The organism is Mycoavidus sp. HKI (assembly GCF_020023735.2).
GTDB lineage: Bacteria > Pseudomonadota > Gammaproteobacteria > Burkholderiales > Burkholderiaceae > Mycoavidus.
In genome coordinates, this window is the sequence record NZ_CP076444.2 from 57,672 (window position 1) to 288,357 (window position 230,686).

Annotated in this window: 187 protein-coding genes, 7 tRNA genes, 3 rRNA genes, 6 pseudogenes and 1 riboswitch (2 of these 204 only partly in view); of the genes and pseudogenes, 120 read left to right on the plus strand and 83 right to left on the minus strand. The window is 50.6% G+C overall.

Annotation, left to right across the window (positions count from 1 at the left end):
* The 3 genes in view from KMZ15_RS00070 to fabD are tightly spaced (each overlapping or abutting the next) and all read right to left on the minus strand, a layout consistent with a single transcriptional unit that may run on beyond the window.
* Positions 1-2,532, minus strand: partial view of a beta-ketoacyl synthase N-terminal-like domain-containing protein gene (locus KMZ15_RS00070; protein ID WP_223692867.1) — the 5' portion only. It extends 645 nt beyond the left edge of the window; only the first 2,532 of its 3,177 coding nucleotides appear in the window; the start codon lies at positions 2,530-2,532; the stop codon falls past the left edge of the window.
* Entirely contained in the window at positions 2,529-8,069 is a 5,541-nt protein-coding gene (locus tag KMZ15_RS00075) for an amino acid adenylation domain-containing protein (protein ID WP_223692870.1), read from the minus strand. The genes KMZ15_RS00070 and KMZ15_RS00075 overlap by 4 nt, the downstream gene beginning before the upstream one ends.
* Positions 8,059-9,942: an ACP S-malonyltransferase gene (fabD, locus tag KMZ15_RS00080; protein WP_223692872.1), complete on the minus strand. Its 1,884-nt coding sequence runs from the start codon at positions 9,940-9,942 to the stop codon at positions 8,059-8,061. Before fabD ends, KMZ15_RS00075 begins: the two co-directional genes overlap by 11 nt.
* A 1,398-nt stretch (positions 9,943-11,340) precedes the next feature.
* Between fabD and KMZ15_RS00085 the strand changes: the two genes are divergently transcribed.
* A complete protein-coding gene (locus KMZ15_RS00085) occupies positions 11,341-12,216 on the plus strand; it encodes an IS982 family transposase (protein ID WP_223692007.1) in 876 nt (291 codons plus the stop codon).
* Between the two features lie 78 nt (positions 12,217-12,294).
* Here KMZ15_RS00085 and KMZ15_RS00090 read toward each other — a convergent pair whose 3' ends face one another.
* The 4 genes from KMZ15_RS00090 to KMZ15_RS00105 form a co-directional block, all read right to left on the minus strand.
* Positions 12,295-12,897, minus strand: a complete 603-nt coding sequence (locus KMZ15_RS00090; protein WP_223692874.1) for an exonuclease — start codon at positions 12,895-12,897, stop codon at positions 12,295-12,297.
* The gene (locus KMZ15_RS00095) at positions 12,894-13,340 is read right to left on the minus strand and encodes an SET domain-containing protein (RefSeq protein WP_223692877.1); all 447 of its coding nucleotides are present in this window, start codon (positions 13,338-13,340) and stop codon (positions 12,894-12,896) included. Before KMZ15_RS00095 ends, KMZ15_RS00090 begins: the two co-directional genes overlap by 4 nt.
* Positions 13,341-13,436: 96 nt before the next feature.
* Positions 13,437-14,552, minus strand: coding sequence for a YbdK family carboxylate-amine ligase (locus KMZ15_RS00100; RefSeq protein WP_223692879.1), 1,116 nt, complete (start codon positions 14,550-14,552; stop codon positions 13,437-13,439).
* Between the two features lie 56 nt (positions 14,553-14,608).
* On the minus strand, positions 14,609-15,799 hold the full coding sequence (locus tag KMZ15_RS00105) for a cation:proton antiporter (protein WP_223692881.1): 1,191 nt from the start codon (positions 15,797-15,799) through the stop codon (positions 14,609-14,611).
* A 658-nt stretch (positions 15,800-16,457) separates the two neighbouring features.
* Here KMZ15_RS00105 and mnmG point away from each other — a divergent pair.
* The 19 genes and pseudogenes from mnmG (at position 16,458) to KMZ15_RS00200 (ending at position 38,792) form a co-directional block, all read left to right on the plus strand.
* Positions 16,458-18,413 (plus strand): tRNA uridine-5-carboxymethylaminomethyl(34) synthesis enzyme MnmG, encoded by a 1,956-nt coding sequence (mnmG, locus tag KMZ15_RS00110; protein WP_223692883.1) that lies wholly within the window; start codon positions 16,458-16,460, stop codon positions 18,411-18,413.
* A gap of 48 nt (positions 18,414-18,461) precedes the next feature.
* Positions 18,462-19,124 (plus strand): 16S rRNA (guanine(527)-N(7))-methyltransferase RsmG, encoded by a 663-nt coding sequence (gene rsmG, locus KMZ15_RS00115; protein ID WP_223692885.1) that lies wholly within the window; start codon positions 18,462-18,464, stop codon positions 19,122-19,124.
* Between the two features lie 16 nt (positions 19,125-19,140).
* On the plus strand, positions 19,141-19,908 hold the full coding sequence (locus KMZ15_RS00120; RefSeq protein WP_223692888.1) for a ParA family protein: 768 nt from the start codon (positions 19,141-19,143) through the stop codon (positions 19,906-19,908).
* A 17-nt stretch (positions 19,909-19,925) separates the two neighbouring features.
* Positions 19,926-20,810, plus strand: coding sequence for a ParB/RepB/Spo0J family partition protein (locus tag KMZ15_RS00125; RefSeq protein ID WP_223692890.1), 885 nt, complete (start codon positions 19,926-19,928; stop codon positions 20,808-20,810).
* 180 nt (positions 20,811-20,990) lie between these two features.
* Entirely contained in the window at positions 20,991-21,341 is a 351-nt protein-coding gene (locus KMZ15_RS00130; protein ID WP_223692892.1) for an ATP synthase subunit I, read from the plus strand.
* Positions 21,342-21,410: 69 nt separating this feature from the next.
* Positions 21,411-22,262 (plus strand): F0F1 ATP synthase subunit A, encoded by an 852-nt coding sequence (gene atpB, locus KMZ15_RS00135; protein ID WP_223692894.1) that lies wholly within the window; start codon positions 21,411-21,413, stop codon positions 22,260-22,262.
* Between the two features lie 33 nt (positions 22,263-22,295).
* Entirely contained in the window at positions 22,296-22,565 is a 270-nt protein-coding gene (atpE, locus tag KMZ15_RS00140) for a F0F1 ATP synthase subunit C (RefSeq protein WP_223692896.1), read from the plus strand.
* A 34-nt stretch (positions 22,566-22,599) separates the two neighbouring features.
* Complete coding sequence (locus KMZ15_RS00145; RefSeq protein WP_223692899.1) at positions 22,600-23,070, plus strand: F0F1 ATP synthase subunit B; 471 nt, start codon at positions 22,600-22,602, stop codon at positions 23,068-23,070.
* Positions 23,071-23,072: 2 nt separating this feature from the next.
* Complete coding sequence (locus KMZ15_RS00150; RefSeq protein ID WP_223692902.1) at positions 23,073-23,615, plus strand: F0F1 ATP synthase subunit delta; 543 nt, start codon at positions 23,073-23,075, stop codon at positions 23,613-23,615.
* 39 nt (positions 23,616-23,654) lie between these two features.
* Positions 23,655-25,193: a F0F1 ATP synthase subunit alpha gene (atpA, locus tag KMZ15_RS00155; RefSeq protein ID WP_223692904.1), complete on the plus strand. Its 1,539-nt coding sequence runs from the start codon at positions 23,655-23,657 to the stop codon at positions 25,191-25,193.
* Positions 25,194-25,275: 82 nt separating this feature from the next.
* Entirely contained in the window at positions 25,276-26,193 is a 918-nt protein-coding gene (gene atpG / locus KMZ15_RS00160) for a F0F1 ATP synthase subunit gamma (RefSeq protein WP_223692907.1), read from the plus strand.
* A gap of 84 nt (positions 26,194-26,277) precedes the next feature.
* Complete coding sequence (gene atpD, locus KMZ15_RS00165) at positions 26,278-27,669, plus strand: F0F1 ATP synthase subunit beta (protein ID WP_223692909.1); 1,392 nt, start codon at positions 26,278-26,280, stop codon at positions 27,667-27,669.
* Positions 27,670-27,693: 24 nt separating this feature from the next.
* Positions 27,694-28,113, plus strand: coding sequence for a F0F1 ATP synthase subunit epsilon (locus tag KMZ15_RS00170; RefSeq protein WP_045363887.1), 420 nt, complete (start codon positions 27,694-27,696; stop codon positions 28,111-28,113).
* Between the two features lie 131 nt (positions 28,114-28,244).
* Positions 28,245-28,496 (plus strand): hypothetical protein, encoded by a 252-nt coding sequence (locus tag KMZ15_RS00175; RefSeq protein ID WP_223692911.1) that lies wholly within the window; start codon positions 28,245-28,247, stop codon positions 28,494-28,496.
* Between the two features lie 71 nt (positions 28,497-28,567).
* Positions 28,568-29,965 (plus strand): class II fumarate hydratase, encoded by a 1,398-nt coding sequence (gene fumC, locus KMZ15_RS00180; RefSeq protein WP_223692914.1) that lies wholly within the window; start codon positions 28,568-28,570, stop codon positions 29,963-29,965.
* A 144-nt stretch (positions 29,966-30,109) separates the two neighbouring features.
* Positions 30,110-31,213 (plus strand): uroporphyrinogen decarboxylase, encoded by a 1,104-nt coding sequence (gene hemE / locus KMZ15_RS00185; RefSeq protein ID WP_223692915.1) that lies wholly within the window; start codon positions 30,110-30,112, stop codon positions 31,211-31,213.
* Positions 31,214-31,610: 397 nt separating this feature from the next.
* Positions 31,611-33,692 (plus strand): primosomal protein N', encoded by a 2,082-nt coding sequence (locus tag KMZ15_RS00190; RefSeq protein WP_223692917.1) that lies wholly within the window; start codon positions 31,611-31,613, stop codon positions 33,690-33,692.
* Between the two features lie 126 nt (positions 33,693-33,818).
* A pseudogene (gene putA, locus KMZ15_RS00195) lies at positions 33,819-37,553 on the plus strand (trifunctional transcriptional regulator/proline dehydrogenase/L-glutamate gamma-semialdehyde dehydrogenase); the annotation flags it as partial.
* Positions 37,554-37,676: 123 nt separating this feature from the next.
* Positions 37,677-38,792: a branched-chain amino acid ABC transporter substrate-binding protein gene (locus KMZ15_RS00200; RefSeq protein WP_223694825.1), complete on the plus strand. Its 1,116-nt coding sequence runs from the start codon at positions 37,677-37,679 to the stop codon at positions 38,790-38,792.
* Between the two features lie 141 nt (positions 38,793-38,933).
* Here KMZ15_RS00200 and KMZ15_RS00205 read toward each other — a convergent pair whose 3' ends face one another.
* The 8 genes from KMZ15_RS00205 to mnmC form a co-directional block, all read right to left on the minus strand.
* On the minus strand, positions 38,934-39,830 hold the full coding sequence (locus tag KMZ15_RS00205) for a DMT family transporter (RefSeq protein ID WP_223692919.1): 897 nt from the start codon (positions 39,828-39,830) through the stop codon (positions 38,934-38,936).
* 28 nt (positions 39,831-39,858) lie between these two features.
* Positions 39,859-40,887, minus strand: a complete 1,029-nt coding sequence (locus KMZ15_RS00210; RefSeq protein WP_223692921.1) for a bile acid:sodium symporter family protein — start codon at positions 40,885-40,887, stop codon at positions 39,859-39,861.
* Entirely contained in the window at positions 40,884-41,843 is a 960-nt protein-coding gene (locus KMZ15_RS00215; RefSeq protein ID WP_223692923.1) for a nitronate monooxygenase family protein, read from the minus strand. The genes KMZ15_RS00210 and KMZ15_RS00215 overlap by 4 nt, the downstream gene beginning before the upstream one ends.
* Positions 41,844-42,039: 196 nt before the next feature.
* Positions 42,040-43,068: a biotin synthase BioB gene (gene bioB / locus KMZ15_RS00220; protein ID WP_223692925.1), complete on the minus strand. Its 1,029-nt coding sequence runs from the start codon at positions 43,066-43,068 to the stop codon at positions 42,040-42,042.
* Positions 43,069-43,079: 11 nt separating this feature from the next.
* Complete coding sequence (gene bioD, locus KMZ15_RS00225; RefSeq protein WP_223692927.1) at positions 43,080-43,796, minus strand: dethiobiotin synthase; 717 nt, start codon at positions 43,794-43,796, stop codon at positions 43,080-43,082.
* Entirely contained in the window at positions 43,796-44,992 is a 1,197-nt protein-coding gene (gene bioF, locus KMZ15_RS00230; RefSeq protein ID WP_223692929.1) for an 8-amino-7-oxononanoate synthase, read from the minus strand. Before bioF ends, bioD begins: the two co-directional genes overlap by 1 nt.
* 2 nt (positions 44,993-44,994) lie before the next feature.
* The gene (bioA, locus tag KMZ15_RS00235; protein ID WP_223694827.1) at positions 44,995-46,392 is read right to left on the minus strand and encodes an adenosylmethionine--8-amino-7-oxononanoate transaminase; all 1,398 of its coding nucleotides are present in this window, start codon (positions 46,390-46,392) and stop codon (positions 44,995-44,997) included.
* A gap of 58 nt (positions 46,393-46,450) precedes the next feature.
* Positions 46,451-48,448: a bifunctional tRNA (5-methylaminomethyl-2-thiouridine)(34)-methyltransferase MnmD/FAD-dependent 5-carboxymethylaminomethyl-2-thiouridine(34) oxidoreductase MnmC gene (gene mnmC / locus KMZ15_RS00240; RefSeq protein ID WP_223692931.1), complete on the minus strand. Its 1,998-nt coding sequence runs from the start codon at positions 48,446-48,448 to the stop codon at positions 46,451-46,453.
* A 377-nt stretch (positions 48,449-48,825) separates the two neighbouring features.
* Here mnmC and KMZ15_RS00245 point away from each other — a divergent pair, with 377 nt between their 5' ends.
* Complete coding sequence (locus KMZ15_RS00245; protein WP_223692934.1) at positions 48,826-49,113, plus strand: HU family DNA-binding protein; 288 nt, start codon at positions 48,826-48,828, stop codon at positions 49,111-49,113.
* An 85-nt stretch (positions 49,114-49,198) separates the two neighbouring features.
* Here the strand turns inward: KMZ15_RS00245 and KMZ15_RS00250 are convergent, their stop codons facing one another.
* Positions 49,199-49,642 carry a lytic transglycosylase domain-containing protein gene (locus KMZ15_RS00250; RefSeq protein WP_223694829.1) on the minus strand — a complete coding sequence of 148 codons (444 nt, stop codon included), beginning with the start codon at positions 49,640-49,642 and terminating at the stop codon, positions 49,199-49,201.
* A 124-nt stretch (positions 49,643-49,766) separates the two neighbouring features.
* On the opposite strand from KMZ15_RS00250, the gene gspD reads away from it, so the two are divergent.
* From gspD to gspF, 3 genes are all read left to right on the plus strand, one after another.
* Positions 49,767-52,049, plus strand: coding sequence for a type II secretion system secretin GspD (gene gspD / locus KMZ15_RS00255; RefSeq protein WP_223692936.1), 2,283 nt, complete (start codon positions 49,767-49,769; stop codon positions 52,047-52,049).
* 115 nt (positions 52,050-52,164) lie between these two features.
* Entirely contained in the window at positions 52,165-53,619 is a 1,455-nt protein-coding gene (gene gspE, locus KMZ15_RS00260; protein ID WP_308710654.1) for a type II secretion system ATPase GspE, read from the plus strand.
* Positions 53,620-53,671: 52 nt separating this feature from the next.
* The gene (gene gspF / locus KMZ15_RS00265) at positions 53,672-54,889 is read left to right on the plus strand and encodes a type II secretion system inner membrane protein GspF (protein ID WP_223692941.1); all 1,218 of its coding nucleotides are present in this window, start codon (positions 53,672-53,674) and stop codon (positions 54,887-54,889) included.
* 3 nt (positions 54,890-54,892) lie between these two features.
* Here the strand turns inward: gspF and KMZ15_RS00270 are convergent, their stop codons facing one another.
* Positions 54,893-55,321, minus strand: a complete 429-nt coding sequence (locus tag KMZ15_RS00270) for a type II secretion system protein N (RefSeq protein ID WP_223692943.1) — start codon at positions 55,319-55,321, stop codon at positions 54,893-54,895.
* A gap of 110 nt (positions 55,322-55,431) precedes the next feature.
* Here KMZ15_RS00270 and gspG point away from each other — a divergent pair, with 110 nt between their 5' ends.
* The 10 genes and pseudogenes from gspG to KMZ15_RS00320 all read left to right on the plus strand — a co-directional run bounded on the left by gspG (position 55,432) and on the right by KMZ15_RS00320 (position 63,920).
* Complete coding sequence (gspG, locus tag KMZ15_RS00275) at positions 55,432-55,887, plus strand: type II secretion system major pseudopilin GspG (RefSeq protein WP_223694831.1); 456 nt, start codon at positions 55,432-55,434, stop codon at positions 55,885-55,887.
* Positions 55,859-56,377, plus strand: a complete 519-nt coding sequence (locus tag KMZ15_RS00280; protein ID WP_223694833.1) for a GspH/FimT family pseudopilin — start codon at positions 55,859-55,861, stop codon at positions 56,375-56,377. The genes gspG and KMZ15_RS00280 overlap by 29 nt, the downstream gene beginning before the upstream one ends.
* Entirely contained in the window at positions 56,352-56,753 is a 402-nt protein-coding gene (gspI, locus tag KMZ15_RS00285) for a type II secretion system minor pseudopilin GspI (protein WP_223694835.1), read from the plus strand. The genes KMZ15_RS00280 and gspI overlap by 26 nt, the downstream gene beginning before the upstream one ends.
* Positions 56,731-57,396: a type II secretion system protein J gene (locus KMZ15_RS00290; protein WP_223692945.1), complete on the plus strand. Its 666-nt coding sequence runs from the start codon at positions 56,731-56,733 to the stop codon at positions 57,394-57,396. Before gspI ends, KMZ15_RS00290 begins: the two co-directional genes overlap by 23 nt.
* A gap of 4 nt (positions 57,397-57,400) precedes the next feature.
* Complete coding sequence (gspK, locus tag KMZ15_RS00295; protein ID WP_223692947.1) at positions 57,401-58,444, plus strand: type II secretion system minor pseudopilin GspK; 1,044 nt, start codon at positions 57,401-57,403, stop codon at positions 58,442-58,444.
* Positions 58,445-58,479: 35 nt separating this feature from the next.
* On the plus strand, positions 58,480-59,772 hold the full coding sequence (gene gspL / locus KMZ15_RS00300) for a type II secretion system protein GspL (RefSeq protein WP_223694837.1): 1,293 nt from the start codon (positions 58,480-58,482) through the stop codon (positions 59,770-59,772).
* A complete protein-coding gene (gene gspM / locus KMZ15_RS00305) occupies positions 59,769-60,272 on the plus strand; it encodes a type II secretion system protein GspM (protein WP_223692950.1) in 504 nt (167 codons plus the stop codon). Before gspL ends, gspM begins: the two co-directional genes overlap by 4 nt.
* A 4-nt stretch (positions 60,273-60,276) precedes the next feature.
* Positions 60,277-61,056 (plus strand): type II secretion system protein N, encoded by a 780-nt coding sequence (locus KMZ15_RS00310; RefSeq protein WP_223692953.1) that lies wholly within the window; start codon positions 60,277-60,279, stop codon positions 61,054-61,056.
* Between the two features lie 58 nt (positions 61,057-61,114).
* Positions 61,115-62,587, plus strand: a pseudogene (locus KMZ15_RS00315) (efflux transporter outer membrane subunit); the annotation flags it as partial.
* 94 nt (positions 62,588-62,681) lie between these two features.
* The gene (locus KMZ15_RS00320; RefSeq protein ID WP_223692956.1) at positions 62,682-63,920 is read left to right on the plus strand and encodes an ATP-binding protein; all 1,239 of its coding nucleotides are present in this window, start codon (positions 62,682-62,684) and stop codon (positions 63,918-63,920) included.
* 106 nt (positions 63,921-64,026) lie between these two features.
* Here KMZ15_RS00320 and ahcY read toward each other — a convergent pair whose 3' ends face one another.
* On the minus strand, positions 64,027-65,439 hold the full coding sequence (ahcY, locus tag KMZ15_RS00325; protein WP_223694839.1) for an adenosylhomocysteinase: 1,413 nt from the start codon (positions 65,437-65,439) through the stop codon (positions 64,027-64,029).
* Positions 65,440-65,491: 52 nt separating this feature from the next.
* A riboswitch (S-adenosyl-L-homocysteine riboswitch) is annotated at positions 65,492-65,585 on the minus strand.
* Positions 65,586-65,805: 220 nt separating this feature from the next.
* On the opposite strand from ahcY, the gene KMZ15_RS00330 reads away from it, so the two are divergent.
* Positions 65,806-67,203, plus strand: a complete 1,398-nt coding sequence (locus tag KMZ15_RS00330; protein ID WP_223692958.1) for an amino acid permease — start codon at positions 65,806-65,808, stop codon at positions 67,201-67,203.
* A 222-nt stretch (positions 67,204-67,425) separates the two neighbouring features.
* On the opposite strand, the gene metK is transcribed toward KMZ15_RS00330, so the two are convergent.
* Entirely contained in the window at positions 67,426-68,610 is a 1,185-nt protein-coding gene (gene metK, locus KMZ15_RS00335; protein ID WP_223692960.1) for a methionine adenosyltransferase, read from the minus strand.
* Between the two features lie 256 nt (positions 68,611-68,866).
* Between metK and KMZ15_RS00340 the strand changes: the two genes are divergently transcribed.
* From KMZ15_RS00340 to xerC, 4 genes are read left to right on the plus strand one after another with little or no spacing between them, the layout of a single operon-like run.
* Entirely contained in the window at positions 68,867-69,760 is an 894-nt protein-coding gene (locus tag KMZ15_RS00340) for a lipid A biosynthesis lauroyl acyltransferase (protein WP_223692962.1), read from the plus strand.
* A gap of 21 nt (positions 69,761-69,781) precedes the next feature.
* Positions 69,782-70,663, plus strand: a complete 882-nt coding sequence (gene dapF, locus KMZ15_RS00345) for a diaminopimelate epimerase (protein ID WP_223692970.1) — start codon at positions 69,782-69,784, stop codon at positions 70,661-70,663.
* 5 nt (positions 70,664-70,668) lie between these two features.
* Positions 70,669-71,349: a DUF484 family protein gene (locus KMZ15_RS00350; RefSeq protein WP_223692972.1), complete on the plus strand. Its 681-nt coding sequence runs from the start codon at positions 70,669-70,671 to the stop codon at positions 71,347-71,349.
* Between the two features lie 11 nt (positions 71,350-71,360).
* Complete coding sequence (xerC, locus tag KMZ15_RS00355) at positions 71,361-72,290, plus strand: tyrosine recombinase XerC (protein WP_223692975.1); 930 nt, start codon at positions 71,361-71,363, stop codon at positions 72,288-72,290.
* Positions 72,291-72,334: 44 nt separating this feature from the next.
* Here the strand turns inward: xerC and KMZ15_RS00360 are convergent, their stop codons facing one another.
* The 6 genes from KMZ15_RS00360 to KMZ15_RS00385 form a co-directional block, all read right to left on the minus strand.
* On the minus strand, positions 72,335-73,294 hold the full coding sequence (locus KMZ15_RS00360; protein WP_223692978.1) for a DUF979 domain-containing protein: 960 nt from the start codon (positions 73,292-73,294) through the stop codon (positions 72,335-72,337).
* Between the two features lie 11 nt (positions 73,295-73,305).
* Positions 73,306-74,022 carry a DUF969 domain-containing protein gene (locus KMZ15_RS00365; RefSeq protein ID WP_223692980.1) on the minus strand — a complete coding sequence of 239 codons (717 nt, stop codon included), beginning with the start codon at positions 74,020-74,022 and terminating at the stop codon, positions 73,306-73,308.
* A 108-nt stretch (positions 74,023-74,130) separates the two neighbouring features.
* Positions 74,131-74,880: a 5-oxoprolinase subunit PxpA gene (gene pxpA, locus KMZ15_RS00370; RefSeq protein WP_223692982.1), complete on the minus strand. Its 750-nt coding sequence runs from the start codon at positions 74,878-74,880 to the stop codon at positions 74,131-74,133.
* 21 nt (positions 74,881-74,901) lie between these two features.
* Positions 74,902-75,939 carry a biotin-dependent carboxyltransferase family protein gene (locus KMZ15_RS00375; protein WP_223692984.1) on the minus strand — a complete coding sequence of 346 codons (1,038 nt, stop codon included), beginning with the start codon at positions 75,937-75,939 and terminating at the stop codon, positions 74,902-74,904.
* Positions 75,940-76,006: 67 nt separating this feature from the next.
* Entirely contained in the window at positions 76,007-76,669 is a 663-nt protein-coding gene (gene pxpB / locus KMZ15_RS00380) for a 5-oxoprolinase subunit PxpB (RefSeq protein WP_223692986.1), read from the minus strand.
* 168 nt (positions 76,670-76,837) lie between these two features.
* The gene (locus KMZ15_RS00385; RefSeq protein WP_223692988.1) at positions 76,838-77,437 is read right to left on the minus strand and encodes a 5-formyltetrahydrofolate cyclo-ligase; all 600 of its coding nucleotides are present in this window, start codon (positions 77,435-77,437) and stop codon (positions 76,838-76,840) included.
* A 23-nt stretch (positions 77,438-77,460) separates the two neighbouring features.
* Here KMZ15_RS00385 and KMZ15_RS00390 point away from each other — a divergent pair, with 23 nt between their 5' ends.
* Positions 77,461-79,470, plus strand: a complete 2,010-nt coding sequence (locus KMZ15_RS00390; protein WP_223692990.1) for a lytic transglycosylase domain-containing protein — start codon at positions 77,461-77,463, stop codon at positions 79,468-79,470.
* A 4-nt stretch (positions 79,471-79,474) separates the two neighbouring features.
* Positions 79,475-80,728, plus strand: a complete 1,254-nt coding sequence (locus tag KMZ15_RS00395; protein WP_223692992.1) for a multifunctional CCA addition/repair protein — start codon at positions 79,475-79,477, stop codon at positions 80,726-80,728.
* 21 nt (positions 80,729-80,749) lie between these two features.
* On the opposite strand, the gene KMZ15_RS00400 is transcribed toward KMZ15_RS00395, so the two are convergent.
* Entirely contained in the window at positions 80,750-81,976 is a 1,227-nt protein-coding gene (locus KMZ15_RS00400; protein ID WP_223692995.1) for a class I SAM-dependent methyltransferase, read from the minus strand.
* Positions 81,977-82,050: 74 nt separating this feature from the next.
* Here KMZ15_RS00400 and KMZ15_RS00405 point away from each other — a divergent pair, with 74 nt between their 5' ends.
* The 4 genes from KMZ15_RS00405 (at position 82,051) to glmS (ending at position 86,758) form a co-directional block, all read left to right on the plus strand.
* The gene (locus tag KMZ15_RS00405) at positions 82,051-82,446 is read left to right on the plus strand and encodes a dihydroneopterin aldolase (RefSeq protein ID WP_223692997.1); all 396 of its coding nucleotides are present in this window, start codon (positions 82,051-82,053) and stop codon (positions 82,444-82,446) included.
* Positions 82,447-82,522: 76 nt separating this feature from the next.
* A complete protein-coding gene (gene ttcA / locus KMZ15_RS00410) occupies positions 82,523-83,452 on the plus strand; it encodes a tRNA 2-thiocytidine(32) synthetase TtcA (protein WP_223694606.1) in 930 nt (309 codons plus the stop codon).
* A 51-nt stretch (positions 83,453-83,503) separates the two neighbouring features.
* A complete protein-coding gene (glmU, locus tag KMZ15_RS00415) occupies positions 83,504-84,877 on the plus strand; it encodes a bifunctional UDP-N-acetylglucosamine diphosphorylase/glucosamine-1-phosphate N-acetyltransferase GlmU (protein ID WP_223692999.1) in 1,374 nt (457 codons plus the stop codon).
* A gap of 63 nt (positions 84,878-84,940) precedes the next feature.
* Positions 84,941-86,758, plus strand: a complete 1,818-nt coding sequence (gene glmS / locus KMZ15_RS00420; protein ID WP_223693018.1) for a glutamine--fructose-6-phosphate transaminase (isomerizing) — start codon at positions 84,941-84,943, stop codon at positions 86,756-86,758.
* A 181-nt stretch (positions 86,759-86,939) separates the two neighbouring features.
* Here glmS and argC read toward each other — a convergent pair whose 3' ends face one another.
* Together argC and KMZ15_RS00430 are read right to left on the minus strand one after the other, a co-directional pair.
* The gene (argC, locus tag KMZ15_RS00425) at positions 86,940-87,890 is read right to left on the minus strand and encodes an N-acetyl-gamma-glutamyl-phosphate reductase (RefSeq protein ID WP_223693020.1); all 951 of its coding nucleotides are present in this window, start codon (positions 87,888-87,890) and stop codon (positions 86,940-86,942) included.
* Positions 87,890-88,573 (minus strand): orotate phosphoribosyltransferase, encoded by a 684-nt coding sequence (locus KMZ15_RS00430; RefSeq protein ID WP_223693022.1) that lies wholly within the window; start codon positions 88,571-88,573, stop codon positions 87,890-87,892. Before KMZ15_RS00430 ends, argC begins: the two co-directional genes overlap by 1 nt.
* A 222-nt stretch (positions 88,574-88,795) precedes the next feature.
* Here KMZ15_RS00430 and KMZ15_RS00435 point away from each other — a divergent pair, with 222 nt between their 5' ends.
* From KMZ15_RS00435 to ubiA, 9 genes are all read left to right on the plus strand, one after another.
* On the plus strand, positions 88,796-91,066 hold the full coding sequence (locus KMZ15_RS00435; protein WP_223693024.1) for an NADP-dependent malic enzyme: 2,271 nt from the start codon (positions 88,796-88,798) through the stop codon (positions 91,064-91,066).
* Positions 91,067-91,359: 293 nt separating this feature from the next.
* Positions 91,360-92,890, plus strand: a 16S ribosomal RNA gene (locus KMZ15_RS00440).
* A 45-nt stretch (positions 92,891-92,935) separates the two neighbouring features.
* A tRNA-Ile gene (locus KMZ15_RS00445) sits at positions 92,936-93,012 on the plus strand.
* A 35-nt stretch (positions 93,013-93,047) separates the two neighbouring features.
* Positions 93,048-93,123 (plus strand) — tRNA-Ala (locus KMZ15_RS00450).
* Between the two features lie 221 nt (positions 93,124-93,344).
* Positions 93,345-96,225, plus strand: a 23S ribosomal RNA gene (locus tag KMZ15_RS00455).
* A gap of 88 nt (positions 96,226-96,313) precedes the next feature.
* Positions 96,314-96,427: ribosomal RNA gene (gene rrf / locus KMZ15_RS00460) — 5S ribosomal RNA — on the plus strand.
* Together the 16S, 23S and 5S rRNA genes with 2 tRNA genes alongside form the textbook arrangement of a ribosomal RNA operon.
* A gap of 171 nt (positions 96,428-96,598) precedes the next feature.
* A complete protein-coding gene (locus tag KMZ15_RS00465) occupies positions 96,599-97,579 on the plus strand; it encodes a LysR substrate-binding domain-containing protein (RefSeq protein ID WP_223693026.1) in 981 nt (326 codons plus the stop codon).
* Between the two features lie 82 nt (positions 97,580-97,661).
* Positions 97,662-98,150, plus strand: a complete 489-nt coding sequence (locus KMZ15_RS00470) for a Dps family protein (protein ID WP_223693029.1) — start codon at positions 97,662-97,664, stop codon at positions 98,148-98,150.
* A gap of 4 nt (positions 98,151-98,154) precedes the next feature.
* The gene (gene ubiA, locus KMZ15_RS00475; RefSeq protein ID WP_223693031.1) at positions 98,155-99,024 is read left to right on the plus strand and encodes a 4-hydroxybenzoate octaprenyltransferase; all 870 of its coding nucleotides are present in this window, start codon (positions 98,155-98,157) and stop codon (positions 99,022-99,024) included.
* Positions 99,025-99,132: 108 nt separating this feature from the next.
* Here the strand turns inward: ubiA and proC are convergent, their stop codons facing one another.
* From proC to KMZ15_RS00500, 5 genes are read right to left on the minus strand one after another with little or no spacing between them, the layout of a single operon-like run.
* Complete coding sequence (gene proC / locus KMZ15_RS00480; RefSeq protein ID WP_223694608.1) at positions 99,133-99,945, minus strand: pyrroline-5-carboxylate reductase; 813 nt, start codon at positions 99,943-99,945, stop codon at positions 99,133-99,135.
* 51 nt (positions 99,946-99,996) lie between these two features.
* Positions 99,997-100,692 carry a YggS family pyridoxal phosphate-dependent enzyme gene (locus tag KMZ15_RS00485; protein WP_223693034.1) on the minus strand — a complete coding sequence of 232 codons (696 nt, stop codon included), beginning with the start codon at positions 100,690-100,692 and terminating at the stop codon, positions 99,997-99,999.
* 31 nt (positions 100,693-100,723) lie between these two features.
* Positions 100,724-101,797, minus strand: coding sequence for a 3-deoxy-7-phosphoheptulonate synthase AroG (aroG, locus tag KMZ15_RS00490; RefSeq protein ID WP_223693036.1), 1,074 nt, complete (start codon positions 101,795-101,797; stop codon positions 100,724-100,726).
* Between the two features lie 32 nt (positions 101,798-101,829).
* Positions 101,830-103,305, minus strand: coding sequence for a metalloprotease TldD (tldD, locus tag KMZ15_RS00495; protein ID WP_308710299.1), 1,476 nt, complete (start codon positions 103,303-103,305; stop codon positions 101,830-101,832).
* Between the two features lie 18 nt (positions 103,306-103,323).
* Positions 103,324-107,202 (minus strand): YhdP family protein, encoded by a 3,879-nt coding sequence (locus KMZ15_RS00500; RefSeq protein WP_223693040.1) that lies wholly within the window; start codon positions 107,200-107,202, stop codon positions 103,324-103,326.
* On the opposite strand from KMZ15_RS00500, the gene KMZ15_RS00505 reads away from it, so the two are divergent.
* Together KMZ15_RS00505 and glnE are read left to right on the plus strand one after the other, a co-directional pair.
* The gene (locus KMZ15_RS00505; RefSeq protein ID WP_223693042.1) at positions 107,201-107,356 is read left to right on the plus strand and encodes a hypothetical protein; all 156 of its coding nucleotides are present in this window, start codon (positions 107,201-107,203) and stop codon (positions 107,354-107,356) included. The two genes, KMZ15_RS00500 and KMZ15_RS00505, sit on opposite strands and share 2 nt — an antisense overlap.
* Before the next feature lie 97 nt (positions 107,357-107,453).
* Positions 107,454-110,336, plus strand: a complete 2,883-nt coding sequence (gene glnE / locus KMZ15_RS00510) for a bifunctional [glutamate--ammonia ligase]-adenylyl-L-tyrosine phosphorylase/[glutamate--ammonia-ligase] adenylyltransferase (RefSeq protein ID WP_223693044.1) — start codon at positions 107,454-107,456, stop codon at positions 110,334-110,336.
* A 24-nt stretch (positions 110,337-110,360) separates the two neighbouring features.
* On the opposite strand, the gene recN is transcribed toward glnE, so the two are convergent.
* Together recN and KMZ15_RS00520 are read right to left on the minus strand one after the other, a co-directional pair.
* The gene (recN, locus tag KMZ15_RS00515; protein ID WP_223694610.1) at positions 110,361-112,043 is read right to left on the minus strand and encodes a DNA repair protein RecN; all 1,683 of its coding nucleotides are present in this window, start codon (positions 112,041-112,043) and stop codon (positions 110,361-110,363) included.
* A 116-nt stretch (positions 112,044-112,159) separates the two neighbouring features.
* Positions 112,160-113,080 (minus strand): NAD kinase, encoded by a 921-nt coding sequence (locus KMZ15_RS00520; protein ID WP_223693046.1) that lies wholly within the window; start codon positions 113,078-113,080, stop codon positions 112,160-112,162.
* Between the two features lie 194 nt (positions 113,081-113,274).
* Between KMZ15_RS00520 and hrcA the strand changes: the two genes are divergently transcribed.
* Positions 113,275-114,294 (plus strand): heat-inducible transcriptional repressor HrcA, encoded by a 1,020-nt coding sequence (gene hrcA / locus KMZ15_RS00525; RefSeq protein WP_223693048.1) that lies wholly within the window; start codon positions 113,275-113,277, stop codon positions 114,292-114,294.
* A 63-nt stretch (positions 114,295-114,357) separates the two neighbouring features.
* On the opposite strand, the gene KMZ15_RS00530 is transcribed toward hrcA, so the two are convergent.
* On the minus strand, positions 114,358-114,780 hold the full coding sequence (locus KMZ15_RS00530) for a CCDC90 family protein (protein WP_223693051.1): 423 nt from the start codon (positions 114,778-114,780) through the stop codon (positions 114,358-114,360).
* Positions 114,781-115,054: 274 nt separating this feature from the next.
* Between KMZ15_RS00530 and hemH the strand changes: the two genes are divergently transcribed.
* The 5 genes from hemH (at position 115,055) to KMZ15_RS00555 (ending at position 122,138) form a co-directional block, all read left to right on the plus strand.
* Complete coding sequence (gene hemH, locus KMZ15_RS00535) at positions 115,055-116,119, plus strand: ferrochelatase (protein WP_223693054.1); 1,065 nt, start codon at positions 115,055-115,057, stop codon at positions 116,117-116,119.
* A 114-nt stretch (positions 116,120-116,233) separates the two neighbouring features.
* A complete protein-coding gene (grpE, locus tag KMZ15_RS00540) occupies positions 116,234-116,809 on the plus strand; it encodes a nucleotide exchange factor GrpE (RefSeq protein WP_223693056.1) in 576 nt (191 codons plus the stop codon).
* Positions 116,810-116,911: 102 nt separating this feature from the next.
* Positions 116,912-118,846: a molecular chaperone DnaK gene (dnaK, locus tag KMZ15_RS00545; RefSeq protein WP_223693058.1), complete on the plus strand. Its 1,935-nt coding sequence runs from the start codon at positions 116,912-116,914 to the stop codon at positions 118,844-118,846.
* A gap of 134 nt (positions 118,847-118,980) precedes the next feature.
* On the plus strand, positions 118,981-120,105 hold the full coding sequence (dnaJ, locus tag KMZ15_RS00550; protein ID WP_223693060.1) for a molecular chaperone DnaJ: 1,125 nt from the start codon (positions 118,981-118,983) through the stop codon (positions 120,103-120,105).
* Positions 120,106-120,179: 74 nt separating this feature from the next.
* Positions 120,180-122,138 (plus strand): chorismate-binding protein, encoded by a 1,959-nt coding sequence (locus KMZ15_RS00555; RefSeq protein ID WP_223693063.1) that lies wholly within the window; start codon positions 120,180-120,182, stop codon positions 122,136-122,138.
* 41 nt (positions 122,139-122,179) lie between these two features.
* Here KMZ15_RS00555 and KMZ15_RS00560 read toward each other — a convergent pair whose 3' ends face one another.
* Positions 122,180-122,578, minus strand: coding sequence for a hypothetical protein (locus KMZ15_RS00560; protein ID WP_223693066.1), 399 nt, complete (start codon positions 122,576-122,578; stop codon positions 122,180-122,182).
* Between the two features lie 116 nt (positions 122,579-122,694).
* Between KMZ15_RS00560 and KMZ15_RS00565 the strand changes: the two genes are divergently transcribed.
* Positions 122,695-123,825 (plus strand): glycosyltransferase, encoded by a 1,131-nt coding sequence (locus KMZ15_RS00565; RefSeq protein WP_223693068.1) that lies wholly within the window; start codon positions 122,695-122,697, stop codon positions 123,823-123,825.
* 29 nt (positions 123,826-123,854) lie between these two features.
* On the opposite strand, the pseudogene KMZ15_RS00570 reads toward KMZ15_RS00565, so the two are convergent.
* The 7 genes and pseudogenes from KMZ15_RS00570 to thiL form a co-directional block, all read right to left on the minus strand.
* Positions 123,855-125,579, minus strand: a pseudogene (locus KMZ15_RS00570) (ABC-three component system protein).
* A 62-nt stretch (positions 125,580-125,641) separates the two neighbouring features.
* The gene (locus KMZ15_RS00575) at positions 125,642-126,178 is read right to left on the minus strand and encodes an ABC-three component system protein (protein WP_223693070.1); all 537 of its coding nucleotides are present in this window, start codon (positions 126,176-126,178) and stop codon (positions 125,642-125,644) included.
* A 25-nt stretch (positions 126,179-126,203) separates the two neighbouring features.
* Positions 126,204-126,596 carry a hypothetical protein gene (locus KMZ15_RS00580; protein ID WP_223693072.1) on the minus strand — a complete coding sequence of 131 codons (393 nt, stop codon included), beginning with the start codon at positions 126,594-126,596 and terminating at the stop codon, positions 126,204-126,206.
* Between the two features lie 260 nt (positions 126,597-126,856).
* A tRNA-Met gene (locus KMZ15_RS00585) sits at positions 126,857-126,933 on the minus strand.
* A gap of 56 nt (positions 126,934-126,989) precedes the next feature.
* Complete coding sequence (locus tag KMZ15_RS00590) at positions 126,990-127,490, minus strand: CinA family protein (protein ID WP_223693075.1); 501 nt, start codon at positions 127,488-127,490, stop codon at positions 126,990-126,992.
* Positions 127,491-127,515: 25 nt separating this feature from the next.
* The gene (locus KMZ15_RS00595) at positions 127,516-128,058 is read right to left on the minus strand and encodes a phosphatidylglycerophosphatase A (protein ID WP_223693077.1); all 543 of its coding nucleotides are present in this window, start codon (positions 128,056-128,058) and stop codon (positions 127,516-127,518) included.
* The gene (gene thiL / locus KMZ15_RS00600) at positions 128,048-129,040 is read right to left on the minus strand and encodes a thiamine-phosphate kinase (RefSeq protein ID WP_223693080.1); all 993 of its coding nucleotides are present in this window, start codon (positions 129,038-129,040) and stop codon (positions 128,048-128,050) included. Before thiL ends, KMZ15_RS00595 begins: the two co-directional genes overlap by 11 nt.
* Positions 129,041-129,117: 77 nt before the next feature.
* On the opposite strand from thiL, the gene KMZ15_RS00605 reads away from it, so the two are divergent.
* Positions 129,118-131,424, plus strand: coding sequence for an NADP-dependent malic enzyme (locus KMZ15_RS00605; RefSeq protein WP_223693083.1), 2,307 nt, complete (start codon positions 129,118-129,120; stop codon positions 131,422-131,424).
* Between the two features lie 278 nt (positions 131,425-131,702).
* Positions 131,703-132,263 carry a barstar family protein gene (locus KMZ15_RS00610; RefSeq protein WP_223693085.1) on the plus strand — a complete coding sequence of 187 codons (561 nt, stop codon included), beginning with the start codon at positions 131,703-131,705 and terminating at the stop codon, positions 132,261-132,263.
* Here the strand turns inward: KMZ15_RS00610 and KMZ15_RS00615 are convergent.
* The 4 genes and pseudogenes from KMZ15_RS00615 to rsxB all read right to left on the minus strand — a co-directional run bounded on the left by KMZ15_RS00615 (position 132,240) and on the right by rsxB (position 134,977).
* Complete coding sequence (locus KMZ15_RS00615) at positions 132,240-132,995, minus strand: 16S rRNA (uracil(1498)-N(3))-methyltransferase (protein ID WP_223693087.1); 756 nt, start codon at positions 132,993-132,995, stop codon at positions 132,240-132,242. The two genes, KMZ15_RS00610 and KMZ15_RS00615, sit on opposite strands and share 24 nt — an antisense overlap.
* Before the next feature lie 44 nt (positions 132,996-133,039).
* Positions 133,040-133,465, minus strand: a complete 426-nt coding sequence (locus KMZ15_RS00620) for a DUF1841 family protein (RefSeq protein WP_223693091.1) — start codon at positions 133,463-133,465, stop codon at positions 133,040-133,042.
* 95 nt (positions 133,466-133,560) lie between these two features.
* Positions 133,561-134,199, minus strand: a pseudogene (nth, locus tag KMZ15_RS00625) (endonuclease III); the annotation flags it as partial.
* Positions 134,200-134,206: 7 nt separating this feature from the next.
* Positions 134,207-134,977 (minus strand): electron transport complex subunit RsxB, encoded by a 771-nt coding sequence (rsxB, locus tag KMZ15_RS00630; protein WP_223693094.1) that lies wholly within the window; start codon positions 134,975-134,977, stop codon positions 134,207-134,209.
* 534 nt (positions 134,978-135,511) lie between these two features.
* On the opposite strand from rsxB, the gene KMZ15_RS00635 reads away from it, so the two are divergent.
* From KMZ15_RS00635 to KMZ15_RS00655, 5 genes are all read left to right on the plus strand, one after another.
* Positions 135,512-135,652 carry a hypothetical protein gene (locus KMZ15_RS00635; RefSeq protein ID WP_258134751.1) on the plus strand — a complete coding sequence of 47 codons (141 nt, stop codon included), beginning with the start codon at positions 135,512-135,514 and terminating at the stop codon, positions 135,650-135,652.
* Positions 135,653-135,846: 194 nt separating this feature from the next.
* Positions 135,847-138,582 (plus strand): class III lanthionine synthetase LanKC, encoded by a 2,736-nt coding sequence (gene lanKC / locus KMZ15_RS00640; RefSeq protein WP_223693099.1) that lies wholly within the window; start codon positions 135,847-135,849, stop codon positions 138,580-138,582.
* Entirely contained in the window at positions 138,569-138,886 is a 318-nt protein-coding gene (locus KMZ15_RS00645) for a hypothetical protein (RefSeq protein WP_223693101.1), read from the plus strand. Before lanKC ends, KMZ15_RS00645 begins: the two co-directional genes overlap by 14 nt.
* Before the next feature lie 21 nt (positions 138,887-138,907).
* Entirely contained in the window at positions 138,908-141,655 is a 2,748-nt protein-coding gene (locus KMZ15_RS00650; protein WP_223693103.1) for a pentapeptide repeat-containing protein, read from the plus strand.
* Positions 141,656-142,150: 495 nt separating this feature from the next.
* Positions 142,151-144,766, plus strand: a complete 2,616-nt coding sequence (locus KMZ15_RS00655) for a pentapeptide repeat-containing protein (protein ID WP_223693106.1) — start codon at positions 142,151-142,153, stop codon at positions 144,764-144,766.
* A 514-nt stretch (positions 144,767-145,280) separates the two neighbouring features.
* Here KMZ15_RS00655 and ubiD read toward each other — a convergent pair.
* Positions 145,281-146,825 (minus strand): 4-hydroxy-3-polyprenylbenzoate decarboxylase, encoded by a 1,545-nt coding sequence (ubiD, locus tag KMZ15_RS00660; RefSeq protein WP_223693108.1) that lies wholly within the window; start codon positions 146,823-146,825, stop codon positions 145,281-145,283.
* 330 nt (positions 146,826-147,155) lie between these two features.
* On the opposite strand from ubiD, the gene KMZ15_RS00665 reads away from it, so the two are divergent.
* A complete protein-coding gene (locus tag KMZ15_RS00665) occupies positions 147,156-148,328 on the plus strand; it encodes a transglycosylase SLT domain-containing protein (RefSeq protein WP_223693110.1) in 1,173 nt (390 codons plus the stop codon).
* Positions 148,329-148,373: 45 nt separating this feature from the next.
* On the opposite strand, the gene nusB is transcribed toward KMZ15_RS00665, so the two are convergent.
* The 11 genes from nusB to KMZ15_RS00720 all read right to left on the minus strand — a co-directional run bounded on the left by nusB (position 148,374) and on the right by KMZ15_RS00720 (position 157,175).
* Positions 148,374-148,805 carry a transcription antitermination factor NusB gene (nusB, locus tag KMZ15_RS00670; protein ID WP_223693112.1) on the minus strand — a complete coding sequence of 144 codons (432 nt, stop codon included), beginning with the start codon at positions 148,803-148,805 and terminating at the stop codon, positions 148,374-148,376.
* The gene (gene ribH / locus KMZ15_RS00675; RefSeq protein WP_223693115.1) at positions 148,805-149,317 is read right to left on the minus strand and encodes a 6,7-dimethyl-8-ribityllumazine synthase; all 513 of its coding nucleotides are present in this window, start codon (positions 149,315-149,317) and stop codon (positions 148,805-148,807) included. Before ribH ends, nusB begins: the two co-directional genes overlap by 1 nt.
* A 62-nt stretch (positions 149,318-149,379) precedes the next feature.
* Positions 149,380-150,501, minus strand: coding sequence for a bifunctional 3,4-dihydroxy-2-butanone-4-phosphate synthase/GTP cyclohydrolase II (gene ribBA / locus KMZ15_RS00680; protein ID WP_223693117.1), 1,122 nt, complete (start codon positions 150,499-150,501; stop codon positions 149,380-149,382).
* An 87-nt stretch (positions 150,502-150,588) separates the two neighbouring features.
* Positions 150,589-151,224 (minus strand): riboflavin synthase, encoded by a 636-nt coding sequence (locus KMZ15_RS00685; protein ID WP_223693118.1) that lies wholly within the window; start codon positions 151,222-151,224, stop codon positions 150,589-150,591.
* A gap of 30 nt (positions 151,225-151,254) precedes the next feature.
* Complete coding sequence (gene ribD, locus KMZ15_RS00690) at positions 151,255-152,406, minus strand: bifunctional diaminohydroxyphosphoribosylaminopyrimidine deaminase/5-amino-6-(5-phosphoribosylamino)uracil reductase RibD (protein ID WP_223693121.1); 1,152 nt, start codon at positions 152,404-152,406, stop codon at positions 151,255-151,257.
* A gap of 20 nt (positions 152,407-152,426) precedes the next feature.
* Positions 152,427-153,710, minus strand: coding sequence for a glutamate-1-semialdehyde 2,1-aminomutase (hemL, locus tag KMZ15_RS00695; RefSeq protein ID WP_223693123.1), 1,284 nt, complete (start codon positions 153,708-153,710; stop codon positions 152,427-152,429).
* Between the two features lie 64 nt (positions 153,711-153,774).
* On the minus strand, positions 153,775-154,554 hold the full coding sequence (locus tag KMZ15_RS00700; protein WP_223693126.1) for an ABC transporter ATP-binding protein: 780 nt from the start codon (positions 154,552-154,554) through the stop codon (positions 153,775-153,777).
* A 31-nt stretch (positions 154,555-154,585) separates the two neighbouring features.
* On the minus strand, positions 154,586-155,284 hold the full coding sequence (locus KMZ15_RS00705) for an ABC transporter permease (RefSeq protein ID WP_223693129.1): 699 nt from the start codon (positions 155,282-155,284) through the stop codon (positions 154,586-154,588).
* Positions 155,281-155,970, minus strand: a complete 690-nt coding sequence (locus tag KMZ15_RS00710) for an ABC transporter permease (RefSeq protein WP_223693131.1) — start codon at positions 155,968-155,970, stop codon at positions 155,281-155,283. Before KMZ15_RS00710 ends, KMZ15_RS00705 begins: the two co-directional genes overlap by 4 nt.
* Before the next feature lie 9 nt (positions 155,971-155,979).
* A complete protein-coding gene (locus tag KMZ15_RS00715; RefSeq protein ID WP_223693133.1) occupies positions 155,980-156,759 on the minus strand; it encodes an ABC transporter substrate-binding protein in 780 nt (259 codons plus the stop codon).
* 149 nt (positions 156,760-156,908) lie between these two features.
* Complete coding sequence (locus KMZ15_RS00720; protein ID WP_223693135.1) at positions 156,909-157,175, minus strand: hypothetical protein; 267 nt, start codon at positions 157,173-157,175, stop codon at positions 156,909-156,911.
* Between the two features lie 192 nt (positions 157,176-157,367).
* Between KMZ15_RS00720 and KMZ15_RS00725 the strand changes: the two genes are divergently transcribed.
* From KMZ15_RS00725 to KMZ15_RS00740, 4 genes are all read left to right on the plus strand, one after another.
* Positions 157,368-159,140: an ABC transporter permease subunit gene (locus KMZ15_RS00725; RefSeq protein WP_223693137.1), complete on the plus strand. Its 1,773-nt coding sequence runs from the start codon at positions 157,368-157,370 to the stop codon at positions 159,138-159,140.
* A 114-nt stretch (positions 159,141-159,254) separates the two neighbouring features.
* The gene (locus tag KMZ15_RS00730; protein ID WP_223693139.1) at positions 159,255-160,553 is read left to right on the plus strand and encodes an AAA-associated domain-containing protein; all 1,299 of its coding nucleotides are present in this window, start codon (positions 159,255-159,257) and stop codon (positions 160,551-160,553) included.
* 217 nt (positions 160,554-160,770) lie between these two features.
* A complete protein-coding gene (gene alaS / locus KMZ15_RS00735) occupies positions 160,771-163,434 on the plus strand; it encodes an alanine--tRNA ligase (RefSeq protein ID WP_223694612.1) in 2,664 nt (887 codons plus the stop codon).
* Positions 163,435-163,521: 87 nt separating this feature from the next.
* Positions 163,522-163,749 (plus strand): sulfurtransferase TusA family protein, encoded by a 228-nt coding sequence (locus KMZ15_RS00740; protein ID WP_223694614.1) that lies wholly within the window; start codon positions 163,522-163,524, stop codon positions 163,747-163,749.
* Between the two features lie 24 nt (positions 163,750-163,773).
* Here the strand turns inward: KMZ15_RS00740 and KMZ15_RS00745 are convergent, their stop codons facing one another.
* Positions 163,774-164,055, minus strand: coding sequence for a hypothetical protein (locus KMZ15_RS00745; RefSeq protein WP_223693141.1), 282 nt, complete (start codon positions 164,053-164,055; stop codon positions 163,774-163,776).
* 35 nt (positions 164,056-164,090) lie between these two features.
* On the opposite strand from KMZ15_RS00745, the gene KMZ15_RS00750 reads away from it, so the two are divergent.
* Entirely contained in the window at positions 164,091-165,434 is a 1,344-nt protein-coding gene (locus tag KMZ15_RS00750) for a KamA family radical SAM protein (protein WP_223693144.1), read from the plus strand.
* 11 nt (positions 165,435-165,445) lie between these two features.
* On the opposite strand, the gene galU is transcribed toward KMZ15_RS00750, so the two are convergent.
* From galU to argA, 4 genes are all read right to left on the minus strand, one after another.
* The gene (gene galU, locus KMZ15_RS00755; RefSeq protein ID WP_223693146.1) at positions 165,446-166,342 is read right to left on the minus strand and encodes a UTP--glucose-1-phosphate uridylyltransferase GalU; all 897 of its coding nucleotides are present in this window, start codon (positions 166,340-166,342) and stop codon (positions 165,446-165,448) included.
* 37 nt (positions 166,343-166,379) lie between these two features.
* Positions 166,380-169,238, minus strand: a complete 2,859-nt coding sequence (locus KMZ15_RS00760) for a valine--tRNA ligase (RefSeq protein ID WP_223693148.1) — start codon at positions 169,236-169,238, stop codon at positions 166,380-166,382.
* Between the two features lie 10 nt (positions 169,239-169,248).
* Entirely contained in the window at positions 169,249-169,524 is a 276-nt protein-coding gene (locus tag KMZ15_RS00765; protein WP_223693151.1) for an oxidative damage protection protein, read from the minus strand.
* A 104-nt stretch (positions 169,525-169,628) separates the two neighbouring features.
* Complete coding sequence (argA, locus tag KMZ15_RS00770) at positions 169,629-170,987, minus strand: amino-acid N-acetyltransferase (RefSeq protein WP_223694616.1); 1,359 nt, start codon at positions 170,985-170,987, stop codon at positions 169,629-169,631.
* 82 nt (positions 170,988-171,069) lie between these two features.
* On the opposite strand from argA, the gene hrpA reads away from it, so the two are divergent.
* On the plus strand, positions 171,070-175,029 hold the full coding sequence (hrpA, locus tag KMZ15_RS00775; protein ID WP_223693153.1) for an ATP-dependent RNA helicase HrpA: 3,960 nt from the start codon (positions 171,070-171,072) through the stop codon (positions 175,027-175,029).
* 79 nt (positions 175,030-175,108) lie between these two features.
* On the opposite strand, the gene KMZ15_RS00780 is transcribed toward hrpA, so the two are convergent.
* A complete protein-coding gene (locus tag KMZ15_RS00780; RefSeq protein WP_223693156.1) occupies positions 175,109-175,900 on the minus strand; it encodes an IclR family transcriptional regulator in 792 nt (263 codons plus the stop codon).
* A 99-nt stretch (positions 175,901-175,999) separates the two neighbouring features.
* Complete coding sequence (locus tag KMZ15_RS00785; protein WP_223693157.1) at positions 176,000-177,052, minus strand: quinone-dependent dihydroorotate dehydrogenase; 1,053 nt, start codon at positions 177,050-177,052, stop codon at positions 176,000-176,002.
* A 62-nt stretch (positions 177,053-177,114) separates the two neighbouring features.
* Between KMZ15_RS00785 and KMZ15_RS00790 the strand changes: the two genes are divergently transcribed.
* Complete coding sequence (locus KMZ15_RS00790) at positions 177,115-177,660, plus strand: NUDIX hydrolase (RefSeq protein WP_223693159.1); 546 nt, start codon at positions 177,115-177,117, stop codon at positions 177,658-177,660.
* A gap of 98 nt (positions 177,661-177,758) precedes the next feature.
* Positions 177,759-178,304 (plus strand): annotated as a pseudogene (gene aat, locus KMZ15_RS00795) (leucyl/phenylalanyl-tRNA--protein transferase); the annotation flags it as partial.
* A gap of 14 nt (positions 178,305-178,318) precedes the next feature.
* On the opposite strand, the gene KMZ15_RS00800 reads toward aat, so the two are convergent.
* On the minus strand, positions 178,319-179,194 hold the full coding sequence (locus KMZ15_RS00800) for an IS982 family transposase (protein WP_223692007.1): 876 nt from the start codon (positions 179,192-179,194) through the stop codon (positions 178,319-178,321).
* 129 nt (positions 179,195-179,323) lie between these two features.
* On the opposite strand from KMZ15_RS00800, the pseudogene KMZ15_RS00805 reads away from it, so the two are divergent.
* Positions 179,324-179,539 (plus strand): annotated as a pseudogene (locus tag KMZ15_RS00805) (leucyl/phenylalanyl-tRNA--protein transferase); the annotation flags it as partial.
* Here the strand turns inward: KMZ15_RS00805 and KMZ15_RS00810 are convergent.
* Together KMZ15_RS00810 and KMZ15_RS00815 are read right to left on the minus strand one after the other, a co-directional pair.
* A complete protein-coding gene (locus tag KMZ15_RS00810; RefSeq protein WP_223693161.1) occupies positions 179,536-180,045 on the minus strand; it encodes a single-stranded DNA-binding protein in 510 nt (169 codons plus the stop codon). The pseudogene KMZ15_RS00805 and the gene KMZ15_RS00810 sit on opposite strands and share 4 nt — an antisense overlap.
* Positions 180,045-181,241 (minus strand): MFS transporter, encoded by a 1,197-nt coding sequence (locus KMZ15_RS00815; RefSeq protein ID WP_223693163.1) that lies wholly within the window; start codon positions 181,239-181,241, stop codon positions 180,045-180,047. The genes KMZ15_RS00810 and KMZ15_RS00815 overlap by 1 nt, the downstream gene beginning before the upstream one ends.
* A 117-nt stretch (positions 181,242-181,358) precedes the next feature.
* On the opposite strand from KMZ15_RS00815, the gene uvrA reads away from it, so the two are divergent.
* The 23 genes from uvrA to KMZ15_RS00930 all read left to right on the plus strand — a co-directional run bounded on the left by uvrA (position 181,359) and on the right by KMZ15_RS00930 (position 202,110).
* Positions 181,359-184,268: an excinuclease ABC subunit UvrA gene (uvrA, locus tag KMZ15_RS00820; protein ID WP_223693166.1), complete on the plus strand. Its 2,910-nt coding sequence runs from the start codon at positions 181,359-181,361 to the stop codon at positions 184,266-184,268.
* A gap of 31 nt (positions 184,269-184,299) precedes the next feature.
* Positions 184,300-185,391 carry an AI-2E family transporter gene (locus KMZ15_RS00825; protein WP_223693168.1) on the plus strand — a complete coding sequence of 364 codons (1,092 nt, stop codon included), beginning with the start codon at positions 184,300-184,302 and terminating at the stop codon, positions 185,389-185,391.
* 107 nt (positions 185,392-185,498) lie between these two features.
* Entirely contained in the window at positions 185,499-185,849 is a 351-nt protein-coding gene (locus KMZ15_RS00830) for a hypothetical protein (protein ID WP_223693170.1), read from the plus strand.
* A gap of 137 nt (positions 185,850-185,986) precedes the next feature.
* The gene (locus tag KMZ15_RS00835) at positions 185,987-186,328 is read left to right on the plus strand and encodes a hypothetical protein (protein WP_223693172.1); all 342 of its coding nucleotides are present in this window, start codon (positions 185,987-185,989) and stop codon (positions 186,326-186,328) included.
* Positions 186,329-186,570: 242 nt separating this feature from the next.
* The gene (gene sctD, locus KMZ15_RS00840) at positions 186,571-187,842 is read left to right on the plus strand and encodes a type III secretion system inner membrane ring subunit SctD (protein WP_223693175.1); all 1,272 of its coding nucleotides are present in this window, start codon (positions 186,571-186,573) and stop codon (positions 187,840-187,842) included.
* Positions 187,843-187,850: 8 nt separating this feature from the next.
* Positions 187,851-188,126: an EscE/YscE/SsaE family type III secretion system needle protein co-chaperone gene (locus tag KMZ15_RS00845; RefSeq protein ID WP_223693176.1), complete on the plus strand. Its 276-nt coding sequence runs from the start codon at positions 187,851-187,853 to the stop codon at positions 188,124-188,126.
* A 7-nt stretch (positions 188,127-188,133) separates the two neighbouring features.
* Positions 188,134-189,741 carry an EscC/YscC/HrcC family type III secretion system outer membrane ring protein gene (locus KMZ15_RS00850; RefSeq protein ID WP_223693179.1) on the plus strand — a complete coding sequence of 536 codons (1,608 nt, stop codon included), beginning with the start codon at positions 188,134-188,136 and terminating at the stop codon, positions 189,739-189,741.
* A gap of 94 nt (positions 189,742-189,835) precedes the next feature.
* Complete coding sequence (locus tag KMZ15_RS00855) at positions 189,836-190,057, plus strand: EscF/YscF/HrpA family type III secretion system needle major subunit (protein WP_223693181.1); 222 nt, start codon at positions 189,836-189,838, stop codon at positions 190,055-190,057.
* Positions 190,057-190,347 (plus strand): EscG/YscG/SsaH family type III secretion system needle protein co-chaperone, encoded by a 291-nt coding sequence (locus KMZ15_RS00860; RefSeq protein WP_223693183.1) that lies wholly within the window; start codon positions 190,057-190,059, stop codon positions 190,345-190,347. Before KMZ15_RS00855 ends, KMZ15_RS00860 begins: the two co-directional genes overlap by 1 nt.
* A gap of 57 nt (positions 190,348-190,404) precedes the next feature.
* Positions 190,405-190,752, plus strand: a complete 348-nt coding sequence (sctI, locus tag KMZ15_RS00865; protein WP_223693185.1) for a type III secretion system inner rod subunit SctI — start codon at positions 190,405-190,407, stop codon at positions 190,750-190,752.
* Positions 190,749-191,477 carry a type III secretion system inner membrane ring lipoprotein SctJ gene (gene sctJ, locus KMZ15_RS00870; protein WP_223693187.1) on the plus strand — a complete coding sequence of 243 codons (729 nt, stop codon included), beginning with the start codon at positions 190,749-190,751 and terminating at the stop codon, positions 191,475-191,477. Before sctI ends, sctJ begins: the two co-directional genes overlap by 4 nt.
* Positions 191,453-192,079: a type III secretion system domain-containing protein gene (locus KMZ15_RS00875; protein ID WP_223693189.1), complete on the plus strand. Its 627-nt coding sequence runs from the start codon at positions 191,453-191,455 to the stop codon at positions 192,077-192,079. Before sctJ ends, KMZ15_RS00875 begins: the two co-directional genes overlap by 25 nt.
* A 5-nt stretch (positions 192,080-192,084) precedes the next feature.
* Positions 192,085-192,855 (plus strand): FliH/SctL family protein, encoded by a 771-nt coding sequence (locus KMZ15_RS00880; RefSeq protein WP_223693191.1) that lies wholly within the window; start codon positions 192,085-192,087, stop codon positions 192,853-192,855.
* 37 nt (positions 192,856-192,892) lie between these two features.
* Positions 192,893-194,959: a type III secretion system export apparatus subunit SctV gene (sctV, locus tag KMZ15_RS00885; RefSeq protein WP_223693194.1), complete on the plus strand. Its 2,067-nt coding sequence runs from the start codon at positions 192,893-192,895 to the stop codon at positions 194,957-194,959.
* Positions 194,946-196,325, plus strand: a complete 1,380-nt coding sequence (locus tag KMZ15_RS00890; RefSeq protein WP_223693196.1) for a FliI/YscN family ATPase — start codon at positions 194,946-194,948, stop codon at positions 196,323-196,325. Before sctV ends, KMZ15_RS00890 begins: the two co-directional genes overlap by 14 nt.
* Before the next feature lie 74 nt (positions 196,326-196,399).
* Complete coding sequence (locus KMZ15_RS00895) at positions 196,400-196,708, plus strand: hypothetical protein (RefSeq protein ID WP_223693198.1); 309 nt, start codon at positions 196,400-196,402, stop codon at positions 196,706-196,708.
* A gap of 5 nt (positions 196,709-196,713) precedes the next feature.
* Positions 196,714-197,208, plus strand: coding sequence for a hypothetical protein (locus KMZ15_RS00900; RefSeq protein WP_223693200.1), 495 nt, complete (start codon positions 196,714-196,716; stop codon positions 197,206-197,208).
* The gene (locus KMZ15_RS00905; RefSeq protein WP_223693203.1) at positions 197,201-198,283 is read left to right on the plus strand and encodes a FliM/FliN family flagellar motor switch protein; all 1,083 of its coding nucleotides are present in this window, start codon (positions 197,201-197,203) and stop codon (positions 198,281-198,283) included. The genes KMZ15_RS00900 and KMZ15_RS00905 overlap by 8 nt, the downstream gene beginning before the upstream one ends.
* Positions 198,280-198,930 (plus strand): type III secretion system export apparatus subunit SctR, encoded by a 651-nt coding sequence (gene sctR / locus KMZ15_RS00910; protein ID WP_223693206.1) that lies wholly within the window; start codon positions 198,280-198,282, stop codon positions 198,928-198,930. Before KMZ15_RS00905 ends, sctR begins: the two co-directional genes overlap by 4 nt.
* Entirely contained in the window at positions 198,927-199,196 is a 270-nt protein-coding gene (sctS, locus tag KMZ15_RS00915) for a type III secretion system export apparatus subunit SctS (RefSeq protein WP_223693208.1), read from the plus strand. The genes sctR and sctS overlap by 4 nt, the downstream gene beginning before the upstream one ends.
* 1 nt (position 199,197) lies before the next feature.
* Positions 199,198-200,001 (plus strand): type III secretion system export apparatus subunit SctT, encoded by an 804-nt coding sequence (sctT, locus tag KMZ15_RS00920; protein WP_223693210.1) that lies wholly within the window; start codon positions 199,198-199,200, stop codon positions 199,999-200,001.
* Between the two features lies 1 nt (position 200,002).
* Positions 200,003-201,061, plus strand: coding sequence for an EscU/YscU/HrcU family type III secretion system export apparatus switch protein (locus KMZ15_RS00925; RefSeq protein ID WP_223693212.1), 1,059 nt, complete (start codon positions 200,003-200,005; stop codon positions 201,059-201,061).
* A gap of 233 nt (positions 201,062-201,294) precedes the next feature.
* Positions 201,295-202,110: a hypothetical protein gene (locus KMZ15_RS00930; protein ID WP_223693214.1), complete on the plus strand. Its 816-nt coding sequence runs from the start codon at positions 201,295-201,297 to the stop codon at positions 202,108-202,110.
* A gap of 70 nt (positions 202,111-202,180) precedes the next feature.
* Here KMZ15_RS00930 and KMZ15_RS00935 read toward each other — a convergent pair whose 3' ends face one another.
* Both KMZ15_RS00935 and KMZ15_RS00940 read right to left on the minus strand, forming a co-directional pair.
* A complete protein-coding gene (locus KMZ15_RS00935; protein ID WP_223693216.1) occupies positions 202,181-203,227 on the minus strand; it encodes a hypothetical protein in 1,047 nt (348 codons plus the stop codon).
* 684 nt (positions 203,228-203,911) lie between these two features.
* On the minus strand, positions 203,912-204,886 hold the full coding sequence (locus KMZ15_RS00940; protein ID WP_223693219.1) for a hypothetical protein: 975 nt from the start codon (positions 204,884-204,886) through the stop codon (positions 203,912-203,914).
* A gap of 474 nt (positions 204,887-205,360) precedes the next feature.
* Between KMZ15_RS00940 and KMZ15_RS00945 the strand changes: the two genes are divergently transcribed.
* Positions 205,361-206,104, plus strand: a complete 744-nt coding sequence (locus KMZ15_RS00945; protein ID WP_223693221.1) for a FadR/GntR family transcriptional regulator — start codon at positions 205,361-205,363, stop codon at positions 206,102-206,104.
* Positions 206,105-206,154: 50 nt separating this feature from the next.
* Here the strand turns inward: KMZ15_RS00945 and KMZ15_RS00950 are convergent, their stop codons facing one another.
* A complete protein-coding gene (locus KMZ15_RS00950) occupies positions 206,155-207,069 on the minus strand; it encodes a LysR family transcriptional regulator (RefSeq protein WP_223693223.1) in 915 nt (304 codons plus the stop codon).
* Positions 207,070-207,238: 169 nt separating this feature from the next.
* Positions 207,239-207,721: a DciA family protein gene (locus tag KMZ15_RS00955; RefSeq protein WP_223693226.1), complete on the minus strand. Its 483-nt coding sequence runs from the start codon at positions 207,719-207,721 to the stop codon at positions 207,239-207,241.
* 189 nt (positions 207,722-207,910) lie between these two features.
* On the opposite strand from KMZ15_RS00955, the gene secA reads away from it, so the two are divergent.
* The 4 genes from secA (at position 207,911) to KMZ15_RS00975 (ending at position 213,372) form a co-directional block, all read left to right on the plus strand.
* Positions 207,911-210,691 carry a preprotein translocase subunit SecA gene (gene secA / locus KMZ15_RS00960; protein ID WP_223693228.1) on the plus strand — a complete coding sequence of 927 codons (2,781 nt, stop codon included), beginning with the start codon at positions 207,911-207,913 and terminating at the stop codon, positions 210,689-210,691.
* Positions 210,692-210,782: 91 nt separating this feature from the next.
* Positions 210,783-212,024 (plus strand): bifunctional glutamate N-acetyltransferase/amino-acid acetyltransferase ArgJ, encoded by a 1,242-nt coding sequence (gene argJ / locus KMZ15_RS00965; protein ID WP_223693231.1) that lies wholly within the window; start codon positions 210,783-210,785, stop codon positions 212,022-212,024.
* 17 nt (positions 212,025-212,041) lie between these two features.
* A complete protein-coding gene (locus KMZ15_RS00970) occupies positions 212,042-212,935 on the plus strand; it encodes an ATP-binding protein (RefSeq protein ID WP_223693232.1) in 894 nt (297 codons plus the stop codon).
* Positions 212,935-213,372, plus strand: a complete 438-nt coding sequence (locus KMZ15_RS00975) for an NUDIX domain-containing protein (RefSeq protein ID WP_223694619.1) — start codon at positions 212,935-212,937, stop codon at positions 213,370-213,372. Before KMZ15_RS00970 ends, KMZ15_RS00975 begins: the two co-directional genes overlap by 1 nt.
* Before the next feature lie 35 nt (positions 213,373-213,407).
* On the opposite strand, the gene KMZ15_RS00980 is transcribed toward KMZ15_RS00975, so the two are convergent.
* From KMZ15_RS00980 to KMZ15_RS01020, 9 genes are all read right to left on the minus strand, one after another.
* Complete coding sequence (locus tag KMZ15_RS00980) at positions 213,408-213,596, minus strand: DNA gyrase inhibitor YacG (RefSeq protein ID WP_223693234.1); 189 nt, start codon at positions 213,594-213,596, stop codon at positions 213,408-213,410.
* Between the two features lie 98 nt (positions 213,597-213,694).
* Entirely contained in the window at positions 213,695-214,453 is a 759-nt protein-coding gene (gene zapD / locus KMZ15_RS00985) for a cell division protein ZapD (RefSeq protein ID WP_223693236.1), read from the minus strand.
* 178 nt (positions 214,454-214,631) lie between these two features.
* Positions 214,632-215,255 (minus strand): dephospho-CoA kinase, encoded by a 624-nt coding sequence (coaE, locus tag KMZ15_RS00990; protein ID WP_223693238.1) that lies wholly within the window; start codon positions 215,253-215,255, stop codon positions 214,632-214,634.
* A gap of 126 nt (positions 215,256-215,381) precedes the next feature.
* On the minus strand, positions 215,382-216,377 hold the full coding sequence (locus KMZ15_RS00995) for an A24 family peptidase (protein WP_223693241.1): 996 nt from the start codon (positions 216,375-216,377) through the stop codon (positions 215,382-215,384).
* A gap of 53 nt (positions 216,378-216,430) precedes the next feature.
* Complete coding sequence (locus KMZ15_RS01000) at positions 216,431-217,657, minus strand: type II secretion system F family protein (RefSeq protein ID WP_223693243.1); 1,227 nt, start codon at positions 217,655-217,657, stop codon at positions 216,431-216,433.
* Between the two features lie 8 nt (positions 217,658-217,665).
* Positions 217,666-218,937, minus strand: a complete 1,272-nt coding sequence (locus tag KMZ15_RS01005) for a GspE/PulE family protein (protein ID WP_223694621.1) — start codon at positions 218,935-218,937, stop codon at positions 217,666-217,668.
* A 227-nt stretch (positions 218,938-219,164) separates the two neighbouring features.
* A complete protein-coding gene (locus tag KMZ15_RS01010; protein WP_223693245.1) occupies positions 219,165-220,460 on the minus strand; it encodes an HlyC/CorC family transporter in 1,296 nt (431 codons plus the stop codon).
* A 53-nt stretch (positions 220,461-220,513) separates the two neighbouring features.
* Positions 220,514-221,443, minus strand: coding sequence for a polyprenyl synthetase family protein (locus KMZ15_RS01015; protein ID WP_223693247.1), 930 nt, complete (start codon positions 221,441-221,443; stop codon positions 220,514-220,516).
* A gap of 151 nt (positions 221,444-221,594) precedes the next feature.
* Positions 221,595-222,404 carry a cytochrome c oxidase assembly protein gene (locus KMZ15_RS01020; protein WP_223693249.1) on the minus strand — a complete coding sequence of 270 codons (810 nt, stop codon included), beginning with the start codon at positions 222,402-222,404 and terminating at the stop codon, positions 221,595-221,597.
* A gap of 109 nt (positions 222,405-222,513) precedes the next feature.
* Between KMZ15_RS01020 and KMZ15_RS01025 the strand changes: the two genes are divergently transcribed.
* The 12 genes from KMZ15_RS01025 to rpoB all read left to right on the plus strand — a co-directional run.
* A tRNA-Tyr gene (locus tag KMZ15_RS01025) sits at positions 222,514-222,599 on the plus strand.
* Between the two features lie 34 nt (positions 222,600-222,633).
* Positions 222,634-222,707 (plus strand) — tRNA-Gly (locus tag KMZ15_RS01030).
* A 19-nt stretch (positions 222,708-222,726) separates the two neighbouring features.
* Positions 222,727-222,801 (plus strand) — tRNA-Thr (locus KMZ15_RS01035).
* Between the two features lie 76 nt (positions 222,802-222,877).
* Positions 222,878-224,068 (plus strand): elongation factor Tu, encoded by a 1,191-nt coding sequence (gene tuf / locus KMZ15_RS01040; RefSeq protein ID WP_223693252.1) that lies wholly within the window; start codon positions 222,878-222,880, stop codon positions 224,066-224,068.
* 91 nt (positions 224,069-224,159) lie between these two features.
* Positions 224,160-224,235: transfer RNA gene (locus KMZ15_RS01045), tRNA-Trp, on the plus strand.
* Between the two features lie 93 nt (positions 224,236-224,328).
* On the plus strand, positions 224,329-224,709 hold the full coding sequence (secE, locus tag KMZ15_RS01050) for a preprotein translocase subunit SecE (protein WP_223693254.1): 381 nt from the start codon (positions 224,329-224,331) through the stop codon (positions 224,707-224,709).
* A 3-nt stretch (positions 224,710-224,712) separates the two neighbouring features.
* Complete coding sequence (nusG, locus tag KMZ15_RS01055; RefSeq protein WP_223693256.1) at positions 224,713-225,273, plus strand: transcription termination/antitermination protein NusG; 561 nt, start codon at positions 224,713-224,715, stop codon at positions 225,271-225,273.
* A 191-nt stretch (positions 225,274-225,464) separates the two neighbouring features.
* Entirely contained in the window at positions 225,465-225,896 is a 432-nt protein-coding gene (rplK, locus tag KMZ15_RS01060) for a 50S ribosomal protein L11 (protein ID WP_223693258.1), read from the plus strand.
* On the plus strand, positions 225,897-226,592 hold the full coding sequence (rplA, locus tag KMZ15_RS01065) for a 50S ribosomal protein L1 (RefSeq protein ID WP_223693261.1): 696 nt from the start codon (positions 225,897-225,899) through the stop codon (positions 226,590-226,592).
* A 302-nt stretch (positions 226,593-226,894) separates the two neighbouring features.
* A complete protein-coding gene (rplJ, locus tag KMZ15_RS01070; protein WP_223693263.1) occupies positions 226,895-227,416 on the plus strand; it encodes a 50S ribosomal protein L10 in 522 nt (173 codons plus the stop codon).
* 57 nt (positions 227,417-227,473) lie between these two features.
* Complete coding sequence (gene rplL / locus KMZ15_RS01075; protein ID WP_223693265.1) at positions 227,474-227,848, plus strand: 50S ribosomal protein L7/L12; 375 nt, start codon at positions 227,474-227,476, stop codon at positions 227,846-227,848.
* 312 nt (positions 227,849-228,160) lie between these two features.
* Positions 228,161-230,686: the 5' portion of a DNA-directed RNA polymerase subunit beta gene (gene rpoB / locus KMZ15_RS01080; protein ID WP_223693267.1), read on the plus strand. The gene runs 1,581 nt beyond the window's last position; the window shows 2,526 of its 4,107 coding nt (coding positions 1-2,526); the start codon lies at positions 228,161-228,163; the stop codon falls past the right edge of the window.

The following is a 230,686-nucleotide window of genomic DNA, read 5'->3' on the forward strand; positions in this document are numbered from 1 at the left end:
CATGTCCATCACTTCGCCGCCCGCTAATGCCGCGTATTCAACGAAGGCCTCCGAGCAGGCAAGGAGTCGTGGGGTCATTGCGCCAGTACCATTGAGCGTCGGAATCATGCCGTTCAGTTGCGCCGGCATCGTCTCCACGCGAGACGGCGCGGCCGCGGCCGCCTCCAGCGCAGCGCCCTGGTCCCGTGCGACGGGTTTATGGCCCGCTGCCCGGGCGGGAATCCAAAGCTGTCTCTGCGCGAATGGATAGGTCGGCAACCCAACCTTCTTGGGCAGCGGCACACCTGCGTACAGACTGGCCCAGTCCACCTTCACACCAACCGCCCAGACCCGGGCGAGGCTGCGCAAATTGCGGGTCTCGAGCCAGTGCCGCATGGCCGACTGCATTTCCGGATTCTCGAATAGTTGACGCACGTCCTTACCGGCTTCTGCCTCGCGCTTGAGGAACGCGCGCGAATCCTCCGGGCCTTCGAGATAGCGCGCGAGATTCGTCGCCAGGCTTGACAGCGAATCGGCAAACACGACCGCACGATGGTCCCAATCATCGCGTCCCGTCTGCAGGGTATAGGCGATGTCGTCGAGCGTGTAGGTCAGCACACCTTGTAACTGCCAATCCTGCCTCGCCAGAAACTCCAACAGTCGTCTTACGAGCTGGTCAAGCTGGTCCGCCGTGCGCGCCGACAGAACGATAACCTGCTCATCGAATACCGTGTCCCGCAGCGCAGCAGGTCTCGCATCAATGTATTCGGCCAGCACCAAATGCCCTGTCACACCCCCGAAGCCGAAGTTGTGGATACCCACATGGCGCGGCAGCCGTTCGCCGTCGCGCATCTTTGGCCGCCACTCGTCCGTTTCCTGCAGGGGTTCGCAAGCGAAGGCTCCCTCGTCCGCCGCCCAGTTGAGTTCCTTCAGGTTAGCGATCTTGATCAGGGTATTCGTCTGCAAAGATAGGATCACCTTGAGCAGCGAGATAACGCCTGAGGCTCCCGAAAAATGACCCAGTTGTCCCTTGAGCGTGCCGAGCTTGGGCTTGCCCGCCCGGCGGTCACGAAAGATGTCGTGAAAGGCGTGTAATTCAATGTCGTCCGCCAGCGGATTGGCCGTGCCCTGGGCTTCGATGTAGTCGATCGCCTCCGCTGTCAGACCCGCCTGCTCGAGCGCCTCCGCGATGGTTTCGCGATGGATCCCGATATTGGGCATTGTAAGATACATACTCCTGCCGCCATGGCGTACCGATAGGCCCTTGATGACACCGTGAATCGTGTCGTTATCCCGCTTGGCGGCTGACAGAGGCTTGAGCATTACAACGCCAATGCCGTCGCTGAAGACGTGGCCGTCGGCCTGCTTGTCGAATGGCCGGATCGTGCCCTCGCCCGTAAACAATCCGAGCTTGCGATTGTAGATGTTGGCATCCGATGTCAACAACAGGTTAACCCCGCCGGCGATCGCCAACTCCGCCCGCCCGGTGCGGAGCGCGGTCACGGCCTCGTCGATGGCCACGAAGGAACTCGCGCAGGCCGCGTCGACAGTAGACACGGGCCCACGCCAGTCAAAGAAATGCGCAATCCGGTTGACCAGCATGCCAGACGCGTTGCCGGTATTGAGGTAGCCGTCGATCTCAATGCCGCCCGCACGGATCAGCTCTGCATAGTCCTGTCGTTCGATGCCAAAGAACACACCGACCCTTTTTTGCTTCAGTTGCGCCGTGGTATAACCGGCGGATTCCAAGGTTTCCCATACGGCTTGCAGGACCAGCCTATGTTGCGGATCGATCAGCGCAGCTTCGTTTGGCGCGATATTGAAATGCATCGCATCGAAACTCTTGACGTCGTCGATGAACGCGCCATGATAGCAGTCCGTCTTGTTGGCGACTGCCGGGTCACCAAAGACGGCCTGCCAGTCCCAGCGGTCGGCTGGCACCTCTGAAATAAACGGTTCGTCGGCCACCAGCTTGCGCCAGAAATCCGACAGACTAGCGGACTTGGGCAGACGCGCGCCGATGCCGACGATCGCGATGTCATCGGCGCGCTTGAGCACGCCCTGCCCCAGGAACGCGGCACCCTCCCGGTTAGCACCCTTGCGCACAGCGGGCGCGTCGAGCGAGACCGCTGCCAGCCGAGTCGTGATATCAGCCTTGATGGCTTGCGCCGGTGCCGGAGCTCCGGCTTCAGGCGGCAGCTTCGCAGCGAGGTAAGCGCTCAAGGCGGCAAGCGAAGGATGCTCAAGGAACGCGGAAGGCGCCAGTTTTAACACGTAGCGATCCGCAATCCGCCGCGAAAATTCAGTGAGCGAAATGGAATTGAAACCATAGTACGCAAGACCACGCTCCGGCTCGACCTCCTGCGCAGTGCAGCCAATCGTGTCACAAAGAAAGCCCGTCAACTCGGCAAGAATCTGCGACTTGGAGGTACCGACCTCGGCCTCGAATGACTGCATCGCACGATGCAAATCACGAATGACCTCGACCGCTTTCGCTTCAGTGATTGCTCCGTCACGCACGCTCTTGACAAAATCGTTCACATCAATTTTCATAGCACCCTCGATAATGCTTTGAGTTCCAACAAGAAGTCATCTCCGTCCATCGTCCTTTCCTTGAGCATCTTAATTAGCCTCAGATATTCGCCATGGTTGTCATCCATCAGACTGTCGCCGGGCGCGGACTGGGTATCCTGAGCCCCTATCTCATCAGAATACGGCGTCAGGAACTGGCTCTGCCAGTCGATGATTAAAGGTTCGGCGAGATGCTTAAGCGCTTCGGCATACTCGAGCTCAGTAATCTGTTGCTGACGCAACAGCTGCCGCAAGGTCTCGACTCCGAGTCCGGCCAACAGCCGGAATTTGAGCCGCCTGATTTCGGGGTCCTGCGCTTCGCCGTGGACAAACGAGCGCTGACGGCAGGTGTCAACAATCATCGGCGCATCCGGGTTGGCGTGGCGGCCTCGCAAGCGGAACTGCGCCGGGAAACTCGGCGTGTTGAGCAGCGCCCAAAACTCTTTGAACTGGACGCATGGATCCGGCACCAGGCCAAGCTTCATACCGATCACGATGCTGGCGAGCGGACCCATGACAATCTGGCGCGTGTCAGCAGCCAGCGCTAGCTCTTCAGCGCTCAGTGTGTAGTTGCCCGACACGATCTGCGCATACCAGCGCGCCGCCATCTCGAGATAGGGAAAAGTACCGACCACACCGATTTCCTGCAGCCCATACTGGTTGACCAACATCGGATTGCTCCGGTAGAACAGCCCCATCGCGAAATCGCGCTGCGCGTCAACCCCTTCCAAGTAATGCCACAGAGCATCGGTGCGATAGCCACTGCACTCCACCACCACGTCGATATCCTCGATCGCGACATCGTCGCCGCGGTGAAAACAGGCATTGCCGTCGAATCTGTCGACCTGGCCAAACACGGTCTTGATCCGGCCAGCCGCAACCAGCTCGACCACCTCGTCGTTGATGTGAATGAACGGATGCCGGAGCAGCTCGTCCAGGCTGGGGCGCAGCCCGCTACGCTCGAATGCCTCGTTAAAGACCGGCACCGACAACTCGAGTCGGTCGAGATAGCGCTGTCCACGCAGGCGCTGATCAAGCAGCAAATTGACGGGCGACACAAAATCGTTAGGCAAAAAGCCCACCATTCTCGGCAGGATGAATTTGCGCGAGCGGATGCTCCAGTACACCGCGTCCGCGACCTTACTCGCCTCGGTGGCAATGTCCATACCACTGACGCCGCTACCGATGACGAGGACACGCTTGCCCACGAACGGCGAATTATCGAAGTACTGTCCGGCATGGAGCAGTTGGCCCTTGAGCGTGTCGAGCCCCTCGATTTCAAGCCGACGCGGAATCTGATAGCGCCCGTGGCAAAGGGCAACGCCGTCGAATTCCTCAATACGGCGCTGATCACCCGTCTCGATCTCGACCTGCCACCGCTGACCGACTTCCCTCACTGAGGTCACCCTGGACCCACAGTGAATATGGCGTTTCAAATCGAAACGATCCGCATACGCTTCGAGATAAGAGCGCACGTCGTGAACGCTCGGGAACATGTCCTCCATATCACCGGGATAGAAATCCGAAAAGAAACTTGTGTCCTTCGAGTTCTGAAAGCGGGTGGTCGAATAGGTGCCAACCACCTTGTCCCGTGAGAGGTTCCAAACGCCGCCGAGCGATTGCTGGCTTTCGTAGACGATCGGCTCGTGGTTCTCCTCCAACAGCGATTTCGCCATGACGAGGCCGCCAGGCCCGGCACCAACGACACAGATCCGCTTCCGCCTCGCCGTGTTCGTCACACTGCGCCCGGCACAGTATTCCTTATGCTGAAACGGATATTTCGGCAAGGGTAAACGCCTATAAATACCGCCAATGCCAGCCCAACGCACCCGGCCCCCAGAGGTCCAGGCTTTGGCGAGCGCTGCCGGGTTTGCATCAAGATCCGCCACGGCGTAGCTGCCGTGCGATCCCGCTTCGCCCAGCGGTACGCCCGAATAAAACACGTCGCCAAGGCTGTGGGCTACGCTAGACGCATTTGGCTCCGCTGCGGCCAACATCCGCGTCGCCTGTTCAAGTTTGCTGGTAAGCTCGAACACCGTTGCGGCAACGATCGCAAGTCGCACCTCCAACGCTTGCCGCCCGACCTGGAGCGTATGGATCAAATCCGCGAAATTACAGTTGGGATTGCGGCCCAAGAAAGCTTGCATGTCCTGCAGGACGAGCGCCAGCTCATGTGGTGTGCGCGCTGAAAATACGGCAACATACGGCGCACCGCCGCTCGCCGCCACGGGCAGGTCGCGGGCCGCTCCATCCGCTTGCTGATATTCCTCGACGATCACATGCGCATTGACGCCGAAACCGTAACTGTTGATACCTGCCCGACGTGGCAACGGCTTGCCATCCGGGTCTCGTGCCGATTGCCAGGTATGATTGGCGGAACTGAGGCGAAAAGGAATCCCGGGCCAGCGGGCGGCCACGTCCTGCTCCCGAATGCCAGGCGTACCTGGGATCACACCATAGCGTATGGCAGACACGACCTTGATGAGCGCCGCCATGCCCGAGGCAACTTCCGAGTGTCCAATCGAGGGCTTCAAGCCGCTTAACATGCAGTCCTGATGCGTCCAGCCATCGCCCACCAACGGCTCGAGCGCGGACCGCAAGGCGTCGACTTCAATATCATCGCCAGCCAGCGATCCCGTACCATGCGCTTCGATATAGCCGATCGTCTCGGCGGCGATTCCGCTGTCGATAATGGCATCTCGGATCGCGGCCGCAATCCCCTGTTTATTAGGCACCGTGAGCGACGCCGCACTCCCGCCATGATTAACGCTGGTGCCTTTAATGACGGCATGAATGGTGTCATTGTCCTCGATCGCCTGCTCAAGCGGCTTGAGAATGACCATGCCCAGGGCCTCGGAACGTACATATCCGCTGGCTTCGGACTGGAAGGTCCGGGTCGCCTGGTCAGAACTCAAGAGCCCCATCGCGTGGTAGCTCTCGAAGTAATCCGGCGAGATCAGTAGATTGATACCACCCACGATCGCCTGTTCACATTCTCGATAGCGGATCGCTCTGACCGCACGATGCAAGGCGACCAGCGACGACGAACAGGTCGTCTCGACGCATTCGCTCGGGCCAAACAAGTCGAGCAAAAACGAGATCCGGTTTGGAATCATCGACGTCGCATGCCCGGTGACGAGATAGCCCTTGTTCCCCGCCCGCTTCGCCGCGTCGACCGCGTAGTTGTTCTGCGAGGCGGCGACGAAGACACCGCTGCGCCGCCGCCGGAATACCTCGGGCGCAATTCCCGCGTCTTCTAGCGCATGCCAGACGCAGGTCAGCATGAGGCGTTGCTGCGGATCCATCAGTTCAGCTTCCCGAGGCGAAATCCGGAAAAACGCCGGATCGAAATCAAACACGCCCAACATAAATCCGCCCCATGCCGCCGCCAAGTCGGTCGCGTCTTGCGCCGCACCGCCGTTGTCACCCAGCAGGGCCGGCCGCGCAAGCGCAGCAGCAGAAATGCAGTTACGTCCGTTCACCACATGATCCCAGAAAGCCTCAACGGTATCCGCGAGCGGAAACTTACCCGCCATGCCGACGATTGCGATGTCATGTCGTTCGACGCCCCGCGCGCCACCTTGGCCAGCGTGTTCCATCATACTTTCTCGATCAGTGCGCGCGGCTTTTGGCGGCGCATGTCGATCTGCGCCGTGCACCGACCCGGTATCCCGCGTGCGTGCCGTTCCCCCGGCAGATTCGGCGACGGCCAGTAGGCTAGGCGTGAGCACCAACTGGGCGATCTTCGATGGCGTTTCGTCGTGCGACAAGCTGGCGACCGTGAGCTCGCAACCGAAAGTCCGGTTGAGGTTGGTGATAAACATATTCGCTGTGATCGAGTCACCGCCGATAGCGACAAAACGACTGTCAGCGCGAATATTATCGACCCCGAGCAACCAGTGCCACTCGCTAATGATGTATTGCACCACCTCACCGCTGTCGGCGCTCTGCACACTGTTCGATGCCGAAACTGGACGCCGAGACAGTTCCTTCCGATCCAGCTTACCACTCGGTGTCAATGGAATCTGCTCAAGCTCAATAAAAAATGCCGGGACCATGTAGCCCGGCAAATGTTCACTGAGATAGATCCGAAGCGCCTCGCCCGACCAGCCGCTGGGCCGGGCGCTATCCGCCGGCACCCAGTAGGCCACTAGCTGACCACCCCCGGCATTCTCCTTAACCACCACCACGGACTGGCGGATGCCCGGATAGGCGTCCAGGCGCGCCTCAATCTCACCCGTTTCCACCCGGTAGCCACGAATCTTCACTTGGTTGTCGATGCGCCCAAGATGGGTGATGACACCCCATGCACGCCAGCAGGCGAGATCGCCCGTGCGATACAAACGGCCGCCGGGTTCAAATGGATTGGCAATGAATTTTTCGGCGGTGAGCGCCGGCTTGTTCAAGTAACCCTCGGCCAGCCCTGCGCCCGCGATGCAGAGCTCGCCTGGCTCGTCGATGCCGCACAAGCTCTGATCTTCCCGCATGATGTAGATGCGGGTATTGGCAATCGGCCGGCCGATGGACACGGGTTGCGCAAAATCCAGCTTATCGACGGTCGACCAAATCGTCGTCTCAGTCGGCCCGTACATGTTCCAAATCTCGCTGCGCGTCTGCGCGAAGAAGTTTTTCAATGTATCCGACAATGGCTCACCACCGCACAGAATCCGGACCTGTTCAGCATTCGACCAGCCCGCTTGAAAAAGCATCATCCAAGTCGCAGGTGTGGCCTGCATCATCGTCGGCTTGACCTGACCGATCAGCGCCATCAGCCGATGCGCGTCCGCCGCTGTCTGCGTCGGACAGAGCCAACAGCGACCTCCGCTGACAAGCGGCAGCAAGAGCTCCAGGCCGGAAATGTCGAAGCAATGCGTGGTCACGGCGAGCAGCACATCATCGTCTGCCATGCCAGGCATCTCCGCCATCGACAGCAGAAAATTGGTCAGCGCAGCGTGGTTGATCATCACGCCCTTGGGCTGCCCTGTGCTGCCCGACGTATAGATCACGTAGGCTAATTGTCCATCTACCAAGGCTTGCGTGGTTGGTTGGGCCGGGCTCATCCTAATCCGCGACCACTGTGCGTCGATCACGATGCACTCGCATCTTCCGCCCGCCAAGGCAGTTGCGGTTTCTTCGAGCACGCCATGCGTGAGGATCAGCAAAGTGCCGCTATCCGCCAGCATGTCGCGCAGCCGCTGTTCCGGATATGCTGGGTCGAGCGGCACATAAGCGCCACCCGCCTTAGCGACGGCCAACATCGCCACCACTAGATCAACCGAACGGTTCATAAAGATCGAAACCCGGGCACCCAGCGCGACGCCCCGCTCAACTAGGTAGCCCGCCAATTGTGAGCTGCGCCAGTCCAGGTCTGCATAATTCAAGTGTCGATCGCCATCGCTGATGGCGATCGCATGCGGTCGAGTGCGCACTATCGACCCAAAAATATGGTGAAATCCCACATCGATGGGGAAGTCCCGCGATGTCTGGTTCGATGCCTGAGAAACAAGGTCAGCCCGCATGATGGTAGTCCTGTCTGAGCTCGTGCAACAAGCTGGAAAGGCTCGCCACGTCCTTTCCAAACCGATTGATCGCATGGTGATATCGCTTGGAATCAAGCTCTGTGTACTTGATGAAATTGGCCAGGGAACCCGTCGCACTCAGGTCTACAAAGACGTTCGGTGAGGTCCCCAATGCGAGTCCCCGAATCAGTGCATGAAAATCCACCTTCTTGCGGACGATGTTCCAGATATACTCACCCGGGTTGAGCAGATCACGCGCTTCGACCGTACGCCCGTAAGTAGACGAGTAATAAGGTATACGAGGAGGACGCATTTCCATGCCATCGGCGAGCGCCATGACCTTAGCCCTGACGAACTCGAGATGGCTCGAATGAAATGGGTACAGGACCGGCAGCTCGAGCGACAGAACATCCATCTCGCTCAAGCTGGTTTTCACGCGATCCAGTGCGGCCCTAGGGCCAGCAACGCAGAAGTTTTCAGCGAAGTTAACAGCAGCCAGTTCAACGCCCTGATAGACGTCCGGATAGCGGTCGAAATGAGCAAGCGGCGCCAGTACACTCAGCATGCCGCCTAGCGCACAATCGTTGGCCAGGACTTGCGCCTGCCGCATGGTCAGACGTAATCCGTCCTCCCAGGATAGGCAGCCGGCCACCGTCAGCCCGATGTACTCGCCGAGGCTATAGCCCAGCACAGCCCCCGGTTCAATGCCTGCGGCGCGCATCACTGCCGTCAGACTGTACCCTATACTGAAGAGAGCTGGGTGGGTGTGAAGAATCGCATTGAACGGATCGTAGATCTGGCGGCGGTCATCGTACATAATCGGCACCAGCGATTGCCCAAGTTCCGGCTGGACGAGCGCGCTGCATGCGTCCAACTGTCGACGGAAGACAGGATTCTCGTCGTATAGCTGCCGCCCCATTTGGAAGTATTGAGTTCCCTGGCCGCCATACATGAAGACCGTGCCGTTCGTGCCGTGTGTCTTGAGCGGTGCTGCCACAGGATCGTTGACGATCGGCATCGGCGTCTTCATGATCGAACTGGTCAGCTTTGTCAGGACGGCACCGGGGCCGATCTGCTCGATGTTGCGGCAGTTCCGGGCCAACAGCCAGGAAATCGTTTCATACCATTTCACCGGACTTGAGATTTGCTGACTGAGCAGACTGGCATAGTCATCGCGCGGATACGGACGAGCTGTAACATTCGCAATCACATCGGTTTTCAGGGGACGCAGTTCGAAGCCAGCGAGATAGTCGGAGAATTGTCGCTCAACCTCCGTCATGTAGCGCGAATGGAATGCGGCGCTCACGTCCAGCGGGATGTACCTGGCCCCGGCCTGTTCGAAGATCAATCTCGTCTCACTCGAATGGATGTCATCGTAAAGACCGGAGAGGATGATCTGATCGCCAGAGTTGATGTTGGCAAGATCGACCGCCTCCAGGTTGGATGTTAGTAAAAGGTCGCGCACCCTCTCAACGCTCAATCCGATAATTGCCACCATCGCCCCCTTCGGAGCCTGGCTCATTAGCTGGCCCCGGCGTTGGACCAGTTTAAGGCCGGTCGAAAAATCGAAGGCCCCGGCAGCGAAGAGCGCGCAATACTCTCCCAAAGAATGACCTGCAAGATATCTCACGCCGTCGGCATGACCTTTGCGGGCTTGAGCCAAGTACATCAGTGCGCCGACTGTGTACAGAGCAGGCTGTGTGTATTCGGTCTTGCTGAGCACCCGATCTCGATCCTCTAGGCAAAGCGCCTTGATCGAATAACCCAGAATTTCATCCGCTTGCCGTACGTAATCAGGAAACTCGTCGAAAACGTCCCGCCCCATCCCCTTGTATTGAGCGCCCTGACCAGGAAACACATAAGCTGCATTCATCTTAGCAAACCCCATTGAGATATCGGCACGTCATCCTCACCTTGCATGGCTCACCCAATGCGTGGCAACAGACAGTCGACCAGCACGGCGCCAAGAGTCAGCATCGTAAGTAACGGCGTCTCCGACTTTGAAGTACTTCGATCTATCGGAACAGGTCCAACATTACGCCCGTAACAGGCGCACAAATAAATACAGAATGCTTTGCTGCAGGGTCACCGAATGCGCGCTTTTGCGATGTCAATATTGTTTGTCTCGCGTGCCGCATTACCCAAGGTCAGCAAATGTTCACTAAACATCAGAATCGCGTTAATCTGCGCGTACCAGTATCAATAAGACAAGCGCCACGAGTAGCGACAGTGGCCCTGCGCCTGATCCACAGCTGGCCCGCTACGACGATTTCTCCAACCATTTGCAATTTCGACGCCACCGCGCGCTGCAAAAACGGAAGCTTCTGTTCAGAGTAATCTGTTTCCATCAACTGTCTCCTGAGGAAAATTATTATAGTTATAAAGCTATAGCGTGATTGCCTAATATAGCCACAATCACTGGGAATTACCTAGGATTGCGCCAAGTCTTAACTTATTTAAAGCTCTTCATTTAGATGCATATCGAACTCAAAACAGTGGCGCGATAGGCACAACTTATACGTAAATTCCCTCTCCTAATCTGCTACGCTGGAAATATATAATTTGTTTTAGATTATCCTACAATGAGGTCTGTCGTCAATAACAAACGCCATAAATAGCAGGGCGATCGCGCTATAAAAGCATTGCATTTGGCCAGAGAAAGAAACCAGTATTAAAGTGATCGGCATTCCATCAAATGAGGGGCCTATTGCAGAAATTAAAACTATAGTCGATACAGGAAAGTACAAGTGGATCTAGCTTGCTTTGGCCATAGAGCTATTCCAGTGCCCGGACAACAGGGCTATTTAGAAACGCATGGACTTGGGAACGACGCTGCCTAAACCATTAGGCCGTGCTATAGCGTTGGTATGAACGTCGATTCTATCGTGCTCGTGTATCGCACGGATGCTTTAAAAGAAAAATCCCCCACATAAGGAAAAGCCCCGCAGCAAAAAATTGCTGAGAGGCTTATAAACACTGGCGCGGCTGGCAGGATTCGAACCCACGACCCCTTGGTTCGTAGTTATGTCGTCAACGCTAAGTTGTTGATTTTTAACGATATTAATTGATTGCTCCTTACCATATTTTGCACTCTTTTGTACCGTTTTTAGCAGTCGAGTCCCCCACATAAAATCTTTTCTAACCTGAATTCGGGATAAGGAAATGCAGAGGTAAGGGAAGAAATTTTTCTAGAAAATGAAGCGGGCACTGAGTATTTCGAAGAGAATATAAGTTTTGCGAACAGAAACCTCTAAGAAAAAACGGAGCGCCCGTGGATAATCTTACAGAACTTTATTGCTTGATGGATGATTTTTGCAAAGAATTTGAGCCGGAGCTCAACAAAAAGTTGTTATCTAGCGGAAAACGCAAACGCTTGCGTGCTACAAGCCTATCTTTAGCAGAACTGATGACGCTAGTCGTGCTTTTTCATCAAATTCGCTATCGGCAATTCAAGTCATTCTACAGCAATCATGTTTGCCAGCATCTGCGTGAAGCCTTTCCGAATCTGCCTTCGTATAATCGCTGTATTGAACTGCTACCACGCTGTAACCTTGCTTTGGCCGCTCTGTTTGAAACCCTCAAAGGGCAATGTTCAGGGATTTCTATTGCAGACTCTACGCCTATTGCAGTGTGCGACAATCTGCGTATTAGTCGCCACCGTGTATTTGACGGCATGGCAGCGCGTGGTAAGAGTTCCACAGGATGGTTCTTTGGCTTCAAGCTGCATGCAATCATTAATCACCAGGGTGAACTGCTGAGTATTCGACTCACGCCGGGTAATGTCGATGATCGTAAGCCTTTGCCTGAACTAGCGCACTCACTGTTCGGCACACTTTATGCGGATAAAGGATATCTTTCAAAAAAACTCTCGCAGACCTTAAAAGAACTCGGCATTGATCTGATTACCAAGGTTCGACGCAATATGAAGCGCGTTACCTTGTCTGCTTTCGATCAAGCTTTATTGTGCCGCCGTTCAATTATCGAAACCGTCTTTGATGAACTGAAAAATCTTTGCCAGATTGAGCATACTCGACATCGCTCTCCTATTAATTTTGCCGTCAACTTACTCAGCGGCATCATCGCTTACTGCCTTATGCCAAATAAGCCTAAACTCCCTTTGGGACCTTGCCAGAATGCGTTGGCTTAACCCGAATTGAGGTTAAAAGTAGAAAAAATGCCACAATTTTGATGTTGATTAGGAAGTCGTGCGGTGAAGAAAAATTTATTAAAGTGATTCGTCCGTGCCAGAACTATTTTCTTTTTGTTGCGCCCGCAACTCAGCCAGCATATTACAAAACAACGCACCTTGTTCGATTGCATCATCAAGTGCAACATGAGTATGCGGATGCGCATCAAACCAATGGGCTGGAAAACGCGGTTTAATGCATTTCCTGTAAGGCAAGCCCGTCATAGCAAAGGCCAGCGTTTTAATATCAAGCGCCGACCAAGAAAAAGGGCAACGGCCAACAAAACGCATCATGTACCAAAACATGAAGGTAAAATCAAAACCCGCAGGAAATGCCACAAACACCGGTTTACCCGGCAATGCTTCAACCCATGCAACATAGTCCGCGAGGGCTTTTTCCGGCGTCTGCAAGCTCTGCCGACTGGCAGCCCATGCCTGGGGCTGTGTTTTCCACCAAGCGGCCTGCACGGGGTGCGCAGTCGCTTCTGGCAGCGTTTCAAGATTGGCACTAAAAGTTGCCACTAGACGTTTATCTGAAGTGTAGGCTGCTGAAGCAAAGCTTAGCATTGAATGTGGTCCAGGAATTGGGCCATCCGCTTCAACATCCGTACTTACGTAAATTTCTTCTATTGCATTATTCATTTTGGCGCGAGCATCGTTTTTCGGCACTTACGCGCGCCACAGTGGCATGCATAAGCCAGTTTTAACGCTTTAGTGTGGCGTGCATCACAGACTAGCCCATAATCATAAAATAATTCTTTGCCTGCTTCGATCGTGCGTGACGCGTAGATGTAAATACGCCCATTAATTTCTTCAGCATAGCAATTTGGCGCGCATGAATGATTTATCCAACGCGCGCTGTTACCTCCAAAATTAGCATCGATGACATTGCCATCGTCCAAAGCGAAATAAAAGGTGTGATTGGGTTCATCTGGATTCCAAGGGTGACGTCTTTCAGCTTCTTCCCATGAAATAAGCTCACCTTTGTATTCAAAAATACGTTCGTCTGCAAGCAATCGCCGCGCAGCAAACACCCCTCGTCCATGCACGCTTGAGCGGCGTACGGCCATTTTGCGCAAGCTCATCCAAGCGTTCCTCTTTTTACTAATGAATTGTTTAGGTTATTCATCCAGCAAGCCTTTTCAACATAATGCCTAGAATTTCTCTTCGTTCAGCAGATGTCAATTACGCCAAAGCTGACATTGTTGGCGCACTGTTTCATGCAAAGAGCCTTGCTCGCGATATACCTCGCGCAGCCAGGTCGCATCATTTGTCTGCTCTTGAGCAAGCTTGCGCACCACTTCAAGCGCGTCTGTACACTCTAATTCTTGTGCGTGTGGCATAAGCACATCAAGGGTCATCATGATATCTTGTGCAATCGTACGCCGCTCGCCGCTTTGTGGATTAACATTCATCCCTGCAAGTCCAAAGCGGCACGCCTCAAATCGGTTAAAGTTGTAAACTAGGTAATCGTCTTCATGCAGTGTTAATGGCCTATCAAGCAATAAGTAGCGTGCCAGCGCCTGAATATAGCAAGCAATGGCGGCTGCTTTTTCTACTGATAATGGCGTATCCATCACGCGAACTTCAACTGTGCCAAAGTTAGGTTTTGGTCTAATATCCCAATAAAAATCCTTCATGCTCTGAATTACGCCGGTACTGATCATCTTTGCGTAATATTCTTCAAAATCAGACCAAGTCAGCGCAAAAGGTGCACGGCCACTCATTGGAAAAGCAAATACTGAATTCAGTCGGGCTGAATGAAAACCCGTATCTGCTCCTTGCACGAAGGGCGATGATGCCGATAGGGCAATAAAATGCGGGATATAGCGTGATAATGAATGAAGCAAAAAAAGCGAGCTGTCTGCGTCTGGGCAACCAATGTGAACATGCTGGCCAAATATAGTAAATTGTTTTGCAAGATAGCCGTACAGTTCCGATATATAGTGAAAACGTGGTTCATCGGAAATCTGCCGGTCATGCCAGCGCTGAAATGCATGGGTGCCACCGCCACATAAGCCAATATTCAGTTTTTCAGCTGCCGTGACCAATACATCACGGAGTACTCCCAAATCAGTCAATGCTTGATGGTAATTGGTGCAAATACCAGTTGCCATTTCGATCATGCTCTCTGTGATCTCAAGTTTGATATCACCTGGCACTTTTTGATCCTTAACCAGCCGCATCAGATCTGAGGCGGCTTTAGTTAGATCATAATCGTGTGTGTTAACGAGTTGAATTTCAAGCTCTATACCAAAAGTAAACGGCTTAGATGGGTTAAAAGGTTCAAGACTCATTGTCAAGCTAACTCCTATTTAGAACAACCCTCTAAAAGGGCCGTCCCGGATAATTTTTATTGCCTTCGTTCACCGATAGACGATAGGCTCGAATAGACCAGAAGCGGCGTGAATAATTGCAAGATGACAATTGCGCACAGCATAATTGCTCGTAATTGCGGATCAAAATCTGGATAAAGATTATAAGTATTTTCAACTAACAGATAAGCAAAGGCAGACATTGGTGCTAGTGCTAAACCAAGTACCACACCCTGTTTTACATTAATTCCACTCGGCTTAGCAAAAGTTAAAACGCCAATCAGTTTTGCCAGCATACGTGCAGCAATCATCGCCAGCGCCGCAAACCCGCCAAGAGCTACGTAGCTCCATTTAAATGAAATCAGCGTAATAACAAAAAGGACTACCGTTAAAAGCCAGCCTGCGGTACCGAAGTGTGCTGGCCATAACTGTGGACGCGGATCGAAATTTTTAAGAATAATGCCAGCCGCGAGCAAAGCGAGAAGAGTCGAGAGCTCTAGCATGTGGGTAATCGCAATGGCTAGTAGTACGAGTCCAATTAAGATAACAAACGAATGCTCGTCTTGTAAATTGACCCGCCGACAGCTACGCGCAAGCACATAGGCTACCGCGAGTGAGCCTACGATAAGATACAAGGGCTCAGTTAGCGTAGCAAATAGATTGCCATAGTATTCTTGGTGCATCCAAGTTGATACAAGTTCTAACAGGACCACCGCATACATACTATTTAGCGCGGTCAATGCGAGTAATCTTTCGGTAACTTGTCCCTCGCTTTTAAGTTCATTTTTTAACTGGATGACCATTGTAGGTGAAGTTGCAATTGCAATAGACGCGATCACTGTTGTTGTCATCAGTGGAACACCTATCAGTTGCAATACGATCATCACCATAGCGAAGGTTAATGTGGCTTCAGCAAGGCTGGTTGCAATCAGCCATGGATTCTTACGAATCCATCGTAAGCTAAGCCGGCTACCTAATTCAAAGAGCAGCATTCCAAGTGCTACGTCCATTAAAAATCGCGCATCATTGGCTAGCGCACTATCAATCACGCCAAAGCCTGCCGAACCTGCAAGCAAGCCGATAATGCTATAGCCTGTAATGCGTGGCAGACGCCATGCTTTCCAGCACAATTCACCACATAAACCTGCTGTTAGTAGAGTCAGCCCTACCCAAAACACTGCATCTGGAACGAGTGGCCAATGAGGCAAATATGAAAACGCCGATTTCATCAGTAACTTTCCTTGGTTAAACAATGTTGCAGAAGTTGGATCTACGTACTTGCATAGTGCTTGATACGGATACCTATCAATGCACATTAGTTGTTCTACGAGCTAAGCGAATGCATTAAAAGGCAATAGCCCTCTTACTATTTTTAGTGAACAGAGTGGCTTGATACATTTGGAGAGCCCTTATTGTGCCACAGCTTTTGGGAAGATTTTCATTTGAAATAAAGATAAGTATTTGGCGTTGGAAGGCGAGTTGTCTAGGTTTACTGGTTTTTATAATAGCTTTATATATACAAATAGTAGTAACAATAAGCCTCCAAGATTTCTGTGGAAAAGTAGATTTTTCGCTTTGAAATCAAGTGGATAGAAGATATATAAGCGCTTGTAAAAATATCGTATGGGGAAGTGGATAAAGAGGATAACTTTTTTCTGAAGTTGAAAAAGAGGGAGTTATCCAGAATGCGTCCACATCATTTCCTCAGGATTAGAGTCTACTTATCCACAGCCTTTTGTGGATAAGTAAGATGAGTTGTTTAGGTCAATGAGTAGAAATTGTTTCACGTGAAACAGTCATCAAAAAACATTATTTATGTGAAGTCTTTAACCGTTATAATAAAAGACCAAAAATTTTGAAGGTTCACGCGACAACGTGTGAAATGCAATGCTTTATCCAACAGAATTCGATGTCATTATTGTCGGCGGTGGCCACGCTGGTACAGAAGCGGCTTTAGCTAGCGCTCGTATGGGTTGTAACACACTGCTGTTAACCCATAATATTGAAACTTTAGGCCAAATGAGCTGTAATCCGTCAATTGGCGGAATTGGCAAGGGACATCTGGTTAAAGAAATTGATGCGTTAGGGGGAGCAATGGCCCTAGCAATAGATGAGGCGGGCATCCAGTTTCGTACACTTAACTCATCAAAAGGCCCAGCAGTGCGAGCGACTCGGGCTCAAGCCGATCGCGTGTTATATAAACAAGCGATCCGTCATCGTTTAGAAACTCAGCCTAATTTGCATTTATTTCAGCAAGCTGTGACTGATTTAATAGTTCAAGGTGATCGAGTAACTGGTGTTCAAACCCAGTTAGGTATCCATTTTAGCGCGCGATCAGTCGTGCTCACTGCGGGTACGTTCTTAGATGGAAAAATTCATGTTGGATTAAATCATCATTCTGGTGGTCGCGCAGGCGATCCAGCCGCAGTTCAACTTTCTGCACGTCTTAAAGAATTGAAGCTCGCGCAAGGACGGTTGAAAACAGGAACCCCACCGCGGATTGATGGCCGTACTATTGATTTTTCAAAGCTGCAAGAGCAACCAGGAGATAACCCGACTCCAATTTTTTCTTTTATCGGACATGCTCACCAACACCCTGCTCAATTATCATGCTGGATAACCCACACTAATCAGCGCACGCATGACATCATTCGTGCAAGCTTAGATAGATCACCGATGTATACAGGAGTGATTGAAGGAACCGGGCCACGCTACTGTCCATCCATTGAAGATAAAATTCACCGTTTTGCAGATAAAACTGCGCATCAAATTTTTCTTGAGCCAGAAGGGTTGTTGACGCATGAAATTTACCCAAATGGAATTTCCACAAGTTTGCCTTTTGATGTTCAATTAGAACTTGTACGTTCGATGTCTGGACTGGAACATGCGCATATTTTGCGGCCAGGCTATGCGATTGAATATGATTATTTTGATCCACGTGGCTTAAAAGCATCATTAGAAACAAAAGCCATTCAAAATCTCTTCTTTGCTGGCCAAATTAATGGCACAACTGGCTATGAAGAAGCGGCTGCACAAGGGCTTTTGGCGGGGATAAATGCAGCGCTTAAAGTTCAAGAAAAATCGGCCTGGGTTCCACGCCGCGATCAAGCTTATTTAGGCGTATTGATTGATGATTTAGTGACACGTGGTGTCTGTGAGCCTTATAGAATGTTTACAAGCCGGGCTGAATATAGGCTCAGTTTGAGGGAAGACAATGCTGATATGCGTTTAACTGAAATAGGCTGGAATTTAGGTGTTGTTGATAAAGTTCGTTGGGAAATTTTTAGCCGCAAGCGCGAAGCTGTTTCACGTGAAACAAAAAGACTAAAATCAATTCGTGTGACTCCAAAGACACTATCAGCAGAAGAGGCAACTTCATTATTAGGTAAGCCTATTGAACACGAATATAGCCTTGCCGATCTGTTACGACGTCCAGGTATTAGTTATACGGCGCTTATGGCGATGCAAAATAGTGTTTATGTCCCTACGGAAGCGCTAGCGGATGATGAGTACCTAAGGCAACAAATCCAAGAGCAGGTAGAAATCAGTCTTAAATACGAAGGGTATATTGAGCGCCAGGCGAACGAGATTGAACGGAATGAGGCACATGAAAATACCAGCCTACCCAATAAGTTTGATTACACTAAGGTTCGTGGTTTGTCGGTTGAAGTGTGCCAAAAATTAAATCAATATCAACCGGAAACCATAGGGCAAGCTTCACGAATTTCCGGCGTGACGCCTGCCGCGATTTCACTTTTGATGGTTCATTTGAAAAAGAAATTTAATCAAAATATCCAGTTAAATTCCGCGGAAACAAATAATAACCAACAATCGAAGGCTTGATAAATTGAGCTATATGGTTCAATTGATTTCGCTTTATTTAAAAACAATATGCAAATAAATTCACGGTTGCTTGCCAATACGCTTAATGAAGGCGCTATGGCAGCAGGTGTTGTACTGAATGACAACCAGCAAACGCGTTTGCTGGCTTATCTTGAATTACTTACGAAGTGGAACCGGGTCTATAATCTAACCGCGATCCGTGATCCGTATCAGATGTTAGTCCAACATTTACTGGATTCATTAGCCATTCTGCCCCACCTTAGCCGGTGTGCCCCATCAAATTTGCTTGATGTTGGCTCTGGTGGTGGTTTGCCAGGGGTTGTCTTGGCGATTGCGCAACCCGCTTGGAAGGTGACGTTGAATGATATTGTTCACAAGAAAACGGCTTTCTTGCAGCAAGCCAAAGTAACGCTCGCCTTGCCAAATGTTGCCGTTGTAACAGGCCGGATTGAGTCATTGCAGCCAGGCGTTGAGGTTGAGCAGCCGTTTGATATCATTCTTTCCCGTGCTTTTGCTAAATTAGCGGATTTTGTCTCACTTGCTCGCCATTTGTTAGCCCCAGGCGGTTCAATCTGGGCAATGAAAGGCACCCAGCCGGCAACAGAAATAGAGGCCTTACCGGCTGATGCGAAGGTCGTCAATATGATTGAGCTTGCGGTTCCGTTCCTTGATGCGAAACGGCATCTTGTTCAAATCAAGCTTGGCGCTTGAAATAAAAGGCTAGATAATGGTTAAAATCTTTTGCGTTGCAAACCAAAAAGGTGGGGTTGGTAAAACCACCACCACGGTCAATCTTGCTGCTAGTCTAGCTGCGCATAAGCAGCGCGTCTTGTTAGTTGATCTTGATCCGCAGGGCAATGCAACGATGGGCAGTGGTATTGACAAGACGCAGTGTGAATCTACGCTTTATGATGTTTTAGTGGATGGCACAGCATTTGCCGAGGTACGCGTAAAATCAGCAGCAGGCTATGATGTGCTACCTGCTAACCGTGAGCTCGCTGGTGCTGAAATTGAGCTTGTTAACCGTCCTCAAAGAGAGCGACAACTTAAAAATGCGATTGCTACCGTTAGTGCGGAATATGATTTCATCTTAATCGATTGTCCACCCGCATTATCATTACTTACGCTCAATGGCTTATGTTGCGCTAATGGCGTAATTATCCCAATGCAATGTGAGTATTTTGCGCTTGAGGGTCTTTCTGATTTAATCGACACGATTAAGCGTGTGCATGCCAATCTCAACCGTGAGCTGCAAATTATTGGTTTATTACGGGTCATGTTCGATTCACGGATTACGTTACAACAACAAGTATCCGATCAACTCGAGCAGCATTTTGGCGATAAAGTGTTTAATACCATTATTCCGCGCAATGTGCGGCTAGCAGAAGCGCCTAGTCATGGCATGCCTGGCGTGGTTTTTGATCGAAACTCCCGAGGCGCACAAGCTTATATGCAATTTGGCGTCGAGATGATTAAGCGTATTCGGGCAAAATAGAAACGAAAGAGAGCGAAATGAATGCAGTAAGCAGAAAAAAGGGTTTGGGACGCGGACTTGAAAGTTTGCTAGGCGCGGGAGTTCATGTGCTTGATAGCGCACCTCAAGAAGGCCGCCCAACTACATTGCGACTCGCGCAATTGCAGCCCGGTAAATATCAGCCGCGTACCAGAATGGACGAAAGTGCATTGCAAGAGCTTGCAGCCAGTATTCGTGCCCAGGGTTTAATCCAGCCGCTTTTAGTACGTCCGCTTAGGAACAGTGACAACTATGAAATCATTGCGGGTGAGCGGCGCTTTCGGGCGGCAGGCTTGGCAGGACTGAGTGAAGTGCCGGTCCTGGTCAGGGATGTTCCTGACCAAGCTGCTGCAGCAATGGCCTTGATTGAAAATATCCAGCGTGAAGATCTAAATCCGCTGGAAGAAGCACAAGGGATTCAACGCCTATTAAATGAATTTGATTTTACCCATGAACAAGCGGCGCAAGCGGTTGGCCGCTCGCGTAGCGCAGTGTCAAATTTATTGCGCTTACTTAATCTAGCGCAGCCAGTGCAAGTTATGCTGGTTGCTGGAGATCTGGATATGGGGCATTCACGAGCGCTGTTGGCCGTGGATGCTGCTGCGCAGATCACACTTGCTAACCAGATTGTTAATCGACGGCTGTCTGTGCGTGAGGCTGAAAAACTGGTAACGGCCTCGCTTAAATCGACCCTAGCGTCACCTAAACGGGCGCATGAAAAAGGGCAAGATCTTATGCGGCTTGAAGAAGAACTCTCTGATGCGTTAGCGGCAACAGTTAAAATCAAATTAAAACGTAAAGGTCAAGGCCAGTTAACGATTGATTTTGGTGGACTTGATGCGCTTGAAGGCATTATTGAGCGTCTACGTGTTCATCAGGACTAGAGAGTTACAAAAACTTCTCTCTTGATTAAAAAATCACTTAATACAAAAACTTGAGCTCTGACACAGAATCGCTTACAATTGCCCGCGCTGTTTGTTTATAGCGTGCGATCTCGCTTATGCCAGCCTTGTAAAAGTGGCAAACAGATGAGGATCCTTTTGTTCTTCCGCTTAGCGGTTTAAATGAAGCGCTCAATGCGGATCACTCCATTCAAAGTTGTGCAGGCGCAAATAGCTTTGTCTGTTACGATGGCCGTGCTATTTGGAGCGTTTGCTAGTAAGCCAGGCAATGCCGTGCTATCTGCTTTAACCGGCGGAGCAATCGGCTGGATACCCGCTGCTTTGTTTGCATTGCGCTTAAGTACACGAGTATCGGCAGCAAGCTGGGTGGTGGGCGAGGTAATGAAGATTGGCCTGACCATTGCGATGTTTGTCGCAGCAGGGGTTTTTCTTCCCGCGATAAATTGGCTGGCTTTACTGGTGACTTACATTGTCGTGCTTAAAGTATATTGGGGCGCGCTGATTTTGCGGTGAAGGTAACGCAAATGCGGATAATCGCACAGAGAATTTTGTTGAATTGAGTTAAAAACGTAAATTTGAGATATGACGGCCGATACAGCAACTCATACCCTAAACCCCTCTGGGTACATTGGGCACCATCTGCAGAATTTTTCGAATAAGCCACAAACTTCAATTGTGGATTTTTCAGTATGGCATATAGATACCCTATTTTGGTCGGTGCTAATGGGTTTGGTTACGATTGGCGTGCTTTATTTTGCAGCGCGGCGTGCAACCAGTGGCGTGCCATCCCGCTTCCAGTGTGCTATTGAAATTCTGGTTGAGATGGTCGAAAGCCAATCGAAATCAATGATTCATGGTAGCCGCCGCTTTATTGCGCCACTTGCCTTAACGGTATTTCTTTGGGTCGCGCTGATGAATGCGCTAGATTTGCTGCCCGTTGATTTACCAGCGAAAATAATTGGCTGGCTTGGCTTAGCCAGCGTGATTCCTAATCACCGTATTGTCCCGACCGCTGATCTAAATGCGACCTTAGGGATCGCCCTAGGGGTATTGCTTTTAATGTTGTATTACAGTGTTAAAGTAAAAGGTGTGGGTGGCTTTACACGTGAACTGCTGTCGGCGCCTTTCGGTAAGCACCCTGCACTATGGCCTTTTAACTTATTGCTCAATGTTATTGAATATCTTGCTAAGACCATTTCACTGGGTATGCGGCTCTTTGGCAATATGTATGCTGGAGAGTTGTTGTTCTTGTTGATTGCCCTGCTTGGTAGTTTGTGGAGTTTCGGTTTAGATGCCTCTATTTTTGGTTTTGTTGGTCATGTGCTGGCCGGAAGTTTGTGGGCAATATTCCATATCTTAGTTGTGTTGTTGCAGGCATTTATTTTTATGATGCTGACGCTGGTGTATCTGGGTCAAGCACACGATAGTCATTAATTTTTGTTTTAAATTTTAAATAAAGGAGTTGTCATGCAAGCTTTTATCTCCAATATCCAAGGACTCACTGCGATAGGGATCGGCATTATTATTGGTCTAGGCGCAATTGGCGCATGTATTGGTATTGCGTTAATGGGCGGTAAATATATCGAGGCTTGCGCACGTCAGCCAGAATTGATGAACCCACTGCAAACTAAAATGTTTTTGCTAGCGGGTTTGATCGATGCGGCCTTTCTGATTGGCGTTGGGGTTGCAATGTTGTTTGCTTTTGCTAATCCATTGCTTGCGCCATTGGCAAGCTAAAGAACCCAGTGTATTTTCAGAATAAGGGCACATCGTGAATATTAACGCAACCCTCGTTGCGCAAGCGGTGGTGTTTTTGATCCTCGCATGGGTTACGATGAAATTCGTGTGGCCTCCGTTGATCAATGCACTGGATGAGCGCACCCAGAAAATCGCCGACGGCTTGGCCGCGGCGGAAAAGGGCAAAGCTGAGTTGGCCGTGGTGAATAAGCAGGTTGAACAGACCCTTGTGCAAGCGCGCGAGCAAGGTCAACAACGTGTTGCTGAAGCCGAAAAGCGGGCCCAGGTAGCCGCTGAGGAAATCAAGCGTAATGCGCAAAGCGAGGCGGCGCGCATTGTGGCGCAAGCCCAGGCGCAAGCTGAGCAGCAATTTGTGGCTGCCCGGCAAGCATTGCGTAATGAGGTTGCTGAACTCGCAGTTAAGGGCGCCGAACAAATTTTACGGCGCGAAATTGACAGTAAAGCGCATGCTGCATTATTGCAGCAACTCAAAACCGAGCTTTAACTATGGCGGAACTCGCTACACTCGCTCGCCCTTATGCTGAAGCGCTTTTTCAGGTGGCGCAAGGCAGTGACCTTGCCGCTTGGTCTGGCTGGTTGCAGCAATTGGCGCATATCGCTAGTTTGCCTGAAGTGCATGCAGTGGTAACTAACCCTAAGATAGAGCGTGCGCAAATTTACGAATTGCTGCTGTCGGGGGTGACTTTGCCTGCTGCTGAACAAGCCGGGCAGCTTAAAAACCTTGTGCAAATACTTACTGATATGCACCGGCTTCATGTTTTAAATGAAATCGCGACACAGTTTGACGCACTGAAAAACGCCAGCGAAGGTGCTGCAGATGCGCTGATTACCAGTGCTTTTGAGCTTGAGGGCGAAGCGTTGTCAACATTGCTGGTCGCGCTAGAGCGCAAATTTGGCTGTAAGCTCAAGCCGCATGTGACAATAGACCCGGCTCTGATTGGCGGGATTTGCGTCACGGTTGGCGATAAAGTGCATGATACGTCAGTGCGCACACGGTTAGCGCAGATGCGTTCAGCGCTCACAGCATAGCAGATGGCTTTCACAGAATTGAATGATTAGGAGCAAAATATGCAGCTTAACCCTGCGGAAGTGAGTGAACTTATTAAGACGCGGATTCAAGGTCTTACAGCTGGCACTGAGCTTCGCAATCAGGGAACCGTCTTATCCGTAATGGACGGGATCTGTCGCATTCATGGACTTTCTGATGTGATGCAAGGCGAAATGCTTGAATTTCCTGGGCAGACTTTTGGCCTTGCGTTAAATCTTGAGCGTGACTCAGTGGGCGCGGTTATCTTGGGCGAGTACACGCATATTTCTGAAGGCGATATCGTAAAGTGCACGGGCCGCGTTCTTGAGGTGCCTGTTGGGCCAGAGTTGATTGGTCGCGTAGTCGATGCGTTGGGTCAACCAATTGACGGCAAGGGCCCGATTAATGCCAAAGAAACCGATGCAATTGAAAAGATTGCGCCAGGCGTGATTTGGCGTAAATCTGTTTCAGAACCTGTGCAAACAGGGCTGAAATCAATTGATGCAATGGTGCCGATTGGCCGTGGCCAGCGCGAATTGATTATTGGTGATCGCCAAACAGGTAAAACTGCAGTCGCAATCGACACCATTATTAATCAAAAAGGTAAAAATCTGACCTGTATTTACGTTGCGATTGGTCAAAAAGCAGCGTCGGTGATGAATGTGGTGCGCAAGCTTGAAGAGCATGGTGCGCTTGAATATACCATCGTTGTCAGTGCTGCCGCCTCAGATTCGGCTGCGATGCAATATATCGCGCCTTATGCAGGTTGCACGATGGGAGAATATTTCCGTGACCGTGGCCAAGATGCATTGATTATTTACGATGATTTAACTAAGCAAGCCTGGGCGTACCGTCAAATTTCGCTGCTATTGCGCCGGCCACCTGGCCGTGAAGCCTACCCCGGTGATGTATTTTATTTACATTCGCGCTTGCTTGAGCGGGCGGCAAGGGTCAGCGAAGCCTACGTTGAGAAATTTACCGAAGGCAAAGTAAAAGGTAAAAGTGGTTCACTGACGGCGCTGCCAGTGATTGAAACCCAGGCGGGTGACGTAACCGCCTTTGTGCCAACCAACGTTATCTCGATTACTGATGGTCAGATCTTTTTGGAGACCGATCTCTTTAATGCGGGCATTCGGCCGGCGATTAATGCGGGGGTTTCGGTCTCACGTGTTGGCGGTGCTGCACAAACTAAGATCATTAAAAAATTGTCAGGCGGGATTCGAACCGACCTCGCGCAATATCGCGAGTTGGCGGCGTTTGCACAATTTGCGTCTGATTTAGATGAAGCTACGCGCAAACAGCTTGAGCGTGGCCGTCGGGTGACGGAGTTGCTTAAACAGCCGCAATATAATCCATTACAAGTATGGGAGCTGGCGGTTGCGCTCTTCGCTGCAAATAATGGCTATCTTGACGAGATTGAAGTCAACGCAGTCGCTAGCTTTGAAAAAAGCTTGCGCGAACACCTCAAAATCAGCCATGCTGATTTGGTGCAGCGTATTGAGCAGAAAAAAGAGCTCTCGGCAAGTGATGAAACTGCGCTACACGCAGTGCTTAAAGATTTTAAACGGTCAATCGCTTGAGGTCTCTGATGCGCAAAATGCGGAGCATAGAAGGCTGGGCGCACGCAAGAGCTGGCTTTCAAAGCAAAATCAGGAGTGATGAATGGCGGGCATGAAAGAAATTCGCGGCCAGATCAAAAGTGTCCAAAACACGAGTAAGATCACCAAAGCGATGGAAATGGTGGCGGCCTCAAAGATGCGCCGGGCGCAAGAGCGTATGCGCGCGGCTCGTCCCTATGCTGAAAAAGTACGAGAGATTGCGGCTCATATGAGTCAGGCGAGTCTCGAATACAAGCACCCGTTCATCACGCAAAATCAAGCTGCCAAGCAAGCCGGCGTCATTCTGGTGACAACCGATAAAGGGTTGTGCGGCGGTATGAATACAAATATTTTGCGTGCCGCGGTGGCAAAGTTTAAAACGCTTGAAGCGCAAGGTTTGCGGATTGAAGCCACTGCAATTGGTGGCAAGGGCTTTGGTTTTTTGAGCCGTATGGGCGTCAAAATAACCTCGCATGTGGTGCAGTTGGGCGACACCCCGCACCTGGAAAAATTAATTGGCGCGGTTAAAGTACAGCTTGACGCTTATGCCCAAGGCAAGCTCAATGCAGTGTACCTAGCCTACACTCGTTTCGTTAATACAATGAAACAAGAACCGGTGATCGAGCAGTTATTGCCGTTGGCCGGTGAGCGATTTAGCCAGCGTAGTGAGCATAATGTGACGCCGCTTACGGCGCAGCATATTGCGCAGGCTAGTCAGCCTCATGCATGGGACTACCTTTACGAGCCAGACGCGCAAGCGGTGGTCGATGAATTGCTGCTACGTTATGTCGAGACGCTAGTTTATCAAGCCGTAGCGGAAAATATGGCGTCTGAACAGTCGGCCCGTATGGTTGCGATGAAAGCAGCCTCGGATAATGCCAAGACGGTGATCAACGATTTGCAGTTGGTCTACAACAAAAGCCGCCAAGCCGCCATTACGAAGGAATTGTCCGAAATTGTAAGTGGTGCGGCAGCGGTTTAACGGTCTTTTGTAATGGCCCAAAACATGATCTGATGGGCATAGCAACCCATTCTAAAATCTTTAAAGATAGCTAAAGGAAAATTGATGAGTACCACGATGGCAGAAGGCAAAATCGTACAGTGCATCGGTGCGGTGATTGATGTCGAATTTCCGCGCGCACAGATGCCTAAAATTTATGATGCACTGATGCTAGAAGGCTCCGAACTCATTCTTGAGGTGCAGCAACAGCTTGGTGACGGCGTCGTGCGCACGATCTGCCTAGGCTCATCTGAAGGTTTGCGTCGCGGTCTGACAGTTAAAAATACCGGTAACTCGATTCAAGTACCGGTCGGTAAACCAACGTTGGGCCGCATTATGGACGTGTTGGGTCGGCCGATCGATGAGGCGGGTCCAATTGATAGCGAGCATCAGCGTTCAATCCATCAAAAAGCCCCTAAGTTTGACGAACTCTCTCCGTCCACTGAATTGCTTGAAACCGGCATTAAAGTGATCGATTTAATCTGCCCATTTGCCAAGGGCGGTAAGGTCGGACTATTTGGTGGTGCTGGGGTCGGCAAGACGGTTAATATGATGGAGTTGATTAACAATATTGCGAAAGAGCATGGTGGTTATTCCGTCTTTGCCGGGGTTGGCGAGCGGACTCGTGAAGGTAATGACTTTTACCACGAGATGAAAGACTCCAACGTGCTTGACAAGGTTGCGTTAGTCTATGGTCAAATGAACGAGCCGCCAGGCAATCGCTTGCGTGTAGCCTTAACGGGTTTGACCATGGCCGAGCACTTCCGTGATGAGGGGCGTGATGTCTTGTTCTTCGTCGACAATATTTACCGCTTCACGTTAGCGGGTACTGAGGTCTCCGCTTTACTTGGCCGGATGCCATCCGCCGTGGGTTATCAGCCAACCCTGGCCGAAGAAATGGGCCGCCTACAGGAGCGTATTACCTCAACGAAGAAAGGCTCGATTACCTCGGTGCAGGCAGTGTATGTGCCCGCCGATGACTTGACCGATCCTTCGCCGGCTACGACCTTTGGTCACCTGGATGCGACGGTTGTGTTATCCCGCGACATCGCTTCATTGGGTATTTACCCGGCAGTGGATCCACTCGATTCAACTTCACGTCAGATTGATCCAAACGTGATTGGTGAAGAGCACTATACGATCACCCGCCGCGTGCAAGCGATTTTGCAGCGCTATAAAGAACTGCGCGACATCATCGCGATTCTTGGCATGGATGAGCTTGCACCAGAAGATAAGTTAGCCGTTTCTCGCGCGCGTAAAATGCAGCGCTTCTTATCGCAACCGTTTCATGTGGCGGAAGTCTTTACCGGTGCGCCAGGTAAATATGTGCCACTCGCCGAAACGATTCGTGGCTTCAAGATGATTGCTGATGGTGAATGTGACCACTTGCCTGAGCAAGCATTTTATATGGTTGGCACGATTGACGAAGCGTTTGAAAAAGCGAAGACAATCCAGTAAAGCGGGTTTCACGCAGGAATTTATATGGCAACCATCAAAGTAGACGTCGTCAGCGCCGAGGAGCAAATCTTCTCGGGGCAGGCGCAATTTGTTGCACTTCCGGGCGAAGAAGGTGAGTTGGGTATTTTGCCTGGCCATGTCCCATTACTGACTCGGATCCGTCCTGGCGCAGTGCGGATTGAGTTGGAGGGTGGCGCTGAAGAGTTTATCTTTGTCGCTGGCGGCATACTTGAGGTTCAACCGGGCGTGGTGACTGTGTTAGCTGATACAGCCATTCGCGGCCAAGACCTTGATCAAGCAAAAGCTGAGCAAGCGCGCCGCGAGGCTGAAGAGGCCCTACAAAATACGGGTTCAAACGTTGAATATGCGACGGCCCAAGCGGAGTTGGCTTATGCGGCAGCTCAGTTAGCCGCTATTCAGCGATTACGTCGGAATCGAAGTTAGCTTGCGCACCTCTTAAATTTGGTTTAATATTAACTCGTTAAGTTAACATTTCTGTCTCTATGAGCGACAGAAAATCTTATATGAGTTGAAAAATGCCACATACGCTAGATTTGAGAGAACTACAGGGGGCAATGGCTCTTGTAGTTTTTGACACGCTGAAATTTGTCAAACATGAGATGTTACGCAAGGACTTGGATGCCAAGCATGAGATATTGCGCAGGGACTTGAATGCCAAGCATGAGATGTTGCGTAAAGATATGCATGCGATGGCAGAGCGTTTTGACGCTAAGCTCGATAAATTTGGACTCACTCTAACCATTAGACTGACATTCATTATGATTGGCGTAATGAGTGCTGCCGTCACGCTCAATAAACTCTTTTGAATAAGTTTGAAGCCTTTTGAGTCGGTATATAATGTTCGGCTTGTTCTTCTTAGCCGTCCAGACTTCCGCACATGAAAGAAAAAACTCGCATTGAACGTGACACATTTGGTGACATCGCTGTACCTGCCGCTCGCTTATGGGGTGCACAGACGCAACGCTCACGGCACAATTTCAAAATCTCAAATGAAAAACAAGCGCCTGAATTGATTCGAGCGCTCGCCCAGGTTAAACGCGCAGCCGCCACCGTGAATCATGCGCTTGATCTATTACCTGCTGATAAAACGAATGCCATTGTTCAGGCTGCTGACGAAATCATCGCCGGCCTGCACCCTGATGAATTTCCGTTGGTGGTCTGGCAAACGGGTTCAGGCACTCAGACGAATATGAATCTGAATGAGGTGATTGCGAACCGTGCGAGTGAATTAACGGGCGGCGAGCGCGGAGAGGCGCGTAAGATCCATCCGAATGATGACGTCAATCGAGGGCAATCGTCCAATGATGTCTTCCCAACCGCGATGCATGTTGCGGCTGCGGATGGGATTGCGAATACATTATTGCCGGCCTTAAAAACGCTGCGTGATACATTGGCGGCGAAGGCGCAGGCTTTTACGGATATCGTTAAAATCGGGCGCACCCACTTACAAGATGCGACGCCGCTTACGCTTGGTCAAGAATTCTCTGGTTATGTGGCACAGCTTGAGCAGGGAATGCGCCATTTGGCGGCGGCTCTGCCTCATTTGTATGAGCTCGCTTTGGGCGGTACCGCCGTTGGCACTGGCCTCAATGCGCACCCAGCTTTTGCCGATAAAGTTGCCGCAGAAATTAGCTCACTCACCGGCCTTCCCTTTGTCAGCGCACCCAATAAATTTGAAGTCATGGCGGCGGCTGATGCACTGGTGCATGCGCATGGCGCGCTGAAGACCGTGGCTGCCGGTTTGATGAAAATCACCAATGATATCCGTTGGCTAGCGAGTGGGCCGCGTTGTGGCTTGGGTGAATTGTTGATTCCAGAAAATGAGCCGGGTAGCTCAATCATGCCGGGCAAAGTTAACCCAACCCAGGCAGAAGCCGTGACCATGTTGTGCTGCCAAGTATTTGGTAATGACGTGGCAGTCAACTTCGGTGGCGCAAGCGGTAATTTTGAATTGAATGTATTCAGGCCCATGATTGCGCATAACGTGTTGCAATCGATTCGGTTACTCGCAGATGGCGCGCAAAGCTTTAACGACCACTGTGCTATTGGCATTGAACCAAACCGTGACCGTATTGATGCGTTGTTAAACGAATCCTTGATGTTGGTTACCGCCCTAAACCCACATATCGGCTATGACAAAGCAGCACAAATCGCGAAAAAAGCCCACCGTGAAGGCACCACTTTAAAAGTCGCGGCGCTGGCTCTTGGCCATGTCAGCGAGGCTGAGTTCGATGCCTGGGTACAGCCACGCAAGATGGTTGGCAACAAGCATTGACTAGAATAAAAAAGCGGGCCTAAGAGGCCCGCTGAAGCCTCACGCTACGGGGTTAGCGTTGAGGACGACCAACCGTTACTGCACATCTGTGCTGAAACCGTTAGTGGCATTCTGGTGGATTTAAGCGGTTTTAGGAGTAATAAAATGTTGCAGTCTGTATCAAACGATACGTTCTTACGTGCGCTTAAACGCGAGCCCACCGACCATACGCCGGTTTGGTTAATGCGCCAGGCGGGTCGCTATCTGCCTGAATACAACCGCATACGCGCCCGCGCTGGCAGTTTTCTGGCACTGGCGAAAAATCCTGACTACGCTACTGAAGTGACATTACAGCCACTAGAGCGTTACCCTCTTGATGCGGCGATTCTTTTTTCGGACATTTTGACTATTCCTGATGCGATGGGGCTTGGTCTAAGCTTTGAAACCGGTGAAGGCCCGCGTTTTGCCCGTCCGCTGCGGACCGAAGCTGATATCGCGCGGCTGGCGGTACCGGCAATTGATTCGACCCTGTCTTATGTGACCGATGCCGTTACCCAGATCCGGCGCGCGCTGACTAATGCCAATGGCCAGCAGCGCGTACCGCTGATAGGTTTTTCTGGTAGTCCGTGGACGCTTGCTTGTTACATGGTCGAAGGCGGCGGCTCTGACAATTTTCGTCTGGTTAAAGCGATGCTCTATCAGCATCCGGCTTGGTTGCACCGCATACTTGAGATTAATGCGCAGGCTGTCGCGGCGTATCTCAATGCGCAAATCGAGGCGGGAGCGCAAGCTGTGATGATCTTCGATACCTGGGGCGGAGCGTTGGCTGATGGTAAATTTCAGCAGTTTTCTCTGGCCTATACTAGAGCTGTTATCCAAAACCTAAAGCGTGAACATAATGGTGAGCAAGTACCGGTGATTGTGTTTACTAAAGGTGGTGGCCAATGGCTAGAGGAAATTGCGGCTATTGGTGCGCAGGCGGTTGGTCTTGACTGGACGGTGAATCTTGCCCACGCCCGTGAGCGTGTTGGCCATCGTGTGGCCTTACAGGGCAACCTCGATCCAACGGTGCTATTTGCCTCGCCGGCTGCCATTCGTGCCGAAGTGCGTTCAATCCTGGATAGTTATGGCGATCAGGCCGGCCATATTTTCAATCTTGGCCATGGTATCTTGCCCTTAACGCCTCCTGAGCATGTGGCTGAAATGGTCGATGAAGTTCATTCTTATAGCCGCTCATTGCGCGAAGTCGGCGCCGAGCCTAAGTCTTGAATGAGTACTCAGTCGGTTCCTAGGTAGATTCTATCAGGGGATAGGCCGATTGGCTAAGTGAGTGACTTATACACAATTAGCCCGCCTATTGCAAGAGGCGGGTCAAATTTTTTATAAATGGCAAAAGAGTACCGTTGTCTTTTTCTAAGTGGTTGATTAATAAGGATTTGTGAAAATTGCTTCGAAACTGGGCAAACTAAGGTAAAGCCTTTGTCTTGGCCTTTTCAGCGGCTAAAGAGCGAGTTTTCAACAAAGTTATCCACAGGATTTGTGGAAAGCTCAAAAAAAGCCAAGAAATCCGGTAGTTAGCTGTTTATTGTATGCATTACTTTAAATTTGATCTGTTGATTTCGTATATCAAACGCGTCGTTTTGGAGATTGCGTGCAAACCTCTGTAATGAGTCGCTTAATTGTTCGTGTCGCCTTAGACCAACCTATCCCAACGCTGTTTGATTACCTTTGCACTATTTTGCCGGCGCCTCAACCCGGTCAGTTGGTGTCTGTACCGTTTGGTAGGCGGTCCTTAGTCGGATTAGTATGTGAGGTGGTCGAACATAGTGACATACCCACTGAACGCTTACGTACGCTCGAGGCTATTTGGGCTGATTGTCCGCCGCTGTCAACTCAATGGTTGGCATTATTGGCCTTTGCCGCTGATTATTACCAACGCTCACTAGGTGAAGTCGCATTACCATCGCTGCCGCCAGCGCTACGCAATGCAAAACGCTGGCAGCGGCTGTTGATCCCGGCTTCTCTCGTACCGTTAAGTGGCGAGCCTAAGGCTGGTGCGCCAGCCGTTCTCCCCATCATGGCGGACGCCCAAGCACCGCTCATTGTGGAGCGTACTCTAACCCCTGAGCAAACGGAGGTGTTGCGCACGCTAAATTCAGCGCGAGGTTTTTCCCCTTTTTTACTATATGGGATAACGGGTAGCGGTAAGACGGAAGTCTACTTGCAAATGGTGGCCGGTTTGTTGGCGCGTGACCCTTTGGCTCAGGTGCTGGTGTTGGTACCTGAAATTAATCTAACGCCCCAATTTGAAAAGGCCTTCCGAGCGCGCTTTTCGGCTTGGCCCGCGCAAGCCATTGTCACTTTGCACAGTGGTTTAGCCGAAGGTGTGCGTGCGCGGCATTGGCTGGCCGCACATACAGGGCAGGCGCGTATCGTGTTGGGGACCCGGCTAGCCGTGTTAGCGTCGTTGCCAAGGCTGTCGTTGATTGTCGTGGATGAAGAGCATGAAGCGGCTTATAAACAGCAAGAAGGGTTGCGTTATTCTGCGCGTGATTTGGCCGTTTGGCGTGCGAAACAACTGAATATTCCAATTGTGCTGGGCTCGGCGACACCGTCGCTTGAAAGCTGGCAGCAAGTTGCACAGGGCCGCTATACCCGGCTAACGCTGACGCAGCGCGCGCATACCGAGGCAGTGCTGCCAACGGTGCGTTTGGTCAATATGGGCGCTAACAGTCACACGGCTCATGCCCCAAACTCAGGGCTGTCATCCTCTCTGGTTAAGGCGCTGCAGGAACGCTTAGTACGGGGCGAGCAAAGTCTGATTTTTTTAAACCGGCGTGGCTATGCGCCCGTACTTGCTTGCGATGCATGCGGCTGGGTCGCCGGTTGTGTGCGCTGCAGTGCTTATACTGTGCTGCATAAGCTTGAACGGAAATTACGCTGTCACCATTGCGGTTGGCAAGCCCCTATCATGCGTGCTTGCCCGGACTGTGGCAATCTTGATTTAGCTCCGCTCGGGCGAGGCACACAAAAAATTGAAGAGACTCTCGCCGCGATTTTGCCGACAGCTCGGATTTTACGCATTGATGCGGATAGTACGCGCCGCAAAGGAAGTGCGCAGGCGTTATTCGCAGAGGTACATGCAGGTGAGGCGGATATTCTAGTTGGCACGCAAATGATCGCAAAAGGACATGATTTCAAGCGGGTGACCCTGGTAGGCGTATTGAATCCGGATACGGCGCTGTTTTCGCATGATTTTCGAGCGAGCGAGCGGCTCTTTGCCCAGTTAATGCAAGTCAGCGGACGGTCAGGTCGCACCGGTCAAGGTGAGGTCCTGCTGCAAACGCGTTATCCGCAGCATCCTCTGTATGAAGCGCTGGCCCGGCATGACTATGCGGGTTTTGCTGCGACGACCCTTGCGGAGCGGCGGCAGGCGCGTTTGCCGCCCTTTGTTTACCAAGCGCTACTCCGTGCTGAGGCCCGTACCTTAGAAGCCGCACAGGCTTTTCTGATGCAAGGGATAGAATTGTTGAATGGTTTGTCTGGCGCTGAACGGGTAACATGTTATGACCCCGTACCCATGGCCGTAGTTAAAGTCATGAATGTACATCGGGCTCAATTGTTGCTTGAGAGTCCATCGCGCATCGCGTTGCAAAGCGCACTACATTTATGGCAGCCTCATTTGCGTACGCTCAAAGTCAAAGGGATTGTGCGCTGGTCGCTCGAAGTAGATCCGCTTGATATCTAAATTAGGTTAGCCAGCTCTTTAGTAAGGACAAGTAAGTTTTTCTTTACTAAGCCAGATGGGTTAATTAAACTGGCCTAACTTTGCTTCTCATTCAAGAAACAAAAAAAGATGCTGACACCTCTCAAGCAACCCCAATCGTCGCTACGTGCAGCCATTACAGCTGCCTACCGGCGCCCAGAAGCTGATTCCATTATCCCTCTTATTGATGCAGCCCATTTAACGGCTGAGCAAAGTGTTGCGGCGCGTACGCTTGCCGGTGAATTGGTTAAAGCGCTGCGTACTAAATCCGTGGGCGGCGGCATTAAAGAATTGCTTCACGAATTCTCCTTGTCGAGTCAAGAGGGGGTGGCTTTGATGTGCTTGGCCGAAGCGTTGCTACGTATTCCTGATAGCGCTGCGCGTGAAGCATTGATTCGAGATAAGATTAGCCACGGTGACTGGAAATCGCATATCGCTCAAAAATCTTCGTTATTTGTGAATGCAGCGGCTTGGAGCTTAATGCTGAGCGGCAAATTAGTCGCGAGTCATAGTGAGATAGGTTTATTTGCTGCGCTTTCTCGACTGATTGGTAAAGGCTGCGAGCCATTGGTTCGCAAAGGGGTGGAGTTCGCCATACAACTGATGGGCGAACAGTTTGTGTGTGGTGAGACAATCGCTCAAGCACTGACCAACAGCCGCAAACTTGAAGCGCACAATTTTCTTTATTCATATGACATGCTGGGCGAGGCGGCGCTCACAGACGAAGATGCCCAAGCTTATTTTACGGCTTATAAACAAGCCATTCACGCCATTGGCAAAGTAGCTGGGGCGCATGATATTTATGCTAAACCCGGTATTTCAATCAAATTGTCTGCGCTGCATCCACGCTATACGCGGGCGCAGAAAGATCGTGTTATGGCTGAACTCTTGCCACGCGTGCATGCTCTCGCCGCGCTTGCTCATCATTACAATATTGGGTTAAATATCGATGCCGAGGAAGCAGATCGATTGGAGCTGTCCCTTGATCTGTTAGAGGCGTTGTGTTTTGATCCGGCATTCGCAGGCTGGAACGGTTTAGGCTTTGTGATCCAGGCGTATCAGAAACGTTGCCCGTTTGTGATTGATTACTTAATTGATTTAGCCGTGCGCAGCCAGCGCCGGTTGATGGTGCGTTTGGTTAAAGGGGCGTATTGGGACAGCGAGATCAAGCGCGCGCAAATTGACGGGCTAGACGGATATCCGGTCTATACGCGTAAAATCTATACGGATGTTTCTTACCTTGCCTGTGCCAGAAAAATGCTCGCCGCGCCAGCCGCGATCTATCCGCAATTTGCTACCCATAATGCTCATACACTGGCGGCCATTTACCATTTGGCCGGCCCGGATTATTACGCGGGCCAATATGAGTTTCAATGTCTATATGGCATGGGGGAGCCACTTTATGAAGCGCTCCATAACCGCTGTGGCATAAAACGCCCATGCCGGATTTATGCGCCGGTGGGCATGTATGAAAGCTTACTGGCCTATTTGGTTAGGCGTTTGCTAGAAAATGGGGCCAATACTTCATTTGTTAATCGCATCGCGGATGAAACAGTGACCCTTGATGAACTTATTGCCGATCCGATTGAAGAGGCTTTAAAGGTTACCCCGCTAGGGGCTGCCCACCCGAAAATTGTGTTGCCGCGTGATCTCTATAAGAATGAGCGCGTTAATTCAAGTGGCCTGGATTTATCGGACGAAAATCAGCTCGCTCGGCTATCTTCTGTTTTGTACGCCAGCATGAATATGAAATGGCAGGCAGCGCCTATCCTGGGGGCGGACATAGAGATGGACGGGAATAGCCCGGTACGCAATAGTTTTAACCCCGCTAATAAAGGTGACATTGTCGGTACCATGATTGACGCTAGCGTAGCTGACGTGAAGGCTGCTCTGGCGCTTGCATGTGCCGCAGCGCCTGGTTGGCAAATGACGCTGCCGGTAGCGCGTGCAGCGTGTCTGACGCGGGCGGCCGATTTACTTGAAGCGCAAAAATATACGCTGATAAGTTTACTGGTGCGAGAAGCTGGTAAATCGCTGGCCAGCGCTGTGTCCGAAATACGTGAAGCGGTTGATTTCTTACGCTATTATGCGGCGCAAATCGACCATGAATTTTCCAACCAAACGCATCGCCCGCTTGGACCAATCGTTTGCATTAGCCCGTGGAATTTTCCGCTGGCAATTTTTATGGGACAAATTTCTGCTGCCTTGGCAGCGGGCAATCCGGTGCTGGCAAAGCCTGCTGAACAGACGCCGCTGATTGCGGCGCAGGCGGTTCGGATCTTGCACGAAGCGGGAGTGCCGATTGGCGTCGTGCAGTTGTTGCCAGGCGCAGGCGAGACAGTGGGGGCAGCGCTGGTTGCTGATGAGCGCATTAGTGGCGTGATGTTTACCGGTTCAACAGAAGTGGCGAGGCTGATTGCGAGAACGCTGGCTACTCGGCTTGATGGTTATGGTAAACCGATTCCATTGATCGCCGAAACGGGTGGGCAAAATGCCATGATTGTGGATTCATCTGCGCTGGCCGAGCAAGTCGTCGCCGATGTTCTGGTGTCGGCGTTTGATTCGGCGGGCCAGCGTTGCTCCGCCCTGCGGGTTTTATGCGTGCAAGAGGAGGTTGCTGAGCGCATCTTGACGATGCTCAAAGGGGCCATGCAAGAGTTGGTGATCGGCAACCCGGGTTATCTGGCGACGGATGTTGGCCCAGTGATCGATGCGGCGGCTAAAGCGGCGCTTGAAAACCATATCGAGACCATGCGTGCCAAAGGGCATAAAGTGTTTCAGCCACGGTTGCTTGACGCCTCGGCCACTGGTGGTTTTTCTAATGGCACCTTCGTCTTGCCAACGTTGATTGAAATTGAATCAATCAATGAATTAAAGCATGAAGTATTTGGCCCCGTGTTGCATATTATCCGCTATCGCCGTCCGGCTCTTGATCTCTTACTTAAGGCGATTAACCGCACGGGCTATGGCCTAACGCTTGGCCTGCATACGCGGATTGATGAAACCATTACCTATGTCAGCGAAGGTGCGCGGGTTGGCAACCTCTACATTAACCGTAATATGATTGGTGCAGTGGTTGGCGTACAGCCATTTGGTGGCGAAGGTTTATCGGGGACCGGGCCAAAGGCGGGGGGGCCGCTTTATTTGCTACGCTTGCTGTCGCAACGGCCCTTGCAAGCACCCGCTAGGTTGACGTGGCGGCAAGCTTCGCGCAACGGGAGCTTAGTCGAGACGGCAACGACTCATGCTGCGGTGGCGAGATTGACTGCATACCGTGATTGGCTGACCGCACAAAATGATGCGCTGACCGCGCTGCGTTGCGAGCGCTACTTAAAACAAATCATCGTTGGCTCGACCTTTATCCTACCTGGCCCAACGGGCGAAGAAAACACCTATTCGCTGAAGTGCCGCGGGACCGTAAGGTGCGAGGCAGCTACGCTAAGCGGAGCGCGCGCACAACTGGCTGCCGCGTTAGCCACGGGGAATCATGCGCTGCTTGCCTCAGGCATCACGCATCATCATGCTGACCCTAGCCACAACCATCCTGATATGGCATGGGTTCAGACTCTTCCCGCAATCCTCAAGCACCATGTCAGCGTAGAACGCTCTCTTGAAGATCCGTTTGATGCAGCATTATTCGAGGGGGAGCGGGCGCTGTTACAAACGCTTGTTAAGCGCATTGCTGCGCGCCCGGGTCCGCTGATTGGCATACAGAGCGTGGCGACTGGAGCACTGGCTTCTAATGAAGACGATTACATCCTGGAGCGGCTTTTAAGCGAAAGCTCGATTAGCCTCAACACAGCGGCCGCGGGGGGTAATGCAAGTTTGATGACGATCACGTAATTGAGTTTAACGAAACTTAACCAGCACCTTTAAAACAGGCTCGGTGATAGACGAGCTAATATCGATTTGACCAATCAAAACACAGAGGGACCAATGGAACGAATGATTAAGCAAGTAATACGCATGATGCTAGCAGGGTTGTGTATGGGCATGGGCATGGTGGCTTTTGCACAGTCCGCCGAGGAGGTAAAAATTGGGTGTGCGGCACCGCTGACGGGGGCGCAAGCACATTACGGCCAAGATTTCCAGAATAGCATCCTACTTGCGGTAGAAGATTTCAATGCAACTAAACCCACAATTGCGGGTAAGCCGATTCGGATCGTGCTGAATACGGCAGATGACCAGGCGGATCCCCGCACGGGTACTACCGTAGCGCAAAAGCTTGTCGATCAGGGCATTAAAGGGATGCTAGGTCATTTCAATTCGGGGACTACGATTCCGGCGTCTCGTATTTATGCCAATGCAGGCATTCCTCAAATCGCGATGGCGACTGCGGCCGAATATACCCAACAAGGTTTTAAAACAACCTTTCGTATGATGACTTCGGATACTCAGCAGGGGGCGGTGATTGGCGCTTTTGCAGTCAAACATCTCGGCTTTAAAAGGATTGCTATCGTTGATGATCGCTCGGCTTATGGTCAAGGTTTAGCGGATCAATTCGAAAAAGCTGCTAAAGCTGCGGGTGCCAAAATCATTGGCCGTGAATATAGCAGCGATAAAGCCGTTGATTTTAAGGGGGTTCTAACCAAGCTCAAGCGCGTCAACCCGCAAGCAATTTTCTATGGCGGCGCTGATGCACAAGCGGCACCGATGGTTAAACAGATGCAAGCGCTTGATATAAAAGCCGTATTGATGGCCGGCGAGATGGTTAAATCAGAGACCTTTTTAAAGCTTGCCGGCAAAGCTGCCGAAGGTACTGTGGCCTCATTGGCAGGACAGTCTCTTGACGAAATGCCAGGTGGTAAGGAATATGCTGATAAATATAAAAAGCGTTTTAACGAAAATGCGCAAACCTATGCGCCTTATGCCTACGATGGTGCGATGGCAATGTTTAATGCAATGAAAAGAGCTGACTCAACCGAGCCGGCAAAATATTTACCTTTGCTGGCTAAAACTGAAATGCCGTCAATCACCATGAAAATGCTCGCTTATGATGCGCGTGGCGATTTGAAGCATGGCGATATTACGATTTATAAAGTGGTGAATGGACAGTGGCAGGCATTGTCTAGCATTAAATAGAGCTTTCACCCTGTAAATGTTCACTGAGCAACTTGCCCGTATAGCATCGCTGGGCAAGTTGCCGAGAATAAAAAATGAAGCGTGGTCGTTAAGCCACTGAGCCCCCTTTCTAAATTGCGCACTACAATTGCCCTATCCAGGCTAGCGCCAACTGACAGGAAGCATGAGTCGCTTGATCTTTCCTGAAGCTAATGCAGTCCCTGCCAAGATAGTGATGCACCCTACCACCATAGAGGTTGTTAGCTGCTCTCCCAGAAAGTACACCCCCCATAATGTCCCGAAAATAGGAACCAAGAAAGCGACCGACATTGCATACGATGCGCCGGCATGAGCGACGAGTCGAAAATAAAGTAAATACGCGACACCGCTACACAAGATGCCAAGCGCGCCAACCGCATGCCATGTGCTGAGGGCAATCGGCTGCTCTGGCCAAGTAAGTAGCGCTAGCGGCAAGAGTGTGATGGCAGCAAAAAACTGACTGCTAAAAGCGACTACGCCTGGTGATACGGCGGCTAGTCGCTGTTTAGAATAATTTGTAGCAAAAGCATAAAGTAAAGTGGCGCTCAGCACCGCCCCAATCGCAAGGGTGAGCGGGACACCGTGTTCGGTTGTCTTTTCCCCTTCATGCACTCTGCTGACGACCAGGATGATGACACCCGTAAGCCCGACCGCTAAGCCTAATATCTGCATTTTGGTTAGTGGCGTGCGTAGCCATAAATAAGCAATCAACGCACCCCAGAGCGGGGTTGTGGTGTTTAGGATCGAATCAAAGCCTGCGTCGAGCGTAAGCGTTGAATAAGCAAATAAACAAAACGGCACAGCAGAATTGGTGATGCCTACAATGAAGAGGGGCCATATAAACTGGCGCAGGTGCGCGCGGGCAAGGGCGGTGCGTAATACCGGCAGCAGCACGAGCGAACCAATCCCAACCCGCAATGCAATCAGCGCAATTGGACCAAACTCAGGCGTGCTAATACGCATGAAGAGAAACGATGAGCCCCAAATAGCGGCCAAAATAATCAATTCGATGAGATTCATGATGGTATTAGACGCGCAATGTGGGTTTTTATTTTGTGGACGTTCCTGGACGGCGTATTATCGGTTTGCCATCGGGGTCAGCGTTATAGCGCATGGCACGTGCACGGTAGCGCTGCGCCAGTAAAGAGCCTACCATTAACTGCATTGGATGAAACAACATTAAGGGCAGGATGGCGACACCTACTGCATAACCGGCAAAAACGATTTGTGCAACGGCAATCCCTGAGGCCAAGCTTCTTTGTGATCCGCAAAATATAACGGCAATCTGGTCAGCTTGGTTAAAACCAGCAAGCTTGCTCAGAGATTTGGTGATGATCAGTGCTAGTGCTATCAGTACTCCATTCACAATGATCAGACCCACGAGTGAGCGTGGTGGAACCTGCAGCCACAAACCTTGTACCACCGCCTCGCTAAAAGCAGTATAAGCAACCAGCGGAATCGCGCATTGTTCAATCAATTTCAGAATACGCGTATTACGTTCAAAACATGCACTGAGCCAGGGGCGGGTAATTTGGCCGATGATAAAAGGCACCAGCAAAAGCAATGTGATTTGCTTCACGGCAGACAGCCATAAAGTATTGCTGAACCCCTGTTGGCTAAGCAGTAAGCTGGCAAGTAACGGTGTGATAAGAATGCCGATCAGATTTGAGGCCGGGGCGGAACATATCGCAGCGGCTACATTACCCTTTGCGATTGAAGTGAAGGTAATCGATGCCTGTACGGTAGAGGGCAGCATACATAGAAACAAAACCCCCGTATATAAAGCTGGCGTAACCAGCGGTGAGAGAATGGGCTTGAGCGTTAAGCTAAGCAATGGAAAAATAATAAAGGTGCAACTGAAAATCAGCAGATGCAAGCGCCAATGGGCGGCGCCTGCTAGTAATGTTGCGCGTGGCAATTTGGCGCCATGCATGAAAAACAGGATACTAATCGCGATATTCGCAGCCCAACCAAAAGCCATGGCCGCTTCACCCTGGCATGGCAGTACATTAGCCAGAACAACTGCGCTGAGGATAGATACGGTGAGAAAATCTGGTAGAAACTTTGGGCGCATCATAGAGGGAAGTTAAATTGTCTTCGAGCTTGATTGTATTCGTCTTTTAAGCGTGTCACGAGCTCTACTACAGAAGGGCTATTCTCTATCAGTCCGACTCCTTGACCTGCTCCCCAAATATCTCGCCACGCTTTGGCCTGGTGGTTGTCAAAAACCATCTTTGATTTGTCCGCAGCGGGCAATTGATCTGGGTTTAATCCAGCATTAAGAATGCTTTGCCGAATATAGTTGCCGTGCACACCGGTAAAAATATTGGTGTAAATAATATCGGCTGCATTCGCCTCAATCAGCGCATTTTTATATTGATGGCATGCATTGGCTTCCTGCGTGGCGATAAAGCGGGTGCCAATATAAGCAAAATCGGCGCCCATGGCTTGGGTTGCAAAAATAGCTTGGCCCGTGGTGATCGCGCCAGAAAGGACAAGTGGCCCCTCAAAAAAGCGCCGTACCTCGCCGACTAATGCAAAGGGTGACAAAGTGCCGGCATGGCCACCTGCACCTGCTGCTACCAAAATCAAACCATCAACCCCAGCTTCTAGTGCTTTGTGCGCATGCCGGATACTGATTACGTCATGTAATACAATGCCGCCGTAGGCATGGACTGCGTCTATGAGCTCTTTAATTGGCTCGCGCAAGCTCGTGATAAAAATGGGCACCCGATGTTCAACGCAAACCCGCACATCGTGTTCAAGTCGCTCATTTGTGCTGTGCACAATCTGATTGACCGCAAGTGGGCCAATACACGCGTTGGGGTGCGACGTCCGGTAACTATCAAGCGCTTGCTCAATGCTCGTAAGCCAAGTATCAAGCAAGCCAGCAGGCCGCGCATTTAATGCCGGAAAAGCCCCCACAATGCCAGCTTGGCATTGTGCAAGCACCAATTCTGGGTAGCTAACGGTGAACATTGGTGCTGCAATAACAGGCAGAACGAGGTTTTGCAAAACTGAGGGTAGAGCCATTACATTTCCGCTTTTGAGGAATCACGGCACAGCGTGATTGATGTATTTGCTGGAAAGAACGCGTACTTTACACACCCGGCACAACCTTATTTTTTAGAGGTTATCTGCAAACGCCCCAACGGATGCTGACCTTACGCTGAAGATTAAATTTCCATCCTTGCCGGCGCGGCTTAACGAGTTGCTAGCGAGAGCATGATCAAGCTGCACAGTCTGCATCAGCACGCATCCCTAGCCGTGTGAGTAGAGCGCGGTCGGCTTCTGCTTGTGGGTTTGCCGTGGTTAACAGTTTTTCGCCGTAAAAAATTGAATTTGCACCAGCGAAAAAACATAGCGCTTGTAACGCCGAATCCATCTGTTCGCGGCCGGCCGACAAGCGCACCATCGCGCGTGGCATGGTGAGGCGTGCTACTGCAATCGTGCGCACAAATTCAAATGGATCTAGCGGCTCAGTGCCGGCTAACGGCGTGCCTTCAACTTGCACGAGATTATTAATCGGTACTGATTCTGGATAAGGGTCTAAATTAGCGAGCTGGGCAATCAGCCCTGCCCGTTCGCGGCGTGACTCACCTAGGCCGACGATGCCGCCACAACACACGTTAATCCCCGCTTCGCGCACATGCTCAAGCGTATTCAGCCGCTCTTGGTAGGTGCGAGTGCTGATGATCTGCCCATAAAACTCAGGGGAGGTATCCAAGTTGTGGTTGTAATAATCAAGGCCCGCGTCTTTAAGCGCTTGCGCTTGCGTTTCTTCGAGCATGCCTAGAGTGACGCAAGTCTCAAGCCCTAGAGCTTTAACCCCGCGAATCATCTCCATCACAGGTGCCAGATGTCGCTCTTTGGGGCTGCGCCAGGCCGCGCCCATGCAAAAGCGGGTGGCGCCATGTGCTTTAGCCGCCTGTGCTGCCGCTAGCACTTCATCAAGGGGCATTAATTTATCGGCGTCAACGCCAGTATCATAGTGTGAAGATTGCGGGCAATACGCGCAATCCTCTGGGCAGCCACCGGTTTTGATGGAGAGCAAAGTGGACAATTGCACGACGTTTGCATCGAAATGAGCGCGATGGGTTTGTTGGGCGCGAAACAACAAATCATTGAACGGTAACTCATATAGCGCAAGGATGTCGGCGATTTTCCAAGGAGCTGCGTTAGCCTCATTAGTCGCGCAAGCTAAAGGCGTCAGGGCCGTGGATGGAGCAGTGTGCTCCGCACAAGTCGCTTGTGTCATTTTTCCCTCTATCAAAGGCGCTTAGCGCAGAGCGCGAGCAGTGGATCAATATTTAAATGAAGTGCGGCGGCCGCAGCCGACGGAGATTCCAAATACGGAATTTTACCTAATAGTGGCGCGTTGTACTGCTGCTCAAAACGCATGCGCAGTGTAGCAACGTTTTCATCAAGGTAACGCATAGTCGGATCAATTTGATTGGCGACCCAGCCAACGAATGTGAGCCCGCTCGCACAAATCGCCGCGGCACTCAATAATGCGTGATTTAAACAACCAAGACGTAAACCCACCACGAGCACTACCGGCAGTTTTAACGCGCAAGCAAGATCGGCGGTATCATAATGGTCATCAAGCGGTACTCGAAAGCCACCTACGCCCTCGACCACAACGCAATCAGCTGCTTGAGCTACTGTAGCATAACATTGTCTGATCTGCTCGATATCGAAGCGGATTCCTTCTTGCCTGGCGGCGAGATGCGGGGCACAGGCTTCTTTGCATAGGTAAGGCGTGGTCAAGGTACGCGGCAAGGTAACGTTTGCTGCGTGCGCAAGAAAATCAGCATCTTCATTATGCCAAACGCCATTGCGGTATTCTGCACCTGCTGCAATTGGCTTCATGGCGGCTGTGCGTAGACCGCGAGCGCCGAAGGCACTCAGTAATGCGGCCGAGGTAAGCGTTTTGCCAATCTCAGTATCGGTGCCGGTAACAAAAAAAGAATAGGATAGATTCATCAAATTTCAGGGGCCAGTAATGCAGCGCTGAGTTGCTCAAGGTCGGCCGGCGAGTGATTCGCCGACAATGAAATGCGTAATCTTGACGCACCTGGTGCGACCGTGGGGGGGCGGATGGCAGGTACCCATAGTCCTTTTGCGTCAAGCTGCGCGGCGAGGGTAAGGGTCGGTGCATTCTCACCGATAATCAATGGTTGGATCGCGGTTATAGAATCGATTGATTGCCAATCGGTGTTCTGTAATAACGTGCGTGTTTGCGTGATCCGCTGTTGCAGCTGTCGGCGTCTGGTTTGCCCTTCGTTGCTGGCAATCAGAGTCAGGCTAGCAGACGCCGCGTGAGCGACAGCTGGCGGTGAGGCGGTGGTGAAAATATAGGGCCGTGCACGTTGTATCAGCCATTCAATCACAGTGTCGTGCGCAATCACAAAAGCGCCCGCTACGCCGGCTGCTTTACCGAGCGTGGCAACATAAACCAGGCGCGGTGAGCGTAGCCCAAATGCTGATACTGTTCCGGCGCCATTGCTGCCCAGTACGCCAAAGCCATGGGCATCGTCTACCACCAGCCAAGCATGATATTTTTCAGCCAAAGCAAGCAGCTGATCAAGCGGTGCAATATCTCCATCCATACTGAAAAGAGCATCTGTCACAATCAGCTTCAACGGAGTTTTGCAAGCGCTTAATAAAGTTTCAAGGGCGCTCGTATCTACGTGTGGGTAGATTTGTACATTAGCCCGCGAGAGGCGTGCCCCATCGATTAATGAAGCGTGATTAAGGGCGTCTGAAAAAATGGTTGCCGTCGGTTCAGGTGAATTTTTGGCTGGGCTTGCGAGCGCAGACAGCGTAGCAAGATTGGCCATATAGCCGGTGCAAAAATAGAGTGCGCGCGGCCTATCAATAAATCCACCGGCGAAGGCTGCAAGTTCATCTTCAAGCGCGGCATGGGCTCGTGAATGTCCTCCCAACAAATGTGAGCCGCCGCTGCCTACGCCATAACGCGCGGCGCCCTCGACAAAAGCCGCAATCAACTTAGGATGACTGGCCAGTCCTAAATAATCATTGCTTGCAAAGTTGACCATAGTCCGCCCATCAACCTGCATATGCGTGGCACAGCCTGTTTCAGTGCAGCGTCGCTGGCGGCGCAAAGCCTGTGCATCAAGGTCCTGTAGATTGGTTAAAAGGGTCGTCAGGGATTCCATTTTTAGGCCTGTTCAGCGAGCACTTGCTCTAGCGTGGCGCAGGTACGTGCGGCCAGCAAGGTGATTTCCTCGCTAGATAAAATATACGGTGGCATAAGATATACCGTGTTGCCGATTGGACGTAGCAGAAGCTCGTTGTGCAAGGCACGCTCAAAGAAACGACGTGCAAAAGTCACCGGTGGCGTAGACGTTTTGTTTGAATTCTTATCAAGAGCCTTATCCGTAGTAACGGTTTTGGGTATTACATCAAACGCAATAATTGTTCCACAGCGGCGTAGATGGCGCACTTGCGGGTTGGCGGCTAGTGGTTCCAAAAGGCCGGCAAGAGTCTCTGATTTTGAGTGATTACGCGTCAGCACATCCTCTGTCTCAAACAAATCAAGTGTAGCAAGGGCGGCTCGACATGCGAGCGGATTGCCGGTGTACGAATGTGAGTGCAAAAAACCACGGGCGGTGTCATCGTCATAAAATGCAGCATAAATTGCCTCACGTGTTAAGACCGCGGATAGCGGCAAATAGCCTCCACTAATGCCTTTTGATAAGCACAAAAAATCAGGTTGGATGGAAGCTTGTTCATAAGCAAAGAAAGTGCCGGTGCGCCCGCATCCGACGGCAATTTCATCGGCAATCAAATGCACTTCATAGCGGTCGCATAGAGTCCGTAATTCCGCGATAAAGCATGGGTCATGCATGGCCATTCCCGCGGCGCATTGCACGAGCGGTTCAATGATGATTGCCGCTATATGAGTGTGCCGCGCTTCTAGTAATTCAGTTATGGCAGCAATGCTACGCCGAGCGACATCAGCGGCTGATTCACCCGCGCGAGCTTGACGTGCGTCGGGTGAAGGGGCAACATGAGCGTGCCGCAAAAGAGGATCATATGCAGTCTTAAAGAGTGCCACGTCAGTGACGCCAAGTGCGCCGATGGTTTCACCATGATAGCCATTGGCGATGCAGACAAACTCCTGTTTGCTTGGGCGCATGGTATTACGCCAATAATGAAAACTCATCTTCAGCGCAATTTCGACGGCGGATGCTCCATCAGAGGCAAAAAATGCATGACCCAGCACGCCTCCTGTGAGAGCCGATAAGCGCTCTGCCAATTCAATTGCGGGCGCGTGGGTGCAACCTGCCAGCATGGCATGCTCAAGGGTATCAAGTTGCGCTTTGATCGCATCATTGATGTGCGCATTGGTATGGCCAAACAGATTGACCCACCATGAGCTAATGGCATCAAGATAGCGCTGTCCATCAACGTCGTATAACCATGCACCTGCGCCACGTGCCAGAGGTACCAGTGGTAGTTGCTCATGGTGCTTCATTTGCGTGCAGGGGTGCCAGACGGCGCGCTGACTGCGCGTAATCCATTCGTTTGAAAGTTTCATCTTGCCAGTATTCATCATGCTTTTAATTATAGGTGTAGTGTATCGTGTTGGGCTCGAGGCTGATTTTATAACCCTAGCTTTGCTTGCGTAAAGAGCGTAGTAAAAAACGTGCTGGATCGAGCGCGTCGATGAGTGAGCGTTCAATCGGCATAGGCTCGCCATCAAGTTGCGAGGCAATCAACTCTGCACCAAGCGTGGCCCACAGTAAGCCACGAGAGCCATATGCAAATGCGCCAAATAAACCGGGTGCGCGTGGCATGTCTAGTAAATGAGCACTGATAAATTGAGAGGTATGTATTTGAGTCGTAGCTTCATCGGCTAAAGCGCCGATGAATGGCATGCGGTCACTGGCAACGCACCGGAAGGCAACATGTCCGGCCAGTTTATATGGATCAAAACAGCCGGCTAGCGATGGTGCAAGCCGCGCTAATTGGTTGAGGTTGTGTTGATGACTCTCGATAGATGGCGTGAGATTGGGGTCATCGAAATCATAACTAGCGCCGGTTAGCATACTGTTTGAGGTTAAAGGGGCTAAGTAGCCATTGCCAGTGACGGGCAGATGTAAACTCGTAGAGGGTGGGACGATGGCCGTGGTAGACGCCGCCGCCTGGGCGGTATCGCTGGCGTCGCTCGCTGGTGTTGGCAGTACCGTTAATTGACCGCGTATGCAATGGGTTGGCGCATAACGTAAACCGGCAAGGCGGGCGGCATCGTTTGCATTCGCTAAGATGGCGACGGGTGCGGCGACGATGCTGCGGCCAGTTTCGTCCAAAGCGTGCCAGAGATTTTCACGATAAACGAGTTGCTTGATTCGCTTGCCGAAATATCGCGTAACCGCCGTGTCCGCCGCTATCAGTTGCGCCTGGCATAGTGACGCGGGGTTGAGCCAACCCCCTTTAGGGAAATGCCAGCCACCTTGCGCCAGCTCAAGCCCCGCTAGCGCGCTGGCTTCAGCGCGGGTGACAGAACTCACCATTTCTTTTGGATACGCTAAATGATCGAGGGTTGCTCGCATTGCATCGAAGGCGGCCTTGTCCGGCGCCATTTGTACTAGGCCGGTGGCGCGCCAGATAAACTTCTCTATATGGCTAAGCGCTTGCCAGCGCTGCAACGCATACAGAAAACCTGCGCGCGAGGCGCGGGCCGCGGTATTGTCATCGCGTGAAATGAAAGGATGAAACACGCTGACAGGATTGCCGGAGGCGCCGGTTGCGCATGTTTTGCCTTGCTCAATTAATGAAACATGCCAGCCGCGTGCTGCTAGCCGCTCAGTGAGTGCGCAGCCGGCGAAACCGGCGCCAATCACAAGCGCATGCCGTTCAGGTACAGCATAGGCGGTGGGCGGCTCATGCCGCCGGACACGCCAGCGAGGCGTGAAACGGCCAATTAACATTTTGCGCTTCATCCAAAAGCCTTGCGCCTTATGGACTTCAAAACCTGCTGCAGCAAGCCCTTGAAGTACAGCGCCTGCAGTCGTATAGGTGGCGAGTGTTGCGTTTTGGGTTGCGAGGCGGGCAAGCGCTTTGAAAATAGATGCGTTCCACATCTCTGGGTTTTTTGCAGGGGTAAAACCATCCAGATAAAATGCATCGGCGCGCAACCATAGCTGTGGCAGTAAATCGCTAATATCTCCCAAAGCCAAGGTTAGGATGACACGCCCGCCCTCAAACTCTAAACGATGCAACCCTGCTGTCAAAATAGGCCATGCCTCACACAACTGCTTAGCAAGTGGTGCGAGCGTAGAGAAAATAGGGCGCCTATACAGCGTATGTAAATCCTCGCGCGTAAACGGATGTTTTTCAATCGAGACAAAATGCAAGCGAGCGCAACGCGCAGGATCGTCGCGCCAGGCCGCCCACGTTGCGAGAAAGTTGGCGCCAGTGCCAAAGCCTGTTTCAACAATCGAGAAAATCTGTTGCTCCGCCCAGCGGGCGGGAAGCGCATTGCCCGCGATAAATACATGCTGCGCTTGCGCAAGCCCACCTGCTGCGCTGTGATAAATATCGGAAAATGCAGTTGAATAGGGCGTGCCGTCTTCAAGTAATGTGAGTGGGGCCGGGATAATAGGCATTTTAAGGTGAGGTCTGAGTGTTAAGTGCTCGTTTAGCGTAGCTTTTGCGCCCAAATTCTCTGATTTTTGTGGTCTGAAAGTGGCTTGTTAAACAAAAAACCGCAGAAAACGTTGGCAAAAACCAACGTTTGCCTTTTATTGGCAATGGTTTGCGGCAAGATTGAGATGCGGCTTGATACACTGTACCCGTTTTGTGGCGGCGCTTGTAAACTGTTTTAAAGCCGCCCCAGCACTAGGTTTGTGGCGCCTTACGCCGGAGCATGCTATGTTACGTTGACGCTGTTGTCGCAAAAAAATGCGATGCAGTGGCGCTATCGTCAGTATTTCTGCGCTGGGCGATATGCTGTCTGTTTTAACTCAACTGTGAAAGGAATTTTATGAATAAGCAAGAATTGATCGATGCTATTGCCTCAAAAACGGAGGCCAGCAAAGTCTCCATCGGCGAAATCTTGAGCACCTATGTGGAATTAGTTAAAAAAACGGTAGCGAAAGGAGACTCGGTCGAATTAGTCGGTTTTGGTAAATTTTCTTCGGGCAAGCGCGCAGCGCGTGAAGGGCGTAATCCAAAAACCGGTGAGAAAATCAAAATCGCCGCAACCAATACAGTTAAATTCACCGCCGGTAAAGCATTTAAAGAAGCGGTTAATGGCAAGGCAAAGAAGTAAAGTATTTTGGTACGTTAGACCCGCTGCAAGCGGGTCTTTTAGTATTCGTTCGCGGTGTTTTATTAAAAGTTTTTTTAGTCGGCATTCAACGCGGCGGGGAGGTGATGCCCCAGCGAGCCAGAATTTTAATAATTTGGCTCGAATATTTGTCGCGATGCACCGGCGTTTCAGAATGATAAGCGCCAATTGCTTGCCAAGTATTACCGTGTTTATTCATCTTTTGGCGCAAATGCCAAGCCGCAATATAAACGCTGGCGCAAGGTTCCATCAAAGTGTTAGATGAAATGCCATATCCAGATAGCGCTAAAAGATGGATTGAATTAATTTGCATCAAGCCGTAATCGGTTGAGCCATTATCGTTTTTGCGCATGGCGTTAGGACGATTGCGCGATTCTTGCCAGGCAATGGCGCGTAGAATGATTGGATTCACATGTTGGTAACGCGCTGCGTCGTCAAAACAATCGGCGTGCGCTGGCAATGTAGTATACGTGCCAATAAAAATGAGTGAGTAAATAATCGGCTTTAGCATTCCGGTACCCGGTTTTTGGCGCTGAACTGGAATTAATAGCATAATAATAGGCTACTTTGCAGTTTGTCGCATCGATGCATACCGTAGCCTATATGAACGAAATTATCTGAGAAATTGTATTGTAATGCGTTATCTAATTTATGTTCTTTTTGCTGCATGGCTCGTGATTCAGCCTGCGCGGGCGCAAGTTACGCTGAATTTTGTGAACGCGGAAATTGATCAGGTTGCTAAAGCGATCGGGGCGGCCACGAATCAAACCATCATTGTTGACCCGCGCATTAAGGGGCAACTTAACTTGGTGTCCGAGCGCTCTGTAAGTGCGGCGCAAGCCCTGAAAACGTTGCAATCGGCGCTGCGTATGCAGGGTTTTGCCTTGGTGCAGGATCATGGTGTGCTAAAAGTCGTGCCGGAAGCCGATGCGAAGCAGCAAGGCGTGCCCGTTTTTATCGGCAATACACCGCAGGCAAAAGGCGACCAGGTCATCACGCAAGTCTTTCAGCTACGCCACGAAGCGGCGAGTAGCTTGGTGCCTGTATTGCGTCCGCTGATTTCCGCCAATAATACAATTACTGCGTATCCAGCAAATAACACGCTAGTCGTGACCGACTACGCCGATAATGTTCGACGTATTGCAAGGATCATCGCCGGAGTCGATACAGCGATTGGCCGCAATATCGAAGTGGTGCCACTGAAAAATGCCAATGCACTTGACCTTGCTGCACAATTACAAAAAATATTAGATCCGGGTCCAGTTGGCAGCGCCGACGCCACTCTGAAAATGTCAGTGCTAGCAGATTCGCGCACCAATTCGTTGATTTTGCGCGCTTCTAGCCAAGCACGGATGAAAGCAGCAAAACAACTGATCGCAAAACTTGATTTACCTACGCAAGAGCTTGGCAATATTCATGTGGTGCCACTGCGCAATGCCGATGCAGTCGAGCTTGCTCAAACTTTGCGTGGCATATTGGGTGAAAAAGGGGGCGCTACCTCAACTGCCAATAGTGCGCTGAATTCATTTAATTCGAGTGGTGGCGGGTTGGGCGGTATGGCAAGCGGCTCCACCGGCATACCTGGCATGCCTCCTTTGCCAACGGGCAGAGGCAGTCGTGCTGCGCGCAGTCAGTCTGGCGCCCAGGCAAGCTCATTGAGTAATCCATTCGGTAGTTCAGCCAGCGGTGGCGCGAGCAATAGCAGCGACACGGGTTCAGCCAGCGGCATGATTCAGGCCAATGCCGCGACTAATTCACTCGTTATCACCGCCTCAGAGCCGGTTTATCGGAATTTGCGTAGAGTGATTGATCAACTCGATACACGCCGCGCTCAAGTGTATATAGAATCATTGATTGTCGAGGTTTCATCAGGCGATATGGCCCGCTTTGGGATTCAATGGCAGGCTGTGTTGAATATGGGTGGAGCGAATGCCTTATTTGGCGGCGCTAATTACACCATGGACAAAGATCCCGGGACCAATATTGTCAAGCTGGCAACCAGTCCTTACATGGCGGCAAAAGATCCGCGTGCGTCGCTGGTTTATCCAGCAGAAGGGTTGAATATTGGTTATCTGCGCAACTATGGCAAATTTTTAGGATTGGGTGGGTTGTTACAAGCGCTTAATTCGCTCGGCAACACGAATGTGCTCTCTACGCCTACGATGGTCACTCTTGATAATGAAGAAGCGAGAATTGTAGTCGGGCAGAATGTGCCTATTTTGACTGGCGCATATTCGCAAACGGCTGGGGCGAATCAAGCCATTACGCCTTTCCAGACTTTTGAGCGGCAAGATGTGGGCGTGACGCTACATGTGAAGCCTAAAATCACTGAAGGGGGGGTGATTCAGCTGCAGATTTATCAGGAAGACTCTGGCGTGGTCGCTAATTCCCAGGATAGTTCAGGTGGGGTGACGCTGAATAAGCGAGCAATCCAATCGACCGTCCTGGCGGATGATGGCCAGATCATCGTGCTGGGGGGGCTATTGCAAGATAAATATAGCGATGGCAATTCTAAAGTGCCTGTGCTTGGCGATATACCTCTGCTTGGATCCCTCTTTCGCTATGAAGGTAAAAGGCGCGAAAAGACAAACCTGATGGTATTTCTACGCCCGGTGATCATTCGCAATGCACAAGATGCGCAACGTGTCTCGCTTGATCGTTATGACTATATGCGCGCCCAGACGACAAATTTTGGCACGGATAATTGGCTTGTGCGTGATCAAAATACGCCCGTGATGCCAGGCGCGCCGTTGCCACTTAGCGAGGGGGGCGTCGCGGCTCCCGCGCTTAGCCCCCAACAACGAAGCGTTCCCCCATCGGCTCACCAACCGGAGGATTCTTCTGCCTTAGGCGTGCCGCCTAACGCTCGCTGGCTCAATGATTTACCAGGCATGGATGAGGCTGGGGCGCGGCCGTGACAGTCTCAGATATTCGGTCACACGCCCCGGCGAAACCTGAAAAAGTTTCGCAAATCCAGTGCGATAAACAGATTGGGATAGAAGTGTGGATCAGCAATTAGCTACACAAGCCAATGTGCAACCAGGGTTTTCCCGCGAAGCCCCGTCGTCTTTGGTGGCGCGGATGATACCCTATGGTTTCGCTCGGGCAGGTCAAATTTTGGCAGCGCATCAACATAGTGACAGCCTTGAAGTTTGGATTAGCGAGCGCACGCTAGCGAGCTCATTGGCTGAGGTGGCACGTCAATTTGGCGCCTTGCGCCTTGTGCGTGTGGCGGCCGACGAGTTGGTGCAAGCCATTAACCGTGCTTATGCGCTGCAGGATGGAAGCGCGGCACAAGTCGTGGGTGAGGTCGAAGGCGAGGTCGATTTATCTCGGCTGATGCAAGATATCCCTGAGGTTGAGGACCTGCTTGAATCGGAAGATGATGCGCCGATTATCCGCATGATCAATGCCCTATTTACGCAAGCCGCGCGAGAAGGGGCCTCGGATATTCATATTGAACCTTTTGAGAAAGCATCCGTTGTGCGGTTTCGCATCGATGGTACCCTGCGCGATATAGTGCGCCCGCAAAAAGCATTGCATGGCGCGTTGATTTCTCGCATTAAGATTATGGCGCAGCTTGATATTGCCGAAAAACGGTTGCCGCAAGATGGTCGCATTACCTTGCGGGTTGCCGGGCGGCCCGTCGATGTGCGGGTTTCGACACTGCCGACTGGGCATGGTGAGCGCGCTGTATTGCGTTTGCTTGAGAAAGATGCGCAACGGCTGAATCTCGATACGCTTGGCATGGCCGCCGCGACGCAAGTGCAATTCGATAAATTAATCGCCCATCCGCATGGCATTGTGTTGGTCACGGGTCCAACCGGCTCAGGCAAAACAACCACTTTATATGCGGCGCTATCGCGGCTTGAGACCGCTAGCACCAATATCATGACAGTTGAAGATCCGATTGAGTACGATCTGTCTGGGATTGGTCAAACGCAGGTTAATGAACGGATTGGCATGAATTTTGCGCGTGCCCTCCGCTCGATCTTACGGCAAGACCCTGACATTATCATGATTGGCGAAATTCGAGACCTTGAGACAGCGCAGATCGCTGTGCAGGCCTCGTTGACCGGACATTTAGTGCTGGCTACGCTACACACCAATGATGCTGCCTCAGCTGTCACCCGGCTAACGGATATGGGCGTTGAGCCCTATTTACTCGCTTCCAGCTTGCTAGGCGTGCTGGCGCAACGGCTGGTGCGCTGCTTATGCCCCACTTGCCGGCTTGAACGCGCTGATGGTTGGCATGCATCTGGCTGTGAACAATGTGGCCAATCGGGTTACCAAGGCCGGCGTGGCGTCTACGAACTGCTCGTACTCAATGATGCAATCCGCACACTGATTCACCAGCAAGTCGCCGACGTTGAATTGCTAGCAGCGGGGCGGGCTAATGGGATGCGCACCTTGCGTGAAGATGCGCAACGCTGGCTAGCGGCAGGCGTGACTTCGCTTGAAGAGGTGATCCGTGTTACCGGCGAATAGTGCAACAGCATTAAAAATCGTTCAATCCATCAAGATATAAGGTAGTCTGCCAATGTCGGCGTTTCGCTTTGAAGCCATTGACTCATCTGGCAAAACACAGCGCGGTGTGCTGGAGGCGGATAGTGCGCGAGCTGCTCGCAGCCAGTTGCGTTTGCAGGCGCTTACCCCGCTTTTGGTTGAGTCAGCCGGCAGCCGCACGCGCAGTGCGCGCCATGAGCGGCTTGCCTTCGGGCGCCGTTTATCGCAGCGCGAGCAAGCGATCTTCACGCGCCAGCTTGCCAGCCTATTGACCGCCGGTTTGCCGCTCGATGAAATTCTCGGCGTGCTGGCTGAGCAAGCAGAGCGTGATTATGTGCGTGAATTGGTCGCGGCGATTCGGGCTGAAGTGTTGAGTGGGCAGTCGCTGGCAGGTGCCTTGAGCATACACCCGCATGATTTTCCGGATATTTATCGTGCCCTGGTTTCCGCCGGCGAGCAAACTGGCAAGCTCGATATCGTGTTGGCGCGCCTTGCGGACTATATTGAACAACGCAATACGTTACGGCAAAAAATTCAATTGGCCTTTACTTATCCAGCGATTGTAACGCTAGTCGCTTTTGGCATTGTCGCGTTTTTACTAAGTTATGTGGTGCCGCAGGTCGTGAGCGTGTTCTCCAGTACTAAACAGCAACTACCGTTATTAACGGTGGCGATGCTGGCGTTGTCCAATTTCGTTAAGCAGGGCTGGTGGGGTATGCTGATAACAGGGGGGCTGATAAGCTGGCTGCTAAGACGTATTTTACGCCAGCCAGGCCCTCGGCTGACCTTTCATCGTTGGCTGTTGGATGTGCCGTTGCTCGGCAAACTCGTGCGTGGTTATAACACCGTACGTTTTGCCAGTACGCTAGCCATCTTGACCGCAGCTGGAGTGCCTATTTTACGGGCGCTGCAGGCCGCCGGCGAGACACTTAACAATGTTGCCATGCGTCAAAATATTGACCAGGCAACGGTGCGGGTGCGTGAAGGCACTTCTCTCTCGCGCGCACTGGCTGGCACACATACCTTTGCCCCGGTGCTGGTCCATTTAATCCGCGCTGGTGAAGCGACTGGCGATTTGACTGCGATGCTTGAGCGTGCAGCGAGTGGCGAAGCCGCTGAGCTTGAGCGCCGTACCCTATTTTTAACGAGTTTGCTGGAGCCGCTGCTGATTCTTGCGATGGGCGGCGTGGTGTTAATGATTGTGTTGGCAGTGATGATGCCGATTATTGAATTAAATCAAATGGTGGGGTGATGATTAGCGCATATAAATAGTCGGCGACTCGGTTGCTGCGGGTAAAAATACTTCGCTTTTAATGCCGCTTTGCTCAATAATAACTGAGCGCGCGCGAACTTCGTTAAGGCGTGTGTTTTGATCAATTGGCTGGCCAACAGAAATCGCCCGTAGGGGCTTGCCCGCTTGCCCGATAATGGCGGCAGCGCCGCCCTCTTGAAGGGCGAGCACGCCGGCTAATTGAAAATCGCTACGGACTGAATTAGCTTGTCCTCCAAATAGCTGGTTGGCATAATCGACTTTTACCGGCGCCCGGCTCGCGCTGGCAGCCGATAGAGGAGTTGTGTGAGGGGAGTTCAACGTAATGAACCAATACGTTGATGTTGCACAGAAAAGCGCAAATAGCGTGAGTGAAGTAATCCGCACTAAAGCGGAGCTTTGAATAGATATCATGAAAAAAGGTAATAAAAAGCATTAATTAGGAACAGTATAGTGAGTTTACTGCTGTATTGGGTTGAGTGTTTTATTTTTGAGGGTTGGAAATAGTTATGATGAATTGGAGAATGCGCGATTACCCAAATAGGGCCAGCGCTTTAAGCCGCGTTTTACCTTCTCAGCGTGGTTTTACTTTAATCGAAGTCATGGTTGTCATCGCGATTCTGGGTATTCTTGCCGCCTTGGTCGTGCCGAAAATCATGAGCCGTCCAGATGAGGCGCGCCGGATTGCGGCGGTACAAGACATTAAAACGATCGCGCAGGCGCTTAAACTTTATCGTCTCGATAATATCCGTTATCCAACGCAAGAGCAGGGTTTACGCGCTTTGATCGAGAAACCGTTAACCGACCCAGTACCAAATAATTGGAAAGATGGCGGTTATCTAGAACGTTTGCCAAACGACCCTTGGGGTCATCCGTACCAATATCTCAATCCTGGCGTGCATGATGAGATCGATATTTTTAGCTATGGAGCCAGTGGCTCGTCAGGTAATGATGGGCGCGAGATTGGCTCGTGGCAATAGTTTGGCTAATGCACCTCGGCCCTTATGCATAGCGAGAGGGTTCACCCTGCTCGAAATGCTGGTTGTGCTGGTGATTGCTGGCTTGCTGATTTCTTTGGCGGCTTTATCCATTAGCCGTAACCCGCGCACCGAGCTTGCCGAAGAGGCGCAACGCCTTGCTTTATTGCTTGAGTCGGCGGCGAATGAAGCGCAAGTGCGGGCGCAGTCAATTGCATGGGAGCCAGTGTCAGGAGGATATCGTTTCCTGATCCAGGTGGAAAAAGACTGGCGTGTGTTGCGCGATGATCTATTTGCCCCCCGTCAATGGCGTACCCAGCTCAACGCTATAACGATTCGTTATTCGGGTGGACAAGAACTCGCCGAACGGGTCATATTCGGTACGGAAAGCATTGATATAGCCGTCATCGTGACACTTTATTCAAATGCTGCACAGCTTAATGTGGTGAGCAATGGCAATGGCCGTTATGAAGTGCAAGAAAACAAAATATAGCGCTCACGTCGCTGGTTTTACGATGATTGAAGCACTCATTGCGCTCACTATTATCGCGATTGCACTGGCGGCATCGTTGCGCGCAGCAGGGAGTTTGGCGCTGGGAGGGCGCGAGTTGCATGATCGACTATTGGCGGGTTTTAGTGCAGATAATGTACTTGGGCAGCTGCATCTAGAACGTGCTTGGCCGCAGCTTGGCGCAATAAATTTTGCTTGTCCCCAGGGGAATGCCGCTTTTATCTGCATCCGCACCGTGTCGGCGACTCCCAATCCGAGTTTTCGGCGGGTCGATGTGGTGGTGAAGCGGCCGGGGCTTAATAATGAACTGGTGCATTTGATGACGGTGGTGGCGAATGAAACGCAACGGCCGTTGTAAGTATCAAGCAGGCTTCACGCTGATCGAATTACTGGTCGCCATTACAATTCTTGCGTTGGTTGCTGTGCTGTCCTGGCGTGGCCTTGATCAAATTGTGCGGACGCGCGATGTGGTGACCGTATCGATGGCAGAGGGACGCGCGTTGGCACAGTTTTTTGACCAGGTGGGGATTGATGTGCGGCAAGCAGCTCTGGAGCGGGAGATTGGTCAGTCGCCGATGGCTTTTGGTGGGGGGCAGTTGCAAATTGTGCGCCAGCTTAATTTGTCTGGGCAGGCGCCGCGTTTACAAGTCGTGCGTTACCACGTGCCGCAAGGGCGAGTATTGCGTACAGCTTCGCCTCCTTTGGCAACGCTTGGGCAGTTGCGCGCAGCGCTGGCTGCTGGTGCCGACATGGAAGGCTGGAGCGTAGTGGAGCTCATGGGTGGGGTGGTTGCGGTGAATCTGCGCGCCTGGGTGCCACAACTAGGTTGGACGGCCAATATGCTCGATGTGCAAGCCGCTTTAAATAAAAATTTAAGTCAATTGACTGGGGGGCGAGCGCCTAACGCGCCGCCTGCGCGGAGCATAACAGGCATTGAATTGAGTGTACGCGTGGTGAACGCACAGCACGCGCTCACCCGAATTCTATTGGTAGGGGAGTAAAGATTTGCGTACCGCTCTCCTCTATTCTTCCGGTTATGTTGGCCTAAATCGTGTCCGCGGCGCAGCAATGATTACGGCTCTTTTTGTGGTGACGTTGTCGGCGATGTTGGTGTCCGGGTTGCTATGGCGGCAGCAGATTCAAATTCGCCGAATCGAAAATCAACAGATGATACTGCAGGCCCAGTGGGTGCAGCGCGGCGCGCTTGATTGGACGCGCTTTATCTTGCGCGCGGCAGCAGATACTTCGCCGATTGATTATCTCGGTGGCATTTGGGCGGTGCCTATTGCACAGACGCGGCTATCCGATTTACTTGGGCGAGCAGGGGCCGCGGGCGAGGCATATGGGCAAGACACTTATTTATCCGGTTCGATTGAAGATGCACAGGCGAAATTCAATTTACGGAATTTGGTGACAATGCCCCGGTCCGGACAGTTAGCCTTAGATGTTGTGCAGATTGCCAGCTTTGAGCGTTTGTTAGCCATCCTCAATTTAAAGCCAGAGTTGGCAAAGGTTGTCGCTTTGCAACTGCGCGCGTCGCTGATGCATTCAGGGCAGCTTTTTCCAGAGCGGGCAAATCCTAAGCTGAAAATCTCAGCGGGCAGCGACAACCTAGAGAGTCAAGCAGAAGATCCGTTATTGCCAATAAATTCGGTGGCGGGCTTGCTCGATATACCCGGTTTTACTGCAGAAATTGTCGAGCAGCTCAAACCATTTGTTACGGTCTTGCCGCAGCCAACCACGGTCAATGTGAATACGGTGAGCGCTGAAGTATTGGCATCCATGATTCCAGGTTTTGATGTGGCAAAGGCGCAAATGTTGTTAGCCTTGCGCGAGCAGGTTTTTTTTGTCAACACAGGCGATTTTACGAACCGTTTGCGCACGATTGCTGGGCCGCAGCTTGAGTTTGATACGAGCCAATTTGACGTAAAAACAAATTTCTTTGTCATCCATGGACATGTTCAGTATGATCGCGCGCTACTATTGCGCGATGTGTTAGTGTACCGCCACAGTTCAACGCATAGTACACGCATCATTAAGTATGCGTGATGCGATATGATTATTTTGCGAAAGGGATCAACGTTTTGACGACACTCGTGGTTCAATTACCCGCCCGCGACCCAGCACTCAGCCCTGCGCAATGGCAGTTGCCGGCTTTGCCATTTATGCTTTTTGACCGGCGCGACCGCGTGTTACGCGCGGGTAAATCATCCGTCGCGCTCCTGCCTAAAGCACGGGCCACGGTCTTGCTGGTTGCCGCACGCGATCTACTCATGTTAACTGTGGCGCTTGCGCCACTGAAGGGCGCACGTTTACGGCAAGCTTTACCCAATGTGATCGAGGAGCATTTAATCCAAGATCCGCAAGCCTGTCATATTGCGCTTGACCCTATGGTAGTGGGAAGCAATCAGCGCGTGCTGGCAACGGTTGATCGTGCCTGGTTTCGTTTTGTCTATGAAGCTTTTATCGGAGCCGGACATCGCGGCTTACGCGCGGTACCGATTACGCGCTGCTTGTCTGTAGAAGGTACGGTAGCGGCTGAGGCCACGGTTGAGAGTGCAGCAGATAAAAAAGCCGCGCCTTTATTCGCCATCATCATTGGGCACCCTGAATCGATCGCTTCAGCCTTGCCGTCGGATATCGCGGCGCCCTGCGTTGAGCTTGCTTTAATCCGTGACGGACATGGCCAAGGTCTGATGGTCCCGCTGGATGCGTTAAACGATACGCTAAGTGCGCTGGCCGCGGACGCACCGCTTGCCTTATACCAGCTCACCGACGTGCCAGGTCCGCCATCTTCTACGGCACTGCCGTTACCGTATGCGGATAAGCCGTCACTATCCTTTGAGGCATTGGCGCGGCAAGCGCTAACCTGCCCCTTTAATTTGTGCCAATTTGAATTTGCAGAACAATCATGGCGCCCCAGGCGCGGTACCTTAAAGCACTGGCGTTTGCCATTTGGCTTAGTAGTCGCAACCTTAATGGTGGCGGTGATTGGCGCTAACCTACAGTGGCTGTTGTTGGCTCGACAGCAAACCGCGCTTAGCACGCAGCACATTGAAGTATTGCTGAGTGCTTTTCCAAAAACAACGGTAGTACTGAATCCCCCTCAACAAATGACGCGCCAACTCGATGCTTTGCGGATAGCCGCTGGCGAGCTTTCGCCCGCTGATTTTTTAAGCCTAGCGGAGGGGCTTGCACGCTCGCTCGGGACGATACCTGCTGATGCTATTGTGCAGTTGGATTATCGTAACCGTCTGCTTGAAGTGGGCTTTAAGCCCACGGCAAAGATTGATGAAACCTTTGTGCAACGGCTCGCTAGCCAAGGGCTCGAAGGACATTTTACGCAAGGCAAATGGATCATTAGGGGGCGTGGATGAAAAGTATTCTGACAACGCTTTGGGGTGATTTCTGGAGTGAGCGTAACCCGCGCGAAAAAACCTTATTAACCGCATTAGGAACGGTACTGGGCATGGTTTTGCTCTATAGTCTGTTATGGGCGCCTGCGCGCACAAGCAGCGCACGGCTTATGGCTACACTGCCGATCATGGAGCGCGAGCTAGCGCAGATGCAAGAACAAGCGCGGCAAGCGCGAGAACTGGGGCGCATGTCAGCCAATATAACGCCTATTAACGATAGTTTGCGCGACGCTCTGGTAGCTTCGCTGGCGCAACGTAGCATCGCCAATGCACAGATCTCGGTGCTGAATGGCGTCGTGCAAATTAAGCTGACGAACGTCCCTTTCGCAGATGGGATCGGCTGGCTTGATGAAATACGCAAACGATACAAGTTGCAAGTCGCTGAAGCTCATGTGACAAGCCTTAACGAAGTAGGCCGAGTGAATCTTACGATGTTGTTGCAAACGCCGGTTGCGCGTTAATTTCATGCGTTCATTATTGCAAAAATCCAAAAAGGCGCTGCCATGGAGCTTGGTCGCGCTGGTTTCAATTATGTTCACGGTGCTGGTACTCTTGCCGGCGGCTTGGTTTTCACCGTTAGTGGCGCAAGCAACAGGTGGTCGCGTCAGTTTAGCGGCTCCGGCCGGCTCGCTATGGCATGGCTCAGCAGTGCTGATGTTAGCGGCCGGGCCGAAAGCGAGTGCCCCCACCGCGTTAGCGGGGCGCATTGAGTGGCATACAGCATTCTGGCCGCTCTTCTTGGGGAAAGCGAAAATCTCAATGCATGCTAACGAGGCGATGTCCGAGGCGGTCCAACTTATCATGACACCGCGTGGAGCCACCCTTTCCTCTGGACGTTTAGACGTACCTGCAAGCTTATTGGCCGGCTTGGGCGCGCCGTTTAATACCTTTAACTTGCAAGGTGAGGTGCGGCTGCAATGGAGCGATTGGCTGCTTTTAGGGGATAAGCCATTTGGCCGACTTATGCTGAGCTTAAACAACATGTCATCGCGGGTTTCACGCGTGAAGCCGTTGGGCTCCTATCGAGTCGTAATGCAAGCACTCGGCCGTGACGCGACGCTTGAGCTCGCGACAACAAAAGGTCCTCTTCTGCTTGACGGACGTGGCCAGTGGGCCAAGCAAAAGTTTTCTTTTCGTGGTACGGCCCAAGCAGACGCTACCGAACGGGAAAATTTACGCACTTTGCTCAATTTGCTCGGTAATCGTATTGAGCATGACGTGTATGCGTTGGTTCTAGATCTCTAATTAGAGTTAACGATAACCTTACTGTTCTATTGCTATGGCTGCAAGTCAAGGTAAAAAAATGCAAGCATTTAAAAAATGGTGGCCTGTTGCTGGGCATTCTTCTTTAATCAGATTGATCTCTCACATCACGTTATGCGCGGCCATTGGGCTATTAACGAGTGGCCTAACCAGTTGTGCCGTGGGTCCTAACTATACGCGTGCCATGCTGGCTGTACCTGAAAAATTTAAGCAGGCGCCTGCTGGCTGGAAAGTTGCGCAGCCGGCTGATCAATTTGAGCGCGGTGCCTGGTGGCAAGTATTCAATGATCCACAGTTAAATACGCTTGCTGACAGAATTGATATCTCAAACCAAACCGTAGCGGTCTATGCGGCAACTTATCAGCAAGCCCGCGCCTTGGCGGCTCAGGCGCGCGCAGCTTTTTTACCCAAAGTGGGCATAGCAGCAGACGTTAAGCGTTTGCGCACACCATCGCGTAAAGCGAACGGTCTGAGTGCAGTGGACACAGCATACTCATTATCGCTTGATGCGTCTTGGGAGCCTGATTTGTGGGGTACGCTACAACGTACAAAGAGAGCTGAACAAGCCCAAGTGCAAAGTGCTGCGGCAGAGTTTGCGAATGCGCGCCTATCTGCTCAAGCGACATTGGTGCAGAATTACTTTCAGCTGCGCACGCTGGATGCCATTCAAAAATTACTGGACAATACGGTGCTGGCTTATCGTCAAGCCCTCAAACTTACGCAAAATCGTTATGCCCAGGGAGTTGCTGCACGTGCTGATGTGCTACAAGCACAAACAGCATTACAAGCGGCGCAAGCCGCCGCATTTAACAATGGCATTGCGCGTGCCCAATACGAACATGCGATAGCCGTGCTGGTGGGTGAGCCTGCCTCAACTTTCTCGCTAGCCATCTCACCATTGCAGATGGCTGCGCCGCCGCGCATACCATTAACGCTCCCCTCAGCATTGCTTGAGCGTCGGCCTGATATTGCTTCCGCTGAGCGCCGTGCCGCTGCGGCCAACGAAAAAATCGGCATCAGCATGGCAGCATTTTTTCCATCATTGACGCTTTCGGCAGCAGGCGGCTCCCGGAGCTCGGTGTTTGCGCAGTGGTTCAGTGTGCCTGCACGCGTTTGGTCATTGGGCCCGCAATTAGCGGCTACCTTGTTTGATGGAGGTGCGCGGCAGGCGCAAACAGTCGCTGCGCGTGCGGCGTTTGAACAGGATACAGCGCATTATCGACAAGCGGTGTTGAGCGCATTTCAAGAGGTTGAGGACGCACTGGCGGCCCTGCGTATCCTGGCACAAGAAGCTGCGCTACAGCAACAGGCCGTGCAGTCAGCACAACAAGCACTGGACATTGTTTTAAATCAATACAAAGCTGGCATGACGATGTATCTTAGCGTCATTTCTGCCCAGGCAACCGCGTTTGCTGCTGAGCAGAAAATGGTAAGCATCAATGGCCAGCGGATGGTTTCTGCGGCGGGCTTGATTAAAGCGCTTGGCGGGGGTTGGGATGTCTCGCAGATGGCAGGGCAAAGTCAATAATTGGCCAGTTACAAATCATCTGCTGTGTGGATGAAAATCATCCATTGCGTGGACGATTTTCATCCATTAGAATGATGATATGTACACCAGACATATTACCCCTTTGCTGTTAGAAGCATTAACTGACACACCAGTTGTATTAATCAATGGAGCGCGCCAGACCGGTAAAAGCACACTAGCTCAAGTACCGGAGATCCACAGCTATCGCTATTTAACACTGGACAATCCAGTCGTGCTGGCGTCTGCAAAGAATGATCCAAGTGGTTTTATTGATGCGCTTGATGGTCCGGTTGTTCTAGATGAGGTACAACGTGCCCCGGAGCTCTTCCTGTCGATTAAGGCTGCGGTTGATCGCGATCGTAGGCCCGGCCGTTTTTTGTTGACGGGATCGGCTCATGTTCTATTGCTACCAACGATTGCTGATTCCTTGGCTGGGCGTATGGAGATATTGTCGCTCTGGCCTTTATCGACTGCGGAGTTAGCGGGTATACCAAGGTTTAATCGTGCGGATTGGCTGTTTAATGGTGAACTCAATGCGTTAGCAATTCCCGCTTGCAAACGTGAGCAATTGATTGATACTTTGCTAGCTGGAGGGTTTCCAGAGGCCGCTAGCCGGAGTCTAGAAAAGCGCCGTTCAGCATGGTTTGATAGTTATTTACACGCTATTTTGCAGCGAGATGTACGTGAATTGGCAAATCTCGAACAATTGTCCGAAGTGCCTAATTTACTCCAATTGCTTGCCGCACGCAGCGCCAACTTGCTGAATTTTGCAGAATTGTCACGCTCAAGCGGCTTGCCGCAAACCACCTTAAAGCGCTATTTCAGTTTGTTGGAGATGCTGTTTTTAGTCTATCGGCTACCTGCTTGGCACCGTAATGCAAGCAAACGATTGGTAAAAGCCTCTAAAGTGTTTATTCTAGATAGTGGTTTGCTTGCTCATCTAAGCAATGTATCTAAGAGCCATTTGATGGCAGGAGCTGGGCTACCGGGCGAGTTGGTTGAAACTTTTGTATTAAATGAGCTGCTTAAACATTTGGCTTTTGCAAAACAAAAAATGACTTTGTGGCATTACCGTACCCAAACTAATTTTGAAGTGGATTTTGTGCTGGAAAATCGGCTAGGTAAACTCACCGGCATTGAGGTTAAAGCAAGCAGCACGGTGACTAGCCATGATTTTAGAGGGTTGCGTCATTTGCAAGAGAATGAGCCAGAGGCGTTTCAGCGCGGTATTGTGCTGTATAGCGGACAGGAGATCGTGCCGTTTAGTCCCTATTTATTTGCTGTTCCGTTATCGATGTGGTGGGCAACGGCTAATTAACCCTATTGAAAATAGTAAGTCACGATAGCCGGCTTTGAATCCGTTATGAGCAATTTCGAGTACCGTATCGAGTGATAGCTCGATACGGCTCATCTCGCTGTTAACCTCAATAGCGATAATGGTCTGGCTTATATGGACCGTTCTGATCAACGCTAATATATTTTGCTTGGGCCGCGGTGAGTTCGGTGAGGTGAGCGCCAATTCGCTTCAAATGTAGCCGCGCTACTTTTTCATCCAAATTTTTGGGTAACACATAGACTTTATTGCCATATTGCTCGCCCCGTGTGAATAGCTCAATTTGCGCCAAGGTTTGATTGGTGAACGAATTTGACATCACAAACGATGGATGGCCGGTAGCACAGCCAAGATTAACCAGACGACCTTGCGCTAACAAGATGATCCGCTTGCCATCAGGAAATTCAATATGGTCAACCTGCGGCTTGATATTTTCCCACTTGTACTGACTGAGTGAGGCAACCTCGATTTCTGAATCGAAGTGACCGATATTGCAAACGATCGCCTGATGCCGCATCTTTTTCATATGCTCGTGGGTAATCACGCTTAAATTGCCGGTTGCAGTGACAAAAATATCCACTTTATCAACAGCCTCTTCCATCGTGACCACACGATAACCTTCCATCGCAGCTTGCAAGGCGCAAATCGGATCGATCTCGGTAATCCAGACGGTTGCCCCCAGTCCACGCAATGATTGGGCGCACCCTTTGCCAACGTCACCATAGCCGGCGATTAATGCAACTTTGCCGGCAATCATGACATCGGTTGCACGCTTGATGCCATCAACCAGGGATTCGCGACAGCCGTATAAATTATCAAATTTTGATTTGGTGACGGAGTCATTCACATTAATCACTGGAAAATGCAGCTGTCCTTCTTTTTCCAGTTGATATAGACGGTGTACGCCGGTGGTGGTTTCTTCTGTGACACCTCGGATATGGGCCAGGCGGCTTGAATACCAATGTGGGTCGTGTTCTAAATGCCGGGCAATGGCTGCAAATAACGCAACTTCTTCCTCATTGGCCGGTTGAGCCAGCACGGAACGATCCTGTTCCGCACGCGCGCCGAGCATGAGCAGCATAGTTGCATCGCCGCCATCATCAAGAATCATGTTGGCATGTTCGCCGTTTGGCCAAGAGAAAATGCGGTGGGTAAAAGCCCAATATTCGTCGAGGCTTTCGCCTTTGAAGGCAAACACAGAGGTGCCGCCTGCGGCGATAGCTGCCGCCGCATGATCTTGCGTGGAAAAGATGTTGCACGATGCCCAACGAACTTCAGCGCCAAGCACTTGCAAGGTTTCAATCAGCACGGCGGTCTGAATCGTCATATGGAGCGAACCAGCAATACGCGCGCCCTTGAGTGGCTGGCTCGCACGATATTCATCGCGTAACGCCATCAAGCCAGGCATTTCAGTTTCAGCGATGAGAATTTCTTTGCGGCCCCAATCGGCTAGATGTAAATCGGCGATGGTATAATCGGAAAAGGTACTTGATTGCTTATGCATAGGCTGTACGGCGGTGTTCATGTCACGTTCCTTTCTTAAAAGCAGAAGATTGAAGACATGAGCGCCGTTTGATACGACCACGCAATGCGTGGCATCAAGGGTGTTTTGAGCCTGGCGGAGATTCCGTCGCAACGCTCCTCAAAACAGTTCCTATTGTAGCAAAAGTAATCCACAAAGTAACAAGTCGCTACACCCGGGTTATAGTGTGCGCCGATGCGTAATTTGATATTGTGTTTTGATATTGCGTTTCGCTTCAGAGTGAAATCTATAATCTAAGTATGGCGGCGTATTTATTTTTGAGAGCTGTTTTTTTTTAACTTACAGGACTGTTGGCTTTGTCAGTGGCAGTCGCAAAAGAGATATCCGATGAGTCTTTTACGCACTAAGAACGTCGAACAGATGATCGCAGCAAGCGCTGCGAATACCGGGCTCCAGAAAACAATGGGGCCGCTCGATCTGACTTTCCTTGGCATTGGCGCAATCGTTGGCACGGGCATTTTTGTGTTAACGGGTACGGGTGCAGTCACGGCCGGTCCGGCGCTGACCATATCATTCATTATTGCTGCTCTAGCATGCGGGTTTGCCGCGCTGGCGTATGCTGAGTTCGCTTCGACCATTCCTGTCGCAGGTTCGATATATACCTATGCTTATGCCACCTTGGGCGAACTGATCGCCTGGCTGATTGGCTGGGACTTATTGCTTGAATATGGGCTGGCGATTTCAGCTGTGGCGGTAGGTTGGTCAGGTTATTTTCAATCGCTGTTAGCCGGCTTTGGCATTGGGCTACCGGCTATTTTAAGCGCCGCCCCAGGTACTTTGCCAGGACAGCTTTCGGTTTTCAATTTGCCCGCTTTTCTGGTGGTGATGGCAATCGCCGGCGTGCTCTCGCTTGGTGTGCGCGAATCGACGCGTATCAATAACATCATGGTGGTGGTTAAGATAAGCGTTGTGTTGCTGGTGATTGTAGTTGGCGCCTTTCATGTGCAGCCGGCCAACTGGCAACCATTTATGCCAATGGGTTGGACCGGTACGCTCAGTGCGGCAGCAGTTATGTTCTTTGCTTTTATCGGCTTTGACTCCGTGAGTTCGGCTGCCGAGGAAGTTAAAAATCCAAAGCGTGATTTGCCAATTGGCATTATGGCATCGCTAGCCGCCTGTGCTTTGATGTATGTTGCCGTAGCGGCGGTCGTGACGGGTATTGTCCCTTACGCACAATTTATGGATGTTGCGCATCCAGTTTCGTTAGCCCTGCAAGTTGCTGGTGAAAAATGGGTCGCGGGTTTTGTCGATCTAGGCGCAGTCTTTGGGATGTTGACGGTTATTCTGGTGATGAGCTACGGTCAAACACGGATTTTGTTCGCAATGTCCCGTGATGGCTTGCTTCCTCCTGCGCTGTCAAAAGTTCATCCGCGTTTTAAAACGCCATTTTTTGCAACCTGGTTAGTGGGTTTATGTTTTGGTTTAATTGCTGCCTTGGTGCCGCTCAAAGCACTAGCAGAATTGACCAATATCGGCACGCTAGCGGCGTTCGCAATGGTATCTGTTGCGGTACTTATTTTACGTCGTACACATCCTGAATTGCCGCGCGCTTTTCGCTGCCCAGGGGTACCAGTAGTGCCAGTATTTTCGGTATTATTCTGCCTATTCCTAATGCTTCAGTTGCAGCTTTCGACATGGGTCGCGTTTATTGCTTGGTTAGTGGTGGGTCTGTTGATTTATTTCGGTTATTCACGCCGCCATGCAAAACTAGCAACGGAAGCTTGATGAATGAGGGCGATCAATTATTTTTCAACAATGAGTAATTGATCGTCTCATTTGAGCAGTGGCGCGGCGTCGAGAATGATGTCAACTACTGTCTTCTGTTCATGTAGAGAAAATAATATGCAGATTGTCCGATACTTATATCGGACAATCTGCATTATTTTTTTGATTTTTAAGTACTTAGGCTGACCAGTATATTCTAGTGCGTTATCACTGGCAGAGAGCTTAAGCTATCGCTGCGACCTTAACCCCTGCTGCTTCAGCCAGCATATCAGCCTTATCTGTAGCTTCCCACGTAAACTCTGAATCTTCGCGTCCAAAGTGACCATAGGCGGCGGATTTCTCATAAATCGGGCGCAGCAAATCGAGCATTTGAATAATACCTTTGGGGCGTAGATCAAAGTATTGCTGTACCAAACGGGTAATGACTGCATCAGGTACGCGGCCAGTGCCGAAAGTATTCACCATTACAGAGGTCGGTAGTGCAACACCGATTGCATAAGAAATTTGGATTAGACAACGTGTCGCTAAACCCGCAGCGACGATATTTTTTGCAACATAACGGCCTGCGTAAGCAGCTGAGCGATCAACTTTAGAGGGATCTTTGCCAGAAAACGCGCCGCCGCCATGCGGTGCTGCCCCGCCATATGTATCGACAATGATTTTGCGGCCGGTCAAGCCACAATCGCCTTGCGGGCCGCCAATCACAAACCGGCCGGTCGGGTTGACTAGATAATGGATCTTATCTTTGATGAGTGCCTTCGGCAGGACTGGTTTGATCACTTCTTCGATGACGGCTTCGCGCAGTGCGCCTAAGCTTATTTCGGGCGCATGCTGGGTGGATAGCACAATCGTGTCAATGCTATGCGGTTTGTTATTGACATAGCGTAGGGTAACTTGCGCTTTAGCATCAGGACGTAGCCAAGGTAGAAGGCCACTATGGCGTAGGTTGGCTTGGCGTTCAACTAAGCGATGCGCCAGGTGAATTGGCAAAGGCATTAATTCTGGTGTTTCATCACAAGCGTAGCCAAACATCAGTCCTTGGTCACCTGCGCCTTGGTCAAAAGAGTTGTCATGAGCGTTATTTACGCCTTGTGCAATATCTGGCGATTGCTTATCGTAAGCAACCAGCACGGCGCAGCCACGGTAGTCAATGCCATAATCGGTATTATCGTAACCAATGCGTTTGATTGTATTGCGGGCGATCTGAATATAATCGATGTTTGCGTTTGTAGTGATTTCGCCAGCGAGCACCACTAAGCCTGTATTACATAATGTCTCGGCTGCGACGCGTGCATATTTGTCTTGTGCGAGAATCGCATCAAGGATAGCATCGGAGATTTGGTCAGCTACCTTATCAGGGTGGCCTTCCGAGACGGACTCAGAGGTGAATAGATAGTCATTTGCCACTTCAGTTCTCCTTAAATGTCGTTAACGTTTCTATCGGAAATCCGGTTTGGCGAAGCCGGTTTCAGGTGGAGATGAAGTGGCGACGCTTTAGCAGATTTCTAACACGGTAAGCCGCGCTTTTCGCCCCGCAAGTTGTCTTTAACTCGGCGAAAATCGTATTGCAGAGGTTAATTTTAAATTTTTTAAAATTAACCCACACCCATAAGAGCTCTAAAATTTAAAGCCTTACGAGTGAATTCATAGTAGCAGGATAATAATGTTTAATCAATTAGGTATTTTCTGTGCGTTTGGCTTATTAAAATTATTTGCCATTTTGCCGTATGGGTTTGTCGCTCGTTTTGGCGATCTATTAGGCCGTTTGTTGTATCGAATCCCTAGTCAACGGCGGCGTATTGTTCATACTAATTTGAAGCTGTGTTTTCCTAACTGGAGCGAGGCCCGTCGTGAGGCAGTGGCGGCGCACCATTTCAGGCATGCGATTCGTAGCTATGTTGAGCGGAGCGTGCAGTGGTTTGGTTCGGCTCAAAAACTTGAAAAGCTGGTTCAAGTCGACAGTGAAATTGATTTAAGCGATCCGAATTTACCGCCAACAATTCTTTTGGGATTTCATTTTGTTGGTATTGAAGCGGGCTCGATTTTTATAAATTATGCGCTAAAGCGCGGTTGTGGCGCCCTCTATCAGCCAATCTCAAACCCTAAGGTTGATCAGGTTGCAAAAAAAGCGCGTGGGCGTTTTAATGCGGAGATGGTCTCCCGCTCAGAGAGTGCACGAACTGTCTTGCGGATGTTGCGTGCGCATATGCCCGTGATGCTGGGGGCGGATATGGATTATGGCGTGCGCAATTCGGCTTTTGTGCCATTTTTTGGGATCGATGCCTGCACCTTGACCACCGTTTCTCGCTTTGCTAAAACCGGCCAAGCGCAAGTAGTGCCGTTTATCGGTGAGGTTTTGCCTAATTATCGCGGCTACCGGTTGAAGGTCTTTCGTCCATGGGAAAATTATCCGAGCGATGATCCCGTGGCGGATGCGCGCCGGATGAATGCTTTTCTTGAAGAACAAGTTGAGCTCATGCCTGAACAGTATTATTGGTTACATAAGCGTTTTAAGACACGGCCGCCGGGTGAGCCGAGTTTTTATGACGCCGGTTGATACTTAATCGTTTATCTTCATATGGCAAAACTCCAATTTACAAAGATGCAAGGTGCCGGCAATGATTTCATTGTGCTGGATGGCATTCGCCAGTCATTTGCGCTAACGCCTAGTCAAATACGTTGGTTGGCGGACCGACATTTTGGCATTGGCGCTGATCAGGTGCTGCTGATTGAGCGCCCAAGCCGGGTCGATGCAGATTTTAAATACCGCATTTTTAACGCAGATGGTGGTGAGGTTGAACATTGCGGCAATGGCGCACGGTGTTTTGTTAAATTTGTGCATGCAGCTGAGCTAACCCACCAGCGTGAAATCCGGGTTGAAGTGCAAAAAGGCTTAATTACCCTGGCATTGCAAGCAAACGGCCAGGTTTGTGTGGACATGGGTACGCCTGTATTTAATCCGCGTGATGTGCCATTTGATCCCCATCAACTTGCTAGCCGTACCGACGGCTGCGACACGATTTGGCCGCTTGAACTAAACGGCAAGCAAGCATGGCTTTCTGTCTTATCGATGGGCAATCCACATGCAGTGCAGCACGTGGCTGATATTGACACGGCGCCGGTGTTGAGTGACGGTGCGCTGATTGAGGCGCATGCTCGTTTCAGGCAACGTGTGAATGCTGGTTTTATGCAAATCGTTAGGCGCGATCTGATTAAACTGCGGGTCTATGAACGTGGTGTTGGGGAGACTTTGGCGTGTGGTACAGGTGCTTGTGCGGCTGCGGTGACCGCGATTCGCCGCGGCTTGGTTGATTCGCCTGTCACCGTGTCGATGCGTGGCGGTCAGCTGACAATTATATGGCAAGGCGCTGAAGTCCATATGATCGGTCCGGCTGTGACTGTATTTAAAGGTGAAGTTGACATTCCCGATGGCCCTTTGCCATCTAATATATCTATTTAATACTAATGAACGACCATCAAATTGCTGAGTATTTACTGGCTCACCCAGAATTTTTTGAGCACCATGCGGAGCTTCTTGCTGCCGTGCGGTTAGCCAGCCCGCATAACGGTCGTGCCGTGTCATTGCAAGAACGCCAAATGGATATCTTGCGGGCCAAAAATAAACAACTCGAGCTTCGCTTAGCTCAACTGATGCATCATGGTCAAAAAAATGATGGGCTGATGTTCAAGCTTGGCATATTAGCTAAGCGAATCTTGACCGAGGAAAAGCCCGATGCTGTGCCGCAACTGATAGAACAAGTCCTGCGTGAGGTTTTTGGAGTGGCGGCGGCGGTGCGTATTTGGGGTGCCGCGGAGCCTTATGCGCAGGCCGACTTTGTCTTTAGTCCAGAGCACGAGATTGGCCTTTTTGCAAATCAGCTGACTGCGCCGTATTGTGGGAATAATCCTGAGCTTGACGTTACACAGTGGTTAATGGCCGACGAAGAGTCTGATGCGGTTTTGGAATCTTTCGCACTAGTGGCCTTACGCAAGCCACACTGTGATGAGACAAACGCTTTTGGCCTGTTGGTTATGGGTTCGCCTGATCCGCAGCATTTTCAGGAAGGAATGGCGACGGATTTTCTGTCATATATGGGCGTGCTAGTGAGTGCGGCGCTGAGCCGTTTACTTGTGCGTAGCGAGTAACGGCGGCTACCGTGACGGCTCCTGCTGATCCAATTGCTTGCTATCTTGATAGCTTGGTCTATGAACGCAAGCTTTCTAAGCATACCTGGACGAGTTATGCCCATGAGTTGGCGCAATTGGTGGCGCTAGCAGATACACGGGCGCTCAATGAGCTTACCCCGGCTAATATTCGCGAGGGCGTGATCCAGGCGCACGCTCAAGGTTTATCGGCGCGTTCGATTGCTCATCGGCTTTCCGTTTGGCGGAGTTTTTATCGCTGGTTGGCATTACATACTGCACTTGAAACTAATCCAGTGGCTACGGTGCGTGCGCCGAAACGTGCCAGGCCCTTGCCCAAAGCGCTCTCCGTCGATGATACAAAAACCATGATGGAGGCAAGCCAAAGCAAGCTGCCGCAGGCTTTACGGGATGGTGCTATGGTTGAATTGTTTTATTCGTCCGGCTTGCGCCTAGCTGAATTAATCAATTTAGACCTTAAATATAAGGAGCATGCCAATGGCGATCGCTCAGCCGGTTGGCTAGACTTGCCTGGCAAACAAGTCCATGTAACGGGCAAGGGAAATCGTCAGCGCACGGTGCCAATTGGCAGCAAAGCGATTGCCGCACTTAAAGCATGGCTTGCTGTGCGGCCACAGTTTATACGCGCTGATGCGCAGCCGCTTTTTTTATCTTCACATGGTCGTAGGATTTCTCCTAGCTCGGTCAAGCAGCGCGTCAAGCGAGTCGCACTGGCTGCTGGGATTGCGGCCAATGTGCATCCACATGTGTTACGCCATTCGTTTGCCAGCCACGTATTGCAATCCAGTGGCGACTTGCGTGCAGTGCAGGAAATGCTAGGCCATGCGAGCATTGCTGCTACTCAGATTTATACTTCATTAGATTTTCAGCACCTTGCTAATGTGTATGATCAAGCACACCCGCGCGCGCGCAAGCGGAGTTGATGCGCTACGGCGCGGGTGTATTTTCGACATGCCGATTGAGTCCGTTAGCGGAACATCAGCACATACATCAAGACGATATTGACTGCGAGTAAAACAAGTGCGGTCGGGGCTTGCGCTTTAATTACCGCGTTTTTATCCGGTAATTCGAGCAACGCGGCGGGTACCATATTAAAATTGGCGGCCATCGGTGTCAGTAAGGTGCCGCAATAACCAGAGAACATCCCAATCGCCGCCATAATGGCAGGGTCGCCATGGTGCATGCCAATCAGAATAGGGACGCCGATCCCACCGGTCATAACCGGAAATGCAGCAAAAGCGTTACCCATGACCATCGTGAAGAGCGCCATGCCGATGCAATAGACAAGCACCGCGATCAACTTCAAGTCCATATTGATATAGGCGGTACTGAGAAAGGCTACGGCTTTGCCGACTCCCGTTTCTGAAAATACCAAACCCAAGGTACCCAGTAATTGCGGTAAAACCACTGCCCAGCCGAGTGATTCGGTCAGACGACGTGTCTCGCGTATGGATTGCCCAACGCTGTCACGAGTTAGCCAGCAGCTAAAGCCAGCAGCCACGATACAGCCTAAGCCAAATGAAAGTAGCGTGACATTTTTCGGGTCAAATAGGGGGCGCGCATGAAACACAAGATACGGTGCTAACAGGGTGCCAATCACGGTGATGGCAGGGATGGTGAGGGCCGGGATGAAGAGCTTGTTACCCAGCCGTCGTGCGCTTTCATGGCGTGCGCTCTCAGATAAATTTCCGTGAGCCCGACTGGCGACGACTCCACCCAACCCCGCAAGTAGCGCCATAGCGATCACCAAAATACCCACCAGTTCAGCTGGCAATCTGTCACCTACCAGAAAAATCAGCGCATAAATCGCCCAAAAACTGCCTGTTTGAAACCGTTTGGGATGAGTGCGATCACCTAAAATCATGACGGCGATGACCGCTAGAATTGCTCCGAGCAGCCAAAATAGATAATTAATCGATACAATCATGATGGCTCTCCTTATACGTTGTGGTCGGCAGAGTCAGAGCGCGGACCGAATTCGCGCTCAAGCTTGCGATCAAGTCGATAAAGTCGGAATGCATGGATGATGAAGGCGCAAATCGCAGTTGGAATGCCCCATAGCGCAATACTTAGCGGCGCCACCTCAATCCCCGCTTCGCGTAAGAAGGTTGCCATCAGTACAATGGCACCGAACGCGACAAAAATATCCTCGCCAAAAAAGAGACCCACATTGTCAGTTGCCGCAGAAAATGCTCTTAACCGGTAGCGTAGCGCGTCACTAATTTTGCCGTAACGACTATGCGCTGCGCCTTCAACCATTGGCGCGAGCAGAGGCCGCACCATTTGCGGATGGCCACCCAGCCCAGTTAAACCCAGGGCAGCAGTGATCTCACGCACAAACAGATAAATGATTAATAAGCGGCCAACTGTTGCTGAGCGAATACGGGCTATCCAAGCTTGCGCATGCTCACGTAAACCATGTCGCTCGAGTAAGCCAATCACGACGAGGGGTAACAAAATAATCAGCGGCAGATTGCGGGTTTTAACAAAACCCGTGCCGATAGTAGCGAGTATTCCTCTCACCGGCAAGCCGGCTGCAATACACGTTGTAACAGCCGCTGCGGCAATCACTAGTAGCGGATTAAAACGTAACAAAAAGCTAAGAATAATGACGGCTACACCCAGCAGCGGCCATAAATTGACAATGGTTTGCATAATGGTCTCCAAAGTGTGGTCTTAAATCATCACGTACATCGACTTGATTCACCTACAGTCACAGCCTATTAAGCCGTGGATAAAAATCGAACGAGCCACCAAATATCTTTATGAAGCGGCTACAGTTGAGCGCACTTGAATTCCTTCGGCATCGAGTTGAGCGCGAATGCGCTGAGCAAAAGCAAGTGCGTGGGGATTATCGCCATGTAAGCAAATTGTTTGTACCTTAAGCGGTACCCAATGACCATCGATGGCTTGCACACGTTGTTCGTGAATCATTTTTAAGGTGCGGGCTAACACTTCGTCTTCGTCTTCGAGAATCGCGCCTGGGCTTCCGCGAGGCACGAGCGAGCCATTTGCACGATAAGCCCGATCTGCAAAAACTTCTTCAACTGCCCGTAAGCCGGCTTGATGTGCGGCAGTAATTAATGCGCTATTGGCCAGTCCAAAAACGGCTAATGTTGGGTCAAAGTCACGGATGGCGGCGATGACGGCTTGTGCCAACTTGGGTTCACGTGCTGCCTGGTTATACAGTGCGCCGTGCGGCTTGACATGAGTGACGCAAGCGCCTTGCGCACGCACGATGGCGCTGAGCGCGCCGAGTTGATAGAGGAGCGCAGCGTGAATTTCTTCAGCAGATAAATGATGCTCGGTACGGCCAAAATTTTCCCGATCATTAAAGCTGGGATGTGCGCCGATGGCAGTGCCTTTTTGCACAGCCCAGCGTGTGCACTTAAAGATTTCGTCGGCTCCGCCGGCATGCCAGCCACAAGCAATATTGGCTGAGCTAACGAGGTCAAGTAAGGCTTCGTCAGTGGCGCAACCTTCACCTAAATCGGCATTTAGATCAATGTGCATGGCGAATCCTTTATTTAAAAGTTAGGCAAGCGCTTGCGTTGCTTGTGTATAGCCTCGGTATTGTTGCTCAATAGCGGATTCAATATGGGCTAAATAATGCTGCAAATCTGCATAGGCGGTACGGGCATCGGCAATAGTGCATTCAGTAAAGCGCAAAGTGCTCGCGAGTCGTGCTTGCGCTAAACGCCATAAATCTGCTTGGATAACAATGCCAATCTTTGCATAGCCGCCCGTCGTTTGCGCATCATTCATGAGCACAATCGGTTGCCCATTGCCTGGCACTTGAATGGTGCCAGGCAGGACGGCATGCGATAGAAGTTCAATATTCTCGGTGCGCTTTAGCTCGGTACCAGCAAGCCGGTAACCCATTCGATTGCTACTGGTGGTGATGAGCCATGGCTCAGACCAGAAACTTTCATGAGAGCTCGCCGTAAAGCAAGCATATTCGGGGCCGGGCATTACACGTACAGTGGTAGTGCACGGTGCGCCATGTAGCGATGGTTTATTTTCTTCAACTATATTAGTACGGTCAAAGTGGCACCAGCCAGGCGCTTTGATGCCAAAAGCCGGGATTTGCAGCACCTGAGCGGTTTGCGGGGTGCCAAGTGGTAGTTGGTCTCCGTTTTTCAGGGCACGTCCGTTCAGACCGCCAAAGGCCGCTTTTAAGTCTGTGCTGCGTGAACCGAGTATAGGCGCAACGTCGATGCCACCACTCAACGCAATATACGCGCGCATGCCGATTTTAGGTGTATGCAAGCGCAGTATTTGTCCGGCTTCAACGGAAAAACTCCACCAGGCATGGACCGGCGTGTTATCAAGAGTGGCCTTAAAATCAGCGCCGCTTAGAGCCACGCGCGTCGTTTGCGTGAAGCGCAAACTGACTGGCCCGGCGGTCACTTCAAGCCCCGCTGCCTTAGGGGGATTACCCACCAGTCGGTTGGCTACATGTAATGCAAGTGTATCGAGTGCACCAGCTGCACACACCCCTGACATCCGATAACCTGTCCGGCCAAGGTCCTGTACGGAAGTGAGTAAACCTGCACGCAAAACTTCAATCATCGTAACGCTAGCCCCGTGTTCAAATTTATCCGACAGAATGTGAGTTAAATGAGTCCGCAGGATGGTTCTAAATCGTTGTTGTGGTTAAGCTCGCAATAGTAAAACGCACTCGATCCCCTGGCTGTAGAAGGCTTGGAGGAGTGCGCATAGGATCAAACAGTTTTTCTCTAGTGTGCCCAATTAACTGCCAGCCTCCTGGTGAGCTGGCCGGATAAATCCCTGTCTGTGCGCCGCCAATGCCAACTGAGCCAGCAGGAATCGCAACTCGTGGCTCAGCTCGGCGTGGTGTTTCAAGTTTGGGGTCAAGGCCGCCCAAATAGGCAAAACCAGGCTGAAAGCCCAGGCAAAATACGGTGTATTCTGTACTTGCATGGAGTTTAATGACGGCTTCGGCACTCAGTGCAGTATGATGCGCTACGGTAGCAAGGTCAGGCCCGTATTCACCACCATAGCACACTGGAATTTCAACCAGGCGGCCTGGTTTTAGTTTTGTATCAACTGCGCCCCAAGCTTTGGCAAGCTTTTGCGTCAGCACGTCTACATTGGTTGCGAGCGGGTCAAACAGCACGGTCAAATTATTCATCCCTGGCACAACTTCAGTCACATGTGGCCACTGACGCGCCACCTCTGCTATTGTCCAGATGCGCTTTTGGCAGGCAAGCGTTGCAGGGGCGGGCGACTCGCAGACGAGCGCGCTCTCGCCAAAAGGGAAGATGCTGGGAAACTTCATCAAACTTTGCCCTCAGATAAAGAGAGAAGTTAAAAGCAACTTAGTTGAATATTACTATACAAGTATATAAGATGTTTTAGTCAGTAATCTGCAAAAAATTGTTGTTATTTTATGCTGCTAGACTACAGTGGATTGCAAGCTAGGCCGTTAGTTGCTAAGTAGTGAACATTATTCATAGCGTGCCTTTTCAGTGAGCACTAGATCAAGCGCAATGTCATGGGGTTCGCGGGGCAATAGATGAGTCACACGGCCGCATTCATAGCTAATGCCGGCTGTAAACGGACATGGCTTAAGTCTAGCTAGAGTGCGGTCATAATAACCGCCGCCATAGCCAAGCCGGTAACGTGCGGGATCGAAACCCACGCATGGAACGAGTAATAGATCAGGGTGTACTGCAACCGCGTGAGTAGGTACAGGGATCTTGAAATAACCTTCTTTCATCGGCGTTTCTGGGGTCCAGCGATGAAAACGCAACGCGCCCCCTACTTCAGTCACGACCGGTAGGGCGGCACAGTGCGTTGGTGCCTCATGTAGCCAGTTAACCAGGGTTGCACGCGCATCGAACTCACCTGCAAATGGCCAATAGAATGCCACACAGTACGGAGTGCGTTCGGCCAGCAACGTGGCAATGCGCGCGGCAAGTGCTGCCTCGCTATGCGCTTGAACTTGTCGAGTTTGCCTGGCGGTCAGTAAAGCACTGCGTAATGCAATTTTTGAGGAATTAGCTGCTGCCTTCGTGTATTTACATGCTATGCTTTCTACGCCCATTATTTGCCTCTAGGTCAAAAAAAATGCTGCAATGCGTTCTTCAACGGGTGACTCAAGTATATCGTGCGCTCTCGGTTGTCTGCGTGCTCACAACGCTCATTAGTTGTAGCACCGTAGAAGCTGCGCGCGCGCAGTCTGAGAATGCGCCGCGAGAGCCCGATGCTATTTTTATTGCATTACGTGAGGCGGCCCAGAAAAATAATGCGCCGCGCGCGCTTGAACTGGCGCGCCAAATTCCCGCATATCCAGTCCCCTCCTACGTAGAGTACTTTGCACTTAAACCGCAGCTGTTCGATAGCTTAGGTCATGCGCGCTTGAACGCGCCTGATACACCTATCTTGGCTTTTCTGCAAAGATATGAGGGGCAAGCGATTGCTGATCGGATGCGCAATGATTATTTGCTGGTGCTCGGTGCGCGCCACGCCTGGCGTGCCTTTGATGAGCAATATCGCCGCTTTGTATTAAAAGATGACCTGCAACTTAAATGTTACGCCCTCCAGGCACGGGCCGCTCGCGGGATGGACGTGGCTGAGGCTGCGCGTGCTTTATTGGTCGCGCCAAACCGGTATGGCGATGGTTGCGTAGAACTGATCACGGTTTTGACGCAAAAGAATCAGCTCGACCAGGATGACGTCTGGCAGCAAATTCGGTTGGCTTATGAAATGAACGAAGTCGCAGTGGGCAACCGCATTGCGGATGCGCTAGGACCTCAACGCCCAAGCCCAAAACAATTTGAAATGGCAGCTAATAAGCCACGGGTCCTGTTGGAGCAGGGCGTACCCATCAACACGGCGGCCCATCAGCTGGCGTTACTGGCGATTACTCGCATCGCCCGTCAGGATCCACTATTAGCGGCGGCGATTTTTATCTCGGTGGCGCCGCGCTTGACGCCGCAAGAGCAGGCAACGGGTTGGGGTACGATTGGCTATCGGGCGGCGCTTAACAAAATACCGCTTGCGCTTGATTGGTATCGGCTATCTGTTGATGGCTGGCTGTCTAATACAGCTCACGAGTGGCGTGTGCGAGCGGCGCTGCTAGCCAACAATTGGCCGCTGGTGCGGCAGGCGATTGAAACCATGCCAAGTGCGTTGCGCCGTCAGCCAGCCTGGATTTATTGGCAAGGCCGAGCTTTACAAGCAACCGGTGAAAACGCTTTAGCGGTACAAGCCTGGCAGCAAATTGCCCCCAAATTTGATTTTTATGGACAACTGGCAACGGAAGAGCTCGGTGGCCGCATTAGCCTCCCTGCGGCGACTAAGGTTGCTGAGATTGAAACGGAGATGGCGCGCATGCAGGCTCTGCCAGGCTTTCAGCTGGCTCAGCATCTTTATCGCTTGCAACTCTATTTCGAAGGGGCTCGAGAGTGGAGTTGGACTCTGCGTGGCATGAGTGATCGCCAGCTATTGGCGGCAGCCGAACTGGCTCAGCGCTTTAAATTGTACGATCGCGCGGTCAATACGGCTGAGCGTACCCGGCAAAAGCATGACTTTAGCCTGCGGTATATTTTGCCATTGCGCGAGATTATGGAGCGTAATGCAAAATTGACTGGACTCGATGTCGCTTGGGCTTATGGTTTAATCCGGCAAGAGTCGCGTTTTATTAGCGATGCCCGTTCTAGCGTTGGCGCGGCTGGCTTGATGCAGTTAATGCCAGGGACCGCACAACTCGTCGCACGAAAGATTGGCTTGGGCAAAATATCTAGCGTAAGAATCAATGAGGTTGAGACCAATATTTTACTTGGGATGAATTATTTGGCGATGATTTATGCTGAACTTGATTATTCACCGGTCCTGGCGTCTGCTGCCTATAATGCCGGTCCGCGGCGGGCGCAGCAATGGCGTGCAGCATTAACGAGGCCAATTGAGGGGGCTGTGTTCGCGGAAACTATTCCATTCGGTGAAACCCGCGATTATGTGAAAAAAGTTTTGGCTAATGCGGTTTATTATGCCGCCTTGTTAGAAGGGACTCCGCAATCGCTCAAAGCGCGACTTGGTGTGATTGCATCTGAGAGCGTGACTGAAACTTCACAATAACGATATGAAAATTTATGTGGTGGGGGGGGCGCTTCGTGATGAACTACTTGGCCTGTCTGTGCGGGACCGTGATTATGTCGTGGTAGGGGCGACTCCTGAGCAAATGGCTAAGCAGGGTTATCGGCCGGTTGGACGTGATTTCCCGGTATTTTTGCATCCGCAAACGCAAGCCGAATATGCCTTAGCGCGCACCGAGCGCAAAACAGCGCGTGGCTATCACGGTTTTCAGTTTTATTATGCGCCGGATGTCACCCTTGAGCAGGATCTAGCGCGGCGTGATTTAACGATTAATGCAATGGCGCGCGAGCTCGATGCAAAGGGGCTACCGGTTGGCCCGGTGATTGACCCATTTAATGGTCGCGCTGATTTGGCTACACGCGTCTTGCGTCATGTGGGGGAGGCGTTTGCTGAAGATCCGGTGAGAATTTTGCGATTGGCGCGCTTTGCCGCGCGCTTTGCTGATTTCACCATAGCCGATGAGACGCTGAATTTGATGCGTAAAATGGTGGTAAATGGAGAGGTGGATGCACTGGTGCCTGAGCGCATTTGGCAGGAAATTGCTCGTGGTTTAATGGAAGCCAAGCCCTCGCGCATGTTCACTGTATTGCGCGAATGTGGGGCGTTGGCGCGAATTTTGCCTGAAGTCGATGCGCTATATGGTGTGCAGCAGCGCCCTGAGTTCCATCCAGAAATCGATGCGGGTGTGCATGTCATGATGGCACTGGATTATGCGGCGACTCGTGGATATGCGTTGACGGTGCGTTTTGCGGTGTTGGTGCATGATTTAGGCAAGGCCAATACGCCGGTGGAGATGCTGCCGCGCCATCTTGGCCATGAGGAGCGTAGCGTTACACTGTTGCGGCCGTTGTGTAATCGTCTGAAAGTGCCAAATGCATGCCGTGATTTGGCGATGCTAGTGGCGCGTGAACATGGCAATATCCATCGCTCGCTGGAGTTTGGTGCCAGTGCATTAACGCGCTTGCTTGAACGTTGTGATGCCTGGCGCAAACCCGAACGTTTAGTAGAGGTCATGCAGGCATGCGAGTCTGACGCTCGCGGCCGGCTTGGTTTTGAAACTGCGGCTTATCCACAGGCGGCCCGGCTGGACAATGCTTTGAGCGTAGCGTGCCGGGTTAATGCGGGGGCCATTGCGGCGCATTATCGTGCGGCGCCCGAGGCCATCAAGGCCGCGTTGCACCGTGCACGCATCGCAGCCATTGAGGCGGCATTAAATCCGGTGAATGACCCAGTGCTTTAATTGGCTTTGGCAATAAAATTTTTATAGCGTCATTGAGCGATCGCCATGACTGAACCCTGATAAACCGTTATCAATGCCGCGACTAAATCCAATCACTTTGAACAACTCGCCCATCTCCGCTTCGGATAGCAATTTTTGCACCGCATTTGCAGCCGGCAGAAACTGTTGCGGATCATTTGAATCAAGCTGTGCAAGGAGCTCAGTGATACCACAGTTGATTAAAAAGCGGGCTTGTGATGTGTAGCCGAGCAAATCCACGCCCGTCTCAAGGGCTGCTTGCGCAATGCCTGAAAATTCAACATGGGCCGTGATATCTTGTAAGCCTGGATAAAAAAATGGATCGGTGTGTGCGTGATGCCGGTAGTGGCACATCAAAGTGCCGGTGTTGCGTTGCGGGTGGTAATACTCATGGCTTGGAAACCCGTAATCGATTAGCAATAGCGCGCCGCGCTGCAATATTTGACAAACCGTGCGCACAAATGCGCTAGCCGCTTCGTGCTGTTCAGTGAGGTAGTCCTCTTCACCGTCGATTAAGGGGAGTTGTGTCGTATAGCTAGCGTCATTTAGGTTATGGGCGTCTATGGCGCCTGGACTGAGCGGTCGATCATGCCATTCTAATGGGTCGCCGGGTGCGCCACGGCGTGCCACACCGCGCTCAAACCAAGCGCTTGATTTCCGTGTAAAAAGTCGTACCGGCATTGCATCCAGTACTTCATTGCCGAGGATGACGCCATTAAATGTAGCCGGTAAGCTATCCAACCACTGTACCCGGGTCGCGGCATCATGGACATGAGTCGCAAGCGTTGCGGACTGTTGGGCTCGTAATCCGCCAGACAACTCGACAATGCTGTAGCGTTCACAGCGTACGCCTAGGGCGTCGAGCGCGGGGAGTAACTGCGCCGCGAGGGTGCCGTTGCCCGCACCGAACTCCATCACATGTTGAGTGGCAGAAGCAGTCAGTGCTTCTGCCACAGCGCGCGCAAGGGTTTGAGCGAAAAGGGGGGATAATTCAGGCGCCGTAACAAAATCACTGCCATCACCCGCATGCCAGCCAAACTTCGTTAGGGCATTGCTGTAATACCCTAAGCCTGGCGTGTAAAGGGCCAGCTCCATATAGCGGTCAAACGGCAGCCAGCCGCCGGCTTGATCAAGTTTTGTATCAATCTGCGCCCGCAGAGTCTGAGATTGCGCTCGTGCTGCGGGGTCTGGTACAGGTAAACTAGCGGATTCGTGAAAACTTATCTTCATCACTACATTTTAAATGACAGTGGTGCTTGACGGATATAGTCGATGAAGGTTTTACTCATTCTCATATAAAGGTTATGCTCAATTCTCTTGCCTACTCGCAACTTGCTGATTGCCGGCGGCTTTTTCTGCGGGATTATGTCATCCACCTTTTTATTGGTATCCATGCCTTTGAGAAAAAAAAGCCGCAGCGCGTGGTCATGAATGTCGAATTGTACGTTCCGTTTGCTGTCTCCACTTCTGCCTCTGACGCACTCAATGAAGTTCTTGACTACAATTTGATGCGCGATACGATTGCATCGTATGCCAAGGGCCAACATATCCATTTATTGGAAACGTTATGCGACGATGCTGCCAATAGAATGCTCGCGCATCCTGACGTGCGTGCGGTACGGATTCGCGCGGAGAAGCCAGATATTTACCCTGATTGCGCCGCAGTGGGTGTAGAAGTGTTTCGTTGTAAGGAAATTTAAAATGAATGGGCATGAAAATTTACAGGATGCGCCGGCGTCCCCTGCTGAGGCAGAGACTCGTGCACGCGAGCGCGCGATGAGCGCACTAAGCCGTCGCGCACAAAAAGATGCTTACGAGAACAATAAGCTTTACAAGCGGCTGGCGCGGCAGGTTGGCCAAGCGATTGCTGACTATCAGATGATTGAGGCCGGCGATAAGGTGATGGTGTGTCTATCGGGTGGTAAAGATAGCTATGCCTTGCTTGATATCTTGCTTAGATTACGGGAACGGGCGCCCTTACATTTTGATATCGTTGCGGTTAACCTTGATCAAAAACAGCCAGGTTTCCCGGAACATATATTGCCTGAATATTTAACCCAAAAGGGTGTGCCGTTTCATATTGAAAATCAAGATACCTACAGTATCGTTAAACGCCTCGTGCCAGAGGGAAAAACCACGTGCTCATTATGCTCACGCCTACGGCGCGGAATTTTATATCGCGTGGCAAGCGAGCTGGGCGCCACCAAAATTGCGCTTGGCCATCATCGTGATGATATCCTTGAGACATTATTTCTGAATTTATTTTATGGTGGCAAGCTCAAAGGAATGCCGCCAAAACTACAGTCAGATAATGGTAAGCATATCGTTATCCGTCCGCTCGCCTATGTAAAAGAGGCCGACTTAGAAGATTATTCTGCCTTGCGGCAATTCCCAATTATTCCGTGTAATCTGTGCGGTAGCCAAGCTAATCTAAAGCGTGCAGAAATGAAGGTTTTGATCCGTGATTGGGAAAAGCGTTATCCGGGCCGAGTGGAGAGTATCTTTAATGCACTGACGAATGTGATTCCATCACATCTGATGGACCGTGAATTATTTGAGTTTGCTGATCTACGTGTGACGGGTGCTGTACCTGCTCATGGCGATATTGCCTTCGATGATGAACCGTGTAGTGTTGGGCCGGCTGAAACAGGAGTAGAGAATACTTTGCCCCTCAGTTTGCAGCCAATGCTACGCGCGGCGCCATGATAAAATAATTTTATTAGATTTCTCACCCTAGTTTAACTCTCTGCGCGCATTGTGAATATTGTGATCCTGGCGGCCGGTGAAGGTAAGCGTATGCGCTCAGCCTTACCCAAAGTGCTCCATTTACTGGCGGGCCAGCCGCTTCTTTGTCATGTTCTTGATACCGCGCGCGCCTTGCAGCCTGCAAAAATCGTCGTGGTGCTTGGGCATGGTGCGCTGGCAGTGCAGCAAGCCGTTGCTCTGCCCGCGGTCGAATTCGTGATACAAGCGCAACAATTAGGGACGGGCCATGCAGTGCAACAGGCACTGCCATTGCTGGATCGTTCTATGCCAGTGCTGGTGCTATATGGTGATGTACCTCTGATTAGCGTGCCCACACTTGAGCGACTCATTAAACAGGCCAGTGCGGACCCTAATGCAGAGCGTTGTGCGATTTTGACGGCGACACTCGCCGAGCCCAGCGGTTATGGGCGTATTGTGCGTGAGTCGATGGGCCGCGTGGTGCGCATTGTGGAGCAAAAAGATGCCAGCCCTGAAGAATGCAAAATCAATGAAGTTAACACCGGCATCATGCTGCTGCCCGGCGCCCGTATTGCCAATTGGCTTGCCGAACTGAACAATAATAATGCTCAGCACGAATACTATCTGACCGATGTGATTGAGCGTGCGATTGCGGAGAATGTAGACGTTGTCACGAGCCAGCCTGACAATGTATCCGAAACCATGGGGGTTAACAACAAAGCACAGTTAGCGCTGCTTGAGCGCACTTATCAGCGCCAACTGGCAGACGCATTACTTGATAATGGCGTTACGCTGGCGGACCCAGCACGGATTGATATACGTGGCGCACTCACCTGTGGCCGCGAAGTGTCAATTGATGTGAATTGTGTGTTTGAAGGCGCTGTGAAGTTAGCTGATGGCGTGAGTATTGGTCCGCATTGTGTGCTGAAAAACGCAGTGATTGGCGCTGGGGCAAAAATTAATGCTTTGACGCATATCGAAGGGGCGCACATAGGTGAGCGCGCCGTGATTGGTCCATATGCACGGCTGCGGCCAGGCGCAATCCTTGCAGAGGATACCCATATTGGCAATTTTGTCGAGGTTAAAAATGCAATGCTTGGCGCTAGCTCAAAGGCGAACCATCTCAGCTATATTGGTGACGCCGATGTTGGGGCGCATGTCAATATAGGTGCGGGTACGATTACCTGTAATTATGACGGTGCACAAAAGCATCGCACGGTAATTGAAGATAACGTGTTTGTGGGTTCTGCGACGCAGCTGGTGGCGCCGGTTAAGATTGCACAGGGAGTAACGATCGCAGCGGGTACAACTGTTTGGCGAGATGTGCCCGCGGGCGCCCTCGTGCTTAACGAAAAAACGCAAATCGCTAAAGCTGATTATGTGCGGCCCACCAAAAGAAAAGATTGATGAGTATTAAACTCCAACGCTCGCTATCTTTCATTATTCAACTTTTATCATTCTGAGTCTTATATGTGTGGCATTGTCGGCGCGGTCGCGCAGCGTAATATTGTTCCAGTCCTAATCGAAGGGCTGCGGCGGCTTGAATACCGCGGCTATGATTCTTGCGGTGTGGCCGTGCTGGCAGAGAAAGAGCTGCGCCGTGCACGTAGCGTGTCGCGTGTCGCCCATCTTGCAACTGAGGTGCAAACGACACATTTAACGGGTGATATTGGGATTGCGCATACGCGTTGGGCCACCCATGGCGCGCCGGTGACAGATAATGCCCATCCGATTTTTTCACGCGATACGATTGCGCTTGTGCACAATGGCATTATCGAGAATTACGAAGTCCTGCGTGAAGCGCTGCAAGCACAAGGCTATGAATTTATCAGCCAAACGGATACTGAAGTCATTGCTCATTTGATTCATAGTTTGTATCGCGGCGACCTTTTTAGCGCAGTACGTGCAGCGGTCCGTCAGCTACATGGTGCTTTTGCAATTGCCGTTTTTAGTCGCGATGAGCCGCACTATATTGTGGGTGCGCGGCAAGGCTCACCTCTGGTAGTCGGGGTGGGTGACAATGAGCATTTTCTTGCTTCCGATGCGCTCGCGCTTGCGGGTAGCACAGAGCGCTTTATTTTTCTTGAAGAGGGCGATGTCGTGCAACTTTCGCGTACGGCATGCTGTATTGCTGATCACACTGGTGCCATTGTGGAGCGCGAAATACGTACCGTCGCGGCCTATGGCAGTGCGGTTGAGCTCGGGCCCTATCGCCATTTTATGCAAAAGGAAATTTTTGAGCAGCCGCGCGCGATTGCGGATACCATTCCCGTGGCGGAGGCATTTATCCCCGCACATTTTGGTGAACAAGCTGAGCAGGTATTTGAAGGGATTGATAGCTTGTTGATATTGGCTTGCGGCACCAGCTATTACGCGGGTTTAACGGCTAAATATTGGTTTGAATCAATGGTTGCGCTGCCGACTCAGGTTGAAATTGCCAGTGAGTATCGTTATCGGGATTCAGTGCCCAATCCGAATAGTTTAGTGGTGGTTATTTCGCAGTCAGGTGAGACCGCTGATACATTAGCTGCGTTAAAGCATGCACAAGCATTAGGACACACTCGTACACTGGCGATTTGTAATGTCGCAACCAGTGCGATGGTGCGGCAGACGGCGCTGGCATTTTTGACGCATGCCGGCACAGAGATCGGCGTGGCCTCAACCAAAGCTTTTACTACACAGCTGGTTGCCCTGTTTATGCTGGCGGTCACCTTGGGTAAGCTGCGAGGGCGAGTTGCGGCAAGTGCTGAAGAAACTTATCTCAAACAACTCCGTCATTTGCCTGCTGCTTTAAACCATGTTCTTGCACTGGAGCCGCAAATCATTGCATGGGCTGAGCAATTTGCCTCTAAAGAAAACGCGCTTTTTCTCGGACGTGGCCTGCACTACCCAATTGCGCTTGAGGGCGCGCTCAAGCTAAAAGAAATCTCGTACATTCACGCTGAGGCTTATCCCGCTGGTGAACTCAAGCATGGCCCGCTAGCCCTGGTTACTCGCGCCATGCCAGTTGTCACGGTTGCGCCAAACGATGCGTTGCTTGAAAAGTTGAAGTCGAATATACAAGAAGTTCGCGCACGCGGTGGCGAGCTCTATGTCTTTGCCGATGCCGATACGCGCATCGTCAATGGCGAAGGTTTGCATGTGATCCGGCTGCCTGAACATTACGGTTGGTTGTCCCCGATTTTGCACGTCATACCGTTGCAATTGTTGGCATACCATACTGCGTGTGCGCGTGGGACAGATGTCGATAAACCTAGGAACCTTGCAAAGTCAGTGACGGTGGAATAATCGTATATCTATTTGGATTGTTTGAAATGGATTATCAGACCCTGCTTATCCAACGTAATACTCATCCAGCATGGCGCTTACTAGCAGCAGTTAATGCACGGTTGGTTGCTAGTTTTCTATGCCGTAGTTTTATCAAGCCATCCGTAGTTTGGAAAATTAGAGTTCGAGAGTGGATTGGTATTTATGCGATAGCAGTCAATCCTGCCATTTCACCCGTACCAAGGCGTAGGTTCATGCATTGAATCGCGGCGCCTGATGCACCTTTGCCTAAGTTATCAAGCCGTGCAATAGTGACGATCCGATCTTGGTTACCGAATACAAAAATATCTACGCGATTTGTATTATTACACTCTTGGATATTAAAGAAACTTTGGTCAAGATTCTCTACCGCATCAAATGGCGCAACCCGGATAAAAGGCTCATTTTCATAATATTCGGCAAGCACCGCCTGAACGTGTTGAGGGCCAACGCCGGGGGCAAGATAACGAGAATAAAAACAAGTCGTAACCGCCAAACCTTGATAAAAAGAAGCAACAATCGGCGTGAAGATGGGCGCGGCGGCAAGTTCCGCATGCATCGTCATTTCTGGCAGATGCTTGTGCTCAAGGCCAAGCGCGTAGTGTCTCGGACTTGTAAATGACGGGTTTTCACCGCGCTCATAAGCCGAAATCATTTGCTTGCCGCCACCACTATAACCCGTAATTGAATAACTGCTCAGCGGACAATCAGGCGGCATAATGCCTTTTGCTACCAACGGATGCGCGGCGAGTATAAACGCCGATGCATGGCAACCTGGCACCGCAATTCGCTGGGACGTGCGGATGCGCGCGCGCTGTGCGCGGTTTAGTTCCGGTAACCCGTATGCCCAATCATGATCGGTGCGAAAGGCGGTGCTGGCGTCAATGATGCAGGTATTGGGGTTGTCGACGAGTGCTACCGATTCACGCGCGGCAGTGTCGGGTAAACACAAGAAGGTCAGATCTGAAGCGTTGATCAGGGCGCGTCGCTGCTCAACGTCTTTTCGTTTATCTTCGTCAATACGTAGTATTTCAATATCACGTCGGATCGCAAGATATTCAAAAATCTTCAGGCCGGTGGTGCCCTCTTGTCCGTCAACAAATACTTTAATCATTAAACCACCGTTTCAGAGCCACCGTGCGCAGCTGACCATGCGGCGGGAGCGTGTAAGAATTTCTCGACTTCATCGAGCGTCGCAGGATCGAAATAATTCAGTGACTTGGCCACTCGAAGAACATCCCACCAAGTGGCAAGGGCATGGAGCTCAACCCCGATCTCTTTTAAAACAGAGCGGCTTTCGGCAAAGATATCATAGTGAAAGAGCACAAAGACATGGTTAACTTGAGCCCCCGCTGTGCGCAGCGCTTCACAAAAATTAATCTTGCTGCGGCTATCGGTGGTTAAATCCTCCACCAGTAAAACACGCGCTCCTTCTGTGAGATGACCTTCAATCTGCGCATTGCGGCCAAAGCCTTTTGGTTTTTTTCGCACATATTGCATGGGCAACATTAGCCGGTCAGCGATCCAGGCGGCAAAAGGAATGCCAGCGGTTTCACCACCGGCTACCGCATCAATTTGCTCGAAGCCAATCTCATCTAAGATCGTCGATTCAGCCATTGACATCAGGGTGCGGCGTGCGCGCGGAAAGGAAATCAGTTTGCGGCAGTCGATATATACCGGGCTGGCCCGACCAGAGGTCAACATGAAAGGGTTGACGGTATTAAAGTGCACCGCTTGTAACTCAAGCAGAATTTTTGCTGTAGTGTCAGCAATGAAGGGGTGATTAGAGCCTGTCATGGCAAATCCTATTTTAGTAGACCCCCTTATTTTACCTAGAATTTTTGTGAAATTCTTTCATTTATGGCGAAAATAAATAACAAAAATTTTGTGCTTAAACCTTATTGATGGCCTTGAGGTGTAAACTAGGCTCCCCGCGGCGAGTGGCCAACTCATTCAGCCTGCTGTCGGGCAGTTTAATTCTTTTGGGCTTAAAATCAACAAAACCACAGGTTAGATGTAATGGACGAACAACTTAAGCAAAGCGCGCTTTATTATCATCAATTCCCCCGCCCTGGCAAGATATCGGTTACTCCGACGAAGCCATTGTCCAATAGCCTAGACCTGGCTCTTGCTTACTCGCCGGGAGTGGCGGCCGCGTGTGAGGCGATTCATCAAGATCCGCTGACGGCACAAAAATACACCTCACGCGGCAATCTAGTGGGCGTGATCACAAATGGTACCGCCGTGTTAGGTCTTGGTAATATTGGGCCACTTGCCGCTAAACCTGTGATGGAGGGCAAAGGTTGCTTATTTAAGAAGTTCGCTGGCATTGACGTATTCGATATTGAGCTGGCAGAAAACGATCCAGACAAGCTGGTTGAGGCAATCGCTATGCTGGAGCCAACGCTGGGTGGTATTAATCTTGAAGATATTAAAGCGCCCGAGTGTTTTTATATCGAACAAAAGCTGCGCGAGCGGATGAAAATTCCGGTTTTTCATGATGATCAACATGGCACGGCGATTATCGCGTCTGCCGCTATCCTTAACGGCTTGAAGGTCGTTGGCAAAAAGTTAAGCGAAATCAAACTTGTTTGTTCGGGTGCGGGTGCAGCAGCAATTGCTTGCTTAGATTTGCTCGTCGATCTTGGGCTAAATAAAGCCCATATTCTTGTCGTCGACTCAAAAGGCGTGATCCATGATGGGCGCTCCAACCTGGATCCCACTAAAGCACGTTACATTGCTAAAACTCAAGCACGCGAGCTAGCCGATGCGATGCAAGATGCAGATGTTTTTCTCGGGTGTTCGGCGGCAGGCGTGCTTAAGCCAGAAATGGTGAAAAGCATGGCCGCGAAGCCATTGATTCTCGCGCTGGCTAACCCAGAGCCGGAAATTCGCCCAGAGCTTGCTAAAGCGGCGCGCCCAGATGTTGTGATTGCGACGGGTCGCTCAGACTATCCGAATCAGGTCAACAATGTATTGTGTTTTCCCTTTATTTTTCGCGGCGCGTTGGATGTAGGGGCAACCTGTATCACTGAGCAGATGAAGCTAGCTTGTGTAAAGGCCATTGCCGAATTAGCACAAGACTGCGATCAAGGTGATGAGGTGGCGAAGGCTTATGAAGGTCATACACTTGAATTTGGACCGGATTATTTAATCCCTAAGCCATTTGATCCACGTTTAATCATCAAAATTGCACCGGCCGTAGCACAGGCGGCGATGGATTCAGGCGTAGCAACGCAACCCATTACTGACATGGATGCCTACCGTGAGCAGCTCGCCGGGACCGTTTACCGCACGGGGATGGTGATGCGTCCAGTCTTCACCGCAGCTAAAACGGCGCCAGCGCGGATTGTGTTTGCCGAAGGTGAGGACGAACGCGTTTTGCGCGCGGCTCAATTTGTGTTGCTTGAAAAAATCGCGCAGCCTATCGTAGTAGGTCGACCGGCTGTGATTGAAATGCGTTTGAAAAAAATAAGCTCAAAGTTAAAAATTGGTCAAGATTTGATTGTTGTTAATCCAGAAGATGATTCGCGTTATCAAAAAAGTTGGCAAGAATATCATCGGCGAGGGGCCCGTGAAGGCGTCACGCCAGAAGTGGCGAAGGCGGCGATGCGCAAGTCTAATACCTTGATTGGCGCGACTCTGGTTCACCTAGGTGAAGCCGAAGGCATGATCTGTGGTCTGATTGACACTTACCATAGTCACCTGAAATTTATTCAGCAAGCGCTGGGTTGCGCGCCCGATGTCAGTCATTATGCCGCGATGAATTTGTTGATGCTGCCAGGGCGCAATTTGTTCATCTGCGATACCTATGTCAATCAAGAACCGAGTTCGGAGCAGTTGGCTGAGATGGCGGTGCTTGCTGCGCGTGAAATTAAGCGCTTTGGCATTGTGCCCAAGATTGCGCTGTTATCGAGTTCAAATTTTGGTAGTGCGCCAAACGCCTCCTCGCAACGCATGGCTAAAGCGCGCGCATTGATTGTTGAGCGCGCACCCGAGCTCGAGGTGGAGGGTGAGATGCATGGTGATGCCGCCTTGTCCGAAGTCTTACGCAAAGCGGCCTTTCCTGGGTCAAAACTGACCGGTGAGGCGAATCTCTTGATTATGCCAAGTCTAGAGGCCGCAAATATTGCCTACAATTTATTAAAAATGACGAGCGGCGAGGGCCTAACCATAGGCCCATTCTTGCTTGGCGCATCAAAACCGGTGCATATTCTGACTCCAGGCGCCACCGTGCGGCGGATCATCAATATGACGGCGATTGCCTCGGCTAATGCGAATCTTATTTAATTTAAAGATTTTTGCGAAAAGGGGTTGACGGTTTGGCGTAAAGGCAGCATAATCTCGTTCCTTCGCTGCTGAGTCAGCGAGACACGAACCGGAAGGTAAGTGGGCGATCTTTAAAAAGTTACAGTCGATAAGAGTGGGCACTTGATGAAAGCGAGTTTTTTGTGGCGTAAGTCATGAGAAATGAAGATAGATATCAAGTCTCACAAGAAGTAAGATGGGTAGTAGAGTAATCTACGACTTGTCAACCTTTGAGAGAGCACCCGTCTGAAAAGATGGGGAGTTTAAACAGGTTTAAACAGAAGAGTTTGATCCTGGCTCAGATTGAACGCTGGCGGCATGCTTTACACATGCAAGTCGAACGGCAGCGCGGGTTTCGGCCTGGCGGCGAGTGGCGAACGGGTGAGTAATACATCGGAACGTGTCCTGTAGAGGGGGATAGCCCGGCGAAAGCCGGATTAATACCGCATACGATCTACGGATGAAAGCGGGGGACCTTAGGGCCTCGCGCTATAGGGGCGGCCGATGTCGGATTAGCTAGTTGGTGAGGTAAAGGCTTACCAAGGCGACGATCCGTAGCTGGTCTGAGAGGACGACCAGCCACACTGGGACTGAGACACGGCCCAGACTCCTACGGGAGGCAGCAGTGGGGAATTTTGGACAATGGGGGCAACCCTGATCCAGCAATGCCGCGTGTGTGAAGAAGGCCTTCGGGTTGTAAAGCACTTTTGTTCGGGAAGAAAACGTTAGGGTAAATAATCTTAATGGATGACGGTACCGGAAGAATAAGCACCGGCTAACTACGTGCCAGCAGCCGCGGTAATACGTAGGGTGCAAGCGTTAATCGGAATTATTGGGCGTAAAGGGTGCGTAGGCGGTTTGTTAAGACGGATGTGAAATCCCTGGGCTCAACCTGGGAACTGCATACGTGACTGGCAGACTAGAGTATGGCAGAGGGAGGTGGAATTCCACGTGTAGCAGTGAAATGCGTAGATATGTGGAGGAACACCGATGGCGAAGGCAGCCTCCTGGGCCAATACTGACGCTGAGGCACGAAAGCGTGGGGAGCAAACAGGATTAGATACCCTGGTAGTCCACGCCCTAAACGATGTCAACTGGTTGTTGGGGATAGCTATCCTTAGTAACGAAGCTAACGCGTGAAGTTGACCGCCTGGGGAGTACGATCGCAAGATTAAAACTCAAAGGAATTGACGGGGACCCGCACAAGCGGTGGATGATGTGGATTAATTCGATGCAACGCGAAAAACCTTACCTACCCTTGACATGTACATAATCTGGCCGAGAGGTTGGAGTGCTCGAAAGAGAGATGTAACACAGGTGCTGCATGGCTGTCGTCAGCTCGTGTCGTGAGATGTTGGGTTAAGTCCCGCAACGAGCGCAACCCTTATCCTTAGTTGCTACGCAAGGGCACTTTAAGGAGACTGCCGGTGACAAACCGGAGGAAGGCGGGGATGACGTCAAGTCCTCATGGCCCTTATGGGTAGGGCTTCACACGTCATACAATGGTCGGAACAGAGGGTAGCCAACCCGCGAGGGGGAGCCAATCCCAGAAAACCGATCGTAGTCCGGATTGCAGTCTGCAACTCGACTGCATGAAGTTGGAATCGCTAGTAATCGCGGATCAGCATGCCGCGGTGAATACGTTCCCGGGTCTTGTACACACCGCCCGTCACACCATGGGAGTGGGTTTTACCAGAAGTGGCTAGTCTAACCGTAAGGAGGGCGGTCACCACGGTAGGATTCATGACTGGGGTGAAGTCGTAACAAGGTAGCCGTATCGGAAGGTGCGGCTGGATCACCTCCTTTCTAGAAGATGCTTGAAGTCAAGTGTCCACACTTATCGGCTGTAATGGGTCTGTAGCTCAGGTGGTTAGAGCACACGCTTGATAAGCGTGGGGTCGTAGGTTCAAGTCCTACCAGACCCACCAAGCACAGGCCTGTTGATTGGTCAAGGAAGACACAGGGGGGCATAGCTCAGCTGGGAGAGCACCTGCTTTGCAAGCAGGGGGTCGTCGGTTCGATCCCGTCTGCCTCCACCAATCTTTATTCGTCAGGGTTCCTGGTAAGGGAGCATTGCCGAATAACGATTGTCGTAAATCGACTGTCACGTTCTTTAACAAAATGGAAGAAGTAAAGTATGTGTAGACATTCTTGAGATGGAATGTTGAAGCATACATGGGTAATAGATTGTATCGACTTATCGAGACGGGTCAGCCGTTGAGATAAGGCAAACAAGTACTTAGAGACACCCTAGTTATAGGGTCAAGTGAATAAGTGCATGTGGTGGATGCCTTGGCGATCACAGGCGATGAAGGACGTGGTAGCCTGCGAAAAGCTTCGGGGAGCTGGCAAACAAGCTTTGATCCGAAGATGTCCGAATGGGGAAACCCGGCCCGAATGGGTCATCCTTGACTGAATACATAGGTCAAGAGAAGCGAACGCGGTGAACTGAAACATCTAAGTAGCCGTAGGAAAAGAAATCAACCGAGATTCCCAGAGTAGTGGCGAGCGAAATGGGAAGAGCCTGTATTTTTTAGCACAATAGTTAGCAAAATGGAATGGAAAGTCCAGCCATAGAAGGTGATAGCCCTGTATGCGAAAACTGTGGTGTGGAACTAGGGATACGAAAAGTAGGGCGGGACACGTGAAATCCTGTTTGAAGATGGGGGGACCATCCTCCAAGGCTAAATACTCGTGATCGACCGATAGTGAACCAGTACCGTGAGGGAAAGGCGAAAAGAACCCCGGAAGGGGAGTGAAATAGATCCTGAAACCGCATGCATACAAACAGTAGGAGCCTCGCAAGGGGTGACTGCGTACCTTTTGTATAATGGGTCAGCGACTTACATTCAGTAGCGAGCTTAACCGATTAGGGAAGGCGTAGCGAAAGCGAGTCCGAATAGGGCGATAGTTGCTGGGTGTAGACCCGAAACCGGATGATCTATCCATGGCCAGGATGAAGGTGCGGTAACACGTACTGGAGGTCCGAACCCACTAATGTTGAAAAATTAGGGGATGAGCTGTGGATAGGGGTGAAAGGCTAAACAAATCCGGAAATAGCTGGTTCTCTCCGAAAACTATTTAGGTAGTGCCTCGTGTATCACCTTCGGGGGTAGAGCACTGTCATGGTAGAGGGGTCCATCACGGATTACCTCGCCATAGCAAACTCCGAATACCGAAGAGTGCAATCACGGGAGACAGACGCCGGGTGCTAACGTCCGACGTCAAGAGGGAAACAACCCAGACCGCCAGCTAAGGTCCCCAAGATTGGCTAAGTGGGAAACGAAGTGGGAAGGCTAAAACAGTCAGGAGGTTGGCTTAGAAGCAGCCATCCTTTAAAGAAAGCGTAATAGCTCACTGATCGAGTCGTCCTGCGCGGAAGATGTAACGGGGCTCAAGCCAGTCACCGAAGCTGCGGATGCATAGTAATATGCATGGTAGGAGAGCGTTCTGTAAGCCTGTGAAGGTGTATCGAAAGGTATGCTGGAGGTATCAGAAGTGCGAATGCTGACATGAGTAGCGATAAAGGGGGTGAAAAGCCCCCTCGCCGAAAGCCCAAGGTTTCCTACGCAACGTTCATCGGCGTAGGGTGAGTCGGCCCCTAAGGTGAGGCAGAAATGCGTAGCTGATGGGAAGCAGGTTAATATTCCTGCACCGTCGTTAGATGCGATGGGGGGACGGATCGCTAAAGGTTGTCCGGGTGTTGGATGTCCCGGTCCCTACATTAGAGAAGGCGCTTAGGCAAATCCGGGCGCGGAATTCAAGGATGTGGGGCGAGCAAACGTGAGTTTGCGAAGCAATTGGAAGTGGTTCCAAGAAAAGCCTCTAAGCTTCAGTCTAATGACGACCGTACCGCAAACCGACACAGGTGGGCGAGATGAGTATTCTAAGGCGCTTGAGAGAACTCGGGAGAAGGAACTCGGCAAATTGGTACCGTAACTTCGGGATAAGGTACGCCCTGGTATCTTGACTGGCCTGCGCCAGAAGGGAGAAAGGGTTGCAAAAAATTGGTGGCTGCGACTGTTTAATAAAAACACAGCACTCTGCAAACACGAAAGTGGACGTATAGGGTGTGACGCCTGCCCGGTGCCGGAAGATTAAATGATGGGGTGCAAGCTCTTGATTGAAGTCCCGGTAAACGGCGGCCGTAACTATAACGGTCCTAAGGTAGCGAAATTCCTTGTCGGGTAAGTTCCGACCTGCACGAATGGCGTAACGATGGCCACACTGTCTCCTCCCGAGACTCAGCGAAGTTGAAATGTTTGTGATGATGCAATCTACCCGCGGCTAGACGGAAAGACCCCATGAACCTTTACTGTAGCTTTGTATTGAACTGTGAACCGGTCTGTGTAGGATAGGTGGGAGGCTTTGAAGCGTGAACGCTAGTTTGCGTGGAGCCAACCTTGAAATACCACCCTGGTTTGTTTGCGGTTCTAACCTTGGCCCGTAATCCGGGTCGGGAACAGTGCATGGTGGGCAGTTTGACTGGGGCGGTCTCCTCCCAAAGCGTAACGGAGGAGTACGAAGGTACGCTAGGTACGGTCGGAAATCGTACTGATAGTGCAATGGCATAAGCGTGCTTAACTGTGAGACTGACACGTCGAACAGGTGCGAAAGCAGGTCATAGTGATCCGGTGGTTCTGTATGGAAGGGCCATCGCTCAACGGATAAAAGGTACTCTGGGGATAACAGGCTGATACCGCCCAAGAGTTCATATCGACGGCGGTGTTTGGCACCTCGATGTCGGCTCATCTCATCCTGGGGCTGTAGCCGGTCCCAAGGGTATGGCTGTTCGCCATTTAAAGAGGTACGTGAGCTGGGTTTAAAACGTCGTGAGACAGTTTGGTCCCTATCTGCCGTGGGCGCTGGAAATTTGAGAGGACCTGCTCCTAGTACGAGAGGACCGGAGTGGACGAACCTCTGGTGTACCGGTTGTCACGCCAGTGGCATCGCCGGGTAGCTATGTTCGGAAGAGATAACCGCTGAAAGCATCTAAGCGGGAAACTCGCCTCGAGATGAGATTTCCCGGGAATTCGATTCCCCTGAAGGGTCGTTCGAGACCAGGACGTCGATAGGCTGGGTGTGTACGCACAGTAATGTGCTTAGCTAACCAGTACTAATCGCCCGTGAGGCTTGACCCTATAACTTGTGTGTCTTATCTATTACCTAATTACTTCTTCCCCCCTTTTTGATGAATTGAGATCACTCTCAGTTCTTCTACCCTTTACGCCTGATGACCATAGCGTGTTGGAACCACCCCTTCCCATCTCGAACAGGACCGTGAAACAACTCCACGCCGATGATAGTGCGGATTACCCGTGTGAAAGTAGGACATCGTCAGGCTTCTCTCTTTAAGCAAAAAGCCTCCCAACAAGGGAGGCTTTTTGTGTTCTAAGCGTTTTTTAGCGCACTATACATCCTTCTAACTAATATAATTCAGCGCCATCATCTACAATAGCAAAGCTTCGTATGCAATACTGGCATAGGGCAGTTGTTTTGGTATACTGAAAATACATGACCCTCACCGAACTCAAGTACATCGTTGCAATTGCTCGTGAACGGCACTTTAGTCGCGCTGCTGATGCTTGTTTTGTTAGCCAGCCCACTTTATCTGTAGCAATCAAAAAGCTCGAAGATGAGCTGAATGTGCAAATTTTTGAACGTGGTACCAGTGAAATCAGCGTAACACCGATTGGCGAACAAATTATTGCGCAGGCACAACGTGTTTTGGAACAAACCCAGGCGATTAGAGAAATTGCCAAACAAGGCAAAGATCCACTGATAGGACCGATACGCCTTGGTGTGATTTATACAATCGGGCCTTATCTATTGCCTTCGCTGGTTAAGCAAATGATCAAGATGGCGCCGCAAATGCCATTGATGCTGCAAGAAAATTTTACTTTGAAGCTGATTGAGTTACTTAAGCAAGGTGAAATTGATGTGGCTGTGATTGCCTTGCCATTTCCTGAAACGGGGCTGGTAATGCGCCCACTGTATGATGAACCCTTTGTGGTTGCCTTACCTAAAAGGCATCCATGGGAACAACAGACTTCAATTGATGCCAACGACCTTAAGCAAGAAACCATGCTGCTTCTTGGTAACGGACATTGTTTCCGGGACCATGTGCTCGGCGTGTGTCCAGAGTTGATGCGTTTTTCACAGAATGCGGACGGTATTCAAAAAACCTTTGAAGGTTCATCGCTTGAAACTATCCGCCATATGGTAGCAAGCGGAATTGGCATTACCGTGCTGCCGTGCACTTCCGTGCCGGCTGAGCAAATTGGCAAACATAAGATAACGCATCATAAGAATGCTGTTGATAATGCTATGCTGAGTTATATTCCATTTAAAGAACCGGTACCGGACCGCCGGGTGGTGTTGGCATGGCGCAAGAGCTTTACGCGTATGCCCGCCATTGATGTCATTTGTTCAGCCGTTGCTGCCTGCAATTTACCGGGAGCAAAAAAACTGGATTTACCCGCTAAGCAAGCATAAAACGCATTCAATTTAAGTTGCCTAAATGCCGGATACTGAATCCATCCATGTACCACAGTAATTCTTTTTTAAGGAGCATGTAATGACTAAAAAAGTCTCAGCCACTAATATCAATATTGGCATCAGCGATCAAGATCGCAAACACATTGCCGAGGGTTTAAGTCACGTATTGGCGGACACCTATACCTTATATTTAAAGACCCATAATTTCCATTGGAATGTCACCGGCCCGCAGTTTAATACACTGCACCTCATGTTTGAAACTCAATATACTGAGCTTGCTAGTGCGGTGGATGAGATTGCCGAGCGGATTCGGGCCTTAGATTTTCCGGCTCCTGGCAGTTACCGCGAATACGCAAAACTCTCTTCTATCCCTGAAGCGGAGGGTGTGCCAGCGGCTGAAGAGATGATTCGTCAACTGGTTGAAGGCCATGAAGGCGTAGCACGAACTGCGCGCAAATTTTTCCCAGTGGCTGACGATGCGCATGATGAGCCAACTGCGGATTTACTCACACAGCGTATGCAAACCCATGAAAAAACCGCCTGGATGCTACGCTCTATGTTGGCATAAGCAAATGGCCGCTCACAACATAGCTTGGCTTGTACCATACTGGCGTTTGCTGCGTCTGGATAAACCGATTGGTATTTTGTTGTTGCTGTGGCCAACACTGAATGCACTCTGGATTGCATCGAATGGCCCGCCGTCATTGTCGCTGTTGCTGATTTTTGTGATGGGTACGATTCTGATGCGTTCAGCTGGCTGTGCAATTAACGATTATGCTGATCGGGATTTTGACCGATATGTTGAGCGCACGCGCGAGCGGCCGATTACTTCTGGCCAAATTGCGCCTTGGCGGGCGCTGATGTTGGCAGTCGCGATCACATTATTTTCTTTTCTGTTAATTGTCTCTCTTAATGCAATGACAAAATGGCTCGCACTGATTGCGGTGTTGATTGCGGCCAGCTATCCATTGACCAAACGCTTTTTCGCATTACCTCAAGCTTATCTAGGCTGCGCCTTTGGTTTTGGTATACCGATGGCATTTGCCGCGGTGCAAAACCAACTGCCGCCTCTAGCGTGGGCTATGCTGATTGCAAATATATTTTGGTCAATTGCTTATGACACAGAATATGCAATGGTGGATCGTGATGATGACCGAAAAATTGGTATCCGCACTTCAGCGCTGACCTTTGGCCAATACGATGTGCTGGCGATTATGGGCTGCTATGCGTTGTTTTTGCTTATTTACGCGGCAATAGGTATTGCACTTGCTTATACATTGGCATTTTGGCTCGGTTTGATCGGCGCTATGCTATGTGCTGCGTATCATTACACGTTGATTCGTAGCCGCGAGCGGTCTGGATGTTTTGCCGCTTTCAGACACAATAATTGGCTCGGCGGAGTATTGTTTGCAGGTATTGCCGCGCATTATGCGCTGCTTTAAATGCGGCTTGTCACTTCCCCTTTTTGAGGGTTGGGTAGGATGCTTTTAGAAATACTCAGTGCGGCAGTTGCCTTCAGCAAACTTCTCTAAACGGCCGTTGTCTAAAGTTTAAGTTTGTCCGAACTCATCTGCCATTTGCTCCGCCCTCGCCCGGGCAGCAAATGCGCCGCGCATAATGGCTTCTTTTACGCCATCCGCAGTAAACGACGTAAGCGCTGCGGCAGTCGTTCCTCCTTTTGAGCTGACGCGTTCTCGTAGCGTGCTCACGGCTTCATTAGATTGCATGGCTAACTGGGTGGCGCCATTCACTGTTGCAAGTGCAAGCGAGCGGCTTTGGGCGTCATCAAATCCAAGTTGCCGGGCTGCCTCTTCAAGTGCTTCAATAAAATAAAATACATAAGCCGGGCCGCTGCCAGAGATTGCCGTGATAGCGTCGATTTGCTTTTCATGTTCACACCAGATGACTTGCCCTGCTGCGGCTAACACGGTTTCAGCAAGCTGACGGCCCTGTGCATTCACGCTAGTCAGTGCGGTAACGCCCGTCACACCCATGCCAATTGAAGCTGGCGTGTTGGGCATGGCACGCACAATCCGCGTATAACCGCCTAGCCAGTCCTGTATCGTTGCCGCACGAATACCCGCCGCGATGCTAATCACAACTTGCCTGTTTAGATACGGGGCGATTGCGTGAGCAATCTCTTTGAGTTGCTGTGGTTTAACCGCTAATACGAGTGCGTCATAGTGATGCAGGGCTGGACTGATCATGGCACTGGTGCGGATATGCCATTGCGCTTCGAGGCGTGCACATACATCGCTATTGACATCAATTGCATATAAATTCGCTGAAGATAGGCCACCTTTAACCAACCCGCCGATGAGCGCGTTGGCCATATTACCGCCACCAATAAAGGCAATTTTCATAGAGGCTTTGCTGGCTGACTGATTCATTGAATAATGTCCTCTTAAATTTAATTAATGTCTGACGCGCGTACCAAAGATCGCTGAGCCAATGCGTACCAGTGTTGCGCCTTCGAGTATGGCGGCTTCTAAATCAGCCGACATGCCGGCTGATAAAGTATCAAGTGCGAGTCCATCGGTACGTAGCGTAGCAAACAGCTGAGACACCTTGCGGTATGCTAAACGCTGCGCATCAAGGGTATCAGCCGGGGCTGGAATGGTCATCAAGCCGCGTAATTTGAGCCGCGGTAGTGTTGCCAGTGCATGTGCTAGCGAGACTGCGTCGGCGGGAGAGGCGCCACTTTTACTGGCTTCGCCGCTCATATTAACTTGTAGGCAGATATTGAGCGGCGGCAGATGGATGGGGCGCTGTTCGGAGAGCCGCTGGGCGATTTTAAGGCGATCCACGGAATGCACCCAATCAAAATGCGTCGCAGCCCATTTTGTTTTATTGCTCTGTAAAGGCCCAATAAAATGCCATTCTAGCTGCGCGCGCAAATCTGCCAACGCCTCGATTTTCTCTAGCGCTTCTTGCATATAGTTTTCACCAAATGACGATTGTCCGGCTGCATAAGCGGCGCGAATCATCTCGGCCGAAAACGTTTTTGAAACAGCCAGCAAGCTTACGGCATTCTCACTCCGGCTTGCTACGCGCGCCGCATTGGCAATGCGCTGGCGTATCGTGTTGAGTTGGTTAGCAATATCGGACATGGCGGCAGCGGAAATCGTCTTGCACTATGGGTTAATTGCTACGGCTGCGCGCAATCCGCCGTTGTCTGACCGCCTCCGCCAAGCCTTCTAGTACTGTCACGCTATCGTTCCAATCAATGCAAGCATCGGTAATGCTTTGCCCGTAAATTAGCGGCCCATCCCCTTCGAGATCTTGCCGGCCTGCAAGCAAGTGCGATTCAATCATGATGCCAACAATCCGCTCATCGCCGTTAGCAATTTGTTTGCCTATATCAGCACAGACCGGAATTTGGTTTTCGTATTGTTTGCGACTATTGGCATGACTGGCGTCGATCATGACGCGCGCAGCAAGGCCGGCTTTGGCAATTTCCGCTGCCGTCGCATCAACGCTTGCTGCATCGTAATTAGGCATTTTTCCGCCGCGCAAAATTAAGTGACAATCTTCGTTGCCGGTGGTAGAAACAATGGCTGACTGGCCGCCTTTGGTAACCGATAGAAAATGATGAGGCCGCGAGGCGGCTTTAACTGCATCGACGGCGATTTTGATATTACCGTCCGTGCCATTCTTGAAACCCACTGGGCAGGAAAGACCAGAAGCCAGTTCGCGGTGCACCTGAGACTCTGTGGTACGCGCCCCAATCGCCCCCCATGAAATGAGATCTGCCAAGTACTGCGGGCTAATCAAATCAAGATATTCAGTCCCAGCTGGCAGGCCCAGTTGGTTAATTTTTACCAGTAACTCGCGCGCCGTGCGTAGACCGTCATTGATCCTGAAACTATTGTCTAGGTAAGGGTCATTAATCAGGCCCTTCCAGCCAATTGTGGTACGAGGTTTTTCAAAATAGACCCGCATCACGATTTCCAACTCGCTCGCTAAGCGCGTGCGCTCAACCACGAGTTTATGAGCGTATTCAATTGCCGCTTGTGAGTCATGAATTGAACAGGGGCCAATCACTACAATCAGCCGATCTTCCATGCCATGCAAAATACGATGCAGCGCTTGCCGGCTATCGAAGATGAGCTTCGAGTTTGCTTCTGTACATGGAAATTCTCGGATCAGTTGCGCAGGTGGCGCGAGTTCTTTGAGTTCGCGAATACGGACATCGTCGGTATTGTGCGGGGACATAAAATTCTCCTGCAAATCGGTGAGTATTTTGATTAAACTGTGCCGCCAACCGTCATCTGGTCAATACGTAAGGTTGGCTGGCCTACCCCGACTGGAACACTTTGCCCTTCTTTGCCGCAAACGCCAATGCCGGTATCAAGGGCCATATCATTGCCTATCATGCTGATATATTTAAGCGATTCAGGACCACTGCCAATCAAGGTGGCGCCTTTGACAGGCGACGTGATCTTGCCGTTTTCAATCAGATACGCTTCGGAAGTTGAAAAAACAAATTTGCCATTTGTAATATCCACCTGACCACCACCAAAATTGACCGCATATAAACCATTTTTAACGGAAGCAATGATTTCTTGCGGGTCTTTATCGCCGTTTAGCATATACGTATTGGTCATACGCGGTAACGGCAGGTGTGCATAGGATTCACGGCGGGCATTGCCGGTGATGGGCATTTTCATTAACTGGGCATTGAGGGTATCTTGCAGATAGCCCGTTAAGATGCCGTTTTCAATCAAGGTGGTGCATTGGGTTGGATTACCTTCATCGTCGATATTCAGCGAACCGCGCCGATTGGCTAAGGTGCCGTCGTCAACCACACTGACGCCTTTCGCGGCAATTTGTTGGCCGACACGCCCGGCAAAGGCGGACGCGCCCTTCCGATTGAAATCGCCTTCGAGGCCATGGCCAATGGCTTCGTGCAATAAAACGCCAGGCCAGCCTGGGCCTAAAACCACGCTCATTACGCCAGCAGGCGCCGGCCGGGCGTCAAGATTGACCAATGCTGCATGCACCGCATCATCAACATAGCTGGCCAACACGGCATCACTGAAATAATCATAAGTGAAACGGCCGCCACCGCCACCCGTGCCGATTTCACGACGGCCATGCTGCTCGGCAATGACGGTGACAGAAACCCGTACGAGCGGCCGTATATCAGCCGCCAGCGCACCGTCGCCACGCGCGATAAGCACTACGTCGTACTCACCGGCTAGGTTGGCCATCACTTGTTTAATGCGTGAGTCGCGGCTGCGCGCCATCTGTTCAATGCGCTCAAGCAAGGCAATTTTTTCGTGAGCGCTGAGTGAGGTGAGCGGGTTCATGCCCAAATAAAGTTCGCGTCCTGTGACGCTATGTAACGAGTTGACTGCGCCAACGCGTGCGCGCCCCCCGCCTTGCTGGCCAAGTGCATGCGTGGTGGCGACTGCCTGTTTGAGTGCGGCTGACGACAAGTCATCTGAGTACGCAAAAGCGGTGCGCTCACCGGCTACCGCGCGTACGCCGACACCTTGGTCAATGCTAAATGCGCCCGATTTGACAATACCTTCTTCAAGGCTCCATGACTCGCTGTGGGTTGCTTGAAAGTACATGTCCGCATAGTCAACCCGGCGCGTAAAAATGTCGGTGAGCATGCGCGCGAGCAGTGCTTCGTCAAGTCCATAAGGAGTCAGCAGGGTATCTTTGGCAATAGCGAGAGAGTTAAAGCCGGCTTTAATAGTATTCATAAACGTCATTTAAGAGCGACCATGCAGTCATGGTGCAGGAGCCGCTTCGATTGGAAGATCAATTTTACTCGCTTCGCTTGGAATTCGTTCAATTTGCGGGTTGGCCCATGAGCCGGTAATGGCATATTGGTGCGAGAAATTGTGTGAGATGGCGGCCGATAGGACTAATTGCGCTAGATAGCTGCTAAAGCCGAGTAAAGGATTAATGGCGGCAGTAGCCAATGCGGCGGAGCCTGCGTCAATCGATGGTACTACGGTAACGAGTAAATTCTGCTTTTCTTGCGGAATGTGGGTACTTCCGCTCATAGTGATGCGTGCGCTGGGGCTTAAGATCTCAAAATTATCGGTGTAACCTATGCCATTTTTGACTGTTCCAGTCCCCTGAATTTGGTCAAAGGTCAAGCCTGAGCCAAATATGCCACGAAAATCTAGCATTAGAAAGCGCGCCAGGCTTTGCAACGACAAGACCCCGAGCAATTTACCAATGCCCGGCTCAACTTGCAGAATTTGTCCGCGCTGTAAATTAAATGACAATGAACTGTTCAAGCTTGGGTAATCAATGGCTATGGGCGTGCCTTGCCAGCTCACCTTGCCAACCAAGGCGCCGCTGCCATTGCGCAATGTGCGTGGCAGCCCGAAGTGATCTAATAGGTCGCCTGCGTTATTGATTGCGAGGTTGAACTCGAGGGCAGTCTGGCGGGGGCTGTTATGTGCCCCCAGCGTTGGGGGTTGGGCGATCTGCTGGTGGCGCGGAAGGCTCCAGTAACCGGTTGCGTTTAAAGTTGCGGCGGGGTTCAGAATGTGTAATTTGTCGAGTTGCCAAATTGGCGTGCCGTTGCCATCGGTCGTATTGTGCGCCGCCACTTCAACTTTTCCCAGAGCATGGCCGTGTACGGTCAGTTGGTCAATGATCCAATCAATTGCAGGGAGCGTGTTGGCCTGATCTTCGAGCTTTTTGCTGGTTAGCGTAGGCTCTTGAGCTGTTATTGAGGCGGGCAGGGTGAAATATTTAAAGCGCGCCCGTAGCGTGCCGCTTGGAGCGGATAAAAAAGGCTGCCAGCTCAGGTCGCCTAAAGCTTGAGGCGAAACGAGGCGAGCTTGCCAGCCGCTGCCGGTGCGATTTGCGTTAAGTTCAGGATTTTCCCAGTGTCGGTTAGCTGCTGTCAGTTTTTTGATCTGAGCATGCAGATGGGTCGGTAGCCAAGCTGACCAGGTTGTAAGTAGATTGGCTTGTGCGTGATTTTTCAGTGACTTGGATGTAGCCAAACCAGGAGACGTGAAAAGCGGGCTCATGGTGCTCAGCCACGCATCTAAATTGAGCTGTTCGAGATTCACGGTCGCGGTGATACAGCGTGCTGGCAAGCGCTGTTTTGGACAAATTTTGGCTGAAACAGGCTCGCCGATAGCGATTTGGCCGTCGACCACGGTCGGTTGTTGGTTGCTATGCAGTAAATAAGTTGCGCTCAGCGGGCCAATTTGCAGATCAAGGCGGCGCTGGCAAAGCGTAGAGGGCTTGGGTATTTGGGGTGTGCGCGCGCGGCTGGCGCTGGCTGATTGAGTCGCCTGAGTGGGGTGGGCGGGTTTCAGCGCCAAGCGAAGTGGCATGGGCGTACTGGAGTCTTTGGCAAATGGCGCTGGCAAACCAAGGCTTAAGCCGGTTAAGTCAGAGGTTGCGGTAATTTGCGCTGCGGCGTGTTTAGGGGCTTGTATATTGATTTGATAGTCTGCGGTGCCATTTAGGTGGTGAGCTAGCGCCGCGAGTGGACTGTCATGCGAGACCTTCTGTAATGCTTGAGCGGATAGTTGGCCATTGAGCACGATGGCGGTAAAACCGCTTGCTTTGACACCGCCGGTGCCGCTTATTCTGCCTCCTAGCCATTGCGCCTGAGGTTTGACCAGCGTGAGCGTGCGTTCAGTAAAATCAAGCTGGCCGGTGAGAGCGGTAAGCGGTGGCAAAGATCCCCAGTTTAAGCCGTTATCGGCAAAATTCAACGCCCCGTTAACCCCTGTATGCTCTCGGCCATCGCGCGGCACCTCAAGACGCAGCTTAAGTTGTGCGTTGCCACTGGCGCGCAACCGGTCAGTCAAGTGGGTAGTCCAATCTGGAATTGGGCTGGCATTGAGGTAGTGCAGCATATCGTCAAGCGGTCCATTGGCTAGGCCACTAATGACCAAGCTATTCGTGTGGGTGGATATATTATTGATATCCGCTTTAATCTTGCTAAGCATGACATTCCGATAGCGAGCAGCGTCAGCGGTCACTTTCAGTCGACTGCGATCTAGCTCAAAACGGCCACGGATACTCTCCAGCGCAGGCCATTGCGTAATAGCTTCAGCGCTGGGATCTGTTGCGGGATAAGACGAAGGGTCGAAGCGGCCATGCTCAAACGGCGCTAAAACATAAAAAACTCCGGGTTTTTGTGGGTCTTCAAATGGAAAATCGTCAAGCGCTCCTTCTACCTCGATGACCGCTTTGCGTGAGACTCCGCCAATCAGTGCATGTTTGAGGTAGGCCCGCAGTTTTGGGTTAATGTGGGTGGGCAGATAGCGTGGCACACGGGCAACTAGCAGGCGCTCAAAGTTTGCCGACAACTTTAAATAACCTTGTTTGGAGGCATCGTTTGACCAAGCTGCATGCACACTGCCAGCGGCATCGGCGTTGGCAAAACTGAGGCGAGGAAGCTGGACTTGAAGGAGCGTGCTTGAGTCAAGACGCTTAAACTGCCAATGCATTTTGCCGGTGAGTGTATCGAAATTGAGCGTCGGCTCATCAAATATGCTCTTAAGAGTGATTGACGTTTGTTTTGATGCCAGTGTCAGTGTGCCGCGGGTCTCATTGGCATCAATTGAACCGGAAAGATTAGTAAAGCCAAATAAAACAGGGGGTGACTGACCTGCGTTGCTGTTGGCTTGAGCGGATGTGTGTGCGGCGATGCCAATATTTTCAAGTTGCGCTTTAAAACGGTAGTGTGCAATGGGCGTATTGCCCGCTTCATTTGAGCGGGCAATAGCGGCATCAGCGCGAGTGGCGGGCAGGGTTTGCTCCCATTCTATGGCGTAATCACGCAGTACACCGCGCGGTTTGATGCGGGCGATCTGGTTTGTGAGTGTTGGTGAGATGGGTAATAGCTGAGCGAATTTACCCAATAAGCGCAGATCGACGAGATCGCCGTGCAGGGTAATGCGCTCACCACGTCCTGTCAGGGGCGAACAATAACGCCCGTCGAAACGCCCAATTAGATTGACGGGCGCGTTATGAGCCGCATCGGATAAGATCGATGCTTGCTCCAGACGAGCCGACAGCTGGCGAATGTGCACCGATATATCTGGTGGCGTGCGTTGCTGGTCGCCATGGTTAAATAGCGTAAATTGCGTACTGGTTAGCGTGAGGGCTAAGTTTGGTTGGGCTTCGTCTTGCCAATGGAGCGTACTATTATGTAGAGAGATGGTTTTTTGTAAGAGCAGCCAGTCCAACCCTGCGTGCTTGCTGCCGTGACGGTCCGTGAGCGGGATATTAGTGGGTATGCCTGCAATGGATAACCGACCATCGGCAGTGCGCCGTGCGGTCATTTCTGGGGCGTAAATATTTAGGCTCGCGAATATCGGTTTGAACCAGAGCAAAGAGCGCCATGATAGGGCGGCACTGGCGCGCGGTATGATGAGGCTGGCGCGGTCGGTGGCATCCCGTAGGGTCAATTGAGAAATTTCAATACGAGGATGCAGTGCCTGCCAGTGTCCGCTCAGTTGACCGATCGAGACTTGCATCCCAAGCGCGTGCGAGGCAGCTTGTTCAAGGCGGGGTCTGAAGGTGTCAAGCTTTGGCAAAATGCCATAGCGTAACGTGAGCGCCGCCGCTGCAATGCCGAAAAAGATGATCAGTACCAGCCCTGCGAAAACGGCAAACATGAGCTTGGCGTATGAGCATGGTTTAAAGAAACGGACTCTGCCCTTGGCTGCGCGTGGAGTGGGTGTTGGCTTAGAGGCGGGTGTGCGAGCGGGCATGCTGCGGCTAAAGGGCTATGAAATTACAGTAAAATTGAGGGAATCAGCGTATGGGTGAATGTAACACGATCCGCCGTTGAAGCTTGGCCGTATTCTCTTTAATTCCATTTAGAAGCTTACATTTACTTCAATTTTTTTGTTAGGTTACGCTAGCGATGCACCCTATTTTGCGAAGCACTATGTACTCTCGTTATAGCAAGCGCATAGTGCACGCCCAGCCTGAGTTGGTGGGTCTGGTCACGCGATGGAGTGCTGCTCCGTTGTCACGAACAGCAATCGCGCACCGGCTTGCTACACTCTTACCAGTGGGCGCGGCGCGCCCCTCTGAAGCGCAGCTCAAGAGCGCGTTGCGGCAACTGCGCACGGAAGTGTTTTGTACGGTGATGGAGCGTGACCTTGCTGGCACCGCTGACCTGACCGAGGTGACTGGCGCGATGAGCGATTTGGCCGAACTAACGATTCAATGCTCGCTCTCCGTACTGAATGCAGAATTGGAAACAGTGTATGGCGCGCCCTATGGTGCGCATGACCCTCTACCACAAACGCTTGGTGTGGTGGGCATGGGCAAGCTGGGTGGATATGAGCTCAATGTCTCATCGGATGTTGATTTAATTTTTGTTTATGCCGACGAAGGTGAAACAACTGGCGGTGAACGCTCGCCCATCTCAAGTCATGAATATTTTTCAAAGCTGGGCAAAAAACTCATTGGCGCGCTGTCTGAATTAACTGCGGATGGTTATGTGTTTCGCGTGGATATGCGTTTGCGGCCTAACGGCGAAGCCGGGCCGCTGGTATGCAGCCTGCCTATGCTAGAGGAATACTTCTATGTTCAAGGGCGCGAATGGGAACGCTATGCTTGGATTAAAAGCCGGTTAGTGAGCGAGACGGAGAGTGACTCCGCTAAGCACCTAGCCGCGCAGCTTGAGGCTCTGGTCCAACCCTTTGTGTACCGGCGCTATCTTGATTTTGGGGTGATTGATGCGGTGCGTGCGCTGCATGCGCAAATTCGGCGAGAAGCGATGCGCCGTGCTTCTATGCGACCCGATAAAGCCGACGATATTAAGCTTGGGCGCGGAGGCATTCGAGAAATTGAATTTTGCGCGCAGGTTTTTCAATTGATCCGAGGCGGCCAAGATGCAGGTTTTCGCGTACGCCCAACCTTGCAAGCCTTAGCGTATGCTGCATCGCAAGGCTTGTTGGCGCCGGCGGTGGCCACCCAACTGGCAGAGGCTTATGGTTTCTTGCGGCAGTTAGAGCATCGTTTGCAGTATGCTGATGATGCGCAAACCCATGTTCTGCCCGTGGCTGAGTCTGAGCGCGCGCGGCTAGCCGCTTCGCTTGGATTTGCTCACTATGAAGCGCTTAGGCAAACATTAGACGGGCATCTGTCCAACGTTGAGCGGCAGTTTAACGAGATCTTTGCAGATAAAAACGATACCCATTATGGGCTTAGTAGTACAGCGAATCGCGCCACCCACCCTATGCCGGCGTCCATAACAGGCGTTGCAGAAACCGTTGGCGCAATAACGGCAGACGCTACGGCACAATCCATGGCGGCGGCAGAAGCTGCCGCACTGGTTTGGAGTGAGGCGCTGGATGATGAAAATACGCCTCAATTACTCGAATACGTGGTGGCCTTGGGTTTTAACGCACCCGCTAAGGTTTTGTCGCGTTTAACCACCGTCTGGCGCTCCGTGCGTCATACCAGCTTGCCCGAAAAAAGCCGCGTGCGTTTTGATTTACTCATCGAGCGGGCGCTCCATTCTATACATGAACTTGCCGCGAAGCGTCGTGATGAAACGCTATTGCGTTTCCTTGATCTGCTCGAAGCCATTAATCGGCGTGGCGCCTACCTTGCATTATTAACCGAATATCCAGCGGCCCTGGCCCGCGTGCTATCAACCTTAGGCGCTTCGCGCTGGGCGGCGGATTACTTATGTTCCCATCCGCAACTGCTAGATGAGTTGCTCGATGATGAGCTGCTAGTCAGTGCGTTCGATTGGCCCGCCTTTAAGGCTGCACTGGCCGCGCGGCTGGCTGCAGCCGATGGGGTTGAGCAGCAGATGGACCTGCTGCGCCATGCGCATCATGCAGAGCTGTTCCGCATTCTTTTACTGGATCTGGCTGGACATATGACGCTTGAGCACGTCAGCGATCGACTGTCTGAGCTTGCAGACGCGATGTTAGACGTGACGCTTGAGGCCGTTTGGCAGCAAGTGCCGCGCCGTCACTGCGCGATTCCGCGTTTTGCGGTGATTGCCTATGGCAAGTTAGGTGGCAAAGAACTGGCTTATGGTTCCGATTTGGATCTGATATTTCTATATGATGACCCAGATGAGGCCGCGCCAGAAATTTATTTAAGTTTTGCACGACGTTTAATCACCTGGTTGACGAGTTCGACGGGTGCCGGCCAGCTGTTTGATATTGATTTGCGGCTGCGGCCAGATGGCGCGTCTGGGCTACTGGTGACTGATCTGAATGCGTTTCGCCGCTATCAATTGCGTGAAGAGGGCGCCGCCAATGCTGCCTGGATGTGGGAGCATCAAGCGCTAACCCGAGCCCGCTATTGTGCCGGCGATGTACGTATTGGCGCGGCGTTTGAAGCCATTCGGACGCAGGTGCTGACTTTGCCGCGTGCCGCGACCACGCTGGCCCAGGAAATAGTGGCGATGCGTGTCCGCGTCTTGGAAGGTCATCCGAATTCAAGTCCACTTTTCGATCTTAAACATGATCGGGGCGGGATGGTCGATATTGAATTTATGGTGCAATATTTTGTGCTGCTTTGCGCCGGGTCATGCCCTGAGCTGATTCGTAATACAGGTAATATTGCTTTGCTACGCACGGCTGCAGGTTACGCGGCGATCACCGCCAGTGAGGCTGACGCCGTAGGCAATGCCTATCGTTTCTACCGTGCCTGGCAGCATAGGTTGCAACTTGATGGCATCGAGCAGCATATGCGGGTGTCAGCCGAGCAGGCGCAAACTCAGCGTGAAGCAGTGCTGGCGCTCTGGGCTCGCGTGTTTAAAAACGCTGCATAAATTAACTCGGTCTGGCCACATGACCTAAACGGCTAGCATCTCCTGCGCATGTTGGCGTGTGGTCGCAGTGATTTCAATGCCGCCTAACATCCTCGCAATTTCTTCGACGCGGCTATGTTGATCGAGTGAAGTCACTAAGCTTACGACTTGCTCAGAGGAGGTGGCTTGCTTGGTCACCCGTAAATGCGCATCACCTCGCGCCGCCACTTGCGGTAAATGTGTGACGCATAACACCTGACGTTGTTGCCCTAGTTGGTGCAGCAAGCGGCCAACTACCTCAGCAACCGCGCCGCCAATGCCGCTATCGACTTCATCGAAGATTAGCGTTGGCGTTGGGTTAGCGGTACTGGTGATAACCGAAAGCGCCAAGCTAATACGTGCCAGTTCTCCACCTGAGGCAACTTTTGCGAGCGGTCGTAATGGTACGCTAGCATGACTCGCGACCCGGAATTCGATGTGCTCGAAGCCGTGAGCACTGCCTAATGGATGTGTTGTTTCTGGTGCAGTCTGCGCCAGTGGCACGAGTGCCACTTCAAAGCGTCCACCCGCCATCGATAAATCTTGCATGCTTGCCGTGACTGCTGCGCTAAGCGTTTGAGCGGCTTGCGCGCGCGCTTTCGATAACTGTTGCGCTAATTTCTCATAATGGGCTCGAGCGCATGTTTCATCGGCATGTAGTCGCTCCGCATCGGTGGCGGCATCCAGTGCTGCTAGCCGGGCGTGGCGCGCGGCATGTTCGGCGGGCAATGCTTCAGGGGGTACGCGGAATTTACGAGCACTGCTATGCAATGCATTCAATCGTGTTTCAGTCTGGGTGAGCCGGGCGGGGTCAAGTTCGAGTCGCTGTGCATAATGATTTAACGTATGCACGGCCTCGCTGATTTGGATTTCAGCCGGCTCCAAGGCCGCTAGCGCATCGGCAAGCTGGTCATCAATTTGTGCTTGTGCGCGGAGCTGAGCAATCAGTGCGCCAAGTTGCGGCAGCATCGCCTGATCGGATTCAGATAATATTTCCAATGCATTTTGCACGCTTTGAATTAAGCTGGCCGCATGAGTTAGGCGCCGGTGTTCTGCGTTGACCGCGTCCCATTCGCCAAGTTGAGGGGCCAACTGGTCAAATTCATCCAATTGCCAGATAAGTTGCTCGCGCTCGAGTTGCATCTCTCGGTTTGCGTCATCTGCGGTTTGCGTTGCATTCATGGCGTCGCGCCAACTGCGCCATGCTTGCGCCGTTTCATTAGCCAGCGGGGCAAGACCCGCATGTAGATCAAATAAAGAGCGTTGTGCCTGTGGACGCATTAATAATTGATGGGCGTGTTGGCCATGCAGATCAACCAGCATTTCGCCGATTTCACGCAGTTGCGTGAGCGTAGCTGGCGTGCCGTTGATAAAAGCGCGTGACCGGCCACTGGCGTCAATCAGTCGGCGTAACAGCACACTATCATGCTCGGTATCATCGAGTGCTTGCTCAGCGAGCCAGTGACGGGCATGATCCGATAAAGTGAATTCAGCAGTAATCTCTGCGCGCGCTTGGCCTGTGCGCACAATGGTCGCATCTGCGCGGGCGCCGAGGGTCAAGGCCAGAGCATCAATCAAAATCGATTTGCCGGCGCCTGTTTCACCAGAAAACACTGTGAATCCAGGTTCAAACTCAAGTTCAAGCGTGGTAACGATAACGAAATCGCGAATCGACAAATGGCGTAGCATCTTAAGTTCAGACAAATAAAAAACACATAAAAATCAGCAAGAAATTTTAGGGTAGCGTAAAACCTAATTTGCAGCTAGCTTGCCGTTACCTTGAACTCGGTCATTTGGCGGGCAGTTCAATTAAATTCAGGATGGGAGCCATACGATGGTGGCTCGCTCCAATGCAATTTTTTGCGCAGCGTTGCATAATAGCTATAACTCAGCGGATGCAAAAAAGGTACAGTATGATTTGAGCGGCGTACTTCGATGGTATCTTCCAACTCCAAGGCGGTGAATGATTGCATATCGAAATTCACGTTAACATCGCGCCCACTCATGATCTGAATCGCAATCTCTGAATCATCGGGCAAGACAATTGGCCGGTTTGACAATGCGTGAGGAGCGATGGGTACGAGTACGATCCCTCCTAGTTGAGGGTGTAAAATCGGCCCTTGCGATGATAAGGCATAGGCCGTTGAGCCGGTTGGGGTAGCGACAATCAGGCCATCGGAACGTTGCTCATACATGAAACAACCATTCACCTGAACCCGTAATTCGACCATGCCAGAAAAGCCACTCCGGTTGACCACCACATCGTTGAAAGCGAGGGCATGATAAATCGGTGCGCCAGCGCGCATGATGCGTGCTTCAAGCAGGGCGCGTTCTTCCCGTTCAAAATTGCCTGCCAGCATGGCCGGGACCGCCTGTTGCATTTCGCTAATTGAAATATCGGTGATAAAGCCAAGTCGCCCGTGATTAATGCCAATCAATGGCGTACCGTAAGGCGCCAGTTGACGGCTAATGGCCAGCATCGTGCCATCACCGCCTAGTACAATAGCCACATCAGCGCGGCCACCTATTTCAGCCAGGGTAAGGATTGGGCAGTTGCTTAAACCATAAGCGGCTAAATCAATCACCTGAGCCGTGTTCGCCTCGAAAACAATTTCAAAACCATCTTGTTGAATGCGGTTAGCGAGGATCGCCAATAACTCTCCAATACGTAGGGCATCAGTGCGGCCGATAAGAGCGATCGTTTTAAAAGGAGCGTTGTTTTGCATAGTTTTACACCGTGATTGAAAAAACGGCGCGAAATTCCGAGATAAAGTTACAAATGGCACGGAAAGGAAACATAGCATGTTTGCCCGAATAGGCAATACTGCTTTTTAATCAGTTCATCTTATTTCGCTCAATTGGGCCAAAAACGGATGGTAAATACGCTGTTACTGTAACGATTGCGCTACAATTTGATGCTATGTTAGACCCACGCGCCAAGATTTTGCTGAAAACCCTGATTGAACGGTATATTGCCGAAGGTCAGCCAGTGGGTTCGCGCACGCTTTCTAAATATTCTGGCCTTGAGCTGAGTCCTGCGACGATCCGTAATGTTATGTCTGACCTTGAGGAATGTGGGCTTATTGTGAGTCCACATACCTCGGCAGGACGCATCCCTACGCCACGCGCCTACCGCCTCTTCGTCGATACGATGCTGGTGGCTCAGCCGCTTACGGACGATGCTCAAGTTGAAAGTACGGTCCGCACCCGGCTGCAGCCGGGTGAGCCGGCCAAGCTGGTGGCGGCTGCGGCCAGTGTGCTATCGAGTTTGTCGCAATTTGCCGGGGTTGTCTTGACGCCGCGCCGCAGCCATATATTTAAGCAGATCGAGTTTATGCGGCTTTCGGAAAAACGCATCCTGCTGATCATTGTGACCCCTGAAGGCGATGTGCAAAACCGCATTATGGCGACGCAAAAGGAATATTCGCCTGCGCAGCTGATTGAGGCATCAAATTATATTAATGCGAATTATGCGGGTTTAAGCTTTAATGAAGTCCGCCAACGCTTACGTGAAGAAATCGAAGCACTGCGTGGCAATATGACTCATTTAATGCAAGCCGCGATTGTCGCAAGTACCGAGGTTTCCGATTCGGGCGAAGCCGTATTGATTTCTGGCGAACGGAATTTACTTGAGGTCGCGGATTTATCATCCGATATGGACCGCTTGCGCAAGCTATTTGATATATTTGACCAGAAAACCGGTTTGTTACAATTGCTTGATGTCTCTAGCCATGCGCAAGGCGTGCAAATTTTTATCGGCGGTGAATCAACGCTCGTACCGATTGAGCAAATGAGTGTTGTCACCTCATCCTATGAAGTCGATGGCAAAATTGTGGGCACACTCGGCGTCATTGGTCCGACGCGCATGGCGTATCAACGTGTGATTCCGATTGTTGATATCACCGCAAAATTGCTATCGCAAGCACTGAGCCAGCGTTAACCAAAATATGACAGTCATAGCCTGGCTCAGGTTAACGTTAATCGTGAGCTTTGGTGGCCTTGATTAACTGAAAAATTTGCTCAGTGCTGCCGCAGCGCCAAGCAGAGCCGCCATAATGAATGTAAGTTTAATGGTTAAGCGCAGTTCGAGTTTTTCCAGCTTGGAATCCACCTCGGTGCGGAAACCAGAGATATCTTTTCTCAGGTCTTTTATTTCAACTCTTACATCTTTTATTTCAACGCGTAACTCTTCACGCACCCCTTTTATCTCAGTCCGCAAATCCTTTATCTCAGTGCGCACATCTTTTATTTCATGCTGTAACTCTTCTTTAACAGCTTGCAAGTCTTGTTTGGTGGGCAGCTCTTGGAAGTTGACGGCAAATATCTCTGATAAGACTTCTGCCTCAGCTTCTGCGTGAGCGCTTGAAACGCCTGCTTCTTTCAGGCGTTTAGCAAATTTTAGTGTGTCAAATAAAGCGATAGCCATGACGTATTCCCTCAGTTTTTTCAAATTTAACATAGGTAGCATATTGAGCCTAATGATTTATTGGCATTGCTTTTACTGATGCATATTCGTACACACACTCAGTACTTTATTTGGAGCAAGCCATAATTTATACCATTAAGTATAAATATAAACCAATTTATGCGAGGTGTAAATAAAAAAATAGGCTATATATAAAAATCTTGCGATAGTCTCGGTTTTTCAAAAAAATCATCGCTGATCTTGTTCATTTCCTTATTTCTTATGGTCTGTCCCGATGCATTTTGAGCTTGAACCACAGGCCCGCCCAAGTCATTCATCGCGTGTTGCGGTATTGTTGATTAACCTTGGTACACCGGATGCGCCAACGCCACGCGCCGTTAGGCGTTATTTGGCCGAATTTTTATCTGATCCGCGTGTGATTGAAATTCCAGCATTGATCTGGCAATGGATTTTGCGCTTGTTTATATTGCCCTTGCGCGGGCGCCCAGTGGCGGCTAAATATGCGTCAATATGGTTGCCTGAAGGCTCGCCTTTGCGGGTCTATACCGAGCAACAGGCTAAAGCATTGCAACAGCAACTTAAAGCGCAAGGTGACGAGGTCAGTGTGGAATACGCGATGCGCTATGGCGCGCGCAATATCCCTGCTATGCTGACCCAATTAAAGCGCGCAGGGATCGAGCGTATCTTGTTGGTGCCGATGTATCCACAATATTGCGCAGCCACTACCGCCTCCTCTTTTGATCGCGCGTTTACTGCTTTGCAGCATATGCGCAACCAGCCTGAGTTGCGAACGATTCGGCACTATGCGGATTTTCCGCCTTATATTGCGGCACTTGCGGCACAGGTACGCGCTCATTGGGCGGTGCATGGCAAGCCGGATTTTGCCTTAGGAGGCCGCTTGCTGCTGAGCTTTCATGGAGTGCCTAAGCGCATCATCGATTTAGGTGATCCATACTATATACACTGTCAGCTAACCGCAACCTTGTTAGCGCAAGCATTGAATTTATCGGAAACTGAATCTCTGTTAACGTTTCAATCACGCTTTGGTCGTGCTGCATGGCTCAAGCCTGATACTGCATTAGTACTCAAGGAGTTAGGGGCGGCAGGGGTAAAGCGGGTTGATGTATTTTGTCCTGGCTTTCCGGCAGATTGTTTAGAAACGCTCGAAGAAATCGGCATGGAAGGGCGCGATATTTTTCTGCAGGCGGGAGGCGAGGAATATCATTACATTCAATGTCTGAATGCTGCGCCGTCGTTTATCGCTAGCCTAGCAGAATTGGTCAGAGTGCACCTGCAAGGTTGGGTGGCTCAAAATTCGTCGGGCCCCCTCTTGAAATAAAGGGTTTGGCCCTAAATATAAGTTCTTATAAAAGTTGTATACCGTAAAACTTCCTTTAACGGGATACGTGCGTTGTGTAAAATTATTCTTTTAAACTGGATAAGCAGATTAAATATGGAAGAAAAGCAGCCTGACCAAACGATTCAGCCACATGATGTGCCAAAGACTGAGGCCACACCGCAAGAAAGTACCCCGCTGATTGAGCCGGCGCTTGTCAAGGCGCTGGAAAAAATCGCCGAACTCGAGGGAAATTACCTGCGTGCAAAGGCTGAAACCGAAAATATGCGCCGCCGCGCCCAAGAGGATGTTGAAAAAGCACATAAATTCGCAATAGAGCGTTTCGCTGAGCATCTTTTGCCTGTGCTGGACAGTTTTGAAGCCGCTCTGACCGATTCTTCAAGCGATATCGCCAAAGTGCGCGAAGGGATTGAACTGACTCTGCGCCAGTTTAATAATGCGCTTGAAAAAGGACGTGTCGTGGCGATTAGTCCAGCGCTTGGCGAGAAATTCGATCCGCATCTGCATCAAGCCATTTCAATGGTCAGTGCTGAGCAGGAACCCAATACGGTCGTTACCGTTTTGCAAAAAGGCTATCTGATTGCTGAGCGTGTCCTGCGCCCGGCGCTCGTGACTGTCTGCGAGCTTAAGAACTCTACGCCAACGCCTGTGCCTCATGCTGGCCTTGCGTAAAAATACACCTTGAAAATAAGCATATCGTACTTATTTTCAATTTAGTTTGAATAAACAGGTAAGTAATACACTTACAAAGCTTTAAAAGATTAGGAGAATAAAATGGGTAAAGTTATCGGCATTGACCTCGGCACCACCAACTCTTGCGTCTCAGTGATGGAAGGCAATCAGGTCAAAGTGATTGAAAATTCAGAAGGCGCTCGTACCACGCCTTCTATCGTGGCTTATATGGAAGATGGTGAGATTTTTGTCGGTGCGCCGGCTAAGCGGCAAGCCGTGACCAATCCACGTAATACGATTTACGCAGTTAAGCGCCTGATCGGGCGGCGTTTTGAAGAAAAAGAAGTGCAGAAAGACATTGGCTTAATGCCATATAAAATCATTAAAGCAGATAATAATGATGCCTGGGTTGACGTGCGTGGCGAAAAACTTGCGCCACCACAAATTTCGGCTGAAATCCTGCGCAAAATGAAAAAAACGGCGGAAGACTATCTAGGCGAGCCGGTCACCGAGGCGGTTATCACCGTACCTGCTTACTTTAATGACAGTCAGCGCCAGGCAACCAAAGACGCAGGCCGGATTGCTGGGCTTGAAGTCAAGCGCATCATCAACGAGCCTACTGCGGCAGCGCTTGCTTTTGGGTTGGACAAAAAAGAAAAAGGGGATCGTAAAATCGCCGTTTATGACTTAGGCGGCGGCACCTTTGACGTATCGATCATCGAAATAGCCGACGTTGATGGCGAAATGCAATTTGAAGTCCTGTCGACCAACGGCGATACTTTCCTGGGTGGCGAGGACTTTGATCAGCGCATTATTGACTACATTATCGGCGAGTTTAAAAAAGAGCAGGGCGTTGATCTATCGAAAGATGTGCTGGCGTTGCAACGCCTAAAAGAAGCTGCTGAAAAAGCCAAAATCGAGCTTTCGAGTCTGCAACAAACCGAAATTAACCTGCCCTATGTTACGGCGGATGCAAGCGGGCCTAAGCATCTGAACATGAAGATTACGCGTGCCAAACTTGAGGCGCTGGTTGAGGAGTTGATCACACGCACGATCGAGCCATGCCGTACCGCGATCAAAGATGCGGGCGTGAAAGTGAGCGAGATTCACGACGTTATTTTGGTTGGCGGCATGACGCGTATGCCAAAAGTGCAAGAGAAGGTCAAAGAATTTTTCGGTAGAGAACCTCGCCGTGACGTCAATCCAGATGAAGCAGTAGCTGTGGGCGCCGCGATTCAGGGCCAAGTGCTGTCGGGGGACCGTACCGATGTGCTATTGCTCGACGTGACGCCATTATCGCTTGGGATTGAAACGCTGGGCGGCGTGATGACCAAGATGATTAAAAAGAACACCACGATCCCTACGAAATATTCACAAGTGTTCTCAACGGCCGATGACAATCAGCCCGCCGTGACAATCAAAGTGTTCCAGGGCGAGCGTGAAATGGCTGCGGTGAATAAATTGCTGGGTGAATTTAACCTTGAAGGAATTGCTCCTGCGCCGCGTGGGTTGCCGCAAATCGAAGTGACTTTCGATATTGACGCCAATGGGATTTTGCATGTGTCGGCTAAGGATAAGGCAACTGGCAAAGAAAACAAGGTCACGATTAAAGCCAACTCAGGGTTGTCTGAAGCTGAAATTGAACAGATGGTGAAAGACGCTGAAGCCAATGCTGTTGAAGACCAGAAGCTGCGCGAGCTGGCCGATACGCGCAATCAAGGCGATGCCTTAGCACATAGCACCAAGAAAGCGCTGGCTGAGCATGGCGATAAGCTTGATGCTAGCGAGAAGACTAGCATTGAGGACGCATTAAAAGCGCTTGAAGAGATGCTAAAGCGTAGCGATGCGGATAAAGCGGAGTTCGATGCAAAGATCGAAGCGCTCGCCCAAGTTTCACAAAAACTGGGTGAAAAAATGTATGCCAATATGCAAGCAGATCAGGCGGCAGGTGAGTCAGCCGGCGCGGCTCAGGCAGAGGCCGGCGGCTCGAAAGAAGATGTGGTTGATGCTGATTTCACGGAAGTTAAGAAAGACTAAAGCTTGCTGAAAGAGCGCGTGCTTTAATTGAAAGCCGCATCAACAATGCCTGGTGAACCTTTCGGTTCGCCGGGCAAATCTTATTTGTAGACATGGAGCGGTTCGCTAAAAATTTAAGCGAATCCTGAATCAATATGGCGAAACGGAATTACTACGACGTTTTGGGGATCCCCAAAAACGCAAGCGATGACGAAATCAAGAAAGCATATCGTAAGCTTGCGATGAAGCATCACCCGGACCGTAACCCAGATAATAAAGACTCAGAAGCGCATTTTAAAGAGGTCAAAGAAGCCTATGAAATGCTTTCCGACCCGCAAAAACGCGCAGCCTATGATCAATATGGTCATGCTGGCGTTGACCCCAATATGGGCGGCGGGCAGCAAGGTTTCGGTGGTTTTGCAGATGCCTTTGGCGACATCTTTGGCGATATTTTTGGCGGTGGCCAAGGACGTGGTCAGGCCGGTGGTTCGCGCGTGTATCGAGGCGCCGATTTGCGTTATGGCATGGAAATTTCACTTGAGCAGGCTGCCCGCGGCTACGAAACCCAAATTCGGGTACCCTCCTGGGAGTCATGCACGACCTGCAGTGGTTCGGGGGCCGCGGCCGGCACGAAACCACAGACCTGCCCAGGTTGTTCTGGCACGGGAGCTGTGCGGATGTCGCAAGGATTTTTCAGCGTTCAGCAAGCCTGCCCAAAGTGCCATGGTAGCGGTAACTATATTGCACAGCCATGTAACTCTTGTCACGGTGCCGGTAAAGTCAAAAAAAATAAGACCCTGGCCGTCAATATCCCCGCCGGCATTAATGATGGCATGCGCATCCGCTCATCAGGTAATGGCGAGCCTGGCCTAAATGGTGGTCCGCCGGGGGATTTATATGTAGAAATTCATATCAAGCCACATGCCGTTTTTGAGCGTGATGGTGACGATTTGCATTGCCAGATGCCGATGCCATTTACCACTGCGGCTCTGGGCGGGGACATAGAAGTGCCCACTCTGCATGGGCGCGCGAGCTTTAACGTACCGGAAGGCACGCAGCCAGGGAAAACTTTCCGCTTGCGCAGTAAAGGTATTAAAGGGGTGCGTTCCAATGTGGCGGGGGACCTCTACGTGCACGTGCAAGTTGAAACCCCAGTTAAACTCACCGACGACCAACGGGCATTGCTTAAGCAATTTGAGCAATCGTTAGCGGATGGCGGCGAGCGACATAACCCGCAAAGCAAGCGCTGGTTCGATCGAGTCAAAAGCTTTTTCGAATAAGCCTCAAACCTTTACGTTGCGTAGTTCTAAGATTGAGAGTGGTGCCGTGACGTTAAGGAAGATGTTTAGGTGAGATGATGGTAGTCACGGATTTAACGGACGCTGATTGCTTTGCTTTGCTCGATGATTGTGACGCGAGCGAGGTAGCCCCTACGAGTCGCCTGTACACCGGTTTAGCGCATCAACGTATATGCGTTGAGATAGGCGATTGGGACTCTGTGTGTAATGCCGTAGACGCTGACTTGCGCGCTGGGCTGCATGCGGTTGCATTAGCTGACTATGAATGGGGTGTGCGGGCGCTGCTCAAGCAAACAGAATGGGCTGAGCCAAACCATGACAGCGCAACCACGCCGTCATTTCGGTTCTTGTTGTTTCGTGAGTGCGCACATCTGGCACGGCATGAAGCTGACGCATGGCTTGCCATGCGTGATGCAGCGGCTCTTGAGCCGAGTGTGGCCGGTATTGCCGAACTCCACGCCAGCGTAGATGAAGCTGATTTTAAGCAGGCGCTTTCATCGATCCAGGCGGCATTGCATGCCGGAGATACATATCAAATCAATTACACGTATCGGCTGAATTTCAAAGCTTTCGGTTCACCCGTTGGCTTGTATCGGCGCTTACGTGGGCGTCAACCGGTATCCTACGGCGCACTCATTGCGCTGCCCAATGATCGTTGGCTCATTTCTTGCTCGCCGGAACTTTTCTTGCGTCACCAAGTAGGAAAAATCACCGCCCAGCCGATGAAAGGCACGGCTGCCCGCGTGCCTGAAGCGTTAGCGGATACCGATGCTGCCACTGCGTTAGCTTCTGAGCCGAAAACCTGCGCAGAAAATCTAATGATTGTTGATTTGCTGCGCAATGATATTAGCCGTATCGCACAGACTGGCTCGGTGCAAGTACCCGCCTTATTTGCGGTTGAACCACACCCGACGGTTTGGCAAATGACCTCGACCGTAACCGCGCAATTGCGTGCGGAGGTTAATTTTGCCGTGATTATGCGTGCGCTTTTTCCATCGGGCTCGATTACGGGCGCCCCCAAATATCGTGCGATGCAATTGATTCGGGCACTTGAGAGTACGGAGCGTGGCGTATATACCGGAGCCATTGGTTGGCTTGATGCGCCCCCGTTAAGACCGTCATCGTTGTCAACTGCAACCCCATCTAGTCAATTACCTTTGCTATCTCTGCCAGCGGTGCCTAATGGATCCATACCGGCCTGCGGCAATTTCTGTCTATCGGTGGCAATTCGCACCTTGACCCTCGAGGCGCGGCGCTCTGACGGCCTGCGCGATGGCCGTCTAGGGATTGGGGCGGGAATTGTATACGATAGCGTCGTGGCCGATGAATACGCCGAATGTAGATTAAAAGCCCGTTTTTTAACTGAGATGGATCCAGGTTTTGCGCTGATTGAGACGATGTACGCAACACGCGAGCAGGGGGTGCGTCATCTTGCGCGGCATTGGCAGCGTTTGCGTGAAACTGCGCATTATTTTGGTTTTAACTGGGATATTAACGCCTTGCGCACGAGACTCGATGCAACGATCGCTACCTTGCCAGCAAACTCGGCACAACGGCTGCGGCTGACCTTAAATAAATATGGCGAGATTGAAATCACAAATATGCCATTTGTGTCGCTGCATCAACCCGTCAAAGTGCTGCTTGCGGCGGACGCGGGTTTTGCGCCAGTGGCGGCAGGCGATGTATGGTTACGTTATAAAACAACCGTACGCCCAAGCTATGAGCGTGCTCAGACTGAAGCTAAGCGCCTTAATGTATTTGATTTGCTGTTTTGTAATACACGCGGCGAGGTCACTGAAGGAGCGCGTAGTAGTATTTTTATTAAACTTAAAGATCGTTGGGTGACTCCGCCGGTTAAAAGTGGGCTTTTGCCTGGCACCATGCGCGCAGCCTTACTTGAAGATGCAACATGGGATGCCACTGAGCGCACGCTTACACTCAATGATTTGTATAGGGCAGAAAAGTTGATTGTTTGTAATGCATTACATGGGACATTAGAGGCAAAGCTGGCTTAGTCAGTTAGCCAGTCCATTGCCGGTATTTTGCAACCCAATATTTATAATCGGAAATGACGCAATGCGTTATTGGTCCAGGGTAAATGAAGTGCTTGCCGTATATCTTCACGCAACAGCGATAAAATTCCGCTTAAATCGATGTTTTTATTCGCAACAAATTCTTCCATAAATTTATCTATGGCGGCGATGAGTTCTTTTGAACCAAAAATCTGAATATCTGCTATGGCAGATTCAACATTAGCGATTTGACTATCCGTCAATTTTTCTCGGTTAGACGCAGACTCTAGTTTCCGATAGGCGTCTAGTAAATATTCAGTAATGAGGTCGCGTTGTTTGTTCTTACGGTCTCTAAGAACACCGAATTGATAGGTCACAATCCATCCCGTAATAGCAATTAATCCAGCAATTGAATGTTGATACTTTTCAAGTATTTCAAGCATAAATTTCGCTGACATAAATTACATCAATAATTAGTTTAGGTTAAAATATTATAATAATCAATAGGAAATAATCTGGATAATGAAACAGATATTTCAAAGAAATTCGAGACTCATCAATGAAAATTCTATACACAAACTTCCACGTGAGCTATGGTGGCGGCCATACAACCTATATAGCCATTCTGGCCGAGTCGCTACGAGCGCATCACGAAATATGGGTTGCGGTTCCACCCACAAGCAAGCTGTACCTGCTTTGCCAAGCCATCCCTAACATTAACGTTGTTGCTATGCCTTTTCCGAGTAAGCCGAGGGAATGGCGGGACATATTCAGTACGCGCAAACGGTTGCGCACGATGTTCGAAAAAGAACGTTTCGACATTGTGCACGTTAACGGTTCACCGGACCATCGTTTGGTCATGTACGCTATCTTCGGCTTGCATGGGAAAAGGCCGCGGGTAGTTTATACAAAACATAACTCGCTACCAGTCGGAAAGCATTTCGGCAGTCAGCTTCGAGTGAAATATGCAACCGATCACGTGATTGCGGTATCACGTCACACCAGCCGTCTGCTTGACGGTACGCCTTATGCTAAGCGCGAGGTGTCGGTGATCCCAAATGGTGTAGATGTAGAGCATTTTCACCCTTTTAACGACGAAGCCTCGCAGCATGCACGTTTGCGTATGGTCGGCCCTGAACATGCGGGTAAATTCATTGTTGGGAGTGTTGCAGGTACTGCCGACTACAAGGGGTGGATCGATATGGTGACGGCAATCGCGAGCTTGCCTGTCCTGGTGCGCGAAACGATGCATATCTTGATTGCGGGTGAAAGTCCGAGTTCTTCGCAGCGGCAACAAGTTGCTCAACTCGGCATGTCCGAGCATGTTACCTTCGCTGAGAATTTATTGGATGTACGGCCATGCATCGCGGCTTTCGATATTGGTTTTGTGCTCTCCTATGCAGAGGCGATTTCTTTTGCTTGTCGCGAAATGATGGCGATGGGGAAGCCCGTTATTGTGGCAAATTGCGGGGGCTTATCAGAGAATGTCTCTGATGGCGAAGATGGCTGGATTGTCCCGCAGCGCGATCCCGATGCGATCTCGAGTTTGCTTAGGGAGATTACAGGCAAGCCTGAGACCTTGCGAGCGATGGGAGAGTCCGCCCGGCGCAAAAGTGAGGTGCATTTTGAGAAAACATTGTTTGTACAAGAGACCGAAGCCGTCTACCGACGCCTCACCATGTCAACTTGAGTCACTCTCGAATGTTCGGCATCTGAATATTAGCCAAATCTAATACCAAATAACCCGCCATCCTCGGTTGCATCGGTTAGACGGGTAGGCAACACGTAGTCACTGAGATCGAAGCCGTCAATTTTTTCTTTGAACGCATCGTCCTCGTTCATCGTTACAATATATTGGAAACCGAGCTCTGCGGAAATTTCTGCGCCTAGGCGTAGTGCACTAATGACTTGTCGGCCATCAACACCATCAAATAGGTGGCTATCATGTATCAGAAAATTCGGACCTATCTGGCGCTTCGCGCATAAGCGCATAAGCATCATGTCGAAGCAGAAAATTTGCATGTTTTTGATGCCTTTGCTGCGTTGGCCTTGCATCTGAAATTTGAATGAGGGCCCGTTCAGAGTTGCGTCGATAGTCATGCTGCCAGCCGCCTCGTAGAGTCGCTGTGATGTTCCCTCAAAGGCAATGATTGCTTCAGACAACTGCTCTTTTCGTTCAGTGAAGTCACGTTGTAGCCGAAGCATGAGCATGCTACGCTCAATTTTTAGCTCGTTTTTTGTGCTCTCTATTTGTTCCACCGTTGCTAAGTGTTGCCGTAAGGATTTTGCTTCCGACTCAAGTCGTCCAAACTCCGCCTGTAGTTTAAGGAATTGGTCAAGTGCGCCATGGCTTTTGAGGATACTCATGACTTCGGCGCGCCGCTGATCCAACTGAGCCTTCTCCCTATCACGAACTCTAATGCGCTGGTTTGCCGCTTCAAGTTCGCTGGACAAATAATCCTTGCGATTTCGCACGACCGATTCGTGGAAGCTTTTAACATCTTCGTAGCGTTGCATCACCATTCCCGGTAGCGTGATACCCGCCTCTCGGTAAATAGTTTGCAGATCCTCGAGTTCAGGAGGAACTTCTAATTTGAGAGCGTTTTCCAGGTCACTGATAGCCGCGAAATCAATAGTGTTGTCGTTGGCGAGTTCATTAAGTTGACGAGTTAGCTAAGCACTTTCGACTTCTAGCTCTCGGTACTCTGGCAGGACTCGGAAACTTTCGATTTGTGCAGAGAGTTTGCTGAGGTGGGCTTCTTGCAGAGTTACCTGTGTGCGTAGGTCGGCTGCTTTGCCGACGATTGAGCCAAATGCTCCATTCTCAGCCACTTTTTTTAACACTTCTAGCATCTTTTCTTGATCGCGGACAATTTGCCAATCGCGTGCTATCTGCCAGTCCAATCCGAGTAAAAACATCAGTGCCATCTGCATATCACCGGTTTTTTGTTTGCCTGCTTGCTTTTCGGGGGTTGTGAAGGCTTCGCTTGATTGCCGGCGGGCGAAATACGTAAAAAGCGAACGGAATGTAGGAGGGGAGCTGCCCGCAGTTTCTAAGCTGCTTAGGCCGAACATACTTTCACCGAGTACGCTGTTCCAATCTGTCACGGAGTATTTAGCGTTGGCAGTTGGTGGGCTTATCACGCAGATCTCGGATTTGGTAGTCCCGACACTACGTTCGACAACAGTGCGGACACTCTGCACATCGAAGTCTATGCCAAAGGTATGATCAATAAGCTCTGGAGTTTTGAAAATCGAGGTTTTTTCGGCGTTTGCGCCCATCAGAAAATTCACAATCTCGACGAAACTCGTTTTGCCGGCACGATTGCGAGTTTGTTTGCTGCTTGCGCCTTTGGTTTTTTCGGCCAGCAAGACATTGAGCCCTGGCCTTAGATCGCAAAGCTTCTTGAATGTTGGCAGCGTGCTAAAGATACTATGGATCAAGAGATTCTCCGTGTTACCAGCCCATTTTTGAGCTTAACAATGCGCGATCCTGTGAAAGGTGCTTAGATGGCAAGATCATACTGATGTCCTTGTTTGGGTACCCTCAAAGTTGCCTGAGCATCCTCAAAGATCTCACACTCTTCAAACAAATAGGCCATGACAGCCAGTACGGCGGCCTTGTGTTGTGGGCTTGTATTTGCCGTACCTCCTGCCCATGCTTCAAGCTGACCAAAAATCAGATCAGGAAGAAGAGGGGGTGTACTCTCTCTTAAAGTTAGATATTCAGCTTTAAATGCTGATGCAATTTGTTCACCATAGGTCGGATCTCTCCAAGCTTCAAAGAATTCTCTAACGAGTGATGATTTTCGCATGCCGATTTTTAGAAAATCGGCGACAACTGGCGATAAAAGATTGGCCTCGATTTTCCCGCGCGATACATCTTTTACCTCACTCGTCTTGGGTTCCGCCCCGATGCTAATGTGATCGAGCACAAGTTTCAAATCACTGTATGAAAGATTGACATTCGCTTCCATAGTGAGTGAAGGGCCAAACCAGGACTCCAAATCCTGAGGATTTAACTGACGGAACTTCGTGAGCATTTCTTCGTATCCGTAAAGGCTGATTTTAAGCCTCGGATTTTGTTGGCGAAGTTCGAGAAGCGCTTTTAATGAGGTCCGGTCCTAAACGGCCATCTGGGGCGTTGTGGACGAATGTCCACTCATCGAAATATTCTTCCCAGTATTTTAACGCCCCTTGAAAGCCCTCATGGATCTTCTTGATAGTCTTCTTTGCCGCTAATTCGTTTGGAGCATAGCACTGGAACAAGGTACGTGTTGATGAAAGGTACCCATCGTTTTTTCGGTCGCCAAGATTGCCCCACGGACAACAGGCCATGAAATCATTCTGATGAGCTTTTTGCATCAATTTTTCGAATAAACGCTGAAACTCGTCGCCTTTGGCTCGCATGAAGGCAAGGTAGAAATCTTTCTCGTAGCTGAGTTGTTGTATGCGATTCATCAGATCTAGGGGTCTTTGTTTACGCCAAATGACTTGACTTATCACGCTTGAATTTCAGACCATCAGCAATGAGCAAGTCTTGCTTTATCCCGTTTTTACTGACACTGCTGATTTTAGGTCATTTTCGCAACCGATTCTTTCGTTGCGTTATTATAATCGCGACTTTTGGGAGTCTGTGCCGCGTATTGCACCGTTAATTGCTCCATGGGGAGCTGGCAAAAGAAAGCTTTGGAATGACTGCGTGCAAAGCCATAATTAAATGGTGGCGAATCAGGGATTCGAACCCCGGACCTGCGGATTATGATTCCGTCGCTCTAACCGACTGAGCTAATTCGCCAAAGAATGCAGATTATGCCGATCGCGCACGAAAACGTCAACTTCCAATTTTGTTTTTTAGACTTCTTGCTCGTCTAGCAGCCTCAAAATGCCACGTAATGCATGCGTTGCCGCTGACCGGCGAATCTGTTGGCGCTCACCTTTGAATAATAGCATTTCGCTGGTGGTATGCAGACGGTTGCTCCAGGCAAAATAAACCGTGCCAACGGGTTTGTGTTCAGTTGCGCCACCGGGTCCAGCAAGGCCTGTGATAGCGACGGCAATTTGCGCGCGGCTATTGCGTAGCGCACCTTCAGCCATGGCTCGGGCGACCGGTTCGCTCACTGCGCCGTGCCGTTCAATAAGTTCAGTTGGCACGCCAATCATTGCCGTTTTCGATTGGTTAGAATACGTGATAAAACCACGCTCAAACCATTGGCTACTACCGGAAATCTCTGTAATCGCGGCGGCTACAAGTCCGCCCGTGCAGGATTCTGCACTGGTTAAGAATAGCCGCCCGGCGCGTAGCTGATTGCCAACCCGAATGGCCAACTGATGAATGACACTGTCTGTTTCCATGAAAAAATCGTCGGTGATAAGTGGATCAATAAGAGGCGAACCGTGTCCACAGTGCAAGCGTCAGTAAAGTACAAAGCGCCGCTGCTATGTCGTCTAGCATGATGCCGAGACCGCCTTTAACCCGCTGGTCAAAATAACGGATTGGCTGTGGTTTAACCATATCGAAAAATCGAAAGATTAAAAAGGCTGCCAACTGCATCGAAAAGGGGGCGGGCATGACAAAGAGTAGTACCAACCAGAAGGCAACGGTTTCATCCCAATTCACCGCGCTTGGGTCTTGTGCGCCAAGTGCCTTGGCGGTATAGGCGCAAGCTGGGATACCCGCTAAAAAGCCAATCACAATCAGTGCTAACCAGTGCTCAGGCGCAAAATAACGATCAAGCGCAACGAAGGATAACCAACCCAATAATGTGCCTAACGTTCCGGGCATAATCGGTGACAGTCCGCTGCCTAAGCCAAGCGACATTATATGGGCTGGATGTGAAAACAAAAAACACACCGTTAGCCGTTGCTTAGGTTGTTTCGGAGCAGGCGGCTTGCCAGCGGTCGTTGCAGTCTCAGGATACATGAGTGTCAAAATGGTCAAATCCACGTAGTGGTGCGCACAGTGGAGTGTTATTGGTGGTGTGCCACAGGATCTGTGCCTTGGATGGATCAAAGGCCGTTATTGTACCGATACGAGTAAGCGGTAGGCCCAGATTTTCTGCCAGTGCTGCCAGTGCGCCACGGCTATTGGTGGGAGCGGTAAAGCATAACTCATAATCGTCGCCACCACTTAGCGTACAGCGTTGTTGTATGGTAAGCGGCTGCTTTTCTAAGATGGCGGAGCGCGGCAGTTGATCAACTTCGATGATGGCATTAACCTTAGAGCGTTTGACCAGGTGCATTAAATCACCGGCGAGGCCATCCGATAGGTCAAGTGCTGCATGGGCAATCCCCGTCAACGCCTGGCCTAATGCAATCCGCGGTTGTGGCCATTCAAGTGCGCGTTGCAGCGCAGGCCAATCATGAGTCGTGACAGTCCATTCCTGGCGCAGTGCGCCGAGTGCCAGGCGGGCATCGCCTAACACCCCTGATACCCAAATATCATCGCCAACGCAGGCTGCCGCCCGTGTGAGCGCTTGTCCATGCTTGACCTCGCCAAATACAGTCAGGCAGAGATTGAGTGGGCCGGCAGTGGTATCGCCGCCAATCAGTTCGCAGTCGTATTGATCTGCGAGTGCAAATAAGCCCTCGCTAAATGGCGCGAGCCATTGCGCGCGCGCCTCAGGCAGAGCTAAGGCAAGGGTAAAGGCGCGTGGCGTGGCGCCCATTGCAGCGAGATCAGACAAATTCACTGCGAGCGCCTTATGACCCAGTCCGCGTGGATCTGTATCCGCAAAAAAATGGCGCCCGGCAACCAGCATATCAGTGGATACCGCTAAATGGTGATTAGGGGCGAGGTTAAGCAGCGCGCAATCGTCCCCCGTGCCCAGCATAATGCTGGGTGCGTAGGGTGTTTGGCGGGGGCGCGTGAAAAAGCGCTCGATGACATCAAATTCAGTTAGCATGAGGAAAATGAAGAATAGCGCTAAAATGCTGGGTAAGAATCCTGACGTAGTACTTTATTACAATAATTGGCTTTTTCATGTCGACTCCATACAACAGTAAATTGCGCGACGCCGCGCTTGATTACCACGAATTTCCTGTCCCTGGAAAAATCGCTGTCACTCCTACCAAGCAAATGCTTAACCAGCGTGATCTGGCCCTGGCCTATTCGCCAGGAGTGGCCGCTGCGTGTGAAGAAATTCAAGCAAATCCACTGAATGCTGCGCGCTTTACAGCGCGCAGTAATCTGGTTGGGGTGGTGACGAATGGTACCGCCGTATTGGGGCTAGGCGATATAGGCCCGCTGGCGGCTAAGCCCGTGATGGAAGGTAAGGCGGTTTTGTTCAAAAAATTTGCTGGGATTGATGTTTTTGATATTGAGATCAATGAAAAAGACCCCTTAAAATTGGTTGAGGTCATCGTTGCACTTGAACCGACTTTTGGCGGTATTAATCTTGAAGATGTAAAAGCGCCAGATTGCTTTATTGTCGAGCGCGAATGCCGTAAGCGGATGAAAATCCCGGTTTTTCATGATGATCAACACGGTACTGCGATTGTGGTCTCGGCCGCGATTATCAACGCCCTTAAAGTGGTGGACAAAAAAATCACCGAGATTAAATTGGTCACTTCTGGTGCGGGTGCGGCCGCGCTTGCTTGTTTAGACCTGCTGGTAGACCTGGGTTTGCCGCTAAAAAATATTTGGGTGACTGATCTCGCTGGCGTGGTTTACCAAGGCCGCACGGAACTTATGGATCCAGATAAAGCCCGCTTTGTGCAAGCTACCGAAGCGCGCACGTTGGCTGAAGTAATTGTGGATGCGGATGTTTTTCTTGGTTTGTCGGCAGCGGGCGTGCTACAACAAGAAATGGTCAAGCGCATGGCGCCGCAACCATTGATTATGGCGTTGGCTAATCCTACCCCAGAAATTTTGCCGGAATTGGCGCTGGCTGTACGCCCTGATGCTATCTTGGCAACGGGCCGTACGGATTATCCCAATCAAGTGAACAATGTTCTCTGTTTTCCATTTATTTTTCGAGGGGCGCTTGACGTTGGCGCGACCACCATCACTCGTGAAATGGAAATTGCCGCAGTCGATGCGCTGGCTGAGCTCGCTCGGCAAGAACAAAGCGATATCGTGACCAGCGCTTATGGGATTCAAGACTTATCGTTTGGAGCGCAATATCTGATTCCAAAGCCGTTCGATCCGCGCTTAATTGTAAAAATTGCCCCTGCTGTAGCTCGGGCGGCAATGGCCGCAGGCGTGGCCACCCGGCCGATCGAGGATATGGATGCTTATCAGCAGCATTTGCAGCAATTTGTATACCATAGCGGCACGATTATGAAGCCGATCTTTGCGGTTGCTCGTAGCACGGCGGCAGACAAAAAACGTATTGTATTTTGTGAGGGCGAAGAAGAACGTATTCTGCGTGCGGTGCAAATCATTGTCGACGAAAAAATTGCCTATCCTATTTTAGTTGGCCGCCCAGCCGTCATTGAGCAACGGATTGCGCGCTATGGGTTGCGCTTAGTTCCTGGGCAAGATTGCAAGATTGTGAATCCGGAATATGACGAACGTTACCGCGATTACTGGCAGACTTATTATAAAAAGATGGCGCGCAAGGGCATTACCGAGCAGCTGGCAAAAGTTGAAATGCGCCGGCGTACGACATTAATTGGCGCCATGCTGGTGCATAAAGGCGAAGCCGACGGTATGATTTGCGGCACCATTAGCACCACTCATCGTCATTTGCATTTCATTGATCAGGTCATCGGCAAACGCCCAGAGTGTTCAGTGTATGCGGCAATGAACGGTTTAATTTTGCCCGGCCGGCAAATTTTCTTAGTGGATACACACGTTAATGTTGATCCAACGCCTAGCGAGTTGGCAGAAATTACCCTCATGGCGGCAGAAGAAGTATCCCGTTTTGGCATTGAACCTAAGATTGCTCTGCTTTCGCACTCTAATTTTGGCTCAAGTAATGCGCCTTCTGCTCAGAAAATGCGTGAGGTATTGGCAATTTTGCGAGAACGAGCTCCCGGGCTTGATGTGGATGGTGAGATGCATGGCGATTGCGCGCTCGATGAGCGTTTACGCCGAGAAATTTTGCCAGATTCGACTTTTAAAGGCGAGGCAAATCTATTGGTGCTGCCAAATATCGACGCCGCCAATATTTCATACAACCTGCTCAAAACCACAGCGGGTAACAATATTGCGATTGGCCCCATTTTGCTCGGAGCAGCCAAGCCAGTTCATATTTTAACCGAGTCGGCTACGGTGCGGCGCATTATTAATATGGCGGCGCTGGTCGTGGCCGACGTGGTCGCGGCTAGCCGTGAAATGGGTTGATATTGATTCCAGCTGCCAATAACGTTACTCTTATGCTTTTAACGGTAATTGGAATTACATTTCATCTGTTTTTGCGAAGAGTCTGAACGCCGTAAGGTAAGACTTTTTTTCCTTTAGGAAGAAGAGGATATCAAAGGTGAAAGCTTGCTCGATGAAATGCCGACGGCGCAAAAGAGCAATCTGATACACCTGTTTTTCAGTGCTTGATGCGCATGAATTGGCAACAATTCACCGCATAAGGATGAAATCGATATTCAGCGCATAATGGAATCAATGGTATGAGCGACAATTTTATGGCGCACGGCACGCATGCCGTGAGCGGCTTGTCCAGGCGCGACGCTAACCCCTTTCAATATATTTTGTCGAGCAGCAAGGGTGTCGCTTGTAGCGAACCCCTGTCTGATAAGGTCAATATGAGCCTTTTTAAGAATGTGCGCCCTAACATTGTGCAGTCAATTCGCGCATTCCGGGTGCTTGAGCTAGCGCGCGAAGCAGGGCAGCTTGGCCAGCATTTTTTGTACGCATTCTGTGCGGATGCTCAAACCAAAGCAGAGGTGCTGAGTACGATCACCACCTCATTTTTGCTGCCTAGGCAAGAGGGTAAAAATTATGACGCGCTGTATGACAATTTGACGGAATTAATTTATAAAGCTGGGCCGCAACCGGGCTTTGTGATTGTGCTCGAAGGCCTACCCGCGACGCAAAAATTTGACAAAGAAGCGCGTGAGACGCTGCTTGATGTATTTCGCGAAGCAACAGAATTTTGGGCTAAATGCGGTGTTGATTTTCGGGTCTTTTTCTCATTCGCTTTATCATCAGCCGCCCCAGCGTATAGCTAAACCGGCCAATGCAGCAATGCCGGCTGTTTCGGTCCGTAGGATACGAGGCCCTAGAGAGAGTTCAAAAAAACCATAGGCGGTTGCTGCCTGTTCTTCCGCTGCAGTGAGGCCGCCTTCGGGACCGATAAGGAGAGTCACGGGTTCGGCAGGAGGCGTGACGGGCAGCGTCTGAAAGCCGCGCGTGGCGCGCGGTGATAGCATAAATCGGGTCGAATGATTGGCTGGCGCGGTTTGGGGCAATGTGCTGAGCCAGGTGGTGAAATCAATCGGCGCATCAACGACGGGCAGTTGGTTGCGGCCGCATTGCTCGCAGGCGGCGCGCACTAAGGCTTGCCAGTGGTGATGACGACGCACGGCTCGTTCGCCAGCTAGCCGCACCACGCTTTTTGATGTAGTGATGGGCGCGATTCGGTGCACGCCCAATTCAACCGCTTTTTCAATCAGCCAATCCATTTTGTCGCCACTTGCAATCCCTTGCGCGAGCGTTAGCTGATAGGGCGGCTCTGTATTACGCAGAGCGCAGGTGTCGTGTGCGACTACTTGCGCGAGTAGCTGCTTTTTGTCGATAGTCAACACCGTGGCGTTAAATTCTCCGCCCATGCCATTGAATAAAATAATTGGGTCGCCTGCGGTTAAGCGTAAGACACGCATATGCAGAGCGACATCGTTTGGCAAGGTGATTGATTCGCCAGCGATAAGCGGCATTGATACAAAGAAGCGAGGAACAGGCATGAGAGATCCAGTATTGTGCACTCGTGAGAGGAGGTCAAGCGTTTTTATGAGGCTCGCTGTTTAATACATGCAAGATAGGCGGCTGAATCTAGCGGCGTCTGGTTACGTTGTGCTTGCCATAATGTTTCACCGAGGCATTCCATAATCATATGGTGAGCTGCATGGCTTGTCCCCAATTTGGCGGCAAGCCGCTCATGCGCTGCGCGAATACCTGGAGGCTGATTGATCGATACCTGTTCGCTGATGGCGAGGTGCATCGATAAATGCAAAAATGGATTGGTTTGGCCTTGCTCTGGCAGATACACTTGTTCTTGTGCGTCAGGAGTCGAAAGCAGTTCATGATACTCTGGATGCTCGCTGATCCAGCTTGCTGCGATATTTTCGAGAGGCGTGAGGATGGCGCCTGCCTGCTGCTTGCGCCAGGTTTCGCAAAAAAATTGTCGGACTTCTTGTTGACTCGGATTAAACATTGGCCTGTTCTATTCTGCTATGGAAATCAATTTCGATTCTTGGTGACTAACTTTAACTTTACTCGAGGTTGCCGAGTTGGGGTCTTAAGTCCTAGATCCGGTGCGGGGGTTTTAGCTTTAAACTCGCATAGGGGTTCAATTACGCAATGCCAACATTCGGGACGACGGGCTTTGCAGACATAACGGCCGTGCAAGATCAACCAATGATGAGCATCGTGCCGAAACTCTTTAGGCGTATATTTCTCGAGCGCCGCTTCAACGACCCGTACATCTTTGCCTGGTGCTAAGCCAGTACGGTTTGCCACCCGAAAAATATGCGTATCAACCGCAATCGTTGGCTGGCCAAAAGCCGTATTTAAAACCACATTTGCAGTTTTTCGACCAACGCCAGGCAGCGATTCAAGCGCATCCCGATCGGCGGGAACCGTGCCAGAATAATGTTCAAGCAGCATTTTACAAGTTGTGATGAGGTTTTTTGCTTTGGTACGAAAAAGACCGATGGTCTTTATATAGTCGATCACACCTGCCTCGCCAAGTTCCAGTAAGGTTTGTGGTGTATTGGCAACCTTAAACAGATGGCGGGTCGCTTTATTGACGGAAATATCCGTTGCCTGCGCAGAGAGCATAACTGCAATCAATAGTTCAAACGGTGTTTTATATTCAAGCTCAGTCGTCGGGTGCGGGTTCAGACTTTGCAGCGTCTCATATATTGCCCGGCGTTTGGTCACATTCATAAATTTTTCACCGATTTTTTTGCTTGTTATTCGAGGCCTCTTGGGGCCGGGCAGGGGTAGCAGGCTCGGTATTCTTTGGGCGAGTTTCTTGGATAGCCAATGTTTCCTTTTTTTGGCGTGCGCGCTCAAGTGCGGCTTGGATGATGGCGCGTTTCTTGGCAGCAGAGTCTTCGGCATTGTCCGCGCTGTGCGCAGATCCTGCCTGTGCTGGTTGACTGGTTAAATGGGCAGCAGCTTGGCGGGCGCTGATTCGTGTTTCGGTCTGGGCCTGTTCACGAGCTTTTCGAGCCTGTCGTAAATGATGGTGTGCGCGTGCTGCATCGGCGGCTTTCTGTGGCCACGCGCGCCAGCCGGTAGCGGTTCCCGTGATCGGCTGCATTGAAATGCAATCAACTGGGCAGGGGGCAACACATAGGTCGCAGCCAGTACATAACGAAGTCACCACCGTATGCATTTGTTTGGGGGCTCCAATAATGGCATCGACAGGACAAGCCTGGATGCAGAGCGTGCAGCCGATACACAGGTTTTCATCAATGATGGCCAACGGGCGAGGTCGTTCGGCGCCGTTGGCTGGATTTAACGGAATCACGGGCTTGCCTAATAATGAGGCAAGTCGTTGCACGCCTTCTAAGCCACCTGGCGGACATTGATTGTAATTTGCAGCGCCGTGTGCAATGGCTTCCGCATAAGGGCGGCAGCCTGCATAGCCGCATTTGGTGCACTGGGTTTGCGGCAGTAGATCTTCGATCGAATCGGCAAGGGTTTTGGAATAGACCACGGAAAAAAGTGAGCGAAAAAAATAATGATACAAGGTATCAGCTTTGTGATTGAACTCAACTTAATATTTTATCTTGGATTTTTTGTCGTGGGGGTTTTGTAAGCTAGCGTGAATTCTGGGGTTTGAGGCTTCCTCTCGCTTAACCCTTTTACTCCTTCTATTAACATATCCTGCACTGTCAGTTTAGTATACCAGGCTCACCTGAACTTCATCATCCGCTCTGCGCGTCTCGCAGACGCTTGTCTGGTCATGACTGCCCGAAGCGATCTGCGAACCGCTCGGCGAATACTCCACTACTCAGTGGTGTGCTACGCCAAGACGCACAAAAATTGCTACAACGGTAATTTGGATAAATTCCGCCGGTTTGGGCTTTTAGCCCCTAAGTGCAAAGTCGAATTGGTTGAAGATAGTCCTTGAAAAAATTGAATTCTTGATCTATAAATCCAAAATTGGTTGGGGGATATGTTTTTGAGGTTAATCTCTGACTAATGCCGTAGTTCTATTCCGTAGTTCTATTCTTATGAAAGGGGAAAAATGATGCAACGCATTCTTGAACTTCAAGGGTTGTTGGATAACGCTACTGAGGAGAATATTGTAATCGGTGGCGGCGCACTTTTGGCAGAAGCAGGAGCTGCTGGCATAGGCTCAGAGATAAGTCTTCTATTGTGCGACTAAATCCGTCTTTCCTTTGTTTTTTCTAAGTTAATTGCGTGGCCGGTTTGGTGGATAAGAGCTATGCCATCATACAAGGGGGAATGTCTATTACCTACCGAAACCGGCCTGCATATGCACTGTTACTAAGCATTGGGCGGTTAAAAACAATCATGAAAGCTTGACAAAATTTCTATTCAATACGGAGGATAGGGCGTATGCCAGTTATACACGAAAGACGCATGGTATTCGAACTGAGTGATACACCCTTCTACGAAACGCCAGATCGATATAAAGCGAATACATCGCATTATATTAATTTGGCAAAAACCTACCTCCCAGAGCGGTGGCGATCAGTTCACCGCGGTGTTTGGAATTACTGTTACCCCCCTAGTAGCACCATACCTTCTCAAGGCTGGAAAATTCATCTGAGTGCAACACTCTACAATGCGCGCGCCGTCTTGAGTGCTGCTATACCAGCGCTGGTTGACATGCAGATGGCCTTTAAGTTCGCAGCTGACCGCACCATTCTTTCCCATATGACCAGTAAAAACTGGGGGCGCGGCGCAAGCGGAAAATTTATCACGGCTTATCCGAAAGATGACAACGAATTTCGGGAAATCATTGAGCAGCTCTATACAGCGACCAAAGGCTATATTGGACCGTATATTTTGAGTGATCGCCGTTATAAGGATAGCGCCGTAGTCCATTACCGATATGGCGGGATGCAAAAAACGCAAATGCTCAATGAGCAAGGCGCACTCAAGGGATACATACTCAAACCATCTGGCGAACGTGTGGCTGATGAACGGGCACCGGTCTATCAGACGCCAGCATGGCTCGCCGACCCATTCCCTCAGAAAACACAAAACGAAGGAGAAGCAGGAACGCTCAAAGAAGGGCGCTATTTGATCAAAAAAGCCTTGCAATTTAAGAATTCTGGCGGCATTTATATTGCGACGGATTGCCTACATGACCGCGAAGTCTTGATCAAGGAAGCCAGAGCATGGATTGGCGGCTCAACGGCCGAGTCGGATGCCGTTGCCCTGCTTAAAAAAGAATACCGTATTCTAAAAATCATGAATGGTACGGGTTATGCGCCTATTGCTTACGACCTATTTCAAGATTGGGAAAATTGGTTTTTGGTCGAAGAGTATATCGATGGTAAAGATTTAAATAAATTGATGCAAAGTCAATCTATTTTGTTGCGCAATCGTTATGACGAAAATGACATTCGCGATTTTCATCAAACTTTCTGCAAAATTTTTCTTCGCATTTCTCACCTAGTCGCTGAGTTCCATCAGCGCGGTATTGCGTTATGTGATCTCTCTGCTGGTAACGTTCTGATTTCAGAAGATCTTGAACGGATTACCTTTATCGATTTTGAAGCGGCATGTCAGCCTGGCATTGACATGTTGACTGGCCTCAGAACGCCTGGCTATACGCCGCTCGATCAGGACGAACAGGTCAAAGCTGAATTCACTAGAGATTATTATGCGCTGGCGGCCATGATGTTGGCGTTCGCCTTTCCGGCGAATTTATTTTTTCGTCTCATACCCGAGCGCATTGGACAGATAGTTGAAGAACTCTTCGCTGATGCATCATTTCCTGAAGAAATCACGCAGGCGGTAGTCGCTGCATTGTCTGCGAACCCAGAGCACCGCCCAACTGCATCTGAGATGCATGCCAAGCTCAAGTCAACGAACTGGGACCACGCTGTCACCACTTCCCGCCCTACACCCATGCCAACGCGTAGTCATATTGATACGACCATTGACGGACTGGGCTCCTTCATTGAATCCCATGCCGATATTTCTCGTGATGATCGTCTATTTCCTTGCGATTACCGCGCGTTTGGAACAAATCCTTTAAGCCTTGGATGTGGCACGTACGGCACACTCTTTAGCCTGCACCGCGCTGGCTTGCCCATCAATCAAGAATGGCGTGATTGGGCTCGCCGACACCCCATCACGAACGAGCGCTATACGCCCGGTTTCTTGATGGGCCAGGCGGGTATTGCATGGGCGCTTATCGAACTAAAGGATACAGAGCAGGCCAGTACACTGTTGCTGCAAGCGCGCTCGCACTCGCTATTTGATCGTTCTCACGGGCTCTTCGAAGGTCAAGCAGGCTGGGCATTCTCCGCACTCCGGCTATTTTTGGAGACACACGACCAACAGTTTCTAGATGCCTCCACCAGTGTGGTCGATGAAATACTTTCTCACGCACACACGGATGCCACACGTGGCCTATATTGGCCCTATACCGATGGCAAAGCGCATCTTGGTCTTGGCTACGGTGCATCTGGCATTGCGCTCGTATTGCTCTACTTAGGGTTGCTCACTAAGCGTGAGCATTATATTGAGGCTGGATTACGCGCGCTGCGTCATGACATTTCGTACAGCCAAGACAAGCAAGACGGATATGGCACACGGGGTTGGTCATATACAGCAGATAAACCCTTTCCTACCTTGCCCTACTATATGTACGGGGCAGCAGGCATAGGCAGTGTGCTGTTGCGCTATCAACAACTTGCTGGCATCGATGAATTTGATACCGCGCTTGAGGATATCTACGTCGCCACCGACTGTAGGTATTCACTCGGATTTGGAAAAGTGATGGGGCTGGCCGGTATCACCGGTTTCCGCCTCGATGCCTATCATTACACCTCTCAGGAACGGCATATTGCCGCTGTGGCGAAGCTGCTCAAGGGCATTGAGATGTTCCGGGTGCAACGCGAGGAGGGTTTTGCCTATCCAAGCGGCACTTCGATAGACCGGATTTCATGCGATTTTGGGTATGGTATTGGGGGCATTCTTGCATTGTTGGCACGCTTACGACAATGGACGCCCGACGAGCTGACGCTAGATCGCTATTTCATAGGTGATCGCCAAACCATGAGCAACAACATACATGTAGACCTCCTCCATGTTGCCGCACATGCAGGTGCGTAAGGCAGGGCTTCGGCATGAAATGATCAGCGGTCACGATAAATCTATAATGACCGGTCACGGTGCTGAAATAGACGGTCACGATGCTCTGAAATACGCACCGGAACTCAACAGGCGGTTGCTGGCTAGCGGGAAGCGCAAGCGCTTGGGGGCGACATATATCTCTTTAGCAGAGTTGATGACACTGGTGGTGCTTTTTCATCAAATACTGCCTTATGCCAAAAAAGCCAACATTGCCTTTACAGTGATCCTACACCTCTGCTCTTATCCCGAGCTGAGGTTAAATCTAGGTATGCTCTGCGCGTAACTTCAGTTATTTAACCTAAAGATGTCTATGTCAGTTTATATTCCAAGCACTGCTATTCCGTCCTATTCTGTCGTACAAAAACCTCTAACGCCTTCATTATCTTCACTACCGGTTGAAATCCAAGAAGAAGTAGAAAGTCATCTGGACTCATCTGCCCGGCAGGCGCTCTTTGAAGCGTTGATTACGGTAACGCACCATGGCGAACCTATAGACTCACCTATCCTTAAATTGCACTTGTTGCTGCATAAGATTCCATCTAAATATCAACAAGCTCTGGCCAGATCAGATGTGAGCTTGCGGACATTTGCGTTGAATCAATTAAAGCTATGGGAATCGAGACAACTCGCTCAAGTGGTAGAGGAAGCTAAATTATTTGAGCTATTGCGTCTTGTTGACGATCCAGCCGTATTTGGATTTTTGAGGGAAAAAATCCAACAAGCGCCGGTTTTAAAACAAAAACTGCTGCATTGGGTCGAACGTTCAAAAACAGAAGAAGTGCAAGCCATCGCGGCGAATGCGCTGACGATCTTGGTGAAAAGCGGTGTCCAGTTTAATGGAGAGAATTTAAGGGGAATCCGGGTTGCAGGGGCGGATCTGAGTTTTGGGGTATTCGATTCGGCGCAGTTGCAAGGGGCGGATTTGAGAAACGTCCATTTTCACAATAGCTGGCTGCGCGAAGCGAACTTAAGCGAGGCGCAGATGGCAGGGGTACAGTTTGGCGAATGGCTGTCTCTCCAGGAAGAGAGCGAGGTGTACTCCTGCGTGTATTCACCAGATGGGAAAACGTTCGCCTTTGGGCTTGGAAATGGCGAGATCAGCGTGTATGCGACTTCGAATTGGGAAAAAATCCACACCTTACAAGGTCATACCGAGCCTGTTATGAGCGTGGTGTATTCGCCGAACGGGCAGCAAATTGCCTCGGGCAATGCAGACAATACTGTGCGGCTGTGGGACGCACAAACCGGATCCCTCGCACACACCTTACAAGGGCATACCAACTCTGTTGTGAGCGTGGTGTATTCGCCCAGCGGGCAGCAGATCGCCTCGGCCAGTTCAGACATGACGGTGCGGCTGTGGGATGCGCAAACCGGGGAACCCGGCCCCACCTTACAAGGGCATAACTCTTCGGTTAGGAGCGTGGTGTATTCGCCCAGCGGCCAGCAGATTGCCTCGATCAGTTGGGATAAGGCGGTGCGATTGTGGGACGCGCAAACTGGTGCTCCCGGCCCCACTTTACAAGGGCATACCTCCTCGGTTTGGAGCGTAGCGTATTCGCCCAGCGGTCAGCAGATCGCCTCGGGCAGTTGGGATAATACGGTGCGATTGTGGGACGCGCAAACTGGTGCTCCCGGCCCCACCTTACAAGGTCATACCGAGTCTGTTATGAGTGTGGTGTATTCGCCCAGCGGTCAGCAGATCGCCTCGGGCAGTGATGACCATACGGTGCGGCTGTGGAACACGCAAACCGGGGAACCCGGCCCCACCTTACAAGGGCATACTGGCCGTGTTAGTAGCGTGGTGTATTCGCCCAGCGGTCAGCAGATCGCCTCGAGCAGTGAAGACCATACAGTGCGGCTGTGGGACGCGCAAACCGGAGTCCCCGGCCCCACCTTACGAGGGCATACCTACGCTATTAGTAGCGTGGTGTATTCGCCCAGCGGTCAGCAGATCGCCTCGGGTAGTGAGGGCCATACGGTGCGGCTGTGGGACGCGCAAACCAGAGCCACCGGCCCCATCTTACAAAGACATACCTCCCCTGTTAGTAGCGTGGTGTATTCACCCAGCGGTCAGCAGATCGCCTCGGGCAGTGAGGACCATACGGTGCGGCTGTGGGACGCGCACACCGGAGCCCCTGGCCCCATCTTACGAGGGCATACCGCCTCGGTTTGGAGCGTAGCGTATTCGCCCAGCGGTCAGCAGATCGCTTCGGGCAGCCAGGACAAGAAGATGCGACTGTGGGACGCGCACACCGGAGCCCCTGGCCCTATCTTACGAGGGCATACCTACGCGGTTAGGAGCGTAGCGTATTCGCCCAGCGGTCAGCAGATCGCCTCCGGCAGTGTGGATAAGACGGTGCGGCTGTGGGACGCACAAACCGGAGCCCCCGGCCCCACCTTGCTAGGTCATACCCACCCTGTTTATAGCGTGGTGTATTCGCCTAGCGGCCAGCAGATCGCCTCCGGCAGTCGGGACAGGACGGTGCGGCTGTGGGACGCACAAACCGGAGCCCCCGGCCCCACCTTACAAGGACATACCGACAGAGTTTGGAGCGTGGCGTATTCGCCCAGCGGTCAGCAGATCGCCTCGGGCAGTGTGGACAAGACGGTACGACTGTGGGATGCGCAAACCGGCACCCCCGGCCCCACCTTGCTAGGCCATACTCACTCTGTTTATAGCGTGGCGTATTCACCCAGCGGCCAGCAACTCGCCTCGAGCGGTGAAGACCAAACGGTGCGGCTGTGGGGTGTGGCCTCCGGCCAGTGTTTATCGGTGCTGCGAGGTTTTCATGGAAGAGTCAATAGCGTCGCCTGGGAAACGACATCCAGTGGCACTTATTTGGTGACCGGCTGTGACGATAAATCTGTTCGCGTATGGCAGGTCATAGCAGAGAAAGATCGTCATCAGGTACGTCTGTGCTGGAGTTCGATGCCTGACAGACTGACCGTGTTGAATACCTTTATCCAGGACGTGCAAGGCTTAAGCTGCGTAAACAAAAAGCTTTTGACGCAACGTGGAGCCGCGGTTGAGTGCGTATTTCAGCGATCGTGACCGCCAGTTTCAGAGTTATCGTGACCGATAAAGTGATGCAAGCGAAGGTGTTAAGATTGTACATAAATCGGTCACGATGCTCTGAAATACGCAACCTAACACGTTTAAAAATAACGTTAAGTTTTTTCTGAATAGTAGAGCGCAAAACGAAAGGGTTAAGATTATTGTAGATGTTTTTCAGAGCTGTTTTTTGTTGAGAGTTGCTGGCTGGATTTGCCAATAAACGTTGAACAGGGGTTTCTGATTTGGCATGCTTTTTCATCATTGATAATTATCCTTTCTTCGGTTACCAATGATGTGAGTCAACGTATTATTTTTTACCACTCTTGGGTTACTTTTAATGTGTGGCAACTCGAAGCCAATCACCGTCGGTGGTTTTGTTCAACTGTGTCGAAGAAAGCATATAAAATTCGACCGCTCACATCGTGGGTTGAAAGTAGCCCAGGCTGACTGGGATGATTTAAACCAAGCTTTTAAATAAATAAGAGAATCTTGATGCTCAGTTCCATTTCGAATTCTGCCCTAACGCATTATCCAGCCACGCAAAAAACCGTCGCGTCTTTATTCCTCAAGCTTCCTTTAGAAATACAAGAAGAAATAGAAAAATCGCTAGATGGTTCGAGCCGGCATGCGCTGTTTAAAGCACTGACCACCGTGACTCGCGATGGAGAATCGATAGAAGCGCCCGCTTTGAAGCTACATCTGATCAAAGAGAGGACTCAAGCCCAATATCAAGGATCTCTCATCAGCTCAGACGAAGGGTTAAAGAAGTTTGCGTTGGGTCAATTAGAAACCTTATCGGACGCAGGGCAACTCGATAAGGTGGTGGAGAAATTGGCGTTTTTTGAGTTGGTATGCCTGCTTAATGCCCCCGAAGTATTCAGTTTTTTACGAGAAAAAATTCACCAAAATGCACAGCTCAAAGAGAAATTATTGAGCTGGGTGGAAAGGTCTAAAACAGAAAAGGTGCAGGCGATAGCGGCGAATGCGCTGACGTTGTTAGTGAAAACTGGCGTGCAATTCAATAGTCAAGACCTCAAAGGGATACGCGTGCCTGGGGCAGACTTAAGTTATGGGATGTTTGATTCTGCGCAGTTGCAAGGAGCGGATTTAAGTCAAGTCAATTTTAGTAATAGTTGGCTGTGCCATGCGGATTTAAGCGCCGCCAAGATGGCTGGGGTGCGGTTTGGCGAATGGGCTTATCTCCAAGAAGGGAGTGCCGTGTATTCCTGCGCGTATTCACCGGATGGGAAAAACTGTGCGGTAGGGCTTAATAACGGCACGATCAGCGTGTATACGACCTCGAATTGGAAAAAATCCTACACCTTACGCGGACATACCAACTCTGTTAATAGCGTGGTGTATTCGCCGAACGGTGCGCAGATTGCCTCGGGAAGTGATGATAAGACGGTACGTCTGTGGGACGCGCACAGCGGAGCGGCTGTGCACACCTTACGCGGACATACCAACTCTGTTAATAGCGTGGTGTATTCGCCGAACGGTGCGCAGATTGCCTCGGGAAGTGATGATAAGATGGTACGTCTGTGGGACGCGCACAGCGGAGCGGCTGTGCACACCTTACGCGGACATACCGCCTATGTTAGGAGCGTGGTGTATTCGCCGAGCGGTTCGCAGATCGCCTCGGCTAGTTATGACAAGACGGTGCGTCTGTGGGACGCGCAAAGCGGAGCGGCTGGGCACACCTTACGCGGACATACCGCCGTTATTAGGAGCGTGGTGTATTCGCCGAGCGGTTCGCAGATCGCCTCGGCCAGTCATGACAAGACGGTGCGTCTGTGGGACGCGCACAGCGGAGCGGCTGTGCACACCTTAGAAGAACATACAGACTCTGTTAATAGCGTGGTGTATTCGCCGAGCGGTGCGCAGATCGCCTCGGGGAGTTCTGACAAGACGGTGCGTTTGTGGGACGCGCACAGCGGAGCGGCTGGGCACACCTTACACGGACATACCGCCTATGTTATGGGCGTGGTGTATTCGCCGAGCGGTGCGCAGATCGCCTCGGGGAGTGGTGACAAGACGGTACGTCTGTGGGATACGCAAAGCGGAGCGGCTGGGCACACCTTAGAAGGACATACCTCCTATGTTTTTAGCGTGGTGTATTCACCCAACGGCCAGCAGATCGCCTCGGGGAGTGGTGACAAGATGGTGCGTCTGTGGGACGCACAAAGCGGAGCGGCTGGGCATGCCTTAGAAGGACATACCTCCTATGTTAGGAGCGTGGTGTATTCGCCGAGCGGTGCGCAGATCGCCTCGGGGAGTGAGGACAAGACGGTGCGTCTGTGGGATGCACAAAGCGGAGCGGCTGGACACATCTTACGCGGACATACAGACTCTGTTAATAGCGTGGTGTATTCGCCGAGCGGTGCGCAGATCGCCTCGGGGAGTTCTGACAAGACGGTGCGTTTGTGGGACGCGCACAGCGGAGCGGCTGGGCACACCTTAGAAGGACATACCGACCCTGTTAGTAGCGTGGTGTATTCGCCGAGCGGTGCGCAGATCGCCTCGGGGAGTTCTGACAAGACGGTGCGTCTGTGGGATGCACAAAGCGGAGCGGCTGGACACATCTTACGCGGACATACCGCCGTTATTAGGAGCGTGGTGTATTCGCCGAGCGGTGAGCAGATCGCCTCGGGGAGTGGTGACAAGACGGTGCGGCTGTGGGACGCGCACAGCGGAGCGGCTGTGCACACCTTAGAAGGACATACCGACCCTGTTAGGAGCGTGGTGTATTCGCCAAGCGGTGAGCAGATCGCCTCGGGGAGTTTAGACCAGACAGTGCGTCTGTGGGAGGTCGCTTCGGGTGAGTGTCTAAGCGTAATTCAAGATTTTGCCGAGGCGGTCTATAGTGTAGCCTGGAAAGCGACGCCGGAGGGTTCCTATCTGTTGGCTGGCAGTGGCGATAAGCTGGTTCGGCAGTGGGAGTTGATAGAAAGGGTGGATGGAGTTCATGCGCACCTGCGTTGGATGTCACCACCGGATCATAAGCTGATGGTGGAAGATACGTTAGTGGAAGGCGTGGCTGGGTTAAGCGAAATGAATCTAACGCTGTTGAAGCAACGAGGCGCTGCCGTCTTGTCGGATTTAGCGTGAAAGATGCTGAGTTAAAAGCGTCGTATTAGGACTAGCGGGGGCATTTAAACAGAGATTTACGGTTTTGCTCTCGCTGATCCATCATAGAGTTTCACTGCCAACACCTGCTTATCTTTGTTGGAAGCCTCTGGCCTGCCGCCTTTACGTCCATGAGCTGCCTTAACTTTTTCGCAGATCAGATTGCGCTAAAATTCGATCAAAGCAGCAAAAATCTGGTAAATCAGCTTGCGGAACTGGATGGATGAGAGCTGCGCAAATAAAGGGACGCGGTGGACAATCATACCTTGGCCCATATACGCGAGGGCGAAACCGTAAATCTCTGTTTAAATGCCCCCGCTGGTCCTATTTATGCCCCCGCCCCCTGAATATTATTGCTATGGCTACCGGGGTCGGGATTGGGGCAGCATGGTTATGGTTGGCACGGTCACCGCTATTGGCTGAGCAATGTAGGCTGGCTAAGCGATTGAGCAATGCCGGCATACTAAGCCGTGGCCACGGTTTTGCTGCCTCACTTTCATGCCTTGAAATGAGCCGCCAGCGCTAACTCTTCGTAGAGGGCATCGATCCGGCGTGTGACCTCTTTATCCATTGTGATGGGCCGCCCCCATTCACGTTGAGTCTCACCTGGCCATTTATGCGTGGCATCAAGCCCCATCTTTGAGCCGAGCCCCGCGGTTGGCGATGCAAAGTCGAGATAGTCAATCGGTGTCTGATCAACTAGTAGTGTATCGCGGGTTGGATCAACTCGTGTGGTAATGGCCCAAATGACTTCTTTCCAATCGCGAAGATTGATGTCATCGTCTACGACAACAATGAATTTCGTGTACATGAATTGCCGTAAAAAGCCCCAGACACCAAACATGACCCGCCGAGCATGGCCAGGGTAGCTTTTTTTGATTTGCACAAGCGCCATGCGGTAGCTGCATCCTTCTGGCGGTAGGTAGAAATCAGTGATTTCGGTAAATTGTTTTTGTAGCAGGGGTACCAGCACTTCATTGAGTGCGACGCCTAATATAGCGGGTTCGTCCGGTGGTTTGCCGGTATAGGTGGAATGGTAAAGCGCATTACGTCGCATGGTGATGCGTTCGATCGTGAGCACCGGAAATAAGGCTTGTTCATTGTAGTAGCCTGTATGGTCGCCAAAGGGGCCTTCGAGCGCGTGCTCGTAGCTCGCCGGGCCTGGCAAGGTCGCATCAGCTTTTGGGTAGATAAAGCCTTCTAGTACGATTTCGGCGCGAGCCGGTACGCGTAATGCGCTTAAGCCAGGCGTTATACATTTGGCGAGTTCGGTGCGCCCCCCGCGCAGCAAGCCAGCAAACTGGTACTCAGATAGAGAGTCTGGCACCGGGGTCACAGCGCCCAGCAGGGTAGCCGGATCAGCGCCTAGCGCGACAGCAACAGGATAAGGCTGACCAGGAAAAGCCAGGGCAAATTCTCGAAAATCAAGCGCCCCGCCACGATGCGCAAGCCAGCGCATGATGACTTGGTTGCGTCCAATCACTTGCTGCCGGTAAATGCCTAGATTCTGGCGGGTTTTGTGAGGCCCTCGCGTGACGGTGAGCCCCCACGTAATCAGCGGGCCGGCATCGTCTGGCCAGCAGGTCTGGATGGGCAGCCGGGCAAGATCAACATCATTGCCTTCCCAGACAATTTCTTGGCAGGGGGGCGAACTGATTGTTTTTGGTGCCATATCCCACACCGCTTTGACCAGCGTTAGCAGATTACCGGCGTCTTTAAGTCGTTGCGGCGGGGTGGGTTCTTTCAGTTCGCATAATAGACGCCCGATATCGCGCAGCGAAGCCAGTGAATCGGTTTCTGACTGGGTGCTATCGACACCCATGCCGAGCGCAATGCGCCGCGTTGTGCCAAACAGATTGCCGAGCACCGGCATTGAATGGCCGGTTGGTTTTTCAAATAATAGCGCAGGACCGCCTGCGCGTAGTACACGATCGCACAGCGCAGTCATTTCAAGGATGGGGGAAACCGGTGCGCTCACGCGGCGTAGCTCGCCAAGTGTTTCGAGCTGGTGGGTAAAATCGCGCAGATCTTTATATTTCATTTCGCCATTTTACCTGGCCTAGCCCGATGTATTCGATGAGTCACTGAAAAATGCGTAGACTTATTGTGGAAGAAAAAAGACATAAGGTGGAGCGAAATTGGAACCGGAAAAATGCACGTGTTTCATCAAAAAACACCTTCTTTATTACCAAAAGTAATCATATGTAATTTTAATAGGATTGACTGACCATAAAAGCCTGCTAAAATTTCCGGCATGAATGCTCATTTACCTCCCCACTCTAACCAACAAACGCCAAGAGCTTTGCTCATCGCGGCCTTTATCAGGCGGCTACGAGTATGCTATGAATGTTTTTGTTATCTTGGGCGGGGCGTGAGTTCTCACCTAGGTGTGTATGGCGTTAATGCAACTCGCCTGCTGCGGGTGATGTTTTATCGCATGGCGGGGCGAGGGGCCCTAAGCTTTGCGTCCGCGCCCGCTGTGCGCACCGCTTGGCATCACAGTACCCAAATGAGCCGTTATTTTGCTCACATAGTGGGGCTGGTGGTCATTGCTGGCGTAATACTATGCTGGTTGTCGCCGGCATTGCGGCAGGCGTTTATGATACGGCTCGCGCCGGTGTTTCAGATATCCCCTAAAAGCGAGCCGACAATGCAGCCTTCGCTGGTCTCCGCCGCGGTTCATTTTAATGATGCGGCTGGGGATGCCCCAGGAGGACTTGAGAAACTGGCTAGGCCGAGGCTTTCTTCATTTGAAGCACGCGTTCGCAAGATTACCTCCGCCCGCGTTGCGGCAGATGCGCGTGATGATCAAATATTAGCTTCGCTGCAAGAACGGATGCTGGTTGTGGATTATCTTGCGCGTCGTTATCGGGTCGCGCGTGAACCACTCAACAAGCTCGTCAAAGAGGCGTTTACGACGGGTCGAGAATTTGGCCTTGATCCGTTGCTGCTGCTATCGGTCATCGCTATTGAATCCAGATTTAATCCGTATGCAGAAAGTGGTGTTGGCGCGCAAGGATTGATGCAGGTTATGTCCAGGTTGCATGCGGACAAATTCGACCATTTTGGTGGGCTTGCCGCTGCCTTCGATCCGCTTGCTAACCTTAAGGTGGGCGCCTTGATTCTAAAGGACTGTATCGTAAGAGGGGGGTCGCTTGCACAAGGATTGCGTCTATACGTTGGCGCCATTTCAAAATATGATGGTATTTATGGTGCTAAAGTGCAGGCAGAACGCGGGCGTTTACGTGAGGTTGCGCAGGGGCGTGATGTATCAATTCATCTTCCGCAAAAGCCTAGCCGCGCAGTGATCCAAGCTTATAATAAAACTCCGCGCGGCACCACCGTACTGTCGCGTCCGAAAAAGCCGCTTGTAGCCACGGCTTATGCAGTGCCTAAAAACTCAAAAAAGAAAGTCGTCGCAATAGCGGCGTCCCAGGCACCTAAAATTGTCATTATTCCAGCTGCAAGAACGGTTCCACTTGAGCTGGGTGAGAATAATCAAAAAATAGATGGCCGGCAAGAGCCTTCTGAGTTGGGTGTATGACAGTGAAATGCCTAATCGTGCCGAGTGAACCGTTTAAATGAGTGGTTAGCGAGACGCGTGTTTTATTTCAGTTGCGCGTAGCTGTGCCGCCAGCCGATCGAGCACACCGTTGACATATTTATACCCATCCGTACCGCCAAATGTTTTCGTGATTTCAACGGCTTCGTTAATCACTACGCGATACGGAATCTCAATATGATGAGTGAGTTCATACGCACCAATCAGCAATACAGCGTGCTCGATCGGGGATAATTCCTGGGTTGGCCGATCGAGGCAAGGTGCTAATTGCGCGTCGAGCGCGCCAGCGCCGCGGGTTACGCCTTGTACTAAGGCGTCAAAATGCTCCCGGTCGGCTTTATTAAACCCCGGCGCAGACTGTAAGTGAGCACAGATTGCGGAGGCCTCGGCTTTGGTGAGTAGCCATTGGTATAGGCTCTGTACTGCAAATTCGCGCGAACGGCGACGTGCACTTTTCATTAGAAATTTTCCTCATCTTCATCCTCGTCATCCTCATCATCTAGCATTAAAGAAAGATCAAGAGCCGTGGATAAATTTGCCATTTCGACAGCAACGCGCGCCATATCGCGGCCTTTTTCTGTCATGCGGGCAATCGCTTGTTCGTCAGTATCTGTGGTGAGTACGCCATTCGCAATTGGCACGTCGAACTCAAGGGCGACTTGTTGAATGCCTGTACTGCTCTGATTTGAAACGATTTCAAAATGATAGGTTTCGCCGCGAACCACCGCGCCAAGTGCAATCAATGCGTCAAATTGCGCGCACATGGCGAGTTTTTGTAGGGCAAATGGGATTTCAAGCGCGCCGGGAACGGTAATGCACAGCACATTTTCGCTGTCTACGCCAAGCCGCTCAAGCTCTTCAAGGCAGGCATCCGCTAAACTATTGCCAACCGCTTCGTTAAAACGCGATTGCACAATGCCAATAGCAAGGTCATTGCCGTCAAGGTCAGGTTGATATTGGTCGATTTCCATAATTTTGGCCTATAAAGATGAGGTTATAAGGAGCGCAAAGCGCATCGATAAAAGATTATTTTTTATTGTGCAGCAGCACCTGGCATGGGTACAAAACCAGTCACTTCTAAGCCGTAACAAGACATCGCATGAAGTTTACGCGGACTAGACAATACATGCATTTTACCTACATCCAAATCACGTAAGATTTGCGCACCAATGCCGTAAGTTTTGAAGTCCGCCGGACGATGTTTAAGTTGCGCGGCTTTTTCTGGCTGATTATAAGCCTCAAACGCATTAAACAAATATTCTTTTGAGTCACTACAGTTCATGAGAACAATCACGCCGCATTCACTGGACGCAATTTCCTGTAAAGCAGAGTGCAAAGTCCAGGAGTGCGCGGCTGTGTCAGTTTCAAGTAAATCCAACACCGACATCGGTTCATGGACTCGCACGAGGGTTGTGCCAGCAGGCTGTGGTGTGCCGTGCACAAGTGCAATATGAGGGGCGCCGTTGGATTTATCCCGATAAATCACGGCGTGGAATGGGCCGTATGGAGTTTGCATGGTACGTTCGGCGACACGTTCAATAATCGATTCAGTGAGGCTGCGATATTCAATCAAATCCGCAATGGTGCCGATTTTAAAGGAGTGTTTTGCCGCAAACTCAAGCAGATCGGGCAAACGCGCCATCGTGCCATCATCGTTGATGATTTCACAAATCACGGCGGCGGGCGTAAGGCCCGCTAGCCGTGTTAAGTCGCAGCCGGCCTCAGTATGGCCGGCACGCACAAGCACTCCGCCAGGCTGCGCCGTGACCGGGAAAATATGACCGGGCTGTACGATATCTGCCGCCCGCGCATCTCGCGCCACGGCAGCTTGTATTGTACGTGCGCGGTCTGCCGGGGAAATGCCGGTGCTAACGCCTTGGGCTGCTTCGATGCTAACCGTGAAGGCTGTATTATATTGCGTCCCGTTATTTTGTGTCATCAGTGGCAAATTAAGGCGCTGACAATGTTCTTGCGTGAGCGTTAGACAAACTAAGCCGCGCGCGAAGCGGACCATAAAATTAATCGCCTCTGGGCTGACAAAATCTGCGGCGAACATTAAGTCGCCTTCATTCTCGCGATCTTCCTCGTCAACCAGAATAACCATTCGGCCGGCTTTGAGCTCAGCGATAATTTCTTGGGTAGAGGCAATAGACATAGCGATGGGCCGGCGAGCGTAAAATATGAATCTTACGCTATTGGTGTCAAAAGGGATATTACTGTTGGTTCTAGTGGTGTTTTTAACTTATCTTGAGGCGGCTTTTGAGGTATTCACAATGCGCTCAACATAACGCGCAATTAAATCGACCTCAAGATTGACGCGCGCGCCAACTTTAAGCTGTTTTAAAGTGGTGACCTCAAGCGTATGCGCAATCAGATTAATTAAAAATTCGCAGCCGTCAACGCGGTCAACCACACGGTTAACCGTTAAGCTTACTCCATTGACTGTTACCGAACCTTTGTAGGCCAGGTAACGGCCTATCGTGTGAGGCGCCAGTATCTGCAGCTCGTAGGATTCGCCAGCAGGCGCGAAGTGAGTCACGGTACCCAACCCATCGATGTGGCCAGCCACCAAATGGCCGCCCAGACGATCATGGGCGCGGAGTGCTTTTTCGAGATTAACAGCACCTGGTGCATCGAGCCCCACCGTACACGTTAGACTTTCGCGTGATACGTCAACACTGAAATACTCGCTCCCATTCTTGTTATCTTTTGCGATAACCGTCATGCATGCTCCTTGAATCGAGATGCTATCGCCTAGATGGACATCGTCAAGGCCGAGTGCAGCGGCATTAATGGTAAGCCGCACGCCAGCGGCGTTATCACCAAGCGAGTTGACGGTTTCAATTTGACCAATTGTAGCGATTATTCCTGTGAACATTGGATTAACTTTTTTGGTGAAGTGAAAAAACTAATGTGTACCAGAAGCGGAATGAAACGCCATGGTACTGCCTAGTGCGCCAACGCGTGCCAGGATGCGTAGATCGTTGCCAATGCGTTCAACGGATTGAAATGAAAGCGTAACTCGTTGTGCCAGCGTTGTGGGCGCCGCAAGCTTGAACATGCCCATCGCATCGCATAATAAGCTGGGCGCTAAATAGACGAGCAGTTCATCAATGCAATGCTGTTGGAGCAGCGCACCATTTAAGCCGTGACCTGCTTCAACGTGTAATTCATTGATGCCGCGTTCGCCAAGCAAGCGCAGCAACGCAGGTAGATCAACTTGATGGGGGGCGTGGCCGGCAAGCGAGATGACTTCGGCGCCGCGTGCGCGCAATTCATTGGCCTTTTGCACACGCTGATCGCCGATTGCAGCACAGACAATCAGTAGCGGAGCATGGCCATTCAATAAGTGCGCGTTGAGCGGCACCTCCAGCTGACTATCGACCAGCACCCGGAGCGGTTGCCGTGGCGTATCAACTCCGCGCACGGTCAATTGCGGATTATCCGTGCGCACGGTCCCAATGCCCGTCAAGATGGCACAGGCACGAGCGCGCCAGGTATGGCTATCCGCGCGTGCTTCGGTGCTTGTAATCCATTGGCTTTCTCCGCTTGGCAAGGCCGTACGACCGTCTAAACTGGCGGCAATTTTAGCGCGCACCCATGGTCGCTGGCGCGTCATGCGTGAGATAAAGCCGAGATTGAGCTCATAGGCTTCTGGCGCGAGTAAACCGCAACGCACATCGATCTGGGCGGCACGCAGTAAAGCGAAGCCTTGGCCGCAGACTTGCGGGTTGGGATCTGCCATGGCGCTGATGACTTGTGCAATATGTGCGTCAATTAATGCATGTGCACAAGGGGGGGTGCGGCCGAAATGGCTGCATGGCTCAAGTGAAACATAAGCGGTAGCGCCGGCTGGGTCATGCCCGCGTGTGCGAGCATCTTGTAGTGCTTGGATTTCCGCATGGGCGCCGCCCGCTGGTTGCGTAAACCCTTCGCCAATCACCGTACTGTTTTTAACCAATACGCAGCCAACGCGTGGGTTGGGCGTGGTGGTATACAGACCCCGTGCAGCAAGGGTCAGGGCACGTCGCATATAAATGAAGTCGGCGCTAGAAAACATGAGCTAAGCAAACCTTAAGGCTAACGCTTCAATGCTGAGAATGTCATGCGCGCAGCTGCAAGCGTTGCATCAATCACCGTATCATCATGTGTGATTGACACAAAACCTGCCTCATAAGCGGATGGGGCAAAGTAGACGCCGGCAGCGAGCATATGATGGAAAAAAGGATTGAAATTTTCGAGATTGCCACGGCTGACTTCGGCCAGGCAAGTCGGCCGGTGAGCAGCAAAGTATAAGCCAAACATTCCTCCTACATGATCTGTTGAGAAAGTAATGCCGGCTTCGTGGGCTGCTTGCGTGAGGCCTGCTGTTAGGCGCGCTGTGCGGGCTTCTAGCTGGTCATAAAAATTAGGCGCTTGCAGACGTTTCAAGGTAGCCAGTCCGGCGGCAACAGCCAGCGGGTTGCCGGCCAGCGTGCCAGCTTGATAGACGGCGCCAAGGGGTGCTAAATGCGCCATGATATCGCGCCGCCCGCCAAATGCAGCGGCGGGCATGCCACCCCCAATGATTTTGCCTAGACAGCTCAAATCCGGTGCAATGCCGTAGAGTGCTTGTGCGCCCCCTAGGGCCACGCGGAAACCGCTCATGACTTCATCAAAAATTAAGAGCGCGCCATGCTGAGTGCATAGCTCGCGCAACATCCGAAGAAATTCAGGTGTGCCGCGCACCAAATTCATGTTGCCAGCGATTGGCTCAACGATGACAGCCGCAATTTCTTCGCCGATTGATGCAAAGGTTTCACTGAGTTGCGCCAGATTGTTATATTCAAGCACCGTGGTATGCTGAGCAATCGCCTCAGGCACGCCAGCCGAGGTTGGTTGCCCAAAGCTTAAAAGCCCAGAGCCGGCTTTGATTAGCAAGCTGTCTGCATGACCGTGATAACACCCTTCAAATTTAATAATGCGATGACGTCCGGTGAAACCTCGCGCGAGCCGCAGCGCGCTCATCGTCGCTTCGGTGCCACTAGAGACCAGCCGTACTTGCTCGATTGAGGGAACCAGCTTACAAATCTCTTCAGCTATCTCAATCTCAGCCTCGGTTGGGGTCCCAAAGCTAAAGCCGCGGGTGAGCGCGGTTTGGACGGCAGCTAGCACCTGTGCATCTAAATGGCCGAGAATCATGGGGCCCCATGAGCCGATGTAATCAATGTAACGCTTACCATCGGCATCCCAAAAGTGAGGTCCTAAGGCGCGTTCGATAAAACAAGGCGTCCCCCCCACCGAGCAAAATGCCCGGACGGGAGAGTTAACGCCGCCGGGAATGGTTTTTTGAGCTCGTGCGAATAGGTCATGATTACGGGACATGGGTCATTTCTCGGAAAAAAGAGCGCCTAGGAGACAATCAAGGTTAAAAATGGGCGAGATGCAATCACTTAAGACTGCCCGCAAGGAATTGCTCTAACCGTTCGCTTTTTGGGTGCAAAAATAGTTCATCAGGATGTCCTTCTTCCTCAATCAGTCCTCGATGCAAGAAAATCACATGGTTTGATAACTGGCGCGCGAACCCCATTTCATGGGTCACAACGATCATTGTACGGCCTTCGTTAGCCAAAGTTTGCATGACTTTGAGCACGTCACCTACAAGTTCTGGATCAAGGGCGGAAGTGGGTTCGTCAAATAACAGAACATCGGGGTGCATGGCGAGGGCGCGGGCAATCGCGACCCGTTGTTGCTGCCCGCCTGATAAATGTGATGGATATTTCTTTTCAATGTCGCGTCCGAGCCCGACTTTGTCTAAATAGAGACGGGCGCGTTCTTGCGCTTGCGCGCGCGATAGGCCAAGTACATGCACCGGCGCTTCGATGACATTTTCTAGCACAGTTAAATGCGCCCATAAATTGAAATGTTGAAAGACCATTGCCAGCCGCGTGCGCAGGCGTTGCAATAAAGTGTGGTCGGCGACGCGCAACTGGCCTTGCTTATCGGCAATCGTGTGCACTTCCTCGCCATCAATAATGATGCGTCCAGCGTTGGGTTGCTCAAGAAAATTGATGCAACGCAAGAACGTGCTTTTGCCGGAGCCGGATGAGCCGATGATGCTGATGACATCGCCCGCCTTGGCCCGCAGCGATACACCTTTAAGGACTTCCTGCTCGCCGTATTTTTTATGCAAATCGGTAACGACTAATTTATAGTGAGATGAATCCATGAAAGAGTGTCTAAATAGATTTGTGTGGTGTTTATAAGTAAGCCAGCCAGCGCCGCTCTGCACGCCTGAAGAGCCAAACTAGCGCAAACGAAATACATAGATAAAGCAATGCTGCAAAACTAAACGCCTGAAGAGTCAAATAGCTAGCAGAGTTTGCGTCACGCGCGATTTTTAAGATATCGGGTACAGTCGCGGTAAAAGCGATGGTTGTCGCATGCAGCATTAAAATCACTTCATTGCTATAAGCAGGTAAAGCTCGCCTCAGTGCCGAGGGCAAAATAATGCGTCGATACAGCGTGAATTTCGTCATGCCATAGGCGCGAGCTGCCTCGATTTCATGAGGCGAGCTGGCTTTGATTGCACCGGCGAAAATCTCCGTTGTATAGGCGCACGTATTGAGGGCGAAGGTAAGTAAAGTGCAGTTCATGCCATCGCGGAAAAAATCGCTTAACAGAGGTGTCGTATGGACAACGTTAAGAGTGTAGACGCCAGTATAAAAAAACAACAACTGAATATACAGTGGAGTGCCGCAAAATAGATAGGTATAGAGCCGAACCGGCACTGAAATAAGGCGATGACTCGACACTCGCGCTACGGCCAACGGGATTGCTAGGCAAAAGCCGAAAGCGATCGACACCACTAATAGCCATAGCGTGATCACTAAACCTGTATATTGATAGCCATCCGTGAAAAGATAGGCTTTCCAGTAATCCTGCAAGAATTCGATCATAGCGCTGCCTTACGAACCCCGATCAAATAACGGCGCTCTAAGCCGAGCAGGACGAGGCTGGAAAGTGCTGTGAGTGCAAGATAGATCAGGGCAGCGATGAGTACAAAGAAGAACACGTTATGCGTACCCTTACCCGCATCTTGTGCTGCCTTGACAAGGTCTGACAGGCCAATGATCGAGACCAGTGCGGTTGCTTTTAATAACACTTGCCAGTTGTTGCCAATACCGGGTAACGCAAAACGCATCATTTGCGCAAACAGAATGCGTCGAAATATCTGCCATCGGGTCATGCCATACGCCGCGCCTGCTTCAAGCTGGCCACGCGGGACAGCTTGAAAAGCACCTCGAAAAGTCTCTGTGAAATAGGCGCCATAGATAAAGCCGAGGGTCAGTACGCCAGCCGTGAAAGGATCAATCTCCAGTGGGTTGAGGTCCATGAAGTCCGTTAAATTATTGAGCCAGATTTGCGTGCTATAAAAAATCAGCAACATCAGCACCAAATCCGGTACGCTACGAATCAACGTAGTATAGGCGGTAGCGAGCATCGCGGCCGCTCGATTTTTCGAGAGCTTGGCGCTGGCGCCGGCTAACCCAAGCATGAATGAGACAGCCAGCGACAGCAGCGCGAGCTGAATGGTTTGCCATGTACCCTGCACAATTAATGGGCCGTATCCCTGTAAAAACATGAGTATGGTCTAATCGTTATCGTTATCGTTATTGCAGCTGAAATATTGTTCGATTAATGCTTGATATGTACTGTTTTGACGGAGCTCAGCCAGTGCTTGATTGAGTTGCTCCTGCAGATCAGTATCGCCTTTACGTAAGCCAATTGCAACGCCTTGTCCGATTATTTCGGGGTCTGCAATAGAAGAACCGGCAAAAGTAAAACCTCGGCCACTTTGGGTTTTTAGAAAGCCAACATTGGCTTGTATTTCATCTTGTAGTGAGGCATCAAGTCGCCCGGACCGAAGATCGGCATAAACCAGATCTTGGTTTGCATAGGCGATGACTTTGACCCCTCTGGGCGCCCAGTGTCGTTTTGCATAAATTTCCGCCGTAGTGCCTTGTTGCACACCAATCCGTTTGCCTTTTAGCAGATTGGCATCTGGCGTTAATTTTGCCTCTGCCAGGGCCACCATGCGCGCGGGGGCATTGAATAATTTATTGGAAAAATCGATTTGCTTTTTGCGTGGTGCAGTAACCGTCATAGAGGACAAAATGGCATCGAATTTGCGCGCCTTTAGCGCCGGAATCATGCTGTCGAAATCCTGCTCGACCCAGATGCACTTTGCTTGTAGCTTAGCGCAGAGCGCTTCGCCAATATCTATATCGAGGCCCTGTATTTGGCCATTGGGAGCTTTGTATGCGAGAGGCGGGTAGCTTGGGTCAACACCGAAACGAATGACTTTCCAGTCCTTCGCACCTACACTAGCAGCGGCAAGCGCGAATGCTAGACAAATGGCAAGTCTTTTCATAATCGGTATCTCTGGTTAAAAGCCAGCATTTTACCGTAGCATGAACACTTGCGATGACATGCGCGTCGCATAATGTAAACGAAACCGGTGAATCCCGCTATTACGGCAGTTTGACCGGGCCATTTCGCCTTGTTTTTAAAGCGTTTTGCTCACTCAACAAAGAGCGTGTTTAACGCTGAAGCAGCTGCGCTGTCGACGGTATTGTAGGTGACCGCGGTCGTTTCGAAAATATAATGCGTCGTATATTTGCCTAAACGCTCGAAGATTTCCTCTTGAATCAGTTCAGGGGCAACCTCTAGCTTTAAATACCAAGTGGTTGACGAGAGCTGTGTCTGGAATGCCCCATATTCCGTCATAATGGCGTCAAACTCAGGCGCGTCCTGATCGCGACAGACGATGACAAAATTTCCTTTCATACATGCTCCTTGTCTTACGGGTAAAGCGGTTGAAATTAGATCATACGCTGTTGCTGGATAACGAATTAGGGAAATAGACCTAATATGTTAGGTGATAAAAATTTATCGCAGACGTGCTGTATCGTGCTGTTTTGTCATCGGCGCAGCGGTTTGCTTGTACGTTATGTTTAACCTATTTTAACCGGTGAGTGCATGAAATTGCCTGCTCTCAAGCTACCTATACCTGCTGCCTCAGCATGGCGGCTGCTCCCAAATCGCTGGGATTTTGTTGTTTTTCCGTTAATCATTTGCGTGATTGCAATGGCGGCAATTGGTTTTCAGCAAACCATGGCGCCACTCACTACGTTAAAAACCCAAGCGATTTCGCTTGATCCGGCGAATTTGCCGGAATATGCGTTGCGCACAACTTTACGTATGTTAGCGGCGATGGTCGCGGCGCTGATCTTTACGCTGATCTATGGCACCCTCGCGGCCAAAAGCCGGCGGGCGCAAAAAATCCTGATACCAATACTCGATATTTTGCAGTCAGTGCCAGTGTTGGGCTATATCTCATTTACGGTTGCTTTTTTCTTGGCTCTTTTTCCAGCCCGCGTGATAGGAGCTGAGTGTGCGGCTATTTTCGCCATATTTACGAGCCAGGCATGGAATATGACCTTTAGCTTTTATCAATCACTGCGTACGGTACCGGGTGATCTGGACGAAGTGTCGCGCAGTTTTCATTTGAGTGGTTGGCAACGTTTCTGGAAGCTCGAAGTTCCATTTTCAATGCCTGGCTTAGTATGGAACATGATGATGTCAATGTCAGGCGGCTGGTTTTTTGTGGTTGCGTCAGAAGCTATTACGGTGGGTAACCACACCATTACCCTACCTGGCATTGGGGCATATCTTGCGCAGGCGATTGCTCAGCGTGATTTAACGGCGGTAGGCTGGGTGATTTTAACGATGACGGCGGTGATTTTGGCCTATGATCAACTCCTCTTCCGTCCATTGATTGCTTGGGCCGATAAATTCCGTCTTGAAACCACAAGCTCGGGGATGGCGCCTGAATCTTGGTTGCTTGATTTGGTCCGCCGAACACGGTTAATTCGTTGTTTACTCGTACCCGTGGGTTGGATCTTAGCGGCGATAGCGCGTTTGCCGGTGCGTTTTGTATTTAGAAGGCCAGTGTTTTTGGCAGCGCCTAAATTTTCCGCTCAATTGCCCCGGATCAATTTGACCGCAAAGGCCGCGGACATGATCTGGAGCGGCACGGTACTGCTGATTACGGGCTATCTTGTTTGGCGGGTGTCAAACTATGTCTCTACGGGGGTGGGCTGGGGCGATCTAGGACTTGCCTTAAGCCTCGGTTTTGCCACCTTCTTGCGGGTCGTGCTTTTAATTGCGCTGGCTTCTATTATTTGGGTGCCTATCGGTGTGTTAATTGGGCTGCGACCTGCGTTAGCCGAAAAAATTCAGTCGCTGGCGCAATTTTTGGCCGCGTTTCCAGCTAATCTTTTGTTTCCGGTGTTTGTGGTCACGATTGCGCGTTTTCAGCTCAACCCGGATATTTGGCTCTCCCCGCTGATCATACTGGGTACCCAATGGTATATCCTCTTTAACGTGATTGCTGGCGCGAGTGCTTTTCCAAATGATTTCAAGGAAGCGGCGACTAATTTTCGAATTCGTGGCTGGCAATGGTGGCGGCAAGTGATGCTGCCGGGTATCTTCCCTTATTACGTTACAGGGGCGATTGCAGCTGTAGGTGGCGCATGGAATGCGAGTATTGTGTCTGAGGTGGTCTCATGGGGTGATACAAAGTTCGTCGCCCACGGCTTAGGTGCGTACATTGCAGAAGCGACCACGGCGGGTCATTATCCTCGTATCATTTTGGGCATTACCGTCATGGTGTTATTTGTGACTTTATTTAACCGGCTGTTATGGCGTCCAATGTATGCTTATGCTGAAAATAAGCTTCGTCTTGGCTAACTGGCAGCAAAAAAATCTGGCCATTCCGCCGCTGATTTGACATACTACTCAACGTGCGCCGGTGTTAGTCGGTAGCTTTGTTTCGCTTCATTTTAGTACGATTTATAGAGATCCATGCACAATTCAGCCCTCAGTCACCCCGATGAAATTTTACGTGTCACCAACGTGCGGCGCGGTTTCAAAAAAACGCAGGGAGAGCTGCTGGTGCTTGATGGCGCAAGCCTCACATTAAAAGCCGGTGAAATCGTTGGCTTGCTAGGCCGTTCGGGCTCTGGCAAATCAACCTTGTTGCGCATTATCGCTGGCTTGATCGAGCCCAGCGGTGGGGACATTGAATACCTCGGCAAACCTTTAACCGGCCCGGCCGAGGGGGTTGCTATGGTATTTCAGACATTTGCATTATTTCCTTGGCTCACGGTGCTGCAAAATGTCGAAGCTGGGCTTGAAGCACTCGGCGTTGGTGCGCGTGAACGGCGCCAACGTGCGCTGGCGGCGATTGATCTGATTGGCCTAGATGGCTTTGAGAGCGCTTATCCGCGTGAGTTGTCAGGTGGCATGAGGCAACGCGTTGGCTTTGCGCGGGCGCTGGTGGTTGACCCAACTTTACTGTTAATGGATGAACCGTTTTCAGCGCTTGATGTATTGACTGCCGAGACGTTGCGCACAGATTTGTTGGATCTATGGAGTGAGAAACATTTACCCATTAAATCGATATTGATTGTCACGCATAATGTGGAAGAAGCGGTCTTTATGTGTGACCGCATTTTAGTGCTGTCATCCAATCCCGGCCGAGTCATTGCTGAAATTCCTGTACCTTTTAAGCATCCACGCAACCGGCTTGACCCAGCCTTTAGGCGCTTGGTTGATGATATTTATGCACAAATGACGACGCGCTCGAATGCTGATGGAGTGCGTAAGGGCCTAACGTTGGGTAGCTGGTTGCCAGAGGTATCGACTAACTTAATGGCGGGTTTAATCGAAACGGTTGCCGCCCCTCCCTACGGGGGTAAAGCTGATTTGCCGGAAATCGCGCGCACCCTTCATCTTGAAGTGGATGATCTATTTCCTGTCACTGAGATGATGCAACACCTTGGTTTTGCAGATGTACGCGAGGGCGATATTTTCCTCACGCCGCCGGGCAAAAAATTTGCTGAATACGGCACTCAGGAACGCAAGCAAATATTTGCCGAGCACTTGCTGCGGAATGTGCCACTGGCGGCTTGGATCAAGCGAGTATTAAACGAAAGACCTGGCCGCCGCGCGCCGCGCGTGCGGTTTGAGCAAGAATTAGAAGATTTTTTATCGGACAGCGCTGCTGAACAAACGCTTGATGCGGTGATCAACTGGGGCCGGTATGCAGAAATTTTCTCTTACAACGATCAATCCGAGACCTTCAGTTTAGAGGACGATTGACTAGCGCCTATCAACGCTACTCATAGAGTAACTGATCGGTGCGCGGCAAAGTGGCTTGGCAGCTGACTCAATGTCAGCACCAAGCACCATAGGAATCTCCAGCATTTAGTTAGGCCGGCGAGGATGTCAAATATAGTCGGCAACGGGCACGCTATCTCGTATAATCGATAGCTTGCTAAAACTCATTACGCTTGATAGCGTATCTGCCCTTGCCGCCATGAAAGCTGTCGAAATCCGCGAGAAATTTTTACGCTTCTTTGAATCGAAAAATCATACGATTGTTCGCTCATCGAGCCTGATCCCTGCCAACGATCCAACATTATTGTTTACCAATTCTGGCATGGTGCAATTCAAGGATGTCTTTCTTGGGACTGATGCGCGTCCCTATGTACGCGCCACCAGTGCTCAGCGCAGCCTACGCGCGGGCGGTAAACATAATGACCTAGAGAACGTTGGCTATACCGCTCGCCATCACACTTTCTTTGAAATGCTTGGCAATTTCTCATTTGGCGATTATTTCAAGCGCGATGCGATTCATTATGCCTGGCAACTGTTAACTCAGGTTTATCAATTACCGTCAGAAAAACTTTGGGTCACGGTGTATCAAGAGGACGATGAAGCTTACGAGATTTGGGCGCAAGACATTGGTGTGCCCGCCGCGCGGATTGTGCGCATTGGCGACAACAAAGGCGCGCGTTATGCCTCTGACAATTTTTGGCAGATGGCCGATACAGGGCCGTGTGGTCCTTGCTCTGAGATTTTTTATGATCACGGTCCAGAGGTTTTCGGCGGGCCGCCAGGTTCACCGGATGAAGATGGCGATCGCTATATTGAAATCTGGAATTTGGTTTTTATGCAATTCAATCGGGATGCGCACGGTGTGCTGACGCCACTGCCTAAACCGTGCGTTGATACAGGCATGGGGCTTGAGCGAATTGCCGCAGTTTTGCAGAAGGTGCATAGCAATTATGAAATCGATCTTTTTCAGGCATTGATTCATGCTGCAGCACGTGAAACCGGTGTGGCCGATACCAGCCATCATTCGCTTAAGGTGATTGCTGACCATATTCGTGCCTGCGCATTTTTAATTACCGATGGCGTGATTGCCGGTAACGAAGGCCGCGGTTATGTATTACGCCGGATTATTCGACGTGCGATCCGGCATGGTTATAAGCTGGGTTGCGTACAGCCCTTCTTTCATAAACTGGTGAAAGATCTGGTCGCTGAAATGGGGCCGGCGTATCCAGAGCTCGGTGCGGCCCAAGACCGGGTGACCGACCTGTTGCGCCAAGAAGAAGAGCGTTTCTTTGAGACCATCGCGAATGGCATGAGTATGCTTGAAACGGCTCTAAACGAGCTCGAAGCCACTGCTAGCACTAAAGCCCAGGCAGGTTCAATTGTGCTATCGGGTGAAATTGCTTTTAAGCTCCATGACACCTATGGTTTTCCACTCGATTTGACCGCCGATGTGTGCCGCGAGCGTGATATACGCGTTGATGAAGCTGCTTTTGATGCGGCCATGAAGCGCCAGCGCGAACAAGCCCGGGCGGCAGGTAAATTCAATTTGTCAAATGCGCTTGAGTATCGCGGCGCTAAAACGCTTTTCAGGGGCTATCAAGAACTCAGTGTGATGGAGGCGAAGATTACCGCACTCTATGTGGATGGTGTTTTAAGTCAACGTTTGCAGGCGGGGCAACGAGGTATTGTGGTGCTTGACGCCACGCCATTTTATGCAGAGTCAGGCGGGCAAGCTGGCGACCAAGGCGAATTAACCCAAATCACTGAAATTCAGCCTGAGGGCGCGCATTTTGTAGTGATGGATACAGCAAAAATTCAGGCAGAGGTCACCGGTCACCATGGGCTGCTTGAGCGGGGCGAATTAAAATTGGGTGACGCTGTACAGGCCATCGTTGATAGTCAACGCCGCCAGCACACCATCCGTAATCATTCGGCCACCCATTTACTGCATAAGGCGCTGCGCGACGTACTCGGTAGTCACGTGCAGCAAAAGGGTTCGCTGGTTGATGCGGAGAAGACGCGCTTTGATTTTTCTCATCATGCACCGCTGAGCCATGCTGAAATTCAACGTATTGAAATGATCGTCAATGCCGAAATTTTGCGCAATGTTTCGACACAGGCGCAGTCAATGTCCTATGACGACGCACTAAAAAGTGGTGCAATGGCGTTATTTGGCGAAAAATATAGTGATCAAGTGCGGGTGCTCGATATCGGCTTTTCACGCGAATTATGTGGTGGTACGCACGTTGCTCGCACCGGCGATATTGGCCTCTTTAAGATTGTTTTTGAAGGGGGGGTTGCCGCCGGTATCAGACGCATTGAGGCAATTACTGGGGAGCAGGCGCTGCGCTTTGTGCAAGAATTGGATGAACGCATTTCTAGTGCGGCTCACTTATTAAAATCTCAGCCCGCTGAGCTTAATCAGCGCATTGGACAACTGCAAGATCATTCTAAAGCCCTTGAAAAAGAGTTGACTCAATTAAAATCAAAATTGGCGGGTTATCAGCTTGACGCACTGGCGGCGCAGGCGGTCAAAGTAGGTGAAATACATGTGTTGTCAGCACAGCTTGAGGGTGCTGATGCGCAGATCTTACGCGAAGCGGTTGACACACTAAAAGACACATTAAAAAATGCGGCGATTGTATTAGCGAGTGTTAACAGTGGCAAAATCAGCTTAATTGCGGGTGTCACAGCACCGCTTAATGGCAAAGTTAAAGCGGGCGAGTTGGTTAATTTTGTCGCGCAGCAGGTTGGCGGAAAGGGGGGCGGACGGGCGGATATGGCGCAAGCCGGCGGCACTCATCCAGCGGCTTTGCCCGTAGCATTGACTACAGTAAAAGAGTGGATCGAACGTCAATTATGACTATGTTCACTTTATATTCAACCCTATTGCGACTGTTCTCAGATCTTCGAGATAAAAGTTAAACGGATCGACGCCATGAAGAATTCGATGCATTTTGATAAAGAAGTTGACGCCTGTGGGTTGAACTGTCCACTGCCGATTCTGCGTGCAAAAAAAGCGCTTGCCGATATGCAAAGCGGACAGATTTTAAAAGTGCTCGCGACTGATCCGGGCGCACAGCGCGATTTTGCTGCGTTTGCGAAGCAGACCGGTAATCAAATCATTGAAGTATCAACGCAGGATGACGTTTTTACCTTATTGATGCGTCGACGTTAGGTCAAATTCTGTTGGTTAGCAGCTTTACTGAGGGCTCGCAGGTTTTCGCTTCTTTCTCAAAGTCGGATATCCAGCCTCGATCCTTGCTACGATCTCATGGAATAATCTCCTTGCAAACCAGAACCCTTTCATATAAGGTCGTTTAGTTAGAGGAGGACTGCGGTAGCCATCGACCTGCGTTGGTCGAAAAACTAGAAGATCAAAGCGAATGTAGAAAAGAGAAAACAGCAGAGTCTGGTTGTGTCCGAGATTATCTTCGGCAATTTCATCAATCAGTTTGGAGAGTGCGCGTGCTGCACCCATCATCTGAATATCATTTGACTTTTGAGGAGGAAGTTTAAATGTTAGAGGCTCTTACACCACCACGTCAATTCACTTTGAGCGGCGATTTCTGGAGACAAATACCCGGATATAGCGAGGTCAGTGAGCAAGATTTTTCTGACCCTGCATGGCAAGAACGCAATAGCATCATGCGCCCCGAAAAAATCCGCGACCTTCTGCAGGGCAATGTAGCGGAGCAATTTATCCGCGATCTTTCAGAGGGACTCTCCGATTCGACGATGTCGATGAGAATTACGCCGTACATATTGTCACTGATTGACTGGAGTGCGGCGAAAAAAGATCCAATTCGTCGGCAGTTTTTGCCCCTGAAATCAGAGATGATAGCCGCTCACCCATTACTACGGCTTGACTCGTTAAATGAGCATGGCGATCAGATTTCGGAGGGTGTGGTACATCGATATCCAGATCGAGCGTTGTTCCTGGCGACTGATAAATGTCCTGTTTACTGCCGTTTTTGCACTCGGAGTTACAGTGTCGGTGTCGATACACCAACGGTTACGAAGGATCGTAATGCACCGGTTGCAGACAGGTGGAAGTCGGCGATTGATGCGATTAGAAAGTCTGCAGCTATCGTCGATGTAGTCGTTTCTGGAGGCGATTGTTTTCGACTAAAAGCGAGCCATCTGTTGGAGTTGGGCAGTGAGTTGATCAATCTGGGAAAACTAAAACGCATTCGGTTTGCGTCGAAAGGTCTCTCCGTTTTGCCGATGAAGATCATGAATGATCGTGCTTGGACGGATGCGCTCATTCGACTCTCAGACATGGGCCGTGCAAAAGGGGTTGAGATCTCGTTTCATACCCATATTAACCATCCACGTGAAGTGACGCACTATGTTGTGGATGCAGCGAGGTTGTTGTTTACAAATGGCGTTATGGTGCGCAACCAGTCTGTCCTGCTGCGTGGCGTCAATGACGGATTTTCTGAGATGACTCGGCTGGTCAAGCTTTTAAGTGATAATCATATACACCCCTACTATACTTACGTCTGCGATCTGGTCAGCGGTATCGAAGATATGAGAACGTCAATCGACTCTGCGCGCCATCTGGAGAAGCACGTGCGTGGGATCACGGCGGGCTACAATACTCCATTGTTCGTTGTGGATGCGCCAGGTGGCGGCGGTAAGCGTGATGTTCACAGCTACGAGGTATATGACAAAGAGACCGGTCTTTCCGTCTACGCGGCTCCTGGTGTGAGGCCGGGAAAACTATTCGTTTATCCGGATCCGCTGCACAGTCTCTCGCCGGGGATTGTAGCTGATTGGGCAAGCGACGACCGCGCGCGGGAGATGGTGCGAATGGTCGTCGAGCGCGCGAAAATGCAGGGCAGAATATCAGGAGGATAAGCCTCTTAAGCTCATACCGTGGAGTCTATTTCCGCTAACATTGGCATACGAGCCTGTAAATAGGCTTTAAATTCATCTTTCACTTCTGGGTGGCGTAAAGCGAATTCGACCGTTGCTTTTAGATAGCCCAATTTGCTGCCGCAATCGAAGCGTGTGCCGTTATAACGATAGGCGAGAACTTGTTCATCTTGCATCAGGGATTGAATCGCATCGGTGAGCTGCAACTCGCCGCCCGCACCTGGACGCAGTGCGCGCAGATGCTCGAAAATACGTGGTTTTAAAATATAGCGGCCAACTACGCCAAGGTTAGAGGGAGCGTCTTCCGGCGAAGGTTTTTCGATGATGCCGGATAAATTGATGATATTGTCTTCCCATTCTCTACCTTCTATTACGCCGTACGAGCGTGACTGCTCACGCGGGATTTCTTCAACCCCAATCAATGAACTGTGATAGTGATTAAATTTTTCAACCATCTGCTTTAAGACTGGCTGTGCGCCATCTAACAAATCATCTGCAAGCAAAATAGCAAATGGGTTGTCGCCGACTAATTTTTCCGCGCATAGAATGGCATGGCCGAGGCCAAGTGCTTCTGGTTGGCGCACATAGAAACAATTAATATGAGCCGGTTTGATGCCACGCACGAGCTCAAGCAATTTTTCTTTGCCGTGTGCTTCGAGTGCCGCTTCAATCTCGTAGGATTTGTCAAAATGATCTTCAATCGCACGCTTACCACGTCCGGTAACGAAGATCATTTCAGTAATGCCAGCGGCGATGGCTTCTTCGACGGCATATTGAATTAAAGGCTTATCGACAATCGGCAGCATCTCTTTAGGGCTGGCCTTAGTCGCAGGCAAAAAGCGCGTGCCAAGACCGGCGACTGGAAATACTGCTTTAGTGACTTTTAACATTATGCTGAGGTCCTTTCAGGCGATTGCGAAATAAATGTCAGCCGGCTAGCCGGGCGAGCTGAGTATTGAGCTTAGTGAGCATTAACTCGTATTCTGACAGCCTTTTTCGTTCGAGTTCAACCACATTCTCTGGTGCTTTTGCAACAAAGTGATTATTTTGTAGCTTAGCGTTACATTTTGCGATTTCTATCTCAATCCGCTGCATTTCCTTGGTCAGCCGTTCACGCTCAGTGGCAATATCAATCTCAACTTTTAATGCCAGTTTCAGCGTACCAACGAGGGCCACAGGGGCATCCGCTGCCATGGCGTCGAGGCTTGCCTCATCGGCGCTTAGAGTGACTTCGGATAAGCGGGCGAGGGCGCGTACATACGGCGCGAAGGCTGTCAGTAGGTGAGTATCGCCGCTGGCAAAAAGCGGTACCCGCTGGGCCGGCCCGAGGTTCATTTCACTGCGCAGATTGCGGCATGCATCGATGACGGCTTTGAGTTGTGCCGCCCATTGTTCGGCGGCTAGATCGACTTTTTCTTTTTGTGCGCGAGGATAAGGCTGCACCATGATAGAAGTCTGATTTGGCGCATTGTCGGATGGATAATGGCCAGTCAGTGGCGCGACTTTTTGCCACAACGCTTCGGTGATGAAAGGAATAATCGGATGGGCAAGCCTTAAGATGGCCTCTAGTACGTATAACAACGTATGTCGCGTGCTTTGCTGTTGGGCTGGGGTGCCTGTTTGCAATTGCACTTTAGCAAATTCAAGATACCAATCGCAGTATTCGTCCCAGACAAACTTGTATAAAGTGCTCGCGATCAGATCGAAACGTAATTCAACAAAGCCCTTTTCGATTTCGCCGGTGACCTGTTGCAGTAAAGAAATGATCCAGCGATCTGCGGGCGATAGCTCGCTAGCAGAGTGCTGGCCTGCGCCATCTGCTAAATCAATGCCACAGTCTTGACCTTCACAATTCATCAACACAAAGCGCGTTGCATTCCACAGCTTGTTACAAAAATTACGATACCCTTCGCAACGTGCTAGCGCAAAATTAATATTGCGTCCTGGCGTAGCCAGTGAGGCAAAAGTAAAGCGTAAAGCATCGGTGCCAAATGACGGAATGCCATGAGGAAATTCAGCGCGGGTTTTTTGTTCCAGGTCAGCGGCTTGTTGCGGATCCTGCAAAGAAGCTAAACGTTTGGCGATAAGCGCATCCAGTGTGATGCCATCGATTAAATCGATGGGGTCGAGTATATTGCCTTTTGACTTTGACATCTTCTGGCCGTTTGCATCACGCACGAGGCCATGTATATACACCGTATGAAATGGCACCTGGCCGGTAAAATGCTGAGTCAACATCACCATCCGCGCGACCCAGAAGAAAATAATATCAAAGCCTGTGACCAGCACGGAGGATGGCAGAAAATGGGCTAGCTCTTTAGTTTGCTTAGGCCAGCCGTGTGCTGAGAAGGGCACTAGCGCTGACGAGAACCAGGTATCGAGCACATCCGCATCTCGCTTGAGCGTGCCTGTATAGCCGCGCGCACGGGCCTTTTCGTGCGCCTCGTCTGCGTTGCGCGCGACATAAATTTGACCCTGCTCGTCGTACCAAGCAGGAATTTGATGGCCCCACCAAAGTTGCCGAGAAATACACCAATCCTGAATATTTTCCAGCCACTGATAATAGGTATTGGCCCAATTTTCCGGGGTAAACTTAATTTCCCCTTTACGCACGGTATCAAGCGCAATCGCCGCCATCGATTGGCCGGGATGCAGACTGTCTGCTGGGGCTGGCTTATTGACGGCCACAAACCATTGATCGGTGAGCATGGGTTCAATCACCGTCTGGGTCCGGTCGCCGCGTGGCACCATTAATTTGTGGGGTTTGACGGCAGCGAGTAAACCTTGGGTTTCAAGCTCGGCAACAATCAATTGACGCGCCTCGTAGCGATCAAGGCCACGCCAGCGGAGCGGAGCGTTCTCATTGATTTTAGCGTCGAGCGTTAGAATATTAATTAATGGCAGTTGGTGCCGTTGCCCGACCTGGTAGTCATTGAAATCGTGCGCCGGCGTTACTTTGACTACGCCAGTCCCAAAAGTAGGGTCTACATACTCATCCGCAATCACAGGAATTTCGCGCTCGCACAGCGGCAGTCGCACCATTTTTCCAATGAAGGCTTGATAGCGCTCGTCTTGTGGGTGAACCATCAGGGCGGCATCCCCCAGCATGGTTTCTGGGCGGGTGGTGGCGACTGTCAAATCAGCAGAGCCATCAGCAAGAGGGTAACGGATATGCCAAAGCGAGCCATCCTCTTCCGCACTGACCACTTCTAGATCAGAGACGGCAGTCCCTAATTTAGGGTCCCAATTGACTAGCTTTTTGCCGCGATAGATGAGTCCCTGTTCGTATAAGCGAACGAATACTTCGATGACGGCCTGCGACATATGCGGGCTCATCGTGAAATACTCACGACTCCAATCAATCGACGCGCCTAGACGTTTGATTTGCTCTGTAATGATTGAGCCAGAGGTTTCCTTCCAAGCCCAAACATGCTCGATAAATGTTTCACGGCCAAGCTCATGGCGTGACAGATTTTGTTTATCGAGCTGACGTTCCACCACCAGTTGAGTTGCAATACCGGCATGATCGGTGCCAGGGACCCAGAGCGTGTTTGCGCCCTGCATCCGGTGATAACGGGCCAGACTATCCATGATTGTCTGATTAAACGCATGGCCCATATGCAATGTGCCGGTGACGTTGGGCGGCGGGAGCAGAATTGAAAAATCTTCCTGCTCAGGCAAGAACGTTGGTTGGGCGTAGCCTCTTTGTTCCCAAAGTGGCCTCCAATACGTTTCGATTGCGTGGGGTTCAAAACTTTTGGTGAGAGTGGTGTCGCTGTTATTCATTACAATTTTCTCAGGCATTTTCAGGCGGTACATAGCCAGATGCGGTATCGGCCCCTTCGCCAAAAAAGAATTTTTCGGTTTGTTTGATTAAATACTGTCGCGCACGCGCATCGGCCATATTTAGACGATTTTCGTTAATCAGCATGGTTTGCTGCTTGAGCCAACTCTGCCAAGCTTCTTTCGATATATTCTGATAAATGCGTTGGCCTAATGCGCCCGGCAGAGGCGGGAAATCAAGGCCTTCAGCCTCTTTGTCAAGTTTGACACAGTGAACGATACGAGTCATGGATTTAGTCCTATTGAATAGTGATGCTCAATGAGAGGGTGTTGCTACACAATCCTCTCACAATGTATAAGATGCACATGCTTTATCAAGGAATTGCCTGTTTTTTAAAGCTGTTTCATGAGCACCAATGATTTACGTTGCCAGTTATAGAGGCGGCGGCGATCTTCAGGTAAATCACCAATGCTGGCTTTTCTGAAGCCACGTTTTAAAAACCAGTGTTCTGTGCGCGTGGTCAACACAAATATACGCGTGAGCCCGCGCGCGCGCGCGCGTTGCTCAATATGTTTTAGCAAACGCTCGCCATCACCTGTCCCTTGCGCATCTGGGGCAACGCTTAGACAGGCCATTTCACCCAATTTTTCTTGCGGATACGGATACAGTGCAGCGCAGCCAAAAAGCACGCCATCATGCTCTATGACAGAAAAATGATTAATGTCACGCTCAATTTGAGTGCGCTCGCGGCGCACCAGAGTGCCATCAAATTCAAGCGGCTCAATTAACTGTAAAATACCGCCAACATCATCGGCCATTGCTTCGCGCAGACTCTCGAGATTTCTGTCAGAGATCATCGAGCCGACGCCATCGTGAGAGAAAAGCTCAAGCAAAATGCTGCCATCAAGCGTAAACGGAATTAAATGCACACGTGTTACACCCGCTCGGCAAGCGCGGATGGCATGAGTTAGATAATTTGCCGCCTCGGCATCAAGGGTGTCTGAGGTTTGCAGTTGTTGGGCTTTATCAAGCGATAATTCGTGTTGCAATTCGCCATGCTCGACGATGCCTGGCATGGGTGTCAGATAAATCAATTTATCCGCATGCAGTGCAATCGCGGCGGCCGAAGCCACATCTTCCATGGATAGATTAAAAGCTTGACCCGTTGGCGAAAACCCCAGTGGCGACAGTAGCACAAATTTGCAATTGGAGAGTGAGTGGTGAATCGAATCAGCATCGATCTTACGCACAATCCCGGTATGCTGAAAATCCACGCCATCTAAAATGCCGACTGGCCGGGCCGTGACGAAATTACCCGAAACCACGCTAATGCGTGCGTGGGCCATGGGCGTATTGGGCAGCCCTTGGCTGATGGCGGCCTCGATATCTAGGCGTACCTCACCGGCGGCTTCCTTAGCAGACTCAAGCGCATCTGCGTCAGTAATGCGCATGCCGTTCGAGAATGATGACTCAACCTGGTGTAACCGTAATTGCTCTTCAACCTGTGGGCGCGAGCCGTGCACGAGCACAATTTGTATACCCATTGCATGGAGGAACGCGACATCCTGAATTAAGGCGTTAAGCGCGCCTCGTTGCACGAGCTCGCCGCCAAATGCAACCACAAAGGTTTTATTGCGAAAAGCATGGATATAAGGTGCGACAGAACGTAGCCAATCAACAAAGCGGGCTTGTTGATCGGCAATTTCGAGCGCTTTTTCATGTATTTCATCACAGACTTTCTGAGGAGCCATTTTGTCGCTAGTGGGGATGCTAAAAGAATTCATTCGCAGATTATAATGCCTCATTCATCTATTCAATTGTGGCTTGGGACTTATGTCTCGGGCAAGCTACGCAGGTTTTGGCAAATTGTCGACAGTTACCCCCCCTTTGTTACCTAAAAAACAGGCGCTAGCTCAGGCGAGTCGCTTGCCGCCGATAGAGTTTCCCGCTGAATTACCCGTGTCAGGCAAACGTGCGGCAATCGCCGCCGCGATTGCCGCGCATCAGGTCGTGATTGTATGCGGCGAGACAGGTTCTGGTAAAACCACGCAGTTGCCCAAAATCTGCCTGACGCTCGGGCGTGGCCTGGGCGCAGGCGGAGATGGACTGATTGGCCATACTCAGCCACGGCGTTTGGCGGCTACCGCCACCGCGCGACGGATCGCGCAAGAGCTGCATACGCCAGTGGGGGAGGTCGTCGGTTATAAAGTGCGGTTTACTGACAAACTGAGCCGTGGCGCATCCATCAAACTGATGACCGACGGTATTTTGTTAGCAGAAACCCAATCTGACCCACTGCTGCGTGCCTATGATACGTTAATTATTGATGAGGCTCATGAGCGCAGCCTGAATATCGATTTTTTATTGGGTTACCTAAAAGAAATTCTGCCGCGCCGGCCCGATTTAAAAGTAATCATTACCTCCGCCACGTTAGATGCTGAGCGGCTTGCTAAGCATTTTAGTCACGCCGGGGGCAATGCGCCCGTGATTGAAGTGAGTGGCCGACTATACCCGGTTGAGATGCGCTATCGCCCAGTATTAAATGATGATCCGCGGGTGGCGGGTTTGTCAGCGACGACCTCATCTGCGGCGGTGTCCGGCAAGCCTGAAAGTGCGCGGGAAGCCGGGCGCGATTTGATGGAGGCGATTGTCGACGCGGTGGATGAACTGGCGCGTGAGGGCGCGGGCGATGTGCTGGTATTCTTGCCCGGCGAGCGCGAAATTCGTGAGGCGGCGCAAGCACTACGTCAACGCCATCCCCTGCACACTGAAATTTTGCCTTTATTCGCGCGCCTATCAATGGCTGAGCAAGAGCGTGTGTTTAAAACCGGCAATGCACGCCGGATCGTGCTGGCCACTAACGTGGCTGAAACTTCGCTGACGGTGCCCGGTATCCGTTATGTAGTAGATACCGGCCTCGCGCGTGTTAAGCGTTATTCTTATCGTAATAAAGTTGAACAATTACGTATTGAACCGATTTCACAGGCGGCGGCACAGCAACGTGCAGGCCGTTGTGGGCGGGTTGCAAATGGCATCTGTATTCGTTTGTACGATGAGGCTGATTGGCAAACGCGTCCCCGTTTTACCGACCCGGAAATTCTGCGCTCTTCATTGGCTGCCGTCATTCTAAGAATGAAATCGCTACAGCTGGCTGAGATCGAAAGCTTTCCATTTCTTGAACCGCCACCGGCGCGGGCGATTGCGGATGGCTATCAGTTATTAACTGAGTTAGGGGCCGTTGATAGTGCCCACCACTTAACGCCGGTTGGTCAGACCCTAGCGAGACTGCCGCTTGATCCGCGAGTCGGTCGGATGATTTTGGCTGCGTGTGAGCAACAAGCATTGCACGAGGTACTCATTATCGCCAGCGCACTATCGGTGCAAGATCCGCGTGATCGCCCGCTTGAGCAACAGGGCGCTGCTGATACGGCGCATCGTAAATTTGCCGATCAAAAGTCGGAGTTCTTAACTTTGCTTAGAATCTGGCAGTGGTTCGATGAAGCGCTGGCGCATAAAAAATCAAACCGGCAATTGCTGGATTTATGCCGCGCCAATTTCCTGTCACATTTACGTTTACGTGAATGGCGCGATGTCCATAGCCAGTTATTGACCGTGGTTGGTGAGCAGGGGTGGCGGATTAACCAGACAGCCGCGACATTCGAGCAAATCCACGTGTCACTGTTGAGCGGGTTATTGGGAAATCTTGGGCTGAAAGCGGACAACGAACCTTATTATCTGGGCGCTCGCGGGATCAAATTTTATTTATGGCCTGGTTCGAACTTAGCCAAAAAAGCTGGACGTTGGATTATTGCAGCTGAGTTGGTCGAGACCAGCCGCTTATTTGCGCGCACCACCGCGGCCATTGAGCCAACTTGGATTGAGCGTGCTGGCGCGCATTTACTACGGCAATCCATCAGTGAGCCGCACTGGGAAAAGAAAGCGGCTCAGGTGGTCGCCTTTGAGCGCGCAACGCTATATGGTTTAACGGTTTATCATCGCCGTCGCGTGAGTTTTGGTAAACAGACGGCGCAAGCTGCGCTACAGGCGCGGGAAATTTTTATTCGCTCCGCTTTGGTTGAGGGCGAGTTTGACACTAAGCTGCCATTTTTCAAACACAATCGGCAATTGATCGCTGAGATTGAGCAACTTGAACATCGCTCTCGGCGCCAAGATATTCTGATTGATGATGAGTTGATTTATGCTTTTTACGATCAAGCCATTCCGCCTGATATTTATACCGGCGCTGATCTTGAGCGTTGGTATCGCCAGGCCATGCGGAGTCAACCTAGCAAAAATGAAAAGCTCCTTTTCTTAGCCCGCGATGATCTAATGCGGCATGAAGCCGCTGGCGTGACGACCGAGCTCTTTCCGAAAAAACTGGTACTGGCTGGGATTGAAATGGCAATCTCCTATCACTTCGAGCCAGGCTCACCCCGTGATGGGGTGACCTTGGCAGTGCCAATTTTTGCATTAAACCAAATCGATGCGCATCGTTGTGAATGGCTGGTGGCGGGAATGCTTAAAGAAAAAGTCCATTTATTGCTCAAATCATTGCCTCAAAAATTGCGCCGCCATTGTGTTCCCTTACCTGCTTATGCGGCGGGCTTTGTCGAGCGCGCAAGGTTCGGCGTGGGTAGTCTGATGGAAGCTCTGAGTGCGGATATCCGCGAGCAAGAGCAACTCAATGTGCATATGACTGATTTTAAGCTCGAAACCTTGCCGTCGCACCTGTTCATGAGTTTCAAAGTGATCGATGAATATGGTCGGCAGCTTGCCTCGGGTCGTAATCTTGCGCAATTGCGGGCAGAATTAGGTACCCAAGCACAGCAAAATTTCCAGAAAATTGCGCTTAAAGCAGTGACTGGCGTAACCGAAGAAAAAGTAAAAGCACAAAATAATGAAAAAGCACACAACCCTAAGGCCGCTGCAGCACTCTACGAAAATTTGACCAGCTGGAGTTTTGGCTGCTTGCCAGAACTCATGGAGATTGAACGCAAGGGCGAAACTTTGATTGGCTATCCAGCACTGGTTGATCGCGGTGCAGCTTGCGATCTAGAGCTTTTTGATCTACCGCAAGAGGCGGCGCGCGCTCATCGAGTTGGCCTACGGCGGCTTTTTGCGTTGCAACTGCGTGAAGCAATTCGTTTTATCGAAAAAAATCTGCCGGGTTTTCAGCAGATGGCAATGCAATACATGCCGCTTGGCGCCGCAGATGAGCTGCGTGCGCAAATTATCACCTGTGCGCTCGAGCTTGCTTGTTTACGCGAGCCATTGCCTACGGATGCAGCGACTTTTGCTATCCGCTGTGATGAAGGGCGCAGTCGCTTTACATTACTCGCCCAAGAAGTTGCTCGCTTGGCAGCACAGATTCTGACGGCATACGCCACGGTATCGAAAAAACTCGCTGCAGTAAAAAGTTTTGCGCCGGCTCATGCCGATATGACGCAACAATTGAAGGCTTTGATTGGGAGGCATTTTCTGCTCGATACGCCTCATGAGCAGCTGGCCCATTTTCCGCGTTATTTACAAGCGATGACACTACGCATCGATAAATTAAAAAATGATACGGCTCGTGATGCACGGCTGTTTGCTGAGTTTTCGCCGTTGAGTGTGCGTTATTTACGCACCCAAGGGCAGCGGCGTCAGACGGCTCATATCATCGATCCGCAACTGCAGGCATTTCGCTGGCTGCTCGAAGAATTGCGCGTATCGCTTTTTGCGCAGGAGTTGCGTACCCCGATGCCAATCTCAGTTAAACGGTTACATAAAATTTGGGAGTCGCTTGAGCGATGAGTAGCGTTTTGCTTTTCCCTTTGCTTTTTATGCAAGCAGGCTATTTGAGAGAGAAAATTAAGGGTGATGAGCGGCCAATTTATTGATCATGATCTGCTGATTTTTGCCGATAGCCGAGTATGCGTGAAATACGTAATGCTGTCTCACTCAGTTGGGCGAGCCAAGCATTTTGCATCCGATCAGCGGGGGCGGAAAGGGATAGTCCAGCAACCAGTGTGTTTGTGTCATCATGAATGCCGGCCGCAATGCAACGCACGCCTAGCTCGAGTTCTTCATTATCGCGTGCATAACCATGTTGGCGTACATGGTTTAACTCACGGGTCAACTTAGCGGCATGAGTAATGCTATTTTGCGTGTGGCCGGCTAACCCAGTACGGGCTATATACGCTTGTACGCTTTCGGTTTCATCCACGGCGAGAAAAAGTTTACCCACCGAGGTCAGATGGAGCGGCGCGCGTGCGCCAATCGCACGCACCACTTGCATCCCCGAGCGTTCGCTATAGGCTCGTTCGATATAAACAATTTCATCTCCTTGCCGGACGGATAGGTTAATTGTCTGCCCAGTCAGTTGGCGCAGCTCGTGCATCGGCCCTAATGCAGTATCGCGCACCGAAAGCCGTGCTTTAACCACATTGCCTAGCTCCAGCAGCCGCATGCCAAGCCGGTACGCGCCGGGTTCAGCGCGATCCACAAAACGGCAAGTCACCAGATCATTGAGAATTCTATGCGCGGTAGATGGATGTAATTGAGTTTGCTGCGCAAGCTCTTTTAGGCTAATCGCTTTAGTCTGCGTGGCAAGTGCGTCTAACAGCCACGTCATGCGCTCAATCACCTGAATCGAAGTTTTAGTTGGCGAACTGCTATCGCTCATCGCATTGAGTAAAAAGAAGGGAAAGTCTTTTTATACCATAAGTGGCTTGCTCGCTTATTGAACATGCGCATTCGGCACAACAAAACTTTAAAGCTTGCATCATGTGATGGATGCGCCAGCGGTCGGGATCTCTGCAAGTGCCTGTGCGCATTCGCGTACAAGGGCAGGGCCGCGGTAAATGAGCCCTGTATATAATTGTACAAGTGATGCGCCTGCAGCTAGCTTTGCACGTGCATCGTCGGCTGAAAAAATCCCGCCAACGCCAATGATAGGAATGGCATCGCCTAAGGCAGCATAAAGTTGGCGAATCACGGCATTTGAAGCATCGAATAACGGCTTGCCTGATAAGCCGCCTGCTTCATCCGCAGATTGGAGCCCAGTAACCGATGTACGTGATAGCGTTGTATTGGTTGCAATGACTCCCTCAATACGGTGGCGTAGCAAAGTATCGGCGATTAATTTAATCTGTTCATCATCAAGATCGGGCGCAATTTTTAACACTAAGGGTACGTGTTTTTTGTATTGATCGGCTAGGCGCTGCTGTTTATCTTTTAATGTAGCAAGTAAGGCATCAAGGGCCGCTTGATCTTGTAACTGACGCAGGTTTTGTGTGTTTGGCGATGAAATATTAATCGTCACATAGCCGGCAAATGGGTAGACTCGTTCCAGGCAATACAAATAATCATCGGCCGCTTGCGCGAGCGGCGTGTCGGCATTCTTGCCAATATTGAGGCCAAGGACACCTTTAAAATGTGCGGCTTGTACATTTTCTACAAATTGCTCAACGCCGCCATTATTAAACCCCATCCGGTTAATCAAGGCGCCAGCCTCGGGCAGACGAAACAGGCGTGGACGTGGATTGCCAGGTTGCGCGCGTGGCGTCACCGTGCCTACCTCGATAAAGCCAAAGCCAAGCGCTGCGAGGCCATCAATGCAGCCACCGTCCTTGTCTAAGCCCGCGGCCAGGCCAACTGGGTTATCAAAATGTAGCCCCATGACTGTGCGTGGTGCGCGGACTGTGCATAAACCTGGAAGTTTAGTCGCGCCAATGCGACTCGCTGTGCGCAGCAGCGAAAGAGTCAAATGATGTGCTGCTTCTGCGTCCAGACGGAACAGACATGAGCGTGCAAGCGGATAAAGGGAATTCAACACGATTGAGCATTAATAATGAAAGTTCGCTATTATGAACGAATTAACAAATAACCAACGCTATTATGAAATTCTGCCCTACTTGTGGTGACACGGTGAATTCAGTTATCCCACCTGGTGATAACCGGGAGCGTTTTGTGTGTATTCATTGCGGCGAAATTCATTACCAAAATCCTCGCAATATAGTTGGCACAGTGCCGGTCTGGGACGGCAAAGTTTTACTCTGTCGTCGTGCAATCAATCCGCGTTATGGCTTTTGGACCTTACCAGCGGGCTTTATGGAGCTGGACGAAACCACGACTCAAGCAGCTGCTCGGGAAACCCTCGAAGAAGCTGGGGCGCGGATTGAAATACAGGAGCTTTACTCGTTATTAAATGTACCCCGCGCGCGTCAGGTCCATATTTTTTATCGCGCCCGTTTGCTAGATCTTGACTTTGCTGCAGGTGAAGAAAGTTTAGAGGTGCAACTTTTTGACGAAGCAAGCATTCCTTGGCCTGAAATCGCTTTTGCAAGCGTTGAACAAACCTTGCGTTTTTTCTTTGCTGATCGCGCTAGCGGAAATTTTAAGCTACATACGGGTGATATTCTCCATACCTTACACTCAGGCTGAGCTTGAACTATTGCCATTCATGATGGGGGTCTTTGTGCACTATAATGAACCGGCACTCTCGGTTTATCCGGTGATCATGGTTTGCCCATCTTTATACTATGTTGCCTTGGCTGCACAATAATGATCCCTTCCCAAGCGTTGAATCCGCGCTTGACTCAGGCAGTGGCGCGTCTGGCTTGCTTGCGGCAAGCGAAACATTAGATGTGCAACGCCTGCTCGCGGCTTATCGCCAGGGCATTTTTCCATGGTATTCAGACGGCCAACCGGTCTTGTGGTGGAGCCCAGATCCACGTATGGTTCTGGTCCCTGCAGAATTTAAGATATCGACCTCATTTAAAAAAACGCTAAAACGCGTACTACGCGAGCCTGCTTGGGAAATCCGCGTGGATACCTGTTTTATCGATATCATCACGGCGTGCGCCCACGTCACACGGCAGGCCCAAAGCGGAACTTGGATTACGGCGGATGTGCTGGCGGCCTACAGTGCGCTGCACCAGCAGGGATTTGCGCATAGCGTTGAGACTTGGTATGAAAATAAGTGTGTTGGTGGTTTATATGGCATGAGCGTTGGCATGATGTTTTTTGGTGAGTCGATGTTTGCGCTACGCCCCGATGCATCCAAAATTGCACTGGCTGCATTAGTTAACCTCAATTCGGGTTAAGCCAACGCATTCTGGCAAGGTCCCAAAGGGAGTTTAGGCTTATTTGGCATAAGGCAGTAAGCGATGATGCCGCTGAGTAAGTTGACGGCAAAATTAATAGGAGAGCGATGTCGAGTATGCTCAATCTGGCAAAGATTTTTCAGTTCATCAAAGACGGTTTCGATAATTGAACGGCGGCACAATAAAGCTTGATCGAAAGCAGACAAGGTAACGCGCTTCATATTGCGTCGAACCTTGGTAATCAGATCAATGCCGAGTTCTTTTAAGGTCTGCGAGAGTTTTTTTGAAAGATATCCTTTATCCGCATAAAGTGTGCCGAACAGTGAGTGCGCTAGTTCAGGCAAAGGCTTACGATCATCGACATTACCCGGCGTGAGTCGAATACTCAGCAGTTCACCCTGGTGATTAATGATTGCATGCAGCTTGAAGCCAAAGAACCATCCTGTGGAACTCTTACCACGCGCTGCCATGCCGTCAAATACACGGTGGCGACTAATACGCAGATTGTCGCACACTGCAATAGGCGTAGAGTCTGCAATAGAAATCCCTGAACATTGCCCTTTGAGGGTTTCAAACAGAGCGGCCAAAGCAAGGTTACAGCGTGGTAGCAGTTCAATACAGCGATTATACGAAGGCAGATTCGGAAAGGCTTCACGCAGATGCTGGCAAACATGATTGCTGTAGAATGACTTGAATTGCCGATAGCGAATTTGATGAAAAAGCACGACTAGCGTCATCAGTTCTGCTAAAGATAGGCTTGTAGCACGCAAGCGTTTGCGTTTTCCGCTAGATAACAACTTTTTGTTGAGCTCCGGCTCAAATTCTTTGCAAAAATCATCCATCAAGCAATAAAGTTCTGTAAGATTATCCACGGGCGCTCCGTTTTTTCTTAGAGGTTTCTGTTCGCAAAACTTATATTCTCTTCGAAATACTCAGTGCCCGCTTCATTTTCTAGAAAAATTTCTTCCCTTACCTCTGCATTTCCTTATCCCGAATTCAGGTTAGTTAGCCATTTAAAACGGCATAATGTAAACATGCTCGACTGCCAACAAAATACACCACACCTGGCCTCACTCGGCGGGCGTGAAATTCCGCGTCATCTATTTATGGCTCATCTGAGTCAGGCTGTGGCTGCGCCGCCCATTCCATGGCAGTTTGACAAAACAGCATTGCTCGATGTCATCACCCGCTATAGCGAACCAAACAACGGTGTTTAAAACGGAATATCGTCGTCCATTTCATCAAATCCACTACTTGCTGGCGCATGGGCGGGCGCACTGCTAGGGCGGTTTGCCGCTGCGTTTGCAGGAGTGAAATTGCTTGTGCGCGCAGGGGGTTGAGCGGACCCTTGCCCGTAGCCTTCTTGATCCATTGAAACTGTGCCAGTGCTACGCCCGCCGAGCATTTGCATTTGGTCACCCATGATTTCAGTTGAATAGCGATCCTGCCCGCTTTGGTCTTGCCATTTGCGAGTGCGAATCCGCCCTTCAATATAGACGGATGAACCCTTCTTAAGGTAGTCCCGTATTACCTCTGCTAGCCGGTTAAAGAAAACGACGCGATGCCATTCAGTCAGTTCTCTCATTTCGCCACTTGCTTTGTCTTTGTAACGTTCCGTAGTAGCCAGACGAATATTGGCTACCGGATCGCCATTAGGTAAAGCGCGGATTTCAGGATCGGCGCCAAGATTGCCAACCAGTATAACTTTATTCACGGATGCCATTAATTTCCCCTGTCAATTCGATGCATAGATTCAGAAAAGCGTGCCGCGCGTGGGCATTGCATATTGGCGGCGATTATAAGCCATGCAACCACGAGTACCGCGCAGCTTATAAATACTGTGTGATAATCGGCATTTTTCAGCAACCAGCCGCCGAACACACCGCCCATAAAATAGCCGAGCGCCTGCACAGTGTTGTAAATACCCATTGCGGCACCTTTGCGTGCGCCGGGTGCTAGGGTTGAGATAAGCGAGGGTTGCACAGCCTCAAGCACATTAAAACCCGTAAAATACACTGTCAGTATGCCCGCTAACCACCATAGAGTAGGTGGAAATTCAGCGAATGACAACTGGCTGAACAGGATACATAAAATAGCGATGAGCAGTACGGTTTTCATGCGGCCATATTTCCCCGCAGCAATAATCGCCGGGATCATCAGTACAAAAGACAATCCCATCACAGGCAAATAAATCTTCCAGTGCGCAGTAATGGGTAGCCCAGCCGTTACCAGTAAGTGCGGGACTACAATAAAAAGGGCAATCTGGGTGAAGTGCAAGACGAACACACCAAAATTGAGTCGTAGCAATTCCGCATGGCGTAGTACTTGTGTAAAAGGGGCTTTGCTATGCGCGGTTGGGGTGGCTGGGGTAGGGACGACCCATAACACCACACCGATTGACGCGACCGCGAGTAGGCCAATGATGCTGAACAATCCGCTCATGCCGAGCCAGCCAAATAAAGTCGGCGCCGCCACCAGCGCCACCGCAAATGATAAGCCGATGCTCGCACCTACCATCGCCATTGCTTTAGTGCGATTTTCTGTCGTAGTGAGGTCAGCTAACAAAGCGGTGAGCACTGACGAGATGGCGCCGGCGCCCTGCAGAGCGCGGCCAATGATGATCCAGGTCAGATCGGAGGCCAATGCTGCTACTAGACTCCCCAGTGCAAAAACCAGCAGCCCCGCAATAATCACGGGTTTGCGCCCAAGCCAATCGGATAGCCACCCATAAGGAATGTAAAAAAGCGATTGCGCCAGTCCATAAATCCCAAGCGCCAGCCCGACAAGTAAGGCATTGTCGCCGCCTGGCACGGTCTTCGCGTACACTGAGAAGACCGGCAGAATCAAAAAGAGACCTAACATGCGCAACGCGAAAATCGCCGCAAGCGAAACGGTTGCGCGAATTTCTTGTGAGTTCATAGATAAGGAGGCAATCAAAGAAAAACAAACAAACGCAGTAGATAAAATTTGGAATTGAGCATGCTGCTCAGTAAGCGATTATAGTAACAGGTTTGAGCTCCTTTTTTGCTACAGGTTATGGAAGAAATCCGCATTCGTGGGGCCCGCACTCACAATTTAAAGAATATCAATCTTGATTTACCCCGCCACCGTTTAATTGTGATTACGGGACTTTCTGGCTCAGGTAAATCGTCGCTGGCGTTTGACACGCTCTATGCTGAAGGCCAGCGGCGCTATGTTGAAAGTTTGTCCGCTTATGCGCGGCAGTTTTTGCAGCTAATGGAAAAACCGGATGTTGATTTGATTGAAGGATTGTCGCCGGCCATTTCAATTGAACAAAAAGCCACGTCACATAATCCACGCTCAACGGTGGGGACGGTGACTGAGATTCACGATTATTTGCGCTTACTTTATGCGCGTGTAGGCACACCTTATTGTCCAGACCATGCGCTGGCTCTTGCGGCGCAAAGTGTATCGCAAATGGTTGATGCGGTGCTGGCGTTGCCGCCTGGAACCAAATTGATGATCATGGCGCCAGTAGTTGTCAACCGTAAGGGCGAGCATATTGATCTATTTGCGCAAATGCAAGCACAGGGTTTTGTCCGTTTTCGTGTGCGCTCGGGTGGCGGGACCGCAAATGAAGGCAAAGCCCATATTTATGAAGTCGATGAACTGCCAAAGCTGAAAAAGAACGATAAGCACACAATCGATGTCGTGGTAGACCGGATCAAAACTCATGCCGATATGAAGCAGCGCTTAGCGGAATCATTTGAAACTGCGTTACGGCTTTCTGCTGGCCGGGTGCTTGTAGTTGAGATGGAGAGTGAGCATGAACACCTGTTTAGCTCGAAATTTTCCTGCCCGATTTGTTCTTATTCGTTGCAAGAGCTTGAACCACGCCTTTTCTCATTTAATAACCCGATGGGCGCTTGTACTGAGTGCGACGGTCTGGGTCAAATCACGTTTTTTGATCCTAAACGAGTGGTGGCCTTTCCTTCACTGTCGTTAGCCTCGGGTGCAATTAAGGGCTGGGATCGGCGTAACCCATTTTATTTTCAGATGCTACAAAGCCTGGCCGCGCATTTTAAATTTGAGCTTGATACGCCTTTTGAGACGCTGCCAGAGAAAACCCAAAAAATTATCTTGTTTGGTTCGCAACGAGAGGTCATCCCTTTTTCTTATCTCAATGAACGTGGGCGCACGTCGATTCGCGAGCATGCGTTTGAAGGCATCATTCCTAACCTTGAGCGCCGTTACCGTGAAACTGAGTCGGCGACGGTGCGTGAAGAATTGGCGAAATACCAAAATAATCAGCAATGTCCCGCTTGTGCTGGCGCGCGTTTACGCCGTGAGGCATGCCATGTAAAGCTTGGTGATGGCCCGAACGCGCGCGCGATCTATGAAATCAGCGCTTGGCCGCTACGCGATACGTTAAGTTACTTCCAGACTTTACATCTGACCGGAACTAAACAAGGAATCGCGGACCGGGTGATTAAAGAAATCACGGCGCGCCTATCGTTTCTGAATGACGTTGGGTTAAATTACCTTTCGCTCGAACGCAGCGCAGATACTTTATCAGGCGGCGAAGCGCAGCGCATTAGACTTGCTTCGCAGATTGGCTCTGGCCTAACCGGGGTGATGTATGTGCTTGATGAGCCTTCAATTGGTCTGCATCAACGCGACAATGACCGCTTAATTAAAACGCTCAAGCATTTGCGAGATTTGGGCAATTCGGTGATTGTGGTTGAGCATGACGAAGACATGATTCGTGCCTCTGATCATGTGGTTGATATGGGCCTAGGCGCAGGCGCGCATGGTGGCTGCGTGATTTCGCAGGGTACGCCCGCGCAAATTGAGGCGGATCCTAATTCATTAACGGGTGCGTATCTCGCGGGTCGCCGCCAGATTGCTTTGCCGGCTGAGCGCAAACCAGCAGGGGTAAATTATTTAAAGATTATTGGCGCGCATGGCAATAATCTAAAACATGTTACGTTTGAGTTGCCGATTGGTCTATTGAGTTGCATTACGGGGGTTTCGGGCTCGGGTAAATCGACTTTAATTAATGATACGTTATATCGTGCGGCTGCCCGCCATTTATATGGCTCAGCTACTGAAGCTGCGCCCTATGAAGAAATTGAAGGGCTTGAACATTTTGATAAAGTCATTAATGTTGACCAGTCTCCGATAGGTCGCACGCCCCGTTCAAATCCGGCAACGTATACGGGCCTTTTCACACCAATCCGTGAGCTTTTTGCAGGCGTGCCGGCAGCTAAGGAGCGAGGCTATGGCCCGGGTCGATTTTCCTTTAATGTAAAAGGCGGCCGTTGTGAAACGTGTCAAGGCGATGGGGTGCTCAAAGTTGAAATGCACTTTTTGCCAGATGTTTATGTCCCCTGCGATGTGTGTCACAGCAAACGCTACAACCGCGAAACGCTCGAGATTCAATACAAAGGCAAAAATGTCAGCGAAATATTAGCGATGACCGTCGAAGTTGCCTATGAATTCTTTAGGCCGGTGCCAATTGTTGCGCGTAAACTGAAGACTTTGCTTGATGTTGGGCTCGGCTATATCCGTCTTGGCCAAGCGGCCACCACTCTGTCAGGAGGTGAGGCGCAACGGGTGAAGCTTTCGCTAGAGCTCTCCAAACGCGATACTGGCCGCACGCTTTATATTCTTGATGAGCCGACCACGGGTTTGCATTTTCATGATATTTCATTGCTGCTCGAGGTGATTCACCGGCTGAGCGACCAAGGTAATACGGTGGTGATTATTGAACATAACCTTGATGTCATTAAAACCGCGGACTGGGTGATTGATCTGGGTCCAGAAGGTGGGGCCGGTGGCGGTCAAATCATTGCATGCGGCACACCAGAGCAGATCGCCAAGTCAAAAGCAAGCTTTACCGGAAAGTATTTAGCGCCACTCTTAAAAAGAAATAAGCGCAAAAAACCGCGGGGTAGTGAGATAGAAATGGCATCTAACGCGTAGCGCACGGACTTTAAGGGGAAAGGAAATCAAGATGGAAGAAAACAGAGTACATCAGTCTAAACGTCATGTTCATGCGCCCTACGTTTTAGGTGCGCCGGGGCGCAAATCAACCAGTGCGCCAGCTAAATGGGTGGCCGTTGAAATCGCCAGCTACATCTTGGCAGGTATTGCGCTGTGGTTAGTGCTAGCGCTCCAGCTGCTAAGTGGTTTACTGGCAGGTTTATTTACCTTTCAGCTGATTCGTGCTCTGACCCCTTTACTGGAAAAGCGCTTGTCGAGCCAACGTGCGCGCTGGTTGTCTGTCATGCTGCTGTCTATTATTGTGACGGGCGCTTTAAGTGCCGCGACGGTGGCCGCCATTTCGTATTTTCAACATAGTGCGCCTAACGAACAAAAGCTGCTTGAACGGACTTTGCAAATTATTGATGGCGCGCGCGGACAATTGCCACTTTGGTTGCAAAATTACCTACCGGACGATATAGAAGATATTCGCACAAGTGCGCTTGATTGGTTGAGGGCGCATATTGGCGAATTACGACAAGGTGGCAAAAATGTCGTGCTGGGTTTCGTGCGGATTGCGTTAGGCATGATTCTCGGCGCGATTGTTGCGGTCAGTGTCACCCGCCGCGTCTATCGCTTGCCATTTGCCGCGGCCTTGGCAACGCGCATTAGCCATTTTAGTGATGCGGTTAAGCGTATTGTTTTCGCGCAGGTAAAAATTTCTTTGATCAACGCGACTTTAACCGGCATTTATCTGCTGCTTGCGCTGCCACTGTTCCATATTAACCTGCCGCTTGCGAAAACGCTTGTTCTGCTTACTTTTGTGATCGGGCTGCTCCCGGTCGTGGGTAACCTGATTTCAAATACTGTCATTATTGTGGTTTCATTATCGGCCGCGGGCGCACCGGCGGCGGTTGCTTCGTTGATTTTTCTAGTTGTCATTCATAAACTTGAATATTTTCTGAATGCACGTATTATTGGAATTGAGATTGAAGCTCGTACCTGGGAGTTATTATTGGCGATGATTATCATGGAGGCAGGTTTTGGCTTGCCCGGTGTCGTTGCCGCGCCGATTTATTATGCTTATTTGAAACATGAACTTTCTACCGCGAAGTTAATTTAGTTTAAGAACTTGTGATACGCATATATCTATTTTTAAATCAGGTCTATACTGTATTGACAAATGTGTTTATTGTATTTGATTAAATTAATTTAACGAGAGGATTTCGGATGAATCGCGAACCCAACCAAACCGAAGTGTTGCTGCGTCAAATGTCAGATATGGATAAGCTCGCAGAACGTGTCAGTGAATTATGTGCACAAGTTGCTGAATTGACTGAAAATGCAGCGCGCGACCCTGAAGCGCAGGCGCGTTTAGCTAAGTTGCAGCAAACGTGGGACAGCGGCAACAGCGATGTACCCGAGCAGATTGAGCAAATCCAAGCCCATATGCAACGCGCAGTTGCGTATAGTGAAGAATATACGAAGGCGATGCGCGCTGAGTCGGACTCATCTGAAACCGCCAATCAGCGCCAACGCTCGGATAAAGTCGCTTATAAGAAGACGCGGCAATTGGCTTAATGATAATTTGTTGCAATCGCTGGCGTTGAATAGGCTAAAATGGTTAGAATAATTACTCAACTCTGGCGATAATCAAGTGTGCCAGAGGGGGCGAAGGGCGGTGTTTTGTACGATTTTATCAAGAAAAGGCGAGTTAAATGATCAGTAGCGATCTACCTTTACGTTCTAACGCGTGGAATGCCGTAAACGAATCTAGGATGCTGCGGCTAACGACTCAGGGTATTTATTCAGATGAATACAAAAATCCATTTGAGTTGGTGCGGGTCGCATTAAATACGCTACGCGATGGTCAATACGCGGTAGTGCAGAGGCTGAAAGAAAATTTGGCGGCCACAGCCGAGACCGAGGTGATTTCGCAGCAGATAAAAATGCAGCTTTCGCAAGCAGAAAAGGCGCTCGCAAATTACGAGGACGAGCTAAAGAAAGTGGCGCAACTCAGCCACCAGCTCATTACTAGGATACTGGATGCAATCCGATAAATTGAGCTTAACGCGTCAGTCGATAAATTAAGCTTAACGCAGCGAGTATGGGTTCTGGGGCGTGAGCCCAAAACTACTTTTGTAGAGCGGCCCTGATCGAGAGTAAAATTCTAAAAAAGTAGTAGAATATAGAGTGGCCTTTTGATTAGACGGCTGCTAATTAGAGTGTGTACTGGCGGAGCATATAAAATGCTACGGCACGGTAATTTCAAAAAAATAATGGAAGGGCAAGGATTATTAATATGACAGCCCGTTTTTTATGGAAATTGGTTTTCCAATCGGGGGCTCTAGCTGGGCAGGTGCTACATCTGCCTGCTGGTGAATTGACCGTTGGTGACCAGCCTGGATGCGATGTACATTTCCCTCTGCCTGGCGCGCACGGGGACCATTGTGTGTTACGCGTTGATGAGCATGGCGTGACTCTTCGGCCTCTGCGAATGCGTTGTAAAGTGAATGGCCGCGGCTTAAAAACGGATGAAATTAAGCTGGATGTGGGGCAAATCGTGGATTTGGCTGGCTGCAAGTTTAGCATTGCGCGTGTGGCCGAAGGCACGGCAAGTTCAGTCGAAAAGCTGCCCGTTACTTCACCTGCCGGGCGTGCCGCTGTGCGTGCGCGCGATTTGCGCTTATGGGGCATTGGATTGCCATGCTTAATAGCCGCCGGCTTAGTGGTTGCAATGCTACAAGCAGGGCAAGAATTGCGTGCCTCAGTATCGCGGTATGTGCCATTTAATCTAGAAAGTTATCAAGAGGCGTTGCGGCTAGATACTGGGCTCGCACAGGTAGAAGTCGTCCGTGCTGAAAGCGGTGCGTTGACGCTCTCTGGCTTATGTCGTCATACAGCTGAATTGGCTCCATTTTTAGCCAGGCTTACAGATGCGGGTATTGCATACTGTAATCAAGTTGTCTGTGAAGATGAACTGCGTCAGGGCATTGCTTACACACTGCGAGCAAATGGCTATCGGGATGCGCGGGTAAGCGCCGGTTCGTCGATAGGTTCGGTGGTGATTGCCGGTAATATCCATGCAGGCAAACGTTGGGAAGCAGTGAGTCAGCAATTAAATCGGATGCCGGGCTTGAAGTCGTGGACGGTGAGTAACGATACCGACTCCACTATCACCGGTTTGGTGGATACTTTGCGCGAGCATAAGCTGCTTGCAAAGCTAAGCGTGGCGCGCCAAGGCGGCGATATTTTGACCGTAACGGGCCAATTGCCGGCGGCGCGTCAACAGCAACTTAGGCAAGTATTGGACGTCTGGCAAAAACAGCATGAAGACCGGATTCGAGTCGTGTATCAGGACATCCCGACCTCAAAGCTCCAGCTTGGCATATTCCCTGCCACGGTGACGGGCTTTAGTGGCAACCGTAAAACGGCTTTTTTACAGCTGGCCAATGGCATGAAAGTGCAAATCGGCAGTACCTTGCCGAGTGGCTATGTGGTGACAAAGTTGGATGAGAGTGGGGTGGAGTTGCGCAAAGAGGGGCAACTGGTTCATCTGCCACTTGATCTGTGAGCCGCGCAATGAATAGCCCAGTGACGCAGCTTGAAGAGCGCTTATTGATAGATCAAGACGGCACACACCGGACGCAACTGGTGGCCCAGCTTGAAAGCGAAAAAGATCGAGTGCAACGCTGTTTGCGCCAGCCTTGCACTCCACTGCAATACCGTATCTACAAACAGCAGTATGTCGCAGTTGAACATGCGCAAACGGTGATTAATACAGTTTGGTGCGCTTATCATAGGCCGCTTGCGCAAAAAGTTGCTCAGGTCGCTTCTTTATCAGCCATAAAAAAATAGGAATAGCGTGAAACAATGGGTGTTGTTGCTAGCAATGCTGCTAGCTTTCGGACTGGCGCAAGCGCGTATTCCATGGAAGGGTGCGCCTTATTTCATTACAACGCGTGGCGCAAAAGTGGCCGATGTTTTAAAAGACATTGGTGCAAACTATGGGGTTCCCGTGATTGTAAGCTCCAAAGTGGACGACCATTTTGTAGGCACGATCCGCAACGAAATGCCGGATGCGATTCTCGAGCGTTTCATTCAGCTATTTAACCTCGCAACCTATTACGATGGTCAGGCGCTCTATGTGTATAAAGGGCATGAAATCAAAAGCCAGATCATCACGCCGCGCTATTTGTCTACCAGCAAGCTGGTTAAGTATCTCAACCAAGGGGGTGCGACAGAGCAAAAATATTGCTCTTTGCGCACCGTCAGCAATTTCAATGCGCTCGAAGTATTTGGCGTGCCGATGTGCATTGAGCGCGTAACCGAGCTTGCAAAAAATCTAGATGAGAAGGTCTTGGACCAGGCGCAAAATCAAGAAACCGTTCAGCTTTTTCCGCTGCGCTTTGCTTCTGCCGATGACAACCTTTATAGCTATCGGACGCAAGAAGTACGTGTGCCGGGCGTGGTGAGCGTCTTGCGGGAAATGATCCAAGGTCGTTCCCCAATTGGGGAAGGCGTTCCGATTAATAGCGCCAACGGTGGTTTGCTAACGAATACATTACCCGCGTTTTCCGCCGATTCGCGGCTCAATGCGGTGATAGTAAGGGATCGGCAGGTTAATATGCCGATCTACGCGAAATTAATCAAGCAACTGGATCTGCAACCCGTACAGATCGAAATATCGGTCGCCATTATTGATGTCAATGCAGCGAATCTGAGTGCGCTTGGCGTTAACTGGTCGGGTACCGCTAACGTGGGCAGGTTTGGCGTTGGGTTTAATGCTAATCAGCCGCAAGGCGCAAGTGGCGTAAGTGGCACGATTAGTAGCGTGTTGAATGATACCACCGGTTTCATGGTGCGGCTCAATGCGCTTGAGCAACATTCGCAAGCAAAAATCCTCTCGCGGCCATCTATTGTCACTTTGAACAACGTGCAAGCTGTACTGGATCGTAGCATCACTTTCTATACTAAATTGCAAGGCGAGCACGTGGCTAAGCTTGAGTCGGTTTCGGCGGGCTCGCTTTTGCGCGTGACTCCGCGCCTCATCAAAAACGACGGCTATGATCAAATCATGCTCACGCTCAATATTCAAGATGGCCAGCAGTCTGATCCGATTCCCGGCAATCATGAGCAATTGCCGCAGATTACCAACGCTGAAATTTCAACTCAAGCGACCTTATTGCCAGGCCAAAGTTTGTTGCTGGGGGGCTTCGTGCAAGACCAACAGATGCAAGGCGAAACTAGAATACCGTTGTTGGGTGACCTGCCGCTGTTGGGTCATTTGTTCCGCAATAAAAATGACACCGCGCACAGTGTCGTGCGGCTCTTTTTAATCAAAGCGGATCCTCAGCCAACTGGGCCGCAACGAGTGCTGGCTAAATTGTCGAAAAACGTTGCAAATCAAAACCAACTGGCAGACGAGCGAGGTAAGTTAGAAAGCACCATTCGTACCGAAATTGCGCAATAATGGCGCTGTTGTTTTGATCATAAAAAAATAAATGCAGCAGATGTTTGATACTACTGTGTTAATGCAAGAATTTGACTTTATAAGGTAGATATATATGAGCATGTCAATTGACCAAATCACTGACGTCATGAGCAACAAAGCGATGGATTTGTCGCGTAGCTTGCAAAATGTAGTCTCTCGCTCTGATATTTCCGACCCAAGCGTAATGAGTCAGGTGCAGTATTTTACGCATCAGCTATATAGTACGATTGGTTTGCAAAGTGCGATTTTGGATGTCTATAAAAAAATCAATCAAGTGATCATTCAGCGTATCTAATGACTGAACTTGCGCGAGACATCAAGCAACTTTTGGTTGAAGCGGCAATTGCAGCGCCTAATCACGGCCTGCTTGCCCAAGCCCAGGGGTTACTTGAGGCGCTACCCGCACTTGGGTTGGAGGATGAAACCCAGGCGCTGGCAGCGGCCATGGTGCATTTTGGTCTGCGCCAACCGCGGGCAGCCTTAAATGCAATAGAAGGGGTTGAAGATACGTGTGCGCAAGATTTGCGCCAGATGGTTGCAGATTACACGGATGACCTAGTGCGTAAAAAGCACTCGCTAGGTTAACACACGCTATTTATTTGTTTTTGGTGAGCTTCTTTTTCTCTCGGAGAACTATTTTTTATGTCCATCGATATCCAATCGATTCCGCCTTCAATGCTAGCGCCTGCAGCGCATGGACTCAATCCCATCGTGCCGCAGCCCTCGGTTGAGCAAGCGGAAGGTTTCGCCAAATTATTGCAATCTAATGCGATACCCAAACATGAAGAATCGCTGCTTAAAGCGATGCAGACTCAAAGCGAACAAACTGCGCAACGGTTAGCGCCAGCGTTGGACAAAGCGGCTGATGAACCCGGGGCGATGCTAAAAGTGCAGCACGGTTTAGTCAAAACGGTGCTAGAACTTGATCTGGCGGCAAGAATTGCAAAAGCCGGCGCCGATGGAATCAACAAGCTTACGTCAATGTCATGAGCAAGAATTTTGTTGTGGGTTGCCTATTGGCGCTTGGTCTATTGTTGTCAGGCTGTAAAGTGCCGTTGTACTCGGAGTTGTCCGAATATGAAGCCAATCAAATGCTCGCGCTGTTAATGGCGAATCAGATTGATGCCGCGAAGCAAACGGATAAAGCGGGTGGTTTAACCTTGCAGATCAAAAAATCGCAATTTATTCATGCTGTCGAAATCTTGCGGCAAAACGGCTATCCACGGCCTAAATATGCGTCGGTAATGGATGTTTTTCCATCCAATCAGCTGATTTCATCGCCTGAACAAGAGCGGGCGAAGATGAGTTATCTGAAAGAGCAGCAAATCGAAGGCATGTTGATGAGTATCGATGGCGTGATTGTGGCGCGCGTATCCATCGGCAGCGTGCCGCCTGACAATTTAGGTATCGATACGGTCAGGCCAACGATTTCGGTGTTTGTAAAATATTCTCCCGCCACTAATTTATCGACTTGGCAAGGACAAATTCGCGATCTTGTGCGGCAGGGAGTGCCCGGCATTCAAGATGACAGCATTAGCGTCGTCATGGTGCCTGCGACTTATCGTTATGTTTCATCACAGCCGCAAGCCATGCCATCGTGGTGGGCGCGCTTATTGCAAAATCCGATCTTGTTTGGCGGTATGGCGTTGCTGTTTGTAACGATGCTGGGTTCTGCCGTTGGTTTCTCAATATGGCAAACGCGCCGGCCATCGTGACGGATCCGCTCGAGGCGCGCTTATATGCGCTGCTTTGGCGTCCGGGAGCAACCATGCATAGCCGATGGTGGCAGGCACTGGAGCTCGACGCATGGCAGCCGGTTTATCAAACCTGCGCGCGTAGTCAGCGTTGGATTGAACAAGCGATTGCAGCGCGTCGGGGCGTGCCAGCCATTAGCGCACCCCTTACGTTAACGTTGCTTGAGCGTCGCCTGCTTGGGGTGTCAGAAAAATTACCCGTGCTGTTATTGGCGCTTGGCTTATTGCGTCTTGGGCAGCCGGAATATTGGATGCTCAAGCCTTATCTCGAAACGCTTAAGCCCCATCTAGATGCAGTTGCATGTTCTCAATTAGCGGTGTTTTCAGCGGCGGTGGCGCCGCCTGGATTCAGAGTGCAAAGACCGTTAGTTGAGCCTGAACAACTCATTGAGCACGCGTGTGCATATGGGGCAGCAGTGCTAACCGGGGCTTTTGCCGGTAGCGCCGTATTGCAAGCGCTCGAGATTTTGCTAGTGCCTGGTAACTTCGACGGCGAGCCGCTGACTGAGTCAGCGGCATTGTTTGGGCTGGATACGTTATTCCGTTTGGCCCGTTTTCTATAAATAATTTGGATCTAGCTGTTGCCGTGAATATCGAAGCCAATCCTTTCAACCTTGAAATTAATCTGATTGATGGACCCGAGCCGTCAGAATCTGTGCTGCAGGCCAGCACACTTGATCTATTAGAGCAAGCACAAACGGTGCTTGAGCATGCGCAAACCCAAGCTGCTCTGTTGCAGCATGAAGTTGAGCTAGAGGCGGTGCAAATTCGTGCCACGGCGAGTGAACTCGGTGAAGAAGATAAAGCTGCACTGATTCGCCAGGCGCAGGACGAAGCGCGTGATGAAACAGTAACCCAAGGATTGAGTTGGCTATTGGATGAGGCGCAGTTAGAGGCAAGTATTATCGACCGTCTAGAAGCACGTGTACGCAGCACCATGGCAAGCGTATTGCAAGAGTGGTTAGATGGACAAGACCGGGTCGCACAACTGGCGCGCCAACTAGCAACCCAAGTCCGTGAGCGGGCGCGGCAACGTCCCTATAAAATCCGCCTGCATCCGGCTGAATGCGAGGCCGTTGCTGCACAGTTAGCGCACAGCCCAGAGTTAGCGGAGATTCACTGCATCGCAGATGCTGCGCTGACTGCTGGCCAGGCCATTATTGACACTGAATTTCTGCGCATCGAATTTGATTTAAGCCGGCATTGGGCGCAAGTTCTAGCAGCCCTGCGGGGCGAGACTTCAAGTGCCTCTCTGGCCTCACCCGCAACGGTTACAAATACCGATACCGATGAGCATTCTTCTGACGCATTAGCGCCGCAAATTGAGCCAGTGTGGTGAGAGCGCTCTTACTTATAACAAGTTTTAAAGACCATTCATGAACAGGCTGACTCCCGCCATCAACCGGCTCAATTCTATTTTAATTGCTGCGTCACAACGGCAAGATATCATCCTGGTCGCCATTGTAGTAACGGCAGTCTTTATGATGATCTTGCCTTTGCCTACGGTATTGGTCGATATATTAATCGCCATCAATATCATGCTGTCGGTGACGGCGCTGACGATTGCAATTTACATTCGTAATCCGCTCGAATTCTCGGCCTTTCCGGCGCTTCTGCTGATTACCACCTTATACCGGTTGGCACTGACGATCACGACCAGCCGTTTGATTTTGCTCCAGCATGATGCAGGCGAAATTGTCTATGCCTTTGGTAATTTTGTCGTAGCCGGTAATGTTGCCGTCGGGATTATTATTTTTACGATCATCACCGTGGTGCAATTTATTGTCATCACCAAGGGCGCGGAACGAGTTGCCGAGGTCAGCGCCCGTTTCTCGCTAGACGGCATGCCCGGGCGGCAAATGAGCATTGACGGCGATATGCGGGCCGGCGTGCTGAGCGCGGAAGAGGCGAAAATTGAACGCGACTTACTGCAAAAAGAAAGCCGTCTATTTGGTGCCATGGATGGTGCGATGAAGTTTGTCAAAGGTGATGCCATCGCCAGCATCATCGTGGTCTTAGTTAATATTATTGGTGGCATTGCGATTGGCGTGATGCAGCATAATATGAGCGCGAGCCAAGCAGTCGGCACCTACGCAATCTTATCGGTAGGAGATGGCTTAATCGCACAGATTCCGGCGCTTTTGATTTCAATTACCGCAGGTCTGATTGTGACTCGCATCCCAAACGCGGAGCAGCAAAATCTTGCCACGCAGATGATGGGCCAACTGATTGGGCAGCCATGGGCGCTCTTAATGGCCGGCGGGGTGATGCTTATTTTCGCGTTGATTCCTGGTTTTCCAACGTTTATCTTTGGCGGGCTAGCAGCCCTTGTCTTAGGTTTTGGGTTTCATATCTGGCGCACTCAAGCGCGTGTAGCACACGGACAGCAGGGAATCGCCGCCAAGGAAGAGGTGCAAGCAGCGCCTGCACCTGCGCTATTGGTACGGATTGGACCAAAGGCCGCTCGCCGCGATCGATTAGCGAGTGCGCTTGAGCGGTTTTGCCGTGAAAGATTTGACGAGCTTGGTCTGCCAATACCGCTGCCGGTGATTGTAGAAGCCCCGGAGTTACCGCCTTATAGGGTGGAAATCCAGTTATATCTGGTTCCTGTTGTTTCGCTGACTTTGCCGGAAAACGCTGATCTAGTCTGGGCCAAAGCACAAGCATTGCAGCTTGAGGCGCAGGAATATTCTCTGCCATGGGGCGTAATGCTGTCGTGGTTGCCGCCAGAGCATAGAGAGGTAGCGACGAGCCTCGGCTTAGCTGTACATAGCAACGAGGATCGGATTAGTGCGTTGTTGGGTGCTGTGGTGGCGCGCTACGCGGAAGATTTTGTTGGTTTGCAAGAAACCCGCACGCTCTTAAACAGCGTAGAAAAAAACTATCCAGAGCTGCAGCGTGAACTACTGCGCGCGATGTCTTTGCACAAAATTTCTGAGATTATTCGGCGTCTTGTCTCAGAGGGCGTGCCCATTCGAGATCTACGCTCAGTCTGCGAGGCATTGGCTGATTGGGCAAATAAAGAAAAAGACATTGTATTGCTAACAGAATATGTGCGCATCACTTTGCGGCGGCAGATCTGCCATGTTTTTGGCGGTCCTCAACGCCGTATTTCAGTACTCCTAATTGGCGAGCGCATCGAAAATATGATTCGCGATTCAATTCGCGAGACATCCGCTGGCACCTATTCAGCATTGGATGTAGATAAAACCACCGCGATTCTCGAGCTCTTGCGCCGTCATATCAACAGCTATCAAGCACGGGGAGAATACCCGGTACTCTTGACGGCGATGGATGTGCGTCGTTATTTGCGCAAGATGATCGAACGTGAATTCTTTGCCACACCAGTATTATCCACGCAAGAATTAATGGAAGACCTTGAGGTGAATGTGCTTGGCAACCTTGAGTTATTTGATGAGGACCGTCGCCATGCCTTGGCCTGATGCTGAAGCGCTCGCACAGCGCTTGGACGAGCGGCTGCAAACCAGGATCACTGTGCCCGCCGCTCGCGAGATCGGCTCTGTGCGCCGGGTTGGCCCAACCGTTCTACACGCCTCGTTGCCAGGTGCGCAATTGGGCGAACTATGCCGCATTGGCACGCCGGGATTGATCGCGGAAGTGGTTGGCTTGAATGAAGAAACGGCGACCCTGTCACCGTTTGATGAACCCTTAGGGGTGGCGTGCGGGGCCGACGTCGAGCGCCTTGGCCGGCAGCTTGAAATTGAAGTAGGCGATCATTTAATTGGTGCCGTATTAGATGGCTTTGGCCGGCCGCTAAGAATGCAAAGAACGCGTGCGCCGGGTACGCTTAGCCAGTCACGGCCAATTTGCACTGACCCGCCAAGCGCGCTCTCGCGCCCCTTGGTGCAGGAACCGTTGTCGCTGGGTATTCGCGCGATTGATGGGTTGCTGACCTGTGGCAAAGGACAACGCGTGGGGATTTTTGCGGCCGCCGGAGTTGGTAAGAGCGCCTTACTTGGCATGATGATGCATGGGAATTTGGCCGATATTGTTGTGCTTGCGTTAGTGGGTGAGCGTGGCCGAGAAGTGCGCGAGTTTATCGATCGTGTATTCGATGATGAAATGCGCCGGCGCGCGGTGATTGTGATCGCAACTTCTGACCGGCCTGCGCTTGAACGCTATAAGGCCGCCTATACCGCAACCACCATTGCGGAATATTTTCGTGATCAAGGCAAAAATGTATTGTTGCTAGTTGACTCCGTGACGCGTTATGCGCGCGCGGCGCGTCAGCTTGGGGTGGCGGCTGGTGAACCCATGGCGGCTAATGGCTATCCCCCCAGTGTTTTTGCTGCATTGCCACGTCTATTAGAGCGGGCAGGGCCTGCCGCGCAAGGGGTCATCACAGGGATCTACACGGTGCTAGTAGAAGGGGACAATATGAATGAGCCGGTGGCTGATGAAACCCGCTCGATTCTAGATGGTCATATTGTCTTATCTCGTGCATTGGCTGAGCGCAATCACTATCCAGCGATTGACGTGCTGCGTAGTGTCAGCCGCGTGATGACCCATGTTGCGCCGACTGGGCTCAAAAAGCATGCCGCCAAATTGCGGCGGTTACTTGCTCGTTACGATGATATTGATCTGCTGGTGCGGGTTGGCGAATATCAGCGTGGCCAAGATGCGGAAGCTGATGAAGCGCTTGATCGGCGTTCTGCAATTGAGAGCTTTTTGCGTCAAAGCACGGCGCAATCAGGTGGACTTGCTGAAACCGAAATGGCGCTGAGGCAAGCGCTGACTGATAGCCAAGTTGCGCCGACCCGGTCACGCCATGATGAGCTGATGCATTAATTAAGAGGCCATCCACGATGTGGACAAACCTAATCGCGATTAAGCGTCACCGAGAGGAACGTTTGCGTGCTGAGATGCAGCGGGTTAAAACTCAAATTGACGAGTTAAACGCAGCCCGTGCAAAGCTTGATGAACAAAGAATGCAGGTTATTGAACAATGGCAAGAACTGAGCGCGCAAACATCGGTTCGGCGTGCGGATGAAGTAGAAGAGTTACTGCAAGAATTGAGCCATTACAATCTTACTGCTTCGAATTTTGAGCAAGAAAGTAAACAGCTGGAGGATCAAATCGAAGACTTGCGGCAACAACTTGAAGAACGTAATACATTGCTTCGGCAGTGTGTTGCAAAGCAGGAAAAATTGAAGCTCATCGAAAAAAAGTAACGATCATGCAAATTTTAACCACGCCTACTGGCAGCAATGCAGACAATACACAGTCTCAGTCAGAGCGGCCGCAAGAAATACCGCCCGCAGAGCAGGTGCAGAGGTTTGCAGATTTGCTTAAAAAAAAGCGGATGCCAGAAGCAATGGGGGTGCCAGTGCTACCGTCATTGTTGTTAGGGGGGGCTGGCCATGCATCAACAACGTCTGGTTGCTTAAGTTCAGCCCAGATGGCATTACGTACATTGGCCGAAAGTCTCTTGATGCCGGCTTCATTAAAGGTGCAAAACACAGCAAACGAATTGCGCATTACCGTGTTATCAGGGGTGCTCACCGGTGCTGAAATGCTGGTTGCCCAGGTGCAAGGCCGGCTCAAGATGACACTGCGTGCAGCCAACGAAAAGCAGCGTAAAGCGCTCGAATCAATTCAGCACAAACTCCAAACCCAAATCTCTTCAATGTATCCAATGGAGAAAATTTTAATTGAACAGCAGCATGACTGAGCAAGCTTTTTTCGAGGCGCCTATGTGGTCTGCCGAATATGCGCATTTGCATCAAGCGATTGGCGGCGGGCGGCAAAGCGAAGCCGAAGGGCTTTCGCTGCAACTGACCAAACGCGCGCAAAACTTTAACCATGAGCGACGGACGATGCTACCGCTTGAGCTTTCGCTCGACGGCCAAGCAGTTCGGCTTTGGTTTGATGAAGCGGCCTTGCTTGAATGGTTAGAGCCGATTCTGCCTGCACCGGATTTGTCATCACTTAATGATGGTCTGCGCGAAGCGGCGCTCGCCTGGACCTTAGCACCGTGGTTGGATTGGTGCGTCCAGCATCGGCTAACGCCCCCCTCGATCAAAGCATTGGGCGCATTAGCATCGCCGCCAGAGAGACTGGATCAACCGGACATTATTTTAACTTTTATTGCACAAGACGATCATCGCTGGCTTGATTTACACCTTGATGGATTCCCATTGACTTGGTTGAGCACATTGGCAAAATGCATGGCAGCCAGCCCGGATCAGCATGCGGAACAACACACAGTGATCTCGGCTTGTGCGGGTTTTGCGCATTTATCTGTCACCCAACTTGCCGCATTGCAAGTGGGCGATGTTGTTATGGCTGCCTGGCAAGCCCCGCTTAAAAACGGTAGCCTGCTATTGGTATTGGACCGGCTGTTGGTGCAAATAGGCCGGCTGGATGAAAATCACTTTGAAATTGAGCGCGTCATGGAGCCATTAGGCGAAGAAAACCATTTTATTGCTGACACGACTGAACCCATCGCTGATGAAGCTGGCTTCACTCAAGAAACTCAGCCTGCTGCTGAACTTGATCTCACAGCTGGAAACATCGCTGCAAGTTTGCCGATGACCTTGGTGTTTGAAATTGGACAAATGACTGTGCCACTCTCAGCCCTCTCTCAATTAAAAGAAGGCGATGTGTTGGCAGCAGATTTCAAGACCGCACCGGAAATCGGCATTCGTACACAAGGCCGTCTAATTGCAACCGCGAGCCTGGTACGCATTGGCGAGCGCCTGGGCGCTAAAATTACCCGCCTAATTGCGCCGGATGAAACAAGATGAGCTTGCTCGAGCATCCGGTTCAGCTGATCGTTTTTCTTTTTCTGCTGTCAATTTTGCCCTTACTGGTGGTGCTAGGTACGTCGTTTCTAAAAATCTCGGTGGTACTTGCGCTATTGCGTAATGCGCTTGGCATTCAGCATGTGCCGCCGAATATCGCACTCTATGCGATTTCGCTGGTACTGACTGCTTATGTGATGGCGCCAGTGGGCTTCCAGGTGAGCGATGCGCTCAAAGCTCATCCGGTAGAATTCAGCTCGCCCGAATCAGTGAGCCAAGTAGATGACAGTGTACTTGCCCCATACAGGGCATTCTTAAAGCGGCATACGCCGCCGCGGCAAATTCATTTCTTTGTCGATATTGGACAGCGCACTTGGCCAGAGCAATATAAGGATCGGCTGGATGTCAATTCTTTACTGGTCCTCATGCCGGCCTTCGCCATTGGTCAATTGATTGAAGCGTTTAAAATGGGCCTGCTGATTTTTTTACCCTTTATCGCAATTGATTTGATTGTTTCGATCATTTTACTTTCGCTGGGCATGATGATGGTATCGCCACTCACCATTGCCTTGCCTTTCAAACTCCTTTTATTCGTGCTAATGGGTGGTTGGGAGAAACTATTGTCGCAATTAATGCTCTCTTACTCATGAGTGACGCCATCCTGATCCATATGACGACGCAGCTACTGTGGGTGGTATTGCTGCTTGCCTTGCCTATCGTGGTAGCCGTAGCGGTCGTCAGTCTAGCAGTCAGCTTAATGCAGACGCTCACCCAGTTGCAGGATCAAACGCTACAATTTATTTTCAAGCTGCTGACAGCCTCGCTGACTTTGCTTGTGACCTATCGTTGGATTGGCATGACTTTGCTAAATTACAGCGATATGGTATTTCAACAACTGTCTGATATGAGGCGTTGAAATGGCGGCCTGGTTGGCCTGGGCGCCGCTACTGAAAATGCTGGCGCTGTGCATGATGCGCCCGCTAGGGGTCATGGTGCTGCTCTCTGTCACCAGTACCCGCATGTTGGGCGGCGCGCTAATTAGAAACACGCTCGCCTTAATGATTGCCTTGCCGGCGTTGCCTTTGGCTTTTGCCTGGACAAAACATACTGCGCCGCCAGAAGGGTTTGCCTTGGCCGGCATGGTTTTGAGCGAGCTCTCAGTGGGCCTTTATATTGGCCTTTTAGCCTCCATTCCATTTTGGGCGGTGGCGGTGGCCGGCGAATTCATTGACACAGCACGCGGCGCCGGTCTGGCTGAAATTCTAAACCCAGCAATGGGCGAAGAAGTTTCACTATTCTCGATTCTATTTATACAATTGCTGGCCGCGCTTTTCTTCGTAGGTGGTGGTTTTAATTTGCTGCTGGCAGCGATTTACCAATCGTACACGATGTTGCCGCTTGGGCAAGCGCTCTTAGTCAATCAAGAGACCGCTTTGTTCATGATCAACCAATGGCGCATGGTGCTTGAATTGGGCGTTGGCTTTGCCCTACCGGCGGTGGCACTGATGTTGATGGTTGATTTTTCCTTTGGCCTGATTAACCGTACTGCTGGCCAACTGGATGTATTCTTTATTGCCATGCCGATCAAATCAGTTTTCGCCTGCCTCGCGTTGATTTTTGGCATGCGTTTGGGGCTTGATCATTACCTCGACCGATTTGATGAAATCTGGCTCATCGTGCGCCGATTACTAGAAATCGGCACAACTGCAGAGAGCGGATAAGATGGCTGAAAAAACCGAACAGCCCACCCCCAAAAAGATCAAGGACGCGCGTAAAGAAGGGCAAGTTGCTAAGAGCGTTGAAATTATCCAAGGCATGCAGTTGCTGATAGCCGCGCTCTGGCTTTGGCTAGAGGGGCCAAAGTTGCTGGCTGCGTTACAAGATACCTTTGGGCAGGCGATCCAATACATAGCGTTGCCATTTGAGCAAGCGCTGATGAGAACTTTTCTGGCGTGTGCGCAGGTATTTATGCGTTTTGTTGGTTCATTGATGGCGGTATTGTTTTTAGTAACTGTCATAACAGGTCTTACTCAAACGGGGTTTCTCTTCGCCCCAAAGAGGCTCAAGCCAAAACTCAGCGCGATTAGTATTATTAAAAATGCTAAGAATCTTTTCTCGCTGAAAAAACTTTACACTTTATTGCGCACTATATTTAAGATCGTGCTGCTGGGTTTTGTATTTGCCTATATTTTGGCGCGCTACGGTAAGTCTTTAGTTTATCTGCCAGAATGCGGGGTGCACTGTGCCATCCCTATTGTGGCTAAATTATGTGGCTGGCTCATTGGTTGCGTCCTCGCTTTCTATATTATATTTGCGATCACAGACTATCTATTTGAGCGTTATCAGTTGATGAAGCAATTACGGATGTCAAAAGACGACCTTAAACGGGAGTTTAAAGATACTGAAGGTAACCCGCACGTTAAAGGGCGGATTCGTCAGTTACACGAAGAAATGCAAGAAAGCGATATGGCTGGCCGCGTTGAGCGCGCCAGTGCTGTCATTAGAAATCCAACTCATCTTGCGGTGTGTATATACTATAAGCAAGGTGAGACGCCACTGCCTATTGTTACAGAGAAAGGTGAGGGGCTTAAAGCATTGAAAGTGATAGAGTTGGCGCGGATTTATAAGGTGCCGGTGGTGGCGAATGTGGCGCTTGCGCGACAACTGATGGGGGATACTAAAATTGGGGATTATATTCCTGAGACGTTGTTTGAACCGGTTGCTGAGGTGTTGAGGATTGCGATGTTGGAATTGGATGAAGACCAAAATGCCAACATCTAAAATTGACTTTTAATAACAATAGTCCATCGCTGGAAAAGACTCAAGAAAAAATCCTATAGAAAAAAGCTTTTAGGCTAAAATGGTTGCAAGGTGTATTGGTAACTTTTGAGGTAAAAATTGCGCTGATAATGGCGGAAAGGTGTTTTATGCTTTGATTTAAGAGTAAGTTAAATTTTAACGGGTATTCTACAAAGCAAAATTTGGGCTAAAGATCAGGGTTAACGGGGAAATAGATGAAACGATACATTCTTGCAATGATGGTTTTCTTAGGTATGGCTGCATGTGGAGGCGGTGGGGCCGATGGCGAAAGTATGGCGTTATCGAGTTCTAATAATGCGCCTATAAAAGAGATCGAGAATGGACCGGAGGTTCCAGCTATGGAACTTTCTGAGGAAAAAGTTTTAACAAGCCTTTTTGGTTTCGGAGGTATTACTTCAGCGGAAGTGGACGAGAGAGCGGAGGATAAAGGGCACGAGGGTATGCGACAGAAAGTGCGCAATATAAAGCGTGTTATGAAGGAAAGAGCAGCAAGTGGGGAGTTTAGTAAATCGCGCGGGGAAGAGCTCGGTATCGCGCAACTATTAGTTCATGCGTATATATCTATACTGAATGATAATGGTGCTCGATTACCTTTTGAGCGGGATTTTTTGTCTGTCAAGGACATGGAATTACTTGATGAAGATAATCGTAGAAAAGTGGAATCTGCTGAGAGAGTGATTGTTTTGTGTCAAAATCCTGCTAGTAAAAGATCAGATAAATCTTCTATGAGCCCGGTCCGCAATTTTATTTCAGCTCTGCGATATTTTGAGAAGAATGACAAAAAATTTAAGAGTAATAATGGAAATGAACAGGGGTGGTATCAAATTCAACCCGACCCCGATAATAGAGGGAATGTAGTGTGGGAACCTTTAGGTACTAACCACGTTAATTGGCTGCAGCAAAGAGAGAATGTCTGTGACTTTATGTATTTCTGCAGTAATGAGCTTGGCAATATACCAAAGAAAAAATTAAGCCCAGCGATATCAAAAGTACATCAGTTAAACAGTTAAAAAATAATCCCAAATGACGGAATCTTAACCGTCATTTGGGAAGATGGGGTGAGGTATACTCAGAAATCCATTATTGGAGGGGCGGTGATCCATTCAGTGATCCTTCACTGGTTGATCCTAGTGATCCGCTCCATGATCCCCCACTCGATGTCCGGCTTCGTGACCGTAGTCTGTTTACTAGTTGGTCTATCCGCGTCCTTCTCGATAGTTCATCGGCCATTCCTGGTATGGGGGTAGAAGACGGGCTTTCTTCGCCCTCTTCTTGCGCCGCTAACTCTTGCACTGCTTCTACCAAAACTTGGAGTGTAGACTCAATATTTTCAATCTGCTCAGCCGTTATAGATTTTTCCTCTTGCAATTTGCTAGTTATTTCTATTTTGACTGCAGTGAGTTCGTTTTGAAAATCAAAGATTTTCATGGTTAGTTGATTAAATTCTGTATCCTGAGTGGCTTGTATATTTGCTAAATCAAGTACCAACTTAGAAAGGTTGTCCTCGAGTGTCGCCATTAATTTGGATTGCTTTTCCTCAAAATAGGCAAAAGCTGTTTGCTTACCTTTAATTTTTAACGATAGTTCATGAATTTGCGTAGCCTGGAAAGAAAGCTTGTCTTCAATTTCTCTAACGGTACGTGCTAGATTATTTATCAATAGGGTGGAACTCCCGCTTTCATCTGTCTGATTTTTTCTTAGTGCGGCTAGCTCATTTTCAAAATTTTTAAATTTTCTAAGTAAAAAAATACTTGCGCCAACAGTAAAGGTTAGAAAAACTACAAATGCGGGGAGCGCTAGCCGCAGGATTTCTGGTTCTAACTTATCAAGTCGCCCAGAAATTCGATTCATATCCGTTGTCATCGAATCTATATGATGAAAAATACCGCTTGTCATCTGTTTCTGCTGCCAAGAAGTCTGCTCTAACTCTCTGATAAACTGAGGAGAGGAATCGCTGCCATCTGCTCCGACGGGGCAAATATCTTGTTGCTTATAAATCTGCAATACTTGGTCTAGTGAAAGATTGCATAGGTCTGGTGTTTTTCCACCTTGGGCTTTTTTTTCCGTATCTCCCAAATTAGGGAACCAGTAAGAGACTATGGATGCTAAGGATGATGGAATTTGCATTATTTGCTCCGACAAGAAAACGAGAAAATTTTGTTAGTATGAAGCGTTGTCATGGAATAGCTATACTTCGTGACGGGCTATATAAATTATGACTCAATAGACCAAGGCTGGTTTTAATCTGCTCAAGTGACAACAGAAAAAATACAATCATTTGTATTTCCTGGGCAGGATGGTAACTAAACTCTCAAGCCCGACAAGGGCAAATGGATGGATGGCGATAAAGGCTTAGTTTAGATATTGGACAACCTAACCTTTGCCTATCTCAGATTTTAGCAGAGTATCAATCTTTCTCATCATACAATCACATATTTGTTTGCTCAGTGCTGCGTTCTCGTTTTTCTAAATTGATTTTAAAGCTAGGCCTTGGTCTGATTAATCACGTAATAGATCTCTATACAATAGAGCTATAGAGGAATAGATTTGGCTATTCACTCTAAATTTATCGATGGTGCGTTGTTTTGTAGGGCTGTTCAAATTATTGAACAATAAATGAATTCTCAGTCATTGAGTTAAGCAAGCTGTTTCTTGGCTTGCATAAATCTGTGTAACAGGATCAGGAGCAACGGAATCTAGGAGATAATTTATAAAATGCTTTAAATTGTTGTATTAGCAAGTAACTGTATCGACTAATGCTGATAGTCGATACAGACTAAACTGTGATGCAAAGTGGGTGTATATATCAGGTCAATGTTTTCCGGCTGGTATAGAGTGTTCAGGTGACCCGCTCCGCGATCCGCTACTCTGCGATCCTGCCCATGATCCAGCTCTTGAACCTAGTGGTGATAGAGTCAGATCGGGTAGCAGGTTAGAGTTGTCTAAAATTCTATATACTCCGCTGACAGTTTTATCTAGTTCAATGATTTGACTTTGTAAATCATCTACACCTTTAACCCTAATTTTTTCGGCTGCGATAGCTTGAGATTTTATCAATTCAATTGATTGGGAAGAGCCCTTTTTAAATGTAGATAGTTCGTTTTCTATTTTTTCAAGCTCAGCTTGGAAAGCTTTTAGATTAGCGGTTAATTTTATAAGGTTTTCCTCAAGGGAGGTAGCTTTGCTTCCTGTTCCTTGAGTTCTCGAGTCTAGTTGATCAAGTCGCCTACCTTGCGAGGAAACCATATTCTTACTATCTTCAAGGGCATTGCTTAGATCATCTCTTAATTTGAAGTGCGCCGCCTTTTGATCTTCGATTTCTTTGATTAAATTCTCTATTAATTTAGAGTGCTCGTCCTTCAGACCTTCAAATTTTTTGTCTAGATCAGCGTTAAATTTCTTTTGCATAGTCATATTTGTATGGCGGGCATACGCAATAAAAAGTAGAAAAAAAATAAATGCGGAAATAGCTAGGTACTGAACTTCTGGTTCCAACTGACCAACCCGCCCAGAAATTCGATTCATGTTCGCCGTCATCGAATTTATATGATTAAACATACCGCTTGTCATCTGTTGCTGCTGCCAAGAGGTCTGCTCTAACTCCCTGATAAATTGAGGGGAGGAATCGCGGCCCTCCGCTCCGACGGGTTTATAAATCTGCAATACTTGGTCTAGGGAAAGATTGCACAGGTCTGCTGTTTTTCCACCTTGGGCTTTTTTTTCCGTATCTCCCAAATTAGGGAACCAGTCAGAGACTATGGATGCTAAGGATGATGGAATTTGCATTATTTTCTCCGAGAAGGATAGTAATTAAACTCTCAAGCTAGACAAGGGCAAATGGATGGTGATGAAGGCTTAGTTTAGATATTGGACAATCTGACCTTTGCCTATCACGGATTTTAGCAGATTATCAATCTTTTTCACCAGATGGTGCGTTTTGCACAAAATATTATTTTTGTTTTGTAGGGCTGTTCAAATTATTGAACAATAAATGAATTCTCAGTCATTTAGTTAAGCAAGATGATTCAAAAAAAAGACATTTTATTTTCAAATTTATTTTTTGCGATGTCTAAAAGGTAAGGGTGCATATTATTGAAAATAATAATTTCAATAATAATTGAGTGAACTCCAAAAAGAAAGTAGTGGTAATGCGTTAATTTATAAAATAATATAGTTAGTTAGATTAAGGGAATAAACTAGAGAGTCAAGTTGGGTCAGTAGAGGCCGGCTTCAGAGTTGGTAAACGAGGAAGAGTAAAGTATGCCAGGATCACAGAATGCTAAGGATGTGAATACTTTTCAGATTGCGTCAGTGGGCACTTTGGCTGATCGCGTGACGGAGGTACTCGCGTACAAGATAAAAAACCAAGAATTACCTCCTGATTTTCGACTGACGGAACATATTATGGCTAAACGCTTTGGCGTAAGCCGCACAGTGATCCGAGAGGCAATCTCGCGCTTGAAATCGGATGGTTTAGTTGAATCGCGTCAGGGTTTAGGTACGGTGGTTTTACGGCCAGGCGCCGCCACTGCATTTAGGATTGATGTCGGCACTACGGATTCTTTGCCGGCCGCATTGCAGGTGATGGAGTTGCGGCGCGGCATCGAGGGGGAGGCGGCTGCGCTGGCGGCGCAACGGCGTACACCTGAGCAATTGGTTAGCATTAAACAGGCTCTAGTGGAAATTGATGAGGCAGTGGAGAAGGACGATGATGGCGCCGATGAAGATTTTGGGCTGCATAAAATAATTGCTCTAACGACGGGTAATCCGCTTTATGTATCACTATTAGATTTTCTGGGCCATTTTATGCACACCTCCATTAAAGTGACTCGCGCAAATAAGGCCCGGCACATGGATCTTTCGATACAAGCCGAACATCAAGCGATTATTGAAGCGATTGCGCAGGCTGACCCAGATGCTGCACGGCGGGCGGCTGTGACGCATATTGATAATGCTGCCGCGAGGCTTCGTCTGGCAAATCCAGATAAGCGCGATAGTCAGTAATGTGCATTAGCCAGCGGATGATGAAACCAGGCTCGCTAGAATTTTAGTTTTTATGCCGCATGTCGATGATTGTCAGCTAACAGTTCTATGGCGAGCTTGATAAATGCTCGTGTCTTAGCAGGTAAATGGCGCTGGCTTGAATAGACCAGCGAAATTTGCTCGTTTGCTTCCGGCACGCTGTATTCGGGCAGAATTCTTTTCAGCTTACCTTGTGTTAAATCCTCATCCACCATGGTCTTCGGTAGGATTGCAATGCCAATACCTGCGAGCGCGGCTTCACGCAATTTCGCTAAGTCATTGACTGAGTAAGCCGGTTCAATCGTTAGCTGACGACTGCTTTGCGCGTTGACAAAGGTCCAAGTGGGGCTGGAGGTGCGGTGTGTCGGCCCGACAAAGATATGCTTAGTGAGTGCGTTTAAAGAGTCGGGCGCGCCACCTTGTTGAGCGAGGTAGCTCGGTGCCGCCACAATTGCTGATTCAATCGTCAACAATGGGTGTTGAGTCATGCTGGTGCCGGTGATGGAGCCGGTGGCAACGAGACTGGCGTCAAAGCCATTTTCAATCAGGTCAACCGGCCGATGCCCTAGCGTGAGTTGTAATTTCACCTCTGGATAGTGGGTGCGATACGTGCTGAGTAGCGGCGTTAGATTGTCCAGCGAGAGGGAGGCTGAGGCGAAAAGCTTTAAGGTCCCACATGGCACGCTTGACATTTGCGTTGCATTGGCTTCAATAGCTTCAATTTGCTTGAGGATATGACGGCATCCATCTGCATAAGCGCGTCCAGCTTCCGTTAAGCACAGGCAGCGAGTTGTGCGTTGCAGCAGTTGAGTATTCAAATGCGCTTCAAGCAACGCGACGTAACGCGTGATGACTGCATTAGACAATTTAAGGTTGGTCGCCGCTCCCCCGAAGCTGCCGCTTTCGGCAACTTGCAGGAAGACACGCATGGCTTGCAGTTGGTTCATACTTAAAGGTAGGTGAGTCGTGGTGTACAAACAGAAGTTTAATGCAAGATTGTTTTGTAGTGTACATAATGCCGCGTTTCATCCTCCACTCATATAAGAATGATCTTAAAAACACTAAAATGATGAGAAAGAATAAGTTATTCATCTTTCTTATAGGAGCATTAGCTTTTTATATTTTTTCGCGAAAATTTTTGGCTTGATGCTCGATCATTTGCGCCACGGCGGTTTGCAGTGGTGAAGGGGCAATTTTTTGGCGTAAGGCTTGTAGACAGGTAAAGCCAGCCCTTGATAGATGGGCTTTTTTAGCGACGGATGTGGGTTTTGCATGCTGGAGTTGCACCCGGATTTTAATCGCATGCACAAGCCAGCCGCGTTGTTGCAGCGCTTGCAGCAAACACGGTTCTAGATGACGTAGGCGTGCCGCGAGCGCGTTATGCGCGGTAAGCAGGGTGAGCAAGCCATTTTTGATCGGGCCGGGGGATACATTCGGCGCCAGATAATCTGGTAATGCAGCCGCCAAATCACGCTCCAGGGCGGCAATTTGTTCGACGCCGGTACGTAGTTGGGCGAACGCTTCATTGCGCTCAAGCAATGAAACGAGAGACGGCGTGCTGCGCGTGGGGAACGATTTTGTTAAGTATGCGGGGTTCATATGCTGCCCTGATCTTACCTTGGATTTATTTGTACAGGCTGCTTAACTCTAAATTGTAGGTTGCCGCTATGTTTTGCCTATATTGCAGCACAGAGTAGCATGATAAACTCTATTTTTTTTAAACTCTTAAATTTCATAGTGTTTAAACCCTTAACTTTCATAGCGTTAGCAGTTATAACCTTATAAGCGATGATTGCCGGACTTCTCAAAAAGATTTTTGGCAGCCGTAATCAACGGTTGCTTAAGCAGTACCAGAAAACTGTCGTTGCGATCAATGCGCTTGAGGCGCAGTTCGAAGAACTGACTGACGAAAAATTGCAAGCATGCACAGCACTATTTAGGCAGCGAGTCACTGCTGGCGAGTCGCTTGATCAACTCTTGCCTGAAGCGTTTGCGGTGTGCCGCGAAGCAAGCCGGCGAGTGCTAAAAATGCGCCACTTCGATATGCAGCTTATCGGGGGTATGGCATTGCATCATGGCAAAATCGCCGAGATGCGCACAGGCGAAGGTAAAACGCTGGTGGCGACGCTTGCGGCCTACCTCAATGCCTTATCTGGTCGTGGCGTTCATGTGGTGACGGTCAATGACTATCTGGCGCAGCGTGATGCTGAGTGGATGGGCCGCCTGTACCGTTTTCTGGGCTTGTCAGTTGGCATCAATCTATCGCAGATGGAGCCTGAGGCCAAGCGGCAAGCGTATGCCGCCGATATTACTTATGGCACGAATAACGAATTCGGTTTCGATTATTTGCGCGATAACATGGTATATGAAGTGGATGCGCGTGTGCAACGCGAGCTTAACTTCGCGATTGTCGATGAAGTCGATTCAATTCTGATTGATGAAGCGCGTACGCCATTGATTATCTCCGGCCAAGCAGAAGATCATACGGAGTTGTACGTACGGATGAATGCGCTGCCGCCGCTGCTTGAGCTCCAACTTGGTGAAGAAAAGGCGGACGGGACAGGGGTTGACGTGCCGGGTGATTACACCCTGGATGAAAAAGCGCGCCAAGTCTTTTTGACGGAGCGCGGCCATGAAAAAGCGGAAGCCTTATTAGCGCAATGGGGTTTGATCGGCACGGGCGAAAGCTTATACGCACCACAAAACATTACATTGATGCACCATGTGTATGCAGCGCTACGCGCGCATACGCTGTTTTATCGCGATCAGCATTACGTCGTGCAAAATGGTGAAGTCATCATTGTTGATGAATTTACTGGCCGTTTAATGGCCGGGCGTCGTTGGTCGGACGGCTTGCATCAAGCGGTTGAGGCAAAAGAAGGTGCGCACATTCAGCACGAAAATCAAACGCTTGCATCGATCACCTTTCAGAATTATTTTCGGATGTATCTCACGCTGGCTGGCATGACCGGAACGGCAGATACTGAAGCACACGAGTTTCAGCAAATCTATGGGCTGGAAACTGTAGTGATTCCGACTAACCGGCTGAGTCAGCGGATTGACCATCAGGATCAAATTTATAAGAGTGCGCGTGAACGCTATGATGCGGTGATTACCGATATCCGCGCATGCTATGAACGGGGACAACCGGTGTTGGTGGGCACCACATCAATTGAAAATTCAGAGTTGCTATCGTCGTTGTTAACGGATGTGCAGTTGCCACACCAGGTCCTCAATGCTAAGCAGCATGAGCGCGAAGCGGAAATTATCGCGCAAGCAGGTCGTCCCAAAATGGTGACGATTGCAACCAATATGGCGGGCCGGGGTACAGATATTGTATTAGGCGGCAATGTTGAGAGGCAGGCAAGCTTCATTGAAGCCAATGAAACCTTGACTGCCGATGAAAAAGCGCGCCGGGTTCAGCACCTGCATGATGAATGGCAGGCTCTGCATGATGCCGTCAAAGCGGCGGGCGGTCTGCATATTATTGGCACTGAGCGGCATGAATCGCGCCGGATCGATAATCAATTACGCGGTCGGGCAGGAAGGCAGGGCGACCCTGGCTCTTCGCGCTTTTATCTTTCACTGGAAGACCCGTTGTTGCGGATCTTCGCCGGTGACCGTGTCCGCGCGATTATGGAACGTCTCAAAATGCCTGATGGCGAGGCTATTGAAGCGGGCATTGTCACGCGCTCAATCGAGTCGGCGCAGCGCCGGGTCGAAGCGCGTAACTTTGATGTTCGCAAGCAATTACTGGAATACGATGATGTTTCCAATGACCAGCGTCGTGTGATTTACCAGCAGCGCAATGAATTGCTCGAAGCGGCGGATATTTCAGAGACGATCGTTGCCATGAGCGAGAGTGTGTTTGCCGAGCTGGCTCATACTTTCGTGCCACCAGGCAGTATCGAAGAGCAGTGGGATTTGGCGGGCCTGGCTCAGGTCTTGCGCGATGATTGGCAACTTGAGCTTAACCTTGAGCAGGCCGAGATAGATGTAGCTGATGATGCAGACATTGTGCACTATGTGTTGACAGCTGTGACCCAATCCTATCAAAACAAGGTCGAGCAGATTGGGCGTGAAGCGTTTAGCGGATTTGAGCGTTCAATTATGTTGCAAACACTTGATGCGCGCTGGCGCGAGCATTTGGCGGCGCTAGACCATTTGCGGCAAGGTATTCATCTGCGCGGTTATGCGCAGAAAAACCCCAAACAAGAATATAAGCGTGAAGCTTTTGACCTTTTCGCGCAACTACTTGATTCAATCAAACTCGAGGTGATACGCATTGTCATGAATGTGCGTATTCAGTCGATCGAGCAAATTGAACAGGCAGCCGAGCAGCTTGAGGAAAAAGCGGCTCATCACGAAGATATGCACTTTCAGCATGCTGAATTTACTGGAGCCGCCATCAATCAGCCGATCTCTGAGCTGGATCAGAATGGACGGGGTAAGTCCGGTTTTCATGACCCAAATGCATTACGTGAAATAGCACCTAAAGTCGGCCGTAATAGCCCGTGCCCTTGTGGTAGCGGTAAAAAGTATAAGCAATGTCACGGTAAATTGGCGTGACGCGTGCTTTGTAAAAATGAATGGTCGCGGGCGACATCCTGATAAATTGGGGTTCGCTAATGTTTTCTAACCCATGGACTTTGATTTCTGAATGGCTGTCAATTTTCCTTTGATTGATCCTGCGCAGCTCTATCCTGTTGCAGGGGTTACGCTTGGCTGGGCTAAAGCGAATATTCGCAAACCGAATCGTAAGGATTTGCTGGTGGTGGCGCTGGATGAAGGTACTACGGTATCGGCTGTGTTTACGACGAATCGTTTCTGTGCTGCCCCAGTCATTGTAAGCCGTGAGCATTTGGCCTCTGCGCGTAGTGGTGGGGCCGGTATTCGTGCACTCGTTGTTAATACGGGCAACGCTAATGCCGGCACTGGCGAGTTGGGGCTTGCCCATGCTCATAAGACGTGTGCTGTGCTGGCGCAGCTTGCCGGGATGACTGCGCAGCAAGTGTTGCCATTCTCAACCGGCGTGATTCTTGAGTCGCTGCCGATCGACCGCCTGTGTGCCGCGCTACCCGCAGCATGGGCGGCGCGCGCACCCGCGCAGTGGAGTGACGCTGCCGAAGCGATTATGACGACCGATACCCGCGCAAAAGCTGCCTCGCGGCGTATCACCATCGGTACACAACAAATCACACTCACTGGCATCAGCAAAGGGGCTGGCATGATTCGGCCCAATATGGCGACCATGCTCAGTTTTATTGCAACCGATGCCGGCCTCAGTCAGCCAGTGCTTGATGCACTTACCAAGCACGCTGCGGATCGCTCATTTAATTGCATTACGGTCGATGGTGACACGTCGACCAATGATTCATTTGTCATCATCGCCACCGGCCAAGCCGATCTGCCGTTGGTGACTTCGATTGAAGATCCGATCTATGCCGTGTTACGCGATGCGATTACCGAATTAGCTCAGACGCTAGCCCAATTGATTGTGCGTGACGCCGAAGGCGCTACAAAATTCATCACCATTCAGGTTGAAGGGGGGGCAACTGCTGCTGAATGCCGCCAGGTTGCCTATGCGATTGGTCATTCGCCACTGGTTAAAACGGCTTTTTTTGCCTCTGATCCAAACCTTGGCCGCATCTTATGCGCGATTGGCTACGCTGGCATTGAGAACCTTGAGGTCGACAAAATTGATTTGTATCTCGATGATGTATGGGTCGTAAAAGAAGGTGAGCGTCATCCCGATTATCTTGAGGAAGAGGGGCAGCGTGTGATGCAGCAGCCGGAAATTATGGTGCGCGTTGGGTTGGCGCGTGGTGATGCAAAGGCCGCGATTTGGACGAGCGATTTGTCGCATGAATATGTGAGCATTAATGCCGATTACCGCTCTTAGAGAATAGTTATTTTTTTATGGATAAGCTTGAGCAATTCCTAAATCGTGCCGAAGGGCTGCTTGGCCGGCTGGAGGCACTGCTGCCACCTCCGATTGGCGTGATTGATTGGCCGGCCGCTATAGCGTTTCGCTGGCGTACGCGCCAAGGCCGAGGTTTTTTGCAGCCGGTGGCGCAGGTGTCATCGATCACGCTGGAAGATTTACAAAACGTTGACCGGCAAAAGCAGTTAATTGAAGCCAATACGCGCCAGTTTGTACAAAAATTGCCCGCCAATAATGTATTGCTGACGGGGGCGCGGGGTACCGGTAAATCCTCCTTAATCAAAGCATGTTTAAATCATTTTGCAGCAGACGGTTTACGGCTGATTGAAGTCGACAAAGATGATTTGCATGAACTGGGCGATATTATTGAGCTGATTGCGCAACGTCCTGAACGCTTTATTGTGTTTTGCGATGATTTATCTTTTGAAGAGGGCGAGCCAGGCTATAAAGCCCTGAAAGTAGCACTCGATGGCTCGATTGCTGCGCAATCAGACAATGTATTAATCTATGCCACGTCAAACCGCCGCCATCTTTTGCCGGAATATATGAGCGACAATGAAAGCTACCGCCATACCAGCGAGGGAGAAATTCATCCAGGCGAGGCGGTGGAAGAAAAGATTTCGCTTTCTGAGCGTTTTGGCTTATGGATTAGCTTTTATCCATTCAAGCAAGATGACTATCTTGGCATTATCCACCACTGGCTTAAACATTTTGGGTGCAGCGATACGGATTGCGAGCGAGCACGTGGCGAAGCTCTTGCCTGGGCGCTTGAGCGTGGCTCGCGCTCTGGGCGCGTAGCATGGCAGTTTGCACGTGATTGGTCAGGCCGACAACAACAAATGAACGCCTCAGCGCGCAGTATTTTATGATGCCGCAACAGCAGGCAGAATATATGCCGGATGGTCGGCTTGTCACGCAGGTGGCGGTTGGGATACTAGTGCGCAACGATGGACGTTTTTTGCTCGCGCAGCGCCCTTCTGGTAAACCCTATGAAGGCTATTGGGAGTTTCCTGGCGGCAAGCTGGAGGCCGGTGAATCAGTCGAAGCCGCATTAACGCGTGAGTTACACGAGGAGCTTGGGATTCAAGTAGAGGCGTGCCAGCGTTGGCGAGTGCTTGAGCATGATTATCCCCATGCTTACGTGCGGCTTTTCTTCTGCAAAGTAACTGAATGGCAGGGCGAGCCAACTGGGCGAGAAGGGCAAGCGCTTGCTTGGCAGCAGACACCGGTTGAAGTGGCTCCTGTGCTCCCTGCGACGATTCCGGTGCTTGACTGGCTTGAGGCCGATGCTACATCCAGCTTATGACAGGCTGACTCAGTTAAAGCAATGACCGCATAGATTTAATCTAAGTCGTCGTTTGAGTCAGCTGTAGCGGGCGCTTCCTGCGTGCCGCCAATCACATACTTCTCGGCGGCCCAGGTGCCAAGATCGGTTTTTTTGCAGCGCTCTGAGCAGAATGGCCGATAACGATTCTCTGGCTTCCATTCAACTTTGATGCTGCAGATAGGGCAGTTAACGAGAGTGTTCATAGATAAGAGTGTATCTGAAATCTGGGGTGTGACGCTAGCCTGAGTATTCAGGTTATGCACCGGTCTCATTTCGACTTTTTATGCCGTTCTCAAGCCCGTTATAAATTACACAAAGCGAGCTGAAAGGGCACATCCGTATCAACCGGCTGTGGACGCATATCGCCGTCTTGCGTGGTAAAGCGTACCCATAGCATGTATTTATTGGCGCTGGCCTCAGGAATGACGCCCAGCTCAGCGGGTACGCGTATTTGCATCAATTGGCAGGTGCGGCCAGATAGCATTTGCTGGTAGCGACCTTGGGTGGCGATGACTTTGGTGACTTGGCTGGATTCACGGGCGAATTTTAAGACAATCGCCATGGCATCGCGTAGCGGCAATAACGGTATGGCCCACTGTGCAATATCATGCCGACGGTATTCGAGCGGCCCCTGTTGCCATGCATAATAAGAAGGTAAATCAAAGCGGCAAGTGCCACCTGGGATGCTTGAGCGGCTGCGGATACTGCTGAGCCATTCATTATCCGCCAGATGTTGGCCCGCCTTACCGTGCATTTGGTTTAGCTGAGCAAGTGTCTGCGTAATTTCTACTAGCACGGTCTCTAACGTCGTTTGGTCAATTCCTGGATTATCTCGATATGAAATAAGGGTTTGGCGCTGACGCTCGAGTTCCTTGCTGAGATCAGATTTGAGATCAGCTCGGCCTGCTACGTCTGCAATTTCAAACAGCGTCATCAGTGCGATATGGTGTTCCTTTGCATCTTCTCGAGACAAAAAGAACGTAAACCGGTTAAAAAGATCTTCAAACCGCAACAGTGTTCGGATGCGCTCGTTGAATGGGTACTCGTAGAGGAGGGTCAAGCTTAATGCCTATTAAAAGGAGCAAAGTGGCGAATAATGGTGTCTATTCTAGTCTGCATATTTAAGCGCTGCAATCTTAACCTGAATTTACCTGATATTCATTCGTAGGCAGAAGCTAGATGCGGTCTACCCATTAAGTTTTTAGCTATGAAATAATCCCTTAATCGACATACACGGCCTAAGTTAGCTTGAGATAATATTGATGCAATGCATCAACTTCATTATATAGGAAAGTCAGCGGCGTATCCTCGTCGTTAGAAATCACATCGTCAGCATGCGCTAGGCGGGTTGCTCGGTTTGCTTGGCGCGCGATGATGGCTTGCACCTGCTCGCGCGTTAAACCGTTGCGTTGCATCACGCGCTTAATTTGCGTGGCAGGAGAGCAATCAACCACCAGTATCCGATCGACACGGTCTTGCCAACTGCTGGATTCAATTAATAAAGGTACGACAAACATCAAATATTGACCGCTTGCGGCGTGCGCCGCGGATTCGCATTCAAGGCGGATGAGTGGGTGCAGGATAGCTTCTAGGCGCAATTTGGCTTGTTCATCATTAAAGATGGTGGCGCGCATCTTTATGCGCTCAAGCGAGCCGTCTGGGGCGATGAAGGTTTGGCCGAAATGTTCAGCAATCAGCGGCATGGCCGCTCCGCCAGTTGCGGTTAGTGTATGCGCGATATGATCGGTATCGATAACGGCCACGCCGTGCTCGGCGAAGCGATTTGCAACGGCTGTTTTGCCACACCCGATGCCCCCCGTTAAGCCAACTGAAAATAAATTAAATTTTTGCTGATTCATCATCTTTGTTGTTAATTAAATGATAGGCGCTGTTTTAAGAACTGTGATGAGCTGGATCATTTTACTATTGCACGTTATGTGGCAAGAAAATATTACATAATGCACAAACGCTATCCTTTTAAAGTGGCGTTAACCAGCAAAAAATGGTGTGCCACAAAATAGCGTGATCATTCCTGCTGCAACAAGAAATGGGCCAAATGGTAAAGGTTGTCCTTTTTTTAGGTGGCCGCAGGCCATTGCAGTGAGACCAAATAATGCACCTGTAGCAGAGGCCAGGAGCACGATTTGAGGTAGCGCCAGCCAGCCAAGCCAGGCGCCGAGCGCGGCCAGTAATTTGAAGTCGCCATAGCCAATCCCTTCCTTGCCGCGCAGCAAGCGAAACCCCCAATAGACTAGCCACAACGTAAGATAGCCGGCCACCGCGCCAATCACTGCGCTGTGCAGTGACGTAAAACTGGCGTCAAGGTTCACTAAAAGCCCGGCCCAAATCAGGGGGAGGGTGAGCGTGTCAGGCAGCAAGTGAGTGTCCATATCAATGAAGGCAAGCGCCAATAAGGTCGTGGCCAGCCCGAAGGCGGCGAGGGCTGGCCAGCTTGCGCCAAAGTGCCACAGCGCGCCTGCTGCTAAGCCGGCGCTGAATAGCTCAAGGGCTGGATAACGTAGGCTAATTGGAATGTGGCATGCAGAGCAGCGGCCGCGGCACAGAAGATAGCCCAATAGAGGCAGGTTCTCAGTTAGAGTGAGAGTATGTTGGCATGATGGGCAATGAGAGCGCGGCAGGCAAAGGTTATAGGCGTGCTTGTCCCCAAGGCTTTTACCTGCCATCGGGGGGGGCGTGATGGCCTGGTCTATCATTTCGTTTGAAACGGCCGTGTGCGTCGTAGCGGCTGCTGCTTTGGCAGTGATGTTTGCATGAGCCGCAAAACTATGCCATTCGGCTTGCCATAGCCTATGCAGCATAATTGGCACTCGATGGACGACAACACTTAGAAAGCTGCCGATAATCAGGCCAAATAGCACGGTGCAGATATATTGAAAGCTGACGGGCAAAGCAGCGAAACTAGCCGCCCAGCCATTAAAGATGGCGGCAATCGGCTGAATTAGGATAGGGGCGGGCAAGGACATTTGGAAAAAGCGGCACAGAATATGAATAAATGAGTATCTATGCTACACCATCACTAGATGACATTGCCGAGTTCAATGATGGGTAGATACATTGCGACCACAAGGCCGCCAACCAATAGGCCAAGCACGATGATCATCAGGGGTTCGGCGCTATTGGCTAAAGTGGCGATGCGCATATCCACTTGCTGCTCGTTAAGGGTGGCGAGGTCGTTAAGCATCGTGTCAAGAGAACCAGATTCTTCAGCAATCGCAATCGGTTGCAAGACGGTTGGCGGAAAGCAGCCAGTAGCGCGCATGGCATTGGCCAGACGCTCGCCGCGCCGCACACGGTGCGAAATATTAAGCGTGGCCTGATCGAATACTGCATTGTTGGTGATCTTCGCCATAATATTAAATGCATCGGCCAGCGGCGTTCCGGTTTTTAATAGAGTTCCGAGGGCGCGGCTCCACCGCGTGATGGCGAGCTGCTGCAGCAGGGGGCCAATGATCGGTGGCATTAATATAAAGTGGTCATAGGCGGTGCGCAGCGTCGTTGAGCGGCGCAAACCGATCCCAGCTAGCAGGGTTCCTGCGCTGATCAATAGGGTGATAGGCACAATGCAGTGTGCCATGGCTGACGAAAGAGATAATACAACCCGGGTTGGGACCGGAAGCGGTGTACCAAAACCATCGAAGATTTGCTTGAAAGTCGGCACCACCCAGAGCATTAATGCGGTTGTAATCAGTAGAGATACGATCAATACGCCTGCTGGGTAACTGAGTGCCGCCCGCAATTTTGCTCGTTGCGCCGCGGCGCGCTCGCGTTGATCGGCAAGTTGCGCCAGCAAAGGCGCGAGTGCGCCCGAGGCTTCGCCAACCGCCACCAACTGGCAGTACATCGCGCCAAATTGCGGATAGTGTGCCAGCGCTGCTGAAAAATGTTGGCCTTGTGCAATCGCGCGCGCGAGTGCATGAATTACTCTAACTAAGGTTGGCCGCGTATTGCTGCTGACCATAACGTCTAAGGCAGCTACCAGCGGCAGGCCGGCGTGTAAGAGGCCGGCGAGTTGGCGTGAGAAGGTGGTGATATCCGCCGCGCGCAGCACCGCAGGCTTGGCGGGTCCTTGGTTAATGATTTTAAAAGCGGTAATGCGTTGTTGCTTGAGCACCGCGCGTGCCGCGCCAATTCCAGTGGCGATTAAGACGCCATTCTTAGTGCCGCCTGTGGCGTTTATTCCTCGCCAGCTAAAGCGAAATTCTTGCACCTGATGAACTGTAATTGGCGCCTCTGATTCGATCATGGCGTTTTTTAGAAAGTAGCCGGACTGGCATCTGTGACGGCTAGAATTTCTTCGAGGCTGGTTGTGCCGGCGCGTACTTGCGCTAAGCCCGCCTCTCGTAAGCTTTTTACGCCGTCACGCAGCGCTTGTTGAGCGATTGCATCGGTGCTGCTTCGTGCCATGATGAGCCCGCGTATCGCAGCGGTAACCGGCATCACTTGATGAATGCCAATGCGGCCGCGATAACCAATGCCATGACACGCAGCGCAGCCGACGGCTCGATAGGGTTGCCAATCTTCTGCTAGTGTTGTTTCGTCAAAGCCCGCGCTACGCAGCATCGCCTCAGCAGTTGTCTGATCGGTGAAAGCTGGGGCGCGACAGGCTAAGCAGAGTTTTCTGACCAGTCTTTGCGCGATAATTAAGCGCATGGCGCAAGCCAAGTTAAAAGGCGCTATGCCCATATCAAGTAAACGCGCTAGTGTAGCGGGAGCATCATTGGTATGCAGGGTGGATAAGACAAGGTGACCCGTTTGTGCGGCTTGTAGTGCAACACTGGCGGTTTCAGTGTCACGAATTTCTCCAACCATAATCACATCAGGATCTTGTCGTAAAAAGGCGCGCAGTGCGACGGCAAAGGTGAGGCCCGCTTTGTCGCGTACACTGACCTGATTAACGCCTGCTAATTGTATTTCAGCTGGGTCTTCGACCGAGCAGATATTGATTGATTCTCGATTTAAGCGCTGTAAAAAGCAATATAACGATAAAGTTTTGCCGCTCCCCGTGGGGCCTGTAACCAATACCATGCCGTGCGGGGCGTGAATAGCTGCGGCCAGAGTGGCTTGTTGTTTGAGGTCAAAACCGAGGTCAGTCAGAGTAAGCGTGGCTGGGAGGGTGTCAAGTCGCCGCAAAACGAGTTTTTCGCCCCACAAGGTGGGTAGTGTATTCACTCGGAATTCTTCAAATTTGTCTGCCGCCACGTATAGTTTGAGGCGTCCGTCTTGAGGTACGCGCCGCTCGGCAATATCGAGGCGAGCGAGCACTTTCACGCAACAGATGAACGGATCTCTTAGATAGGGCGGCGGGCGCATGGTTTCATGCAGTACCCCATCGATGCGCAGCCGAATGCGCCAATCATGCTCGCTAGGCTCAATATGCACGTCAGATGCGCCATGGGTGGCAGCATCAAGTAAAAGTTCACGCAATAGTCGCACAGCTGGAGCATTATCGTCCTCTTTGGGTCCAGTAGAGGATAAGGCGTTCGGAGTCGGTACTGCAGTTGCTGAATCCGCAAGCGTATTCATATCAGCTGTTGGCGATACTGTTTGGCCTAGATGAGAGGACATAACTAGAAAGGGCTGCACCGCCCTTGATGAATAAAAACTAATCGTCGCCCAGCGCGCTTAAATTTGCCATTCAGCCATTTGGCGAATCTTCATCCGAAGATTATTTTTATTGCTGCGATGCTTGGTCAGAGCAAGTCAAGCGGTTTGCCTTATTGGTATACGTCAGGACCGCCTGCCGTTTTTTACTAGGGGGGGCTCATTTCATCTGCGTGGCTTTCTTGGGGGCGGAATAATTTGATCGTCTTAACCGTTTGATGGTCAATCTGCATGACTTCCATCCGACAGCCGTTGATTTGTAAGCTTACATCTCCATCTGGGATTTCACGCAGTACTTCAAGGATTAGACCGTTGAGTGTTTTGGGTCCTTGTACCGGTAACTGTAGAGTGAGTAAGCGGTTTAGCTCACGCAATGGGATGCTGCCTGCGACAATGCATTCGCCTTTAGTGTTCCAGCCAGCGCGTGTGCCGCTTGTGCGTGGCATTGTCGTGGTAAATTCACCAATTAATTCCTCGATAATGTCTTCGGGCGTCACTAACCCTTGCACTTCGCCATACTCGTTGACGATGAGGCCCATTCTTTGCTGGTTTTCTTGGAAATAGTGGAGTTGCTGAAATACCGGCGTGCCGCTGGGTACAAAATAAGGCTCGTTGAGTAATTCGCGTATTGTTTCGTGTTCGAGTGTGCGGCCATGTCTTGCGGCCAATGCTTTGCGTACCTGTAACACACCGAGGATATGGTCGGTATCGCCTTGATAAACAAGTAATTTGTTGTGATAACACGTATCAAGCTGCTGCAACATAGTCTCAAGCGGCGCGTCAAAATCAAGTGCTTCAATCCGTGTGCGAGGCACCATCACATCATCGACAGTGATGTTTTCCAGATCAAATAGATTAAGCAAAATGCTCCGGTGCTTATGAGGTGCAAAATTAGCCGACTCAAGTACGATGGTGCGCAATTCGTCCATCGACAGGCGGTGTTCCTTTGCCTTGCGGGTATCGAGGTGCAATATACGGAGTAGCGCCGAGACAAATAAATTGACAAACCATACGAGTGGGCGGGTGACCCGCATCAAAGGGCTGAGCACTAGGCTTGCGGGTAAGGCAATTTTTTCTGGCCAGGCGGCGCCGATGATTTTCGGGGTAATTTCACTAAAGATAATGATGAGAAACGCGACGCCGCCGGTAGTCATCGACAAGGCTAAATTATTCGTGCCAAAGGTGCGCAATGCAATTGCGGTGGTGAGCACAGGAATAATCGTGTTAAGCAAGTTATTGCCAATCAGAATAACGCTTAATAATTTTTCTGTGCGTGCTAATAAGCGAGATGTCGTGCGCGCGCCGAGCGTGCCTTGTTTCACAAGATGCTTGAGCCGGTGGCGGTTAAGCGCCAGCATCGAGGCTTCAGAGATCGAAAAAAAGCCAGATAGCAGTAGCAAGAAAGCGATTACGCTAAGCTGCGCCCATAAAGGAAATGATTCCACGTGGAATAAGGTTAAGTAGGGTTGAGAATTCGATTAAATTTGGCAAAACAGAGTTAACACCGACGCGCGGTTGAATACGCACATAATTCTAGCAAGCTTTTTTTGTAAATAGAGTCTGGCAACGGTTGCAACGCCTTAGCTGCGGCGCTAGCTTCGCGCTGTGCGCACGCTAGCGTGTAGTCGAGCGCGCCGGAGGTGTGCATGGCGGCGAGAATTGTTTCAGCGTGATCGGTGCCGCCTTGTTCAATGGCTGCGCGGGCCAGCGCTTGTTGCTCAGTTGTGCCTCGTTCAATAAGATAAATCAGCGGCAGGGTAGGTTTGCCTTCATATAAATCGCAGCCGGCATTTTTGCCCATTGACTCAACATAGCCAGCATAATCGAGCCAGTCATCCATCAGTTGAAAGGCGGTCCCTATGCGCTGGCCAAATTCCATGGTTGCCGCCTCAAGCAGGGGCGGCGCATCTGCCAAGATTGCGCCAAGTTGCGCGGAGGCCTCAAAGAGCCTTGCGGTTTTATAGCAAATCACTTGCATGTAGCGGGTCTCATCGACTTTGGGGTCATGCATATTCAATAATTGCAGCACTTCCCCTTCAGCGATCATATTGGTCGCATCTGACAAAATTTGCATCACGCGTGGACGGCCGACCTCCACCATCATTTGAAATGCGCGTGAGTATAAAAAATCCCCAACGAGTATGCTTGCCGCGTTGCCAAATAGCGCATTTGCCGTTTTTTTGCCACGCCGCAAATCAGATTCGTCAACGACATCATCATGCAAAAGGGTGGCGCTGTGAATAAACTCAATGATTGCGGCGAGTTCATGGCATGGTTTGCCATGCGCGCCCAGGGCATTCGCTACAAGCAGTAAGAGTGCTGGTCGCAGCCGTTTGCCACCAGCGTTAATTAAATGTTCGGCAATCTGGTTGATAAGCACAACTTCGGAAGCCAAGCGCTGCCGGATGACATGGTTAAGTTGCTGCATATCGCCGGCGATTGGCGCGAAAATGCTCGAGCTATTTGGAGTGGTGTCAGTTGTAGTCAACGCAAACGGAAAAAAATAAATAATATTGAATTATAAAGCGAATGGCCGCGAGTGCGAATAATAAAGGCCAACCTTAGCATAAAGTTCAGCCTTAGTGCGGGCGGTTTTTTTGTGAAAGCCGCGTCCAATGTCGCAAAGCGAGCAGACCACCGATTCCCTCTAGTAATGAGGCGGGTACCCACATAATTAATCCACCGATACTCTGATCGGTTAGCGCGGGTAAACCAAAAGCCCGGCCGCACAGATCGAAAATTGGATACAGGTCTCGTTGGGTAAAGGTAATAATCGCGCCGGCAAGGATTTGTGGCGTCATCGTTAAAAGCGGCGATAAGACGCGCAAGCCTGCTCCTAGGCGCGCGGGTGGGGCTGGCCGGTGATCCAGTAATAGCCACCAATATAGAAGGCCAGTCACGGCGACTGACCAATTCATGAACAAATACAAGCGCCAGTTAATCATCGATATAAACTGCACGGACGGAATTAACCAGACTAATACCGACGCGACAAAAAGCAATGAAATAAGTGTGGGGTGTAAGCAGATCTTGGCAAGTATCCGTATTCCCGCCTTTTTGCCTGTGGCTCGCAAGCGGGTGCGCCACGGGATGGGCAAGCCGGCACGCAGTACACTACCTGGATAAGATGCCATGACTAATAATGGCGCTAGGTGATGTAAAACAAGATGTTGCAGTCGATGCGCGAAAAACTCATGTTCCGCATAGTAGTCCACGCGTGTATGGAGGGCAATGTAGAAAAGGGCCAAACCGGACCAAAATGCCAATTGCCGCGCAACGCTTACGCGCGCGTGCCGCGTGCCGCGCAAATACAGCCCGCAGGTTATGGCAAAAATCGCAACAAGTAAGATAGATGGCTCCCAAGGAGCCAGAAAATGTAGCAATGACACGGTTATGAATATTATGAATAGAAAGATAAAATCAGCGTTGCTACAGGATTTTTTAGTATACAGCAGTTGACAATAAGGGGTCTCTACTTGATAATGCCCAATTCTCCGTGGAGGGGTGCCCGAGTGGCTAAAGGGGGCAGACTGTAAATCTGTTGGCTTACGCCTACGTTGGTTCGAATCCAACCTCCTCCACCAGGCTATTTATGTATGGAGTCTGCTGAGTTAGGCTGCGGGTGTAGCTCAATGGTAGAGCAGAAGCCTTCCAAGCTTACGACGAGGGTTCGATTCCCTTCACCCGCTCCAAGTTGGATAGGCTAGGCGAGCCCATGTGGCTCAGTGGTAGAGCACTCCCTTGGTAAGGGAGAGGTCGGCAGTTCGATCCTGCCCATGGGCACCAGTAAATTTTAGTAATTTTGTTTTGATACGATTTGCGCGCGGCGCAATGAATGGAAATCCTATTTAGGAGTTGAGGAATGGCCAAAAGTAAGTTTGAACGAAGCAAGCCGCACGTGAACGTAGGAACGATCGGTCACGTGGACCATGGTAAGACAACTTTAACAGCGGCAATTACCACTGTGTTGTCAAGAAAGTTTGGCGGCGAAGCCAAAGCGTATGATCAAATTGATGCGGCGCCAGAAGAAAGAGCGCGCGGGATTACGATCAATACAGCGCACGTGGAATATGAAACAGAAGCTCGTCACTACGCGCACGTTGATTGCCCAGGGCATGCTGATTATGTGAAAAACATGATCACCGGCGCAGCTCAAATGGACGGTGCAATTCTAGTCTGTTCAGCCGCTGATGGCCCAATGCCACAGACTCGTGAGCACATTTTGCTCGCGCGCCAAGTGGGTGTGCCTTACATCGTCGTATTTTTAAATAAATGCGATATGGTTGATGACGCTGAGTTGCTTGAATTGGTTGAAATGGAAGTGCGCGAGCTACTCTCCAAATATGATTTCCCAGGCGATGACGTGCCAATCATTTGTGGTTCGGCAAAGTTGGCGCTCGAGGGCGATGAGAGCGAGTATGGCGTGCCTGCGGTCATGAAGTTGGCCGATGCGTTAGATTCATATATTCCAACCCCTGAGCGGGCGGTTGAGGGCGCATTTTTGATGCCAATCGAAGATGTATTCTCAATTTCCGGGCGTGGCACTGTGGTGACTGGCCGGGTTGAGCGTGGTGTAGTTAAGGTTGGCGAAGAGCTTGAAATCGTTGGTTTCAAAGACACTGCAAAAACCATTTGCACCGGCGTTGAAATGTTTCGCAAGCTGTTAGATCAAGGTCAAGCAGGCGATAACGTTGGGATTTTGTTACGCGGTACAGCCCGTGAAGACGTTGAGCGCGGTCAAGTGTTGGCTAAGCCTAAGTCTATTACGCCGCATACCCACTTTACGGCTGAAATCTATGTGTTGAGTAAAGATGAAGGCGGCCGTCATACGCCATTCTTCAGTAATTACCGGCCACAGTTTTATTTCCGTACGACAGACGTAACCGGCTCGATCGAATTGCCAGAAGGCAAAGAGATGGTGATGCCTGGCGATAATGTGAGTATCACTGTAAAATTGATTGCTCCAATCGCGATGGAAGAAGGTCTACGCTTTGCTATTCGTGAAGGTGGTCGTACTGTCGGCGCGGGTGTGGTTGCAAAGATTCTTGATTGAGTAAAATCGATATAAGCTGCACAGGCATGTTGCTGTGAGGCTTTCGGGGCGGGTTAGTTGATTGACTAGCCAAGCCCCGGATTTTTTGTTTAGGGGTATAGCTCAACTGGCAGAGCGTCGGTCTCCAAAACCGAAGGTTGGGGGTTCGATTCCCTCTGCCCCTGCCAATCTGAGATAATGCAAAAATACAGTGAGCAGGCTTTGGTAGTTGCTTAATGGTTTTGTGATGATCTCATGTTTTATTTATTTTTCTGGCTGTGATGGCAAATCCTTCCGTTGATAACGTCAATACGGCGCAAAGCAAATTAATGCTTACGCTGGCAGTCTTGTTGGCGGTCGCCGGAGGCGCCGCCTTTTATTTCTGCGGCAATCAGCCATGGTATATACGTGGCGCATTGCTGTTTAGCGGCCTTGGTGCAGGCAGCGTTGTTGCGCTGTTTTCATCAGCTGGCAAAAATTTTATCGGCTTCACAAAAGAAGCTTGGCGTGAAATTCGCAAAGTAGTTTGGCCAACGCGCAAAGAAGCCGGCCAGACTACGCTCATTGTGTTTGTTTTTGTATTGCTGATGGCAGTTTATCTGTGGATTGGCGATAAAATAATTGAATGGGCGGTTTTTTCGCTGATTTTGGGCTGGAAATAATATATGAGCGATACCGCGGTAACTCCTGCCAGCAGTAAACGTTGGTATGTTGTGCACGCTTATTCCGGGATGGAAAAAAGCGTGCAACGTGCATTACAAGAACGTATTGACCGCGCAGGCATGCAGGACAAGTTCGGCCAGATTTTGGTGCCGACTGAAGAGGTTATTGAAATTCGTGGCGGCCAAAAAACTGTCACTGAACGGCGTTTCTTTCCGGGGTATGTGCTAGTTGAAATGGACATGACCGATGAAACCTGGCATCTCGTAAAAAATACCGCGAAGGTGACAGGTTTTGTAGGGGGCACGCGTAATCGTCCAAGCCCGATCTCGCAGCTTGAAGTTGACAAAATCATGTCGCAAATGCAAGAAGGCGTTGAAAAGCCTCGGCCGAAAACGCTTTTCGAGGTGGGCGAACTGGTGCGGATCAAGGATGGTCCATTTACTGATTTCAATGGCAGCATTGAAGAGGTCAACTACGAAAAATCTCGTCTCCGAGTGTCGGTCACTATCTTTGGACGACCGACACCAGTTGAGCTTGAATTTGGACAAGTTGAGAAGGTGTAATTGTTTTTGCGTACAGTCCGCTTAATGACTGAAGAGGAGCACTGAGAGGGGGGTAAAATAAGTGTTGCCCTTATCGAAGATGCGCTACCACTCACCGAACGCTCTGCGTTCAGCTTGAAAATTGCAAGATCGATGATACGTGCTGCGGCATAGCATCGTTAGTGATTTTTAAGTTTAACCGAGGTTTTAAAATGGCAAAAAAAATCATCGGCTTTATTAAATTGCAGATTCCTGCAGGTAAAGCCAATCCATCGCCACCGGTCGGCCCAGCTTTGGGTCAGCGTGGCTTAAACATCATGGAGTTTTGCAAGGCGTTTAACGCGCAAACTCAGGGCATGGAGCCAGGTTTGCCGGTGCCGGTGGTGATCACTGCTTTTGCTGACAAGAGTTTCACTTTTGTTCTGAAAACGCCGCCAGCGACTGTCTTGATCAAAAAAGCAGCTAAAGTGGATAAAGGTTCACCAAAGCCGCATACGGATAAAGTCGGGCAAATCACGCTTGCACAAGCTGAAGAAATTGCTAAGGCCAAAATGCCTGATCTCACCGCTGCTGATTTGGCCGCCGCAGTCAGGACTATTGCAGGCAGCGCTCGCTCAATGGGCATTACGGTAGAGGGTCTATAAATGTCAAAACTTTCAAAACGCCTACGTTCATTAGCGGGCAAAGTTGACCGAGCAAAACTCTATTCAGTCGATGAAGCGCTTAATTTGGTAAAAACCTGTGCTACAGCTAAATTTGATGAATCCATCGATATTGCTGTACGGTTAGGGATTGATGCTAAAAAATCTGATCAAGTTGTACGTGGCTCTGTTGTGTTGCCAGCAGGTACCGGTAAGGTAACGCGGGTTGCTGTTTTTGCGCAAGGTGAAAAGGCCGAACAAGCGCGTGCTGCTGGCGCCGATATTGTTGGCATGGAAGATCTCGCTGAGCAAATTAAAGCGGGTAACCTTAATTTCGATGTGGTTATTGCTTCACCAGACACGATGCGTGTCGTTGGCGCACTAGGGACAATTTTGGGTCCCCGTGGCCTGATGCCGAATCCAAAGGTTGGTACCGTAACAGCAGACGTTGCGACCGCAGTCAAGAATGCGAAGGCTGGACAAATTCAGTTTCGCGTCGACAAAGCGGGTCTGATTCATGCCACCATTGGCCGTGCATCATTTGAGCCGCTAGCCTTGCGGACCAACCTGGTCGCGTTAGTCGAGGCGTTGCAAAAAGCTAAACCGGCAACGAGCAAAGGGGTTTACCTGCGTAAGATCGCTTTATCAAGTACGATGGGCGTTGGTGTGCGGGTTGATCAAAATACGTTAGCCGCTTAAGCGTTACACAATTTTCTCAGGGTATGAGCTGCGTAAGGTTAATTCAATACAAAGCAGTATCCTGTAATCTAGGCTTTGGGCAGTCACGGTACGGCAAGTAATGAGTATCGTGCTGGTTATCAAAGACCGTTGGTGGACAAGTTGTAGTCAAGCAAGTTCTTAATTTTTTAGCCAACGCAGATGGCGACCCCGAAAAAGTTTCTGAATATTGAAACCGGTGGCATTAACGCTTAACCTCGGACGCCGATTTAACGTGGTGCGCAATGTTTTAGGTATTGTGCATTCAATTTGGAGTTTAAACCGTGCCACTTAATAAAGAAGATAAGCAGGCCGTCGTAGCTGAGGTCGCAGCGAAAGTTGCACAAGCTCAGACGATGGTCCTGGCTGAATATCGTGGAATTGCGGTAGGTGATCTCACCCGGTTACGGGCGAAAGCACGTGAGCAAAAGGTATATCTGCGTGTCTTAAAAAATACGCTGGTGCGCCGCGCCGTTGCGGATACGCCATTTGCCTCGTTGACCGAACAGATGACTGGTCCGTTGATCTACGGTATTTCTGATGATCCTATTTCTGCTGCAAAGGTCATTCATGACTTTGCTAAAAGCAACGATAAACTGGTGATTCGATCGGGTGTCTACGAAGGTAAGCTGATGGACAAAGCGGCGGTGCAAGCATTAGCTAGCATTCCAAGCCGTGATGAACTACTCGCTAAGCTGTTGGGTGTGATGCAAGCGCCGATTTCCGGTTTTGCACGTGCACTGGCTGCATTAAGCCAGCAAAAGCAAAGTGAGACTCAAGGTGAACCTCAAGGCGAACCAGCCTGAGTCCGACCACTATATAAGCTAAGTAGCCGAAGCTGATTTCAATTTAGGAGTTTTTAAATGGCAATAGTACAAGAAGACATTCTCGAAGCCGTTGGCGCGATGTCTGTTTTAGAGTTGAATGAGCTTGTTAAGGCATTTGAAGAAAAGTTTGGCGTATCTGCTGCAGCATTGGCAGTCGGTGGCCCGGCGGGTGGCGGTGCAGCCGCTGCTGCGGAAGAGCAAACTGAGTTTACAGTTACGCTAACCGAAGTCGGCAGCAATAAAGTTTCCGTCATTAAAGCCGTGCGTGAAATCACTGGTTTAGGCTTGAAAGAAGCTAAAGATCTAGTTGATGGCGCACCTAAGCCGGTGAAAGAAAACGTGCCTAAAGCGCAAGCTGAAGAAGCCAAGCAAAAGCTTGAAGCAGCTGGTGCTAAGGCTGAAGTCAAGTAATGTAGAGTGGTGCTTTCAGCGATTGCTGATATGAGCAGAAAGCACTACTAAGAATCGCATCAAGGCTGGCAGTTTATTCTGCCGGCCTTTTTGTCCGTGGTAAGCATTTTTGAGAAATTAAATTAAAGTAACGTGGATACATTCAAACACGGTATTTTTCTTTAATTTTTAAGCTAGAAGTTGCGGTAAAGAGTAAGTTTGGTCGGGCAACGGATGAGTCCTTTGTTGCCGTCAGCCAGCGGTTGGTAGTGGCCAACCACCAAGCGATTATTTCGTTCATTTGTTGGCTGTCTTGATAGCGGATCGTATCATATGCAATATTCTTTCACCGAGAAAAAGCGTATTCGGAAAAATTTTGCGAAGCGCGTGAATGTTCACCAGATTCCATTTTTATTATCTACGCAACTTGAGTCCTTTAGTGACTTTTTGCAAGCGGATATTGCGTCCGGAAAGCGCAACCCTGAGGGTTTGCAAGCGGCATTTATGTCCGTTTTTCCGATTGTGTCGCACAATGGTTTCGCCCGTCTTGAATTTGTCAGCTATAGTTTGTCGTCGCCGGCCTTCGATGTTAAAGAATGCCAGCAACGCGGTTTGACTTTTTGCTCGGCACTACGCGCTAAGGTGCGTTTGGTGCTGTTAGACAAAGAGTCGCCAAGTAAGCCAGTGATCAAAGAGGTGAAGGAGCAGGAAGTGTACATGGGCGAAATGCCGCTGATGACACCGACCGGCTCTTTTGTCATCAATGGCACAGAACGGGTTATTGTGTCGCAGTTGCATCGCTCGCCGGGTGTTTTTTTCGAGCATGATAAAGGTAAGACGCATAGCTCCGGCAAATTGCTTTTTTCTGCGCGGATTATTCCCTACCGTGGTTCATGGCTAGATTTTGAATTTGATCCAAAAGACAATTTATATTTCCGGGTAGATCGCCGCCGCAAAATGCCGGTGACCATCCTCCTCAAAGCAATTGGTTTAAATGCTGAAGAAATCCTTGAGCGTTTCTTTATGTTTGACCAATGTACGTTGATGGACGAAGGCGCGCAGATTAAATTTGTCCCTGAAAGGCTGCGCGGAGAAGTCGCGCGTTTTGACATTCTTGATCGAGATGGCAAAGTCATCGTGCAAAAAGAGAAACGGGTCAATGCAAAGCATATCCGTGATCTTGAAAGTGCAAAGACTGAAACCATCTCAGTGCCGGAAGATTATCTCCTGGGCCGAGTGCTTGCTAAAGGCGTAGTGGATGCGCAAACCGGTGAAGTGTTGGCAGAAGCCAATGAAGAAATCACCGACAGCCTACTCGCGAGATTGCGGGAAGCGGAAATCAAAGAGATTCAAACGTTATACACGAATGATCTTGACCAGGGTCCTTATATTTCGCAAACGCTTCGGATTGACGAAACCATTGATCAAACAGCCGCGCGCATTGCGATCTATCGGATGATGCGTCCGGGTGAACCGCCGACTGAAGAATCCGTTGAAGCGTTATTTAACCGGCTTTTCTACAGTGAAGATACTTACGATCTGTCGAAAGTAGGTCGCATGAAGTTTAATCGTCGTGTGGGCCGTGAAGAGATCACTGGCCAAATGACGCTTGATAACGCCGATCTTCTTGCCACGATTCAAATTCTTGTTGAATTACGCAATGGTAAAGGCGAAGTTGACGATATCGATCACCTTGGTAATCGCCGGGTGCGTTGTGTCGGCGAACTCGCAGAGAATCAATTCCGCACGGGCTTAGTGCGTGTCGAGCGCGCGGTCAAAGAAAGGTTGGGACAGGCAGAAAGTGAAAATCTGATGCCACATGATCTGATTAACTCGAAGCCGATTTCGTCGGCCATTCGTGAGTTTTTTGGCTCATCGCAGCTGTCGCAGTTTATGGACCAAACCAACCCATTGTCCGAAATCACGCACAAGCGCCGCGTCTCTGCGCTTGGGCCGGGTGGTTTGACGCGCGAGCGCGCCGGCTTTGAGGTGCGCGATGTGCATCCAACGCATTACGGCCGCGTGTGTCCAATTGAAACGCCGGAAGGACCTAATATTGGTCTGATTAATTCACTCGCCTTGTATGCTCACCTTAACGAATATGGTTTTCTAGAAACGCCCTATCGTAAGGTTGACGAGGGCAAAGTAAGTAACAAGATCGATTATCTATCTGCGATTGAAGAAGGCCGTTATGTGATTGCGCAAGCAAATGCAGCGGTATCCAGTGACGGCACACTCACGGATGAGCTGGTCTCTGCGCGTGAAGCGGGTGAAACGCTGATGGTAACCCCAGATCGTGTGCAATATATGGATGTTGCGCCATCTCAGATTGTCTCGGTGGCGGCTTCGTTGATTCCATTTCTCGAGCACGATGATGCTAACCGCGCGTTGATGGGATCGAACATGCAGCGGCAGGCGGTACCTTGTCTGCGTCCTGAAAAAGCGGTCGTCGGTACGGGTATTGAACGTACGGTGGCAGTCGATTCTGGGACAACCGTACAAGCGTTCCGTGGTGGTGAGGTTGATTACGTTGACGCAGGCCGGATTGTGATTCGGGTCAATGATGATGAAGCGGTGGCAGGCGATACTGGGGTGGATATTTATAACCTCATCAAATACACGCGCTCAAACCAAAACACAAATATCAATCAGCGCCCGATTGCGAAGGTTGGCGACCGGATCGTGCGGGGGGATGTACTGGCTGATGGCGCTTCGACAGATATTGGCGAACTTGCGCTCGGGCAGAATATGTTGGTGGCCTTCATGCCTTGGAATGGCTACAACTTTGAAGATTCGATTTTGATTTCTGAGAAAGTTGTCGCTGATGATCGCTATACCTCAATTCATATCGAAGAGTTG

What these genes read in the sequence shown, in the direction of transcription:
- KMZ15_RS00075 (WP_223692870.1), bottom strand. Translation starts at nt 8,069, where the DNA reads ATGCGGGCTGACCTTGTTTCTCAGGCATCGAACCAGACATCGCGGGAC.
- fabD (WP_223692872.1), bottom strand. Translation starts at nt 9,942, where the DNA reads ATGAATGCAGCTTATGTGTTTCCTGGTCAGGGCGCTCAATACAAGGGG.
- KMZ15_RS00090 (WP_223692874.1), bottom strand. Translation starts at nt 12,897, where the DNA reads ATGAATAATGCAATAGAAGAAATTTACGTAAGTACGGATGTTGAAGCG.
- KMZ15_RS00095 (WP_223692877.1), bottom strand. Translation starts at nt 13,340, where the DNA reads ATGAGCTTGCGCAAAATGGCCGTACGCCGCTCAAGCGTGCATGGACGA.
- KMZ15_RS00100 (WP_223692879.1), bottom strand. Translation starts at nt 14,552, where the DNA reads ATGAGTCTTGAACCTTTTAACCCATCTAAGCCGTTTACTTTTGGTATA.
- KMZ15_RS00105 (WP_223692881.1), bottom strand. Translation starts at nt 15,799, where the DNA reads ATGAAATCGGCGTTTTCATATTTGCCTCATTGGCCACTCGTTCCAGAT.
- mnmG (WP_223692883.1), top strand. Translation starts at nt 16,458, where the DNA reads ATGCTTTATCCAACAGAATTCGATGTCATTATTGTCGGCGGTGGCCAC.
- rsmG (WP_223692885.1), top strand. Translation starts at nt 18,462, where the DNA reads ATGCAAATAAATTCACGGTTGCTTGCCAATACGCTTAATGAAGGCGCT.
- KMZ15_RS00120 (WP_223692888.1), top strand. Translation starts at nt 19,141, where the DNA reads ATGGTTAAAATCTTTTGCGTTGCAAACCAAAAAGGTGGGGTTGGTAAA.
- KMZ15_RS00125 (WP_223692890.1), top strand. Translation starts at nt 19,926, where the DNA reads ATGAATGCAGTAAGCAGAAAAAAGGGTTTGGGACGCGGACTTGAAAGT.
- KMZ15_RS00130 (WP_223692892.1), top strand. Translation starts at nt 20,991, where the DNA reads ATGAAGCGCTCAATGCGGATCACTCCATTCAAAGTTGTGCAGGCGCAA.
- atpB (WP_223692894.1), top strand. Translation starts at nt 21,411, where the DNA reads ATGACGGCCGATACAGCAACTCATACCCTAAACCCCTCTGGGTACATT.
- atpE (WP_223692896.1), top strand. Translation starts at nt 22,296, where the DNA reads ATGCAAGCTTTTATCTCCAATATCCAAGGACTCACTGCGATAGGGATC.
- KMZ15_RS00150 (WP_223692902.1), top strand. Translation starts at nt 23,073, where the DNA reads ATGGCGGAACTCGCTACACTCGCTCGCCCTTATGCTGAAGCGCTTTTT.
- atpA (WP_223692904.1), top strand. Translation starts at nt 23,655, where the DNA reads ATGCAGCTTAACCCTGCGGAAGTGAGTGAACTTATTAAGACGCGGATT.
- atpG (WP_223692907.1), top strand. Translation starts at nt 25,276, where the DNA reads ATGGCGGGCATGAAAGAAATTCGCGGCCAGATCAAAAGTGTCCAAAAC.
- atpD (WP_223692909.1), top strand. Translation starts at nt 26,278, where the DNA reads ATGAGTACCACGATGGCAGAAGGCAAAATCGTACAGTGCATCGGTGCG.
- KMZ15_RS00170 (WP_045363887.1), top strand. Translation starts at nt 27,694, where the DNA reads ATGGCAACCATCAAAGTAGACGTCGTCAGCGCCGAGGAGCAAATCTTC.
- KMZ15_RS00175 (WP_223692911.1), top strand. Translation starts at nt 28,245, where the DNA reads ATGGCTCTTGTAGTTTTTGACACGCTGAAATTTGTCAAACATGAGATG.
- fumC (WP_223692914.1), top strand. Translation starts at nt 28,568, where the DNA reads ATGAAAGAAAAAACTCGCATTGAACGTGACACATTTGGTGACATCGCT.
- hemE (WP_223692915.1), top strand. Translation starts at nt 30,110, where the DNA reads ATGTTGCAGTCTGTATCAAACGATACGTTCTTACGTGCGCTTAAACGC.
- KMZ15_RS00190 (WP_223692917.1), top strand. Translation starts at nt 31,611, where the DNA reads ATGAGTCGCTTAATTGTTCGTGTCGCCTTAGACCAACCTATCCCAACG.
- KMZ15_RS00200 (WP_223694825.1), top strand. Translation starts at nt 37,677, where the DNA reads ATGATGCTAGCAGGGTTGTGTATGGGCATGGGCATGGTGGCTTTTGCA.
- KMZ15_RS00205 (WP_223692919.1), bottom strand. Translation starts at nt 39,830, where the DNA reads ATGAATCTCATCGAATTGATTATTTTGGCCGCTATTTGGGGCTCATCG.
- KMZ15_RS00210 (WP_223692921.1), bottom strand. Translation starts at nt 40,887, where the DNA reads ATGATGCGCCCAAAGTTTCTACCAGATTTTCTCACCGTATCTATCCTC.
- KMZ15_RS00215 (WP_223692923.1), bottom strand. Translation starts at nt 41,843, where the DNA reads ATGGCTCTACCCTCAGTTTTGCAAAACCTCGTTCTGCCTGTTATTGCA.
- bioB (WP_223692925.1), bottom strand. Translation starts at nt 43,068, where the DNA reads ATGACACAAGCGACTTGTGCGGAGCACACTGCTCCATCCACGGCCCTG.
- bioD (WP_223692927.1), bottom strand. Translation starts at nt 43,796, where the DNA reads ATGAATCTATCCTATTCTTTTTTTGTTACCGGCACCGATACTGAGATT.
- bioF (WP_223692929.1), bottom strand. Translation starts at nt 44,992, where the DNA reads ATGGAATCCCTGACGACCCTTTTAACCAATCTACAGGACCTTGATGCA.
- bioA (WP_223694827.1), bottom strand. Translation starts at nt 46,392, where the DNA reads ATGAATACTGGCAAGATGAAACTTTCAAACGAATGGATTACGCGCAGT.
- mnmC (WP_223692931.1), bottom strand. Translation starts at nt 48,448, where the DNA reads ATGCCTATTATCCCGGCCCCACTCACATTACTTGAAGACGGCACGCCC.
- KMZ15_RS00245 (WP_223692934.1), top strand. Translation starts at nt 48,826, where the DNA reads ATGAATAAGCAAGAATTGATCGATGCTATTGCCTCAAAAACGGAGGCC.
- KMZ15_RS00250 (WP_223694829.1), bottom strand. Translation starts at nt 49,642, where the DNA reads ATGCTAAAGCCGATTATTTACTCACTCATTTTTATTGGCACGTATACT.
- gspD (WP_223692936.1), top strand. Translation starts at nt 49,767, where the DNA reads ATGCGTTATCTAATTTATGTTCTTTTTGCTGCATGGCTCGTGATTCAG.
- gspF (WP_223692941.1), top strand. Translation starts at nt 53,672, where the DNA reads ATGTCGGCGTTTCGCTTTGAAGCCATTGACTCATCTGGCAAAACACAG.
- KMZ15_RS00270 (WP_223692943.1), bottom strand. Translation starts at nt 55,321, where the DNA reads ATGATATCTATTCAAAGCTCCGCTTTAGTGCGGATTACTTCACTCACG.
- gspG (WP_223694831.1), top strand. Translation starts at nt 55,432, where the DNA reads ATGCGCGATTACCCAAATAGGGCCAGCGCTTTAAGCCGCGTTTTACCT.
- KMZ15_RS00280 (WP_223694833.1), top strand. Translation starts at nt 55,859, where the DNA reads ATGGGCGCGAGATTGGCTCGTGGCAATAGTTTGGCTAATGCACCTCGG.
- gspI (WP_223694835.1), top strand. Translation starts at nt 56,352, where the DNA reads ATGAAGTGCAAGAAAACAAAATATAGCGCTCACGTCGCTGGTTTTACG.
- KMZ15_RS00290 (WP_223692945.1), top strand. Translation starts at nt 56,731, where the DNA reads ATGAAACGCAACGGCCGTTGTAAGTATCAAGCAGGCTTCACGCTGATC.
- gspM (WP_223692950.1), top strand. Translation starts at nt 59,769, where the DNA reads ATGAAAAGTATTCTGACAACGCTTTGGGGTGATTTCTGGAGTGAGCGT.
- KMZ15_RS00310 (WP_223692953.1), top strand. Translation starts at nt 60,277, where the DNA reads ATGCGTTCATTATTGCAAAAATCCAAAAAGGCGCTGCCATGGAGCTTG.
- KMZ15_RS00320 (WP_223692956.1), top strand. Translation starts at nt 62,682, where the DNA reads ATGTACACCAGACATATTACCCCTTTGCTGTTAGAAGCATTAACTGAC.
- ahcY (WP_223694839.1), bottom strand. Translation starts at nt 65,439, where the DNA reads ATGCATAAGCAATCAAGTACCTTTTCCGATTATACCATCGCCGATTTA.
- KMZ15_RS00330 (WP_223692958.1), top strand. Translation starts at nt 65,806, where the DNA reads ATGAGTCTTTTACGCACTAAGAACGTCGAACAGATGATCGCAGCAAGC.
- KMZ15_RS00340 (WP_223692962.1), top strand. Translation starts at nt 68,867, where the DNA reads ATGTTTAATCAATTAGGTATTTTCTGTGCGTTTGGCTTATTAAAATTA.
- dapF (WP_223692970.1), top strand. Translation starts at nt 69,782, where the DNA reads ATGGCAAAACTCCAATTTACAAAGATGCAAGGTGCCGGCAATGATTTC.
- KMZ15_RS00350 (WP_223692972.1), top strand. Translation starts at nt 70,669, where the DNA reads ATGAACGACCATCAAATTGCTGAGTATTTACTGGCTCACCCAGAATTT.
- KMZ15_RS00360 (WP_223692978.1), bottom strand. Translation starts at nt 73,294, where the DNA reads ATGATTGTATCGATTAATTATCTATTTTGGCTGCTCGGAGCAATTCTA.
- KMZ15_RS00365 (WP_223692980.1), bottom strand. Translation starts at nt 74,022, where the DNA reads ATGCAAACCATTGTCAATTTATGGCCGCTGCTGGGTGTAGCCGTCATT.
- pxpA (WP_223692982.1), bottom strand. Translation starts at nt 74,880, where the DNA reads ATGCACATTGATCTAAATGCCGATTTAGGTGAAGGTTGCGCCACTGAC.
- KMZ15_RS00375 (WP_223692984.1), bottom strand. Translation starts at nt 75,939, where the DNA reads ATGATTGAAGTTTTGCGTGCAGGTTTACTCACTTCCGTACAGGACCTT.
- pxpB (WP_223692986.1), bottom strand. Translation starts at nt 76,669, where the DNA reads ATGAAGTTTCCCAGCATCTTCCCTTTTGGCGAGAGCGCGCTCGTCTGC.
- KMZ15_RS00385 (WP_223692988.1), bottom strand. Translation starts at nt 77,437, where the DNA reads ATGGGCGTAGAAAGCATAGCATGTAAATACACGAAGGCAGCAGCTAAT.
- KMZ15_RS00390 (WP_223692990.1), top strand. Translation starts at nt 77,461, where the DNA reads ATGCTGCAATGCGTTCTTCAACGGGTGACTCAAGTATATCGTGCGCTC.
- KMZ15_RS00395 (WP_223692992.1), top strand. Translation starts at nt 79,475, where the DNA reads ATGAAAATTTATGTGGTGGGGGGGGCGCTTCGTGATGAACTACTTGGC.
- KMZ15_RS00400 (WP_223692995.1), bottom strand. Translation starts at nt 81,976, where the DNA reads ATGAAGATAAGTTTTCACGAATCCGCTAGTTTACCTGTACCAGACCCC.
- KMZ15_RS00405 (WP_223692997.1), top strand. Translation starts at nt 82,051, where the DNA reads ATGCTCAATTCTCTTGCCTACTCGCAACTTGCTGATTGCCGGCGGCTT.
- ttcA (WP_223694606.1), top strand. Translation starts at nt 82,523, where the DNA reads ATGAGCGCACTAAGCCGTCGCGCACAAAAAGATGCTTACGAGAACAAT.
- glmS (WP_223693018.1), top strand. Translation starts at nt 84,941, where the DNA reads ATGTGTGGCATTGTCGGCGCGGTCGCGCAGCGTAATATTGTTCCAGTC.
- argC (WP_223693020.1), bottom strand. Translation starts at nt 87,890, where the DNA reads ATGATTAAAGTATTTGTTGACGGACAAGAGGGCACCACCGGCCTGAAG.
- KMZ15_RS00430 (WP_223693022.1), bottom strand. Translation starts at nt 88,573, where the DNA reads ATGACAGGCTCTAATCACCCCTTCATTGCTGACACTACAGCAAAAATT.
- KMZ15_RS00435 (WP_223693024.1), top strand. Translation starts at nt 88,796, where the DNA reads ATGGACGAACAACTTAAGCAAAGCGCGCTTTATTATCATCAATTCCCC.
- KMZ15_RS00465 (WP_223693026.1), top strand. Translation starts at nt 96,599, where the DNA reads ATGACCCTCACCGAACTCAAGTACATCGTTGCAATTGCTCGTGAACGG.
- KMZ15_RS00470 (WP_223693029.1), top strand. Translation starts at nt 97,662, where the DNA reads ATGACTAAAAAAGTCTCAGCCACTAATATCAATATTGGCATCAGCGAT.
- ubiA (WP_223693031.1), top strand. Translation starts at nt 98,155, where the DNA reads ATGGCCGCTCACAACATAGCTTGGCTTGTACCATACTGGCGTTTGCTG.
- proC (WP_223694608.1), bottom strand. Translation starts at nt 99,945, where the DNA reads ATGAAAATTGCCTTTATTGGTGGCGGTAATATGGCCAACGCGCTCATC.
- KMZ15_RS00485 (WP_223693034.1), bottom strand. Translation starts at nt 100,692, where the DNA reads ATGTCCGATATTGCTAACCAACTCAACACGATACGCCAGCGCATTGCC.
- aroG (WP_223693036.1), bottom strand. Translation starts at nt 101,797, where the DNA reads ATGTCCCCGCACAATACCGACGATGTCCGTATTCGCGAACTCAAAGAA.
- tldD (WP_308710299.1), bottom strand. Translation starts at nt 103,305, where the DNA reads ATGACGTTTATGAATACTATTAAAGCCGGCTTTAACTCTCTCGCTATT.
- KMZ15_RS00505 (WP_223693042.1), top strand. Translation starts at nt 107,201, where the DNA reads ATGAGCTTGGCGTATGAGCATGGTTTAAAGAAACGGACTCTGCCCTTG.
- KMZ15_RS00500 (WP_223693040.1), bottom strand. Translation starts at nt 107,202, where the DNA reads ATGTTTGCCGTTTTCGCAGGGCTGGTACTGATCATCTTTTTCGGCATT.
- glnE (WP_223693044.1), top strand. Translation starts at nt 107,454, where the DNA reads ATGCACCCTATTTTGCGAAGCACTATGTACTCTCGTTATAGCAAGCGC.
- recN (WP_223694610.1), bottom strand. Translation starts at nt 112,043, where the DNA reads ATGCTACGCCATTTGTCGATTCGCGATTTCGTTATCGTTACCACGCTT.
- KMZ15_RS00520 (WP_223693046.1), bottom strand. Translation starts at nt 113,080, where the DNA reads ATGCAAAACAACGCTCCTTTTAAAACGATCGCTCTTATCGGCCGCACT.
- hrcA (WP_223693048.1), top strand. Translation starts at nt 113,275, where the DNA reads ATGTTAGACCCACGCGCCAAGATTTTGCTGAAAACCCTGATTGAACGG.
- KMZ15_RS00530 (WP_223693051.1), bottom strand. Translation starts at nt 114,780, where the DNA reads ATGGCTATCGCTTTATTTGACACACTAAAATTTGCTAAACGCCTGAAA.
- hemH (WP_223693054.1), top strand. Translation starts at nt 115,055, where the DNA reads ATGCATTTTGAGCTTGAACCACAGGCCCGCCCAAGTCATTCATCGCGT.
- grpE (WP_223693056.1), top strand. Translation starts at nt 116,234, where the DNA reads ATGGAAGAAAAGCAGCCTGACCAAACGATTCAGCCACATGATGTGCCA.
- dnaK (WP_223693058.1), top strand. Translation starts at nt 116,912, where the DNA reads ATGGGTAAAGTTATCGGCATTGACCTCGGCACCACCAACTCTTGCGTC.
- dnaJ (WP_223693060.1), top strand. Translation starts at nt 118,981, where the DNA reads ATGGCGAAACGGAATTACTACGACGTTTTGGGGATCCCCAAAAACGCA.
- KMZ15_RS00555 (WP_223693063.1), top strand. Translation starts at nt 120,180, where the DNA reads ATGATGGTAGTCACGGATTTAACGGACGCTGATTGCTTTGCTTTGCTC.
- KMZ15_RS00560 (WP_223693066.1), bottom strand. Translation starts at nt 122,578, where the DNA reads ATGCTTGAAATACTTGAAAAGTATCAACATTCAATTGCTGGATTAATT.
- KMZ15_RS00565 (WP_223693068.1), top strand. Translation starts at nt 122,695, where the DNA reads ATGAAAATTCTATACACAAACTTCCACGTGAGCTATGGTGGCGGCCAT.
- KMZ15_RS00575 (WP_223693070.1), bottom strand. Translation starts at nt 126,178, where the DNA reads ATGCTCACGAAGTTCCGTCAGTTAAATCCTCAGGATTTGGAGTCCTGG.
- KMZ15_RS00580 (WP_223693072.1), bottom strand. Translation starts at nt 126,596, where the DNA reads ATGAATCGCATACAACAACTCAGCTACGAGAAAGATTTCTACCTTGCC.
- KMZ15_RS00590 (WP_223693075.1), bottom strand. Translation starts at nt 127,490, where the DNA reads ATGGAAACAGACAGTGTCATTCATCAGTTGGCCATTCGGGTTGGCAAT.
- KMZ15_RS00595 (WP_223693077.1), bottom strand. Translation starts at nt 128,058, where the DNA reads ATGTATCCTGAGACTGCAACGACCGCTGGCAAGCCGCCTGCTCCGAAA.
- thiL (WP_223693080.1), bottom strand. Translation starts at nt 129,040, where the DNA reads ATGCTAACTGAATTTGATGTCATCGAGCGCTTTTTCACGCGCCCCCGC.
- KMZ15_RS00605 (WP_223693083.1), top strand. Translation starts at nt 129,118, where the DNA reads ATGTCGACTCCATACAACAGTAAATTGCGCGACGCCGCGCTTGATTAC.
- KMZ15_RS00610 (WP_223693085.1), top strand. Translation starts at nt 131,703, where the DNA reads ATGAGCGACAATTTTATGGCGCACGGCACGCATGCCGTGAGCGGCTTG.
- KMZ15_RS00615 (WP_223693087.1), bottom strand. Translation starts at nt 132,995, where the DNA reads ATGCCTGTTCCTCGCTTCTTTGTATCAATGCCGCTTATCGCTGGCGAA.
- KMZ15_RS00620 (WP_223693091.1), bottom strand. Translation starts at nt 133,465, where the DNA reads ATGTTTAATCCGAGTCAACAAGAAGTCCGACAATTTTTTTGCGAAACC.
- KMZ15_RS00635 (WP_258134751.1), top strand. Translation starts at nt 135,512, where the DNA reads ATGATGCAACGCATTCTTGAACTTCAAGGGTTGTTGGATAACGCTACT.
- lanKC (WP_223693099.1), top strand. Translation starts at nt 135,847, where the DNA reads ATGCCAGTTATACACGAAAGACGCATGGTATTCGAACTGAGTGATACA.
- KMZ15_RS00645 (WP_223693101.1), top strand. Translation starts at nt 138,569, where the DNA reads ATGCAGGTGCGTAAGGCAGGGCTTCGGCATGAAATGATCAGCGGTCAC.
- KMZ15_RS00650 (WP_223693103.1), top strand. Translation starts at nt 138,908, where the DNA reads ATGTCTATGTCAGTTTATATTCCAAGCACTGCTATTCCGTCCTATTCT.
- KMZ15_RS00655 (WP_223693106.1), top strand. Translation starts at nt 142,151, where the DNA reads ATGCTCAGTTCCATTTCGAATTCTGCCCTAACGCATTATCCAGCCACG.
- ubiD (WP_223693108.1), bottom strand. Translation starts at nt 146,825, where the DNA reads ATGAAATATAAAGATCTGCGCGATTTTACCCACCAGCTCGAAACACTT.
- nusB (WP_223693112.1), bottom strand. Translation starts at nt 148,805, where the DNA reads ATGAAAAGTGCACGTCGCCGTTCGCGCGAATTTGCAGTACAGAGCCTA.
- ribH (WP_223693115.1), bottom strand. Translation starts at nt 149,317, where the DNA reads ATGGAAATCGACCAATATCAACCTGACCTTGACGGCAATGACCTTGCT.
- ribBA (WP_223693117.1), bottom strand. Translation starts at nt 150,501, where the DNA reads ATGTCTATTGCCTCTACCCAAGAAATTATCGCTGAGCTCAAAGCCGGC.
- KMZ15_RS00685 (WP_223693118.1), bottom strand. Translation starts at nt 151,224, where the DNA reads ATGTTCACAGGAATAATCGCTACAATTGGTCAAATTGAAACCGTCAAC.
- ribD (WP_223693121.1), bottom strand. Translation starts at nt 152,406, where the DNA reads ATGTTTTCTAGCGCCGACTTCATTTATATGCGACGTGCCCTGACCCTT.
- hemL (WP_223693123.1), bottom strand. Translation starts at nt 153,710, where the DNA reads ATGTCCCGTAATCATGACCTATTCGCACGAGCTCAAAAAACCATTCCC.
- KMZ15_RS00700 (WP_223693126.1), bottom strand. Translation starts at nt 154,554, where the DNA reads ATGGATTCATCTCACTATAAATTAGTCGTTACCGATTTGCATAAAAAA.
- KMZ15_RS00705 (WP_223693129.1), bottom strand. Translation starts at nt 155,284, where the DNA reads ATGATCGAATTCTTGCAGGATTACTGGAAAGCCTATCTTTTCACGGAT.
- KMZ15_RS00710 (WP_223693131.1), bottom strand. Translation starts at nt 155,970, where the DNA reads ATGTTTTTACAGGGATACGGCCCATTAATTGTGCAGGGTACATGGCAA.
- KMZ15_RS00715 (WP_223693133.1), bottom strand. Translation starts at nt 156,759, where the DNA reads ATGAAAAGACTTGCCATTTGTCTAGCATTCGCGCTTGCCGCTGCTAGT.
- KMZ15_RS00720 (WP_223693135.1), bottom strand. Translation starts at nt 157,175, where the DNA reads ATGAAAGGAAATTTTGTCATCGTCTGTCGCGATCAGGACGCGCCTGAG.
- KMZ15_RS00725 (WP_223693137.1), top strand. Translation starts at nt 157,368, where the DNA reads ATGAAATTGCCTGCTCTCAAGCTACCTATACCTGCTGCCTCAGCATGG.
- KMZ15_RS00730 (WP_223693139.1), top strand. Translation starts at nt 159,255, where the DNA reads ATGCACAATTCAGCCCTCAGTCACCCCGATGAAATTTTACGTGTCACC.
- alaS (WP_223694612.1), top strand. Translation starts at nt 160,771, where the DNA reads ATGAAAGCTGTCGAAATCCGCGAGAAATTTTTACGCTTCTTTGAATCG.
- KMZ15_RS00740 (WP_223694614.1), top strand. Translation starts at nt 163,522, where the DNA reads ATGCATTTTGATAAAGAAGTTGACGCCTGTGGGTTGAACTGTCCACTG.
- KMZ15_RS00745 (WP_223693141.1), bottom strand. Translation starts at nt 164,055, where the DNA reads ATGATGGGTGCAGCACGCGCACTCTCCAAACTGATTGATGAAATTGCC.
- KMZ15_RS00750 (WP_223693144.1), top strand. Translation starts at nt 164,091, where the DNA reads ATGTTAGAGGCTCTTACACCACCACGTCAATTCACTTTGAGCGGCGAT.
- galU (WP_223693146.1), bottom strand. Translation starts at nt 166,342, where the DNA reads ATGTTAAAAGTCACTAAAGCAGTATTTCCAGTCGCCGGTCTTGGCACG.
- KMZ15_RS00760 (WP_223693148.1), bottom strand. Translation starts at nt 169,238, where the DNA reads ATGAATAACAGCGACACCACTCTCACCAAAAGTTTTGAACCCCACGCA.
- KMZ15_RS00765 (WP_223693151.1), bottom strand. Translation starts at nt 169,524, where the DNA reads ATGACTCGTATCGTTCACTGTGTCAAACTTGACAAAGAGGCTGAAGGC.
- argA (WP_223694616.1), bottom strand. Translation starts at nt 170,987, where the DNA reads ATGGCTCCTCAGAAAGTCTGTGATGAAATACATGAAAAAGCGCTCGAA.
- hrpA (WP_223693153.1), top strand. Translation starts at nt 171,070, where the DNA reads ATGTCTCGGGCAAGCTACGCAGGTTTTGGCAAATTGTCGACAGTTACC.
- KMZ15_RS00780 (WP_223693156.1), bottom strand. Translation starts at nt 175,900, where the DNA reads ATGAGCGATAGCAGTTCGCCAACTAAAACTTCGATTCAGGTGATTGAG.
- KMZ15_RS00790 (WP_223693159.1), top strand. Translation starts at nt 177,115, where the DNA reads ATGAAATTCTGCCCTACTTGTGGTGACACGGTGAATTCAGTTATCCCA.
- KMZ15_RS00810 (WP_223693161.1), bottom strand. Translation starts at nt 180,045, where the DNA reads ATGGCATCCGTGAATAAAGTTATACTGGTTGGCAATCTTGGCGCCGAT.
- KMZ15_RS00815 (WP_223693163.1), bottom strand. Translation starts at nt 181,241, where the DNA reads ATGAACTCACAAGAAATTCGCGCAACCGTTTCGCTTGCGGCGATTTTC.
- uvrA (WP_223693166.1), top strand. Translation starts at nt 181,359, where the DNA reads ATGGAAGAAATCCGCATTCGTGGGGCCCGCACTCACAATTTAAAGAAT.
- KMZ15_RS00825 (WP_223693168.1), top strand. Translation starts at nt 184,300, where the DNA reads ATGGAAGAAAACAGAGTACATCAGTCTAAACGTCATGTTCATGCGCCC.
- KMZ15_RS00830 (WP_223693170.1), top strand. Translation starts at nt 185,499, where the DNA reads ATGAATCGCGAACCCAACCAAACCGAAGTGTTGCTGCGTCAAATGTCA.
- KMZ15_RS00835 (WP_223693172.1), top strand. Translation starts at nt 185,987, where the DNA reads ATGATCAGTAGCGATCTACCTTTACGTTCTAACGCGTGGAATGCCGTA.
- sctD (WP_223693175.1), top strand. Translation starts at nt 186,571, where the DNA reads ATGACAGCCCGTTTTTTATGGAAATTGGTTTTCCAATCGGGGGCTCTA.
- KMZ15_RS00845 (WP_223693176.1), top strand. Translation starts at nt 187,851, where the DNA reads ATGAATAGCCCAGTGACGCAGCTTGAAGAGCGCTTATTGATAGATCAA.
- KMZ15_RS00855 (WP_223693181.1), top strand. Translation starts at nt 189,836, where the DNA reads ATGAGCATGTCAATTGACCAAATCACTGACGTCATGAGCAACAAAGCG.
- KMZ15_RS00860 (WP_223693183.1), top strand. Translation starts at nt 190,057, where the DNA reads ATGACTGAACTTGCGCGAGACATCAAGCAACTTTTGGTTGAAGCGGCA.
- sctI (WP_223693185.1), top strand. Translation starts at nt 190,405, where the DNA reads ATGTCCATCGATATCCAATCGATTCCGCCTTCAATGCTAGCGCCTGCA.
- sctJ (WP_223693187.1), top strand. Translation starts at nt 190,749, where the DNA reads ATGAGCAAGAATTTTGTTGTGGGTTGCCTATTGGCGCTTGGTCTATTG.
- KMZ15_RS00875 (WP_223693189.1), top strand. Translation starts at nt 191,453, where the DNA reads ATGGCAAACGCGCCGGCCATCGTGACGGATCCGCTCGAGGCGCGCTTA.
- sctV (WP_223693194.1), top strand. Translation starts at nt 192,893, where the DNA reads ATGAACAGGCTGACTCCCGCCATCAACCGGCTCAATTCTATTTTAATT.
- KMZ15_RS00890 (WP_223693196.1), top strand. Translation starts at nt 194,946, where the DNA reads ATGCCTTGGCCTGATGCTGAAGCGCTCGCACAGCGCTTGGACGAGCGG.
- KMZ15_RS00895 (WP_223693198.1), top strand. Translation starts at nt 196,400, where the DNA reads ATGCAGCGGGTTAAAACTCAAATTGACGAGTTAAACGCAGCCCGTGCA.
- KMZ15_RS00900 (WP_223693200.1), top strand. Translation starts at nt 196,714, where the DNA reads ATGCAAATTTTAACCACGCCTACTGGCAGCAATGCAGACAATACACAG.
- KMZ15_RS00905 (WP_223693203.1), top strand. Translation starts at nt 197,201, where the DNA reads ATGACTGAGCAAGCTTTTTTCGAGGCGCCTATGTGGTCTGCCGAATAT.
- sctR (WP_223693206.1), top strand. Translation starts at nt 198,280, where the DNA reads ATGAGCTTGCTCGAGCATCCGGTTCAGCTGATCGTTTTTCTTTTTCTG.
- sctS (WP_223693208.1), top strand. Translation starts at nt 198,927, where the DNA reads ATGAGTGACGCCATCCTGATCCATATGACGACGCAGCTACTGTGGGTG.
- sctT (WP_223693210.1), top strand. Translation starts at nt 199,198, where the DNA reads ATGGCGGCCTGGTTGGCCTGGGCGCCGCTACTGAAAATGCTGGCGCTG.
- KMZ15_RS00925 (WP_223693212.1), top strand. Translation starts at nt 200,003, where the DNA reads ATGGCTGAAAAAACCGAACAGCCCACCCCCAAAAAGATCAAGGACGCG.
- KMZ15_RS00930 (WP_223693214.1), top strand. Translation starts at nt 201,295, where the DNA reads ATGAAACGATACATTCTTGCAATGATGGTTTTCTTAGGTATGGCTGCA.
- KMZ15_RS00935 (WP_223693216.1), bottom strand. Translation starts at nt 203,227, where the DNA reads ATGCAAATTCCATCATCCTTAGCATCCATAGTCTCTTACTGGTTCCCT.
- KMZ15_RS00940 (WP_223693219.1), bottom strand. Translation starts at nt 204,886, where the DNA reads ATGCAAATTCCATCATCCTTAGCATCCATAGTCTCTGACTGGTTCCCT.
- KMZ15_RS00945 (WP_223693221.1), top strand. Translation starts at nt 205,361, where the DNA reads ATGCCAGGATCACAGAATGCTAAGGATGTGAATACTTTTCAGATTGCG.
- KMZ15_RS00950 (WP_223693223.1), bottom strand. Translation starts at nt 207,069, where the DNA reads ATGAACCAACTGCAAGCCATGCGTGTCTTCCTGCAAGTTGCCGAAAGC.
- KMZ15_RS00955 (WP_223693226.1), bottom strand. Translation starts at nt 207,721, where the DNA reads ATGAACCCCGCATACTTAACAAAATCGTTCCCCACGCGCAGCACGCCG.
- secA (WP_223693228.1), top strand. Translation starts at nt 207,911, where the DNA reads ATGATTGCCGGACTTCTCAAAAAGATTTTTGGCAGCCGTAATCAACGG.
- argJ (WP_223693231.1), top strand. Translation starts at nt 210,783, where the DNA reads ATGGCTGTCAATTTTCCTTTGATTGATCCTGCGCAGCTCTATCCTGTT.
- KMZ15_RS00970 (WP_223693232.1), top strand. Translation starts at nt 212,042, where the DNA reads ATGGATAAGCTTGAGCAATTCCTAAATCGTGCCGAAGGGCTGCTTGGC.
- KMZ15_RS00975 (WP_223694619.1), top strand. Translation starts at nt 212,935, where the DNA reads ATGCCGCAACAGCAGGCAGAATATATGCCGGATGGTCGGCTTGTCACG.
- KMZ15_RS00980 (WP_223693234.1), bottom strand. Translation starts at nt 213,596, where the DNA reads ATGAACACTCTCGTTAACTGCCCTATCTGCAGCATCAAAGTTGAATGG.
- coaE (WP_223693238.1), bottom strand. Translation starts at nt 215,255, where the DNA reads ATGATGAATCAGCAAAAATTTAATTTATTTTCAGTTGGCTTAACGGGG.
- KMZ15_RS00995 (WP_223693241.1), bottom strand. Translation starts at nt 216,377, where the DNA reads ATGTCCTTGCCCGCCCCTATCCTAATTCAGCCGATTGCCGCCATCTTT.
- KMZ15_RS01000 (WP_223693243.1), bottom strand. Translation starts at nt 217,657, where the DNA reads ATGATCGAATCAGAGGCGCCAATTACAGTTCATCAGGTGCAAGAATTT.
- KMZ15_RS01005 (WP_223694621.1), bottom strand. Translation starts at nt 218,937, where the DNA reads ATGAATACGCTTGCGGATTCAGCAACTGCAGTACCGACTCCGAACGCC.
- KMZ15_RS01015 (WP_223693247.1), bottom strand. Translation starts at nt 221,443, where the DNA reads ATGCAGCAACTTAACCATGTCATCCGGCAGCGCTTGGCTTCCGAAGTT.
- tuf (WP_223693252.1), top strand. Translation starts at nt 222,878, where the DNA reads ATGGCCAAAAGTAAGTTTGAACGAAGCAAGCCGCACGTGAACGTAGGA.
- secE (WP_223693254.1), top strand. Translation starts at nt 224,329, where the DNA reads ATGGCAAATCCTTCCGTTGATAACGTCAATACGGCGCAAAGCAAATTA.
- nusG (WP_223693256.1), top strand. Translation starts at nt 224,713, where the DNA reads ATGAGCGATACCGCGGTAACTCCTGCCAGCAGTAAACGTTGGTATGTT.
- rplK (WP_223693258.1), top strand. Translation starts at nt 225,465, where the DNA reads ATGGCAAAAAAAATCATCGGCTTTATTAAATTGCAGATTCCTGCAGGT.
- rplA (WP_223693261.1), top strand. Translation starts at nt 225,897, where the DNA reads ATGTCAAAACTTTCAAAACGCCTACGTTCATTAGCGGGCAAAGTTGAC.
- rplL (WP_223693265.1), top strand. Translation starts at nt 227,474, where the DNA reads ATGGCAATAGTACAAGAAGACATTCTCGAAGCCGTTGGCGCGATGTCT.